Genomic DNA, 230,686 nt, shown 5'->3' with positions numbered 1-230,686 from the left:
AAAATACATATAGCTGGATTTTGGAAAATGTGCCGCAAGAAATAGAAAAAATTAGTTTAATACGATATCAAATGATTCGACGTTGGATAGATCTCTTCAAGGACAATGATTTTGTTCAAATACAGAATGTTCAGAAGCTGCCTGATGAATTTGAAGAAAAATCGACACTGTTGGAAATCGGAATAATATCATTGCTTAGCGTTCCAATGTTTTACGGGAATGAGTTAATAGGTTTTATAGTGTTTGATACTTTGCAAAAAGAGCGTGATTGGGACTACGACACAGTATCTTTATACAGGCTTGCAGCAGAAATAATTGCTGGTGCAATAGCACGGAACAAATTTGAGTTAGAAATTATCAAGCAGAAACAGATAGCAGACCAAGCGAACCGTGCAAAATCTGAATTTTTAGCGAATATGAGCCATGAGATACGAACTCCGATGAATGCCATTTTAGGATTTTCTGATATTATGCTCAAATCCATACGTGAGCAGCCATTCAAAGGATATCTTGAAACAATTCAGAAAAGTGGGCGTACATTGCTTGCCTTAATCAACGACATACTTGATTTATCAAAAATAGAAGCAGGTCGGATAGAACTTCAACCTGAACCCGTTAATATTGCAGAAACTTTAAATGATATATACCAGATTTTTTTCGAGCAGGCAAACCAGCGAAAATTAAAATTTGAACTTGTAATTCCGGGAAATCCACCGGATAATCTATTTCTTGATGAAGTTAGAATTCGTCAGGTGCTGATAAATTTGGTCGGGAACGCAATCAAATTCACGAAAGAAGGTGGTGTGTATATCTCGCTTTCGCACCATAAAGTAGATAATCAACATTACAACCTGAAAATCGATGTAAAAGACACAGGAATTGGGATTGCACCAGAGGACAAAGATTTAATATTTGAATCGTTTCGTCAGGCAAGCACTGTTAGTGTGAAGCACTTTGGCGGCACAGGGCTTGGGCTTGCAATATCGAGCCGTTTGGTAAAGATGATGGGTGGGGAAATCACAGTCGAAAGCGAACTCGGGAAAGGTTCTACATTCACTGTCCGATTATATAACGTGCAGAGACTCGATGAAATCAAAAAGGCAAGCGAACAAATCGATTGGTCGAGTAAAATAGTTGACTTCAAAGGTGCGAAGATTCTGATAGTAGATGATATACAGCAAAATATTGATATTGTTCGGGCGCATCTTGAAGATACGAATACTACTATTTTGGAGGCGAGCAATGGGCGGAAAGCAATAGAATTGCTTCGCACGATTGAAGTTAATCTTATTATGATGGACTTACGTATGCCAGAAATGAGCGGATACCAGACGAGAAATATTATTCGTGATGAGCTTGGAATTAAGAACATACCGATTATCGCTTACACAGCATCATCGATGAAGGAAGATGAGACAAGGGTTAATACCCTTTTCAATGGATTTCTGCGTAAACCAGCTAACCGCAATGAGATAATTTCCGAGCTTGTAAGGCATCTTGATTTTACTGCAAGCGACAAAGAGGAGCAACCAGAAGAATTATTAGCTGCAAAATGTAATATTAATGAATTATTAAATTCAATTAATTCGGAAATCTTGAAAGATTTTTCTAAATTATTCGCAAATCAAATTGAAAATTTGATGAAATATACAGATTTGCAGGAAGCCGAAGATTTTATTAATCAATTAAGACAATTTGCTAAAACGAACAATAATGAGAAATTAATTAATGTATCTAATGTTTTGAATAGTTATTTTGATAATTTCGAGATTGAGAAACTATCGAAAGCATTCAGTGAAATTTATAATAAATTAAAATAATGTGGTGAATTTATGAATAATATGCCACAAACTACAAAGAAAAATACAATTCTTGTGGTTGACGACCAGCCTCAAAACATACGCTTAATTGGGACTTTGCTACGCGAGCATTATAATTTATTGATTGCTGACAACGGGCCGAAAGCAATCGAAACAGCCAGAGGTAAGGCACCCGATTTAATTCTACTCGATATTATGATGCCGGAGATGTCGGGCTTCGAAGTATGTGAAACATTGAAAAACAACGAGTTAACGCGCGAAATTCCTATAATATTTCTTACAGCTAAAACAGAAACAGAAGACATCCTCAAAGCTTTTGAAATTGGCGGTGTCGATTACGTTACAAAGCCTTTCAATGCTCTTGAAGTAATGGCAAGAATTAAAACTCATCTTGAGCTGAAAAATTCAAAAGATCTGATAAAGCAGCAATACACAGAGCTAATGCAAAAGAATGAACAGATCAAAAAGGCATACAGTGATTTAGAACAACAAGCACAGAACTTGAATAAATTATACCTTCAACTAATTCAAAATGAAACTTTTTTAAGGAAAAGCAATGAAGAATTGAAAAAGTTAAATGAAATGAAAGATAAATTCTTTTCGATAGTATCTCACGACTTAAAAAGCCCTTTTGCTGGTTTATTGACAATGACAGATATAATAAATCATCATATTAATGAATTTAGCAAAGAAGAATTAGCTGATATGGTTCATTCGCTAAATAAAACCGCTCAGCAAACATATAAATTTATTGAAGATTTGCTTGAATGGTCGCGATCGCAAATGGGAAGAATTCAGATGAATATCGCAAAAGAAGACTTAGCATCTATTCTTGCTGGGACACTTTTAACATTAAACCAACAAGCAGAACAAAAAGAGATCGCGATAGAAAATAATATTCCTATTGGCACTTATGCGCTATTCGATAACAATATGATGGCAACAATTGTAAGGAATCTGGTATCTAATGCAATCAAATTCACTCACAAAGGAGGAAAAGTAACTCTCAACGCAGAGAAAGTCGTTAAGGAGGGGAAGCCGTTTCTTCGCTTATCTGTTTCAGATACCGGGGTTGGGATGAGTGAAGAGAAAAAATCGCAATTATTTACACTCGAAAAGGTGCAATCGACACCAGGAACTGAAAAAGAGAAAGGCACGGGTTTAGGTATTGTAATATGTCGAGATTTTATCGAAAAGATGGGTGGGAAAATTGCGGTCGAAAGCAAATTGAATGAAGGCACAACTTTTTATGTGGATATTCCAACAGAGGATTAAGCAATAGATGCAAAGTGATCCAAATAGAGGTATATCCCCATCAATTGCTGAATTAGAGAAAAAATTGCAGCAATCGGAGAAAATTATATCTGCTCTTATGCAAAAATTAGAAAAATCATCTCTTATTAACGAAAGCGATTTTTCTTATTTTGAGAGCATAGCAATTCTTAACGAAACCATAGATAAAACACACGAAAAAATCAATGAGATAACCCAAAAATTGTATGAGAAAGAAATAGCGTTAGAACAAATTGAGAAAGAACTCCGCTCAAAAGAGGGGCATCTCAATGAAATATTGTTTTACATTGATGATATTGTGTGGTCAGTGTCATATCCGATAATAAAGCTACTATTTGTAAACAAGGCTGTCGAAAAGGTGTATGGAATAGAGATAGAAAATTTAAGAAACATGCCGAATTTGTGGTTTGGGTTAATTCACCCAGACGACAAGAATATTTTTTTCAATGCCATGTCGAGATTGGAAGACACACCTCAACTTGAAGTAGTATATAGGATAAAAAAATTAGATGGACAAATTAGATATATATTAGATAAATTGACAAGAAAAATTGACAAAAGTGGGAAGATATATCAAATCGATGGAATAGCACGGGATATTACAGATTTAAAATTAGCCCAGATGCAGACAGAGATAAGTATGCAGCAGTATCAAATGATTTTTGAATCAGTAGTAGAAGGTATTATAATTTTCGACGCAAACGCTACGGTTGTAGCAATTAATCAAAGTGCCTGCAAAATGTTTGGATATAATAAAAGTGAATTAATTGGAAGGGAATCTGAATTATTTATTAGCAGGGAGCTTATAGAAAAAATATTTGAAAATTATGATATAAACATATTAAATTATGATTTTTTTACTGAATCTATTGAGAAAAAAAAGAATGGTGAAAATTTTAGTATTGAACTTTTTTCGAGAAAATTCAAACTTAATAACGAAAATTTTATCATTTGCTCTATTATTAACATTACAAAGCGAAAAGAGGCCGATAGAGCTTTGCATCAACAGCAAGCTGCTTTGGCTCAATCAGAGCGAAAGCTCAATGCAATACTGAACAACACTCGCCAATCTTTTGTCCTGCTCGACACTAATTATAATATTATTGCTTTCAACAAAAGTTTTGAAAAAGATGTAAAGCAATTTTTTGGTTATGAGTTAGATGAAGGCAATAAATTTTATGAAATATGTCCCGCACATTTGAAAGATTTGTTATTTGAAAAGTTGATAAAAGCTTTCTCCGGTGAAAGCTCACAGGTAGAATTAGAAATACCGGCAACAGATGGACATTTTGAAAAATTTATTTTTTTCATAGACCCTCTTAAACAAGAAGATAAGAAGATCGAATCAGTTGTTGTCAGTTCTATTAACTTAACTCATTTATATAATAAAGCTGATTAGAATTTTTCCCTCAATTTTTCTAATTACATTAAAATATATTAACATATTATTAATCATGTATTAATTTATTAATAATTATATTAGAATGTAAATTTTTTCGGTCCTAAAATGAAAAATCAAAAGGGACGACCCAAAGATAACCAAAATAGCCTTCGAAATAAAGCAGAAGACGAAGAAATAAATACGTCCAACTCGGACATTTCAGCAGAGGTCCATTTATCACTTGATGATCTGCCAATTGGTGTTTACAAGTCCAAGCCTGATGGTACAATCATTTATGCAAACAAGGCATTAGTTAACCTCGCAGGATATAATTCATTTGAAGAATTAAGCAAAGTAAATGCTTTTAGTCTTTACGCTGTTCCAGAATTGCGTATAGTTCAGACTGCTCAATTCGGTACAACAGATATGATAGCAGAAGAATATAGATTTATACGCAAGGATGGCTCGATTATTTGGGTCAGAGACATTGGGAAGAAAGTGCTCGATGAAGATGGTGAATTATATTACGAAGGGACAATTGAAGACATAACAGAGAGAAAAATTGCAGAAATACGATTACGAGAAAGCGAAGAAAAATACAGAGAACTTATAGAGAAAATGGATCAGGGGCTAGCTCTGCACGAAATTATTCTGGATGAAAATGGAAATCCCGTTGATTATGTATTCCTCGATATCAATTCTGCTTTCGAAAAATTAACTGGTTTGAAAAAGGATAAAATTATTGGTAAGCGTGTAAAAGAGGTACTACCAGATACTGAATACTATTGGATTGAACAATACGGTGAAGTAGCTCTAAATTCGACAGTTAAGAAATTCACGAGCTATTCTCAGGAATTAGATAAATACTTCAAAGTAATTGCTTTTTCGCCACGTAAGTTGCAGTTTGCAACTTTAATTGAAGATATTACTGAGAAGATGATTATAGAGAATGCTTTACAGGAGAGCGAGCTAAGATTGCGTACATTAATTAATACAATACCAGATATTATTACTTTTAAAGATGGCGAAGGACGATGGATAATTACAAATGATTTCAATTTGGAGCTATTTGGCTTGGAAGAAGTGAATTACCGTGGAAAAACTGACGCAGAACTGGCACAATATGCTCCATTTTATAAAGAAGCTCTTGAATACTGCATATATAGTGATGAAAAAGCCTGGAAAGCAGGCAAACCCGTCCGAGGAGATGAGATTATTCCAAATCCGGAAGGAGAAAGTAGAATTTTTGATGTAATTAAAATACCTATTTTCGAAAATGGTGAACGCAAAGGCTTAGTTGTTGTTGGAAGAGACATAACTGAAAAGAAGAATTACGAAAAAATGCTTAGCGAAACAAACGAGCGCTACAAAATGATTTCGGAGATGATAACTGATTATGTATATCTGGCGAAAGGTGTTCCTGGTAAGCAGATAGAAGTATTATGGCTACTGGGTAGTTTTGAAAAAATTACAGGTTATAAATTAGACTACTATAAAGAAGCTTATAATACAATAATTAAAATAATACATCCCGAAGATTTCAAGAAATTTCAGGAAGAGTATATACCACGATTAAATAATTTAGAAGAAATCAAAGCAGAATATAGAATATTGAGTAAATCAGGCGAAATGCGCTGGATATTAGACCACATAAAACCATTTACTAAGCCAGACGAACCCGGAGCAATCTATCAAATCGGTGCTGTAACCGACATAACCGAAAAGAAAAAATATGAAAATGAAATATTGGAAAGTCGTGAAAAACTGAAAGAAATTATAGATCAGAAGGATAGGCTGTTCTCAATTATTGCTCACGACCTGAAAGGACCAATTTCTTCATTTGTCGGGATGTCCAAAATGTTCTCCGAGAACCTTAATGAACTGACACTGACTGAATTGCAAGAATATACCGAAAACATGCATAAATCTGCTTCCAATATATTGGAATTGCTCGAGAATCTGCTGGAATGGTCGCGAGTGCAACGTGGAAAGAAGCAATTTAATCCTGAAAGGCTCAACATTCGATTAGTAATAAAAAATATATCCGATTTGTTGTTAAGTAGCTTTAAATTAAAGGAGATTTCTCTTTATCTGAATATACAGAACGACGCCTACGTTTTTGGCGACTTGCAGATGTTGAATACAATTTTCCGAAATTTGTTATCAAATGCGCTCAAATTTTCGTTTCGAGGAGAAAAAGTTGATGTTCAGGTTAACGAAAATGGCAACAAATATGTAGTTTCTATAAAGGATTATGGCATTGGAATGGATGAAGAATTGAAGAGCAAGTTATTCAATCCAGCCGAAAAAGTTTCTCGCACTGGAACAGAAGATGAATCGAGCACTGGATTAGGACTACTACTATGCAAAGAATTTATAGATTACCACAAAGGACGCATCTGGGTAGAAAGCCAACCAAACCAGGGGTCTACATTTTTTGTTGAATTAGACAAAGCAGAGTGAAATTGTTTCAAACTTTGTTCGTCATTTACCCATATTACTGTATAATTTATTAATAGGGAAAATATGAATGACCAATTAGTGCCAATTGTAATCGAACAAACAAGTCGTGGCGAACGTTCTTATGATATTTATTCTCGACTGCTCAAAGACAGAATTATATTTCTTGGCGGACCAATTGATGACCACATTTCGGAGCTTGTAATTGCACAGCTGCTTTTTTTAGCAAGCGAGGACCCCAAAAAAGACATTCATTTATATATTAATTCACCTGGCGGAAGTGTAAGCGCCGGTCTTGCAATTTATGATACGATGCAATACATCAAACCAGATATAACAACAATTGCTATAGGAATGTGCGCTTCTATGGCACAGGTGTTACTATGTGCTGGTACCAAAGGAAAGCGTTATGCTCTGCCAAATTCGCGCATTCTTATGCATCAGCCATCTGGTGGGACACAAGGGCAGTCGGTTGATATAGAGATTTATACTCGCGAAATTATCAGGATGCGCGATAATCTATATAACATTATTGCTAAACACACAGGCAAAGATGTTGATAAAATTCGCAAAGATGCGGACCGCGACTACTATATGACACCCGAAGAAGCTCTCGATTACGGCATTATCGATAAAATTTTGATGCCAAACAAAGATAGCGAGCAAAGCTCTGAAGATAAATAATATTAAAAACATCCGTTATTACATCCAATCAGGACATTTTTATTGTCCTGATTTTTTTGCATGTTTTTTATTTTGATAATTGTGAAATTGTAATCATTAATTCAAAACCAATTATTATGAGTAATCATATATTTTTTGGTAGAATGATTTTTTTATTTAAATTTGTAATTGTAAACAGAATAACGTAAGTTATTTAGTTTAAACTAAATACGAAATTTTGTATAACTAATTTAAGTTGTTTAGGAGGATATTAAAATGGCAATGTACATTAACGACGAATGCATCTCCTGTGGTGCTTGTGAACCAGAATGCCCAGTTCAAGCCATATATGAAGGCGACGAGCATACAATGATTGATCCAGATAAGTGCGTTGAATGTGTTGGACACTTCGACGAACCACAATGCGTTTCTGTATGCCCTGTTGATGCTATACACAAGCTCTAAAAATTAATAGGATTTTTTATAAAGAGACGCAATTGTTGCGTCTCTTTTTTTATAGATATGTAAAAATACAACTTCTCCTATTTTTTCTTGCATTTGAGCAAATTCATTTATATTTTTATACTTTAAAATACATACGAGAAAGTCTAAAATGAAAAAAAACATAATACTCATTATTTTCATTTCAATTATTATTTCATCATGTGGCGATCCATTTAAAGAAGGCGTTTTCAATTCAGGTGGAAGTTACACTCGCTCGAATGACTATTCTGACTACAAGAGATTTTCCTCAAACGTGTTGGAAACCAAAAATTTCGACGGGAAAGTTGATTCTGCCTTGTACACAGGAAGTCAGATGGAACCACTTGTTGTTGGGCACAACGACTACTATATGATAAGTGCAGATGGAACAATTTCGTTTGTCTCGAAAGATATTGTAAAATCTACCTTTATGGTGCCAGATAGCACACCAGTATCGACCCGAGCGGTGGCTGACTATGAGCAGAACATTTATTTTGTTTCGCTTAAGCCAATTTTGTATTCTTTCAACAATCGAGGAGAAAAACGCTGGGAATACAAGTTTTCTGATGAATTCGATCCATTTGAAATGTTTTCTGATGTGCTGGCAACCAATGACGGAGTGCTCATTGGAACAACAAGCGGGAAACTGTTAAAAGTCTCGTTCGATGGTAAATTGATATTTCAAAAGCAATATAATACATCAATTTCGAGATCATTTGCTGCGGACGAAAACGGGAATGTATATTTTGTCCTGACAAAGAACACATTCGGCGACACTGATAATTTAGTAATGATAGACAAAAATGGAAAAGAGATATACAACAAGCCAATTGATTTTGTAAGAATAATAAGAAACCCGGTTGTAAGTGGTGACAACGTTTATCTAATTGGTTTTATGCAGAATGCAGGTAAAAGCGGTTCGCTACTTATTTGCTTCGATAAGCGAGGTTTCGAGAAATGGCGACAGGAATTGCCTGTGTTCCCGAGATATTTATCGGCAAGCGAACAAAATGCCTACGTAATTGGATATAACACAGGAGTGGGTGAAACAATGAGCGGGATATTTTCGTTCAGCCGGATAGGGAAACAGAATTGGAGGATTTTCCTTTCAATGTCTGCCACCTCTCCCCTACTTATTGGAAAATCAAAATCAGCAGTTGTCGGGACAACGCCGAACGGCGCAGCTATTTTCTTCTTGGACAACGACAATGGAAAGTTGGTAGAAGACCGCTCATTAAATGAAATTGATACTTTCTATACTGTACCAGCAGTTACTGGCGATGGTAGTATTATTTTTGCTTTATCGACGCGACGAGGAATTGTTCGGCTTACCGATACTGCATTGAACAAAATACTTCCTTGGTAATTGGAGCAATGAAATGATAAATACAATTGTTCTTCGGGACCCACAAGATTTAGAAAACCTGTATCCATTTTCTATTCTGCATCCATCGTATGAGTTTTTATGTGGTTGTTTGAAAAATTATGAACGATGGCAACTACTTTCGCCTGAAATTCCAATAGCTTATGAAAGCGATAAACTGCGAAAATCCTCATTTTTAGAACGAAATAAGATAAAGAACCCTGCTTACAATAAAAATGTATTATTTATTGATGGAAATATTATTCCGAACTTTTCGCTGATAGAAGAAATTAAATTTATAATTTCAGCAAATCATTCAAAAGACATTTCTTTTAGAAGCAAAAACAATATAGTTGCTGAATTTAAGCAGTTTTCTGATAAAGAAAGCGAAAAAATTAACGTGAAGATTGAAGTTAAATCTATTCATTATATCTGGGAAATTATCGACATAAATGGCAAGCAAATAAATTATGATTTGTTACTGATAAAAGATCGTCTTCAGCAATTAAAAAACATAACAAACCCATTTTTTGGATCTCATTTAATAGGAAACGAAATATACGTTGGTCTAGATGTAGAAATTATGCCAGGAGTAGTTCTGGATGCGAGCAATGGAGCAATAATTATCGACGATGGAGCAAAAATAATGGCTAATAGCGTAATTATCGGTCCTGCGTATATCGGGAAAAAATCGCTCATCAAAGCAATAGCAAAAATATATGAAAATTGCTCATTTGGTGAATTCTGTAAAGTTGGTGGCGAAGTTGAAGCAGTTGTTTTTCAAGGATATTCTAATAAGCAACACGAAGGATTTTTGGGACACTCTTTCGTGGGCGAATGGGTAAATTTTGGTGCAGATACAAACAATTCAGACCTGAAAAACACATACTCAAATATTGTTATGAGGTTGCCGGGAAAGCGAGTGCCGACCGATAAAATGTTCATCGGGCTAATGGCGGGCGACCACACAAAAACAGCCATAAACTCGCAATTCACAACAGGGACTACTTGCGGAATACATTGCAATTTGTTTCATTCGGGATTTTTCCCAAACCAAATACCGTCATTCACGTGGGGCGGCGGCGAAGGAAGCAAAACTCATAACTTCGAGCAAGCCATAGAAACAGCAAAAGCAATGATGAAGAGACGTAACAAATCACTGAATGAATTTGAAATTGCACTAATGAAAGAAGAATACGAAAGAGCTAATTCGTAGCTACTTTACGTCTAAAATATTTCGATATACTAAGAAATTCCAAAGTTTCGTAGCTGGTGCGTAAGGTTAGAATAATCCCAACTATTCCGATAATAATGTCACCTGCCCACATAGCAAGCCAGGGATCGATATAGCCACGGTCTGCAAGTTTTTCTCCGCCGATAAGGCAAGCCCAATAGAAAATGTAGAAGCCAAGACTAATCGAGGCGCTTATTCCGAAATTCCCGCGACGAGAGATAATTCCAAGCGGGCAACCGACAAACACAAACACAAAGCAAGCAAATGGGATAGCATATTTTTTGTAAATTTCGACTAAATATTGATTTGCGCGTAAGGTGTAGTCTCTTTCAGCAAAAGAATTGGAGCGAACGGTTGTTTCCAAAAAGCTCAGCCTTTGAGTTATACGACTTGTTCGAGCTTGCCAGGAAGTATCTACATAAGCAAAATTGCTGGAAACAACACGTGATTCGTCAGTTTCTGTGGACATTTTGCTATGAAGAATGTAATCAAGGTGCGAATTAATTGTTTTTGATTTGTTATTTCGAGCAATTTCGACGTATTTCATTGATTCATCAACTATTTGCTTCATATCGCTAATTTTCATTTCACGATCTCCGCGGGCAGTGCCGTCAATATCAGAACGCTGGAATGAAAAACCGCTTGCGTTCATCACTATCTGATAATCAACGAACTCGACAATTTTATAATTGCTTGCTCTGCCAGATTGAAGTTGATGAATTTCGCCATTGCGAAGTTTCAAAATTAGTTTACTATAGTCTGGAGTAAAGTTTAATGTACCTGTATCAGCAGAAATAATATTACGGGAAGCCATTCCAGTTAAATCATAGATAGTAACCCCTCGCAAAAGCCCTGTCAAGGAGTCAACGTTGCGAGCGATAATTGTGTAGCCCTCTATTTCTGTGGAAAATTGCCCTGATTCTAAAATAAAAGTTGGTTTTGTTCGGGTAATATCGCCCATCAGAGTTTTAGCGCGAAGATTGGTTTCAGGCAGAATTCTATCATTGAACCAAAAAAGAGCAAGAGTAAGAAAAGCTGAAACAATGATAATCGGGGACATCATTCTGGTGAGGCTGCCGCCACTTGCTTTGATTATTGTTATTTCGTGGTTCGAGGACAAATTGCCGAATGCCATCAAAGTTGAGAAAAGCACGCCCATCGGAGCAGCAAGCACCACCATCCAAGCAATATTATAGACAATAAGCTGCAAAATCACCCAAACATCAATTCCTTTGCCTACCAGCCGATCCAAATATTTCATCAAAAATTGCATAAGAAAAAGAAAAATCACAGTACAAAAACCAAATAGAAATGGGGCAATATGAGCTCTTAAGAGATATCTATCGAATATTTTGAACATTTGCTTTCTCTATTTTTTTTAATAAACGCAAAGTTATCTCATCGCAAATATAATAACCTTTTGGCGTTAGTTTTAGTGTTTTATTTTCAAATGTTGCTAAATTTGAAGCAACCAATAGTTCAATTTCGTTGTTCAAGAGTGCGAATAAATCAACACCAAATCGTTCGGAAAAATCTTTAAAGTTCAAGCCAAGAGAACGAAGAGAAAGGAAAACAAACTCTGTTAAACGTTCTTCAAACGTAAGTTTCTCGCATAACTCATCAGGGAGATTGCCATTGTTCAACAAAGCGAAATACCTCGACACATCTGAAACATTTTTGTAGCGGAAGTCATTAATCATACCAACAGCAGACGCACCGAAAGCAAGGGTTTCTGAACAAGTCCAATATTTAATGTTGTGTCGGCAACGGTAGCCCAAGCGTGCGTAATTCGAAATTTCATAATGTTCGTAGCCTTTGGAGCCAAGAGTATCGCCGATTTGCAAATAATATTCAGCACTTTGCTCGTCGGCGATTGGAAGAATTTTGCCTTCAAGCAAATCATTGTGCAGTGGAGTGCCTTCCTCGTAAATCAAAGCATAGTATGAAATATGAGGCAAATCAAGTTCAATTGCTTGCGAAAGCGATTTATTTATATTAGCGAAAGTTTGCCCGGGAAGCCCGAAAATCAGGTCAATGGATAGATTATCGAAGTATTTACGGGCAGTTTCGATTGTTGCCATCGCTTCGCTTGTTGAGTGGAGACGTTGCAAAAAGCGAAGTTCGTCGTCAAGAAAAGATTGCACGCCAATGCTGATTCGATTTATTCCGAGAAAAGCATAATCAGAAAAGGATTTCGCATCACTTGCGGCAGGGTTACATTCGAGTGTTATTTCTGCATCAGAAGAGAGGTCGAAATATTTATCTATTTCGGATAATATTTTCTCAATATATTTTGGATTTATTAATGATGGAGTACCTCCGCCGATAAATATTGTGTCGATTGTATTAGTCTTTATTGAGGATTGTTCGAAAAAAGATAGGCTTCGACGCTGTATTTCCAATAGCAAGTAATTAATGTAATTTGGTATTTCTTTAAGATTAGTAATTGAATAAAAATCGCAGTAATGGCATTTTCGTTTGCAAAATGGGATGTGAATATATATGCCAATAGGTGGCACTTTACTCGACCGTAATGTTGTTTTTAATTTTATCGAACTTTTTCGGACCAATACCTTTAATTTTCATAATTTCTTGAATAGATTGAAATTTTTTGTTATTGCGATATTCGATAATAGCAAGAGCAGTTTTTTCACCGATTCCAGGGAGTTGCATGAGCTGCACTTTCGAAGCGGTGTTGATATTAATAATCCCGCTAAATTCTGATTTTTTAGAAGTTTTGTTTGGAGAAGGGAAAAAAGTTTCTTTCGGCTTTAAGGTATCAGCAGATACGAGGAAGGAATTTGGATTGTTGTGAAAGTCAGTGCTAACGAAGGTGGAGCGTTCCACCTTCATAGCTCTATTAGTCGCAGATTTGTATTCTTCATTTGTGAAGAGCTCGTTATTAGCATTAATCGATTTCAAGAGAATGCCGGACAAGCCAAAACCGAAGATGAAGAGAAGAGCAAAAATTTCATTTTTGGTCATACTTGTAAGTGTCTGAATTTTCTCTATTAAATTGCGAAAAGACATAAATCAGAGCAAACCTTTTTCTTTCTTTTCTACAAACAGGTCGAAACGTTCAATACATTCTTGTTTCCCAAGCACTTCCATAGTTTCGAACATACCAGCACCAACTGATTTTCCTGTAATCATCACACGAATAGGATGAATAACATCTTTAAGTTTGACTGAACGGCTTTCGATGTATTTCATTGTTTCGTCGTGAAGCTGTTTGTGCTCCCAGACGTCAATGGAGCGGAAGACGTCAATTAGTGGTTTGATGAGTTCAAGAGTATTGTCTTTCCAATGTTTTTGCAAATAATCGGGGTCGTAGCTTTTGGGTTTTTCGAACATATAGTCGCCGAAAGTAAGGACGTCTCGAAGAATATCAATTCTTTCGCGTAGAAGAACAATAACTTTTTTGATATAATCATCGTTGAATTTACTCAGCATTTCATCGGGCATATAAGGTTTCAGGCGGCGGACAAGTTCGGCAGGTTCAAAAGCGCGTAGATATTGGGAATTCATCCAATCAAGCTTTTGAGTGTCGAAGACGGCGCCGGCTTTATTAACTTTTTCGAGGGAAAAAGTCTCAATTAGTTCATTCATAGAGAAAATTTCGCGGTCTGCGGTGGGATTCCAGCCGAGCAAAGCAATAAAATTAACGAAAGATTCTTTGAAATAGCCGCGTTCGACAAAATCTTCGACAGCAACAGAGCCTTGTCGTTTGCTCAGTTTGGTTTTGTCTTTGTTCAGAAGCAGCGGCAAATGGGCAAATTGTGGGCGTTCCCAACCGAAAGCGTCGTAAAGCAAAACGTGTTTCGGGGTTGAGGGCAACCATTCTTCGCCACGGATAACATGAGTTATTTTCATTAAATGGTCGTCCACAACATTAGCAAGGTGGTAAGTTGGAAAGCCGTCGGACTTAAGCAAAATCTGGTCGTCAACGTCCTTGCCCGAGACAACTACTTCACCGCGGATTAAATCGCTGAAACGAATTTCTCCTGTAAGCGGCACTTTCATTCTGATAACATAAGGTGCTCCACTTTCGATAAGCCGTTGGGTTTCTTCTTGTCCGAGTGTGAATTGATTACGCATAGTGGAGCGATCGTATTTAGGTGCTATGCCTGCTTTTTGCTGACGCTCGCGCATAGCATCGAGTTCTTCGGGTGTATCGAAAGCATAATATGCAGTGCCACGTTCTAAAAGCTCCATTGCATACTCGCGATATAAATCGAAGCGTTTAGATTGAACATAAGGACCATAAGGACCGCCGACTTCTGGACTTTCGTCGAATTCAATTCCTGCCCAACGAAGAGATTTTATTAAATTTTCTTGTGCATTTTCGACAAAGCGAGTTCTATCGGTATCTTCTATTCTCAGAACGCATTGCCCACCGTGATGACGAGCAAAAAGGTAGTTGTAAAGTGCTGTTCGTAGTCCACCAACATGAAGGGAACCGGTTGGGGAAGGTGCAAATCTTACTCTAACGCTCATTATCCATTCCGTAATTAATTCAAAAATAACAATTTAAAAGAAGTGCAAATTAATAAATCTATGAAAATTAATCAATTGATATATTCAATGAACTATGCAATAAAAAGAAAAATAATGATTATTTTTAGGAATGGGACCAATTGAAGTTTTGGGAAAATATTTTGGTTATAAATCATTTCGTTCGGGGCAAGAGGAAATAATCAAGTCCATTCTTGCGGGGAATGACACACTTGCAATTATGCCAACAGGTGGCGGAAAATCCATTTGCTACCAAATACCGGCGCTTATGCTCGAAGGCACAGCAATTGTGATTTCGCCGCTAATTGCTTTGATGAAGGACCAAGTGGATGCATTAATAGCGCGTGGAATAGCCGCGACCTTCATCAATAGTTCGCTTCCATTCGAGGAAATGCAAGAGCGACTACGAAATATTTTGTTAGAAGAATACAAGATTGTCTATATAGCACCAGAACGTTTAGAAAGTGATTTTTTCAAGAGATTGCTTGCAAATATTAAAATATCATTTCTTGCAGTGGACGAAGCACATTGCATATCAGAGTGGGGACATGATTTTCGGCCTGCATATTTGAATATTTACAAGGCTTTAGGAAACTTAGACATACATCCGATTTCAGCTTTTACAGCAACTGCTGGCGCCGAAGTTCAGGAAGACATAATTCGATACTTACGAATGAGAAATGTAAGAAAATTTGTTAAAGGATTTGACCGACCGAATTTATCTTATCACACAATTGAAACAACACAGAAAATAGAAAAAATTGCTGAAATTATCAAATCGACCCCAAAAGGTTCGACAATTATATATTGTGGTTCACGAAACAGAGTAGAAGAAGTAGCCAAGCATCTGGAAAGTTTGCGTGTTCAGTGTGTAGCATATCACGCGGGTATGCCAACTGAGCAAAGAATAATTTCGCAGAACTTATTTTTATCGGGGGAAATCGCAATTATTGTTGCAACAAACGCATTTGGAATGGGAATAGATAAGCCAGATGTGAGAAATGTAATTCACTGTGACTACACGGGCACTCTCGAAGCATATTATCAAGAGGCAGGACGAGCCGGTCGTGACGGACTTCCTGCAAATTGCTACTTGCTGCACAATAATCAGGACACTGCTTTGCAGGAATTTTTTATTGCAAACCGCTACCCAGAGCAAGAGGATATAGAAAGAGTTTTCATCACACTAATTAGTTGTGCAGACCAAAGCAAACGCATCGCTATGCCAATAGCAGAATTAGCAAATCAGGCTGCTATTAGCGAAGGGCGTTTCGTTTCGTCGCTTGAAATTTTGGAAAGGGCAGGGATAATCGAATTATCACGGCGAAATGTGGCGGCTCAGATTAAGTTTCTTGCTACAACAGAAGAAGTACGAAATTTTCTGCAAAACACAACCGAAGAACGTCGAGATGCACTTACTGCAATATTGAAGCAAGTCTCAGCTGAGGCATTTCGTCGTCCAGTGGAATTGGACGTCGGACAAATTCTTATGAAATTCAATATTCAACAGAAAACGTTTGAAGACACATTGAAAACATTGTCAATCCTGCATTTTATTGAATTCGAAAATGGTTCGCTCGTGGGTGAAATTAAATTATTGGGAACTTCCAAAATAGCTTTAGCAAGCAAAATAAACTACGAGGAACTTCAAGAAAGGCGCAAAATCGCCATATCGAAGCTGAACAATGTAATAAACTATGCTTATACAACAAATTGTAAACGAAATTACCTACTTGATTATTTCCGGGACGACAGCTACTCGTCAATTTGCGGGCATTGCTCATCTTGCACTAATCGAAGCAACACAAAAGCAACTTTACAGAAACGTGAGTTGATTTTGAAAACGGTGCTTAATGCTATTCATCAGATAAACAACAAATTCGGAAAGACGTTTTTTATCCAGTTTCTACAAGGCAAAAGCAACGCTAAAACAAGGAAATATCAGCTAAATGAAATGGAACTATTTGGTGCATTGAATGAATTTTCGGAATATGATATTAAGTATGTAATAGAAAATGCAATTTCAAGACGATTGCTACAAGTTTCGGCGGGTATGTACCCAATATTGAGCATTACACCCGAAGGCTTGCACCATATAGGCAAAGCGTGCGATGAACCTGTTTCGAACAATGAATTGATTGGAAAATTGAAAGCAATACGGCAACAAATTGCTCAAAGCGAAGGGATTACTGAACGATCGGTCGCAAGCGACAAGGCATTGAGGGAAATTGCACGCAAACCGCACATAAGTTACCGAGAGTTTTGTCAGGTTCCAGGCATAAGCCGTTACATTCTGGATAAGTATGGGCAAGATTTTTATCGGGCAGTAAATCAAAATTTCGAGCAAAACGAGCAAGAGCAAATAATTGACGAAGATCTAATAAATATTGTAAAATTGTTCAAAGAGAAGAGAGGAATTGAGGAAATTGCAAAGATTTACAACACAGACAAAGGGACAATTGCCCGGCTTGTACAAGAAGGTATTATGAATGAACAGGTTTCGCTCGATTGGAGACTTTTAACAGACAGCAAAACATTCAATAAAATTCGGCAAATTATATACAAAAAGCCTGCTATTACGCTCAGCAGGCTGCGAGACAATTTAGTTGAAGAAATTGATTATGCAATTTTGCGGATACTTGTGGCAATTGCACGCAAAAGTATAGATTAATCGATAATTGTTTTATCACCTTTGAAATGTTTTTTAGGATATTCGTAAAAAAGCAACTTCCCATTTTCATCATCAATTTGTTTCCAGGTTTCAATATCGAAGGCAACACCGAAAACGCCACAAGTTGGAACGTTGTCGATATATTCGCCAGTAAGTCGAGAGAAAAGCGAGGTAATATCGGGATTGTGCCCGAAAATCATAACAGAATTAAGATTATCATCGAGGGATGAAAGAAGATTCAAGATATAGCGGATGCCATTTGAATAGATGTTTTCATCATATATAATTTTATTTTCGTCGAATTGAAAAGCCTCGGCGAAATAACGGCAGGTGGCAGCAGCCCGAACAGCCGAAGAGCTGATAATTAAATCGGGCTTTTCGATTAACTTAGCAACGATTTGAGCCATAAAAGGAGCGTCTCGTAGCCCACGTTTATTGAGTGGACGTTCGAAATCATTCCAATCGGGGTTGTCCCAACTGGATTTAGCGTGCCGAGCTATTACCACTTTCTTCATATTTATCCGTAATTTGCTTGTTTTTCAATAATTTATTTTCAGTTTCAATAATATTCTTAACTTTGTTAGCTTCATCAAATTTTTTTCTTTTATTGTAAGCAGCAATTAATATAGCAGCCATTTCATTACGCACCCGAATACGTTCGTTCAGGTCATCAATTTGGTACCAGGAACGCTGGTCGAAATACGTTTGAAGTTTGTTAATCGAAGATTGTGGATTGCGGGCAGTATCGGCAGCAGCGGAAGAGATAGTTTTTTGGAGTATACGGAGCGGATTTACTTCAAAATATTGATTATTGCTATCGGAGTTTGCTTCGTTATAGCGATAGAACCTATCAATTTTCAATCGAAGTTCGGAAATAGTTTCTTCATCTGTAAAATCATATACTTTGTAGTTGATAGGAACAGGCGGACGAACAAATACTTTAATATCTGTCGCTGAATGAGGAAAACCTTTATTTTTCATTTTTTCATAAAGTTCATTTACAATGTCGAATGTGAGGTTAGTTTCGACCAAAGCAAGACTGGCGCGAATAAACAAAGCGCCCAATTGACCGTCAAGTTTTCCAAAATGGCGAAGAATAGATTGGCGCATAAATTGAGATTGGTTGTAGACGCGCTGGTAGTCGTCGCCACCAAGCCCTTTACGAGAGCGAAGCACGCGCAATGTAGCTTTTGGATTGTTATATCCGAGAAGTTCTATTAATCCCATAGCCTGGGAGAAGCCAAATTCAACCCAGTAGTGAATTTTATCAAGTCGAGCAATATTTGCGAGTTCGTGCAGGTAGCGTTCACGTCCGGCACCGGCACGCAGCACTGTAAGTTTGTTCAGCCCGGTACTATCATCGTAACCACAGTCAACATAAGTGTCTCTTGGAATTGCAAAGAGTTCGATTCTGCCGCTATCAATAAGCAAAGAGATGATGTGGTTTGCATCGGCGTGGCGAGTATTTGTTCCCAGACGGCTATCCACACCGGTAACAGCGATATTGATACGGCGTCCGTTGTAGATTTGTTTTATTGATTTTCCCGCAGAATTGTCGATAGCGACGGAAATATCGTCTTGCGAGCTCACTATCACATATTGTTCGGTAGAATCGACGATTGGGATAACCGCTTCGATAAATTCTTTGTCTTCTTCGAATGAATTAGCAGCGGTAGAATCTGGAATGTGTGCATTGTTCGAGTTAGAAGAAAAATGCTGAAAACCAAAATAAGCCCCCAGAATAATTATCAACACAAATGCAGGTAGAATAATAACACGCTTTTTGCGTTTTGATAAGTTTTCTTCATCCATTTTCAAAATATGCAAAAGAAATAAACTGAAAATTAACAAGAATTTAAAAAATAAGCAAGTTAATTAAGGGGGAAAAGAAGAACAGGTTCTATGAAATTCCAAATTATTGAAATAAAAGGATAACTATTTCTAATCTATTTCAACTTTATAGCCAGCTTCTTCGATTAACCTTTTGATTTCTGTCAAATCAGGGTTGCCTTCAATTTTGGCGGTTTCTGTTGCAAGATCGACTTCTACTTTCTTTGTGCCATCAACTGATTGAATGATTTTTGTAACATTGTTTACGCAGTGATTGCAATTCATTCCTTTCACTTTAAGATTAATCATACTACTATCCTTTGTTTTTTCGAAATACTTTTTGATATAAATTCTATAAAACGACATAGCAAGAAAAATAAGGAAAACTATTGAAACAAATAAGTAAAAACTGTTAATTCCGGTTGTGTGATAGTGGTGAGGTGAAGATAATAGCGAAAGCGGACTTACTCCCGAAACATAAAAGATATAGTCGAGCAAGTAGCCAAAGATTATAGAAGTAATTATCAATATTAGTAGATAGGAAAATGCTACTTTTCGCCCTAATACTTTCATCAAAATCACGAACGAAGCAGCGTTAGTGGCTGGACCGACGGCAAGAAATACAAAAGCCACACCCGGCGAAAAACCTTTTGCAATTAGGCTCATTGCAATCGGAATTGATGAGGTCGCACAAATATACATTGGCACACCTATCAGAATGACAGCAAGCATACCCAACAAGCCGTCTTGAATAATGCTTCCAGTGAAAAAATTGTCTGGGATGAAATATGTTATAGCTGCTGCAATCAAAAGTCCCATTACAAATTGCGGTGCGATATCATCAAGAAATTCAACGAAAGAATATTTGTAGAATGCAGAAATTTTGCTTTTGATTGATGTATTTTTCTCATTAAGCGAGTATTCTTCGACAAACAGAGTGTGGTTCGGTTGCTCTTGTTTAAATATTTTGTTAATTAGTGAACCATTAATTATTCCCATAAAAAGAGCTGCAAATGGACGAAACACAGCAAATATCGGTCCCATCATCCCATAAGTTGCAATAATTGAATCGATGCCTGTTTGCGGTGTTGAGGTTAAAAATGAAATAACAGCTCCTTTGCTTGCTCCACTTTTTGCAAAATATACGGACGTTGGTATTACGCCACAGGAGCACAAAGGGAGCGGCACACCAAACAAGGAGGCCTTAATTATTGAAAAATTATCCTGTTTTCCTAAATGTTTGGAAATGGTCTCTTTTTTTATCAATAGATTAAGCACACCGACAAATATCAACCCTAACATTATATAGGGCGACATTTCGACGAAAATCTGTATGAATATTTTTATAAATTCCATTTTGTTCAATTTATTTTTAAGTAAGACGAAAAATCATCATTAATATTAGTTAATTTTTTTTAATATTAAAAAAAACAATTAATTTGCGAATTATAACAATTACAAATTGTTAATAACGTCAATAAGTGTTTGTTGGTTTCTAAAAGATAAAGTATGAGCGAAAGAGTGAGCGATAAAGAAAAAATTACCGAACTTGCAAAAGCAATAAGAATGGTAAAAAACGAAATTTCCAAAGTAATAATTGGACAAGATGAAATAATTGAGCAGTTAATAGTTTCGTTGTTTGCACGTGGTCACGTATTGCTTATAGGTGTGCCGGGCCTTGCAAAAACCTTGTTAATACGGACACTTGCAAAAGCGCTGGAATTAAAATTCAACCGAATTCAGTTTACGCCGGACCTAATGCCAGGCGATATTAGCGGAAGCGAAGTAATCGAGGAAAATATTTCAACCGGACAGAAGGAATTTCGTTTCATTCGCGGGCCTATTTTTGCCAATATTGTGCTTGCAGACGAAATAAACCGCACACCGCCGAAAACGCAATCAGCATTGCTTCAAGCTATGGAAGAATATGAGGTTACTGCTGGCGGCAAAACTCATAAGCTTGATTTACCATTTTTTGTACTTGCGACACAAAACCCAATTGAACAGGAAGGGACATATCCTCTTCCCGAAGCACAGTTAGACCGTTTTATGTTCAATATATGGCTTGATTATCCAAGTTTTGAGGAAGAAGTTCGAATAGTCAAAACAACAACTGCTGAATGGCGTCCCGAAGTAGATAAAGTGCTGAACGGCAAATCTATAATTGAGTTTCAGGATTTAATTCGTCGTGTGCCTGTTGCTGATAATGTAGTTGAATATGCAGTTGGGTTAGTGCGAGCATCGCGTCCGAAGCAATCGAGTAGCAAATTTATCAAGGATTTCATTAATTATGGGGCAGGTCCGCGAGCATCGCAATATTTAATTTTGGGCGCAAAATCGCGTGCAGCTCTTCAGGGACGATACACACCTGATATTGATGATGTTCGTGCGGTTGCTTTGCCAGTGCTGCGACACAGAATAGTAACAAGTTTCAATGCTGAAGCGGACAATGTATCGGCTGCAGAAATTATCGAGCAATTGATTAAAGAAGTCTAAAATTTCTGAAAAAAATAAAAGCGTCCTACGAAACTGGGACGCTTTATTGTTAAATAATGGCGTTACAAATATATTATTTTTGTTCTTCTTGCTCGGCAGTATCGTCGAAAGATAATTTTTGAGATGCTTCTTGATTTTCGGGAACTTGTTCTTCGTTTTGAGTTTTTTCTGCAACGGCGGTTGGTTCTTCGATTGCAGCAGTATGAGGAGTGTCGGTTGTGCTTTCTACGGGAGCATTATTTTTTTCGATTACTTCTGTATCAACGGCTTCTTTTTTGGCAGTTTTTTCTTCTACAACTTCTTTTGGCGCAGATTTAGTTTCATCTGCTTTTTTGGAAGCTGGTTTTGAAGTTTTTTTAGCAGCTTTTTTCTTAGATTTAGTGCTGGAAGCACCATCTTGCGGAGCAGACCAATCGACAAGTTCAATCACCGCAAGCCGAGCAGCATCACCGCGACGAGTGCCAAGTTTGATAATGCGGGTATAGCCACCATTTCTGCTTTCTACAACAGGAGCGATAGCATCGAAAAGTTCCTGAAGCACAGCTTTTTTGCGAATAACGCGAGCAACCATACGACGATTGTGAACATCGACTGTATGACCTTCTGGGAGCAAGCCCTGGCGCTCACGCATAAGAGCAGTGCGAGCCTTAGTAATTAAATGTTCAGCATAAGGACGCAATTCTTTAGCTTTTGCCAGAGTGGTGGTAATTTTTTTGTGTTCAAAAAGTGAAGTAGCAAGATTTGCAAGCAAGGCTTTGCGATGGCTTGCAGTTCTCTTTAGTTTTCTTCCTTTAACAAGGTGTCTCATTTTTCTATCTCAAATTAATCAATAATCAAAATTAATCAATAGCGTTTTTAGGTTCTTCTTTAAGATATTCTTCAACATTCATACCGAATTCTAATCCGCAGAGACGAACAACTTCGGCAAGTTCGGAAAGGGACTTTCTACCGAAGTTACGGAATTTAAGCAATTCTGATTCTTGTAGTTGGACAAGTTCGCCCAAAGTTTTAATATTAGCAGCTTTAAGGCAATTGTGAGCGCGAACAGAAAGTTCAAGTTCATCAACAGGGGTAAGAAGAATTTTGCGAAGTTTGTTTTTTTCAGCAAGTTTAACTTCTTCTTCTGCTGTTTCGACCTGAGGAATTTCTTCTTCGACAGCGTTGAAGTTGATAAAGTATTTCATATGGTCGCTTATGATTTTAGCAGCGAAGTGAACTGCGTCGCGAGCCGAGATAGTACCGTCGGTGCGAACATCGAGGACAAGTCTTTCGTAGTCTGTTCTTTGCCCGACGCGGTAAGGTTCGACGCTAAAAATAACATTTTTAATAGGGGTATAGATAGCGTCAATTGGGAGCATACCGACTGGGAAATCAACAATTTGATGTTCTTCGGCGGGGACGTATCCTTTGCCGCGGCCCAAGCGAAGCTCGACATCGAAAGAAGCATCATCAGCAAGAGTAGCGATATGATGTTCAGGATTTAGAACTTCGATTTGAGGGTTAGCGTCCTGGATATTTTTAGCAGTCCATTCGCCCGGACCATTAACTTGGAAATAAATTCTGTTTAATTTTTTATCAAGAAGTTTGAAGCGAACTTCTTTGAGGTTCAGAATAATTTCGGAGACGTCTTCGGTAACGCCGGGAATAGTTTGAAATTCGTGAAGCACATCGCTAATTTTAACACCAATAATAGCCGAACCGGGAATGGAAGATAGAAGCACTCTGCGGAGAGAATTACCGAGAGTAACACCATAACCAATTTCAAGAGGTTGAAGAATGAACCGACCGTGGAAATCGGAGGTTTCTTCAATCTGAATTCTATCAGGCATTTGCATTTGAATATTCATAAATTTAGCGCCAGATTTAGTTAATCAAAATAAAAAAACAAATTAAACTCTTCTTCTTTTAGGTGGACGGCAACCATTATGGGGGATTGGAGTTTTATCGATGATAGAATGAATTTCCAATCCAGCCTGAGTAAGCGCTCTAATTGCGGCTTCACGACCCGAGCCGGGACCTTTGACGATAACGTCAACTTTGCGTAATCCCATATCGTAAGCTTCTTTAGCAGCTTTTTCAGCAGAGACTTGCGCGGCATAAGGAGTATTTTTCTTACTGCCGCGGAAACCGTTTTTACCAGCTGAGGACCAGCAAAGCGAGTTTCCGTACATATCCGCAATAGTTACCTGAACATTGTTAAAGGTAGCACGGATAAAAGCTTTGCCGTGAATATCGGTTACGGTCTTTTTCTTAATTCTTTTCTTAGCCACAGATTCTACCTGTATTTATTTCAACAATAGTTAACAAAAACAAATTATTTCTTAGTTGCTTTTTTCTTACCGGCGACAGTCTTTTTGCGACCTTTGCGTGTACGAGCGTTTGTACGTGTGCGTTGACCGCGAACAGGCAAGCCACGGCGGTGGCGAAGTCCACGATAACAGCCAATATCCATCAAACGTTTGATATTCATCTGGATTTCGCTGCGGAGCGCACCTTCAACTTTGTAATTATCAATTACCTGGCGAAGACGTGCAACTTCTTCGTCTGTCCATTCGCTAACTTTTTTAGTTGGTTCAACGTTCGCTTCTTGTAGAATTTTTTCAGCGGTTGTTCGACCAATACCATAGATATAGGTTAAACCTATAAAACCTCTTTTGTTTTTTGGTAAGTCAATACCTGCAATACGTGCCACGTCTCCCTCCTATTAACCTTGTCTTTGTTTAAAACGTGGATTTTTTTTGTTAATAATATAGACCCGACCTTTTCTTTTAACGATTTTATCGTCGGGATTTCTTTTTTTAACTGATGCAGTAACTTTCATTTTGTCTCTCTCTATATTTTGTTATTTATATCTGTAAATAATTCTACCTTTTGACAAATCATAAGGAGAAATTTCAACAGTAACCTTATCGCCTTGCAAAATTTTAATAAAGTTCATTCTCATTTTGCCAGAAATATGAGCGAGCACTTTATGACCGTTTTCGAGACGGACAATAAATTGAGTATTAGGCAAAGTTTCCTCAATAACACCATCAACTTTTATTAAATCTTGTTTACCCATATTCCTGTTAATCTCTCAAAGTTAGTATAATTGCTTTATTTTTATCAACAATTACAGTATGTTCAAAATGAGCTGCTGGCTTTGCGTCGGCAGTAACAATTGTCCATCCATCGCTTGCAGTAGCAATTTCTTTTCGTCCCATATGAACCATCGGTTCGATAGCCAGAGCCATACCGCTCATAAGTTTAACGTTTGGGTATCGATTGCGGTAGAGCAAAGGTGGTACAAAGTTCGGGATTGGTGGCTCTTCGTGGAGCCTACGCCCGATTCCGTGTCCAACGAGCTCGCGAGTAAGCGAATAGCCGTTTTTTTCGCAATGCTGTTGGATAACACTTGATATGTCATAGACCTTTCGCCCTTCGATAGCATTATCGATACCGAGGAACAGAGATTCTTCGGTAACTTGTAATAGACGTTCAACCGAAGGCTCTATTTTACCGACCGGATAAGTAACAGCACTATCGCCAAAGAAGCCATCGAGTTCGGCACCACAATCTATCGATATAATATCGCCTTCCTTTAATTTGTAGTCGCTCGGAATACCATGAACGACCACTTCATTAACGGAGGCACAAATTGTGCCGGGGAATGGCATCAGGCTTTTGTCCGGCTGATAACCTTTGAAAGCGGGGCGGGCATTACGTGAGCGAATGCAATCTTCTGCGATTTCATCCAACTCTTTTGTAGTTACCCCGACTTTCACATAATTTTTCAAAGTACTAAGAGTATCAGCAACAACTCTGCAAGCTTTTTCAATTTTGCTAATCTCGTCTTTGGAGTTAATTTTTACTCTCACCTGATAATTGTTGCTGAATTTTTTATTCATTATTAGAAACCGCCTGTTCCAACTCTTCCTCTAATTCTACCGCTCTTCATAAATCCGTCGTAATGACGCATTAGCAAGTGTGATTCGATTTGCTGCAAGGTGTCGAGAGCAACGCCAACAACAATCAGCAAGGATGTTCCGCCAAAGAATTGTGCGAAACCCATACTTAGATTAAAAATGTTAGTAACAAATGTTGGCAAGATTGCAACTAATCCCAGGAAAATCGAGCCAGGAAGAGTAATTCTTGTCAAAATAGAGTCAATATATTCAACTGTATGTTGACCGGGACGAATTCCAGGGATAAATCCACCTTGTTTTTTCATATTATCTGCGATATCTTTCGGGTTGAAGATAATTGCAGTATAAAAGTAAGTGAAAAGAACAATCAATGTAAAATAAAGGATTGCATATACAAACGAATCATAGTGGAAAAGTTGAGCTAATGTAATAATAAATTTACTTTCGGGGAAAAAGCTAAGTATAGTATTTGGGATAAACATAAGAGCCTGAGCAAAGATAATCGGCATCACACCTGCAGTATTTACGCGAAGTGGTATATACTGGGTAGTTCCGCCATAAACTTTGCGTCCGACCTGACGTTTAGCATACTGAACAGGGATTCTGCGAGCACCTTGCGTAACCAACACAACAGCGGCAATAATGAATACAAGTAGCGTAATAACAACCAGTTCAACGAGCCAATGTCTTGAACCAGCTTGAATAAGCAACCATTCTTGCCAGAGCGAGGCAGGCAGACGTGCGATAATACCGATGAAGATTATAAGCGAAATACCGTTACCGATACCGCGTTCGGTAATTTGTTCGCCCAACCACATCATAAAGACCGTGCCAGCAGTAAGTAAGAAAATCGTCGAAATTGTAAAGAGAAATCCACTATCTGGCACAACTGGCACACCGCCGGCAGTTTGCTGGTAAGCAAGTTTAATGCTAAGTCCCCAGCCTTGCAGAGCAGAGATAACAACTGTACCAAGTCGGGTATATTGATTAATTTTGCGTCGACCTTCTTCGCCTTCCTTTTGCATTTTTTGGATTTCCGGGATAACAACCCCTGCTAGCTGGAAGATAATCGAAGAGGTAATGTAGGGCATAATACCCAAAGCAAAGATAGCAGCGTTAGAGAACGCACCACCGACAAACAAATCGAAGAGACCGAAGAGGGTATTCGATGCAGCGTCTTGGTTCGAAATAGCAAGAGCATGAACATCTATGCCCGGGAGGGTGATGTGAGCACCCAACCGGACAATAATCAAAATACCCAGAGTGTATAGAATTCTTTGACGAAGTTCTTCGATTTTGAAAATATTCTGTATAGTTTTAACAAAGTTAGCCATTGATTACCGCCTTGCCTCCCGCATTTTCAATCTTATTTTTAGCAGACTGAGAAAAAGCATGAGCGTGGACTTCGATAGAGGAGTGAAGTTCCCCACTACCTAATATTTTAAGTGGAACGCGGCTTTTCGAGATAACGCCCAATTTCAGAAGATTATCGAAATTGACAGGGCCCGAAATTTTATTATCATCGATTAATTTTTGGAGCGTTCCAACATTAACGACTTGATATTCGACACGAAATCTGTTTGTAAAGCCGAATTTAGGAAGGCGTCTGTTGAGAGGCATTTGCCCGCCTTCGAAGAAACGAGGGATAACGGCGCCGCTTCTTGATTTTTGTCCCTTGTGCCCACGGGTAGCAGTACCACCGTGACCGGAGCCGGGACCGCGACCAATGCGTTTCTTTTTATGTTTAGCGCCTTCGGCTGCTTTTAGGTTACCAATGTGTTTCATTTTATTTCTTCTTATTCTGAAACTTCTTCAACTTTAACTAAATGCTTAACAACATTAATCATCCCGCGAGTTTGAGGGTTGTCAGGGAGAATGTTGCAATAATTAGGACGACCCAACCCGAGCGCCTTAATAGTGCGTTTTTGGTTTTCCAAGCACTTAATAATGCTGCGAGTTTGAGTAATTTTTAATTTTTTCATATTAACTACCTTTAAAATACGCGCTAATATTAAACCAATGCAAAAAGCGAACTAACCGCGCACAACTTTTTCGACTGGGATGCCGCGGCGAGCGGCGACCGACTCAGCACTTTCCATAGTAAGCAAGCCTTGGAGAGTAGCTTTAATTGAGTTGTGAGGGTTAGACGAACCGAGACTTTTAGTTAATACGTCTTGAACTCCAGCAAGTTCCAAAATAGCACGTACACCGCCGGCGGCGATAACGCCTGTACCAGGTGTAGCTGGGCGGATTAGCACCTTAGCCGCTCCGAATTTACCAATTACTTCGTGAGGAACGGTAGTTCCTTGCAATTGAACTTTACGAATATTTTTTTTAGCGGCTTCGGTAGCTTTCGTAACTGCATCTACTACTTCGCTTGCTTTACCCAAGCCATAGCCGACATGACCGTTACCATCGCCGACAACTACAATTGCCGAGAAGTTAAAACGACGTCCGCCTTTAACAACCTTAGCGGTTCTGCCGACGTAAACTAATTTGTCTCTTAATTCTAATTCTGATGCTTTAATCTTTGACACTTCTACTCCTCAGTTCTATTAGAACTTATCTTAAAAAATAAGACCACCTTCGCGAGCTCCATCTGCAAGTGCTTTCACACGCCCGTGGTAGATAAAACCATTGCGGTCGAAAGTAACTTTTGTGATACCGGCAGCAAGAGCGCGTTTGGCTAATTCTGTACCAACAAATTTTGCAACTTCTGATTTCTTCATCTCGGGTTTGATTTGTGGGGCAATTTCCTTATCAATAGAGGATGCAGAAATCAGAGTTTTACCTTCGTCGTCGTTGATGAGTTGCGCATAGATATGAGTAAGGCTACGGAATATGCTCAAACGAGGGCGTTCGGCGGTTCCGTGAACCTTTTTACGTATACGCAATTTACGACGGATTTTTCTTTCTTGCTTTATTCTTTGTTTTCTCATTTTAAACTCTTAAAACAAACATTGTAACATTACACAACATTATTTAGCAGAAGCTTTACCAGCTTTGCGGCGGATATATTCGCCTTCGTAGCGAATACCTTTGCCTTTGTATGGCTCAGGTGGACGAATGGAGCGAATTTTCGCAGCAACAAGACCCAAAGTATTTTTGTCGATACTTGAAATCTTGATAGTAGTTGGGTTTGGAGCTTCGATAGTAACATTATCGGGCGGGATGAACAAAATTGGATGAGAGTAGCCCATAGAGAGGAGCAGGTTTTTACCTCTCATTTCAACTTTGTAGCCGACGCCTTCGATAAGCAGAGTGCGGGTAAACCCTTCGGAAATTCCGACGATACGGTTATAGACTTCTGCACGAGTGAGCCCGTGGAGCGCACGGATGTGTTTAAGGTCGTTTTGGCGGCTGAAAGTAAGGGTATTGTTATCCAAGGAATAATCAATACCTTCGGGCAATCTAAAAGAAAGCTCGCCTTTTGGACCTTTAGCTGTAAGAAGTCTATCTTCGATTTTGACCTGAACTTTGTCAGGTATTTGTATAGGTTTTTTACCAATTCTGGACACGACAGGCTCTCCTTAAATTAGATTACCAAATTGAACAAATGAATTCGCCGCCAACGTTAAATTTTTTCGCATCTTTATCGGTGAGAACACCTTTGGAAGTCGAAATAATAGCAATACCGAGACCGTTTTTGATGCGTGGCAAATTATCGACCGACACATAGATACGGCGTCCGGGTTTGCTGATACGTTTCATTTCGCGAATAGCAGGTTCGCGATTATAATACTTCAAAGTAACTTTTATTTGATTTTGTACTTTGTCCTCGATAATTGCATAGTCTGCTATAAAGCCTTGATCTTTGAGGATACGGGCTATAGCAATTTTCAGCTTCGAAGCCGGTGCTGTAACTGTTTTATGACCAGCGCGGCCGGCATTACGAATGCGTGTTAAAAAATCAGATATTTGATCTGTTACTGGCATAATTCCTACCATATTAATATCACCAACTGGCCTTACGAATACCTGGAATTTTTCCTTCCAGAGCTAATTGACGGAACATATTGCGGCAGAGACCGAATTTACGGTAGACGCCGCGACCACGTCCGCTGATGGAACAACGGTTGCGCAGACGTGTAGGGGAGCTATTACGGGGCAATTTCTGCAAGCCTTCCCAATCGCCGGCTGCTTTGAGAGCCTCGCGTTTAGCTTGATATTTTTCTACCAATCTGCGTCTTTTTTCGTTGCGCATTTTTACACTTACTTTAGACATAGTTCATTCTCAATCTTTTTTACGGAATGGAAAACCAAATTCTTGTAGTAATGCATACGACTCTTCGTCGGAGTGTGAACTCATTACGAAAGTAATATCGAGCCCACCGATTTTCGAAACTTTATCTACGTCGATTTCGGGGAAAATGATTTGCTCTTTGATACCGAGCGAGTAGTTTCCGCGTCCGTCGAACCCTTTTTCGCTAAAACCACGAAAATCGCGAATACGTGGTGCAGCAATATTGATGAATCTGTCGAGGAATTCATACATTCTTGCTCTTCTTAGCGTAACGGAGACACCGATAGGCATACCGGCGCGTAGTTTAAAGTTCGAAATAGCTTTTTTAGCTCGTCTTACCACAGGGCGTTGGCCCGAGATAAGTTCGAGTTCGTTCATAGCACTTTGCAAAAGTTTCAAATCTTGAACAGCGTCGCCTATCCCCATATTGAGGCAAATTTTTTCGAGACGAGGCACCTGCATAATTGACTTATAGTTAAATTTTTTCATCAATGCAGGCACAACGTGTTCTTTGTAGAAGGTAAACAGACGTGGAGTTGGAATTTGTTTGTCCTGAACTTCTTCGAGGCGTTTACCTTCGAAGGGGAAGTCTCCGCGTTTGCTTACGCCGGGTTTTGCAGGTGCTGCTGGTTTTTTAGTTGTTTTAGTTGCCATAATATCTATTACTGCCTAATATTATAAATCTTTATTATTAGTACGAGCAAAGCGAATTGTTTGTTTGCTACCGCCTTTAATTTCGTGGCGGATACCAATACGAGTTGGCTTTTTATCGGAATCGAGGATCATTACGTTAGAGTAATGAATAGGCAATTCTTTAGAGATAATACCGCCATTAGGGTATTGCTGGTTTGGGCGAGTATGTTTTTTATGAACGTTAACTTGTTCGACCAAAATTTTCATAGTTTTTGGGTAAACTTCTAGTACTCTGCCGATTTTACCTTTGTCGTCGCCAGCAATAACTTGAACGGTATCGCCTTTTTTAATTTTAAGTTTAGCCATAGTAGTCACCTTATAATACTTCCGGAGCGAGTGAAACAATTTTCATATAATTTTTTTCACGAAGCTCGCGGGCAACAGGACCGAAAATACGAGTTCCACGAGGTTCGCCTTTATCGTTCAGGATAACGGCTGCGTTATCGTCGAATCTGATGCAGGAGCCATCTTTGCGACGAATTTCTTTAGCAGTACGAACGATAACAGCTTTATGAACGCTACCTTTTTTGACGGGAGCACCGGGGATAGCTGCTTTGACGGAGACGACAACGAGGTCGCCAACTGTTGCATATTTTTTGCCGTGGCCGCCGAGCACTCTAATGCAGCGAATTTTTTTAGCACCGGAGTTATCAGCTACCGTCAAATTTGTTTCTTCTTGAATCATAGTTTATAACCCTTTAATTACTTAGCACGCTCAACAATTTTAAGTAATCTCCATCTTTTGCGAGCGCTCAGTGGGCGCTCTTCGATAATGCGGACAGTATCGCCTACGTGCGCTTCGTTATTTTCGTCGTGTGCCATATATTTTTTAGAGCGTTTAAAATACTTTTTATAAATCGGATGAGCAACCTGGCGTTCAACCATCACAACGATAGATTTTTCCGGTTTGTCGGAGACTACTTTGCCGGTAAGAATTCTCTTACGCGATTTAGTTACTTTTTGTTCAACAGTCTGAATTTCCATTGCTTATCCTTTAAATTTTGGCATTACGACGTTCAGTTAAAATAGTATTGATACGGGCGATATCTTTGCGAAGGATTTTAAGATAAGCCGTATCTTGCAACTGCTTAAGAGAGTGCTGGAATCTTTGTTTAACAAGAGTTTCCTGCGACTCTTGGAGCAAACGCTCAAGTTCGCTATCGGTTAGCTCCCTCAGATCTTTTGCTTTACGTGGTTTCATTATAAGCCAAATCTATACGTGTTACAAATTTCGTTTTAATTGGTAACTTATGCGATGCAAGTCTGAGAGCTTCTTGGGCAGCTTCGCGAGAAACGCCATCGACTTCGAACAGGATTCTGCCGGGGCGAACAGCAGCCACCCAACCTTCCGGGCTACCTTTACCGCTACCTTGACGAGTTTCGGCAGGTTTTTTGGTATATGGTTTATCCGGGAAGATTCGAATCCAAACTTTACCATCGCGTTTTAGATATCTATTGATTGCAATACGAGCGGCTTCGATTTGACGATTGGTAATCCAGTGTTCTTCTAATGCTTTCAAGCCATAGGAGCCGAAAGCAACCAGATGGCCACGGTTGGAGTTACCTCGCATTACGCCGCGTTGTGCTTTACGATATCTTATTCTCTTTGGTGATAACATTTTATCTAACTCACTTAATAATTAACTATGATTGTTTGCCGATTATTTCGCCGCGGAATATCCACACTTTAATACCGATAGCACCGTAGATAGTGTGTGCTGTAGCAGTACCGTAGTCGATATCTGCGCGAAGAGTGTGTAATGGAATACGTCCTTCTTTATATTGCTCGGTGCGAGCCATTTCAGCGCCGCCCAAGCGACCGGAACACATCACACGAATACCCTGGGCACCCATTCTCATCGAGGATGAAACAGCTTGCTTCATAGCGCGACGGAATGAAATTCTACCTTCGAGTTGCTGTGCAATGTTTTCAGCAACAAGAAGAGCATCAAGTTCGGGACGTTTAATTTCGTGGATAAGAATTTTAACGTCTTTGCCCGTAATTTTCTTGAGTTCTTCTTCTAATTGAGTAATGTCTTTACCCGAACGGCCTATAATTTGACCCGGACGAGAGGTAAATATCGTTATACGAAGTTGTTTCGCAGTGCGTTCAACTAAGATGCGGGAGACGCCGGCTTTCTTTTTACGGTTGCGAATGTAGTTACGGACGCTAATGTCTTCTGAAAGTTTTTCAGCGACATTTTTTTCGTCGAACCAGTTAGCGTCCCAACTTCTTATAATACCGAGCCTAAGGCCTATTGGATTAGTTTTCTGTCCCAATTTATACTCCTTAATTAATACTATTCTTTTGCTTCGACAACAATTGTAAGATGATTAGAGCGTTTACGCATTCTGTAAGCACGACCCATAGGGGCGGGCAGTATTCTTTTCATTGTTGGTCCGCAATCAACGTAAGCACGGCTGACAACGATATTTTCGTCCGAGACGTTAATACCCTCTTCTTTTGCTTTTTGGTTCAAGTTAGCGAGAGCCGAACGAAGAACCATTTCAGCGTCGCGGCTGGCGAGCTTTTTGTTGAAACGCAAAATCGTCAGAGCTTCCATTGCTTTTTTGCCACGAATGAGGTCAATAAGCAATCTCATTTTGCGTGGTGATGAGTGAATATATTTTTTTTGTGCTCTTGCTTCCATCATTTATCTCCAACTATTTCTTCTTAGCTTCTTTACGGTTGCCTGCGTGTCCGCGGAAAATGCGAGTAGGGGCGAATTCGCCGAGTTTATGGCCGACCATATTTTCGGTAACATAGACTGGGACGAAGTTTTTTCCGTTATGGACAGCGACAGTATGCCCAACAAAATCTGGTGTTATAGTAGAAGCTCGCGACCACGTTTTAACTACTTGCTTTTTCTTGGTTTCGTTCAATTCATTAATTTTTTTGAGTAATTTATAATGAACGAAAACACCTTTTTTTAATGAACGAGCCATATTACATTAGTCCTTACTATTTCTTATTACGAGAACGAACAATATATTTCGATGATTGCTTGCGTTTTTTACGGGTTTTAAGCCCTTTCGCAATTTGGCCCCAAGGGGAGCGAGGATGCTGGCGGCCGCCGCCGGATTTTGAACGACCTTCGCCACCGCCCATTGGGTGGTCGATTGGGTTCATTGCCATACCGCGAGTTTGAGGTCTGATACCGAGCCAACGGCTTCTACCGGCTTTACCGAGTAGAATATTTTCGTGGTCTGAGTTGCTTACAACACCCAAAGTAGCGTAGCATTTGCTTGGCACCATACGAATTTCGCCAGAAGGCATTTTCAGGTGAGCGAATTTGCCGTCGATAGCAAGCAACTGGACGCTCGAACCGGCGCTACGAGCGATTTGACCGCCTTTGCCTGGTTTAAGTTCAACGTTATGGACAAACAGACCGACGGGTATTTTGTATAATGGAAGAGCGTTTCCATCTTTGAATTCAGCGTCTGGTCCGGTTTGGATAACGTCGCCGACTTTAAGTTTGTCGGGAGCGATAATATAACGGCGTTCATCATCTTCGTAGCGGACTAAGGCAATTCGTGCAGTGCGGTTTGGGTCGTATTCGATAGTTTCGACAACGGCATTGATACCGATTTTATTTCTTTTGAAATCGATAATTCTGTATCTGCGTTTATGCCCACCGCCACGATGGCGCGAAGTAATTCTACCGGTATTATTTCTACCACCAGTTTTTTTGAGTGGTGTTGTAAGTGGCTTATAAGGTTTATCGGTAGTGATTTCAGCGAAATCTGATACCGAGTAGAACCTTGTCCCTGGTGTTATTGGTTTTAATACTCTAATTCCCATTTTAGTTTCATCATTAATTTAATAATATTATTCTTCAACCGGTCCGGAGACTAATTCAATTGATTGTCCCTCTTTCAATGTAACGTAAGCCTTTTTGATATTAGGCGTACGACCACGCATAAGACCGCGACGAGTTAGACGAATTTTATTCTTTCCTTTAATATTCACGGTGCGAACGCTAATAACATCGACTTCGAACATTTCTTCGATAGCTTTTTTAATTTCGATTTTATTAGCTTTGGGATCCACAGCGAACACGTATTGTCGAGCGCTCGCAAGCTTCATAGCTTTTTCCGTGATAACCGGTCTTTTTATTATCTGCAACATAGTTAATCGTTTCCATTAATTATTGAATGTCTTTTGGATTGGCTCAACAGCGCCTTTAAAAAGAACAATCTTTTTATGCTTCAAAATATCGTAAGTAGATATTTTGTCAGCAGGTGCGATTTCGATCTTAGGTATATTCCGAGCGGACATATATAACTTATAGTCTGGCTGCGGTAGAAGGAACAAAGTCGAAGCACCGTCTAATTGCAAATTTTTGAGAATTTGAGCCATTGATTTAGTCTTAATTTCGTCGAAGGAGAAATCTTCGACAACCATAAGATTATTTTCTTTTGCGCGCAAGGACAGAGCAGACTTCCTTGCAAGGCGTTTAATTTTCTTGGGCAGTTTCATTTCGAAAACAGTTGGTTTCGGACCGTGGATAGTGCCACCGCCAACCCACAGAGGAGAGCGGGTCGAACCAGCACGAGCAGTACCACGACCTTTTTGTCTCCAAGGTTTTTTGCCGCCGCCGGCCACTTCTGAGCGAACCTTAGTTTTTCTTGTACCTTGACGATGGTTTGCAAGATATTGAACAACTGCAAGATGCATTGCGTGTTCATTTGGTTCGACAGCAAACACATCATCGGGAAGTTCTATCTGCCCAGATTTTTGACCATCTTTTGTATATACATCTACAAGCATTTTACTTTAGCCTTATTGCTTTATAATTTCTAATAAAGTTTTTGGAGCGCCCGGAACACTACCTTTGACAAGTAGCAGATTTTTTCCCGGGATAACATCAATTACTTCTAAGTTGCGAACCGTAGCACGCTTACCACCCATACGACCGGCCATTCTCAAACCGCGGAATACGCGTGATGGATATGATGATGAGCCGATAGAACCGGGGTGGCGAACTCTATCTGATTGACCGTGTGTTGTCATACCGACGCCGCCGAAGTGATGGCGTTTAACAACACCTTGGAAGCCGCGACCTTTGCTTGTCCCGCTGATGCGAATTTTATCGCCTTTTACGAATTGCTCGACTGTAAGGACATCGCCGACGTTAAGTTCGCGTTGAAGTTCGCGAAATTCTTTAAGAAATCTTTTAGGTTCAACGCCAGATTTCTTGAAATGACCGAGCAAAGGTTTATTAGTTTTATTTTCTTTTTTATCAACGAAGCCCACTTGAACGGCTTTATAGCCATCACGTTCGGGGGTGCGGACAAGCACCACAGGGCAAGGTCCAGCTTCGATAACGGTAACCGGTATTGATTTTCCGTCCTCTGTCAATACAGATGTCATTCCGAGTTTCATTCCTAAAATTGCTGATTTCATCCTAAACTCCTACATTAAACCTTAACTTCAACATCTACACCAGCAGGTATTTCAAGTTTCATAAGAGCGTCGATAGTTTTTTGAGTAGAGCTAAAAATATCAATAAGTCTCTTATGAATTCTTGTTTCGAATTGCTCACGAGATTTTTTATCAACGTGAGGGGAACGATTAACTGTATAGACAGTACGACGGGTAGGCAGTGGTATCGGACCTGATACCACTGCACCGGTCTGTTTCACTGTACGAACAATTCTTTCCGTTGATTTATCAATCAGATTGTGGTCAAATGATTTTAGTTTTATTCTTATTCTTTGTGTTGCCACTTTACTATTCCTCAAACTATCCTAAATTAGGAACAAATTATTCAATAATTTTAGTTACAACGCCAGCACCAACTGTACGACCGCCTTCGCGGATAGCGAAACGAAGACCTTCTTCCATAGCGATTGGAGTAATGAGTTCGATTTCTAAGTTATCTAAGTTATCGCCAGGCATAACCATTTCAACGCCAGCTGGCAGATGGAGCGAACCAGTTACGTCAGTTGTACGGAAATAGAATTGTGGGCGGTAACCATTGAAGAATGGAGTATGACGTCCGCCTTCTTCCTTCTTCAATACGTAAACTTGAGCATTGAATTTGTGGTGAGGAGTAATTGAACCTGGTTTTGCAATAACCATACCGCGTTCGATTTCTTTCTTTTCGATACCGCGGAGGAGAAGACCAACGTTATCGCCAGCAACGCCTTCATCAAGAAGTTTGCGGAACATTTCAACGCCGGTGCAAGTAGTTTTCTTGTGCAAACCGAAACCAACAATTTCAACTTCTTCGGAAACTTTGATAATGCCGCGTTCGATACGACCAGTAGCAACAGTGCCACGACCAGTAATCGAGAACACGTCTTCGACAGGCATCAAGAATGGCTTATCAACATCACGTTGAGGAGTTGGGATGTAGCTGTCGACAGCATCCATAAGTTCATAGATACATTGCAAGCGTGGATCATCTGCACTAGCACTTGAATCTGAACCAGCTTCCAAAGCTTTCAAAGCAGAACCGCGGATAATAGGGATTTCGTCGCCTGGGAATTCGTATTGCGAAAGAAGTTCGCGAAGTTCCATTTCGACGAGGTCTAAAAGTTCTGGGTCAGCAATATCAACTTTGTTAAGGAAAACAACTATTTTTGGAACACCGACTTGGCGAGCAAGCAAGATGTGTTCGCGAGTTTGAGGCATAGGACCGTCAGTAGCAGCACAAACAAGAATTGCACCGTCCATCTGAGCGGCACCAGTAATCATGTTCTTTACGTAGTCAGCGTGACCAGGGCAGTCCACGTGAGCATAGTGGCGCTTTTCAGTTTCGTATTCAACGTGAGCAGTAGCAATCGTGATCCCGCGTGCACGTTCTTCTGGTGCGTTATCGATCGAATCGAAGGTACGAACTTCGCCTTTGTTAAGTTTTTTGTAGAGTGCCATTGTGATAGCAGCAGTAAGAGTAGTCTTACCGTGGTCAACGTGGCCGATTGTTCCTACGTTTACGTGTGGTTTGGAACGATCAAATTTTTCTTTAGCCATTTTTTAGCTCCTAAAATTTTGAACTACATTTAGTTAATAAATTTATAAAAAATCAATAGCTTCCATTTTTTTGCAATGCCGGTTCATAGTGCGAAAACGTCATCGAATAGACTGCGCGTCCCTGACTGAGAGAACGCAGTTTGGTTACATAACCGAACATTTCAGAAAGCGGAGCTACGCAATTGACCACCTGCATTGTCCCTCTTTGCGAAATGCCTTCGATTCGTCCTCGCCTTGAGTTCATATCTGAAATAATATCTCCGACGTATTCTTCTGGAGACATCACCTCAACTTTGAACACCGGTTCGAGCAATACGGGGTCGGCTTGACGAACTGCATCTTTAACTGCGATAGAAGCAGCGATTTTGTATGCAACTTCGGTTGATTCGCCTTCCACGTATTTTGAATCGATTAGCCTTACTTCAACATCAACCATCGGGTAACCGTTAGGTCCGATATTTAGCGCTTCGCGAGCGCCTTGTTGAAGTGCGATTGCGTATAAATCGTCAAGGGTTTTCTTTGGTATTTCATTTTTAACGGCAATACCAGAGCCTTGACGGCCTGGGGAAACAATCAATTTAACGTAACCGAATTGATTTTTGCCGCCAGTTGATTTGTCGAAAAGTCCTTCTTGCTCGACTTCTCTGGAAACAGTTTCGCGATAAGCCACCATTGGTTTGCCGACGCGGGCTGCGACGTTGAATTCTCGAAGCAATCGGTCAACAATAATTTCCAGATGGAGTTCGCCAACACCGCTGATGATAATCTGCCCACTTTCTTCATCAAATTTATATCGGAAAGTAGGGTCTTCGTCGGCAAGTTTCTCGAGTGCTTCGAGCAGCTTATCTTGGTCAGCAAGTGTCTTAGCTTCGATGGACTGATTAATAACAGGCTCGGAGAAACGAATTTTCTCGAAAAGAATAGGCTTTTGCTGGTCGCAAAGCGTATCGCCTGTTTTAGTAAACCGAAGTCCGGGGATAGCGATAATATCACCTGCTGATGCCTGCTGGATTTCTTCACGGCGATTGGCGTAAAGTTTGAGAATTTTTAGAATTTTTTCCTTTTTATCTGCTCCGGGATTGTATCTGGTTTCACCAACTTTAAGCACGCCGGAGTAAATTCTCACGATACATACGCGACCAACGTATGGATCTACCAGCACTTTAAAAGCAAGAGCCGAGAAAGGTTCGTCATCTTTCGGAAGTCGAACGATTTTTTTATCAGCATCTTTGATGTCGAAGCCGTGAGCCGGTTCAATTTCATCAGGTGATGGGAGATAATCAATAATCGCTTCGATAAGAGGCTGCACACCAACATTTTTAAGTGAAGCACCTACCAAAACCGGCACACCTTTAAGCTCGAGGACGCCTTTTTTGAGAGCTGCTTTAAGTTCGGATTCCGAAATTTCATCACCGTTAAGATATTTTTCCACAAGCACATCGTCCAACTCGGCAATTTTTTCGACCATAATTTGTCTCATTTCTTCGGCTTTTTCTTTGTATTCATCAGGGATTTCGCCTTCTGTAAAGACTGAACCGTGAGACTCATAGTCGAAGAAGACAGCTTTCATTTTCATCAGGTCGATAACGCCCGAGAAGCTATCTTCGGAGCCGATTGGAATTTCAACTGCTATGGGGTTAGCGTCCAAGCGTTGCCGCATCATATCGAGAACGCGGTAGAAATCAGCGCCCATACGGTCCATTTTATTAACGAACGCAATGCGCGGAACGCGATATTCATCAGCTTGGTGCCAAACCGTTTCACTTTGTGGTTCTACGCCGCCGACAGCACAGAAAATTGCAACAGCTCCATCCAGAACTCTAAGTGAGCGTTGAACTTCGGCAGTAAAATCAACGTGCCCAGGAGTATCGATTATATTAATAATATAATCTTTCCAGAAGACAGGAGTACAAGCGGACATAATAGTAATGCCGCGTTCTTTTTCCTGCTCCATATAATCCATAAAGGCAGTGCCTTCGTCGACTTCACCGAGTTTATGCAGGTAGCCGGAATAGAAGAGAATTCTTTCGGTAGTAGTGGTTTTACCTGCATCGATGTGAGCCATTATCCCAATGTTTCTGATTTTTGATTTGTCGGTTTCAGTCGGCATAGTTACACGCAATCAGGCTAACAAGTTGACAAAGAACGAAAATAGGATTACCATTTAAAGTGGGCGAAAGCTTTATTAGCTTCTGCCATTCTATGAGTATCTTCACGTTTTTTCACAGCGGAGCCTTCTCCACGAGAAGCAGCCATAATTTCAGCAGCAAGGCGTTGAGCCATAGAATGATCGCGGCGAGCTTTAGCATAGGTTTTAAGCCAGCGGATAGCCAAAGCGATACGACGTTCTTCGCGAACATCCACGGGCACCTGGTATGTTGCACCGCCGACGCGACGGGAACGCACCTCCACCAGAGGGGCCACATTTTGCATAGCTTTGTGGAACACTTCGAGTGGATTTTGCTTGGCTCGTTCTTCGATAATATCGAAAGCATCATAAACGATGCTACGAGCTGTGCTTTTCTTGCCCTGTAGCATTATGCAATTGATAAACTTAGAAACGACAGGATCTCCAAATTTTGGATCCGGTACCATTGGACGTTTTTCTGCTCTTCTTTTTCTCATATTAAACTCTTAATAAACATATCCATTATTATTTTTTACCTGCAGCAGCGGGTCCTTTTGCTTTCGGTCTTTTAGCACCGTATTTAGAGCGACCTTGCTTGCGACCATCAACACCTTGTGTATCGGCTGTACCACGAATAATGTGATAACGGACACCGGGCAAGTCCTTTACTCTACCACCGCGAACGTAAACGATGGAGTGTTCTTGAAGGTTGTGTCCTTCGCCTGGGATATAGGCAGTTACTTCAATTTGATTGGACAGCCTAACACGTGCCACTTTTCTCAATGCTGAATTAGGTTTTTTTGGCGTTGTTGTATAAACACGAGTGCATACGCCGCGTCTTTGCGGGCAAGATTGCAAAGCGGGCGATTTACTCTTGTAAATTACCTTTTTACGCCCTTTTCGTATTAACTGACTTATTGTTGGCACTCAAAAGTCTCCATTTTTTATTACTTTTTAACAATTTACTCTCATAGAGCTGACAAAACTATAAAAAAAAATATTTCTTTCCAAATAAATTTTTGATTTTTTTAAATTTATGGGGATTTTTCACGGATTTTTTTTAATGTTAATAACTATTTCCCATTCAGATAATTTTTTTTGTATGAAATAAATAATTTATAAAATATATTTATTGTTATTTCAATTCAAAAACTCAATATTTAAAGATAATGACAAAAGGCGAATGTTTCATTATATATTGTATAATTATAATGATTATTCAGGTTTATTTAGTTATCTTATTTGCTTTGAATTTTTAAACACGAGCTTTTATGAAATCAAGAAAAAATGAAAAGGTCTTGCTTTTGGGACAGTGCGCTGAATTGCAATTTATATGCAAACGGGAGGAATAAAACAAAAACCTTCGGAAAGGTCGAGAATCTTCCGAAGGTTATAAGAAAAACCATTGCTCATTTTTATGTAATTATCAACATTTCTTTTTATTTGCCGATGAACATCATAACTGAGCTTTTCGCCCAGAACACCAGCGGCGTCCAGAATATACCATAATAGAGTGTTGGAATAACGAATGCATAAACAAGCAATTGAGCATAGATTGAGTATTTCAAAGGTGCTGAATTGCTATCGACGCCACGTAACCACATATTTCTGAAAACTTTTGCGTAGTATGCAAGCGACACAACCGAATTTAGCACGCCTACGACAGCAAGCCAAATCATATTTGAATTAATTACAGCTTGGAAGATGTATAATTTACCTACAAAGCCAGCAGTTGGCGGCAATCCAGTTAGTGAAACAAGGAATATAGCCATTGCTGTTCCGAGCAAAGGCGAACGATAGCCGAGTCCGTTATAATCTTCGAGTTCTTCGCTACCGATTTCATTTGCGATAAGCTGAACAACATAGAAAGCACCGAAGTTCATCAAAAGGTAAGTAAAGAAGTAAATCATAACAGCAATGTATCCGCCCTCGGTCATAACGGTAACGCCCATAAGCATATAGCCAGCGTGAGCGATACTCGAATAGGCAAGCATACGTTTTACGTTTGTCTGCCAAAGAGCGACAAAATTACCAATAGTCATCGAAAGAACAGATAGAACGGCAACGATGAACTTCCAATCAATAGATGAAACCATTGTCCAAACTTGTTCGCTTGCATTTGTAGGATCTATAAATCCAGCTTTAAGAAATCGCATAAATACGGCAAATCCAGCAGCTTTGGAGGCGACAGACAAGTAAGCTGTAATTGCAACTGGGGCTCCTTCATAAACATCTGGTGTCCAGAAATGGAAGGGGACAGCTGAAATTTTATATCCAAAGCCTACCAATACTAAAAGAGAAGCAACAACGAGGGGAAAAACCGGCCCCTGATATTGAGTAAGGAATGCGTTAATCTGGAATAAGCTCAGCGTGCCGGTAAGCCCGTATAAAATGGAAATGCCGTAAATCATCAACCCCGAAGCTAATGCGCCATAAATAACATATTTCAGGGAGGCTTCACTTGCACGTTTTATTTCTTTTGTGTAGCCGGCAAGCACATAGGAGCTTAGCGACATAGTTTCGAGAGCAAGATAAATCAGGATTAAATTGCCGGCACTCGAAATAACGAACATACCGAGCGTCATACCAAGAATGAGCGTGTAATATTCGCCCATAGTACGGTCGGATTTGTTTAGTTCATTCGAGAAGAAGGAAATAAGCACAACCGCAAAGCCAGAAATTAGAAAAATATATTTAAAGAAATTGCTGAATGGGTCGAACACATACATTTGCCAGAAGCCAAACGAAGTATTTGCCGGGCTAACAATCATAAAGATAGTCGCAACAGCAAAACCGAGCAAGGCAACTACACCGGTAATGTATTTTGACTTCTGAAAAATCAAATCAACAATAACAAGCAAAACGAAAGCCGTTGCCAGGACAAGTTCGGGAGCGAACAAGGCGAGGCTGCGCTTTAAATCTGCTACGTATTGTCCGATAAATAAAGAAAGTAAGCTGTCCATATATTTGTCTTAATTATTATTACTCAAACGAAAAAATTACATACCGGCGAACTGACCACCGATTTTAACAATTTCAATAAGATGATTAACCGATGAAGTCATCAAATTAACGACAGCACCCGGGAACACACCGAGGAAAATCACAACGATAGCAAGCGGAACAAGAGCTGCCAGCTCGATGCCATTGATGTCGTCGTGTTTATATTCTTTTCCGGTGGGGTCCCAAGGACCGCTCCAACGTTCAGGTAGTTTGCCGAAGAACATTCTTTGAAGAGCCCAAAGCATATAAGCAGCACCGAGGACAACACCAAGAGCGGAAATTACAGTAAGCACAGGATAAGTAGCAAAAGCACCGAGGAATACGAGCGCTTCGCTGATAAATCCGCTCAGTCCGGGCAATCCAATAGCAGCGAAGAAGGCAATAGCCATAATTCCTGTATAAACGGGCATTTTATTAGCCAGACCACCGAATTCATCAAGGCCGCGGGTGTGGGCACGATCGTAAATTACGCCCACAATCATAAAGAGCATTGCAGTGATTGTCCCGTGATTGAACATTTGGAAGATTGCGCCGGTTAGCCCATTAGAATTAAGGGCAGAAATACCGAGCATAACGTAACCCATATGGGAAACAGATGAGTAGGCAATAAGTTTTTTCAAATCGCGTTTCCCAACTTTATGTTGCCCCAAAGCGCACAACGCACCGTAAATTATGCTAACCATACCGATAAATGCGATATAGTTGTTGAAATAAGCTACTGCTTCGGGGAAGATAGGCCAAGCAACGCGAAGCATACCATAAGTTCCCATTTTCAGCAATATGCCAGCCAGAATAACTGAAATTGGCGTAGGCGCTTCAACGTGAGCGTCCGGCAACCAAGTATGGAACGGGACGGTAGGGACTTTGATAGCAAAGCCGACAAACAAAGCCACGAAAGCAACAAGTCGCCAAGTCGTCTGGAAACCGGTAAAAATTTCTCCGGGCTTGAAATTTGCTGGGTTCATCATATCCAGCAGGTTGAATGAACCTACGGAGAAATACAGCCCTATCATTACCAAAAGCATAAATACCGAGCCGAACAAAGTATAGATAAAGAACTTAATGGCAGCATATTCTTTGCGTGGACCGCCCCAGATACCGATAAGGAAATACATCGGCAGGAGCATAAGTTCCCAAAAGACGTAGAAAAGGAAGAAGTCCAAAGCTACGAAAACACCCATCATTCCTAAATCGAGAAGCAGATACATCATAAAGTATCCTTTGTGGGCTTTCTTGATGCTCCAAGAGGAAAAAGTTGCTACAAAGCAAATCAGGGCAGTAAGGAGTACCATCGGAGCACTTAATCCATCAATACCAACAAAGTATTCGATATTTAAGTCGCCGAACAGTGGCAAACCTTTTACGCTAATCCACTTGACTTTTTCGACGAACTGGAAACTATTTGGGTCGTTTACTCCGACTAAATCTGTTCGGAAATTCGCATAAATTAGCAGAGCAACTACTAATTGGATAAAAGTAATTCCAACAGTAACCCAGCGTAATAGATTAATTGATGTTTCTTTTGTTTTTTCATCTTTGCCCGATGGAATAGCAAGAAGAATCAACATCCCAAGCAAAGGCAGAAATGTAATGAATGTAAGCGGACCTATTCCGAAAATAGTGAACATTAATCCTCCGGACTAAATTTATTTATTACATACTATTCAAATTATAAAACATAATAGAGCAATACCATAGCAAAAATAATTGTCATAACAATATATGCTTGAATTCTTCCAGTTTGGAATTTTCTAAACACCAAGCCGAAGAAAGCAGTAACATTTGCTGTAAGATTTACCAAGCCATCGATAACGTACAAATCGAACCAGCCGATGAAATGCCCAACAACTTTTGTGAACCACCCTACTAAATTTACAATTCCATCTATAATGTACAGATCAAACAATGCAAGTAGCTTAGCAAATGTAGTTGTTCCCCAGATTACTGAAGCGTCGTATATTTCATCGAAGTACCATTTGTTGTATGAAAGCAGATAAAATGGTTTGATTAATTCAGCCACGCCATCTGGATTAAATATTTTGAACTGGTAGAAAGAGAATGAAAGGAAAATACCAAGTCCGGCAACAATAAGCGAGATAATCATTGCAGGCAGGTGGGCGTGGTGAAGAGCTTCTTCGAATTTATTTAAAGCGTGATGAGTGTCTTTTTCGTGAGAGTGAGAATGTTCCTCAGCAGGGCTGGTAATGTGTTCGCCACAACAAGCAGAAGAATGAGAGTGGCTGCTTTCGTATGGGACGAAAAATCCCCATTGATGTTCAGCTTGGACAACGGTTGCAGGTGTTTTAATTTTTTCGTAGAACCAGCCGCTACCACCATCGAATGGGTTGAAAGAATAGAAGAACCAGAAAGTTAATATTGAAAGAACAATCAAAGGAACAGTAATAAGTTTATTACTTTCGTGAGTATGAGCAGCAATATGTGTTTTGGGTTGCCCGTGGAAAGCAGAAATAAGAAGACGGAACATATAGAAAGCAGTCATAGCAGCGGAAGCAAATCCAGAGAAAGCAATAAACCAATGTCCCGAAAGCTGGCCAAACGCCATAGTACCGGCAAGGATACCGTCCTTGCTCAAGAAGCCGGAGGTAAATGGGACGCCAGAAATTGCAATAGTCGAGATTAGGAATGTTAAATAGGTAATTGGCATTTTTTTACGCAAACCGCCCATATTACGAATATCTTGTGGGTCCATATGGTGTTCGCCGGCGTGATGCATAGAATGGTGCATAGCGTGAATAACCGAACCACTTGCCAGGAACAAGCAGGCTTTGAACCAAGCGTGTGTAACTAAGTGGAAGAAACCATAAGAATAAGCACCAACGCCGATAGCCATAATCATATATCCGAGCTGGCTAACAGTTGAATAAGCCAGTATTCTCTTGAAGTCAGTTTGAGTGATGGCAATTGTTGCCGCAATGAAAGCAGTAATAGCACCGATATAAGCAACAAACAGCAAAGCATCGGCAGTAAGCATTGGGAAGATACGTGCAGTAAGGTAAACACCGGCAGCAACCATAGTTGCAGCGTGGATTAAAGCGGATACAGGAGTTGGACCCTCCATAGCGTCGGGCAACCAGACGTGAAGCGGGAACTGAGCTGATTTACCTATTGCACCCATAAAGAGAAGAATACCAGCGAGAGTAAGCATTGTTCCGCTATCGAATGGTATATGCCCTTCGCCAATATGAGCAAATATATCATCGAACATAAAGGTGCCATAGGTGAAGAACAGTATCATAATGCCAGCAAAAAAGCCGAAATCGCCGATGCGGTTGGTAATAAATGCTTTTTTGCTTGCATCGGCAGCACTATCTTTTTCGTACCAGAAGCCAATCAGAAGGTAAGAGCTAATTCCAACAAGTTCCCAGAATATATACATATTTAAAAAATTATTGGCGATTACAATTCCCAACATAGAAAAGGTAAACAGCCCTAAATAGGCATAGAACCTTGGGAAACGAATATCTTCCCGCATATATTCAAGCGAGAACACATGAACAAGAAAACTAATTAAATTGACAACAATTAGCATAATTGCTGCCAGATTGTCTAATCCAATACCAATGGTAATGGGATGAGAACCAAGATTTAGCCAATCGAATTTCCATTGCAGCATACCAGCATCGCTATAGAAGGCTAATTTCTGGTATGCGACAAGCAAGGACAGCAGCAAATTAATCCCCAAAATTGACGAACCGATATATCCCGCTGCTCTACCTAATTTTTTCTGAAAAAATATAATTCCAGCAAATCCTGCAAGCGGCAGCAGCAAGACAATTGATGATATTTGTAGCAATGTTTCGTGTGTCATAATTTTATACTATAATTTAACTTCAATACTGAAACTACTCTTTAAGTTTATTTATCTCATCAACATCAATATGATGATAATTTTGATAAATATTAAGGATAATTGCAAGTGCAACGGCAACTTCGGCAGCAGCCAGAACAATAACAAACAAAGTAGCGATGTGCCCTTCGATGTTTAATCCTTTGAACTTAGAGAAAGCAATAAAATTCAAATTAGCAGAGTTTAAGATCAACTCTAATCCCATAAGCACAAGGATAGAATTTTTTCGAGTAACAATACCGAAAACGCCAAGCGAAAAAAGCAAAGCACTTACAACAAGGTAGTGAGTTAGTCCAATTTCCATCGCGAGCCTCCTATTTTCTTCTGGCAATTTTTGCTGCACCGATGAAAGCAACCAAAAGCAATATCGCTGCAACAAAGAATGGCAATAAATATTCGGTGAATAATCCAAAACCAATAAAGTGTGTTGTCGTTGGCACTTCAATCTGGAACTGAGAGGTAATCCATTCAACATTTAAGTAGGTATAGAGCAAAATAATGGCAACAATTACTGATGTAATTGCGCCAACTATAAGCTGGATTTTCCCGATAGTCCCAGTTTTAATGTCCACTCCGGTGATTTTGCTTGTAAGCATCACACCAAAGACAATAAGCACCAAAATACCACCGACATAAACCATAATCTGAGTAACAGCAACAAAGTCTGCACTAAGCAGCACATATAAGCCCGCCATTCCGAAGAAAGTAAATAGCAATGAGAAAGCCGAATACATCATTTTCTTCGAGAAAACAACACCCATTGCTGAGACAATCACAATAACGGCGAACATATAAAAGACAAAATCAAATAGCATATTAATTTATCTTAATTGTGATTAATTACCTGTTTCATTTTTCTGACTTTTTGCAGCGGCATCAGCTTTTTTCTTTTCTGCTTGATAAGCTTCCCATTTACGTTTCTTTTCTTCTGCTTCTTCTGGGGTGAGCCGTTCGAAATGGTAAATTAATTTTTCGCGCTCATATTCAGAATATTCAAATTCAGGCGTCATTCTATTAGCCTGAGTAGGACAAGCTTCGATACAAAGCCCGCAGAAACAGCATTTAGCAAAATCTATTGTGTATTTAGTAACCCAAGTCTTAATAGGTGTTCCGTCATAAAACAAAGGGACATCGTCGCCGGGTACAACCCGAACCATTTCGACCTCGATAGCGTCAACTGGGCAAGCACGGACGCACGAACCGCATCCGTTGCATCTATCCATATCAACATCTATACGGTTACGTTCGGTTGGCGGAATAAGTCCATCACGGATAGGATGAACTAAATCAGGGTATTGCATAGTAACTTTTTTTTCGAAAAGGTGCATACCTGTAATTTTCATCCCGACAAAAATCGTATAAAGAGCGTGAAATATATTTTTGAAATATTCCATTTTTTACCTCAGTAAAAGAAAACAATTTATTTTATCATTGCCCAGAGAGCAACTGCAAAAAATGCAACAAAAGCGATAGGCAACATTACTTTCCAGGTTACATACATCAGTTGGTCGACACGCAAGCGTGGGAGAGTCCAGCGGAGCCAGATTTGCAGAAATACGAAAAGCATTGCTTTGCTAACAAACCAGAAGGCTTGCCAGACAGGACCATTTAAGAAGTCGCCGAAAGGAGACTGCCAGCCACCAAGGAAAAGAATAGTGATGATAGCAGAAACGATGAACATATTTGAATATTCAGCGAAGAAGAACATAGCGAATTTCATACCGCTGTATTCAGTATGGTAGCCAGCGACGATTTCGGATTCGCCTTCGGGAATATCGAACGGGACGCGATTAGTTTCGGCGAGCGAGCCGATAAAGTAAATCAAGAAAAGTGTTACAGTAAATGGAATAACCCATAATTTCGTAATTGAACCGGGACCACCGAAAATGTTCCAGTTCCAGAATCCGCCACCTTGCTGGTAGATAATTTCCTGCATATCGAGCGAACCAGCAAGAGTAGCAATTGCCAGAATAGCAACAGCTATTGGAATTTCGTAGCTAATCATTTGAGCAGCTGCACGCATACCACCAAGCAATGAATATTTATTGTTCGAAGCCCAGCCGCCCATAACAATTGCGATTACACCGAAGGCGCTAATAGCAAAAACATAGAACAAGCCAATATTAATATTGACTGGGACAAATTTCGAACTAAAAGGAATTACTGCATAGGCAGCATAAGCACCGGCAAACATAACAAAAGGTGCTAAATTAAACAAAGGCTTGTTGACAGCCGCAGGAGTGATGTCTTCTTTCTGCAGAAGTTTTACAACTTCTGCAATTGGCTGCAAAACGCCTTTCCAGCCGGTACGCATAGGACCTAAACGTTCTTGGATCCAAGCAGAAATCTTCAACTCACCAAGAATGGCAACTAAGGCATAAGGAAGAAGAAATGCCATTGGTAGCAACGCAAGAAGGATATAAGCAACTATATTTTTCCCAAGCAAATCGTAAACAAAATTTACCGATTCCATTATTCTTTTATATTTAGTTAATAATATTCATTATCTATCAATTTCTCCAAGAACTATATCGAGCGAACCTAATATCATAATAAGGTCAGCAATCATATAGCCTTTGGAAATTTCAGGTAAAACGCTAAGATTAACAAAGCTTGTAGCGCGAGCACGTACGCGAGATGGTTTCGGGCTACCGTCGCTAATAATATAGAATCCGAGTTCGCCTTTGGGGTTTTCTGCACGGCAGTAAAATTCTCCAACAGGAGGTTTGATTCGTTTCGGGATTGCTTGACGAACATCACAAGGTTCTTTTGGCATTTGTTCGATTGCTTGCTCGATAATTTTGCAACTTTCGTAAATTTCGCGAACGCGAACGATGTTTCTATCCCAGCAATCGCCAAGTGTTCCCATTTCGCCTTTGCCAACGACGGCATCGAAATCAAATCTATCATAAATCGAATATGGCTCGACCTTACGCAAATCATAAGGGACACCTGAACCACGCAAGACAGGACCCGAGCAGCCGTAATTAATAGCTACATCAGCAGGTAGAATGCCTATATTAGCAGTTCTTTCAATGAAAATCTTATTATACATCAGAAGGTCTAATGCTTCATCATTGGTTTTGCGGACTTGTTTTACTATTTCGAGACAATCTTCGACAAATGTAGGATGCACATCGTGCATAAGCCCGCCAATCCAGAAGTAGTTATAGAGCAAACGACCGCCACTAAGTTTCTCGAACAAAGTAATAATCATTTCGCGATCGCGGAAATAGTAGAGAAATGGAGTAAATGCACCGGAGTCCAAGCCAAAGGTAGCAATTGCGATTTGGTGGTTAGCAATACGGTTCAGTTCGGCGCAGATAACTCTAATATATTGCACTTTTTCGGGAACTTCAATACCAAGGAGTTTTTCCATACCCAGAACGTATGGGTATTCATTATTCATAGACGAAATATAATCCATACGGTCAATGTATGGAATAACTTGAGGGTATGTTACATTTTCAGCGTGTTTTTCGAAGCAGCGGTGAAGGTATCCAATGTGTGGGACAACATCGGTAACTACTTCCCCTTCGAGTTCCACTTCCAATCGAAGAACGCCGTGAGTAGATGGGTGCTGCGGACCTACATTCAGCCGCATTCTTTCTGAATATACTTTTCCAAAATCAATTTCAAAAGTTTTTGTCTCGCTCACTGTCGGACCTTTATATTATAATTAATTTTCTTATAATGGAACTTTAATACTTTTGTAATAATCAGGTGTTTTGTAATCTTTTCGCAATGGATGGCCTTCCCAATCATAAGGGCAAAGGATACGTCGCAAGTCGGAATGCCCATCGAAAATAATCCCAAACATATCGTAGGCTTCACGTTCGTGCCAATTAGCACTTCTCCAAACGCGTTCGACAGTTGGGACATGAGGATTTTCTCTATCAAGATAAACTTTTAGCACAATTCTGTGCTTATGTTGTAAAGAAAAGAGATGATAAACAACGACAAATTTATCTTTATCATCAACGCCGGATAAATTAACAAGGTAATCAAAAAGGGTGTTTGGGTCGTCTCGAAGGACAAGGCAAGCCTCCACAATTGCGTCGGACGATACAACAATAAACGGGTCGTGATGCTCTTTTTCGACGAGTTCAAGAGCTCTGTCACCGATTTCTTTTTTTAGCAGATCGAATATTTCTTTTGGGTTCATTTTACTTACAGCTAAATTTAATAAAATATTATTTACCTTGTTTCTTGTTTGTTATCTGCGAGATGCAAAGCATTGCATCTCTACAAGATTATTAAATCATTTAACTTCTTCCCAGCCGTGCGGAAGATGGATATTGTTGCTTTTGCCATTTTTAGCATCTTCTTCGGCAATGCGAGCGCGTTTTTCGAAAATTTTCTGTTTGTTTATTTTTTCTTGAAGTTTAATCATACCGTCGAAGAATGCTTCTGGGCGTGGTGGGCAGCCCGGAACGTAGACGTCAACGGGGATAATTCTATCAACGCCTTTGAGCACGTGGTAGCCTTCTTTCCAGTAAGGACCGCCACAAATAGAGCAAGAGCCCATAGCAAGGACGTATTTAGGTTCAGCCATTTGCTCGTAGAGCCTTTTGATACGTTCAGCCATTTTAAGTGTTACAGTTCCGCTAATAATAATAAAATCAGCCTGACGGGGAGAAGTCCTTGGAATACAACCGAAACGCATCAGATCGTAGTGGGAAGCATTAAGCGCCATAAACTCAATCGCGCAGCAAGCAAGCCCGAATTGGAGATACCAATCGGAACGAGCGCGTCCCCAATTGAGCAAGTCTTCCATTGTCCCGAGTATAATCCCCGGAGAAATATCATAAGGATTGTCTAATCTATTCAAAAGTCCCATTTTCTCACCTATTGTTGTTTTTTCAAATCTTCACGAGTAATAATTAAATCTTTCAATCTTGGAATATATGGCTTGGGTTTATCCCATTCGAGATAGCCTTTTGCCCAGTCGTAGGCAAGACCAAGTATTAAAATGAGCACAAATATTACCATAGCAATAAATGCATACCAACCCAACGTTTTAAATACAACTGCCCAAGGAAACAAAAACACCAATTCTACTTCGAAAATTAGAAATGCAAGAGCTATTATGTAGAAACGTATATTAAATTGCACCCAAGGACTGCCGATAGGTTCTTCGCCTGATTCATATGTGGTTAATTTTTCTGGTGTTGGATTGTGAGGTCTGATGAGAGCTGCTGCAAAGATACTGATACCAACAAAAAGAGCACCTATGATAAGAAATAAAAGAATAATCCCAAATTCTGTTACCATATACTACCTGTCTATTTTGTAGATTTCTTTACGTGCAATTTAATTAATTGAGAAAAAATAAAAAAATTATTTACCAAAATATTTTTAAACTTTAATCGTTTAGTCGTTCCTAAAAATCTAATAAATGCTAAAAAAAATAACATTTTTCTTCGCAAAGTTTTATTAGTTTTTTTTAATTCATTAGGTATATCGCAACTTTTTGTATGATTATCAAGTAGAATTATGAAAGCATTCACATTCTGGAAAATTAATTATTGTTAATTCAAATTTTAGTAAAAATATAATAATTTTTAATGCGTCTACTGGTGGTATTATTTAATTTGAAATATTAAATGTAATTAATATATAAGTAGTTATGAGAATAACAAAGCAATACACAAACAGAGAAAGTCAATCATTAGATAAGTATTTGCAGGAAATTGGGAAAGTTGAGCTTTTGTCAGCTGATCAGGAAATCGAATTGGCGAGAATAATTAAAAAGGGTGGTCCTGAGGCAAATTTGGCTATGGAACGATTAGTAAAGGCAAATTTGCGATTTGTGGTTTCTGTTGCGAAGCAATATCAAAATCAGGGTTTGTCGCTCGGCGACTTAATTAACGAAGGCAATTTAGGGCTGATTAAAGCAGCAAAGCGGTTCGACGAAACTCGCGGGTTTAAGTTTATTTCCTATGCTGTTTGGTGGATAAGGCAGTCGATTTTGCAAGCATTAGCTGAACAATCAAGAATTGTAAGGCTTCCGCTTAATCGCGTAGGAGCATTAAACAAAATCGGCAAAAAGTTTAGTGAGTTGGAGCAGGAATTCGAGCGTGAGCCGACCGCGGCCGAGTTGGCTGAGGAACTGAATATGTCGGTTGCAGAAATTGCCGAAACGATAAAAATTTCGGGTAGACACTTATCTGTTGATGCTCCGTTTGTGCAGGGCGAGGACAATCGTTTGCTCGATGTACTGCCGAATGAAACTCAGCCATCTCCCGATCAAGAACTAATGCGCGAATCATTACGTGTGGAAGTACAGCAGGTTCTTGCAACTCTTTCGCCTCGCGAAGCCGAAGTAATAAAATTGTATTTCGGACTGGACGGTAATCAGTTAACACTTGAAGAAATAGGCGAAAAGTTTAATCTAACACGTGAACGCGTTCGTCAGATTAAAGAAAAGGCTATTAGAAGATTACGCCATGCTTCGCGTTCGAAGTCGTTGCGTTCTTATTTGGGATAGAATATTCAAAAATAAATAATTTACCTGTGGCGTTTTGACGCCACTTTTTTTATAAATTTATTTTGAATAATTATGAAATACAAAGATATTGAAATAGCTGCGCAATATATTCGCGAGGGTAAAGTAGTCGCATTTCCCACTGAAACTGTTTATGGGCTTGGGGCGAATGCATTAAATTCAATGGCAGTTGCTCGTATTTTTGAATTGAAAGAGAGACCAAGGTTCGACCCATTGATAGTACATATAGCTGAACTGAACGATATAGCAAATTATACTTATGCTGATGATGAGAGAATATACAAAATAGTTGAAAAATTTTGGCCTGGACCTCTTACTATTGTTTTAAAGAAACGACCTATAATACCTGATATAGTTACATCTGGACTTCCAACTGTTGGGCTACGGATGCCGAAAGAAGAAATTGCTCTTGAACTGATTAGACAATCGGGTTGCCCAATAGCCGCACCGAGCGCAAACAAATTTGGTCGCATCAGTCCAACGACTGCTCAACACGTAAGAAAATATCTTCCAGATGTCGATTACATACTTGATGGCGGTAAAACAAAAGTCGGTATAGAATCTACAATTATCACACTTACCGAAAAAGGCTTTGTAATTTTGCGAAATGGATTTATCACTCGTGAAGACCTTGAAGCAATATTGCCATTCGACAAAGAGTATGTTGAGAGTAATTTAGCTGCACCGGGGATGTTAAAATCTCATTATAGTCCAAGAAAGCCGATTTATATATTATCAGAAAAAGTTAATACTGCGATAGATAAATCAAATGCGGGCTTACTATCGTTCAGTGGGCAATACGATAATGAATATAAAGTTGTATTTAGACTAACAGAAAGCAAATCGCTCAAAGAGTGTGCTGTCAATTTGTTCTACGGTATGCACTTGCTCGAAGAAAGCGAGGTTGGCTGCATTGTGGCAGAACCCGTCCCTGAAATCGGTATTGGAATAGCAATAATGGAGAGATTACGAAAGGCAGCATATGATTACGAAAGTTTGTTGTAAAAATAGCAGAATTGAAGAATTTGAAATATGAGAAATGTACGTTAAAGAAAGAGGCTGATTGTGTGTCAGCCTCTTTCTTTATGTCATTAATATAGCACTTGCGGATTAATTTTCGTCGCTCGGATGAGCTTCATTATGTTCGTGTTCGTGGTCGTGATGGTGTTCGTGGTTGTGAGTCAGATTATGAGCAACTGCTTGATAATAAGAAAGGTTTGTAACAATCATTTTTTTAACTTTTTCTTCAGCATCAACATTGTTAGTAGTAACAACAGATTTCAGATAACCAATAACTTTATCGGTAAGAAGCTTATTAATAAGATTTGTGCGTTGCTTTTCATCCAGATTTTTTAGAATTTCGAGCGAGCCCATTTCACGTGGCAAGCCAACTTGCTCGAAGTAATCAGCAACGTCTTCATCTTCCAAATTAAGTTGCTCTTTTTTGATTATTTCAGCAGAGACAATTTCAAAGATATATTGGCGACGAATTTCTTCTTTGAGTGGGGTTAAGAAGTCTTCGTTTCGGGAAAGTTCGTCAGGGTTTAAGTTGTGTTTCTTTGCGTGCATTTCGATAGCATTTTTTATGCTTTCGTTGAGCAGATTTTGAGGAATTGGAATTTCTTTATACTGCTCGACAATTTTTTTGTAAACATTATTTTCAAAATCAACATTTTCGTAGTGGTCGAAGTGGTTTTGAATAAATAGAGAAATATCTTCGCGTAAGTCTTCGATAGTGCTAAACCTACCGCCGCTAATTTCAGAAATTTTATCTTCCGTAAGTTCAGCAGGCTCAATTTTCTCAATTTTGTTGATTTTCACTTTGAAAATTTCATTTTGGCGAAGTGGGTCAACTTCTGCAAAATCAATTTCAAACTGGTCGTCAACTTTTTTATTTAAGAAAAATTGTTTGAATTGCTCAGGGAAATCGTATGAGAAGAGATAAATCACATTATTTGGCATATTTTGAAGGACATTTCCAGTTTCTTTTTCGACAGACTGGAAATCGCCATAGATGATAACATCAAAATTTTCAACTGTGTCGGCTTCGGATTTATTGCCCAGTTCGAGTCCAAGTTTATGCAAAACGTAGTCAATATCTAATTCATCTGGAACATAAACGACTTGGTCAACAGAGAGTTCTTTAAAATCCACTAAATCGAGCTTAGGGTGTTGCTCAAATTCGAGAACAGCACTAACGTTTTCCTCGTCAATTTTGAAATCTTTCAGAACAGGGGAGGAAACAAGTTCGAGTTTTTCTTGTTCAACATATTTGCTAAAAGCATCCTGTGTGTGATCGAGGCAAATATTATAAAGGACTTCGTTGCCAAAGCGTTGTTTGACTAAATTCATTGGCACTTTGCCTTTGCGAAAACCTTCAATTTGGTAGTTGCGTTGAAGATTGTTCAGTTCTTGTTGAATTTTGTCATCGACTTCACTTTTCGGGAAATTGACTTCGAAGGAGAAAAGGGTATCGCTCAATTTGTTGAATTTTGTTTCCAATTTGTGCTACCTTGTTTATTAATAAAAAATGGTGCGGACGGAGAGACTCGAACTCTCACGGGTCGCCCCGCTAGATCCTAAGTCTAGTGCGTCTGCCAATTCCGCCACGTCCGCAATAATAACAAAATGCAAAGATACACAAAAAAATCTAATTGAAAAAATAAAATGATACATAATTATAAATAAGTAAAAAAGTTTAAAAAAAATAAATGGTAAATCAAAAAAAATTTGTTTTTTACAAAAAAAAATTTTATATATGAGCATAGAATAAGAGTATAAGGTCTGATTTAAGGTGAAATATGAATAAATTTTTCGAAGTGATAAAGAATCTAATGCCACCAAAAGGCTGGAAATTGCCCGTTGTAATTAGTCTTGGGGTACTTGCAGGACTTTCTGCAACTGCTTTTCATATTTCGAATGCGACTTCATATTTATCGGACGACCCGAGAGCTTGTATTAATTGCCACGTAATGTATCCACAATATGCGTCCTGGCAACATAGCAGTCACCGTGAAAGGGCAAATTGTAATGACTGCCACGTACCGCACGATAATTTTCTACGAAAGTATTTTTTCAAAGCATCGGACGGAAGGCGCCATGCAACGATTTTCACACTAAGGATGGAACCGCAAGTAATTCGGATAAAAGAATCGGGGAAAGCGGTTGTTCAAGAAAACTGTATGCGTTGCCATTTAAACCAAATTAATCATGTTACAGCTGTGCAGGTAACAGGGAAAAATTATAAAGAAGGGAAAGGGCATTTATGTTGGGATTGTCATCGTGAAGTGCCTCACGGAAGAGTTTCGAGCCAGGCATCGACGCCAAACGCAATAGTCCCATCATTGCCAAAACCAGCACCTGATTGGTTAATGCAACTAATTGAATAATTCACAAAATAGATGAGGTAAAAATGAGTGAAAATTCTACAAAAAAAATGAAACCTTGGGTATATTGGTTGCTATTTGCAATCACATTCGTTGTTGTATTCATTATTGGAATGCTGACAGCATCAATAATGGAAAGACGAACAGAAACAGTTGCACGGGTCGATTTAGTTAAGAATCTACCTGAATACGAGCCAAGAAACGAGGTATGGGGGGAAAATTTTCCACGACAGTATGAATCATATTTGAAAACGCTTGATACATCATTTAGAAGTCCGTATATGGGTTCTGCTCATATTGATTATTTAGAGGAATACCCAGAGCTGGTAATAATGTGGGCAGGGTATGCATTTTCACGCGAGTATAATCAAGGGCGCGGGCACGCATATGCCGTAATAGACGTACGAAATATATTAAGAACGGGCGGTATTGAATGGAGTCCTCAGCCAGCAACCTGTTGGGCTTGCAAAAGCACAGATGTACCAAGGCTAATGAAAAATATGGGTGTTGCTGAGTTTTATAGCAAAAAATTCACGGATTTAGGGAGTGAAGCAGTAAATCCGATAGGTTGTCAGGACTGTCACGATCCTAAAACGATGAACTTAAGAATTACACGACCGGCTCTTACCGAAGCACTTGCTCGACGTGGTTTCGATATTAAGAATGCAACACACCAGGAGATGCGTTCGCTTGTATGCGCCCAGTGCCACGTTGAGTATTATTTCCAAAAACCTACGAATTATCTTGCTTTCCCGTGGGACAAAGGATTTTCAGCAGAGGAAATGGAAGCATATTACGACGAGATTAATCATTATGATTGGGTACATCCACTGAGCAAAGCAAAAATGCTCAAAGCACAACATCCTGATTATGAATTATATATGACAGGTATTCACGCTCAACGTGGAGTTTCTTGTGCAGATTGTCATATGCCATACAAAGTAGAGGGAGGTTCGAAGTTCACCGACCATCACGTTCGTAGCCCGCTTGCTAATATTGCAAATTCTTGTCAAGTATGTCACAGAGAAAGCGAGAAGCAGTTGATGGAAGACGTTGTTTCACGTCAGAATAAAGTGATGGAATTACGTCGACTTGCTGAAAAGTCCATTGCTGCGGCACATATTGAAGCGCAAAAAGCGTGGGAAGCAGGAGCAACTGAACAAGAAATGGAACCCATCTTGAAATTAATACGAAGCGCTCAATGGAGGTGGGATTGGGTTGCTGCTGCAAACGGCGTAGGATTTCACGCACCTGTCGAAGCATTAAGGATACTTGGGACAGCGATACAGCGTGCAGAACAAGCTCGCGGGATGTTACAGGTAGTTTTTGTACGTCATAATGTACCAATCCCGCTAAAATTACCGGATGTTTCAACGAAAGAGTTAGCTCAGAAATACATTGGGCTCGATATGGATAAAGCACGCAAAGACAAAGAAAACTTTTTGCGAACAGTAGTTCCCGAGTGGGACAGGATAGCGAAAGAAAGGCAAGGGACATTATATAATTATGAAAAAAAGAAATAAAATAAAGGATTTCCAATAATTAATGATTAAATCGTAGAGAGATGCTCTCTACGATTTTCATTTAAGGTAAATTAAGGATATATTTTGTAATATTATTAAGCTAATGTTTTTCTTTTATTATTTGCAAAAAATAAATAATAATTTTGTATGTAAATGTGCTAATTAACTGTTAATTTGTAATTATGAAACTCTTAATTGTAGAGGACGAAAAAGGATTATCTGCATCAATTGTAAAATTTTTAGCAAAAGATAATTATGCAATTGATGTTGCTTATAATTTTGAAGATGCTGAATACTTGATTAATACTATAGAATATGAGTGTGCGTTAATAGATTTAATGCTTCCTGATGGATCGGGTTTTGATCTGGTTAAATTGCTGAAAAACCAACAGCCATCGTGTGGCATAATAATTCTTACTGCCAAAGATACACTTGATGATAAACTACAAGGATTAAATTTTGGAGCCGATGACTACATAACAAAGCCGTTCCATCTTGCAGAATTAAATGCTCGATTAAAATCGCTGATTCGCAGAATGTATTTTAATGGGAAAAATGAAATTTATATCAACGAAATTTCAATTATTCCGGGAAAAAGAGAAGTGAGAGTAAACGACCAAATTGTTCACCTAACAAAACGCGAATATGATATATTAATGTTTCTAATAAGCAATACGGAAAGAGTTTTGACAAAAGAGACAATAGTTGAGCATATTTGGGGCGACGATTCGAACACTTTTGACAATTTTGATTTTGTTTACACGCACATAAAAAACTTGAGAAAAAAATTAATAGACAGTGGAGCGAACGATTATATAAAGTCCATTTACGGTATTGGATATATATTCACAACAAAATAAGATGAAATATTTAATTAGCATAATAAACCGCTATTTTATTATTAGCTCATTAATTCTTTTCTTAATAATCTATATAGTCATTTATTACTTAATAGATATTTCCATAAGAAAAGAATCAGACCAACAACTCAAAAATATTACGAAAAAAGTCGTCAATGAGTTAAAGAGAGGCGGAGTGGTAGATTATCCTCCATTTATAGAAATTGAGCGTGTAAAAACAAATACTATTTCAAATTCGCATAACTATTTTGAGGACGTTTTTATAGATTTTGAGGAAAGCGAAGACGAACCATTTCGTCAGATGATTTCGTACGCGCAAATAGATGGAAAGCACTATAAAATAATAGCTCGCATTTCAATGGAAGCGAAAATAGATATGTTTAAAATTATTTCTATAGTAATTTTTTCAGGAATTTTTACATTTTTAATTACTATGTTCTTTATAAATAGAAAACTTTCTGCTTATGTTCTATCAGATTTATACATTACACTGAAAAAAATTAGTGAATTTTCAATTACAGGCAATAAAAAATTAGAATTGCAATCATCTCAAATTTATGAGTTTAATAAATTAAATTCAGCTATAGATTACCTTGCAGAAAAGGCACAGAAAGAATATAATCTACTAAAAGAGTTTACCGAAGAAATTAATCACGAAATTCAAACTCCTCTTTCTGTTATTAAATCCAAATTAGAATTGTTGGTGCAAAGCAGCATTAAAGATGAGAACGATATTGCTGCTTTAGATTCAGCAATGAAAAGCTTACATAAATTAGAGAGAGTAAACAAATCTCTTCTTTTATTAAATAAATTGGAAAATCCATTATTATTTGAAAATTCATCAATAGATATAAAAGAAGAGATAAATAAAATCTTAGATAATTTTAATGATTTTATTAAATACAAAAGAATTAAATTAAAATGCGAATATAACACAAAGAATAAGCCGATATTTTTAATGAACCAATCGCTTCTAAATATATTATTGAGCAATTTGCTTTCAAATGCAATTAAATATTGCTTAGAAAATGGAGAAATATCGGTAAGTTTAAATGATTTACAAGATAAGCTTTGTCTAACCATATCAAACTCATCAACTGAACCTACAAATATTGATAATTTTTTCAATAGATTTTACAAAGAATCTCTTTCTCCTGAATCGACAGGACTTGGTCTTGCTATCGTAAAAAAAATATGCGATATCTATCAAATAAAAATCGCAAATAACTACCAAAATGGGATATATACGATAAAATTATTCTTTAATACAAAAAAAAATCAATAATCCTTCAAAATTTCTTCAAAATCACTTTATAATTTTGTTCTGTAATTAATTGCAAATAATAAAAAACTGATTTGCAATTAATTGCAAACGAAAAAAATGTTTAACAAATTTATATGAGGTTCGTATGAAACTCAGAGTAATGTTGATCGCTCTATTGGCATTATCGATGACATCATTTGCTCAAACAACAAAACCAGAAGTAAAGCCAACTGCTCAGCCTACTAAGCAAGTCGAAAAAACAACTGATGTAAAATCTACTGTAACAAAACCTGAAGCAAAACCAACTACTCAGCCTACCAAGACTGAAGTAAAGCCAACTGAAACTAAATCTACTGTAACAAAACCTGAAACAAAACCAATTACTCAACCTACTAAACCAGAAGTAAAACCAACTGAAACAAAACCTACTGCTGCAACAGGAAATAAAGAAATAACACCGAATAAATCGAAAACAGTAAAAAAAGTAAAAACACAAAAATCAACTTCTCAAAACAAACAATAAGTTAAGTAATAATAAAAAACAGGCTGAGAGCAACAACTCAGCCTGTTTTTTTATTTGAGGGATCGATGATTAATTTTTCTCAGCAAAGAAACCTTACTGATGGAATAATATCGTTCGGCAATGATTTCGAGGTTACCAGGAATAAGTAAACTGTTGGCAGTGCCGTATTCAACAGAAATAATAGCACCGTCGGGGACAAATTGGCGGTACTTATTTGAGATTAAGAAATTGAAACAGATATTCAATCAACAGAACAACACAGGTTACTAAGAAGCCTGCGTTTTTTATTTATGGGAGCACATCGCAAGAATCTTTAATTATAAACCCTTCATTAAATACGAAGTTAATAATTTATTAAAATAATATCTCAAACAAACAAATATTCCGTTCGTCTTATTCATTATGAAGTTTCTAATAATATTCATAATTATTTCAAAAATAACACTAATAGGTGCATCTAATATAGCAGCTAATACAGCACCTAAACTGAAATATTATAAAGTTTCAGGCAAAGTAATATCCGAAGAAGATGGGACACCATTAGTTGGTGTAACTGTACGTGTAACTGATAACAGAGGAACATATACAAACAGCAAAGGTGAGTTTGTATTACAACTTTCGCAAGGAGTGCACCATCTTGTACTTACAATGATAGGAATGGGAAAAAATATTGCTACAATCAACGTAAAAAATGATACATCAGGAATTATAATTAAAATGCGGACAAATCCGACAATATTGGAAGGAGTTGTGGTTATTGCCGAGGATCCGGGTATAAGACTTATGAGAAAGGCAATAGAAAGAAAAGCGAGTCAAATTAAAGAAGTAAATTCGTATAAATATCTGCTCTACACTAAATTTGTTGTTCAAACAGATACTATAACAGCAGGAAGAACTGACAAATCGGCAGACAGCACCATTTTTTCAATTTTCGAGTCATATTCAATAGGATATTTTCAAAAACCAAACAAATATTATAACAGAATCATTCAGCGAAGGCAAAGTGATAATGTCCCTCCGCAAGCAAATTTTGTGGCATTTGGGACAAATTTGAATATTTACGACGATTTCATTACAATATTAGGCGAGGAGATATTCACACCATTTCACCCGAACGCTCCGGATTTTTATGATTTCATTTTGGACACAAACTATTTTGATATAGACAATCCAAAAATTAAAAGAATTATTGTAAATACAACCTCAGATTTACGAAGAATGTTTTCGGGTTATATTTACTTGAACGATGAGACACTGATGCCATCAAAGGTAGAACTCTATCCGAACGTCGCAGTTCGATTGCCGTTCAACACAAAAATGAAGATTGCTCAAACCTATCACAACGATAAATATACGTTCCCAGCTATGCTGGAAATCACAACAACTTCACAGGCAAATATTTTTGGAATTATTCAACCAAGACTTGATATAAATTTAGTAACGTATGCAACGAATTTTGAAGTGAATGTTGAAATTGATAAACGAATTTTTAATTCGAGAAGCGTCGATGTTGCACCCGATGCAGATAATTTCGACACAACATTTTGGGAAGTGAACAGTTTTGTAGAACTGACAAAAGACGAAATTGAAGCTTACGAAGCAATAAGAAGGTTCCGGGAAGCACCCGACTCGGCAGAAGGAACAAATATATTCACAAAATATCTTCGTCCAATAACAAGACAGCTGGAAAAGTTGGAACGGAAGCCTTTTACAGGTTGGGAAGATATGCTTGTCTATAATAAAGTGAAAGGATTTAACCCAACAATTTCATTAAGAGATGATTTTTGGTCGAACTACCGTTTTGGAATAAAACTTGGTTACGGGATTTCGGACAAAAAGCCAAATTACGAATTTATGTTCAGCACAGTTTTCGACGAACTGAAACAATATAGGATAAACGTAACTTTATATAATACATTGAAACGCTCGGACGAACATCACTCAGTAAGAACCTCAACTATAACGCTCAACAGTTTGCTAACGGGATTTGACTACGGCGATTATTATTATGGGAAGGGGTTGGAAATTGTCTTCTCTGCTGGATATGGTCAATTGCGTTTTATAAGGAGGAATGAGTTTGAGCGTCCAATCGTTTACAAATTGTTTTTCAGAACAGAAAAGCACACTAATGCGAGAAGAAATACTAATTTTTCAATATTCTCAAACAAAAAAAATAGAATAAACCCGTCCATTATCGACGGAACTTCGAATATTGTAGGATTCGAGGCGAATTGGAATTTTCATAGGGCGAGGAGGCTATCCAATTTTGGATTTTCTATCGGAGGTGAGCTTTCGTCAAAAAAATATCTAAATTCAGATTTTGATTACTCCAAAATAGAATATCATATGAATTGGCGGCAGCGGACATTTCCGCTTGCAAGAATAGATGCAAAAGTTGGTGCAGGATATATTTTTGGTGAAGCACTACCACACAAATTTTTTAGCATCGAATCATCTTCATCATTTATATCGGGAAACACTGCAATGCGAGGGACAGACGAAAAAGAGTTCTACGGCAGCAAGTTCGTTTCGCTTTCGCTTGAACACAATTGGGGAGAGATTATCCCGGGTCTTATTAGAATACCAAACATTGCTGAGTTTGGGTTGGAATTTATTAATTTTGCAAATGTATCATATTCAAGTTTTGACAAAAACGACATTTTCGCAAAATACGTGAATAATATGCATATTCCCAATTCAACCGCTGCTACAAAAGACAAATGGTATTACGAAATAGGTCTTGGTGTAAATAGACTATTAATTTTTTTCCGCACTGATTTGACTATTCGATTAAGTCAGGTGGAGCGTCCTCGTTTTTTTTTCACATTTACAACAGCTAATTTTTAGGTATTATCCTTTATCGGAAGACTTTCTCAGCAAAGAAACCTTACTGATGGAATAATATCGTTCGGCAATGATTTCGAGGTTACCAGGAATAAGTAAACTGTTGGCAGTGCCGTATTCAACAGAAATAATAGCACCGTCGGGGACAAATTGGCTGGAAGAGATACTCGAAACAATTTCATTAATCACGTTGTTTTTGTAAGGTGGGTCGATAAATATTAAATCGATATTGCGATTAACTTTGTCAGAGAGCAGGAATTTTTCGGCACGATAGAGCGAAATCTGGTATTTCTGGCGTTCAATTTTGAAAGCATCGATAATATTTTTCACAAAATCGAGCGACTGCCTGGAAATATCCACAAAATAAGCAAACGAAGCACCACGGCTCAGTGCTTCAATTGCCATAGCACCTGTTCCACAGCATAAGTCGCAAACAACAAGGTTTTCGAAGTCAATAAAATTGGAAATAATATTGAAAATAGTTTCGCGCATAGCGTCCTGTGTGGGGCGTACATTTGAGGGAACTTTCCCCGGGATATTTCTACCTTTGTAAATGCCGCTGATAATTCGCATCAGTATAATTTAACTCTTTGGTGATAGACAGGAAGAGCACCGCCAACGCAAGGTGGGTAAATTTGGAAAGTGCGTGAGCAATACTGGCGTTCGCGTTCAGCAAGCTGAGTGCGCATCATACGGAATGGGTTCAAGCGTTTGGCTTCGAGCCCTAAAATCATAGCAGTTTCCCAACACATCATAAAATTGTCTTTTGTTAGGTTTGCACCGAAGAAAAAGGCAGCATCAATTGTTTCAGCTGCTTCGGTTAATATTTTTTGCAGTTCTTTCTCGATAATCTCACTAATTTGCTCGTTGCTCGAAAAAGAAGCAAGGTTGTAGTAGCCAGGAATACCATTTTTGCTTAAACTAATATCAATGAATTTATTCTGTATGCTTGCAAGAACAACGTTTTTGTCCCACAGTTCAGGATAATTATATCGGAAAGCGTTGTGAGCATTAATTTGGCTAATATCTATACTATTGACAAAAGGAAGATTTAAATCTTTTAGCAATTGAGTGGCAGTGCTTAATATGTCATTCGGCACAATAACACAAAGAAGCATCTTTTTGCCGTTGAGCATTGGAGCAAGCGGCACAACAGTTGTGGAAAAATCGTCGAAAGTAAATTGGGGGAAATTCTGCCTGATTTCGAAATTTACAAGTTTCTTGACGTCCTGCACAGATAAATTATCATCGCCGGGAATTTTGCTGATAAAGACGTTATCGGCTGGCAAAGTTACTGAAACACGGTTAAAATCTTCGCCAATTTCATATAATATCGAAGACAATTCTTGAACACCAAGCATTGATTCGTCTGATTCGATGTTCTCGAGGTCAATTCTGTTGTCGGTTGAGTTCAAATAGAGAAGTTCGAGACCGTTGTCCTTCATTTCGACTAATGTAACGTAAGTCCTGTCAATATTATAGAAAACCGATACTGTTCTGTTCATAATAAATTAATATTTTTGAATAATTGAGAAGTAAATTTACAAAAATATCAAACATTCTTAAATAAAATTTCGGCAATTTTTTTCAAACCTTGAAGTTTTTTTCTTTTTATTGGGCTTTGGCGAAATCGCTGAGAAAATTCTTCCTGCGACATATTCAACATTTCAGTCAAATTCAATGCAGTCTCGCCATTTCGAGGATAAAAGCGTATCTCTCGTGTAAATATATTTTTTTTATTGTATGGGCACACTTCCTGGCAAATATCGCAGCCGAAAAGACGGCGGCCGAATTTACTTGAAATTTCTTGCGGGACTTCGGCATCTGGTTTTGCTTCGATATTCCAAAATGAAAGGCAGCGGCAGCTATCAACTACTTTCGGTTGCACAATAGCACCAGTTGGACAGGCAAGAATGCATCGCTGGCAAGTCCCGCAATAGTCTTTGGCAGGGATGTCGGGTTCAAGTTCGAGCGAGACAAGCGCAACGCACAAGAAAATATAAGAACCTAATTCAAAATTTATAATGTTGCCGTTTTTCCCTTGCCATCCGATACCGCTACGCGCTGCCCAGACTCGTTCAAGTATAGGACCGGTATCAACGTAAATTTTATAGTCGAAATCAATTTTTTCACTTAATTTTTGCATAATTTGGGTTGCTTTTTCTTTCAGGACGTCGTGGTAGTCGTCGCCCCAGGCGTATCGGGCAATGTAGCCAATAGGTTCGCTTGCGTCGGGATATTCAAACGGCGTTTTATAGTTATGGGCAAGCACTATTATGGTCTTTGCATTGGGCAGAATTTCGAGCGGGTTTTTCCTTTTATCTAAGTATTTGCCCAAATATTGCATATCGGCATCGAAACCGAGTTCAAGCCAGTGAAGATAGTTTTGGAATTCTGCACCGAGCGGGCGTGCCTCAGCAAATCCGCACTGCTCAAAACCGAGTTCGTTTGCAAGTTGCTTTATGTATTGCTTCAAATCGTTCAAATATTAGCGACGAAATTTTTTATAATGATTAATCAAACCGTTGGTAGAGCTATCGTGCGTCGAAACATAGCCATCGCCCGAAAGTTCAGGCAAAATTCTTTTGGCGAGCTGCTTGCCAAGTTCTACTCCCCACTGGTCGAATGAATTAACGTTCCAGATAACACCCTGAACAAAAACTTTATGTTCGTAGAGAGCAATAAGTTTGCCTAAGGAAGTAGGGTTAAGTTCATCAAGCAAAATTGTATTAGTGGGACGGTTTCCTTCGAAGACTTTGTGAGGAAGAAGTTTTTGAATTAATTCCTCGTCTTTATATTGCTGGCGAAGTTCTAAAAATGCTTCGTCGCGGGTCTTTCCTTTCATCAAAGCTTCGGTTTGAGCAAAGAAGTTAGCCAGCAAAATTGGGCGGTGTTCGCCTATTTCGTTAGAGCTATTGATAGTAGCAATGAAATCGGCTGGCACCAATCGAGTGCCTTGATGCAGGAGTTGGAAAAATGAATGTTGAGCATTTGTACCGATTGTTCCCCAGATGATTGGACCAGTTTTGTAGCTCACTTTCTGACCGTCACGATTGATGTATTTACCGTTGCTTTCCATATCGAGTTGCTGCAAAAATTCTGGGAAACGAATTAAATACTGGTCGTAAGGAATAATTGCATAGCTTTCCGCACCGAAGAAGTTATTATACCAGATGCCGAGCATAGCCATAAGGACAGGGATATTTCTATCAAAAGGATCGTTGCGAAAATGGCAATCAATTTCGTAAGCCCCGCGAAGTAGTTTTTCGAAATTGTCGTAACCGATATACAAAGCACAGGAAAGCCCAATTGCGGACCAAAGAGAGTAGCGACCGCCAACCCAATCCCAGAAGTGGAACATATTGTTTGGGTTGATACCGAACTCGACACAAGCTTTTTCGTTTGTCGAGAGAGCAACGAAGTGCTTTTCTATGTCTTTTTCTTTTGCTCCGCAGTGTTTTAAGAACCAGTTTTTTGCTGTATTTGCATTTGTAAGAGTTTCCTGAGTTGTAAAAGTTTTAGAAGCAATAACAAATAAAGTAGTTTCTGGATCTAATTTTTTTAATGTCTCGACAATATCGGTGCTGTCGACATTCGAGACATAATGAACGCTAAGGACGTTCCCCGAGAAAGGTTTCAGTGCGGTCGAAACCATAGCCGGACCCAAGTCGGAACCGCCTATACCGATATTGATAACGTCGGTAATACGTTTCCCGGTGAGCCCAAGCCAGGCACCAGAGCGGACTGCTTCGGTGAATTCTTTTATGTGGTGTAGCACACTACGCACACCTGGCATAACATCCTGCCCATCAACATAAATAGGTTTGTCGGAAAAATTTCTCAAAGCAACGTGCAGAACTGCTCGATTTTCAGTAAAGTTTATTTTTTCTCCGCGAAACATAGCATCGATATTGTTTTTCAGATTTGCCCGATTTGCGAGTTTAATCAGCAGTTCAATAGTTTCGTCAGTAATAATATTCTTTGAGTAGTCGAAAAGAATGTCATTGAGTTTAATTGAATACTTATCGAAGCGGTTGCTATCAGAAGCGAACAAATCGCGTAAATGAAGCCTGCTCATAGTAGAGAAGTGATTTTCGAGAGCTTTCCATTCGTCAGTTTGGGTAATGGGCATAGGACACCTTTATTTTTATTGAAAAAATTCGGGAAAAAGTAATTCTTCGATTGCTTCACACCACAGGTGAGCAATAAAGATGTGAGTTTCCTGAATTCTTGCTGTATTGGAAGAAGGGACAATTATTGATAAATCGCATTCGTTTTTGATTTTGCCACCGTCTTTGCCGAGCAAGCCGATAGTGCGGATGCCCATTTTTCGAGCAGTGAGTGCCGCGCGAAGTACATTTTCGCTGTTACCACTTGTAGAAATTGCGATAAAAGCATCACCCGAGCGGGCTAATGCTTCCACTTGACGGGCAAAAATATTATCAAAGCCAATATCGTTGCCCCCAGCTGTAAGAATAGAGCTATCAACTGTAAGAGCAATAGCAGCAAGAGCAGGGCGATTGATATGGCTGCGCAAGCGAACCACAAGTTCAGCAGCGATGTGCTGGCTATCGGCAGCGCTTCCACCATTGCCGCAAATCATTATTTTGCCGCCGTTGAGTAAAGTATCTGCAAGCAAATGAGCTGATTGTTCAATTTCTGAACTACATAATTCGGCAGTTTTTTGTTTTGTTTCAATTGTTTCGTTCAAGCTATCGAATAATTTTTTCCCGAAATCAAGCATAGAAAACTCCTTTAACCTAAAAAACGTTTCAAAATTGCAAGTAATTCTTCCCGTCCTTGCATCTTAACAGAGGAATAAGGCAGCACTTCAACGGCAAAGTGGCATTGAGAAACCAGATGTTCGAGCTGCTGTTTGCGTTGCTCGACTGCATCTTTACTAATTTTATCGCACTTGGTAAGCACGATAAGATAATTTCTTTCGGCAAATTCAAGACGCTCGATTGTTTCTAAATCTTGTTCCATCGGGTCGTGCCGGGAATCAACAAGGACACAAACAAGTTTGAGATTTTCTCTTTTTTCGAGGTAGTGCCAATTGAGTGCTGTCCATTTAAGCCGTAAGTCTTTGCCAACAGCAGCATAGCCAAATCCGGGCAAATCAGCAAAAACCCACTTTTCGTCGACAAGGAAAAAGTTTATCTCTTTGGTTTTCCCTGGCGTGGAACTAATTTTTGCAAGGCGATTATTAAGGACAATACTATTGAGCAGGGACGATTTCCCAACATTTGAACGACCGCAGAAAGCCACTTCGGGAAGTGCAAGATTGGGAAACTGAGCGACATTGCTCGCACCTATTATAAATTCTGCATTTAGTTGTTTCATAAATACATCAGTCTTTAAAGTAAATTAAACGATATAAAAAAAGTATTATTCTAAATTATGTAATATACTAATAATAATTTAATAGAGTTTAATAACAGATAATTAATAAATGAATTTAAGGTTAATAAATATTAATTTACACAATATAGGCATATAGATTGCGTTTTCGTAAGAAGTTATGTTAAAATTCATTAGTAAATATGGTAAGCAATTAGCGATTATCACAATAATCGTATTTTCTCTTATAGTCGAGACCTACGCCAGTCATTCCCACAACAAAAAAGTTTTAATACTGCATTCTTATCACAAAGGATTAAAATGGACTGATGAAGAAGACCGCGGCATACGTGATAAAATTACATCTATAAATTTCACAGAAATATTTACAGAGTATTTAGATACAAAGAGGCATTTTAGCAACGATTATTTTGAGATAAAAAAGAAAGAATTTCTCCACAAGTTTTCCGATGAAAAATTCGATGTAGTTGTTACTACGGACGACGATGCTTTTAATTTTGCGTTGAACAACCGTGATACAATATTCAAAAGGTCGCCAATTGTTTTTTGTGGAGTAAATCATTTAAATCAAGAAACAGAAGAAAGAATTAAGGGGATTGCAACAGGAGTATCCGAAGCTTTCGATTTAGCAAAAACCTTTGATATAATGCTAAAATTGCATCCAAAGGCAAGACGAATACACATAATAAACGACACAACAACAACGGGCAAGGGGAATAGAGTAGTATTGGATGCAGTAATTCCGAAATTTTCGCAAAAAGTAGAATTTAGATTTCTGGATAATTTAACCATAGAAGACGTGTTATACGAAGTATCGCAAATTCGTTCAGATGAAGACTTGATTTTCCTAATGACATTCAATCGAGATGCAGCAGGCAAGGTAATATCATACGACCAAAGCATAGAGTTAATCGCGGCAGCTTCGATAGTTCCAATTTATGGAGTATGGGATTTTTATCTTGGGAAAGGAATTGTTGGCGGCTGCTTGACGAGTGGATTTTATCAAGGACAAGTTGCAGGCGAGTTGGCAAAACAAATTTTGGAAGGTAAAAAAATCGAGAATCTCTTTGTTCGCCATAATGGATTAAATCGCTATATGTTTGATTACAACTATTTAGTAAAGTTTGATATAGCTCCGGACTCGTTGCCAACCAATAGTATAATAATAAATAATCCGAAATCCTTTTACGAAATGAATAAAACCATAGTGTGGTTTTTGTTTATAGTGATTTTGCTTTTGTTGGTAATAATTTCAATACTTATAAGAAGCCATAGGGTGCAGAAGCAATTGAATTTGGAATTAATGACAAGCGAAGCCAAATACCGTAACTTATTTGAAACTATGCCCGATGGATATTACCGCTCAACCCCGAATGGACGGTTTTTAGATGCGAACCCAGCATTTGTTAAGATGCTTGGCTATGATAGTTTAGAAGAACTCAAATCGATTTATATTCCCGAGGCTTTATATGTAACGCCAGAAGAAAGAGATGAGATTATTCAGAGAAGTACAATGTTTAGCAATGAAATAGATATATACAGACTGAAAAGAAAAGACGGGACAATGATTTGGGTAGAAGACCACCCAAGATATATTAAAGATGAAAGCGGCAATATTATTTTTCACGAAGGAATTTGCAGAGATATAACAGACAGAAAGAAAGCAGAGGAAGAAATCCTTGAACTAAACCGAACTCTTGAAGCAAAGGTTCAGCAAAGAACTTTCGAATTAAAGCAAGCATTGGAAAGCTTAGAAGTTTCGAATTATGAATTGAAAAACTTGAATGAGGAAATTGCTCGCGAAAGTATGCGATTATCTGAACTAAATGAAAAGCTTATACGCTCGGAAGATGAACTGAAAAAGATTAACGACACAAAAGACAAATTCTTTTCCATTGTAGCTCACGACCTGCGCAATCCAATAGGTTCGTCAAGAAGTCTATTGGAAACTATACTGTATTATTTCGATGAAATGAAACCCGATGAAATAAAAAATATGCTGAATGTTATGTATGAAACCTCAAAACGCACTTATGAAATGCTGGAAAATCTTCTTACCTGGGCAAAAGCACAGATGAGAAAAATAGAATTCATACCATTTATCCAGCCTTTATTTGGAGTAGTTGAGCAGAATATTAGACTCTTTCAGCAAACAGCGAAAAACAAAGAGATACAAGTAAATAATTTAGTTCCTAACGAGCTATTAGCGTATTTCGACATGAATTTGATTGATACAGTAATAAGGAATTTAATAAGCAATGCGATAAAATTTACACCTCATTATGGGACAATTTTAATTGGAGCAGATGATAATTTCGACGAGAACTATATCGTTGTGTTTGTAAAAGACAGCGGCGTAGGAATTGACAAGGAACGGTTGGAGAAACTGTTTGAAATGTCGAAAGCTCGATCTACACAAGGCACAGCAGGCGAACGGGGTTCGGGGTTAGGCCTGCTGCTTTGCAAAGAATTTGTTGAAATGTCTGGCGGGCAAATTTGGGCTGAGAGTGAACCAAACAAAGGCACAGTAATATATTTCACGCTACCTAAAAATGGTAATATTTAATTGAAATTTTTGGCATAATATTTTCTATGAAGTCGTATAATCTAAATATTCACCTATTACGACTTGAAATGAAAAAGAAGAAAGAATCTATTGTTTGGTATGTTGCAATAATTGCTGTTGCATTAATTGGAATATTTGCAGTATATAAACTTTTAATTTATGAAGATAACAAGCTGAGGCAAAATCATTTAACAAATGCACTTTTCATATCAAAAATAATACAAAACGGGGATATACTTCTACTTTCTGGGACAAAGGATGATGTAAACAATCCCTATTATAAGCAAGTAAAGTCGCGTGCTTATGAAATTTTCAAGATAAACAAGAAATATAGATATATTTACGCTTTCAATCGGAATGAAGAAGGCGCAATATTTTTCTATTTCGATTGCGGCAACACAAATAAATTGAGGGAAAAAGAGGCAAACCCCGGGGACATCTACAAAAATGCTCCGCAAGACTTTTTTAATTTGTTCGAGGAGCAAAAACCTGTTGTTGTTGGACCTTATAGTGATGAATGGGGGACATTTGTGAGTGCCGTAGTGCCCATTGTCAATCCAAACACAGGTGAGATAGCAGGAGCAATAGGGGTTGACATTGATGCAAGCACGTGGTATTTTGATGTAATCAGTAGTAGTGCGTTGCCAATTGCAGTAGTATTTATCTTCGTAATCTTGTTTTTATACAGGAATATGAAAAATCAAATTAAAATAACAAATATCATTAAAGAAAACGAAGAAAAATACCGCCAATTGGCAAACAATATTAATGATGTAGTTATAACTATAAATTTAGACAAAAAAATTACCTACGTTAGTCCATCTGTTTTCAAGACATTTGGTTTTACAATTAGTGAATATAAAAACAAATCTTTTAACAATTTATTTACAGAATATTCCTGTCAAAAAATTGAGAAAGCATTGGGAGAGCTGCTTGAAGAGCGAAACGGGAAAAACCGATTTATTGAGGTTGAGCATTACAAAGCAGATGGCTCTAAAATTTGGGTTTCTCTTAATATTTCATTGTTGTACGACGAGGACAACGAGGTTATGGGATTTATTGGAACAATTCGCGATATTCATAGCAGAAAAATTGCCGAGCAACAGCTTCAAGAAATAAACAAAAATTTGGAAAATATTATCAAAGAGCGAACAAAAGAATTAAATGATACTTTGCAGCAACTTGAAGAATCAAATTACGAACTTAAAATGCTGAACGAAAATCTATCGAATGAATCAAAAAAATTAGTTGAATTGAACGAAAAATTGATGGACTCGGAACAAAAATTGCGTTACGCAAACGAAACAAAAGATATGTTCTTTTCAATAATTGCTCACGATTTGCGAAATCCGTTTGTAACGCTAATAAACAATGCAGAGCTACTGGATAGGTTTTACGAAAAGATGAGCGACGGTGAAAGAAAAAAAGCGATACACAACTTGAAGAATGCTTCGAAAAACACTTATCACTTGCTGGACAACTTACTTGTTTGGTCCCGCTCGCAGATGGGCACAATTGAGTTCGCACCGTATGAATTTAATCTGAAAAATTTGCTTTTGGAAGTAAAGCTGATTTCGCAACCGCAAGCAACTGCAAAAAATATTGAAATAAATATTGAAGTGCCTGATGATATTATGGTGTTTGCCGATGAAAACATGCTTGGGACAGTATATCGCAATCTTGTTACAAACGCAATAAAATTCACACATCGTGGAGGACAGGTTCTGCTTGGTCAAAAGCCATCGAAAAAATCTGAGATATGTTTATTTGTGAAAGACACGGGAATTGGGATAGATGAGGACAATTTGCCAAAGCTATTCAACCTGGATAAAAAGATTTCTCGTCCTGGAACGGAAGGAGAAATGAGCACCGGGCTTGGGCTGATTGTTTGCAAGGAGTTCATAAACAAGCACGGAGGGAAAATCTGGGCTGAAAGCGAAATTGGCAAGGGGACAACTTTCTATTTTACCCTACCGGTAAAAGATATTTCAAGAAATTAATTTGCTTATAGGTTCAAGGCGTAACCACAAAAACCTATGATCAAATCTTTTGCAGAGATGCACTGCGAGCGTTTCTGCAAATTATTTTTGATAATGCAATTATTTTTTAATGTCTAAACAAATAAATCGTCATTATAAATAAGTTTTGAGTTACAATTTTTTGCAATTGTCAATAAGAAAAAGATGAATAAGAGAATAACAATCAAAATATTGATATTGCTATTAGTGCTTTCGTTTAGCTTAAAAGCAGAGGAAGATAAATTCATCCCATCGATAGAGCCACTGCTGTGCGGAGTTCGAATATACGGTGATAACGAAACTATGCCACCTATACTTGTCCTGAACAATAGTTCAGGTTACTCGACCAATATTGGGAGCGAGAAAATAACTGTGGAACTCGATATTTTTGCAGACGTACCACCGAACTTATACGCTCGGTTTGTCCATTGCACTGCCGACTGGAAGGAAACCGGGAATATATTCTATCAAGAATTATACCACCGCCGATTTAGCAATATTCGCTGGGATGTGGCGGGATATACCAACCCATATTTTTCGCATAGAGGATATTTCACATTTCCTGATTTTAATATTCCGATTAAGTATTCTGGCAATTGGAAAGTGAAATTCTACAATTACGACGATGATAAAGAAGAATTTGCAGAAGCAAAGTTTTTTGTAGTTGAGCCGAGAGCCCAAACAGCGATGAGCATTTGGAATAGTATGTATTCGACCAAATACAATGTTTCATCAACAAGTTATAATCTTGATGTGCAGGTTTGGTCAAAATTGAACCTGCTGGACAATAATGTACATACTTGCGTGCTTTATAAAAACAATCGTTGGGAAGAACCACTCGTAATTTCCGACAGAAGCAATATAGACGACTATTCATATTTATATAAATATCATTATCGCAGAAGCGTTTCGGGTTTTATCGGAGCAAGGAAGTTTTTTAGAATTGAGGGTGTGCCTGCCGAAAACGAGTATAGAGTACTGGATTTGACCAATCTTGGTTATTTCCCACGTGGAGTAGCCGAACAGAGATTACCGCTATCGGATTTGCGGCGCAACGGCACCTTCAACGAGTACGATAACGAAGGGATGATGATTACAAATCGCGTCCCAAATTATGCAAATGACTATATTTATTTGGAGTTTCTGCTTGAACCCGACGGAGTAATTACGAACGAAGATGTATTTATAATCGGCACTTTCAACAACTGGAAGCCGGATTTTCGCTGGATTATGCACTTCGACGAAGCCGATCGCTACTACAAACTGCGGGCATGGGTGCGTCGCGGTGTTCACAATTATCTATACGCCACGGGTGAATTCGACTTTTACCGAAACCGTGCGGTGCGATATTCAACCGACCAATACGAAGGCAACACAAGCGTAAACGACCATTCGTTCATTGCGTTTGTTTACTACAAAGATGTTGCTTTCGGAGGTTACGATGCAATTATTGCAGCAACAAGGCAAAGTATTAGTAGAAGTTACTGAGGATAAAATGAAAAAGTTAGCATTATTATTGATTACGCTTGTTATTATTGGGTGTTCAAGCAAGGTTGAAAAAAGAAAGATTATGCTTGGCCACTACATTGCGGGCAGGAACATAACGACGGAAGACATTTCCGAAACAAAGGCGGACGCTGCTTTGTCCCTTGCGACAAGGCTAACGGGCAAATTCGATTTCATTGAGAAACCCGACCGCGACACAATCGCTCAAAAATTCTACGACGAAGGCAAAAAGCCTATTCTGCTCGACATTGCCAAAATTGCAGGCGCAGATGAAGTTGCTTTTATGCGAGCAGATAGATTTATCAATATGCTACGAGTGGAACTGGTGCTTATCGATGTTGCCGACACAACGGAACGTCAGATTGGCGAAGGGTTCGCCCATCTGAACTATCGCCAGGCTACTACTGAAAAAGCTCTTTTCGATCCGTCACTGCTTACTGCCACTCAAAGGGCATTCGCAGATGCCAAAAACAATAGCAAATTATATTCAAATCAAGTTGGGAACTTAAATGTGAAACCTGTACCAACGCTAATTCTTACTGGGATTGGCTTTAGTCTGCCCATCGGCATAAGCCCCTGGAATTTGTATGATGCACGAGTAACGTCCTCGTTTTCCGCATTGGAAGCAATTTTCGAAGTAACAAAAAAATCAAAGGATTTCGTTGCTTACGACCTCGAAACGCGGGACAGTTTGTATAGTTTGTTTAATCTCTACGTTGTAGAAAATTATAATTTACCTACTTTAAATGAGATAGACGCACTGCGAAAATTCAGGGTTGGATATTTTATTGCTGGAAGCTACGAACAATTGCCCGAAGCAGCAGAAATTTCGCTTACACTTTATAAAATTAACGAAAATGATGTTGAGAAAATCAGAACAGTTGTCGATATAATCAACGAAGATAAAATAGAAGAAATGAATAAAGTCGTAGCGAATTTGGCAAAAAAGTTGCTAAATATTGATAGCGATTGATATTTCTGGCATATCAATTGCTAAGTAAATTGATAATGAAAAAAATTATTTACATATTAACTTTAATATTGTTGACTGCAACAGGCTTGCACTCGCAATCGCTTAACTTTGTGAGACGAGATGTCGATACGTCCCGAAGCAAGTTTGTTACGGCTACCTACTTGTTCAGCATCGATGTAGTTGCCGAAAATATCGAAAGATGCACCAATGTATCGTTCGAACTTCGCTACAACAAAACGCAATTTATTCGCTTTTCTGAGTGGGAACGTGGCAATTTCGGTAGTACAACGAAAACGCTTGTGCTTTCGTTGCCCGACGCTTCGACTGATATCGGCAGATTGGTTGTAACCTCCGGTATGGACTATACTCGCGACACAAACGCCCCCAATAATCCCAAAGTAGTTAATTTGAAATTTGTTGTAATCCCTGCCGCACCACACTTTGATGTAGTTACATTTAATTTAATTAATCCACGAATAACAGTAGTTAGCAATGGCCAATTGAAACTCATAGACTTGCCTACAACAAGTATTAGCTACACAATTCATAGTTTTGTCAATGTGTGGCCCGGTGATGCAAACAACGATGGGATAGTAAATCATCTTGATTTTGCTACAGTTTCGTATTATTTAGGCTTGGGTCCGAACACAAAGCAAATGCGTAGTTTTAAACGCGAACCTGCAAGCACTCTATGGGCGCCTCAACCTGTTATTGCGTGGGACACTGCAGCTGCAACTTATGCAGATTGTGATGGCAACGGTGAAGTCAATATGATTGATAATTTAGTCATTTCCTATAATTACGACAAACAGCATCCAGTTGGCAGTATTATCAATAATACGAATTATGAAATAAAGTTGCCGAAGGTAGTTGTCCAGAAAACAAGTAGCAGCATTGTTCATCCAATTTATGTAAGTACTTATCAGCCGTATTTATCGCTTGCGGGAACAATTGAAATTCCTGAATTAGAGGACTTTGAAGTCTTAGGAATTGAGCCGACAGGACTTCTGGACGGGAACGAAGCAACTTTTTCAATTTGGAAATCAGATGCTCGTTCGATTGATTTTTCGATTGGCACTGTCGATAGAGCTAAACAAATAAACAGTTCAGGAATTGTAGCAAATTTAGTATTAGAACCGAAAAAGTGGCGTCTTTCAGTTCCAAATGTTGCTATCAAAAACCTTAAAGGAATTTCTTCCTTTGGTTATATTTTCGAGCTATCTGCCTTGACCTCTATTGATGATAAATCTGAAAATCAAGAGATATTTTTTGCGAATAATACGTTTTATTTGAATAGTTGCTTTGGGAAATATGATAATTTAGAGATTTACAATCTATTGGGAGAACTTGTTTATAGAGCAGATATAAGGAATTCTTCTGTGGTAGAGACACTCTCGAAAGCCGCAATGAAAGGTTTTTATATTGCAAAATTTAGCAACTCAAATAAAGCAAAAACACAAAAGATAATTCTTGAATAGTCTATTCCGCAGGATATTTAAAATCAGTTACATACCACTGACTATCGATTTTTGCAGCAACAAAGTTAATTTTCTCTATCCAGTTAAGTTCCAGGCTCACAATAGAAATATCATCAGCAACTGGATTTGCTTTATATTCGGTAACTTTTTTGTTTTGCAAAATGCGGCGAACACGTGTAATATCGGTAATACGCTCGTAGCGTTGTTCTGCAAGGTATTTAGTTTTATCGGGCGACGCAATAAGCGACATAGCACCAAAAACATTGCTGCTATCGAGTTCGGCTTTGAACAGCATCACAACGCTAAGCGGAGCTCGCTGGGAAAGTTCTACACGCTGGGTGCGTTCCTTTGGTGGTGCTTTGATAACAATTAGTTCGCAGCTTGCAAGCAGCAGCAAAAGCAACAATATATAAGGTTTGTTCCTCATTTTTCTTTAATGAAGTTAACTACTTCAACAACAAGCATTTCAAGCATTTGGTTTGTTCCATCGAACGGGTGAGCTGAATTAAACCCGTGTCCAGCTTTGTCCAGCAACAGGAAACGGAGATGTTCTTTGTTCTTAACATTATGAGCAAGTTCGTATGCCTCTTTTGTGGAAACAGTTAAATCCTGCTTGCCGTGAATAATCAAAATAGGTTGTTCCACCTCGGAAATTGCTTTTGGCAAGTTGAATTTATCGGCATTGAGCAAAATATCTTCGAGATAAGAGTAATTAAGACGTAATTTTTGTTGTGAATGAACGAGTTTGAACTCAACGTAACCACTACGTCTCCATAAATCTTTTTGGCGGTCAGAATATCTATCGAACGAAGCAATGGGCGAAAGCAGAATAAGTTTCTTGATCCGAGGGGAAAGATTTGCTGTAAGAATTGCAATTGCAGCACCTCGGGAATGCCCGCAAAGGACAATTTTGCCGTCCCAGTTATTATAATCTATTGGTATTTGCTGGCTTTCGAGCGCTGAGATGAAATCCTGAACATCTTGTATTTCACGAGAAACAGTGTTTTGGGCGAAGAGTTCAGAAATGTAAATCAAGCGTTCGCCATCAGCAACAGCAGAAAGCGAGAAATCAAACCGAACAGAAATGAAGTCGTGTTCGGCTACTTTTTCGCAAAGGTAAGGATAAAAGCCCCAGTTTCGGAATGCTTTGAACCCGTGAAGGAATAGAAACAGCGATTTTTTCGTTCTATTGCTATTATCAATTATTTCTAAATTAATATCCAGCCCGTAACTATTTTTGAACGAGCTAATAATAGTACTCATTTTAACTGACTGTTGTTAATATTCTGTTCCAGCGAATATTTTTAATTTTTTCAATTAAGTTGTAGGGACGTTCGTAAGCATCTTTAATTTCCCAGGACCAATAGATAATAAGAGGTTTGCCAAGAACATTGTCGTAAGGGATAAATCCCCAATAGCGGCTATCGAGACTAAAATCACGGTTGTCGCCAATTCCAAAGCAATAGTCGCGTTGAACAATGTATTTATCGGTTGGTTTGCCGTTTATAATAATTTGGTTGCCTTCCATTTTCAAATCATTACCTTCGCGTTTGATGAAAATTTCCCACTCATCTAAATTTTCGAGCGAGAGATTAATCACGTCCCCTTTCTTGGGTATGCGAATTGGACCGTAGTTATCGTGTGTCCAGTTTTGTCCTTTGGGAAAGGTACGAAGTGTTTCCATTGGGTCGCGAAAAGCGTTGTTGCTAACAACTGCATTAGGTGGCAATTTTTGCTCAACACCATTGACGTAAAGCACATTGTTGATAATTTGCAAAGTATCTCCGGCGGTAGCAACACATCGTTTCAAATAATATTGAAATTCAGATGCTTCGACTTCATCACGATATCCGGGGAAAATAAATACAATAACATCATTTTTCTCGGGTTTGCGAAGTCCCGGGAATTTATAGAAAGGCAGAGGAATATTCACAAACGGAATTATCTGAGGAGTTGATGGGCCGAAAATCAATTTATTGACAAAGAGGAAATCGCCCGTAAGAACGGTTTTTTCCATCGAACCGGTTGGCACAACAAACGAAGCAATAAGCAACCCGTTGATTATCATCACAAAGATAATTGCACCTACGATTGTTTTAATCCACGAAACAACGTGTTCGGCAAAAGTTTGAGGTTTCTTTTTATTTGCTTTGTAGTTTTTGTAGCTTCGATAAGCAGAAACAATGAAATTTTTCATAATTTATTCCAATTAATTAATCTTTATCAATACTTAGAACAGCAAGAAACGCTTCTTGTGGAATTTCGACATTCCCTACTTGTTTCATACGTTTTTTGCCTTCCTTTTGTTTCTCCAAAAGTTTGCGTTTTCGGGTAATATCGCCACCATAACACTTTGCAAGAACGTTTTTACGAAGTGCTTTGACATTGGTTCGAGCAATAACTTTCGAGCCGATAGCCGCCTGAATAGCAACCTCGAACATTTGGCGAGGTATAAGGTCTTTCAGCTTTGTGCAAAGTTTTTTGCCCCATTCATAAGCTTTGGAGCGATGAACAATTGAGGAAAGGGCATCGACCTGGTCGCCATTAATCAAAATGTCGAGTTTTACAAGGTCGCCGGGCTTATAATCGTGAAATTCGTAGTCAAGCGAGGCATATCCACGAGAAGTAGATTTCAATTTATCGTAGAAATCGAAAACAACTTCGGCAAGTGGCAATTCCCAACTCATATCAACGCGGTCGGCAGAAAGATAATGAGTGTTTATGAGAGTGCCGCGTCTATCCATACATAGTTTCATAATATTGCCGATATACTCGCTTGGAGTAATGATTTGCGCTTTGATATACGGTTCCTGAATTTCTTCAATTTCAACCGGGCTTGGTAATTGAGCGGGATTTTCGATGAAAATTTCTTCGCCATTGCTTTTGATAACTTTATAGCGAACGTTTGGAACAGTTGTAACAATGTTCTGGTTAAATTCGCGTTCGAGGCGTTCCTGAACAATTTCCATATGGAGAAGCCCAAGAAAACCGCAGCGGAAGCCAAATCCCAAAGCGCTTGAAGTTTCGGGTTCGTATTGGATAGCCGAATCGTTAAGCGAGAGTTTAGCCAGCGACTCACGTAAATCTTCGAAATCATCGGAATCAGCCGGATAAATACCGCTGAACACCATTGGCTTGACATTTTTGAAGCCAGCTATTGGTTCCGAACAACGATTTTTGAAGAGAGTAACTGTATCGCCAACTTTAGTGTCGTGCAAATCACGAATATTTGCTATAAAATAACCGACATTCCCGGCGGAAAGTTCGCTGGTACGGTGGCGTTTCATATAAAGAATTCCTACTTCTTCAACGTCGTAGGTCATATCGGTTGCCATAAAGTAGATTTTGTCGTTTTCGCGAAGGACACCATCGAAAACGCGGATATAAACAATCACACCACGATAAGAATCGAACACGGAGTCGAAAATCAAAGCCCGGAGTGGAGCCGATGGGTCGCCTTTCGGCTGGGGAATACGTTCGACAATAGCTTCCAAAATTTCGTCTATACCGATAGACTTTTTAGCAGAGGCAAGCAAAATTTCTTCTTCTTTGCATCCGATAAGGTCGATAATTTGCTGTTTTACTTTATCAATTGTGGTTTCGGCACTCGGCAAGTCAATTTTGTTAATTACGGGAATAATTTCCAGATTGTGTTCAATAGCAAGGTAGAGATTGCTAATAGTTTGGGCTTCGATGCCTTGTGTTGCATCGACCACTAAAATAGCACCTTCGCAAGCAGCAAGCGAGCGGGAGACTTCGTAGGAGAAGTCAACGTGTCCGGGAGTATCGATTAAATTGAGAGTGTATTGCTTGCCGTTGCGAGCTGTGTAATCCATCTGAATAGCGTGAAGTTTGATGGTAATACCGCGTTCTTGTTCGAGTGGGTTGTCGTCAAGAATTTGGTTTGTAACCATTTCACGTTCGGTAACTCTTCCGGTACGCATCAAGAGGCAATCGGCAAGAGTAGATTTACCGTGGTCTATATGAGCAATAATGCAAAAGTTGCGAAAATTTTCCATTTTTTAAATTATAGCCTAAATTACAAGCTACAAATATACTAAATTAACTTGTGAAATAATAATAAATTAGAATAAATGTAATCATTACCCGATTAAGAAGCGTAAGTGCAAAACGATGTAAAAATAATTGTTGATGGAAACAGCCAGGCAAATATTTAGCATTTTTGATAAAAAAAACTGTCTTTTGTAGAGACGAAAAGCATATTGTCCTCCAAAATCCCCCAAGTTTCTCTCCGAGATGTCGTTATATTGAAAGCACCTTTTTGATTACACTTTGTTGTTTTTTAATTACGCGGGGATGTAAGCGGTGCGTCTCTATTTCGGGCGGTGAAAATATATACGAAGAGGCACGCGATGGCGTGCCTCGACTGCAAAAGAATTGCATATTTTGATGTTTATTACTATTTGCCGAGTTTCAAAATTAAATCAGCAATGCGGCAGGAATAGCCGAATTCGTTATCATACCAACCCACGATTTTAACAAAATTGCCTTGAACATCTGTCAGAGAAGAATCAAAAATACAGGAATGCGGATTGCCCACAATGTCAGTTGAAACAAGCGGGTCAGTGGAATATTCCATAATTCCTTTCAAATACGTTTCTGAAGCTTTTTTCATAGCTGCGTTGACTTCTTCAACTGTAACTTCGCGGAAAAGCACAGCCGCAAAATCAGTAATCGAGCCATCGGGAACAGGGACGCGCACAGCGTAGCCCTTCAGTTTCCCTTTCAATTCAGGAATAACAAGACCCACAGCTTTGGCGGCGCCGGTTGTTGTAGGAATTGAGTTAATTGCAGCGGAACGAGCGCGACGCAAATCTTTGTGTGGCAAGTCCAGAATTCGCTGGTCGTTTGTGTATGCGTGGATTGTGCACATAAAGCCGCTTTGAACGCCGAAATTATCGTGCAGCACTTTCACCATCGGGGCAAGGCAGTTTGTTGTGCAGGAAGCATTAGAAATTGTCTTTTCGTTGCCTGTCAGAATGCTATCATTAACGCCTAAAACTATTGTAGCATCGACATCACCTTTTGCAGGTGCTGAGAGGATAACTTTCTTCGCACCACTTGCAGCAATATGGCGTTCGAGTGCTTCACGATTTGTATAAACGCCCGTCGATTCGAGCACTATATCGACATCTTTCCAGGGAATGCTTTCTATTGTTTTTTCTGCTGAAATTAATATACGCTTGCCATTAACAATTAATTCATTGCCTTCAACGGTAACTTCGCCCTGGAAGCGACCGTGAACAGAATCGTATTTGAGCAAGTGAGCCAGTGTTGCAGCGTCAGTTAAATCGTTGATGCCGACAAATTCAACATCTGCATTTCTTTTTACAAGCTCGCGGAAAGCCAAACGGCCTATTCTTCCAAAACCATTAATTGCAAGTCTAATTGCCATTTTATTTTCCTTTTTTTTAATTTGAACACATTATTAGTGTTTTAATAGACGCAATAATTTCTTATTATTTTCTAATTAACAATTATTTTTGATTAACGAATAATTAATATTTTTTTATAAATTACTTCATTTGATTGCGTTTGCAGAGTAACAAAATAAACCCCGTTCGGTAGGCTTGATATATTCCAAGTGTAATTGTTAGTCCCATTTTTAAGAGTGAATTTATTTTCGGAAATTTTTTCGCCGATAGAAGAAATTATAGAAATTTCGGACGTCTGTTCGCCGAAATGCTCATAATCAATCACTAAATTATCATTGGCAACGCTCATAGTGATATTCTTTATGTGCGGCAAATACTGAATGGTTGTGAAATTGCGGGCACTGCAATAACCTGCAATTGTAAGCGAGCCGTTTATTGCAATTGGAGTTACTTGCTTGTCGGAAAATATTGAAATATTTTCGAATTTAATAGGGGTTTGGGTTGGTGTCGAAAGCAAAACAATACCTTTGATTGCAAACAAAGTGCCGGGTTTTTGGAAAATTTCTTGTGCTGCATCTACCTCGAAAAATATTGTGTTATATTTATATTCGAAGCTCAATTTTTGATAAGTGTCGTATGTTGCTGTAAGTGCGAGCGGTTCGAAAAGAAGTCGCGAGAGACTGATTGCGAACCTGACCTTTTCGGGACGCAGTTTAGGCAGTGCTGTATCAAGACGAACAAGAATATTAAGAGTATCATCAGGCTTTGCTACATAATCATCAAGAATAAGCACGGGAAAATACACTTCGGGCGGGACGTCTGCATTCAAACCGATGCTCACAGTGTCCAAACAATTTGTGATTTCCTCAATAAGCAGGCTCGCAGATTTGTTGCCAACTGTTTTTGCTGTGAATGCAACTTCATTACTTATTCTATGACCTGGCTCTAATTTATAAACTGTGGTATCAAATTCAAATTCAACGCTTTCAGGAACTATGCCGATAATTCGGAATTGTATTGGCTCGTCTGAATTATTCGATACTTCAAAAGATAATGTTTTGTTTTCGCCCATCCACACTGACGCAAAATCAAGCACTGCTGGGGTAACCGACAGATTCGCTTCGATTTTTCGGCAAACAAAATTTATGTCGAATGAAGTATTACAGGATTTGCTCCGAATTGTGATGCTCGATGAATAAAACCCCACTGTCGACATAGCAGAAATATCGAGTTCAACCGGAATAGTTGCAGTTGAGTTCGCAAGTATTGGTATTTCGTTCTGGAACAACACTTTTATTATGTTAGAAGTCGGCGTAGAGAGAATAAGAGTATCCTCAAGCAAGCCATAATTAGTAATAACAAGAGTATCCTGTATATTCGAGAAGCATTTTTCGACTTTTCCGTAGTCGATAAAGGCACGATTAGTTGCCAGAATGCTTTTGCGAAATTCAGCAACAATAGGTATTTCAATTGTTTGTGGGTTAATGCCTTGCGTTCTAATTACCAGAACGTTTTCAAATCGTCCTTCCGCTGCTGGGAAAAATCCTACGTTCAGCCGCAAAGTTTGATTTGGTGCTAATAAAACAGGCAAATTGGGCGGCAAAATAATATAGAAAGGTGTATTATCGAAAGCAAGCGAAATAGAAGCAATTGTGTCTATGACAGCTGCTTCGTTTTTCAGTGAAATTTGCATACGTTCTTCTTTAGGGTTGCAGGTTGTTATGCCAAAATTCAGCGTATCAGTATCGGCAGAAATAAAATTTAAGAAGGAAACAAACTCAACCTGCACGCAAATATCAGTCGGGCAAACGCCTTCGGTCGCCAAGCAAATTGTGAAGTCCCATTTTCCTTCTATATTTGAACGAATTGCAAAAGGCAATATAAGTTCTTCGTTCTCTTGGATAAATAAGGGAAGGTTCTGAGAAAATTCAATTTCAATTGGCAAGTCTGGCGGTAAAATTTGTATTTTACTAATTTTTTGCGGTATGTTCGACAAAGATTTGATGATTAATTCATTTTCTGATTGTGTTCCGACTAAATTAGCCAGACGAATTTCGTTCGGAGAGGCTTCGAGATGACTTTCGACGGCAAGTCCTTGAACTATCAGCAAAATTTCTTTTTCGCAGGGTTCGTATTTAATCGAAATTGTATCCGAAAAGAAGCCTTTCTGCTTTATTATGGCATTAAGCACATAGGATTTCTGCTGCGACGGTGCAATTTCGAGCGTTTCAGCCGATAGAGAAATTTTATCGTCTTCTGAAGAGATCCCTTCTAATCGAGCAGACAAATTACCAGTATTGTGCAATATAAATGTTTTTTGCAGAGACGAGCCAACGCAAACTGTATCAAAATCAATAAAAATTGGGCTCGGCGAAATCAAAGGAGCATTGAAATTTGCTCGCAAATTCACATAATAAGGGTTTTTCTGTCCAAAGACACGAGTGCCATCGTTATTAAGAATTTCAAGTCGAGCGGTATTGCTACCACCGAGAGTTGCATCGTAGGCAACAATCAAAGTGTCGCTTTGTCCGATGGCGATTGTAGCAGGAATAGCCTGTCCGCTTGCCAGCCCTATTATTGAGAATGATGGGTTCGAAACAGTAAAATTAATACTCGAAATAATAAGATTAGAATTGCCCAAGTTCTCAATTGGAATGCGAAATTGCGTATTTGTGGCACAATCGATAGACCGCAAGAGTTCGATCGGTGCATTTATTATTGGAGAAACAGCATAAGCTCTGATAGTAACGAACTTGACATTGTCGCAAAGTTTTGTTCTTACCTCAAAAGTAGCATTATACCAACCGGTGTCGGGTGGATTAATTGAGAAGTTTGTAGTAACAGGAATTTGGGACAATCTGATGGGCAAACTAGTTGCCAGCTGTATTGCCGGATTACCAGAAATTTGCTGTATTCGCTCTAATGTGTCGATTGCTGTGCTTGTCCAGTAGAAAGTTGCAATAGTCGGGAAACCGCAAGCGATTGGATTTAGCAAAACTTCGTATTTGTCTGCCTGTAATTCAGAATAAACAGCGTTACCTTCGAGCGGAACGATGATATTTTTGCCATTTAGCTGTATATTTAGTTGGGCGTATTTAGTTCCAACCGAGCTAGGTTTGAATTGAATAATTATCGGGAGATTGCCACACGAAGTGAGATTTTCTTCTGTCGAGTATGGCGAAATTATTTCGAAATCTGCAGAATTAACCCCGGAAATATAAAATTGTGCAACTGATGAATAAAAAGATAGGTTCTTAACCCACACCGTATCGAGCGGGGAGTGCCCAAGGCAAACATTGCCGAATGAAACACTTTGCGGATTGGCAGATGCCGAAGGTGGTGAAAGTTTATAAATGCCTTCGCCTACAACCCAACCGTTGGAAGGAGTTATGAACCAAATATCATCAAGATTGCCTTCGTCAATACCGCAATTGTATTCAGCCCAGGTTAGTCCACCATTGCTTGTATAATACACCTGACGGTCGTAACCGCAAGCCCAGCCCGTCGTTGTCGAAGTAAGAAAAGTGCCAAATAACGGAGCTCGGACAATTGTCCTATTCCACGAAGCGCCATCGTTGGTGGAAAAGAGTATTCCGCCGATATTTCCTGCACCCGAGCAAGTAGTGCCCGCCGCCGGAATGAGGAAGGAATTTCCCACACGAGTTATTTCTTCGTGCCACACTTTTGAACCGGTGTAGGAATGAACGAACCAACTTCCGCCCATATTAGTTGTTTTCCAAATAACGCCACTGCTTGCTGCATATCCACTGCCATCGGGATAAACAATGAGGTCAGTCATACCCGAATTTGGTTCGTTTGCAAGAAAGAGTATCCAAGAAGCACCACCATTAGTTGTTCGATAGAAACGCTGGACATCATCGGCACATCCACCGCCCACCACCCAGCCCGTATCGGCATTCAGAAAGCAGCAGCCCCAATATGTTTGGAGTTGGTCGGGGGTAATATCATACCAGGTAGCACCACCGTTTACAGTTTTGAAAATACCTTCGACTCCAGAAGTGTATCCGATTTGCAAGGTTGGGAAGTGAATATGTTCAAGATGATAAGCGCCTTGAACCATTGAACCAAGCCAGGTTGAGCCTCCGTTGGTTGTTCGCACAACCATGCCATTAAATCCGCAAGCCCAGCCATATTGAGGATTATCAGGGTAAAAATATATGTCAAGCCAATAGTTTGAATTATATGGAGGTGGCAAATTAACCTTTTCCCAATAACCAAACGGGAATAGATTAAAAGATGTTGATAAAAATATTATAACAAGCAGAATTTTTTTCATAAAAGAAATAAAATTAATTATTTGTTAATATAGAAACATAAATCAAAAAAATATTTGATTTTTTTCCAAATGTTAAATATATTTACAAATAAAAGCGTTTTTTGAAACGTCCTAAATAAGCACACTCAACCTAACTCAAAAATTAGTCGAGGTTTCTATGAAAAAAGCAGTCATTATGGCAGGTGGTTTTGGCACAAGATTACGTCCGCTTACAATGAACATCCCAAAGCCGATGGTGCCAATTGTTAATATCCCAATGATGGAGCATATAGTTAATTTGTTAAAAAAACACGGAATTAATCAAATTGTTTCGTTGCTATATTTTCAACCGGAAAAAATAACAAATTATTTCGAAGATGGTAGCCGCTTCGATGTAGATATGGATTATGTTCAGGCAACAGCAGACTATGGAACAGCCGGAAGCGTAAAAAATGCCTACGAATTCCTGGATGAACGTTTTATTATTATCAGTGGTGATGTGCTTACCGATTTTGATTTGTCGAAGGCAATTGAATTTCACGAAAGCAAAAATGCCAAAGCAACTATTTTGCTAACCCGCGTCGATACCCCGCTCCAATACGGAATTGTAATGACCGATGCTGAAGGGAAAATCACCCGCTTCCTCGAAAAACCTTCCTGGGGACAGGTGTTCTCTGACACCATTAATACGGGCATCTATATATTAGAACCCGAAGTACTCGATATGATACCATATCGTGAAGAATTCGATTTCAGCAAAGATTTGTTCCCCAAAATGCTTGAACTCGGAATGCCGCTCTATGGCTATATAGCCGATGGTTATTGGCGCGATGTCGGCAATTTAGATGAATACATTATCGGACAATACGACGCTCTTATAGGAGTAATAAACGTTGAGAAAAAAGGCGTCGAGCAGGGCAACCTGACACGCGGCAGTAACTGCAACATTGCTCCTACTGCTAAATTTGGTGGAAAAGTGCTCGTTGGCAACAATGTTGCCATTGGCGAATACTCTGAACTCATCGATTGCACTATCGGGGATAATTGCGTAATTGGCAACGGAGTTAAGTTAATCAGGGCAACACTCTGGAATAATTGTAAACTTGGCGACTTTGTCAAAATGACCGATGATGTGGTTTGCTCCCATGTTGAAATTGGCAATTCAGTTGTTGTCGGCGAAAATGTTTTCATTTCCGATAATTGCAAAATCGGGGACAATGCAATTTTGAAATCCAACATCAAATTGTGGCCCGACAAGCACGTTGAGGAAGGTGCCTCGGTTTCGTTTTCGTTAATACAAGAAGAGAAATGGCAACGCGAGATATTCACGGATGCAAGAATATCTGGGATATCAAACATTGAAATACATCCCGACTTTGGAACAAAATTAGGTGCGGCATTGGGACTTGCCTTCGGGACAAAGGCTCGGTTGCTTGCTTCGCGCGACGCATCGAACATTTCGAGAATTATGAAGCGCTCGATTACTGCTGGAATTGCGTCTGTCGGGGTTAATATTAGCGACTTGCAAACTACTTCAATTCCACAAACTCGTCAGGAATTGCGAACAGGGCGTTACGATGGTGGTCTCCACGTAAGACGTTCTCCACGCGATCCCGACCAAACTGATATAATAATCTTCAACAAAGATGGCAGGGATATTTCTATCAATATGGCAAAAAAAATCGAGCGTTTCTTTTTTGGCGAGGACATTAAGCGCGTTCATTATTCACAAATTGGTAAAATATCTTATCCCGAAAGGACTAACGAAATTTACATAAATCGTTTTCTCGATTCCTTGGACGTAGAAATAATAAAAAATCGAAAATATAAATTACTTGTTGATTATTCATACGGGCTTGCCTCAACTATCTTACCAAGTTTGCTTGGCAAGCTACGCGTCGAAGCGATTTCGCTGAATAACTATGTAGATTCGACTATGTTTCATCCCGACCCATTGTCGCAGCATTCAGCAACAGATGAAACTGGGAAAATAATGCGATCGCTTGGATATGAGCTCGGATTCAGGATAGAATCTGGTGCAGAAAAAATTTCTATAATAGACGAAAGAGGTACCTGGTACCATCCGATGCGTTTGCTTTCGATTGTAACAAAGCTCTTTCTCGAAACAAATCGTCATCGTGAGCCATACAAGATAGCGGTTTCTATTGTGGCTTCGCAGGAAATCGAACTAATTGCAAAAGATTACAATGTTGAGGTAGTCCGCATCAAAAATTCGCACTCCGCAATGATGGATGCAACGCTCGACGATTATGTTTTGTTTGTTGGTGGAGTTTGGGGTGGCTTTATTTTCCGGGATTTCCTTTTCGCTTCTGATGGTATGTATTCGCTTGGTAAGATACTGGAGATGCTTGCACAAACAAATTGCAAGATTTCCACGCTCGACGAAAAATTACCGCAACGGTTTGTTTTTAGCAAAGATGTGAGTGTCCCTTGGAATGCTAAAGGCACCGTGATGAGGCACGCGATGGAACATTCAGAAGGTATGCAACGCCAGCTGGTCGAAGGAGTAAAGGTATTCGACGGCAATATCTGTGCATTGCTGCTGCCATCGAAGGAGCGCCCGATTTTCACTGTTTACGGAGAAGCGGACGACTACGAAACAGCAGTTTCGCTATGCAACAAATACGCTAATCTGGTCGAAAAATGGAAAGAAGAATAAATTTTAATTTGGGTACGGCAAATGTCGTGCCTATTTTTTTTAGAAATTTATAATAAAATAATCGATATTATCACAAATGATTTGACTATGTTAACCAAAAAATCAAGTGAAGTTTTGTAAAAGGTATATTAAATGAAAGCAGCAACAGACCCTAATGAACGAATTGCTAAAATGACTTTTGCCTCGGTTTATCCGCATTACGTAACAAAAGTCGAAAGCAAAGGTAGAACTAAAGAAGAACTGCATAAAGTCATTGAATGGCTAACAGGTTTTGATGAGAATAGAATTAACGAATTAATTCAACAAGAAGCAACTTTTGAAGAGTTTTTCAGGCAAGCAAAATTAAATCCAAATGCACATCTAATAAAGGGCGTAATTTGCGGTTATCGCATAGAAGACATAGACAACGAACTAACGAGAAAAGTTAGGTATTTAGATAAACTTGTTGACGAATTGGCAAAAGGAAAAAAGATAGAGAAAATTTTAAGGGCAAGCTTATAAAAACAATGGTGATTAAAGGTTCGGGCAGCAATCGTGAGATAATTGCAGACCAAATACGCATTCGCTATGCTCAATTAGACAAAACAGTTTGGTATTCGACGGGCATATTCAAATCATACAAGGGCAAAACAATCTACCTTCCGCCACCCGCCGACGACCAACCACGCCACTATAACTCTGTTAATCTCACGCTCAACCGACTGTTTATGCAATGCAACACTGGGGAAAAATCAAACAAGTAGGAACTTGCAAGAAATTATTGAGAATCGTATGGAAACAATAAATAATATTGAACTGAGAGATGAAAATATTTATCCTGATGAAATTGTGCTTAATAGCATACTAGGTCAATCATATGAAAGTTATCTTGAATTGCTCGAACTTTTTCAAAAATACGAAATGAACTATGAATGGCTATACTATCACGATGGTAAGGCTTGGTTATGTAAAGTCCAGAAAAAGAAAAGAACAATTGTTTGGATGTCTGTCTGGAAAAACTACATTCAGGCAACAATATATTTTCCTTTAAAATTATTAGATACAGTTTTGGCACTTGATATTTCTGAGACAACAAAAGATAAGATAGTAAGTACTAATAACGTTGGTAAATCAAAACCGTGCATATTTGAGATAAGGTCAAAAGAAGCACTTGTTGATTTTGAAAAAGTAATGAAATTAAAGATAGCGAGCAAATAAATTCTGAAATAAATGTGCGAATTAACCATTCAACCGTTTCCAAACAAGATTATTTAATATCGCAACCTAAATAAACGAACCACACCTCCGTAGGTATGGCTCGTCTTAGCAATTGTAAAGACCTTTGAGTTGTGCGCAACCTCACACCTCTACACATTTAATTCACGCAGGAGTGCCTGCCGCTCTATTTCGAGCTGACGGATTTTTCTATCGATGTTGTCCAGTTCTTCAGGCATAGAATCAATTTCCAGTCGCAGTTTGCTTGCGGCTTCGTCGATAAGGTCAATTGCTTTGTCGGGTAGAAATCTATCGGTGATGTAACGGTGCGATAGCTCCGCAGCAGCGACAATTGCTCCGTCTGTAATTCGTACGCCGTGATGAACTTCGTATTTTTCTTTCAGACCTCGCAATATCGAAATAGTATCCTCAACATCTGGTTCATCGACAAATACTTTCTGGAAACGACGCTCCAATGCTGCGTCCTTTTCAATGTATTTTTGATATTCATCCAAAGTGGTAGCGCCAATGCAATGCAGTTCGCCACGTGCAAGTGCCGGCTTCAAAATATTCGCAGCATCCATACTGCCGCCCGATGTTGCCCCAGCTCCAATTAGAGTGTGCAATTCATCAATAAACAGGATTATCTCGCCTTCGCTTGCTGTAACTTCGCGTATAACAGCCTTCAAGCGTTCTTCGAACTGTCCGCGAAAACTTGTTCCGGCAATTAATGCCCCCATATCGAGAGCCACAATCTGTTTTGTTTTAAGGGTTTCGGGAACATCGCCTGCAACAATACGTTGTGCAATGCCTTCGACTATTGCTGTTTTTCCAACACCTGGGTCGCCAATCAAAACGGGATTATTTTTTGTGCGACGCGAAAGCACCTGCAAAACACGCCGTATTTCGTCTTCACGACCAATGACGGGGTCGAGTTTGCCTTTCATCGCTTCTTCGTTGAGCACACGACCGTATCGCTTCAAGGCTTGATATTTATCCTCAGGGTTTTGATCGATTACTCGCTGGTTGCCACGCACATCGCGAAGCACCTTCAACATGTTTTCTTTTGTAACGCCTTGCTGGTTCAAAAAACTACCGAGTTCGTTCTTTTGCTCGGACAAAGCAATTAAAATATGTTCGGTGCTTACATATTCGTCTTTCAGTTCGGTTGCCACTTTGAAAGCAATATCGAAAGTTTGATTGAGTTGCGGCGACACATATTGGTTGCTTCCGCTCGCACCGCTAACTTTGGGCGTTTTATCCAGCAACTCTGTTATCTTTACTTTCAGGTAAGTTAGATTAACACCCAACTTTGCAAGAATATCTGGGACAATCCCGCTTGAATCTTGCACCATTGCAGCAAACAAATGAATTGGCTCGATTGCTTGATTGCCGTTACTTTCGGCAATTTCGCGAGCCGCCTGCACCGCTTCCTGTGCCTTTAAAGTTAATTTTTGTAAATTCATATAAAGCTCCTTTATTTTTATGTATAGACGAAATGAATTATGAAAAAATTTAAATTTTTTATTTTACTCAAATTAAATGTGTGTTTGTTTCGTCAAAAATCATAATTAGTTACAATTAAACAAATTCATAATTAATTCAAGGATAAATAAAATGAAAGTTGACGTTGTAATGCCGAAGATGGGCGAATCGCTACAAGAAGGCACAATAATTCGCTGGTTTAAGAAAGTAGGCGACGCGATTGAACGCGATGAAATGATACTGGAAATCTCAACCGATAAAGTAGATACCGAGGTCCCGGCACCAGTGGGCGGTGTGCTTTCGGAAATACTTATTCCAGAAGGCACTACCGTAGAGGTTGGAACTGTTATCGCTCGTATTGAAACAGAAGCATCCGCAACTCCGCAACAAACAACCGAAGTTAAACCTGCTGCTGAAATACCTGTCCCAGCTCCACCCGCAACGGCTCAATCTGTTCCACAAACTGCAAGTGGAAACCTTGTTGACGTTGTAATGCCGAAGATGGGCGAATCGCTACAAGAAGGCACAATAATTCGCTGGTTTAAGAAAGTAGGCGACGCGATTGAACGCGATGAAATGATACTGGAAATCTCAACCGATAAAGTAGATACCGAGGTCCCGGCACCAGTGGGCGGTGTGCTTTCGGAAATACTTATTCCAGAAGGCACTACCGTAGAGATTGGAACTGTTATTGCTCGTATTTCAACTGGTGGCGTAGCAACGGCTCCTGCTGCGGTTACTGCAAAAGCACCGGAAATCAAGTCGGAACCATCTTCAACTGTTCAGCAGCCTGTTTCACAGCAAACGGCAAGTGTTCCAGCAGTAGAGGCAAAAACATTCGAGATACCTGCTCGTGTGGGTGATAAGTTTTTCTCGCCGCTTGTTCGCGAAATTGCAAAGCAGAACAAAGTTTCGCTTGAAGAATTGCTCTCAATCAAAGGTTCGGGTGTCGATGGCAGAATAACAAAAGACGATTTGCTGAGATATATAGAAAGCAGAGGTAAAGCACCAACAACAACACAACCTACCCCATCTGTTGCTGTGCAATCTAAAGCACCGGCAACGCCTGTCGTACGCGAAACAGTTACTGTTGCGGAAACTAAGCAGCCAGCAAAACCAATCGTTTATAACGATGCAGATGTGGAAATTATCCCAATGGATCGTGTTCGCCAATTAATAGCAGAACATATGGTTCATTCGAAGCATACTTCCGCTCACGTTACCAGTGTTGGCGAAGCTGATGTAACTGGCATAGTGCGCTTCCGTGAAAAATTCAAGCAAGAATTCGAAAAGCGTGAAGGTATAAAACTTACATATACACCTTTCTTCGCTCTTGCTGCAATTGAAGCGACAAAGAAATTCCCGATGGTAAATGTTTCAGTTGATGGTAAGAACATTATTCGGCATAAGCGAATTAATTTGAGTTTTGCAACCGCACTCGATGATGGTAATTTAATTGTGCCGGTAATCAAAAATGCTGATAGTTTGAATTTGTCAGGATTGCAGAAAGCAATTACAGATTTATCAACTCGCGCTCGCAGCAAGAAACTACTTCCGAATGAAATTGAAGGTGGTACAATTACAATTACAAATGTTGGCACATTCGGTACGCTTTTCGGTACACCTGTAATAAATCAGCCGCAAGTTGCAATTATGGGGATTGGTGCAATAAAGAAGCGTCCAATAGTGAAAGAATTCGATGGCGAGCATCTTATAGTAGTAAGAGACATGGCTTATGTCTCGATTACATACGATCATCGTGTAATAGACGGAATGCTTGCTGGTATGTGGCTTGCCGAGGCGATTAGAATTCTCGAAAATATGACCGAAGAAACAATTATGTTGTAGATTGCTGCTTTATGAAAAAGAAAACCTGCGAAGAAATTTACTTCGCAGGTTTTTTATTTGTTTAATAATCGATTATACCCAGCCACGAAGTTTACAAGCTTCAGCAACGCGTGAAATTGCAATCATATAAGCAGCATCACGCATATAAATGTTGCGAGTGCGGGCAAGATTTGAAACAGCGTGGTATGCTTCTGTCATCTTGCGGTCTAATTTTTCAAGAACTTCTTCTTTGGACCAGAAGTAGTTCATATTGCATTGAACTTGTTCAAAGTATGAGCAAGTAACACCACCAGCATTAGCCAAGAAGTCTGGGATAACCCAAATATTACGAGATTTGATAATTTCGTCTGCTTCCGGAGTAGTAGGACCGTTGGCGCCTTCAGCAATAATTTTAACGGATTTAGCCATTTTTGGAGCAGTTTCAGCATTGATTTGGTTTTCAATAGCAGCAGGCACTAAAATATCGACTTCTTGTTCGATCCAAGCTTCACCAGGAAGAATTTCGTAACCGAGTTCACGAGCTTTATTGACGTCGATTTCGCCAAAGCGGTCAGTAATTGAAATCAATTCGTCGAAATTAATACCGCTTGCTTTTTTGTAAGTGAATGATTTTTGTTCGTGATGGTTCCAGCAGGAAACGCAAATAGCGGTGCCGCCAAGTTCAGTGTAAAGTTTTAGTGCGAACTGGCTAACATTGCCAAATCCTTGGAATGCAGCAGTAGTTTTGGCAATATCTATATTCATTTCTTTCAAAGCTTCGCGAACAGTGTAGATAACGCCGAAACCGGTTGCTTCTGTTCTGCCGAGCGAACCACCAGCGCCAAGAGGCTTGCCAGTGATAAAGCCCGGAGCTTTGATTCCAGTAATTTTTTCGTATTCATCAAGCATCCAGATCATATGCTGACCTGTAGTCATCACGTCTGGTGCAGGAACGTCTTGAAGTGGACCAACAAGCGGAGCAACCGCGCGCACCCAACCGCGGCAAATTTGCTCTTGTTCTCTCATTGATAAATTGTGTGGGTCGCAGATAACGCCACCTTTACCACCACCAAGAGGAATATCTACAACGGCAGTTTTCCAAGTCATCCACATTGCAAGAGCACGAACTGTATCAATTGTTTCGTGTGGATGGAAACGAATCCCGCCTTTTGCAGGTCCGCGCGCATCGTTGTGCTGGCAGCGGAAACCACGGAACACTTTGTAAGAACCATCATCCATACGAACAGGAATATTGAAATGAATTTCGCGGTTGGAATTTCTTAACAAATCGCGAGTTGCTTGATCTAAACCTAATTTTTCCGCAACTTGGTCAAATTGTTGCTGAGCCATTTGAAACGGATTGAATGAACCAGTAGCCATAAATTCCTCACAATTTTTTAAATAATCGGGTAATCCCGTTTATTAATTATAAATTAACAAATTTGTTTATTATAGTATTGCAATTTATGTAAATTTTTGATACGAAAAAACAAAATTTGACTTGAATATGAGAAACGGAATTTAAAATATTAAGTTTGTGCTATTTTGTTCATTTTGTTTTATTGGGAAGTTTCATAACCTTCGAAAGGTTATGAAGTAATCTTTTTTGTTACTTGTTGGTTTGTCTTTCATAATATAAAACATAATTATTGAACATTCGTTTGCTTTATTTGGAATTACTATGTTTTGTTTTTGCTCATTTTTCAAAAATAATGTGCAGAACAATATTATGAACTGAACTTAACAAAATTATTAGCCAAAATTAATTTTAATATTTAGGAATATTTCATATTTTCAGTGATAATTTTGGGGAAGGGTATTGCATTTCAAATTAAATTTATAAACTATTATATAATTAAATTTAGTTGTATTCCTAATAATTGGAGAAAACTTATGAAACTATTTTACAAATTCTCATTTTTGGGCTTGATAGCGGTTACTTTAATTTTTCCCTCATTAAATATTAAAGCGCAAGAAGAAGAAAATACAACAGGATTTGAATTTACTTATGGTGCTGATTTAGTCAATCGATACGTCTGGCGAGGCTGTGAACTTGCTGGCAAGAACAACCCTCAGTTTCAGCCTTCCCTTAATTTCAACTATTCAACGGAAAACTATGGCTCCTTTGGCTTTGGTATCTGGTCGTCATTTGGACTTAAAAAGAACTATATTGAAGCCGATTACTCATTATCTTACGGTATTTCTACCGATTTTGGCGAATTTGGTATTGTTGTTACGGATTATTACTTTCCCTCAAATAAACTAAAATTCTTCAATTTTAAGGACAAAGGCGAAGGAGCGCACACGCTCGAAGCGGCGTTTTCTTATGTGCCAACGGAAGTGTTCCCAATAAAACTTTTGCTTGCAAATAACATTTTGAACGACTTGCCGAACGATAATTCGTTGTATATAGAGGCAAGTTATCCATTTGAGCTGGCGACGCTTTCATTTAACGCTTTTGTAGGAGCAGCAAAAGGGAAAAGTGCGTATTATGGCGTGAACACTGAAAAATTTGAACTAATCAACACAGGCATTTCGGTTTCTCGTGGAGTTAATTTTACTGATAACTTTGCTTTGCAATTTGGATTGGACGAAGTGTATAATGCACACTTAAAGAAAAACTATATAGTGTTTAAAATATCATATTATAATTAAGTATTTGGCTGGTAAGCTATGAATGGGTTCATAAAGAAAATATCTGTTCAAAAAATTAGTATTTTGTTAGCAATAGTAACAATAATTGAGCTCTTTTTGTTGCAATTTTCAACAAGTTCTACGGCAAGAATAATTGCTTCTAATATTGCTACAATAGGTGGCAATTTGTTTGCTATTTTTATGATGATGTTAGCTCTGAAAGTATCAGCAACGAAACCGGATTATTACAGGTTCTGGCTGCTGCTTGCTTTTGCCTTTCTTTTCAATTTAGTAGGCGAAGTGATTTATAACTATCTTGAAATTGTATCACACGAAACCCCGTTCCCATCCATAGCAGATCCATTTTATTTAGCATTTTATCCCCTAATACTCATTGCAATGTTTCTTTTCCCAACAGGAAAACATAGCAAAGAGAGAAAATACATAGTTTTTCTTGAAATGCTTGTAGTTCTGATGTCGTCTTTTTTGATTTTTGCTGAATTTATGTTTGGTCCGATATTGAATAATAACGAAAGCTTGTTAGAGAAAGTATTATCAATATTTTATCCTGCTGGTGATTTTATTGTTCTGTGGGCAATAATATATATACTTTTCAGTAAAATTAACAAAGCCGATACAAAAGTAATTTTACTTTTGGCAATTGGGTTATTTGTTATTATAATTGCTGACACTATTTACTCATTCCTGAATGCTGATGGTTTATACTACACAGGTCATATTTCTGATATTACATATTTTATTTCCTATCTCTTTTGTGGGCTTGCAGCAGTTGCTTATGTTGAAAACACACAAAAAGAAACTTCTGATGAAATAGTACCTGAAAACATTCAATGGATGGCGTACAGCCCGTATATTTTTCTTATAGTTGCTGTTTTTTCATTTTATTATGTAATGCGAAACGATACTTTTTTAAATCCGGGCACAATTGGAATTTCTATTTTAGCAACTATTTTCTTAATTATGCTTCGGCAGATAATATTTTTCCGGGAATTTCAAAAAATCAACTTTGAATTAGAAGAGAGCGAGAAAAAATACAAATTGATTGCTGAAAATTCTACAGACTTAATTTATGTGTATAGTTTATTTCCAGAACCTCATTTTGAATATATATCCCCATCCTGCAAAGTCTTAACAGGATACGACATTGAAGAAATATATAATGAACCTAATTTCTATCCGAAGTTAGTATTTGACGAAGAAAACATTAAGTATTTTACATCTGTCATAAAAAATCATTTCTTACCATCAAAAATTGAAGAAAGATGGCGAAAAAAAGACGGGTCGATTATCTGGGTTGAGCAACTTATTACCAGAAATTTCGATGAACGAGGCAACTTGATTTCTTTCCAGGCAACAGTGCGCGACATTACCGCCAGAAAACAAGCAGAAGAGCAAATTCGAGGAAGCGAAGAAAAATTCCGTTCTATAGCTGAAAACTCGTCCGAGCTTATTGCTATTATAGATAGCCAGGGTGTTATCACATATGTTTCCCCAGCTTCTAAATCAATCTTCGGTTATGAGCCAAATGAAATGATTGGCAAAAAATTCACGGTTTTTCTTGACGAATCTTCTATTCCTTTGGCTCTTGGAGAATTCCGAGTTACATTAGAATATACGGGAAAGACTAAGAATCTAGAACTATTAATGAAACGCAAAGATGGTTCTCGTTTTTATGGCGAGCTCAACGGCGTTGTTTATCAAACTTGTTCATTTTTGGGCACACTTGTTACAATTCGTGATATAACTGAACGCAAAGAAGCAGAAAAAATAGTGCAAAGTAGCCAAGCAATGTATAAATCAGTTTTCGAGGCAACTGGAACAGTCACAATGGTTGTAGATGAAGATGGGACAATTCTTGAAGCAAATTTGCAATGTCTTCACGATACTGGATATAGCCCAGAAGAACTTGTCGGCACTAAATGGACGAATTATGTTGCCAAAGAGTCGCTCGATATTATGCTTAAATATCATACCCTTCACCGAATTGACCCCAAAATGGCACCTAATAAATACGAAGTAAAATTAATTAACAAAAAAGGTGATGTCCGAGATGTATTGCTTTTTGCAAACGTCATTCCGAATACTAAACGTAGCGTTGTCTCGATGCTCGATTTAACTGATCGCAAGCGATTAGAAGAATTGCTCCGCAAAAGCGAGCAGCAGTACCGCCTTGTTATAGAAAACGCTAGCGAACTGATATTTCTTGCAAGAGATGGCAAAATTATTATGGCTAACCCGAAAGTGCTTGATTTTTTGGGTTATTCGATGGAACGAATAAAAAACACACCATTTATTGAATATATTCATCCAGACGACAGACAAATGGTTTTAGAACGCCATTTTAAGCGATTACAAAGACTTATTCCTGAAAAAGAAACATATGAATTCAGAATTGTTAGAAATACCGGCGAAATTAGAAATGTTGAGATAAACACATCTCTTGTTGAATGGGACGATAAGCCCACTACTATTAACTTTATGAGAGACATAACCGAATGCAAGCGCATCGAAGAAGAACTCCGGGAAAATAAAGAATATTTATCTGCTGTGTTCAACTCCGTTACTGATGCAATTTTTGTCGACGATGCCGATACAGGTGAAATAATAGACGTCAATCAAGCTACTTGCGAAATGTACGGATATTCGTACGAGGAGCTTTTGCAAACTCCTATTGGCGAACTCAGCCAGGGCGAACCACCATACTCTCAAGCAGACGCTATCAAATGGCTTACTAAAACACGCCAGGAAGGTCCGCAAACTTTTGAATGGCTTGCCAAAAGAAAAGATGGTAGCCTTTTCTGGGTAGAGGTAAGTTCTCATTATATTGACGTTGGTAATAAACACCGCTTTGTTGTTTCTGTTAGAAATATTTCTAATCGCAAAAAAATAGAAGAAGAATTGAGAAAAGCATATGAAAGGTTCGACCTTGCTATCAAAGGGACAAATGATGGGATATGGGATTGGGATATTTTGGCTAACAAGCATTATCGTTCTCTGAGATGGAAATCTATATTAGGTTACAACGAAGACGAGTTACCAGACAATGAAGAAACCTTCCATAAATTAATCTACGAAGGCGATTTGCAAAAAGTTAATAAACATTTGAATGATTATCTGGAAGGGAAGGTAAATGATTACGAAATTGAATTTAGAATGAAGCATAAGGACGGCTCTTTGAGATGGATTCTATCGCGTGGAGTAGCAGTTCGAGACAAGGACAATAAACCAATTCGTATGGCTGGTTCGCATACTGATATTACTCGACGCAAGCAAGCTGAGCAAGAACTCTTGATGGCGAAAGAAACTTACGAAAGCATTTTCAATTCAGTCGCGGAAGCTATATATATACAAGATGAAAATGGAACATTCATAGAAGTTAATTTAGGTGCTCAACTAATGTACGGTTATTCCCGAAAAGAACTTATCGGGAAAAATCCTGCTGATGTATCGGCACCGGGTATGAACAATTTGGATGAAGTCCGCCGAATATTTGAGCAAGTAAAAAAAGATGGCGTTTCGCGAAGTTTCGAATTCTGGGGAATTCGTAAAAATGGCGAAATTTTCCCCAAAGATGTTTCTTTGAACAAAGGCAAATTCTTCGGCAAAGACTGTATTATTGCTATTGCTCGTGATATTTCTGAGCGCAAACAAGCAGAAAAACTTCTTCAAGATACCAAAAATACTTACGAAAGCATTTATAATTCCGTTTCCGAAGCAATATATGTAATAGATGAAAATGGGGCTTTCCTTGATGTCAATCTTGGTGCCGAAAAAATGTATGGATATTCGCGAGAAGAACTCATTGGTAAACAGTTTTTTGAAGTGTCAGCTCCTGGAATGAATGATTTAGAATTCCTACAGAAAATCGGTTTTGAGGTAATTACAACTGGTACCCAAAAACACCTTGAATTCTGGGGTATTCGTAAAAACGGTGAAATATTCCCCAAAGATATTTCAATCAACAAAGGAAACTATTTCGGTAAAGATTGCTTAATTGTTTCTGCTCGCGATATAACCGAACGGAAACGAGCCGAGCAAGAACTTATCAAAACAAACACAGAGCTTGAAAAAGCTAATCGTGAAAAAGACAAATTCTTCTCGATTATTTCTCACGATTTGCGATCTCCATTCAATTCGTTTTTGTCTATTACAAAAATACTATCAGAACAATTCTATAAAATTAAGATGGCAGACGTTCAGCAATATGCTAAGGAATTGTATAGTTCGGCTGAAAACTTATTTAAGCTGCTCGAAAATCTCCTTTCCTGGTCGCGATTGAAACGAGGCGTGATTAATTTCAAACCTGAGGAACTTTACTTGAAAGAAGTTGTTGACGCTTGCGCATATATGCTCAAAGGACCCATTGAACAAAAAAATCAGGAACTTCACATCACTATTCCCGATTATATTTTTGTTTATGCAGATAGACCTATGTTAGATACTGTATTGCGCAATCTACTTTCTAATGCATCTAAATTTACCCCGCGCGGAGGTTCAATCCACATAAAAGCAGAAATTGACGGCAATATGGTTGTTGTCTCTGTCAAAGATAATGGCATTGGTATGCCAGAAGATTTAATTGATAAACTTTTCGATATTGGCGTCAAAACATCGCGCAAAGGGACAGAAGACGAACCAAGCAGTGGGCTGGGAATAATCCTTTGCAAGGAGTTTGTCGAGAAAAACGGCGGCAATCTCTGGTTAGAAAGCACCGAAGGCGAAGGTACTACGTTCTATTTCACAGTCCCGTTAATTAAAGTTTAGTTTTGCACGAACTTGCTTTTTGGTGAGCAAAAACGCTACATCTGAAATAACAAAAAAACATCTCTTACTTCTTTAAGGAATATCATTGCCGATATTCCTCTTTTAATTGTAGTTTTTATTATCACATAATCGCAATGCATAGTATCTCTACGATTATACGATTATAAATAAATTAATAATAAATTCCTGTAATTTATTATTTTTGTTCTTTTTGTAAATGTAAAATTAATTTTTCGTATAGATTATGAAGTTAAAATTAATTATCGTTTGCTTTGTGTTAATTATAATATTTACAGGCAAATTAAGTTCGCAAGAGACGCGTCGCTCTCCAGCAAGCTTCGATTTTGATGAAGCTGGGATGCAATTTATTGCTCCCGATACTTTAACAAAAGTAATACTGAGATTTCGTATTCAAAACTCAATTACGTTAAATACAAAATCTGAAGATGATTTTGAAATAGCAAACTCCGAGTTAGGTGTTCGTCGGTTGCGTTTGCGTTTTGGTGGGTTTCTCTACGAACCGCGTCTTACGTTCAATTTGCAACTTTCGTTTGCTCGTGGAGATCTCGACTACGAAGACACTCAATATCCAAACATCATTCGCGATGCGATGGTATTTTGGGCTTTTTCGAAAAATTTTCAAATAGGAATCGGGCAAACCAAGTTACCAGGCAACCGCCAACGTATTGTTTCGTCTGGCGATTTGCAATTTGCTGAACGTTCGATTGTCAATTCCAAATTTACTCTCGATAGAGACTTTGGAATACAAACAAATTACTCAAATTCTATTTTAGGTATGAATTACAATTTGCGGACAGCTGTCTCCACCGGCGATGGGCGCTATGCACCGAAAATGGATGGAGCTAATTTTGATTACATCGCCCGGCTTGAGCTACTGCCTTTTGGTAAATTCACAAATGGCGGCGACTATTTCGAAGGTGATTTAGCTCGAGAGAAAACTCCAAAGCTTTCGCTTGCTGCAGCATATTCTGATAATAAGAAATCTACTCGCACCCGCGGGCAACTCGGCAAAAAGCTTTACGAACCACGCGATATGACAGGTACTTTTGCCGACTTTATGTTTAAATACAACGGATTTGCTGTTTATGGCGAGTATGCTAACCGCCGCTCGAAAAACCCAATCACAAAAGACCAAAATGGTAATATTCAGTATGTTTACGTTGGTGATGGCTATCTATTGCAAGCATCATATATTTTTCATAATAATATTGAACTTGCAGCTCGATTGGCAATTGTCGAACCACAAAGCAAAATCTACGGTCTGAAAGATGCTGAATGGAATAGACATATAACATTAAATTCTACTTATTATCTGCATTCTCATCGAGCAAAATTTCAATTAGAAGTTACACACAACACAGCTGAAAACAAGCAAACGTCAGCTGTTTCTAAAAATTGGTTGTTTAGATTTAACACAGAAATAGGTATTTAACTAAAAATAAAAAATGAATTTTTTTAAATAATCCGTCTCCATTTCCGTCTTTAGTAAAAAATGGAGGTGTTATTTTTATGGATTCAAAGGAAGTTACGAAAAAACGGCTTGAAGAAATCGAGCAGGAACTCGAGCAACTAAAAAAACAAAAAGCAGAACTCGAACAGCGCTGGAAAGCCGAGAAAAATCTAATTTCCGAAATTAGAGCAATTAAAGTCGAAATCGAGAACGTCAAGCACCAAGCCGAAGAGCTCGAACGCAAAGGTGAGCTCTCGAAAGTTGCCGAACTTCGCTATGGGAAGCTTTACGAGCTTAGCCGCAAACTTGATGATGCAAACCAGCGACTTGCTGAATTGCAAAAAGACAAGAAACTTCTCAAAGAAGAAGTTACCTCGGAAGATATAGCCGAGGTGATTTCGAAATCTACCGGCATTCCTGTCCAAAAAATGCTCGAAACAGAAAAAACCAAGTTAATTAAGATGGAGGAGCGAATTAAGCAGAGAGTTGTAAGCCAAGACGAGGCAATCATAGCAATAGCAAATGCAATACGGCGCTCGCGTTCGGGCTTGGCTGATGCAAACCGTCCAATCGGCTCGTTTATTTTTCTTGGGACAACCGGAGTTGGCAAAACAGAGACAGCGCGTGCATTGGCAGAGTTCCTTTTCGACGATGAAAACGCGATGATTAGAATAGATATGAGCGAATATATGGAGAAATTCTCGGTTTCGAGACTAATTGGAGCTCCTCCGGGTTATGTAGGTTACGAAGAAGGCGGTCAACTTACCGAAGCGGTGCGTCGGCGACCATATTCAGTGATTCTGCTCGATGAAATTGAAAAAGCACATAGCGACGTGTTCAATGTTCTGCTGCAAGTATTAGACGATGGTAGGCTAACCGATAGCAAAGGAAGAACCGTCAATTTTAAGAATACGATTATTATTATGACGTCTAATCTCGGAACTGAGATAATCCAGAGCAAGCTTAATGAGCTTGAATACGGCAATCGGGAAGCAATTATTGCGGACCTTAAAATTAAAATATTAGAATTGCTAAAACGTACGCTTCGCCCAGAATTTTTAAACCGCGTCGATGAAATTGTTATGTTTAATCCGCTAACCCGGGACGATATTAAAAATATCGCAAAATTGCAACTTAATTCGCTGTTTGACAAGCTCAATAAGAACGGAATAAATGTGGAGATTACTGATGCAGCAATAGACTGGTTGGCAACACTTGGTTTCGATATTCAATATGGAGCACGTCCACTGAAAAGAGCAATTCAAAAGCATCTTACCGACCAACTTGCTGTAAAATTGCTTTCAGGTGAATTTACTTCGGGTGATACAATTTTGATAGATTGCACAAGCGACGGGAAGTTTGTGTTTCATAAAAAATAGAGGAGCCCACCTCATACAATCGAAAGACTACCTTGAGCAAGATAGTCTTTCTTATTTTTTTGTCCTGCCTACCAAAGATGTAAAAACACCAACAACACAAAGCAAAGCAAAAACAACAAAAATTACTTTAACGCTCTTCATATATTCATCAATATTTTCATAATTGATAATTTGATTGCCAATAAAAATATATGTAGTCATTGCTACAATCGCCATACTAAACATCATTCCAACAGATCGCATCGTACTCAAGGTAGCGGATGCCACAGCATAAAATTCACTACCCACCGAACTCATTGCAGAGTTTGTATTGGGAGAAGTAAACATACCAAACCCAAAACCAAGCAATAATAAACATAAAATAATATACAAAGATGAAGTACCGCTGGATAGAAAAGTAAATAAAAACAAGCCAATAGAGATAAGAGCCATCCCAAATGAAGCTAATATACGAGGATCTTTCTTATCGGACATTTTTCCAGAAAAAAACGATACTATGGTCATCATAATTGGCTGGGCAATCAATATTAGGCCGGCATTTTTTGGTGTTAATCCTCTTACATTTTGCAAATATAAGCTCAATACAAATGTTATTGCAAAAGTTGAGGAATAGTTAATTAATGCAGTTAAATTCGCAAATGAGAAGGTTTTGTTTTTCGAAAATAAGTTAATATTTAAAATTGGATTTGTTTTTTTTCTTTCAACATAAACAAAAATAACAAGTCCAAATATTCCAACAATTGCAAGCAAGATATTAAGAATCTCAGGTATTTTGGACAAACCATACATTAAACTTGTGATTGAAATGAGTAATATAATAGAACCCAAAAAGTCAAAGTCGTTAAGTTTAATCTTTGATGACTCAGTTTTAATTTTAGTTATAAATCCGAGAAAAATAAATAAAGTAATTATTCCATTCAGCAAGAAAACGCTTCTCCATCCAAAGGCTTCGGTCATAAGACCGCCTAATAGTGGAGATGAAGCCAATCCTAAATAAGTAGCAGATACGCTATAGCCCAAGATCTTGCCTCTTTCATTTTGTGGGAATTCAGATACTAATAAGGCTGTTGAAGTGCTCACCATCATTGCGCTGCCAATACCTTGAATCAGCCTTGAAATTAGAAGCACTATGCTTGAATTTGCGGCTGCTGAAATAAACGACATTATCATAAACAAACAGTTTCCGAAGAAGAACATTTTTTTTCTTCCGAGCATATCAGCAGCTTTCCCAAACGGAATTAAAAAAATTGCAGAACTTAAAAGAAAAGACATTGCAACCCAAGCTTGTTCAACTGAATTTAGATTTAATTCGATTGAAATAGTCGGCAAAGCAACATTTACCGCAGCTAACATCAAAGGATTTGTAAAATTAGAAACAATAATTACAGCAAGAAAAAAGAAATTATCTCTATTTTTCATAATATTAAAGTGAATGTTTTCATATTTCAAAATTAAATAAAAAAACACAATTATGGAGTATTTTAGAGGGGAAGTCGGTTAGCATAGGAAATATAGGGGCGATGTATTACGCCCCTACATTTAAATTATTATTTTTTTACGAAGATTTCTTTATAAGTTCTTCCGTCCTCGAAAACAATTTGAAGATAGTATGTAGAAATAGGAAGTTTAGAAATATCAATAGAACAAGCATAGTCAAAATTGCCTGAACCGGAATAAACAGTTTGCCCGAGATAATCATAAATGTAAATGGAGCAATTACCAAGTCTTGCTTGAGAAGTAATATTCAAAAAATCGGAAGCAGGATTTGGTGCCAAATTAATCAAGGAAGAGAAGTTGTCTGGAACACCGAGAGAGCCGCTTCTCAGAGCAACTGCGAACCCCATACCTGGAGCAATCATCACCCAATCGGAAAAGATGTTTATTCTTTGAGGCATGTTTTTGTCTTCGTTGTTGCCAATTCCGAGCTGCCCATAGTCATTTAATCCCCAAGCCCAAAGCGTTCCATCTTTGTTAATTGCAAACGAGAAATAATCGCCGGCAAATACTTTTGCCCAGTTAGTATCGTTACCTATTTTAGTTGGGACAAGGCGATCCTCATCATCGCCAGTGCCTAATTGACCAAAGTGATTATAACCCCAAGCCCAGAGCGTTCCATCTTTGTTAACTGCAAGGCTGTGGTAAGCACCCGCAGCAATCGAAACCCATTCTTCGTTGCTAAGCAAACGCGGAGCGGCAACAGGTTCAGCAGTTCCTATGCCGAGTTCGCCATAGGAATTTCCGCCCCAAACCCATAATGAACCATCTTGTTTCAAACCCAAAACGTGATAATCGCCTGTTGCAATAGTAAGCCAATCGGTAGCATTGCCAACCTGAGTTGGGACGTTTCTATTGGTTTTGTCGGGCAATCCAAGCTGATATGAACGATTATCACCCCAAGCCCAGAGCGTTCCGTTGTCTTTAATCGCAAAGGAATAATCCCTTCCTGCGAAGACCTCGACCCAATCCATATCATAACCGATTGTATAAGGTAGCCTACGCGTAGTATTCCCGCCATCGCCCAATTGACCGTAGTCATTGCTACCCCAAGCCCATAATGTTTTGTTAGTGCGAATACCCAAGGTATGATAGTGTTTTGTTGAAATAGTAACCCAGTTCGATGCGCCTGAAAGCTTAGTTGGAATAGAATACGGATCGGTATTCCCAAGACCCAATTGCCCATACCAATTCAATCCCCAAGCCCAAAGCGAACCATCGCTTTTAAGACCGAGAGCATACGACCTGCCAGCTACAAGCTTTACCCAAGAGTAATCATAATCAGCTTGCAATGGAAAATTAGATTGGGATACCCCAATAGTACCACACTGGTTATCAGAATTTTTCCCCCAACCGTAGAATATTTTTGCATAAGAATTAATAGATGAGATTGACACAAAAATTGCAATAATGAATGAAAGTAATAATAATCTTCTCATCACTACTCCTGATGATTATAAATAAAACTATATTAATAACACCGATTCTATTCGTAAGTTACAAAATATTATTTATGATTTCACGGTAAACTGCTAATGCTTCAGGGAATGGAGAAAGAGCACGTTCCAACACACCTTGTGTCATAGAAATTGCAACACCATAATTAGTAATCGGCACACCCGCTTCTTTGGCTTTCATAATACGCACAAGTTTTTCATTGCGAGTTAGCATACAACTGCCGCAATGAATGATTAATTTATACTCCCTGAGGTTTTCCGGAAAATCCCGACCAGCGACGATAGAAATATCGGGATCGAAACCAAGATAGTTTCTAAGCCAACGAGGAATTTTGATACGCCCAATATCATCAATAGTTGGATGGTGAGTGCAGGCTTCGGCAATGAGAATTTTGTCGCCAGGCTTTATATGTTTAATTGAAGCAGCGCCTCGAACTTCTTCGAGCAAATCACCTTTATAGCGTGAAAAAAGTATTGAAAATGTAGTGGTTTTAATATGCGGAGGAGTGTCTGCCATCATTTTATGCACAACTTGTGAATCGCAAACTACAAGGTCAGGGTTGCGTTTCAAAGTGGTGAGCGAAATCGGGTACTCACTTTCTTTCACAACAAGGCAAATTCCGCTGGCGTCTAAAATATCGCGAATTGCTTGAACCTGTGGCAGAATTAACCTCCCTTTTGGTGCTTGCAAATCGATAGGAACAATCAAAATACAAAGCCCTTTCTGTGGGAGTAAATCGCCCAATAGTGGTGGAGGAGTGATAAAATCATCAGGCAATTTCTCAACAATTGAGTGCTTTATTTCTGAAATATATTTGTCGCGGTTTGCTAAATCAACCGAAGAAACAGATACATAAGTTGATTTGTAGTTCTGCAATTTTTCCAGAACATCGTTAGAAATTGGTGTTTTGTCTGTTTTATTGACAATTACAATATATGGCAGTTTCCTTTTATGGACAAAATCAATTAATTCTTCTTCATAATGAGTGAAATTGTTTGGTTCGATAACAATCAAAACGACATCGGAGCGGTCAAGCGCCCGTTTTGTACGTTCAATACGTTGCTCGGAAAGAAGTGAAACATCATCAATGCCCGCAGTGTCGAGCAAATTAACCGGACCTATTGGCAGAAGTTCCATTGATTTTTCCACAACGTCGGTTGTTGTACCGGGAACAGATGAAGTAATAGCGACATCTTGATTTGCAAGCATATTCAGCACGCTCGATTTACCGACATTTGTTCGTCCAAATATCCCAATATGAAGGCGAAGAGCCTTTGGTGCGGTTTGCATTTTACTACCTTGCTAATACGACAAATTGTGTTCTACGGTTCTTTGCGCGTCCTTCTTCTGTTGCATTAGAAGCAACCGGCTTGGCAAATCCAAATCCACGATAACGCAAGCGGTTGGGTTCCACCCCACGAGCAATGATTGCATCATAAACCGCTTTTGCTCTATTTTCTGATAGTTGTAAGTTATATTCCTGAGTACCGATGTTATCGGTATGTCCCTGAATTTCCAGTCGTAGCCGCGGACGTGTTAGCATTGCATCAACTATTTCTTCTATTATCGGGATAGCATCTTCCTTTAAATTCCATTTGTTGAAATCAAACAAAATTGGACGAACAAACTCATCTCCAACATCTTTCCACAAGTCCGAAGTATCATATTCTCCCATTGCTATCAAGCTATCATTGCGATTTGGCAAATTCAAGTAGCTAAAAACAGTGTGCCATCCCCAGTATTTTGGTGGTTTATAGGTAATTAAATAATAATAACGAAGACTATTATAAATATCGCGAAAAACATTTATCATCTGCTCGCGCGAATACACTTTATAGAATTTCCCTCCTGTGTAGCTGGCAAGCATTTTCATCTCTTCATCTTTTGTATAACCGAAAGCAACGCAAAATATATTTACGTTACGTTCTTTTGCAGCTTTAATAATTTCGCCTATTTCTTTTTTTGAGTAGTTTTCATCTCCATCGGTGAATAATACAATTACGCGTGGGGTTGTTGGGTCGGTGCCTTCGAAGAGCTCTATGCTGTTGTAGACTGCTTCGCGTATGCCGCTAAATAAGCCGAATCCCTGATTGCGTTTTGCACGAAACAAATTCAAAATTGTAGATGTATCACGGCTAAACGGAACTTTTAAATCGAAATCTCTATTAAAAGTTGCAATCGCAATTTGGTCGAACGGGAATTTAAGTTTCACAAACATTTCGGCTCCTTGATGAATTGCTCCCATTATCGGGTCCATCGAACCGCTATAATCAACTGTAAGAACTATATTGTAAGGAATAGAATCCATCGAACCAAATTCACGAACATTAAAATTTGGTATTTCAACATCTCTTGTATTATAAACTTTGCCGAGAGTTTCGCTCATCCGGACAAAGTAGTTTTCCTCAGACTTCTTATAAGGCTTAGCCATCTGAGTAATAAATCGCCCGAGTGAATCATATACACGAGTATAAAGTTTAACTGTATCAGGATACTTGTCTATCTCAATTCGGAAAATATCGTAGATTATTTGGTTGGTGTTTGCCGAATCGATTGGTATAGTCGATGTAATATAAATAGGTTTTTGAGCTGTATCGAGTGGGTCGTCAATTGATTTAATAAAATCAAAATCTGTCGGTCGATACGAACGACACGCCGATAAAATCGTAATAAAAATAATCAACAGCAGAAATTTATTTTTCATTTTATCCCAAAAAGCATAAACCAAGTAAAAAATGCAGAATTAACTCCTGAAAATTTTTGAAGCAATATCACGCGCCTTTTGCCGGTGCTCCTCCTTTACATGAATGGCGACGACTGCGAGAGCGCTTAGCATCATTGCGAGGTCGTCCGAGAACCCAAGCATTGGAGCAAAGTCCGGTATTGCATCAACTGGTGTGATGAAATAACCAAGCGCCCCTAAGATTACCGCTTTTGCCCAGTTCGGAGTTTCGCTATCACGAAACGAAAAAAAAAGTTGAAGAGCAGTTTCAACAAGTTTTTTCCCGGCGCGTTGCCAGCTTGACTGAATTTTGCTTTCTAACTTTTCTTGTGATAGTTCTAATTCTTTTACTTCTTGATTTTCCATAAACATCTCAATTTATTGTATTTTCAAGACTATTAATTAGCCAAATTATTGCTAATCAATGTTTTCTTCGAACTTTGCTTTGCAATGTGGGCAATACAGGTATTTTTCGAAGCCCGAAGATACTTTCTTATAGCGAATTTCGAGATAATAATTGCCGCATTCGGGGCATTCTTTTGCAACGGGTTCGTAATTTGTTATATAATTGCACTTTGGATAAGTCGAGCAACCCCAAAATTTTTTCTTAGATTTTGGGCTGTATTTTTCCACAAGATGTCCATTTTTGCATTTCGGACAGGTAACACTGGAACTTATTGGTTTAGTGCCGTCGCATTTCGGATAATTTGTGCAGCCGTAAAAGTTTCCATATTTACCTTTTCTAATTGCCATTGGACTACCACATTTGTCGCAAGTAACACCTTCGGCAATTACTGGTTTTGTTTCTTTTTTCAAGGATTTTGTGAAGGTGCAATCAGGATAGCGAGTGCAAGCAAGAAAACGCCCACGACGGCTAACTTTTATCACCATCGGGGCACCACACTCATCGCAAAGAACGTCTGTATAGTTACGTTCTGCTTCGCTGAGTGCTTTGCTAAATGGTTCGTAGAATTCTGTCAATACTTGGACGTACGTGCTTTTGCCTTCGGCTATTGTGTCGAGTTCTTCTTCCATTTTAGCAGTAAACTCGACGTTGAAAATATCTGGGAAATTGCTGATTAATATTTCATTAACATCTTTGCCTAAATCAGTTGGGGAAAATGCTTTCCCTGATTTTTCAATATACTTGCGTTCAAGCAAAGTTGAGACAATTTGAGCGTAGGTGCTTGGGCGGCCAATACCCAATTCATCAAGTTCTTTCACCAAACTTGCTTCGTTGTATCTTGCTGGTGGTTTTGTGGATGATTGCTTTGCTTGTGTTTCAATTAGTTCGACAATTTTATTTTTCCCAATATTTTTCGGCAGCAAAGCATCATTTTCTTCCTCTTTTTCTGTATTATCTTGCGTATCTTGATATACTGCCATAAATCCATCGAATTTCACAATTGTTCCCGTTGCACGGAAGAGAAAACTGCCACCTTCTATTGTTACAGTTGTTTGTTCCAAAATCGCTGCTTCCATCTGCGAAGCAACAAACCTATTGTAAATTAATTTATAGAGTTTTGCCTGGTCTTTGCTCAGGTGTTTCTCGGCAATTTGTGGAGTAATTTCGACAAAAGTCGGGCGGATTGCTTCGTGAGCATCCTGAACGTTTGCCGATTTTGTCGAAAAATGATTCGGCGAAGCAGGCAAGTAGTCTTTCCCGTAAGTTTTTTCAATGAACTGGCGAACAGAGGCAATTGCTTCGGGGCTAATTCGGACAGAATCTGTACGCATATAAGTAATTAAACCAATTTGTCCTTCGCTGCCGAAATTGACGCCTTCGTATAGTTGCTGTGCGATTTGCATTGTTTTCTTGTTCGCAAATCCGAGCTTTCGCGAGGCTTCTTGTTGCAGTGTGCTTGTTGTAAACGGTGCCGAGGGTCTTTTTTTGACTTGCGAAGTTTTAATATCAGAAATTTTGAACTGATTCTGTTTGATTTCGGCAATCAGTTGTTCGGCTTGCTCCTGGTTGCGAATAAAATAAAGTTTAGAGAGTTTCGCCTGAATCTTTTTTGTTTCTTCTTCTGTTTTCCCTTCGGCAGAACCTTCGGGATTTTTGATTGTTTTATTATGAAAAGCGATAAGTTTTGCTTCGAACGGCGCACTATTTTCGACTGTGAAATCGCCGAAGATGTTCCAATATTCAATTGGCTTAAATGTTTCGATTTCTTGCTCGCGTTCGCAAATTAGTCGCAGGGCAACTGACTGCACTCGTCCCGCAGATAATGGGTCGGTGGTTTTTGACATCATTGCATTCGAAACAAACGGCGATACCTGAAAACCGATAAGCCTATCCAGCACACGGCGAGCCTGCTGCGAATCTACCATACGCTCGTCTATCTGGCGTGGTTGAGAAATACCCCTTTCTATGCCGGACTTAGTAATTTCATTGAAAACAATGCGTTTAATATGATTATTTATTGGCTTAATCTCCTCGGCGATGTGCCAAGCTATTGCTTCGCCTTCGCGGTCCGGGTCGGTGGCAATTAGTACTTCGGCAGCTTTTTCAGCCGTCGACTTTAGTTTATTGATTACCTTCGACTTCCCTGAAATAACAACATATTTGGGAGCGAAGCCGTTTTTGATGTCAATTCCAAGATTGAATTTGCTCAAATCTTTAATGTGTCCCACTGATGCTTCGACAATATAGTCTTTTCCCAAATACTTATTTATCGTTTTTGATTTGGTGGCAGACTCCACGATTACAAGTTTTTTCTTAGCCATATTTTTCAACTGAAATTAAAAATAATGATAAATTAAAGAGATTATAATTTTAAATCAAACAAATATAATAAAGTGCATTTAAAATTATTTAAATTATTTTAACATATACGATATCAAATCTTTTGTTTTTGCAAGTATTACAACGTTTTTTAGATATTCACTAATTTTATTTCTAATTCATTTCAAATTTCTATTAACTTAATATTCACACCATAATTTTGCCATATCTATTTGTTCAATTATAGAGGAAGAGAGCGTGAGAACAATTTTTAAACGCAATTTAATGCTTACATTAGCATTCTTCGCTTTTATCTTAAATTCCTGCACCGAAGCAAAATCCACTACTGAACCAACAGATGACAATCTAATCACAATTTCAATCTTTTCAGACCCACATTTTTACGACAACTCGCTGGGTACAAGCGGTGAGGCTTTCGAGAACTATCTGGAATCTGACCGAAAAATGATTGCCGAAAGCGAAGCTATTATGAAATCAATTGTCAATATGATTTCCGGAGACAATTCTAAAATTGTTATCGTTACGGGCGATCTGACAAAAGATGGCGAACTCAAAAGCCACCAACTTTTCGCATCGTATCTAAAACAACTAAAAGATAAAGGTAAAAAAGTTTATGTTGTTCCGGGCAATCACGATATAGATAATCCAGCATCTTATTCTTATCCGGGTTCAACGCCTGTAAAAGTGCCAAATGTAAAAGCAGACGAATATAAAGCAATTTATGCTGATTATGGCTATAAAGGCGCTATTGCCACTGATCCAAATGGTTCGCTCAGTTATATTGCAGAACCTATAGATGGAATTTGGCTGTTTTGTTTGGATGCTTGCCGTTGGAGAGAAAATGCAGGCAAAACGCACTCGGTTACTGGTGGCGTTTTCAGCGAGGCAACATTCAATTGGATAAAAGAAAAACTTGCAGAAGGAAAGCAAAAAAATAAATTAATGATAGGAGCAATCCACCACAACGTCGTTGAACATTTCGTAGGGCAGAAGATGATGTTCGGCGAATATGTTCTGGACAACTGGGAGCAAGTTGCAAAAACATTTGCAGAAAATGGATTAAGTGTGATTTTCTCGGGGCACCATCACGCACACGATGTGAGAATTTACCGTTCTGGAAGCAATTTTATGGTTGATTTGCAAACAAGCTCAACAGTTACTTGGCCTTGTGCAATTCGAAGAGTAAGTATAGATAACAATCGTGTAATGCAAGTAACTTCCGAAAAAATAACAAGCATTAATTACGATACCAAAGGTCGTTCTTTCCAAGAGTATGCTCAGTATCAATTTACAAACGGGCTTTCTTCACTTATTCAGTCATACTTAAAACAAATGGGATTGCCTAACGAAGCAGTTAATATGCTTTTGCCAGTTGTTTTAGAAGCATACAAAGCGTACTCCCACGGGAACGAGGACCAATTTTATACTCAGGATATTCAGATGAAAATTGCGCAGGCAAAAGCTGCATTAAGTTCCAATCCACAACTTGCGGCTTTGCTTATGCTTATGGAGGGAATGTTCCAAGATCTCGACCCAGACGATTATAATTTTACTCTTGATTTAAAAACGGGCGAAATCGGCAAGAAATTTGTTGAAGTAACTAAGTAATTTCAAGAATTAACTTATTTAATAAAACAAAGGCTGGCATTAGTGCCAGCCTTTTGCTGTATAAAAGTGTCGAAAGAATTATTCAACGCAATCAAGCAAAATTTCTGCAATATCGCGAACGGCAACGTTTTCTGCTTCTTTAGCTTTCGTTCCGTCGGTAATCATTGTTGTGCAGAATGGGCAGTTTACAGCAATTTGCGAGCAACCAGTCGCCAATAATTCTTCGGTGCGTTCGATGTTTACACGCTTGCCTTCAGTTTCTTCCATAAACATTTGGGCTCCGCCGGCACCGCAGCAGAAACCGCGGTCGCCACTGCGAGAGACTTCGTTAATTTCGTATCCAGCTTTGTTTAGCAATGTTCGTGGTTTGTCGTAAATTTCGTTGTATCTACCTAAATAGCAGGAATCGTGATAAGCAATTTGTTTGCCGTTGCCATTTGGTTTCAATTTCAACTTACCTTCGTCAATCAAATTCAGCAGAAATTCGGTATGGTGAACAACTTCGTATTTGCCACCAAAGTCAGGATATTCGTTTTTCAAGGTATTGAAGCAATGTGGGCAAATAGTTACGATTTTCTTGACGTTGTAACGGTTCAAAGTATCAATATTAGCTTTGACAAGCATATCGGCTAAATATTCGTTGCCAGCGCGGCGAGCAACATCACCGGTGCACTGCTCTTCTGTTCCCAAAATTGCGAAGTTTACACCTGCTTTTTGCATAAGAGTGGCAAAAGCACGGGAAATTTTAATAGCGCGGTCGTCGTAGCTACCGGCGCATCCAACCCAGAAAAGGACGTCAAATTCGGGGTGTTCGGCCGCTTGGCGAATGCCAAGGTCTTCCGCCCAGCGAGCTCTATCAGATTGCGAAAAAGCCCATGGCGTTGCGTTTGTCTCTAAATTTCCGAAAGCATTTTGCAGAAGGGACGGGAAATTGGCTTCCATCATCACAAGCGAGCGACGCATATCAATAATTGCCGGGACGTGTTCAATCATTACAGGGCATTCTTGCATACAGGCGCCGCAAGTGGTGCATTGCCATAATGCTTCGATATCTTCGTACTCGCCGACAAATTTTTTGTCCAAAATCGCTTGTTCTTCGGACGAAATCTCAGCGCTTTCTTTTTGTTTTCGCAGCATAATTGGTGCAACATCAAACGTGCGATGGCGAATTTGCATAATAATTTCGCGTGGGTCTAATCTCTTGCCAGTTGTATTGGCAGGGCAAACGCTTGTGCAACGCCCACAATGAGTGCAGGTGTACCCATCGAGCAATTGTTTCCATGTAAGGTCTTCAATATCGACAACGCCGAATTTTTCGACACCTTCGGCTTCAAAATTTATTGGTTTAAGTTTATTGACAGGCGTGAGTGAACCTAAAAATACGTTTGGGACAGAAGTCAGAACGTGAAGATGCTTCGAGTAGGGCAGATAATTCATAAAAGCAAAGATGAAAAGAATGTGTACCCAGAAGGCAATCTCGTGAATTGTCGAAGCCGATTGAGGCGAAAACAGCGGCGCAATTGCCGCCGATATTGGACGGAACGCATTGCTTGCATCTGTGCTTGTAAGTATTGCAGTCGCATTTTCGATTAAGAGCGAGCTAACGATAACAAAAATCATCATCAAAATAAAGCCTGCTTCGAGTTGCTCGCCTTCTACTTGCAGACGCTTCACTTTCATCACATATCGGCGCAACAAAGCCCACACAACAGCAATAATTATCAATACACAGAATAAATCGATAAAGAAAGTTATTGCAGAATAAATTGGACCAAGGAAATTGTAGAAATGGTGAATTCCAAAGCCGGTGAAAACCGAATTGGATGCAGCGAACAGCAGAATAAGAAATCCCCAGAATATCCAAGCGTGAATTGTTCCGCCACTTGCTTCACGCAAAATTTTAATTTGAAAAATTGCCACTTTCAAAGCAAGCCATGTGCGTTTGGCAATGTTGTCTGTTCTGTTTTCGGGTTGTCCGAGCTTCAAGTAGCTTATGAGCCGAACGACATTTTTAGTAAAAAAACCGAATGCTGCTAAAAAGATTAGAATAAAGATTAAATTTTTTAAACCAAATTCCATAATTCTCACAATTATTTTTTAACAAAAACACAAAAAACAAAAATAAAGCAAATTTAAGTTATTGCAAAATAAAGAATTATTAGGATGAACTAATAAAGTAATTTTTTGATTAAACCTTTCGCAAAATTTATAGTCAAATGTATGTAATTTGTTTCAAAAACATAGAATGGAGAAAAAATGAAATCAAAAACATTGATTATGGCGGCAACAATATTATTAGCAGCAATTTTTCCGATGGAGGATTTGCTTGCTCAACGCGGTGGTTTCGGCGGTGGTCGGGGCAAAGGAGCAAACTGCCCAAATCCAGAACAACGCAAGCAAATGCGTGAATATTGCCAAAATGAAATGCTTCCTAAATTGGAAGAACTCAAAAAAGAACTCGACAGCCGTCTGAGCAAAACTGAACTCGAAAAGCTAAATGAACTTCGCAAACGTGCCTCTGAACTTCGCGAAGAAGCAATGAAAAAACGCGCCGAAAAGCCTCGTCCCAACCGCGACAGCAAACCAAGCTACGAAGAACGCCAAAAGTTCCGTGCCGAAATGGAACGACACCGCCAAAAAATGCAAGCAATTTTTGACGAAGTAGATAAAATCATCAAAAACAACAACTGGATTTTACAGGAAATTGAGCCTAAATTGGATAAAATTCAGCCAGAGCGCCCGAATTTTAACGATGAGGAACCACGTCGTCCTAATGTTGATGCACCAAATCCAGACTTCGGTCCTATGCCTGATAGAATGAGGCTGCACAGAGGATTTGATATAGAAAGATTTATGCTCTGGGACGGTAGCAATTTTATTGAAAGAGCGGAACGCCTTCGCCCCGATGCTAATTTGAACACTGTTACTAACTACCCAAATCCATTTTCCAACCAGACAAAAATTGCAATCAATTCCGAAAATGAGCAAAACGCCCGCATAAATTTGTATGATATTAATGGCGAATTCGTCGCAGAAATTTATAATGGGAAATTGAGCAAGGGAAAGAACGAAGTTTCTTTTTCGGCAAGCACAGTGAAAAATTTGAAGCCTGGGACATATCTTTATATCGTGTCGCTCGACGATGGCAGGAAGTTAGAAGGCAAGATGATATATTCGAAATAATTGGGAATTTGATTGAATAATCTGATTGGCTGCCTTACAAAAGATAAGGCAGCCATTATTTTATGTATATTATTATCGTTCTATAATAAATAATAATATGAAAGACTATATTTTGTGTATCCAAAACGAAATAAAAACAATTGCCCCTCTTCAAGAATGTGGAGTTGCATCTTTGATTAAAATATTTTATTGATAGGTCGGAATCAATTTTGATTAACTTTTCTTTGAGTTCTTCGATATTAAACGACATCTTTTTGTCAAGATAAACAAAATATTGATAATCACAAAGATTGTCAAAACGATAAATAATGCTGTCGTTAACATATGATACTCTTATTTTGTTGGTTTCGTAGTCTTTTAGCAAAGACGCTAACGGAAGGCAGCTATGTGTCGTTTTGATTACTTTTTTTAGATTTCCAATACCAGACTTTCAGAATAACCTCTAAATCCATTTTTCTTCCAGAATCCTTGTGAAATCTGATTTTCTATTGCTACTTTGCATTCCACTCTTGTAATACCATTTTCTTTAGCCCAATCGATTACATCCTTAAGCATGGTCTCTCCAATTCCATTTCTTCTTTGATCCTTTCGGACAACCATTTCAATAATTTCAACAAATCTCTTAATCGGATATATTGGTGGATACTCTATAATGTCTGCCAAAACATATCCAACTATTTCATTATTTTCATCAAGACATACCTTGAAAAATTTGCTTCCGCTTTGAATGTTCTCTTTAGCATAATTCTGATATGCCTGTTCTGCTTTTTCTCCCAGGCTAAAATATCTGTCATAGTTTTGATGTAGAAGCATCATATCTTTCCATAGTTCTGTTACTACATTTATATCTGACAATACTGCTTTTCTCAATTTCATGTGTTTATCCTCCAAATCATACTAAGTATTCAATATGCCACACATAACTACTTTCAAGTAAAATTTCGCCTAACGTTTTGCGTGTATGTGCAGTAGCGGCTTAGAAGCACTTACCTGCCCGTTAAGCACAAAGTTTCTAAAAAGCACAGACCTTCGATTTATCCCTTCACCTGCTATTGCCAAATACATGCTGTTGGGTGTTGTATTTATTCTTTCCATTCTTTATCTTGTATTGAATTGTAACGTCCCCAAAATTTATAATGTGTTAATGATGTTAAGGATATTAATTTTGACATAATCCTATATTTCATCAATAAATGCTGTAAGTAATACATAATCCACAAAAGTGCTATAAATATAACAGACCATACTGTCAGTCTAATAAATGAAGATTTTATCTCAAGTTGCAGAACACTTTGTAATAATATAGTAAATCCAATAGAATTTAATATGCTTACCATAACAATTAAGCCGTGTGCTGTTTCAATTGCTCTTTTGTGGCAGTTATTCATACAATGCATACAACTTTCACATTTAAAAGTCCAAAATGGATGATTATTAACCATTTTAATTGCTTTTACAGAGCATTGCTTTATGCAAGAACCACATAAATCACAATCTGCCGAAGCATAAAAAGATTTGGCGAATGCAAAGCGGCCTATGCAGTAATATGCCAATGCAATGGGTGAAATTAAAATATCTTGAATCAAATCCCGGTATGCAAGAAAATCACACTGACCTGAGAAAATCTTATCAGAGTGTTTTTTTACTCTGCTGTAGTTTTTTCTATGAAGGTATTTTACTGTATTTTCATTTAACGAAGGATGAATTGAAAGCCAATTGGAAGGCATATCAAAAGGAATCTGTCCGACAATTTTATAACCTTTACTTTTCATGATAAGAGAGGAAAGTATAAAAGCAACACCTGTCAATCCAGGAGTTATAAATTTCCCAATTTTCATTCCAGCCCGTGTGTTCATCAATACAACACGATTGTTTCCTTTTGGAAAATTACGAATAAAGTCTAGTGTTTTTTTGGGGAAATTAAAACCGTGTATTGGAGAAATTATCAGTATCAATGCATTATCAATCAATGCGGATACATTTTTGATATCACATTTTGCAATATCATAAATTTTGCAAGCAATTTTCTTTTTTGCTGCAAATTCTGATAACCATAAAGCAATTTGTTTTGCATTTCCGGTCCCGGAAAAATAAAATATTGTAACTTTTTGAATGTTATTCATTGCCTGCTACTTGCTCCGTAATAATGTACCTAACGTTCCGTCGGTATGAAATGAGGCATACTGCGTAACTCAAATTTATTTAGTCAATTTTCACGAAGGAACCAAGCGTGCTGAAACGCTTGATATCACTGCTAATTCTGCCATATTTTATACCGGCTATTGCGCCACCTTGTTTTTATAATTTTTTTAAGAAAGGTCTCAAACTATGTGACCAAACTTTATAACCATTATCATTTAAATGTATCTTATCTTTTTTAAATAATGATTCTTTGGGAATACCATTAGAATCAACAAACTCAATAGTGTTGTCAATATATATTAGAAAATCATTGGTTTCACAATACTCTTTAATCAATGAATTTGCTTTTTGTATTTCACTCCAATTTTTCCATCTTGTTTTTGCAGGGCTTGGAATTATAGGTAAAAAAATCACTGGCAAACCAGGGATGCTTTTATGAATTTTATTTGAAAATTCTATAAATCCTTGTAGTACTTGCGTAGAAGTTCTGGGTTTGTTCCCTTGAATATCGTTTGAACCAGCATAAAGAACGACAGCTTTGGGTTTATATTTAATCACCAATTCATCCACCCAATAAACAATCTCGTTTATTTTTGCTCCTGCTAAACCTCTATTTAATACATAAAAAGGGAACAAATCCTTTTCTATTGTTTTCCAGAATTTTATCACAGAACTTCCAGTAAATACTATAGAACCAGGTTCTGGAAAATTTATTTTATCTTGTTTCGAATATCTCTTAATGAAAAAACCGAACAATCTTGGATTATCATATTGTCCAAGTTTTATAATTCCAAAAAATATAATTGCAAAAGAAGTAATTATTGTTAATAGAGTAATCATAATTTTTACTAACTTTTATTCATTTTTTACATCCAAGTTTCTTTTCCAATATGTGGCACATAACGTTCCTTGGCTTGCTGTTTTTTCTATTATTCTATTTCGTTGCAAAACCGCATTGTAAAATTAAGTTAAATTCAGAAATTCGCAAAAATATTATTAATATTTATAAATTGCATCAAGTCGTTTTTAGCTTTATGGATTGGTGTTGTCTAGTAAGAGATAGTCTTTTGGCTGTCAAGTCAAAAAGTTGTTGTTTTTGTTTTTGTTTTTCTTCTTCTTATTTCGCTTGTATTCTTTGAATGTTGTCCAGTTGCCTCTTTATTCTTCAGAATATTATTTACTAACAATCTTTAAATTCATAACTTTTTCAAAATCAACGATTACCTCTTTTGAACGTATTTCAAATATACACGGCTTTGATTTCCCAACATTTTTAGTATTTATGATTTTTTCTTTCATTTCTTCAGAAATATCAAGTGCCAAAACTGCTTCTAATGCCTTTAAAGGGAAATAAATAGTTGCTTGAAGCAGCCACTCCATGCGGACATCCATGCAATTGTTTTCTTCTTTTTTTGAACTTTGCATAACCATGCTTTACCATCGTTGTAATATCGCCATTGACAATTCATCTCGTAATTTTGAAAGAGATTGAGTAAATCCAGATAAGCTTCATATGATTGACCAAGAACTCTTCTAAGCACAATTTCGTCAGGATAGATGTGCTCATCTCTCAGTTCTATATTATTGATTGTCAAAATCTGTTCCCCTTAATATTATTAAATGCATTCATACAGGTTACCATTATATATAACTTTTGCAAGTTTCTATCTACTTAATTTTTTTCCTGGATTGCACTGCATAAATATTCTATCGAGCGTTAGGTTCACAGAATTAATGTGGCGTTGCTGGTCTGCCTCGGGAGGAGTTAGGTAGTTTGCTTTGCCCTTGTAGGATTTGAAAATACCAGTTGAGTACCAAACTGTTCCGTCCAGCATTGAATAGCGAATACGTATTTGGTCCGCTGTTATTTCGCGATCGTTAGCAGAACCCTTGATAGTAATGTTTTTTTGTAAAACAAGCAAACAATTGTTGTTGTTTGTATCCAATTCAGCAACAAAGAAGCCTTCGAGTTGGGAGATAGCATTTATTTTTTCCAGAAAATCATTTATCGGCAACGAACAACCAAAAGAACGCATTTGCGGGGCTCTTTCGTAAATACTTTTACAGCCAAAAGCCAGCAAGAGTGCGAGTATAATAAAGGCTTTTTTCATATCCAAACCCATTTATTTATTTTTCAAATTGCTCACAATTTCGTATAGTTTAATAAAATCATCAAGGCAAAGTTGCTCGGCTCGCGATGAAAAATAGTCAAGCTTATTCTGTTTCAATTCTTCTTCCAATAATTTTGGGGGGATTTTGCAAGCATTCAAATAGTTTTCGAGCGAGTTGCGAAGCATTTTGCGGCGTTGCGAAAAAGCACTTCTCACAAGCGACATGATATCTTTGAAGGCGCTTAAATATTTTTGTTCTTCGTAGAAATCAAGTACAAGAACAGACGAAGTTACTTTCGGAACAGGGAAAAACGAACCCGCCGCAATATCGAAAGCAATGCTCGGGGTACAAACCAAATTAGCAGCAACCGAAGTTATTCCATATTGTTTGCTTCCGTGACGGCTGCAAATGCGTACAGCCACTTCTTTTTGCACTGTAAGAACAGCTTTTGATATATATTGAGCATTCTCAAATAGCAAAAAGAAAATTTCCGTCGAAATATTATACGGTATATTACCGACTATCAGCAATGGTTCGTTATTTTGCTCAAAATGCCTTTTAATATCGAAGTTCAAGATATCTGAATGGATGATTTTTAATTTGTGGTTGAATTTATTTTTCAGGTAGTCAATTGCACGTTCGTCTAATTCAACAATAGCAAGCAAAGGTTGCCGCTCGACCAAAAATTCAGTTAGGGCACCCATTCCGGGACCAATTTCGAGAACGTGTTTTCCCGAGATATCTCCAAGCAACGAGACAATCCTCGAAGCAACGGTCTTGTTTTTCAGGAAGTTCTGACCTAATGATTTTCGTGGCAAGATATCTTTCATTTTGGACTGAGAATTTTTCGCAAATCGTTGTAAGTCTCTTCGATTCCGATAGAAACAACTTTTGTATCGGAAATAGTTGATATGAAGCTTGTATCGCCAGACCAGCGTGGGACAACGTGAAAATGGAGGTGCTCGGGCAAACCGGCGCCGGAAGTTCTGCCGAGGTTTGCACCTAAATTGAAGCCATGCGGCGAGTAAATTCCCATTAAAGCAGCAACGCATTCTTGCATAAGAGCAAAGATATCGCCCAACTCATCTTTTGAAAGTTCAGTGAAATCTCCGATATGGCGATATGGAGCAATTAATGTGTGTCCGTTGTTGTAGGGATATAGATTTAGCACAGCAAAACAGTGCTGGCGACGAGCAACGACATAAGTTTCGTTGTCTGGTTTGTCGCCGCTTGCAGCAACGCACAGGAAGCATTCTTCTTTGCTTTTTTCTTGTTCGTCTTTGAAAGTGCCGATATATTTACTTCGCCAGGGGGACCAAAGAGTTTCCATAATATGAACCTTTTTAGTGCAAAAATATCTAAAATTTTGGAATAAAGAAAATAAAGTTACTAAGGCAAAGGGAAGCTTGCTTGGGGAATAAAAGTGCATTGGGTCGCAAAGCTGGATATCAATATCTATATATCAATATAGTTTGTTAATTTAGAATTATAGCGGCAAACAAAGAAATCGTTTTAATTGTGCCTCGAAAAAATAAGGGGCGATGATGTTTTGCCCCTTATAGTTCTATTTTATTTCTTCGCAATTTGGCTGATGTTCTTTGTTTCGATTTTTACGGGGAATTGCTTGCGAAGGCGGTTAAGCCATTGCTCTGTGAGGTTTTTCTGAATAATATCTTGAATTTTTGGTGCGATATCAGGTATTGCTTCTTCGAAAGTCTTTCGGCGGGCGCCCTCGATAGCGTTCACTTTAATTATGGAATAGCCTTGCTCGAAAGCAATTGGCTCGGAAATATCGCCAGGCGACAACTTATGCTCGGAGGCAAGTTTTGCAAGTTGGTTGCGATCGAGCGGAAGCGGCCCGTGATAACCGTTTTTCCCACGCATTCCTATTCTCTGGGTATGCTTGTTTGCTGCTTCGTCGAAACTTATAGCACCGGCACGAATTTGCTTAAAGACGCTATCAGCATCTGCCTTCTGCAAAAAGTAAATTTCGCTTATATCATACATCACCGGTCGGGTCAAATCAATTGAAGTTGTGTCATAGTATGCTTTTGCTAATGTGGAATCGAACTTCATTTTGTCCCATACTTCGAGCGCTTCGACTTTGAAGAGCAAGATACCATCGCGAAATTCTTTCACCAAATCGTTGAATTCCTCGTATTCCTTTTCTAAATTGCTTGTAGTATAATCAAGAACGCGAGCCTCGACAATCTTTTTAATTGCATTGCTAAGTCCGTCTCGATTTAGCGGAGTGCCGCGAAGTTCCTTCGAAGTAGCAATTTCATCAACGAACTTGCCAACCGTTGTATTTTCGTTTCGCAATGTAAATATTGTCTGCTTCTTGATTGGCTCAGTAATTGCCATTTGCCAATCGGGATCGATACTTGTTTTTGTGGTATCAAGGACATTCAGCAATGCTTCAAGTGCTTGCTCGTTCTTTTTAAAGCCGAATTCATTTTCAAGTTTTTCGATATATTTAATTTTATCTTCGGAAAAATAAAGGCGTTTGTAAGTTGCCCGAAGTTCGTCTATTTCAGCAGCAATATTTATCGGCAAAATAGAATCAACCTTGAAAATATGGTAATAGTTTTGAGTGAAAATTGGGTCGGAAATTTCCCCTGCTTTCAATTTATAGATAGCGTCTTCGATTTCAGGGATGTATGTTTCCTGCGTGTTGTTCAAGCCACTCGAGCGGCTATAGTAGCCATCGACAACACCACCTTGCGGAGCGGTGCGAGTATCGATACTATGCTCTTTTGCAATATCGGCAAACGACACTTTGCCCTGTCGTATAATTTTGACCAAACTATCAGCTTTATGTCTGAATTCTTCATCGCTTAACTTATTATTTTTATTTTCGAGTACAATCGAACGAAGTCTCAGGTAGTTTCGTGGAGCTTCATCCAACACTTTGATAAGAAAATAGCCGAAATTCGTTTTAACTGGGTAATTTGTGTATTCACCTTTTTTTAATTTATATATTTCTTCTTCCAGAATTCGATTGACGCGTCCAACAGTTATGTAACTACGAACAACGCCACCGTTTCGAGAAGTTTCAGGATCGTCTGAATACTTTTTGGCTACTTCTTCGAAAGGAACGCCTTGCCGCAACTCGTTCAGAGCATTGTTGATCTTTTCGTATGCGGCTGTTGTATCGGCATTCATCCCAACAATCGCAATAATAATTGCAACTTTGTATTCTTTTTCACGCATTTTCTGCCATTTCTCAAGAGTAGGCTCTGTAAGTTTCTTTTCGAAGAAAAACGATTCGGCAAGCAATTTTCTATTCTGCACGATATCGTCTATCACTGATGAGTCTTTGTCAAATCCACGAGAGATTGCATCCTGAACTTTAAGCCTATAATTAGCATATAGAGTAACAAAATCAATAATGCTATCTTTGGTCAAATCGGATAATTTTTGATGCTTGCGGTTCATATTTTTCTGGAATGCGCGCTCAACTTGCTTATAGGTAATGTTCTCTTTGCCAACAGTTGCCAGCACAATGTTCGAATAGTCTGTTGGTTTCTTCTTCTGCGCAAAAGAAACAAAACAAATTCCAATTAGCAACAACGCAACGATAATCCATTGCTTCATAATTCCTTCCCTCTATGAGAATTAACAATTTGCATGCAAAATATTAAGTAAATTACTATTTTTTTTTGGAAATACAAAGAAATCGAGAACTATGGGATCGTAATAAAATAAATACCGTTTAAACTTAATATGGTAATAAATCGTCTAATTAGTTAATTACCAAATCTTTTATTTCTCTTCTGTATGAATACGGCTTCGGGGCGGCATAGCCATATCTAATAAGCAACAATGGATGGTAATCTGGCACGTGAAGTGATGCCGCTAATTTGCTCCGAACAGAAATTTCCTCGCAAGGCATATTCAAATGAGCAATACTTATACCTAATTTGCAAGCGTACAATCCAAAACGCTGAAAAGCACGTCCAACATTGATCCATGAGCGAATATTGTTTTCCTCGGCAACAAAAATTGCAATTCCTGCTGTATGTTGTAAAATATCAGATATTCGCTTTGCTTCGCTTTCGGCAGTAACAAAGTTTTTCATGACAAAATTGCCAATAATTTTTCCCATACTTGGCAACCCCATTGAGGCTGTCCATAGGCCGTCTTTGGTGAGTTCGGCTTTGCGTTTAGAATATCGAAACCAGCTTGTAAGCTCATCGACAAACTTTCTGTTGCTAAATTGCAGATTGTTTCCTTCAATAATGTAGGGAATAATAGGTTCGAATTTTTCTCTCCCATTGAATAGATAAAGATGAACTGATGGAAAATCAAACGACGATTTCAAAAATTCTGTATCCGCTTCGTCGACCATTTTGTCGGAATATTTACTTCTATTTGATTGGCGCGTAGAAATATAATCAAACAAATCATCATTGCCAGTAGCAGCATTAGAAATAAGTTTAACGCTGATTGCTCCAGATGTATCTTCTGGATACTCGATTTCACATTCGTAACCTAAGTTGCTGGCAGCAACGACGATATTTTCCAGTGCACAGCCCAAACTAATATACAAAGCGTGATTGTCTTCATCCACAACTGGCAATGCCCGAAAAAAATCAGGGTGAAGGATCACACCATCAGCAACATTTTCGAATTTCCAAGGTTGAGTATTATGTCCCGATGGGGCTTTCGAGGCTGCTTCAACGAGAAAGATAAATTCTTGATTTTTCAAAGTACTACCTTAAATATATGGAAACGCTATTCTTTTTTATATTGTAAAATATTATAGCCAAATACAAATATAGCCAAAATTAATTGATAAAAAAAAGGCTACCAAAAAGGTAGCCCATTTAACATATTCAGCTAAAATTATTTAACAATTACGAGTTTTTCGCGTGCCTGGAACGGACCGCTAACCATATTGATAAAGTATACACCCGAGCCAAGTTCGCTTGTGATGATTGTTGCTTTGTAGTCGCCAGCACGCATTTCACCATCTTGAAGCACGCGAATTACTTCGCCTTGTGCGTTGATGATCTCTATACGAGTATAAACATTGTCCAAACCAACACTGAAATCAAGCGTTACCGAACCACCAGAAACAGGATTTGGTTTAATCGGGATCATCTTGAATTGGTTCTTGTTAATCACAACGTTTCGCAAATCTTGCACACAATGCTGCAACGAAATACGACCGGGGACGTTCACCGAGCTTACGCACTCGTCGCGATCGTGGAAGGTGATGTTTCCAAATGTAGGAACAAACGAGCTGCTATCGGAAAGCAGAATTAAGAAGTTCGGATTGAAGAGTTTTCCATCCTTATCAATTGGCAATCCACCCTTGCCGTGAACAAACAGCGAAGCTGAAGTTTCGCTATGGAGCACTTCATGTGCAGTGAGAACCCAATTTCTCAGGATTTCGCCAGGAGTAACAGAGCCATTGTATTTCATCCATTTTGGATTGTATTTAATCTCAACAGTAAACTCTGTGATTTTAACTTCGGGCCAAGTGCCAATGTGTCCTGCATCTGGAGCAAGTTTGATAGAAACAGGGAATTCTTTATATTTATCGGTAGTAGTCATACCAGCTGTCATTTGGTCTATGCGTGGAAGAGAAAGCTCGACATTGCTAAGAACACTCATAGCTGCAAGTTCAGCTTCGTAAGTACCGATTGAGGTTTCAACGTAGAATTTTGCTTTAATTTTGTTGCCATTATCGTGGATTTGTCCAGTGCGTGCAGACGGTTTGAAACGAACGTTGTAGACTTTGTTACTTTGTGGGTCAACCTGGTCGCCAGGAGTAAATCCAACAACTTCGAAAATATCAGCGTAAGCATCCTCAACATAAATATTGTTAATTTCGAAGGTGCGAGTAGTGCCGGTATTACGGACTTCGAAGCTCAAAGTAGGTTCATCACAACGAGTTCTGCGTTGGAAATCTATGCTTGTAGCTTCCAATCCAAGGTCGAATGCGTGACCAATAACATTAATTGTAGTAATTTGTATGCTATCGTAAGCTGGGAAAGCATCGTTGTGGATATCGAGAGCAATTTCGCGGCGTAGAGTGCGAGTAGGAGTAAATGTAACAGGAATTTCGAGTTCTGTGCCACGAGGCAATACAAAGTCTGCCGGAAGTGGTTGCAAGAATTTGAAATCCTGGTTGGCATTAGGCGTAAGCGGACGAATGCGAATTTCTTTGATGAACAGGTCGGCTGTGTTGCTCAAGGAACGGATTTTGATGCTACCAGTTACAGGATGAAGTTCGCCAACTTCAACCTCGGGAGTAAACTCATAGCCAATTGCTTCTATCTGCGGCAGATATGCAGAACCTTCCAAAATACCATATATGCTACCACGAGGCACATTATCGCTTGAAGCAAATATTGGGTAAATTCTAACATTAGTAGCAACATTGTCAGTTATTGGTTTAAATCTTAAATTAACGCGAACTGTCTTGGTTTTGTTCGGGTCGGTTTCGGTTTGAGGCCAGACTTCAATTTGGGTTTGACCAGAAGCGATAAAGTTAGGTTCATAACCAACAATTTCGTAGCTACCGTCGTTGTCGTTATTATCGATTTCAGCACGAATGAATTTAAGTGGAGCAGTTCCTGTATTATAAACTTCTACATAGCCCTGGTAAGCATCTATCATATTAACTTTTGCGTCTAATACGCGGCGGCTACCCCAGTTGAAGCTGGTAATTTGAGGTCCGGGTTTAATAGCACGTCCACTAATATCGGACCAATATTTGCCACTGGCAGCATTAGAGTTAAAATCAACTCTTGCGATATAGTCACCATTGTCAGACGGAGTAAAGCATATGGTTCTAAACCAAACTCTTTGACCAGGTGGAATTATTACCGGAAAGGCTGGTTCGATTGGATCTTCTATTGTATAAGCTAAATTCGCCGGGTTCCAGTTAAATCCATCTATTACTAAATCCATACTACCTGTATTACGAATAACTATGCCACCAGTATGGCATTTCTTATCACCAACAACAACTACACCAAAATTATAGTCGGTTACATCAATTTTTGGTACAACGCCCCGACCAGTTATTGGGAAGGAGAATCTCAAGCATCCAGTTTCAATTTGAACCGAATCAATATCCAAATTGAATTCGTTTGGCGATTCATTAACAGGTGAATAACGAACATTTATTGGTAATTCAGATTTCTTTGGAATAATAGTTGGAATTTCTGGTAGGTCAACCAGTTGATAATATTGCCCTCTCCACAGTTTAATAGATTTAATTGCGACGTCGTTTCCACCCTTGTTTTGAATGATGTATGTCAAATCTTTTGAAGTACCAACCCGCACAGCTCCAAATTGCAAGACATTTGGATTGCTTGCAATATTGTCTGCGAAGTATTCAATTTTAGTAACAGATTCTTTCCCTGCTCTATCTGTAACCGACAGGTATGCAACAGCGTCTTTTGTTATGTCTTCAACTTCTAACAAGAAAGAAAAGTCCGTTTTCGGAGGGAACGGAGTAAATGGAGTAGGGAAGATAGGATCTTTGAAATTAACGGTTCCTTCGAGCAAAGTAGGCTGATCGGAAACACCCAAATCTTGCTGAAGTGGGTCGTCGCCTTCTTTTCCATTTCGAAGTTCAGTAAATTTAACTGTATATTTGCCGCAATTTCCTTCCACGAAAACTTCCGGAGGCAATGTATCAACTACATCCGTTACTTTAAATTGCATTGCCGCAGGCCAACCATATGAATCCACACTTGTAAATCCATAAACATAACCCCCAAAAGGTGTTTCGCCAGTAATATAATGAGCACCTGCTCCAACCCGAACTCTTGCAAAAAATAGATCTGTATTTGGAATTCTATTCATTTTAAATTGAGGAACGGTCTGGTAAATTGGCTTATTATCAAGTTTGATCGACTCAATCAGCTGTTTGTGTCTCATTGGATCATTTGTATCGCCTATAGCAATAATATTAAACCAGTTATCGTTAAATTGTCCGGAAGGTGTTTGGAAAATAGTTAAATTTGTAAATTGCTCGACCGCAGTTGTAACAACCATAAATGGATCATAGTTATTATTCCCATCCCAACCCGCAGAATAAGAATAGTGCAAAACTAAAAACGGTTTTTCAGATGTGAAAATAGACACACCTCGAACTGACTTCAAATCATTTCCTGGGGCACCCATTATTTCGCTTATGTCTGCAAAATCACCGGAACGTTTCAAAACAAGCGATCTTCTTTCAATTAATTCCCCTGTGTTTTCGTCGTACCAGGAAACATCAACTTTAGTCATATTCTCGGCAGCCACTATACGAAAGAGGTCACCTTTGTAGGGTGGTCTCTGTAACTGGACAGTAGCGTATCTTTTGCCCCAAGCACTTACTGGTGGGAGCATTTCAATTAAATGGTCTCTTGAAGAACTAATTAAAGCAGGAAGGTCCGCTCTTTGATGATAAGAAAGAAGTCCTATTGGCTTATCACTTTTTATTCTGGAACCTGAAATATCAAATTCTCCATCCTGATTGCCCATACCGCGCACACAATAAACCTGACCACGATTAAGCGTTACAGACCATTTATCACCAATTCTACGACCTGATGTTGTTGTGGAAGATGCTGCACCTGCCCCCTTGAGTTCAATATTAACAGTGGTATTGTTTTCCGAAGCCATAACCACAAAGCCGCTGCCAAAGTATGGGAAGTTTTGGTCACCCGAACCTTCATTATTATCATAATAGCAGGCGTGAATGTAGTCGGTTCCCCACGAAGCAACTGGTATTGCCATATAGCCGTCCGAAGTTGTAGATTTAGTATTCAGGCAGTAAACCGAAATCGGACTTGAACTGGAGACTATTCTAAATGCTTTGTTATCTTGTGGTGTTTCGTAAGGAACACGAATTTCATCGCGTGCCATATTGAGCTCAACAGGCGTCCTGAATGTTATAACACTATACGGTTTTGTAATAGTTTTTCTTGCGATAGTGCCATTAGTACGAGCGTTTTGAAGTTCGACAACCGTTGGTTTTGCCGAGGAAACGAAAATAAACAAATCCCCGCTCGTCCAGGTAGCAACCTCGTTCTGAGGGAACGCTACAATAAACTCGTAGCCCTGAGCGTTAGAGCCCCCTGTTAGCATTTGATTGCCAAAGCCCTGCTTGATTTTTTCTATGCGCGTGTTCTGTGCATTGGCAGTCATTGCCAGTGCCACTAAGCACAGTGCAAGTGTTAATGTAAACAGTTTTTTCATTTTAACCCCTTGTATAATAATAGTTTATTTAAAATATTTCTTTCCCTTATTTGTATTAACAAACAATATGTTAAAAAATCACAAAAAAAATTGAATAATAATTCATTACTATTCACTTTAACTTTCAAAATACAAAAAATCTTATTAAAAAACTAAATAATTGTTTTATTTGTATATTACATTACTTAATTTACTTAATAACATATTAATGATTGACTATGCGAATCCGTATTACCATATTACTATTCCTACTATCATTTGAATTTACCAATGCTCAAATTTTTCTAACCGACAAAGGCAAATCACCATCGAACTTTCTCCATTTCAACAGTAATATAGAAAGAAATGCCCCACCCAATTTCTACAAAACGAAAGGACATAAACCTATCGAACGCCTTCGGCATAGACTTTCAATGCGGACAGATACAACTGGGCAACTTCCTGCTACAATTCATTTCTTTGGTGAATACAACAAATTTTTCAAACGCAATAATGAATACTTAAATCAAAATACAAATGCTTGGCAGGAAATTGGCCCGCGACTGCCACAAAAAGGCTCGGATAAGCGGCTTTCGGGCAGTGGACGAGCCAACGTCGTCGCCTTCGACCCGCTTGATAGCAACCTAATTTGGCTGGGTTCGGCTTCGGGCGGATTATGGAAAAGCACAAATCGCGGGCAAAGCTGGGATGTCGTGCCTTTCACAGAGTTTCTTTCGATGGGCGTTTCCGATATTGCCATACCAAAGCAAAGCCCGACCACAATTTACGTTGCAACTGGTGATGCCGACGGTAGCAGTTTCTTTGGTTGCTTTTCGCTCGGGATTATTAAATCAACCGACAAAGGAAACACTTGGGAAATTTTACCAACAGGAATTGAATATAGCAGCGGCAAGTTTATTTCAAAATTGGTCGTCCATCCTGAGAATCCACAAATTCTTTATGCAGCAACAAGCCATTCTATAATAAAAACTACCGATGGCGGCAAATCATGGCAAGTTCTTATCGACGGGTTTAATTTTCGCGAACTCCGCTTCAAAGAAGGCAATCCCGACGTCCTTTTTGCCACAACTTATAGTCTGGCTGAGGGTGCCTTTTTACTGATTTCCGAAGATGCAGGCGAAAATTGGTTCTTCGCTAATTACTGGCGCGATGCAAGCCGCGTAGCACTCGCCACCACACCGCTCGAACCCCAACGTTTACTTGCTTTGTGCGTTTCGAAGTATACTAATTCGTTCGGTGGGCTATATCTATCCGATAGCGATGGCTACTTCTGGCAAACACTCACCGAAGACACTGTTGAATTCAGTAAATTAGTGCAAGCACAAGGCTTTTTCAATCTTGTGCTTTCGTTTTTACCTAACAGTAAGAATGAATTCTTCGTCGGTGGAGTGTGGCTCTATCGTGGTCGCTTTCACTCGAACGAATTTACTCCAATTGCTAATGAAGTTCACGTCGATATGCACGACCTTAAATATAATCAATATGATGGCAAAATCTATCTTGCTAACGATGGAGGAATTTACCGATTTAATCCCGATTTTACTGAAATCGAAAACATAAGTTCCAATCTTGGTATTACGCAATTCTACCGCATCGGACTTAACCCATATAACCCTCAATTGTTCTATGGAGGTTCGCAAGATAACAACGTTTTCGAATATTTCTACGATAAATGGCAGTTTTTCTGGGCTGGCGACGGAATGGAATGCTTTGTTGCACCGGAAAACCCTTCGCTTGTGTATTTTTCTACTCAACGAGGGAATATCTATAATACAGAAATCGGGAAGATGGAAATCCCATCAAGCGAAAAACGTCCGTGGGTAACAGCTTTTGGCTACCATCCGGCAAAACCCACAATTGTCTATTGCGGATATGAAAATCTCTGGACTACTACTGATAAAGGTCGCACTTGGCAGAAAATTTCGGACTTTTCTGATAGTTCTACTATTAATGCAATTGCTACCTCGTATTTCGACGAAAATGTGTTTGCTGTTGCCAAAACAAATAATGTGTTTTATACACCTGATTTTGGGGACAATTGGACAAAAATATTGCAAATAAATAGCCCAATTTCTGCAATTAAGTTTGACATTTACGACAATTTGTGGGTTGCTTGTGGCGGATTTATCGGGTCAGAGAAAATCTTTCGCTGGAATAATTCCAAATTAGAGAATCATTCATATAATCTACCCAATGTTCCCATCAATTGCTTAGAAATTGATAGCACAACTGACATAATTTATATTGGGACAGACTTTGGAGTATTCCACAAGAAACTCAACGATACATTATGGCTACCTGCTGGCGATGGCTTGCCTGCCGTAATAATTAACGATTTGGAAATTCACTATGGCACAGGAACCCTTTTTACAGCAACTTTCGGACGTGGCATCTGGTCTTTGCCTCTTTGGGACTGCGCCGCCGAAAAGCCGATAATCGCCGTCCCAGAACGAGTTGTCTTCTGTCCCGACGAAGAAGTAACCTTAGAGGTGCTAAATCCGATTTCGGACTATACTTACATTTGGAACAACGGGAACAAAGGCACATCGCTAAAGGTTTCGAAAGCAGGCAACTACTACGTTTCGGCAGTTCGGGGGAATGGTTGCGTTGCAGCAAGCGATACAGTTTATCTATGGAAGCCCGCAAGCCCAGAAATTAACTTGATCTTGCTAACATCAAATCCAATTTGTGAGGGCGATACCGCTCGGATACTTGCGAAAATTCAAAGCGCTCAGAAAGTGCTGCAAAGCGGATGGTCTAATGGTAGAATTGGCTTGCTCGGACAATTCACACAGGCTGGGAAGTACTTTTTCTGGCTCGTTGACGAATACAATTGCCGTTACAACAGTTCGCCATTCGAGATATTTGTAAATCCGTTGCCGCCAAAGCCGGCAATACACAAGATCGGCTATTGGCTGGAAACCGATGCAGCCGGCACGCTTTCGTGGTATGCAAACGATTCATTACTTTCTGGCGAAATAAGTAATCGTTGCTATGCTTTCGCACCCGGTCGGTATTACGTAATTGTGCAGGATACAAACTACTGCCGAAACACCTCCGACACTCTGGAAATTAGATTTGATGGCAACGCTGTTGCAAATATGCAGGTGCGACTCGCGCCAAATCCAGCGAGCGAATATATTACGCTCGAACTAAATTTGCTCGAAGAGACTGACGTCGATGTAGAGATATATAATTTGCTGGGGCAGAAATTATTTTTTCGTCGCTTTGCAAAACGGAGCGGATACGTTTTCGAGCAAATAGATTTGCGGCAGTTTGCCCCTTCGGTGTATTTTGTGAGCATACGCAACGAGTTTGGGCGGCTCGAAAAAAGCTTCGTTATTGTGAGGTAGGTTCTTCGATTCATCCATAAACAATCTAATTATAATATATTAAAAGGTTAATTAGATGGATTATATTAAATTTGCATCGAAAATTAGCTTTTTTTAATTTAACCAAAAAGAATTTAAAGAGCATAGTTTCAGACGTGCTGAATACAAAGAAAAGATTAATCTAATTATATAAACCAAAACGAATACATTGATTTGAAAAACACTATCGACAAACACTATCGACAATTTTAATATTGAAAATAATACAAATTTTAAATTTATGTGGATCACCGATGGCAACTATTGGCTTTCGAAAGATGGCGAAAATAGATATAGAACCTTAAAAGAAAATCATTTCAACAAGAACTATGAGATGCTAAATTACAATTTATTAAGAGAATACTTAAAAACAATTATACCATAGCCTTTCGTGTGTCGAAAACTCTTCTTTGCACAATATTTATTTCTTTCATATTTTTGCTAAAAAATCGAGGAATGAATGATTAAGCACGATAATTGGGCGCGTATTCTTCTGACAGTGGCATTGATTGGTTTTGCTGCTTGGTTTGGGGGAAATTTAGCTCGAACAGCAATTGGTTATGATATTTTTAAACCCGAAGCAGTGCTGTCGCTCAAAGATAATTATACGGACGCGATCAGAATGCAGAATATATATTTATTCGCCGATTTAGCGATTTATACCGACGTAGGTTATGGACTTTTCGCAATATCTTTGATTATTTACGCTTTGCGAAACAGAAAATACTGGAAGCAAAACGGCTGGCTGACGATGTCGCTTATTATGCTTTTGCTTGCTCTGCCGGTGCAAGGATATTTGTTTTATATGGATTGGCGGCTAGCTAACTCGGTTGTTTTGCAAAATGTGCGAGATTTTTACGATTGGGAAGTACAAGAATTCTTCTACAATAGATTTGTCGGGAATAATTGGACTGTTGTCAGCAGTTTGAGTTTTCTAACAACTACAGCATCTGCTTTGTGTTTTGCTTGGCTGCCATTAATGAGAAAGGAGAAAGCAAATGACAACTAAGGAATTACTCAAAGAGCTCGAATACATCGCACAAAATTCAGGTGTGGTTGTCCGACGCGAAAAAGGCAATTTCAAAAGCGGCGCAGCAGTGCTAAAAGCAAAAAAACTTGTGTTGATCAATAAAAATGCGACACCCGAAATTGCAGCGAGCGCTATTGCTCGCGGCTTGCCTGAGGACGTTTTGCAGCATAGTTTCATCAAGCCAGTTGTCCGCGAATTTATCGAAGCGGAAGCAGCTCTCGAAAAGCCCAAGTTCGAAATTGTAGTGAAATATTGAGTTCTATCTCACGCTATCTCTTATTAGTGGCTTTTTCTGAATTGGTTCGGAAGGTTCTATTAGCTTTATTTGATTACCTTTCTTTTTGTCTTTATTATCATTGTAGCGGCGAATGTTTTTCGGAACTTCCTCGACTGCATCAACACGGCTGGTGGGGTCGTCTGCCCAGGGATTTGCATTCAGCACTTCGGTGGCAGTTATTCTAATGTTCTTCACCACAGTGCCACGTTTGCCCGGAATATCGAGCAATTCATCATTTCGATAGAAGCGTATTGCCCCAAAATTGCCCTGATGCACTATTGCAAATTCGCCCACGTTCCAGCTACGCTCCATTCCTGGATACATCAGCAATTCCTCTCTTCTGGCCCCATCAATTTCTATGCGCAACCAGGCTGTATCGCGAGCAACTGCTTTGATAACTATTGAATCACTTTTGTTGAAAAACTCTGTCAATTTACTTTCAATGTTACTTTCCGATTGGTTGTTTTCTACTGTATCCTGCACATATCGCTTTTCTTCGAAAAACTTTTTCGTATCGAAAAAGAACACAAAATAGATTACAAGCAACAAAAAAATCGCAATTACTGAAAAAATTATATAATTTACAAAAACAGGATTAAGGCTAAAACGCACTTTTCGCTTCTTGAAAATTTCCGTATAGTCCTTGCTTTGCAGAACTTCGGTGGAAGTAACGATTTTTTTCGGCTTTTCCTTTTTCTTCTTGAAGGATTTGGCAGCGAGATTCTCTTCGTGCTGAGCGTCTATTTCCGCTGGTGCTTCCTGGGGTTCGGCGATTATGGACGGTTCTTCTGTCTTCTGCTTATGTCCGGTTGACTGCCCTGCCTGCTGAATGCTTAAATCAGAAATTTCGTAGAAATTGCACAATTTCTTGATAAACGATTTTATATAGACCTCGGGCAAAACGTTATATTCCCTATTCTCGATTGCTTCGATAACATGCACACGAATGCTCGTTGCTCGGCTTACTTCTTCGATTGAAAGATTGCGCCGCAGACGCTCTGATTTGAGTATTTCGCCCGTTTCTTTCATAAATTGCTTTTCTCTAATTTAATATTTATTTTGTATTTATGAAATTTTTTTTATTTTTTATTATATGAATTATCAATTAATATGCCAAACAATACAATAATTTATTCAAAAATCTTTCGTTTTATATATGTTTACAATTATTTTGGGGAAATATGGCATTTATAATATTAATAGCAACTGTGGTTATCTCGCTGTACGCAATGTATCGCAACCAAAATATATACTACCGATGGATGTTTTCGCCGTGGCGTGTCCGACGCGAAGGTGCCTGGCATACTTTCATCACAAGCGGTTTTTTGCATGCCGACCTTACTCATCTTGCGTTTAATATGATTACTTTTTATTTTTTTGCATTTAGATTTGAGGAAATTGTTGGTGCGACCAACTTTCTGATAATTTACTTAGGAAGTATGATAATCGCTGATATGGGCTCGTTTTTCAAGCACGCAAACAACCCTAATTTCCGCTCGCTTGGAGCTTCGGGAGCTGTTTCGGGCATTGTTTTCGGCTCGATTTTATACTTCCCGACAAGCAAAATGATAATTTTCCCGCTGCCTATACCGATTCCTGCGTATATTTTTGGTGTGCTTTATCTCGCGTGGTGCTTCTACGCCGAACGCCAGGCACGCGACAACATAAACCATTCGGCTCATATGTTTGGGGCAATAGCCGGAGCTGTGCTAACTGTGCTGCTCGAACCCAGAGTGGTTCAGCATTTTCTTAATCACTTTTGATTAAACTTGCTTTTTTGCGTAATCTATTAATTTATAGACGGCTTCGATTAGTTGCTTCATCTCTTCTTCGGATGTAAAGTACCCGGGGCTTACACGTATTGTGCCATACGGTTCGCTACCTAAATATTTATGAATAAGCGGAGCGCAATGCAGTCCACCACGGACAAGTATTGAGAACGAATTCGCTAAAATGAAGGCAGCTTCTTCGGCTTCAAGATTTTCTATATTGAACGAAACGAGTGTGTAGCTGCTTTTTGTTTTGCTGTGATATAGTTTAATTGCAGGGTTCCCTTCGAACTCATCAACGAACATTGAAACGAGTTTCTTTTTGTGTTCTTGGATTTTTTCCAGAGTTTCTTTTTTAATAAACTCGACACCAGCCGCCATAGAAGCAATACCGGTATAGTTTTGTGTGCCGGCTTCGTATATATGCGGTTCTTTGCGAGGGTATTCGAGTTCGCGGCTTTTGTAGCCGGTGCCGCCTGTTTTCAGCGGTATCACTGAAATATTTTCCTTTATATAAATTCCGCCGGTGCCTGTTGTACCAAATAATGATTTATGACCGGTGAAAGCAAGCATATCAATGCCCTGCTTATCTATTTTAATTTCCACATTTCCCACCGATTGAGAAGCATCTACCAGCAATTTCACGCGGTGCTCACGTGCAATTTCGGCAATTTCGGCTATGTCCTGCAATGTGCCGGTTACATTAGAGCAATGATTGATTACTATTAATGCCGTTTCGGGCTGTATTGCTTTACGAATGTCGTCTGGAGAGACATATCCGGTCGAATCGCAAGGGACAATCGTTGCATCGCTCATATTAATACGAAGCCGGTGGTGCAAGGGGCGTAGCACAGAATTATGTTCCGTTGCTGTTGTTACGATATGGCGTCGGCACAAATCGTAGCCCTTCATTATCAGGTTTATCGCTTCGGTGCTACCTGAAGTAAAAAACAGGCGCTTGTAGTTTCGCGCACCTAAAAATTTTGCAATTCGCTTGCGATAACCGTCCATCTTATCCTGAAAAAACAGTCCGCCGCGATGGACATTCTGCGGTAGTTCTCTTATGCTTTTCAATACTGCTTTCTCTACTTCGGCTGGTTTTGGATATGTAGTTGCAGCATTATTTAAATAAACATAGTTTTTTTTCATTTTCAATTTAAATTTTGATGAACAAATTAATTAAAAAAATGTTAATTTAATTTTTTGTTTAACTTGTTTGTTCTGTTATGTTAAAAAGAATAATATTGATTTTTATTTTATACATTTGTTTAGTAAGCAATGGTTTCTCGCAGGGTTTGCTTGTCCCATATAATTTAAATTTCGAAATGGGCGCAGTGGGCTACGAACCGCCGCAATGGGACGCAAGCAATTCCGCACAAAAGCAAGGCTACATAATCATTACTACCGACTCACTATCGCACTCGGGACGCAAATCGCTTGTAATAAATTCGCCCGACAGCAAGGACACTTCTACTATTGCGTTTGTCAAGCAATCCATTTATGCCTACAACTACCGTGCCAACAAAGTAAATTTCGGTGCTTATTTTCTTACTTTTATGGATAATGAACGCTCTTTCGCTTTTCTCTGGGCTAACGTCCGAGACAAGGACGGTAATATTGTTGCTTCTTTCAGCACACAGGAAAAGCCAATCTCTTCCGCCGACTGGACTTATTTCTCGATTACGCTCGACATCCCGCAGGAAGCCGAAATAATTAATTACGGCTTTGCCCTAAAAGGTAGCGGCACCGTTTTCATCGACAATGCCAATTTCGATTTAATTTTATCTGATCCAAAATACTATGCGCCGCAATCGAAATTGTCCGAAACCGCTCTCGATAATTTAGTTGCGTTTGCAGAAATTTTTGGACTGGTCAAATATTTTTATCCAAATTTCTATTTTGATAAAATTGATTGGAACAACTTTCTGATTGCAGGAATAGAAAAAGCCGAATCAGCAAAAAATTCAAACGAATTTGTTAAATTGATAAGCCCTCTGATTAATCAAGTTGCCCCAGAGGCAAAATTAAACGAGAAATCAAACTACAAGCCCGACGAAAAATTCCCCGAATATGCTTGGCTGCATACCGGTATTCCATCGAGTTACGCCAACGCTGTTTCGAACAGCAAAATGATAAATCTTGCTCACACTCGCCGCACAAGCACCGCACTTGCCATTCAACGCACGCCAATCAGCATTGGCAAAATTCACCCTACAGCAATTGAACTTTCAGCAGATTGTTCGATTATTGCAGGAAATAATTCTTCTTTCGGCAATATCCTTGTCCGCTTCGAAGACGAAAACAATCGCATAATCAGCTTCACCTCGTTCGAACCGCCATTTGTGAAATCTGCCAATCTAAATACATACTTGATTAAAACCAAAGTGCCCGAAAACACTAAATTTATCCGTCTGGCTACCAATCTTGATGGCGAAGGCACTTTCTTGGTTAGAAAAATTGAATTGAAAATATATGCGAAAACCCTCAATAATCCACGAAGACTAATCTTCGACTTCGAAAAAGAATCCCCTCTCCATTGGGAACTGCTCGAGGCATCTGCCCGTGCGGGCTACCAATTTTCAATTGAGCATAGTTTTTTGAAATTATTCTCAACCAACCACAATAAGATTATTATCCCTAAGAATACTTTTTCTATTACTTTGCAGAATTCTATTGAATATGCTCAACCTTTAATTCTCAATATTGATAGCGTCGCAAATTCAAATTACAGCATAAATTTCCGCTCGCAATTACAAACCAAACCTATTGACTTTGTTCCTACGGCAGCAGACCGCCATAGCAGGATTGCACTTGTGATTGATTTATGGAACTACCTTGCTCATTTCGCCTCGACGGAAAATGAACGCTCGAAAATGCTGAACTTGCTGCGCTCATCAATTGCAAGAGTTGCCGAACAATCCGATAGCCTTGAATTAGAAAAATGCCTGAATGAACTTCTTCTTCCAATAAACGATAATAACGCGCTCATCGAGAAATATAACCCGAGCGTAACAAAATTCTTGCCTGTGCTGCTTAAATACATTGACGGGAAATTAATTGTAGCAAAAAATCATATGTCCTCTGTTTTGCTCGCAGGCGACGAAATCACCGAAATTCAAGGCAAACCTGCCACCGAGGTATTATCGCAAATCGAGCAATTTATTACCGTTCCAAACCCAGCGTATAGAAGAATTATTGCAATTAACAAGCTTTTGAAGGGCGTACCTGATAGCAAAGTGGAAATCACCGCCCTTCGCAACGGCAAACCCATTAAAGCGATTGAAACTCGTTCACTGCTTGCGGGCGAACTCTTCGAGGAACGCCCCGAGCGATACGAAATTTTCGGCGACAGCACTATTTATTGCGACCTTACCCGTACCACCGACAAAGAGCTGAACGAAATCGCAAAATTTATGGAAAAATACCCCTGCTTGATTTTTGATTTGCGAGGGAAATCGCAAGTTTCGGAATATTTTTTGGGCTTGCTTGCCGAAAGTGCAGTGCAATCCTTCCCAATTGTTACTACGACAAACACCGAACCTTTCGGCAGAAGCAGAAATTCATACACAATCTATACAAATATTAAGCCATATAAACGTTTGGCAAATAAGCAAGTAATTTTTCTGTGCGACGAACGCTCTGTTGGACTTTCCGAAACAATTTTAGCAATTGCAAAGCACAATAAGTTAGGCACAATTGTGGGACGCCCAACTTCGGGCTCGGCTGGCGAAATTTGCACAATTGCTCTGCCATGCCAATATTACCTGACAGCAACAGCGGCAAAAGTTTTCTCTCCCGATGGCGAAGAAATATCAGGACGCCCTATCACGCCTGATATTTCTGTCGATTATGATTTGAATTTTATCAAGAAAAATATCAACGAAATTTTATTCAAAGCACTTGAAATTATCAAAAATTCAAGGAATAAATAAATGATTATTAAGAAAATTGAACTTACCAACTTCAAAAGTTTCAAGGAGCTCAAATTAGAGCTGGGGAAGTTCAATGTGATGATTGGCCCAAACTCGGCTGGAAAATCGAACTTAATCTCAATATTTCGTTTCCTTCGCGATATTGTGCAGTCAGGCCTGGACAACGCTATTTCTATGCAAGGCGGAGTGGAATACTTACGTAATTTGAGTTTGGGCAATAGCGAAAAATATATGTCTCTGAAAATTGAAGTTGAACCATTCAAAAAAATTCGTCCAATCAAAACGATGCCTCACGGAACAATAGGAATTAAGCCAAGCTGGTTCGAACACGAGTTTGTACTTGAATTTTTCGACAACAACGAGCAATACCGCGTTGTCCATAACGTTCTGAAACAGAATTTCGACTTCTTTTTGATGCGCGACAGCTCGAACACTGAACATATTATCGGGCATAGTGAACTCACAATCTCGAACAATAACGGAAATTTCTCTATCGATTATACAAAAGACGGCGAAATCCCTCTTTCGAAAGAAGATTTGCTGCCATCCATTTATCTTGATATTAATTCATATTCAGAACAATCGAAGCTGAACGAAACACTGTTCATCGAAAATCAGTATTATATGCCACACCCCGATAGCGTCCGCAAAGCAATCGGCGATATTTCTATTTACGATTTAGACCCAAACCAGCCCAAAAGCGTAACCTCAATCGCAGGCAAAGCCGAACTCGAAGAAAACGGAGAAAATCTTGCCATCGTGCTTAAACGCATACTTTCCAATCCTGAAAAAGCTCGCACTTTGTTCAATTTGTTGCAGTATCTTTTGCCATTTATCGAAGAATTCGAAGTTGATAAATTTTTAGACAGATATTTGCAGCTGAAAGTGAAAGAATCCTACGTCAAAGATAAGTTTCTGCCTGCCTCTCTTATGTCGAGCGGTTCGCTCTTCATTATAGCAATCGTAATTGTTTTGTATTTCGAACATAAAAAATTCGTAATATTCGAAGAACCCGCGCGACGCATCCATCCTTATTTAATTTCGAAAGTTATCGAAATGATGAAGGAATGCTCGCAACATAAGCAAATTTTACTCAGCACACACAACCCCGAAATAGTTAAATACGCTGGAATAGAGAATATTCACTTTGTTTCGCGCGACGAACAAGGCTTTTCTTCTGTCGTTAAGCCTCACGAACGCGACGAAATCAGAACTTTCCTGCAAAATGAGATTGGAATAGAGGAACTCTACATTCAAAACTTGCTTAAATAATTATGGCTCTGCGTAAATTATATATATTTGTCGAAGGAACAGACGACGCCTTGTTTTTCAGCAAGGTTTTCCTGCACTGCTTTAAAAAACTTTACGACGATGTCGAAATTATTCAATACGCACAGATGAAAAAATCGAAAGTCGATTTGTTTATTCTTAGCATTAATACTTTGAATTTCGATTATATTATGCTTGCTGATATGGACGAAGTCGAAACAGTTTCCGAAAAGAAGCGAATAATCAAACACAAATTCGAACTTGTCGATATAGAAAAAATACTGATAGTAATAAAAGAGATAGAAAGCTGGTATCTGGCGGGAATGACCGACGAATTTGCTCGTTCGCTCGGTCTTGAACCAATTACAGCAACCAACACAATTACGAAGGAAGATTTTAATCTTTACTACATTCGCACCTACCGGTCGAGAATTGATTTTATGCAAGAAGTGCTGAAACATTTTTCTGTTGAGGCAGCTTGCCATAAAAATCGTTCTTTCGATTATTTTTACAAAAAATTTTTTTTAAATAAACAGAATTAATATTTTTGGTATGATTTTTACAATATCTGAGTGAACTTATAAAGTAGTATAATGAAAAATAGACGTGATTTCATAAAGCAATTAGCTTCGGGTGCTATTGCGTTAGGTGCGGCAAGCAATTTAACAGCACGAACACTTGAATTCGAACCATTCAAAGGTTTAGAACAAAAAATTAACGGCAATGAACAAATAAGAAATATAATATTGCCACCAGCTCTCAAAAGCGGTTCGCTTATTGCAATTGCCTCACCTGCAAGTCCTGTAAGCGCCTGGAATTTATCGAATACCGTAAATATACTGAAAAAACAAGGCTTTACTGTTGAAATTGGGCGAATTGCCAAAAACCAGAAAAACGATAATAATTATTTTGCAGCAAGCGATCAGGAACGAGCAGATGAACTTATGCAGTTTTTTGAGTGTCCTGAGATTTCAGCAATAATGTGTGCTCGCGGCGGCTATGGCGTTATGCGTGTTCTGGATAAGCTCGACTACAACGTAATAAAGAAAAATCCGAAAATCATTATAGGATTTAGCGATATTACCGCTCTGCTTAATGCAATTTATGCAAAATGCTCGCTTGTTGCTTTCCACGGACCCGTGGCAGTAAGCAGCTGGAATGATTTCTCGCTCAGCAGTTTCAAAAAGACTCTCACCGTTGGCGAACTTTTTTCTGCAAAGATTGACGAGATGCAAGTAATAAACGACGGAATAGCCGAAGGCGTCATTCAGGGCGGCAATTTACGAATTATTTCCAGCACTATGGGAACACCTTACGAAATTCAAACTGACGGTGCTATTTTGTTTCTGGAAGATGTGTCTGAACACGCCTACGAAATCGATAGAATGCTCTCTCAACTACTCCTTGCCGGTAAAATGAAAAATATCAAAGGAATTGTTTTCGGCAAATTCAAAAATCTACATACTCGCAAATCTTTCTACCCAAACCGTGGCAAAACTATTTTCGAAGTAATTAACGAAATTTGCAAACCACTTGGTGTTCCGCTTGTTTATGAATTTCCATTCGGGCATATCACAAACAAAATCACTTTGCCCATTGGAATAAAAGCACGAATTGACACAAAATCAAAGACTTTTTCGCTGCTGGAACAAGCTGTCTGCTAAGCAAGGTAGCTCAGGCAACCAACTCCTACGGGTTCCACCGACAAATACGCTTCTGCATAATGAACACCTATAAGACTTCCGAAGTATTTGGCTCGTGCAATAAGTTCTTCTTTGAATTCCGGGCTAGAAAGTTTAGTTTGCGGTTCGTTTGTGTTTTCGTTGCCCGTAGCGTAAACTTGTGAGGCAAACGCTTCGATTGCCTTCATCTTAATATCCTGAAACTCTGAAATATCAACGTAGAAATCGGGTTTTCGCTCGAACTGGTAGCTTTGCATAAAGCAGAAAATTTTACGAGTTCGATAAATTTCTTGTTCTTCTCCTTCGAATTCGGTGTGAATTTTAGTAAGTCCGCTTTTGAAAAGAGCGTTTCTCACAAGACGATGAACAGCTTCGTGGTCGGGGTGGCGTTCGAACGGAGGGTGAGTAAGAACAATTCGTGGTTTAAATCGACGAATAATAGAAATCACACGATAGAGCGATTCTGGACTTTCATCGATAAAGCCATCCATCATTCCTAAATTTATGCGGTGCGACACTTTCAGAATTTTAGTTGCTTCGAGCGATTCTTGCAGACGCAAGTCTGGATTGCCGCGGGTGCCCATTTCTCCGCGAGTGCAATCAACAATCGCTACTTTCTTGCTTGCAGCTGTCATTTTGGCGATCGCCCCGCCTGCTGAAATTTCAGCATCGTCCGGGTGGGCGTCAATAACGAGCAAATCAACTGTTTTAACTTCAGTATCCTCGAAAATAATACGTGTTTCCATTTAATTGCCTGTAATTGAGTGAATTTTCTCAATCCTAATCATATGGCGACCGCCTTCAAATTCAGTAAAGAGGAAAGTTTTCACAATTTCCTTTGCGAGCGATAAATCTGTTATTCTTGCACCAAGAGCGAGCACATTTGCGTTATTGTGGCGGCGTGCCATCTCTGCCATTTCGACAGATGTGCAATTTGCCGCACGTATTCCTACTACTTTGTTTGCTGTTATTGCCATTCCAACTCCTGTTCCGCAAATCAAAATTCCGAAGTCTGCAATGTTTCCTGCAACTGCTTCCGCTGCTGGAAAAGCAAAGTCTGGATAATCAACTGCTTCTTCCGAAAAAGTCCCAAAATCCAGCACTTGTTGCTCTAATTCTTTCAAGAATATTGATAATTCTTTTTTATAATTATATCCTGCGTGGTCTGATGCTATCGCTATTTTCATAAATTCTTTATTCCTATACTATTATAATTTTTATAACTTTTTTTAATAAAATTATCAACAATTTTTTAACAATCTACATTTTCTTCTGTTAATAAAACGAACTTTTCCACAAATTTATTTAGTCCAAATAATTTTTTTCACATAAGGACAATTTTTTGTGAATATTTTGTTAATAAATTCTATAGTTTTATACACACATATCAATAATTTTCAATTTTCTAATCCAAATTATTTCATAGTTTTAGATGTTTGTCAAGCATTTTTTTTACACTTTTCCACAAACATAATAAATAATAATAAAGGAATATATAAATATATAATAATATTATTAGAAGAATTATCAACATAAGATTTAATAAAAACTTCGTGATAATTCGTAGCGATATAAAATAAACAAACCTTTGCAATTTGTGTGTGACTTTACATCATTTCGAATTCATCCCTTCATTTATAATCTCATTTTTTTGTAAATTTGCATTTTAACAAACTTAATTGTATATTAAAAGTTAATTTTTTTCAATAATTATTCATTTATTTTAATTAATATAGATATAGATTTTTATCTGGAGAGTTAATGGAATTAAATGAGATAAATCAAAGTGGGAATAACCACGCAAATAACGGAACAAACGGCGACAATAGAATCATCGAAAACGTTCAGAATATTCAAGAAATTCTTGCAAATGAGGATATTGTAGAAGTTCTTTTCAAAGGCAATAGGCGTGGCTTTTATATTTCTACGGGCTTCGATACTATTCAGCCCGACGATAAAATAGTTGTAGAAGCCGAAAATGGCGTTGATTTAGGCATTGTTACCTATATTGGTGCTTCGGCTAAAGCTCGTGTTCGCTGTTGCCACAAAGCACGTTCGATTAAATACAAAGTAGTTCGCGAAGCAAGCGACGAGGACCTTGAACGCTACTTCACAAATACTGCCGAAGAACCTTCGGTGGTGAGAAAAACTCGTGAACTTGTTGAGCAATTTAAACTAGATATGAAGGTTACCGAAGCTGAGTGGCAACTTGACCACCAACGCTTAACTATTTATTTCACTGCACCCCAACGCATTGATTTTCGTGAACTTGTTAAAGAACTTGCGCGCGTTTTCAAAACTCGCATTGAGCTGCGTCAGATTTCCACTCGCGAAGAAACTAAACGTATGGGGGCAGGCTTCGGTCCGTGCGGGCTAAACCTTTGCTGCACTTCGTTTCTGGCTGATTTTAATCATATCACACTCGAACACGCCCGATTGCAGCAACTTTCTAACAATGTTGCAAAACTTAGCGGCTACTGCGGTAGATTAAAGTGTTGCCTTATTTACGAAATTGAAACATACAGCGAAGCATTTAAGCACTATCCACAACTACAATCTCGCATTAAAACAGAAGAAGGTCTTGCAAAACTTGTAAAAGTTGATATTTTCAAGCAGATTTCTACTTTATATTTCCCCGAAGAAGGTAAATACAAGCAAATCACATACGATGAACTTAAACAATATATGGATAATAATAAAGTATTGCCACCGGCGGAAGAAGATTTACGCAATATTCTTGGTGATGGCAATATTCAGGTTCGCCGCGATATTCACGGCGAGGAATATATTGTAGAATAATAACAGAAGTAAGTTAAGCAATTTCGAAGTGTTTCCCTTGGATTAAGTTGTTGAAACGTCGAGGGCTATTATGGTGTCAGCAAAAATAAAATTTACCGTGTTTGGATTGGTACAGGGCGTTGGATTTCGCTATTTTGTGGCACGAAACGCAATGGCTTTGGGCTTGCGCGGCTATGTCCGCAATGAATACGATGGAACCGTTTCAGGTGTTGCAATTGGCAACCCCGCAAGCATAGATAAACTGAAATCGCTGCTTCGAAACGGACCGTCGCGCAGCAGAGTTGAAAATGTTATCTTCGAGGATTACATTGGCGAGGACAATTTTGTAACATTCGAAATTCGCTAAGTGAGCAAAATAAGAAAAATATTAACCGCATTTACACTTTTTATGATTATTCAATCAGGTGCTTTTGCCGAAATAATAAAAATAACATATCCATCACTTAATGAAATGAGCCCACGAATTGCATTGGTGCTAAGCGGTGGTGGTGCTCGTGGTGTGTCGCAGGTGGGTTCGCTCGAAGTGCTCGAAGAAAATCGAATTCCTTACCACTATATTATCGGAACAAGCATTGGTTCTATAATAGGCGGGTTGCTGGCGTCTGGCTATTCCCCTTTTGAACTCGATTCGCTTATTAATTCAATCAATTGGAATGATATTTTTTCGCTCAAAGAGCAAAGCAATCGCACTGACCTATTTTTAGACCAGAAGATAATAGAAGACCGCTCGCTTATTACTTTTCGCTTCAAAAATTTCAAGTTCATCGTTCCCGAAGCAATTTCTGCTGGCGACCAATTTAATATTACGTTACAAAAAGTATTTTGGAATAGTTTATATAAGCCGCACGGCAATTTCGACAATTTGAAATTTCCATTTCGAGCGGTTGCAACTGATATTGTTTCGGGCGAGTCAATTTCGCAAAAATCGGGCAATATTATAACTGCGATACGTGCGAGTGCAACTGTTCCACTGCGATACACACCAATTCGTTCGAACGGACAAATACTTGTCGATGGTGGTATTTTCGCAAATATTCCCGCCGAGCAAGCACTCGAATTTTCGCCCGATTTGATTATCGTAATCAATACCGTTTCTCCTAAACTCAATTCGGAAGATTTGAACACACCCTGGAATATTGCCGACCAGGTGATTACAATTTCGATGGATAAATTCACCCGAAAGCAGAAAGAATACGCCGATTTTATCATTACTCCAAATATAGATTGCCACAAAAATACTGACTTTTCAAATTTAGATACACTTATTAGAGCTGGGCGTTATGCTGCTGAAAATATGGTAGAGAAAATTCAGCAAAAATTTCGCTACAAATTTTATTCAAGAATCAATCGATATCATCAGAATTTCTCGATTGACTTGCTTAAAGGTAAAGCAATAGTTCCAATTAGTTTCGATAGCACCGAAGAAAATTTCATCAAACACACAGTAGTATCGATAAACAGCATCGAAGAATACAACGACTTGATAATTAAACTGCTCGAAACAGATAAATATAAACAAATAGAGTTGGATATCTCGAGTGATACAGTATATCTTGTTGGGAAGAAGTTTCCGCAGCTTACTTCATTAAATTTAAATGGTGTAAACAATCCAAATGTTGCAGAATTTGCAAATAAGTATGCTCAGAATAATTCTAATATTCCACTTTCTCCAAATGGAATTACTCGCATAAAAGAAGATTTGCTGAAAAAATACCGCTCCGAAGGATATTCTTACGCGATTATTACAAATGAGAGGGCAGATAGTTATGGCAACCTATTCTTCACTATAGACGAAGGCACAATAGGCGAAATTTTAATTATTGGGAACGAAGAAACAAGCGATTTTCTTATTCAGCGCGAACTTAAATTCAAAGTTGGACAGGTGCTTAATGCTGAGAAATTAGTCCGAGGATGGAATAATTTAGTTAAAACTGGACTTTTCTCCAATGTAGAAATTGACATTGAGGAAAATTTAGAAAATGCAAAAAAAATTGTTATCGTAAAAGTAACAGAAGGTGGCACTCAAACACTTCGCATTGGCGGGAAGGTTGATAGCGAGCGCTATGGTCAGATTGGTATCGACGCCATTCAAGAAAATTTGTTCAATGCCGGGATTCGTTTATCGGCTCGCTCCACAATTGGCACTCGCAATCAGGATTACGCATTCTTGCTCGAAAATCCTCGCATTTTCAAAACTAATTTTTCTTTGTCGGCTTCGATGTATTATTCCAGTAGAGATATTAATAATTATAGTTTTCAAAAAACTTCGCTTTACCACTTTAAATATAATAAAACAGGCGAAAGCACAATAGAACGGTTCGGCGGCATTGCTAATTTCGGTCGCCAGCTGGACAAAAACGGAACAATTTCTTTTAGTTATCGATTGGAGAAACAACGCTTTTTTGAAAAAAATTCTGCTAAGCCGGAATATTCAAATGTATCCACAATCAAAGTGGCAACAATATTCGACAGCGAGGATCGCTCATTTCTTGCTCGCAATGGGCAGCGTATCGAGCTTTATCTCGAAACCGGGGCAATTGCAATCAAGCCATCTGTAAGCTTCTCCAAAGCATATTTTTATTACCATCATAATTTAACAATTGAGAACGTTACTTTTCGTCCGGCACTTTCGTTCGGTGCGGCAGACAAAACGCTTCCTCAGGCAGAATTTTTCTCGCTCGGCGGGCAATCAAGTTTCTATGGATTGCGAGAAGACACCAAACGCGGGCGGCAAATTTTTACTGCATCGCTCGAAGCCCGTTATAAACTTCCATTCCAGATATATTTCGATACTTATTTATCAGCAAGGTATGATTTAGGAAACGCTTGGTTGCAAACTGATGAAATTGCGTTCAAGGATTTCTTGCACGGTGGTGGTCTTGCATTCGAGCTCGATACACCGCTGGGTCCCGGCCGGTTCGCAGTCGGTAGAAGTTTCTATTTCAGAGAAAATGGTGAAATTGTGTTTGGTGAACCAGTTTTATATTTTAGCATAGGTATGAAATTATAAAAATTAATCAATGCTTTCGGCAGTTACTGATTGCTTCAGCTGTCTTTTTTTGTAAATATAATTGACAAGCTCACCAGAAAACAGCAAAATAAACGAAGAATAATAAATCCAGATAGCCATCGAAATTACAACTGCAAATGTGCCATAGAATTTACCATAATTACTTATTCCGCTGATATACCACCCGAAAATGTGCCGAGCGATTTCTATTAGTATGACGCAGCTTAGTGTGCTCCAAAATATTACAAAAAATGGCATTCGCTTCGTCGGTATAAATGTGTAGATAAAGAAAAATATCACAAACGAAGAAACAAGCGAAATTAGCGTTACAAGCGCCCCGCTTATTATTTTATGTATGAAATCAGGAAAGAAACTCTCTAAAAACGAAATAACAAAGTTGCCAATTGGCACAAGATACGAATAAATCAGAATTAAAATTGTAATAATAATTGTGAGCAGAATATCATATAAACGGTAGATGATGAAATTTTTTTTCGCAGGAATATGAAAAATCGCATTTAGCCCAGACCGTAAAGACGACACAAGAATAGACGAAATCCACAGCAGCGAAACAAGCCCGATAATTCCCGCTGTATTGCTATGAAGGTTTATCTTCTTTACTTCTTCCAGTACAGTGTGAATGATCTCTTTTGAGGATTGTGTCGGTGGCAGGAAGTCCGAAAGCATTTTTTCTATTACATTCGAGAGCTGATTAATATCAATAAAAGCGTTTACAAGATAGATTGAGAGCAAAAATAGTGGGATTACGTATAGAGCAATATTGAAGGCAATTCCAGCGGCGAGTATATAAGTGTGGTTGTCGTCCAGTTGGTCGAAAAACTCCATTATCTGCGTGTAAACAGTTTTCAGTATTTTGAATTTGCCTTTGTCCATCAATATTCTTGCTGTATAATTACAGAATAACCTTTTTTCGAATTGCCCGCGAAAATTATCGTGTATGTTTTGTTGAAAGTTAAGAATAAGTCATCAATTCGAGCAACTTGTTTTTTTGTGTCTGAATTTAAAAAAGTTAAGCTGAATTTTCGTTCTTTGTAGATACGTTCGATAGGTGTACGTTCTCGATAAGCAAGATTGGGATAAATCAACAAGGAGTCGCCCCAATTTATGTCGATTTTTGGAATATCAGAAACATTTACAAAACGCCGCACATAATGGTCGGATGATGCAAAAACAGGCGGCTCGATGAAATCGACCAAATCGAGTGCATCTTTTGAGCCTGTGGCAATAAGCATAGCTCGGAGTTCAGGTCTTGCTGAAAATGAGAATTGCTTGTCGGAGATACTAATTTGAGTTTGACCGTTGGCAAGTATTGTTGCGAGAGCACCGCTATAATTAAGCCGTGCATCGGAAAATACGCCCGGAAGAGCGAAGCTTACAAAATCAGCATCAGCAATTGTATTAATAAGTTGTGCAAACACTCCTTCGCTTTCAGCAACTATTGGATTGGCTGCTGCATTTTCTTCCACAAGCGAAACTTTTTGCTCGCCCGATTGAGTTGAATAAACAACAATAAAATAATTTTTATTTGCTTCGAGCCACAGACGCGTTGTTGTGATTAGACGAGCGGGTTCGGTTGCAGTGAAGACGGCAATAGGCAAGGTTCCGGCTTCGAGCAGAAGCGGACGGGAAATTTCGCCGAACTTCAAGGCACTTGCAAGATTGTCGCCCGAACGGAAACCGCGCGATTTGTCCTCGCCCGTTGCATTTGCAATTTCGCGAGCTCCTGCCGAGACGGACACACCACTTTGCAAGTAATTGCCATTGACCACACGAACAATAGCTCTATTTTTCAATTCTTCTGTAATATATGTGGGTTCAGCAAATACCAGCTTTTTTGCTTTCGAATTTGCACTATCGAATACAAAAGCAGAGTATTTTTGCAGAACATCTATTCCAACGTCGAGTTTTGCTGTTGTTACACTATTCAACTTAACGCTTAAAGTGTCCTTCGCAGCTGTGCCGCAAGCTTCAATTTCCTTAGCTCCATCAGAAAACATTGGGAAAACATTTGCCACATCACCTGAACTATGCAGGTGAAGACTTACCATTTCAGTTGAGAAATTCGTAATTTTAAGATAGGCGTCGCGATTATCAATTTTCGCAGGTTCTCTAAGAGCCTGCACAGTCGAATTTTTCTCGTCCAGAAGCAGAACTTTTTCCGAATTTCCCTGGCGAATTATAACAATTGCGTACTGTCCCAAATTCTCTAAAATTAGATCGAAAAGCCCGATAAGTTCGTCGCCCGTATGCTTATGGCGAACAATTGAAATTGCAACTTCACCCGAACGGACAACCGAGTGGGCAGTTGCCCTCCTGTATTGAACGTGGCTTGCGATTGTAAGTCCGCTTGGGCAGCCAATCATCATCGAGTAGCTAACAGTAGAATCAGGATTGCCGTTAAAAAGTTTTAGATATGCTTCTTTCTGGCTTTGTGCAACAACAATTGAAGTGGAAAAAGTGATTATTGTATCGACTTCACGATGTTGTGAGGCTCCATCCGCCGACGGCAGAACAACAAATGTATAGTTCATATTTCGCCCGAAGCGAACTTTGTTGCTCGATTTAAGTTCGCTTGTGCCCTGGCGCCTAACTTCAAGAAATACAGAGTCCGCGGGTGGTCGCACAAAAGCTGAGACCATACCATAAGGCACGTCAGCGATTTCAGTTTCACCGTTTAGCACAATCGAACGGCTTTGCCCGTCGCCCGCAAGATTGAGCAGCCGCACATTTACAGTTTCGTATCGTGGCGGTGGATTGACAAGATATTCATTCTCCGAAGCACACGAAGCAATAAGCAAAACGCTTAATATTACAAGTATTTTTTTCATTTTCTCATTTACATTAACAAGAATTAACAATATTAATAAAATTTACAATATAAATGAAATAATATAAACGATTGTAAAACAAAAATGATATGAGGAGAGTATAGAATGTGAGAAATGCGAAGAAGTTGAGCAAATAAGCCGCGAAAGGCTAAAGGCTATTTGCAGTTTCATCTCTTCGGTTCCGATATTAATTCCTCTTTCCTCCTTCTATACGCCTTTCTAATCATTTTATAATTTATTTTCTAAACCTGAACGATTTAATTTTCTTAAATTTGTAGAAAACAGAAGGTGAGGAATGAATATCCCACAAATTAATCATCTCCAAGAAGCGCACAAGCGAATTAAGCCGTTCGTCCACCGAACGCCAGTGTTAACTTCACACTATCTGAACTCATTGCTTGGTTGCGAAGTTTTCTTCAAGTGTGAGAATTTTCAAAAGGTTGGTGCTTTTAAATTTCGTGGAGCGACTAACGCCCTGCTTTCACTTCCGCCCGAGCAGCTTCGCAACGGAGTTGCTACTCATTCCTCGGGCAATCACGCACAGGCTCTGGCTTTGGCTGCCAAACTGCTTGGCACAAAAGCAACGATAATTATGCCGAACAATTCCCCAAACGTAAAGAAAAATGCTGTCGCCGGCTACGGTGCCGATATAATTTTGTGCGAACCCACGCTCGAAAGCCGCGAGCAAACTCTGCGTCAGTTCGTTAGCAAAAGCGGGGCGATATTTGTCCATCCATACGATAATTTCAATATCATCTGCGGGCAAGGCACTGCGGCAATTGAACTTATCGAGGAAGTGGGTTCACTCGATACTGTTGTAGCACCCGTTGGCGGTGGTGGACTACTTTCGGGCACTTCCATTGCTACGAAATCGCTACTTCCAAACTCAAAGGTCTTCGGTGCAGAACCATTGGGTGCTGATGATGCTGCTCGTTCGCTGCGTTCGGGCGTTCGTGTTGAAAGCATTATTGCGAATACTGTTGCCGACGGGCTTCGCACAACGCTTTCTGAACTTACCTTCTCAATCATCAAGCAAAATGTTCAGGATATTATTACCGTCGACGATCAGGCAATCATTTCCGCAATGAAATTAATTTGGGAAAGGATGAAAATCATTGTCGAGCCGTCCTCGGCTACTGCACTTGCTGCTGTTGCTGCCGAAAAAGAAAAATTCGCCGGTTGTCGCGTCGGTATTATACTTTCGGGTGGAAATGTTGATTTGGACAATCTTCCTTGGTAGCCAATGACTTTGCTGGAAATTTTTTTTCTCTCGTTTGTGCTTGGACTGGATGCGTTTAGCGTTTCGGTTGCCGCGGGTGCGTTCTTCTGCAAAGCAACAAAAAGGCAAAAATTTCGCCTATCCTTCCATTTTGGTTTTTTCCAATTTATTATGCCAATTGTTGGCTGGACAATTGGCGTGAATGTGTTAAAATTTATCGAAAAATTCGACCATTGGGTTGTTTTCGCAATTTTATTTGCTCTTGGGCTAAAAATGATTTGGGAAGGGCGGAAAGTTGGGAGCGAAATTGTAAGCAAAGATATTTCGAAAGGTTTCTATTTAATCACTCTTGCTATTGCAACAAGCTTGGACGCTCTGGCAATTGGTTTCAGCCTTGCCTTGATAAACGAACACATATTTTTCGTAAGTTTAATTATCGGAATTGTTGCTGCCGCTATGACACTTATCGGCATACGCATAGGCGAACGAACATCTTCGATATTCAACACAAAAGCCTTTATTTTCGGTGGAATTATTCTTATTTTACTTGGAATTAAAATTTTATTTGAGCATTTGCTATAAAATGAAAAACGAACAAGTTTCTGATTTGCAATTTCTCAAAGGTGTAGGTCCGCGGCGAGCAAAAGCACTAAATGAAAGTGGGATAATCACAATCAAAGATTTGCTGTATTATTTCCCACGTTCGTATATTGCTCGCGACGAAGCGAAAACCATCAGCCAGATTTTTCAAGAAATTGCAAACGCACAGAACTCTCAATCTCAACAGATTTTCGATTTCACTTTACGCAAAGAATACACTTTGATTTGCAGAATCACTATGAAGCAAATGCGTCAGTTTTCCCGCAAAAAACTGCTTCAACTGACTATCTACGACGGGTCGTCCCGATTTGCGAAAATTAATTTCTGGAATAGAACCGAATTTTTTGAAAAAATTTACCAATCAGGACAGTACGTAGTCGTTTCGGGCGTCCCCGAAATTGATTATTCGGTGCTTACTTTCACTCATCCGGAAATTGAAATCATCGAGCCCGACGAAATGGAACACTTCCAGAAGGGTGCAATTCTTCCGAAATACAGAATTACCGATGCTATGCGGCGAGCAGGATTGACAATGAACCAGATGCGTTCAATTATTCGCAATGCCATCGTAAATTTGAACGAATTGGAAGAAACTTTGCCTTCAAAATATCTTGATATCCTCAAATTCCCTTCGATTTATGATACAATTCGTGCTTTACATTTTCCTAATTCGCCCAAAGAACTTTCCGCTGCTCGTTATCGAGTTAAATTCGAGGAATTTTTCTTCTACCAGCTTCTGCTAAATCTGAACAAAAAGAAAATACAAACGTCCGAGCGCGGAGTTGTAATCCCCGCAAAAAGCGCTCTTGCTCGCACTCTCTACAACTCATTGCCATTTACGTTGACGAACGCACAGAAGCGAGTGATCCGTGAAATTTGCGATGATTTTGCATCCGTACGTCCGATGAACCGCTTGCTTCAAGGCGATGTTGGCTCGGGAAAAACTATTGTAGCGCTGCTCACGATGCTAATTGCAATTGATGCTGGCTACCAGGTGGCAATTATGGCACCAACTGAAATATTAGCCGAACAGCACTTCCTTTCTTTCAAAAAATTTATCGAAAATGCGTCGCTGAATATCGAAATTGTTCAAGTCGTTAGCGGACAAAAATCGTCGTTGCGGCGTAAAATTTTCGAAGATATCTCCTCAGGCAAAGCAAAAATTATTGTCGGCACACACGCACTTTTCCAGAACGATATACCTTTTAATAAACTTGCATATGTGATAATCGACGAGCAGCACCGTTTTGGAGTTAGCCAAAGAGCCGAGCTTATCAATATTGCCCGAAAATCGCTTGACAACGAAAACATAAGCCCCCATATTCTTGTTATGTCGGCAACGCCAATTCCTCGCACTCTTACTATGACCGCCTACGGAGAACTCGATGTGTCCATTATCAACGAGCTTCCAAAAAATCGCAAGCCAATTCTTACGAAAGTTGCTTTCGACGATGCTCGCAGCGAAATTTATTCGTTCGTCTGCAGCGAAATCAACAAGGGACGCCAAGCGTATATCGTTTATCCACTTGTCGAGAAATCGGAAAAGTTAGAACTGAAAGCTGCAACCGAACATTTTGAGTATATTCAAAAAAAGGTTTTTCCTGAATTTGCTTGTGGTTTGCTGCACGGTCAGATGTTCTGGTACGAAAAGGAAGCAGCAATGCAAAAATTTGCGACTGGGTTATTTCAAATACTTGTTGCAACAACAGTAATTGAGGTTGGCATAGACGTACCAAACGCAACAATTATGCTAATCGAAGATGCCGAACGCTTTGGACTTTCGCAATTGCACCAGCTGCGAGGGCGTGTCGGGCGCGGAAGCGAGCAATCTTATTGCATCTTGCTTACAAAAGATAAATTTAAAAACAAGATAAGAAATGCGGACGATAGCGAACGCCTTGCCGCTCTTGTTCGTTTGCGAACTATGGAACAAACTAACAACGGATTTGAAATTGCAGAAGTTGATTTGAAATTGCGTGGACCCGGCGATATTCTTGGCAAGCGACAATCGGGATTGCCCGAATTCAAATATGCGGATTTGGTCGAGGACCGCGAAATACTCGAAGCAGCCAGAGCTTTTGCTGCTAAAATTATCCAAGACGACCCAAATCTTTCAAAACACGAAAATAGCATTTTAAAATATCAAGTAGAGCAAAAATTCATCGATATGGGAAATTACTACGGAATTGCTTAACGCAGCAACCATTCTTTGATTTTTGCGACGTAAGTTTGCTCGTCGAAGGAACAGTTGTTGTATTTGCCGGCTGCCAGCCGTTGGCGAAAGGCTTCGTAAACACTCACCGCACAAGCAACGGAAATATTCAGGCTTTGTATCATTCCCACTTGTGGTATGAGAAAATTGCCATCAGCAAGCGCAACCGCTTCCTCGGACACTCCCGAATGCTCATTGCCAAATACAAGAGCAACCTTTTGTGTTAAATCAAGTTCATATAGCGAAACAGCATCTTTTGCAAGATGAGTTGTGTAAATTTTGAAGCCGTCCTGCCGCAAAAATTTATAGCATTCTTCGATAGAGCGAAATTTCAGGGTGTCGACCCATTTTCGGGCACTTGCCGAGCTTGCTTCCCCAAGCATTGGGAAAGGCTGCCCTGAATGATAAACAAGGCAAACACGATAAATACCCACAGCATCGCAGCTTCGCATCATAGCCGAAAGGTTGTGCGGGTCGGAAATGTTCTCAGCGATAACAGTTAAATCGAGTTGGCGACGTCGAATAACGTCTGCAATTTTTTTTACACGTTGTTCAGTCCCGAATTTGTAAGCTTCCGAAATGTCCATAACCCTTGAATTAGAATTTCGCACATAAATCGTTTATATCGAATTTTTGTCCGTAGGACGATTTGCGTATCGTCTCTGCCCGAAAAAGTTCAATAGCGAGCAAATATGAAGGCCGATTTTTTCGCAACCAAATCAAAAAATTCATTCAAAATATATCACTACATAAACGAGTGTAGGGAGGTTATATTATATTAGATTATTGTCTGATATATTTTTTCTTCGGAAGGTTCTCCATACAATTTCGATACAATTTCACCTTTTCACGAATTCCACTTCGAAGTAGCTATGCCAGTACTTGCCGGTGAGAATAAATGTGCGGCTATGGGGAATGAAGGCTATTCCGTTCGAAACTTCGGGCGAATCACCACGAACGACAATTTCACGTAGTGGCGAAATATCAATAATTCCAACCACTTTGCCTGCTGCGGTATCTATTTTAACGATTTTGTCCTCCTGCCAGATATTTGCATAGAGAAAACCTTGGTCATCGAATTCCATCTCGTTGATATTATACACCTGCCGCCCGTTCAGGTAATGCACCTGCTTGGTGCCAACTTGGGAAAAATCTTGCGGATTAACGTATTTCAGCACAAAGGAGCCATCGGACATAATCAGGCGGTTGCCATCGGAGGCAAGCCCCCAGCCCTCGCCGTTATACCGAAAAGTTTGCTCAATTTTGAGCGACTTCGCATTATAGACGTAGCAAGTATTTTCCAGCCAGGTGATTTGATAAATCTTGTTTTTCCATACCGCAATACCTTCGCCGAATTTATCATTGGGAATAGACGTTTTCGCAATTACTTTGCCCGTTTGCGGATCAATTTTGTAAAGTGCGGAATGACCGTGCTGACCGGTGCTTTCGTAGAGAACGCCATCATAATAGAGCAGCCCTTGCGTGTAGAAATCTGTATTGTGCGGGAATTGGCGAATAATTTTAACAGTGTAATAAATTGTGCTATCAGTAGTTGTGGCATTATTTGCCTTAATGTATTGAAATTTTACTTCTTGCTTTGGTTCTTGCTTGCAGGACGCCAGAAACGCAAGCAAAATCAACAAAAATGTACTAATTCTCATCACTCAATTTCATTCTATTAATAATATTTGTTGTAGATTTGCCTTCGACAAATTCGATGGTAGCAACACGCCCGCCGTAGCTTTCCACAAAGTCTGCCCCAACGATGTTCTGTCGCTGATAGTCCGCTCCTTTAACAAGAAAATCAGGTCGCACCTGATTTATTAGTTCCAGCGGGGTGTCCTCGTCGAATAGAACGACATAATCGACTGGTTTCAAAGCATTTAGCACCTCTGCCCTATCTTGCTCATTGTTAATCGGGCGAGCACTGCCTTTCAATCGGCGAACCGACGCATCGGTATTCAACCCGACAATTAGCACATCGCCTAATTTTTTTGCTTCCGTCAGATAATGGACGTGTCCGGCGTGTATGATATCGAAGCAACCGTTTGTGAAAACAATTCGCTTGCCTTCGTTTCGCAATTGCTCACAAATCTCGGAAATATGTTGTCTATCAACTATCATATTATTTAGAAAAAATATTGACAGCATTAATTAATTTATCGGTTTGGATGGATACAATACCGGGTTCTTCGCAAACAACGCCAGCGGCAAAATTAGCCATAGTTGCGGCTTCTTCCACTGTTGCTCCCGCGGAATAAGCCGCAGCAAGAGTTGCAATAACGGTATCGCCTGCACCCGAGACGTCAGCTACTTTTCGTGCACGGGTAGGCACAGATTTAATTTCGCCGTTGCTTTTGAAAAGTCGCATTCCTTCCGAACCAAGAGTAATCAATATGTTTTCAGCTTTAAGTTTTCGCAGCAACTGGTTGCCCGCATCGTTTAGAGCTTTGTCGGACTTAATTTCAAGGTTCAGAGCTAATTCTGCTTCGCGTTTGTTCGGCTTGAACAGAGTAACTCCATTATATTCGAAGAAGTTAGCGAATTTGGGGTCAACAAATACGGGAATTGACTTCGATTTAGCAAATTTAATAACCGAACGGATAAGTTCGGCAGTGATGGCGCCTTTGTTGTAATCTTCGAAAATAATAGCAGAGAAATCATCAGTTTCTTCGAGTTTCTTGATTATGAAATTGATGGCGGATTTATCGATTGTTGAGCGGTTTTCCAAATCCAGACGCAAAAGTTGCTGATTATTGCCAATTATGCGAGTTTTGAGAGTTGTTGGACGGTCTTTGTCCTGAAACAGTCCCGACGGCTCAATCCCAATTTTTTGAGAAATATTAATGAAAATATCGGCGAATTTATCGCAGCCGAGCACACCGAAAAGATAAGGACGCGCCCCAAGCGACTTCAAGTTTGCAGCAACGTTGGCAGCACCACCAAGATGATAGGTCTCGCTTTCTAAATCAACTACGGGAACAGGTGCTTCAGGGGAAATTCGCGAAACGCTACCCCAGAAATAGCGGTCCAGCATCACATCGCCAATGACTGCAATGCGACGATTAGCAATATTCTGGATTATTTCCTTTGCCCTATCTACTGATAAATTTAGCATATAAACAATTTTCCAAAATCAAATAGACATAATTCTAAAATTTGTATCCATATTGTATTTGATAACCAGCAAAGCATTCTCGTATTTGGTGAAATCAATTCTCAAATCAGTTTGAGCTTTGAGATAGACCAGCCCTAATTTTTTAATTTCAGGTGCGTCCTCTGCGTTAATATCTATATCGTTAAAACCGAACACTTTGCTAATTATTCTCACTTTATCTTCGTCGGTCAAGAAATCGGCACCACCTAAATTATACAAGCCGAATTTTTCCCGTTCGAAAGCATTTATTGCGGCTCTTGCAACATCGTTATTCCAAATGGGGTTCGAAATAAAGGTGTTTTTCACTTCCACATCAATGCCCGTTTGCAAATATACATAAATTTCGGATACTTCATCTAAATTATCATAGTTGGAATAGCCGAAAACTTTTGTAGTTCGGAAAAGAGTAGTCAGGTTTAAATCCTGCTTGCAAGAATTTTCCCTTGCAACAAGGCTTTTGGATATATAATCGGTTGGGCTGACAAGGTCGTCTTCCGCATAAGGTCCGCGTTTACCGTCGAAGACAAGTTCGCTGGAAAACGTAATATAGTGAACGTCTGCGATTTTTGCAGTGGTAATCAGGAAATCGTTCAATTCAACATTAATATTCCAGATTTGCTCCTTCGGCAGATTGTCTTTGTTGTTTGTGATTAAGTAAGTATTTATAATAATGTCGGGTTTTTCCGAGAGAATAGTTTTTCTGAGCAATTTTCTATCAGTAAAATCAAGAGTATATTCCCAATCATCGTTTGTCGCGGATGGCTGACCAATCTTAATACGGCACAATTGAGCGTTTGTCTCTCGTGGAATTAGATTCTCGAGAGCGTCGCCGATTAAAGTGTCGGGTTGTATCAGGACAATTTTCATAAAATTCCAATTATCTTAAATATACAGAAAGAACAGAGACATCAGCAGCCGAAACGCCTGCAATGCGGGATGCCTGACCAAGCGAACGCGGGCGAATGCGGCTAAGTTTCTCCTTTGCTTCGTTAGAAAGCGAAGGAATAGAGAAATAATCTATGCTTTCAGGGATGTATTTATTTTCGTTTCCCAGAAAATACTCAATTTCGCGTTTTTGGCGTTCTATATAGCCGTCGTATTTTATTTCAGTGCGTAGTTGTTCTATCAATTGCTTGGATGAAAGCACTTTTTGAACCACTGCATCATCAAGCGAGGCAATTTCTGCCAGTTTTAGGATGTCGGTATTTTCCCTTTTAGCGAGAATAAAGATAGATTGAGCGTCGTTTATAGGATTTTCGCGATTAGAAACAAGATAATCATTGACTTCATTAGGTTTCAGTTTTGTGTTCTTGAAAAATTCGAAAGCGTATTTCAAAGCATTCTCTTCTTTCTGAAAACGCTCGAATGTTTCACGTGGAACAAGACCGAGCTGAGTGCCATATTTCATCAAGCGATAAGCAGCATTATCTTGTCGCAGCAGCAGCCTGTATTCTGCAAGAGAGGTGAATAGCCTGTATGGTTCTTCCGTATTTTTGTTAATCAAGTCATCTATAAGCACGCCGATGTAGGCTTCCGAGCGACGAAGGACGAATTCACCTTCCCCGCGAATTTTCAGAACGGCGTTTATCCCGGCGACTAATCCTTGGGCTGCTGCTTCTTCGTAGCCCGAAGTTCCGTTGATTTGCCCCGCGAAAAAAAGTCCGTCGATTGACTTGGTTTCCAATGTGTATTTCAATTGATATGGATAGAAAAAGTCGTACTCTATAGCATATCCGTAGCGAAGAATTTCGCACCTTTCCAGTCCAGGAATAGTTCGCAAACCTTTTTCCTGAACGTCTCGTGGCAAACTTGTAGAAAATCCGTTCACGTAAACGCTTTCAGTGCGAAGCCCTTCGGGTTCGAGCAAAATTTTATGAGACGCACGCTCAGCGAAGCGGTCGATTTTGTCCTCGATAGATGGGCAGTATCGGGGTCCAACTCCTTCAATTCTTCCAGTAAACATAGGTGAACGCGAAAAGCCCGTTCGCAGAATTTCGTGAGTGTGTTCGGTTGTCGCTGTTGCGAAACACATCAGGCGGTTCTTTACCTTTTGTGTGCGGAAAGAAAACGGCTCGGGTGGTTCGTCGCCGCCTGCTAATTCGGTTTTACTATAATCAATAGACTTTGCGTGAACGCGTGGTGGGGTGCCTGTTTTCAACCGCCCTTTTTCTAGTCCGTAAGCAGCAAGTAAATCAGACACACGGTCCGAAGCTGGTTCTCCGTAACGACCACCGAGGGTTACGTCCAATCCGGTGAACATTTTGCCATTGAGAAATGTTCCGGCGCATAGAATAACTGCTTTTGCCTGTAAATATTCGTTTGATTTGGTTTTTATTCCTACTATTTTATCTTTTTCGATTATAATTTCATCAACAGTTCCATTAATCAATGTTAAATTCGGCTGTTTCAGAAGCAATTCGAGAGCATATTTTGGATAAAGGTCTTTGTCGATTTGAGTGCGTGGGGACCAAACGGCAGGACCTTTTGAACGGTTTAGCATTTTAAAGAGGAGTCCACCTTTGTCGGCGAGGAGTCCCATTGCGCCACCCAATGCGTCGATTTCCTTGACAAGATGTCCTTTGGCAGTGCCGCCGATAGACGGGTTGCAAGATGGGCGACCGATTGTATGGAAGCTCATCGTTACAAGTGCAACCTTTGCCCCCATATTGGCGGCGACAAAGGATGCTTCTATGCCGGCGTGACCGCCACCGACAACGATTACATCAAATTTGTTATCTGTATGTTTCACGTGAAACATTATTTGCCAATGCAGAAATTAGAAAAAATTTGATTTAAAACGTCCTCGCTCCATTTCTTGCCTGTGATTTCGCCAAGTTTTTCGGCCGCCTGGCGGACATCTATTGCTATGGCAACGTTATCGAAACCCGACTTTATAGAAGCGATTGCGTTTTGCAAAATGTTTGCAGCTTCGGCGAGCAGTTTCGCTTGCCTTTGATTTATCAAAGCGTCCTGCTCTCGCGAGAAAGACACTTTTGCCTTTGCGGCAATCAATTCTTTGAGATTTTCAATCCCTAAATTATGTTTTGCTGATATGCCCTCTACTCTATCGTATTGCAACAAATCAACTTTGTTCTGCACAACGATCACTTCCCTATCGGGGTGCTTGCGGCGAATTCCTTCGGCTAATTCATCGGAATGGTGTATCCCTTTTGTGGCATCATTTATCACCAGAATTAAATCCGACATTTGAAGAACATTCTCGACAAGACGAATTCCTTCCACCTCGATAATATCATCAGAGGATCGAACTCCGGCGGTATCCACAAGTCGGACGTGAATATCGCCAATATAGAGCGACTCTTCGATGTAGTCGCGGGTTGTCCCCGGAATTGGGCTAACAATTGCTCTGTGCTTTTGCAGTAATGTATTGAAAAGAGTAGATTTGCCGGAATTTGGAAATCCTGCGATGCCTACATAAAATCCATTTCTCAATATTTCGGCACTTCTATGGGATTCGGCAAGCGAAGAGCAGTACTGAACAACATTTTCGAGCTTTTCGATGATTTGATGCTTTTCAACTAATTCAATTTCTTCTTCGGCAAAGTCCAACTCCAATTCGAGCAAACCAGCAATATTCATAAGGTTTTGTATAATTTCGTCAAGGCGTTTCTTGAAATTTCCAATTAGTTGTCGCGATGCAGTTTGAGCTGCCAGTCGTGTAGTGGAATGAATTATATCGGCAACGGCTTCCACCTGCGAAAGGTCGAGCTTTCCGTTAATGAAGGCACGGCGGGTGAATTCGCCCGGCTTTGCGATCTCGGCACCGTTTTCAATGCAAAGGTCAATGATTTCGTTTGCCACGATCATCCCGCCGTGGCAGCTGATTTCGACAACATCTTCGCCTGTGTAGGAATTCGGCTTGCGAAACACCGATACAGTGACGGTATCGACTACTTCGTTGTTGTGAATAATCTTGCCGTAATGTATTGTGTGGCTGGGCGTTTCGCTTATCTTAGTGCGTCCAACAAAAATTTTATCGACAATTTCAAATGATTTCTCACCTGAAATTCTTATAACAGCCAGCCCACCTATTCCCGGCGGTGTTGCCAATGCTACAATTGTTGATGCCATTTTTCATCTCAAATATAACTACTTAAAGACGATTTATTATACTGTTTGTTTTAAAAAAACACAGTTAGATAAATTACAATTTGTTGTATTTCTATATAATATTCGGTTAAATAAATTAGATGATATATTCTTGTAGCAAAATATTTTAAAATTATACATCTATTATATTTCATTATGATTTGAAAAAAATCGTTATTTTTGTCTTTTGTATTTGTTTAATAAATAATAATATTAATATGGCTGGCTATCCTTTCAAAGAAATTGAGCAAAAATGGCAAAAGTTTTGGCAAGAAAATAATGTTAATAAAGTTGTCAAAAATAAAAATAATCCTAAATATTACATTCTTGATATGTTTCCGTATCCGAGCGGAGCAGGGCTACACATCGGACACCCCGAAGGCTACACAGCAACCGACATTATTGCTCGCTACAAGAGAATGAAAGGCTTTTCCGTGCTGCACCCGATGGGATTTGATGCGTTCGGTCTGCCAACTGAACGCTACTCGATGACTACCGGGATTCATCCTGTTGTTGCAACTGAGAAGAATATAGAAAACTTCAAACGCCAGCTTAATATGATTGGGCTGGGCTACGATTGGTCAAGGTGCATTAATACTACCGACCCTAAATATTACAAATGGACACAGTGGATGTTTCTGCTGATTTACAACTCTTATTTTGACAAAGAGATGAACAAAGCACGCCCAATCCAGGAATTGCCTATTCCTGAGAACATTACCGATCCAATTGAAATAGAAGAATATCGCGACCGTCATCGCCTTGCTTATATTGCAATGATACCTGTTAATTGGTGTGCCGAGCTTGGAACAGTGCTTGCCAACGAAGAAGTTGACGAATGGAAAGAAAAAGGCTACACAGTGGAACGCCGCCCTATGCGTCAATGGATGATACGTATAACCGAATACGCTGAGCGCTTGCTTAAGGATTTAGAACTTGTCGATTGGCCTCACTCTACAAAAGAAATGCAGAAAAACTGGATTGGCAAAAGCGAAGGTGCTTTGATTAACTTCAAAATTGATGCAAGCGACAAACAAATTACCGTGTTTACTACTCGTCCCGATACAATTTTCGGCGCAACTTATCTTGTGCTTGCACCCGAACACGAACTCGTTCCCAAAATAACCACCGAAGAAAATCGCGATGCAGTCGAGCAGTATATTAAGCAAGCTGCTGAGAAAAGCGATCTCGAACGAACCGAACTTTCGAAAGAGAAAACTGGTGTGCCAACTGGCGGCTACGCAATTAATCCTGCAAATGGCAATCGCATTCCAATCTGGATTGCTGATTATGTGCTGGTTCACTACGGAACTGGCGCGATAATGGCTGTCCCGGGTCACGACACTCGCGACAACGAATTTGCTCGCCAGTTCGGTTTGCCAATTGTGCAAGTGGTGGCTCCTGCGGACGGCTCGCCCGTGGATGTCGAAAAGGAAGCATTTGTTTCGTATGAGGGAATTGGAGTTAATTCATCTAACGACGAAGTATCGCTCAACGGCATACCAACTCGTGAAGCAATAGAGCGTATAATAAATTGGGTAGAGAATCGAGGTATCGGACAACGCAAAGTGCAATATAAATTACGCGATTGGCTGTTCTCGCGGCAACGTTATTGGGGCGAACCTATCCCGATAATGTTTTTCGAAGATGGAACAAAGCGAGCGTTAGAATCTGACGAATTGCCACTGCTGCTGCCCGAGGTGAAAGATTTTAAGCCCGCTGGCACAGGCGAATCCCCGCTTGCAAATGTTCCCGAATGGGTCGATTTCATTGACAAAAAGACGGGTAAACGCGCTCGCTACGAAACAAACACAATGCCACAGTGGGCTGGTTCGTGCTGGTATTATCTGCGATACATTGATCCATACAACGACGAATTTTTCTGCTCGAAAGAAAAAGAACAATACTGGATGATGCCCGATGGAGTTGACCTATACGTCGGAGGTGCCGAACACGCTGTCCTGCACTTGCTTTATGCTCGGTTCTGGCACAAAGTCCTGTACGATTACGGCTACGTTTCGACACCCGAACCATTTAAGAAACTGTTCCATCAAGGATTAATTCTTGGCGAAGATGGACGTAAAATGTCTAAATCGCTCGGAAATGTAATTAATCCTGATGAAGTAATAAATGAATACGGTGCGGATTCGCTTCGTTTGTTCGAAATGTTCCTTGGTCCGCTCGAAGCCTCGAAACCCTGGTCTTCGAAAGGTATCGAAGGAGTAAATCGCTTTTTAAATCGTGTTTGGAGAATGATTTTGGACGAGGACGGCAACCTTTCCCCGACAGTTGTCGATGTAACGCTAAACGACGAACAAAAATACGTGCTTAACTATACTATCAAAAAAGTACAAGAAGATATTGAAAATCTAAGCTTCAATACTGCAATTGCACAAATGATGATATTTGTCAATGAGTTTTATAAATACGAGACAAAACCTAAGGAGGCGATGAAAAAATTTGTGCTTTGCCTTGCACCATTTGCACCTCACATTGCAGAAGAACTTTGGCAGCGTCTTGGCGAAACCCAAAGCATTGTCTTTGCAGAATGGCCTAAGTACGACGAAGCGAAAATTGTGCGTCAGACAATTGAGTTTGTTGTTCAAGTGTGCAGCAAAATTCGTGCTCGACTGCAAATCAAACTTGATGCAACTGAGGACGAAGTCAAGCAAATTGCTCTCGAAAATGAACAAGTGCAAAAGCACCTCGACGGCAAGCCAATTAAGAAAATTATCTTTGTCCCGAACAAATTGATTAATATTATTGTGTAAGCCAAAAGAAAGCAAATAAAATAAAAAATAAGGGAAATTTGTGTTGCCTAAATTAAAACTTGCACAAATTTCCCTTATTGATTTCTATTCACAGATGACCCTCTCAAATGAATTGCGAAATTCATAATTAATTAATTTTAGGTTTGGTTAAAATCGAGTTGCTTGTTAAATTTGATTATGTATAATGTCCATTTTTGGGATTTTCTTTGGAGAATAGAATGAAAAAGATAGCAGTTCCTGTAACAAGCAATGATTTAATAGACGAACATTTTGGTCATTGCGAGTTCTACAACGTTTACACAGTTTCTGATAATAATGAGATTGTGGAAATTCAGAAAATTAAATCTGAGCAAGGATGCGGATGCAAATCAAACATTGCATTTACATTAGCTCAAAGCGGTGTATCGATTATGCTTGCGGGTGGAATTGGCAGTGGAGCTGTAAATGTGTTGAATGATGCAGGCATCGAAGTTATTCGAGGCTGCTCGGGCAATTCTACTGAAATGGTCAAGCAATTTGTTGAAGGACTGGTTAATGATAATGGCACGATTTGCCAGAAACACGAACATCATCACGGTGGCGGGCATCGCGTTTGCAATAATTAATAGTGCTGTAAAATAAAAAAGAGGCTGTATCGAAAGGTGCAGCCTCTTTTATTTATATTCAATTTAAATTATTGCTTTTTCTTCAATGGTTTTGGCTCAATCATATTTTCAGGTGAAAGAATTTCGTCGAGTTGCTCTTTTGTGAGCAAGTTTTTCTCTAAAACAAGTTCATAGATACCGCGATTTGTTTCGAGTGCTTCTTTTGCAAGAGCGGAACTTGCTTCGTAGCCAATGTATGGGTTAAGCGCTGTAACTAGTCCAATACTATTTTCAACGTAGGCGCGACATCTTTCCACATTTGCAGTAATTCCGTCAATGCAACGCAATTTCAAAGTTTTGATACCGTTTATCAGCATTTCCATAGATTCAAAAATACTTTGAGCGATAACTGGTTCCATTACATTTAGTTGCAGTTGTCCAGCTTCGGCAGCCATCGTTACAGTCAAATCGTTGCCTATCACCTTGAACGCAATTTGATTGACAACTTCGGGAATAACCGGATTAACTTTTCCCGGCATAATGGACGAACCTGGTTGCATAGGAGGAAGATTGATTTCGTTCAATCCTGCACGCGGACCGGAACTAAGCAAACGCAAATCGTTGCAAATCTTCGATAATTTTATCGCAAGGCGTTTCACGGCCGAAGAGAAAATCACAAATGCACCAGTATCTTGCGTTGCTTCTACAAGATTTGAAGCAGATTTTACAGGTAAACCGGTAATTTCCCACAAATATTGAATAACCAATTCTCGGAATTTAGGGTCGGCATTGATACCAGTTCCAATTGCTGTCCCGCCCATATTGACTTCGAGTAGCAAACGAGCATTTGCTTCGAGACGCTGAATCTCTTCTTCCAGAGTGTCAGCAAAAGCACCGAATTCCTGTCCAAGTGTCATTGGGACCGCATCTTGAAGTTGGGTTCTCCCCATTTTGATTACGTTGGAGAACTCGTTTGCTTTGTTGCGGAACGAGGCAATAAGTTCTTTTAAAGCTTCCACTAAATTCTGGCTTTCATAAATAATAGCAATGTTGAGAGCCGTTGGGTAGGCATCGTTTGTAGATTGAGAAAGATTAATATGATTATTTGGGTGACAATGTTCGTAGTCGCCGCGCTCATACCCCATTATTTCGAGTGCACGGTTTGCGATTACTTCGTTTGCATTCATATTTGTGGAAGTGCCGGCACCGCCCTGGATAACGTCAACAATAAAATGAGTGTGCCATTTGCCGTGAATGATATCTTCGCAAGCCTCGAAAATCGCTTCTGCCATTCGTGGAGGGAGCAATCCGAGCGCAAAATTGGCTTTGGCAGCAGCAAGCTTGACCTGGGCAAGAGCTTTAATCAGCAAAGGATAATGCGATATTGCTACGCCAGTAATATTGAAATTTTCATAACCACGAAGAGTTTGAATACCATAATAAAATTCATAGGGAACTTCTCGCCATCCGAGCAAGTCGTGTTCGCGGCGCGTGCGGCCGGAAATATATTGAGCAGCAGCGTCAGCCACCTGATTTGTAGTCTGTCGCATACGGCGGGAAATCACTCTTGCAACGCGCGACAGGATTTTGATAACTGCTTGTGCCTGCGATTGCATAAGTTCGTTTAATTTTTCGCGGTGAAGCTGGATGATTTTGCTATCCTTTGATGCTCTTGCTGATGTAGAATGGGGATAGTCGTCCATTAAAGCGCCTTCACCTAAAAAATCGTACTTACTGAACACAGTCAAAATTTTTTCATTTCCGAATGTTGTATTTTTGACAAGTTCAATTTCGCCATCGGCAATTATATATAGATGTGTGCGTGGAATATTTTCTTCGAATAATTTTTCGCCTTTTTTGATGTTACGTACTTCTGCTTGGTTTGCAATCAGCGATATTTCTTCTTCGCTAAGGTCCTTGAAAAGCTCTATTTCCTTGATAAACTTTTGAATTTCTCCAACTTTCATAATTTTCTCCAATTAAATGAAAATTTAGCAAATTTAAGTATTTATTGTTTTTTTTCAATAAATTTTCAATATATTTACGAAATTATAATTGATTGACGAATATATTTATAATAATTTTCGATTGTATTTGAATTTATCGATAAAAACATATCGAATGAGCTTTTGGATTTGAATTTTTATCATAAATTATGTTGAATAATTATGAATGATTTGGCAAAAAGAGTAATTGTTGCCGCTGTTGGAATCCCATTTGCATTGCTTATCATTGTTTTAGGCGGTTTTCCATTTTTCATTACAGTTTCGTTTATTTCGTTGCTCTCGCTTTTGGAATTCTATTCGCTTGCGGAGAAAAAAGGTTATGCCCCGCACAAAATCAATGGAGCAATATTTGGGATTATCATTCAGTTGGTGTTCTTTATACAGTTTAACCATTTTGGGAAGCTTAGTCCGTTTATGTCGGCAATATTGATATATCTAATTTTTGTGATAATAACGCTGATTTGCGAAATGTATTCGAAAAACCCAAATAAAATAGCAAACGCTGCTGTTACAATTCTTGGAATGTCATATATTTCGATATTTTTTATAACTTTTTATATATTGCGAGAACTTAATTATTTCCTGTATTTGTTCGATATTCATGTGAAATCGTATGCACTTGGGCGTGATTTCACACTACTTTCGCAGCTTCTTAAAATTTCACCCGATAGATGGGCATATTTGATTATTACTTTGCTTGGGTCTATTTGGGTGTGCGACAGCGCCGCATATTTCATTGGCAAAGCAATTGGCAAGCACAAACTTTTCGAACGCATAAGCCCGAAAAAAACAATCGAGGGCGCAATTGCAGGATTTGTGTTCGCTATTTTGTCGTTTGTCGGATTGGGAAAATTGTTTCTGGCGGAAATACCGATTGTGCATTTTATAGTCGGCGGAGCAATTGTTGGACTTTTGGGTCAGTATGGCGATTTGGCTGAATCAATGTTGAAACGCGATGCCGGGGTCAAAGATAGCTCGAACCTTTTGCCTGGACACGGCGGCGCTCTTGATAGGTTCGACAGTATTTTGTTTGTTTCTCCGTCTTATTTTATATATTTAAGTTTTGTAATATTTTTTGATTTGGGAATATGAGTAGAACAGCGTTAATTGCGATAGCGCAAGGAACAGAGGAGATTGAAGCGATTGCACCAGCAGATTTATTGCGGCGGGCAAATTTCAACGTAAAAATTGCAGGTGAAAATGAGATTATCACTTGTTCGCGCGGTGTGAAAATAATTCCTGATTTACTTATTGAGCAACTCAATAGCGACGTTGAATTCGATATTATTATTCTACCGGGCGGTCGCACCGGCACTTTGAATTTGCTAAACAACGAAAAACTGGAAAAGCTACTTCGCAAGCACTACGAGCGTGGCGGCTGGATTGGAGCAATATGCGCCGCACCGACAATTCTCACACAACACAAAATTTTGCCCAAAGGTTCTCCCGTGACTGCTCACCCATCGGTGCGTGAAATGCTGGTCGAGTATGATTACTCAGATGCTGCGGTTGTTGTGCACGAACGTTTTATTACAAGTCGTGGGGCGGGCACAAGCATAGATTTCGCCTTGAAAATCATCGAATTTTTGCTAAGCAAGGAAACCGCCGACCAAATAAAAAGCGATATAACATACGGAAAATAGTAGTAGTATTGATTAAACTATTGATAAAAGATATTAAATGTTTGAAGGGATACAATGAATTGTATCCCTTCAATTAATAATTATTTCACTTTTAAATTCATCATTTTATTTCTTTTGTTATTAGCAATGCAATGAGCAATATTGCTTGAAGTAGTATAATTACAGCTCCGCTTGGTAAATCAACAAAATAAGATAATATCAGACCGCCTATACTACTAACTATTCCAAGTAATACAGATAGCAAGGTCATTTGAAAAAAAGTTCGGGAAACAATGCGTGCTGTTGCCGCTGGAATCACTAAATATGCTCCGAGCAACAGCATTCCGACAACTTTTATAGAAACAACTATCAGAAGGGAAATTAGCAGCGTGAGAATATATTCGTCTGTTTCTACGGGCAATTTGCTTGTGCGGGCAAGTTCCGCATCGAAAGTGGAATATGCCCAGCGTCCCCAGTATATTTTCCCGACAATTGCAATAATTAACGAAAGTGCGGCAACTATTGCTAAATCAAACACCGAAACGTTCAAAATCGAACCGAAAAGATAAGAATATGCATCTGCTGAATAATTTTCGTTCAGTGCTAAAAAAATTATACCAATTGCCATCGCCACCGAAAACAGTATCCCAATTGAAGTGTCGGCGGAAATATCTGCTTTCTTTTTCAGGAATACCATCAAAAATGCAATCAGTAACGTAAATGGAATTGCCAGAAACATTGGCTCTATGCCTAAAAAAATACCCAATGCAACTCCACCGAACGCTGCGTGGGAAAGCCCACTCCCTAAGAAGCTTATCTTTCGTTGAACAACAAAAACTCCTAAAAAACCACTTACTGCACCGAGCAAAATTCCTACAATCATCGCTCGCTGCATAAAAGCCAGGCTGAATATCTCACTCATAACTTTTCAATCCAAAAGTAACTTTATGTTTGTGCCCAAGATGCGAGAATGTTTTCATTAAATTGAGTTCGGTGAATGCTTCGCCTGTATTGCCAAAATAGATTAATTGCTTGTTCAAGAGCATCACTTTATTAGTGTGGTGGTAGGCAGCAGTCCAGTCGTGAGTAACCATAAGCACTGTAACGCCTCGCTCTTTGTTGTATTCTTCGATAATTTCATTAATTGTAGCCTCGCAAACAAGGTCTACTCCAGTTGCCGGTTCGTCCAAAACAAGAAGTTTTGGGTTCGACGCAAAACAACGTGCCAAATACACACGTTGAAGTTGCCCGCCCGAGAGCTCGGAAATTTGTTTCTTTGCATAATCTGCTGCACCGACAAGCGTGAGCATTTGAAGTGCTAATTTCTTGTCTTCCCTGGATTTCACTCCCAGCCAGCGATTACGCACTCCACTCAAAACAAGTTCAATTGCGTTCGCCGGAAACGAGCGGTCGATGGTTTTGATTTGCGGGACGTAACCTATATCACCCGCTTCGATTTCATCTAAATTTTTGCCGAAAATTTTAATTTCACCTGCCGTGGGCTTAATAATGTTTAATAATGCTTTGAGAAAGGTTGTTTTGCCGGAACCGTTCGGTCCGACAATTGCAACAAAATCACCTTTATTAATTTCAACATTTATATTATCGAGAATAATGTTGTTCCCAATTTCAACAGTAAGATTGCTTGTTTTAATAGCGAAATCGGGCATAATTAATCTCCTGCAAGTGCTTTTGCAAGAGTTCGAGCGTTGAAGAGTATTAAATCCTGATAATTTTCTCTCCCGCTGGAGCCTCCAACTGGGTCGAGCAAATAAACGCTAACTTTTGCTTCATCGGCAATGCTTTTTACGGGTTTATCGGATAGTTGCGGCTCATTGAAAATTGCCTTTGCACCGCTTTCTTTAATTTTCTGTATAAGCGAAGCAATGTATTTCGGGGTTGGTTCTTTGCCGGGTGCTTCTTCGACCGAGCCGCCATAAATTAAACCGTAGCGGTGCAGCAGATACATTATTGATGGATGATGAAGAAAAACAATTTTTCCTTTCACATTGTGCAAAATATTGTCCACCTGACGATGCAATAAATCTAATCTATTCGAAAAAAGTTGGGCATTTGTTCGATATGTTGCTGCATTCTGTGGGTCGAGCTTCGAAAGAGTGTCTGCAAGAGCAGGAAGTATTGCCTTTACAGCTAAAGGATCCATCCAGAAATGAGAATCAATATTTTTTGTTGTGATGGTGGTATCGTTTGCCGCAACTTTTTCGCCGCGATAATTAATCCAGAAATCACGCGGGAGCAAGTCAATTAATTGCAATAAATTTCTGCTGCCGGGAAGTTTTGCAGCCCAACCATCGTTATTGTCTGCTACGTAAATAAGCACATTAGCCGCTTGCGATTTATAGACATCGGACGGCTTGGGTTGGTATGTATGCGGCGATGCCCCGGGTGGGATAATATACCGAACATCGACCTTTGGTCCGGCGATTTCCTTGGTTATTGCATATACTGGATTGCTTGTTGTAACTATTATGGTTTTTGTGTTTTGCGCTCCGCAGCTGCCGAGAGCAAGAATTATCGAAAGTAATAATAATAGTTTTTTCATATTAATGTTGTAATAATGTTCATTTTTTTTGATAATAGACTATTTATTTCTCTATTTATTTGGAACTAATTTATTGAGTAAATCGTTTTAAATATAAATATATTCATTTCGGGTGTGGCTATGAAAAAAATCGGTTTGCTTTTCGGAATTGGTACTAATTTCCCACTTGATGTGCAGCATTACATTAATTCTAAGAACAATAATGAAGTAACTTGTGAGGAAATTAAGATTGGCATATTGAGAAACAATGATTTTTATGATTATGATGTTGTTCTCGACCGCATTTCTGAATTTGTGCCGTTTTACCGTTCTTTTCTAAAAACGTTGAAGTTGCAAGGGAAGAAAGTGATTTCTAATTGTCTTACTGCGTGCTACGATGATTATTTCTTTCAGGCGCAAATTGCAAACAATTTGGGACTAAAAACGCCAAAAACTTGCTTAATTCCAACTAAATGGTTGCCGAAGAACACTACCCCCGAAGCTATGCGAAACTTAGAGTATCCTCTCGACTGGGACAAAATGTTCGACTACGTCGGTTTCCCTGCTGTGCTGAAATCTAATGCCTACGATGAAAAGCGTTATGATTTCAAGGTTTACAACAAGACTGAATTTTTCTCGGCATACGAGCTCACTGGTTCGAACTTGATGATTTTGCAGGAATCTATCGAACATGATGAATATGTTCGTTGCTTTGCTGTTGGTAGAAAATATTTGAAAATCGTAAAATATAACCCTACAAATCCGCTTCACTTGCGGTATTCGAGGTCTGCCCCAAGAATTGACGAAAATATTGAGCAAAAAATCAACAGTGCTTGTCTGAAACTACTCGGAAATATGGAGAATCATTTCAATGCGGTTGAATTTGCAATTAAACAGGGTGAAGTTTACTGTATGGACTTCAATCGTCCGATTTCGAAGCTTGAACGCTTCATTCTTGGCGACGAGGTGTACGACTGGCTCGTAGAAAAAATTGGCGACTATTTAATCGAGCTTGCTCTTGGCAATTAATTGATAGGTATTTTAAATTTAAAGGTTGTGCCAATTCCTTTTTCGCTTTCAACGGAAATCTCGCCGTTGTGAAGCAAAACAATGTGTTTGACGATGGATAGTCCAAGCCCGGTGCCACCGGTTTTTTTGGAACGTGATTTGTCCGCAATATAGAAACGCTCGAAAATTCGTTCAGCGTCTTCTTTGGAAATGCCCATTCCGTTGTCCTTCACCGCAAAGTAGGCAAAACGGTCGTCATAGGAACAGATAATAAGAATTGTTCCGTTATCGGAGTATTTTATTGCGTTATCAATGAGATTGATGAAAACTTGTTCCATTCTGAACACATCGACGTTGATTTTGGGGAAATTGTCCTGGTATTGAACTTCGATATTTAGTCCTTTGTCTTTGAGTTTAGGCTCGAATATTTTCAAAACGTTGTCTATGATAACTCGGGCATCAACTGAGCTTTTAATTAGCTGCGTGTTCGGGGCTTCGAGTTCGGATAGCATAAGCAAATCTTGCACAATGCTAATCAACCTATTTGTGTTGCGTTTGATTATGTCTATGTAATTATAATATTGGGCGTCGATTTCGTCTTCAAGAGTTTCGATAAATCCTTTGATTGCAGTCAGTGGTGTGCGAAGTTCGTGAGAAACGTTAGCAACGAAGTCTTTTTTGAGTTGTTCCAATTTCTTTATTTCTGTAATATCGTGGAAAAGTAGCACGACTTCTTTTTTTGAATCGATAAAATTGGCACTGCAAAGATAGAATTTCTTTTCATTGGAAATTTCTTTGATTGTGCTACTTTTTTCGTTAAGAGTTTGATGGAAAAGGCTCAAAATATCTTGATTTTTAGTAATTTCATTAATATTTTTATCTAAAATGTCAGAATTTGAGATGATTTTGCAAAAGCTTGCATTTGCGACAAGCACTTTGCCGGTAATATCGAGAGCGACAAGTCCCTCTTGAATAGCTTTGATAATAGTATTTAGTTCTTCTTTTTGCTTGGTAACTTCTGCGAAAAGTGCTTTAATTTGAGCCGTCATATTATTGAAATTTGTAGCTAATTCATATATTTCGTCGCGTCCCGAAATATTAACTTTAATATCAAAATTGCCGCCGGCAACTTTGCGGGAAGCTTCGGAAATCTGATTGATTGGTTTTGTGAGGGACCGAACAAATATTAAAGCACCGATTAGAGTAACAAGCACAAAAATTGAAGCGATTTGCAGAATTTGGAGAATTAACTGGTTGATAAGTTCTTTTGCCTGGTTTCTGAAAATGCTTGTTCTTATTGCACCAAGAAACCGTCCGTTGATACCAAAAAGACCGTGAGCAACGTAGAGCATTTCTTTATGGACAGTAGAGCTGAAACGTTCAGATTTGCCAACTTTTTCCCCTTTGAAAATTGGTTCGAGTTCGGGACGATGCTTGTGGTTCTCCATTTTTGTCGGGTCGCTTTCTGAGTCGGCAAGCACACGCCCCGTGCTATCAACGATAGTTAGCCTGATATGTATCTCTTTCCCAATTTTTTTAACGTATTTATCAAGTTCAGAGAGATCCTCATTTTCGATAAAATGAACAATTTTAGTTTCGAGAATGGTATTGATTTTATTCAGGTTATCGGTGATAGTAACAACGTGTTGGTGGCTTACATTGCGATAGGTAAAGAACAGTATAAGCCCCGTAAGCAAAAAAATCACGAGGAAATATCCGGCAAAAATTTTCGATGATAGATGTTTCATTAATTTTCTTCGATTTTATAGCCGACACCGCGAATATTCTTAATGAATTTGCCAGCGATACCTAGTTTTTCGCGTAAATTTTTAATATGAACATCAACAGTTCTATCGAGAACACCTTTTTCCTGCGCCCCAAGATAATCCAAAATTTGCTCGCGCGAATACACCCAGCCGCGACGGTCGCTAAGCAATTTCAAGATACGGAATTCAGTAGATGTGAGTTCAACTTTTTCACCATTTACGGTAACTTCATATTTCTGGTGGTCAATTTCAAGAATATCGCCAATGCGAGTTTTCTGCGTTTTTACAACTTTTTCGTCGCGACGAAGCACAGCTTTGACGCGAGCGACCAGCTCACGTGTGGAAAACGGCTTTGTAACGTAGTCGTCCGCCCCGAGTTCGAGACCTAATACTTTATCCATTTCTTCTGTACGAGCAGTAAGCATAATTACAGGGATGTGGGAAAACTTTTCGTCTTTTTTCAAGTATTTGCAAATTTCGAAGCCATCGGAATCGGGTAGCATCAAATCAAGAATAACAAGTTCAGGAATATTTGTTTTGAGATATTTGAAGAGGCTTTCGCCGTCCTCGAAGGCTTTCACCTTGTAGCCAGCTTTTGTGAGGGCGAGCGAAACAAGTTCGCAAATATCTGCTTCGTCGTCGACCACTACAATTGTTTTAGCGTTACTGCTTTGCAAAGGAGGCAAATTTTCGCTGATTTGGCGATTTTCTTCTGACATTTTATTATGCCATAATACTGAAACAAAATATAAAAATACAAATTTTTTGTTAAGCAAGCGTTAAATTTCGTTAAGGTATTGCTTAAATTAAATAATTTGTGGAGATTGTGAATAATTTTTTCAGTTATAAGCGTCCCTACTCGGGAACTAATTTATTGTCCATTTCGTTAATTAATTCATAATTATTTTTCGTATTTTTGTAATTAAATATCTGAAAAATATACTATGACAAACGATGAATTAATAGCATATTGTCAGAATTCAATCGAAGAGCGTAATTACATACTTTTCGAGGAGCAGGTGTTTTCGGAGATCGCTCCCGAACAAGCTCGAATGCTTGCAGGACGTTATTCGAGCGACACGCTTTTTATGCTTCCGCAATACGAAATCGACTTTTTCGAGTGGCTGCGTACGGAGGATGAAGCGATCTGGCTCGATTTGTGGGAAGATGAAGTGGTGGCGCCCTACCTTGTGGGTATGTATTTCCTACCACGTCTGGTGGAACGCGATGGGCGGGGCTTTCCGATTTGCGATCTACTCGATAACGATAATTATTTCTTCACTTCTGTTCAGATGCAGGACGAAGAGGGCAAAGCCTTTGTTGAGTCCGCTCGGAACCGCTTCGAGAATAACGAGCCGCTTACAGTGGCTCAGCTTCTTGCTCTCGAAATTTTCGCTTCGCCGATTGACATCTGGCATTTTGCTTACAAGCACAATATTCCGCTGCGAGACGCAAAAGCCGCGGTATCGCAACTTGTTGATGACCACGCACTTGTTCATATAACTGATGCAGAACATTTAGCAAGGTTCATTAATGTATAAATTTCTGTTTGCTGCGTTCTGGTTGCTTCCAATTCAATTGTTTGCGCAGCAGCACAATCTTGCGGTTGCTTCTTTTCTTGCTGATAGCATTGCTCGGCGGCTTCCGTTTGTGGCAGACACCGTTTGCATAAGCACAAGTCAGACCGACGCTCAAATGCTTATTTTGCAAGCAATTGCACGCAAATCGCCGGTAAAAATCATCTCGTCAAGTTCTGATGCGGCTAATTATATTTATCTTTCGCCTGCAATTTTTTCTGTTGATTATTCGCCAATTTCTAAAAATGAAATAAAACGTACAATTTCTATTTCACTTACATTTCAAAAATATAGGGATAATGTGCTTTCCCAGCCCGAAACTTTTGAACTATCTTCGAGCGACACTCTTTCTTACGTTGAGGTGGAGCAGATAAATGCTTCGTCGCCGGACTTTTTGCGGAAGCAATTGCCCGAACCAGAAGAGAGCATGTGGGAGCGGTATCTCCGGCCGGCTGTCGTTGTTGCAACTCTTGCTGCGACTGTGTGGTTGTTCTTTTCGGTGCGTTCTCGATGAACGATGTGTATATATTTACAGATTTCGATGGGACAATAACGCTCGAAGACCTTGGAGACAAACTTTTCGTGGATTTCGGGCAGTTCGAGCCGTATCATTCAGAGCTTCTTTCTCACAGGTTGAATATTCGCCAATATTGGGAGCATCTTTTTGCGAGCCTGCCGGACCATGTTGGCGAGCAGTTTATAAATGGATGGGCTGTTGCACAGCAAGTAGATATGTATTTTAAAGAATTTGTTGAATTTTGCAGGGGCAATGGTTTGCCGCTGTCAGTAGTAAGCGATGGCTTTGATATTTACATTGACCCGGTTTTGTCGAATATCAACCAAAGTGAATTAAAAGTATATTGCAACAAAGCAAAAAGGCAGGCGGGGAAATGGCAACTCACTTATCCGCTTGCAACTGAAAGCTGCGGCTGCCTGGTTGCTTCGTGCAAACGCAATGCAATCTTGAAAGATGTTCCTACGGACGCTTTCGTTATCTACATTGGCGATGGATATTCAGATTTCTGTGTTGCACAATATGCTGATATAGTTTTTGCCAAGAAGTCGCTTGCTCGGTATTGCTTCGAGCAAAAGATGCCTCACCATAATTGGCGATCGTTCTTCGATATCCTCAGCGTTCTGCGAAAAATACTTCACAGCAAGTTGCTACGTCCGCGTCATCAAGCGCGATTGCGGCGAATGGACGCATTCAAATGCGAATAGGTACACCTGCATAAATTTAATTCTGGTTAATATTGTTCATTAGATGAACTGAAAATTAAGAAAAGGATTAATTTTTGTTCATTGGCATTGTATTTGTAAATACTTTGTTTGCTAAATGCTTATGTTTAACAATGTTTGACAGGAATTTTTATTTTTTGAGCGCTAAAACGAAAATTAAAATTATATCTAAAGTTTATTTGAAAATAGCCGAAAATGATAATCGAGGTAGAAGTATTTTTTAAAAAAGGTGTGTATGGTTTGACTAAATTACGCTTCCTGTTCCTAATTAATTAACCAATTAATTGCATATAATATAGATATATATTGAGTTCTTTACTATGATTTATGTGATACAATTTATGGAGAAACTTATGAGAAAAGGAATTTCTAGTTTTTCCGATACTTCTTAAATTGTTCGGCAGGTTTTTATCTGCTTTCTTTACGCTTTGCAATGTTTGAAATTCGACTTTAATCAAACTTAGTTTTATAAACTTTATTAAAGGTCAAAATATGAAAAAGAAAAACCGATTGCTAAGATTAAGCCTTATTACCGCAATCTTAGCCTTTTTAAGTGCAGGGATGCTCAACTCTGCAACTATAACATTCGTTGGATCCGGTGCTGACTGGAACACTGCAAGTAACTGGTCGCCGGCATTAGTTCCAACAACAAGCGACGACGTAATTATTCCAACGGGCTTCAATGTAACCACATCAGGTGCAGTAAATGCAAGAACAATTAGCATTTACGGTAATTCCACTTTGACAATAACACAAGCAACTAATATTGCTACTACTGGAATTGGTGGTATTACACTGAATGGGACATCATCGCTTATAATTAATGCGGCAGTTACAGTTAATATTGGTAATGCAACTTATCGTGGCGATATTGTTCAAAATGACAACTCGAACATTACTTTTAGTACTGCTGCTGCAACTGTTACATTGAGCGGTACTTGGACAAAAGCAACAAATGCTACGATTACTAACACAACTCCTCCTATCCTATCTGTTGTTGGTACTACTGCAGTAGTTCTGCCAACTGAATTAACCACATTGAACACATTTACAATAAATAAACCGGGGAGTACTTGCACTTTATCAGATGATTTAACAGTTTCAACAGGTGCCTTAACGGTTACATCAGGTACTCTTATTGTAGGAAACAATAATTTAACAGCTTCTTCAACAACCTCTATTGCACTTGGTGCTACTTTAAATGCAGCTTCAACAGCAACCAAAACCAGAACCTTTACCGGTGCAATAACGCTCAATGGTAATCTTATTTCCACTGGTGGAAGTGTAACAAATACATTTACGGCAGCTTTATCCATTCCTGCAACTGGTGTATTAACAATAAATAATTCTACCTCAACATTTGCTTCTACCATTGCTGGTGCAGCTTCTGGTGCTACAATTAATGCACTTGGCTCGACTGTGACATTTACAGGTACTGTTACATTTACCAATCTCACGCTAAATACTAACTCGAATACAAATTTGACATTCAACGCAAACCAGACTGCTGCTGATGATCAATTGCCTGCTCTTACAGTTCATAATTTAACAGTAAATAACAATAGTGTTACAATGGCTGGGAATATAACAGTATATGGTAATTATGTTAGAACAGCAGCTGGTACAACAACTATTGGATCTAACACATTTACTGTATATGGGACCTTTACTAATCCTAATGGTGGCGATTTTGTTGCAAGTGGTTCTACTGTAATTTTATATGGACCTGTAACTAACTGGGGAACCGATGAAACCGAGTTTGTTACAACATCAGCTACAACATTGCAGATTTTAGGTTCTGGCAATTTGCCAACATTTACAATTGCTGGTGCTAATAACTTTGGCAATTTTACATTGAATAGACCAAATACAACGTTTACTGTTTCAGGTGCATTTGCAGTAACATTTAATTCATTGACAATAACTTCTGGTACAGTAGCGCTTCCTGACGAAGCACATACAGTAACAACAACTACAACTATTGGAGCAAATGGGATTTTAGATTTGTCCGCTGTAACAACAGCAAATAATGGAATAACATTTACAACTGGTTTATCTGGCAGCGGAAGTATCATAGCTAACGGAGGGAATGCGGCAGATGAGCCATTAATTGTAATAGCTGCTGGTTGTAATTATACTTATACTGGAAGTATAACAACAAATCAATATACAACATTAAGAATTCTTTCAACTCAAACATCTGATATAGAGCTTCCATCGAGCATAACTCAACTGAATATGTTGCGAGTTAGCCGTGGTGCGCTTGCAAGGAAAGTAATCTTAAACAACGATTTAACTATTACCTCCAATGTTGATGCAACAGAATTTGCACAAGGGACGTTAGTAATCAATGGTAACACTATTACTTTTAGTGGGACATATACTTCTGCTGCAGCAACAAACTTTATTATGGATGCAACAAGCGGTTCGACAGTTGTATTTACTGCCGCTCCAACATTTGTTGCAGGTGCATTAACAACAGATCAAACGACGAATTTTAGCATAAATGCTAGTACTACGGGTTTTAGTTTTACAACGCTAAACAACTTAACTATTACTGGTGGTACCACTCTATTAACAGCAGGTATAACATTATATGGCAACTTACAAGTTTCTTCCGCTGCGACATTAGATAAAGCGACATATAACCTAACTGTTTATGGTGATGTTTCAAATGCTGGGACATTAACACTTGATGGTAATGGTGGAACGATTTCTTTGCGTGGACAAATGATAGGAAATGGAACATATACCACTGATGCTTCGACAATATTATCAATTCAAGGGACATCATCGCAGTTTGTTTTGCCTGCGGGTGTAACAACTTTGGGCAGACTTATTTTAAATCGCCCTACTGGTATGAAGTTGATGGTCGGCTTAACTGTTGGCGATGGAACTGCCTCCAACAACGATGTGGACATAGTCCTTGGCGACTTAGATTTGAATGGTTTCAATCTGACGCTGGCTGATGTGGATGCTCAAATATCGGAAACAGCCGGCAATACAATAATAAACACAGGGTTGAGCACATCTGGGACTGGATACGTTACTACGGCAACAGCAGGTACGACTGCTGCTAATATTGGTACAAGCGGTATAGGTGTGCCATCAATAACTGCGGGTGCAGCTACGAATATAGTTGTTCGCCGTTATCCAAGAACAGTTCCAATTGCGGGTGTTGGTCTTGCAACGCATAGAGTATATTATATTACAGCTGGTGCGAATGTTACGGCTGTAACATTCGCTTTCGACAACACAGAATTATATAGCAATGCAGCAGATTTAAAATTGTATTATACAACTGATTATACTTTTGTTACAAGTCCAACTGAAGTAACAGGTACGGTAACAGAGAACACCCCAGTAACAGGGAAAGGGCAGTTGGCAGTAACAGGTGTTAATATTGCAACAGCAAACTATTACGCATTGGCAGCGGCACCTGGCGATGGAGGTGTTCTTCGTACATTTGTAGGAACAAGCGGCAACTGGGGCAACCCGAATAGCTGGTCGCCTGTGGGCGTTCCAACAAAAGTTGACCAAGTAGTAATAGGTCCAGCGACAGTTACAGTAAACGGTAATGGTTCTATATACGAATGTAAAACACTTGTACTTAACCATGCAAATGCAACAGTGCAACCGGCAAATAATACGGTTAATGGCGATAATGTGTCGTTGCGTGTAATGGGTAACATAACGCTTACAGCTGGATCTGAAATTCTGGGCGCCAACGGAACAGGTCGTTTGAATCTTATTATTGGTGATGGCGTTACAGCAGGAGTGAGCTCGACAATTACTTTAAACAATGATTATACAACTGGTAGCGGTATATGGGTTAATAATTTCACTGTAAATGCTGCCGATGTAACAGGTTCGGCCAATAGAATTCGCATAAGTGGCGATGTATCGCTTCTTGCAAATAGTGCGGTTCAAGGTATGAACGTTGAGTTCTGGGGCGGTTACGACCCAATGCAAACAATAAGCGTTCCTCAGTCCGCATTCTTAAGTTTCGGAACAATACGTGCTGATAATAATGCAAACGTTGTAACTCAAAATAACTTTACGTTAACTAATCAATTAGATATTCGCAGTGGCTCCACATTCAACGCGACAGGTGGGACCGCATATTTCACAACAGCAGTTGCTGGAGCTGGCGACCCTTGGAGCGTTCAATCCGGCGGAACACTGAAATTATTTAATGTTGAACTTAATTCGTCGGGTGGTACTCAAACATTTGTTCCACTTGGGACGGCTTATATACAAGGTAACTTCTATCAATATGGTTCAGATGCTTTTTCGCCGACATCCGGTAAAGTAATATTCAGCAACCTCGGACAACGCGAGATAATTAATACGCAAACTGCATCTGAGCTTGAATTTTATGAATTTGAAGTTTCTGAAGGATCTAAGGTTGTAACAAGCAACGACTTTAACGTTAAGAAAGAAATTAATGTTAAGGTAAATGGTTCGTTCATTGCAAATAATGGAACAATTACATTCACAGGTAATGGTGATATTTACAACGCATCAAACCAAACGCTTGTATTTAACGATTTGACTATTATTGGAATAGTAAATACCTCAGATAGCTGGAAGATAAAGGGGAATTTGGTAGTTAGCGGTTCGTTGCTAGCCGATGGCGGAACTATTACATTCGAGAATATACAGGAAAAATACATTAATAATGCAGGGACATTGCGTTTCTTTAAGATTAAAGTTGCTAATGGATCAAAGCTAACAACAAATACAAATCACAATTTTACAATTCGCAATAATGCTACTAATCCGCTTGGTGCAGGTATCGAGGTGGAAGGCAACGGTGAATTCTACGTTGGTAATGCTGCATCGGTAATTACATTTGATGTTGGTGTAGGCGTTTCGGCAGGCAATCCAAAGACGATAGTGAAATCAGATGCGGGTCGTCTTGAATTTGGAACAATCACAATTACTGCTGCTGCAAATAACGAAGTCGCAACATCCTCGGATTTCACAATTACTGGTACAGGTGCAAGTACTTTCCTTAATTCTGGTGCTGGTGGTAAATTTACTGCAACAGGTGGAACTGTTACATTTACCGGGGCTGCTCCGCGAATTTCGAGCATCTCACCTGCTTCTACGCAATTCTATAGCATTCGTACAACTGGTCCAACTGCATTAGTAGTTCCAAACCAAGCACAAGAATTATTTGTAGCTGGTGATTTGGTAATCGATGGAACATCAAGTATGGACTTCACAGCGAATGATGCAAGTAGAGTGATATTCAACGGAAGTTCGTTGCAGAAGATTACAGGAGCGACTACGGCGATTACACCAATTCAATTTGCAGATGTAACTTTAAATAAAACAGGCAACTCAGAATTATTGCTGGAAATTAATACTCAAATTGCATCAAATGCAAACCACGAACTAGTGCTTACTAATGGTATATTGAATCTTGGCAGCAGGACATTTACAGTGGGCGCTGGTCAAATAAGCCGTACCAATGGTGTTATCAATGGTGGAACAGGAACTTACATTGTTGCAACTAACCACGTGACACCATTGTTAGAAGATGCATATTTCGCAGTTAGTGGAGTGCCAACTCTATATAATTTAACAATAAACGCTGCTCACACAACTGCAAACGACCTGACAGTTAATGGGACATTAGATCTTGCAACTGCAAACCTGACAATTGGTTCTGGTGCAAGTGCTGTAAACCCAATGAAACTTATTCTTAATGGCAATTTGACAAGAACGACAGGTTTGCTTGCTGGTAATTTAACTGCGTCCCGCCTTGTATTGCAAGGGACAGGAACAGTTACCAACGGGCTTAGCAATTCGTACTTTGTTGGTACTGCTGCAACTACTGTTCAGCTCGAAGTTGCACGTCAGGAAACATTGGGCGGTAATTTGAACATTGCAAATACATCATATCTGCGCATTAATACAGGAATAAATGATTTCGATTTAGGTACTTACACGCTGACATTCAACACATCATTCAACCTTGTAATGATTTCTGGCGGAATAAAGGCGGGGACAGGTTCATCGGTTGTATTGCCAAACATTGCAAATCTTACCATTCCTGCAACTATGTTCAGAAATAACGAATGTAACAATTTAACAATAGCAAATACAATCATCCTTGCAGGAGATTTGAGAATAAATGGGACACTTACAGGTGCATTCAGCATCACAACAAATGACAATATTTTGACATTCGGGCCGAATGCGGTATTGCCGGCATTTACTCCAACATCTTATGTTATTGGAAACTTACGTCGTTATGTGAAGAATACAGTAACAAGATTTGACATTGGTAATGGTGGACAGTATATACCTGTTGAGTTGAGATTTTCAAAACCAATAAGCGAGCAAGCTGTTGTGATTAGACCATTCTACACTAATCCGACAGTAGGCAAAGGTGGCGATGCCAAACGTGCATTGCTTGCTTTGTGGAGAATAACTCCCGAAGGAACAGCGATTAACGATAGCATAAAAGTTAAATTCGAATGGCCAAGTACTATACACAATAGTTTAACTCCTGCAAGTGGTACTACATTTATGGCAAAATGGGGAGGCACTTCCTGGGTTGATTATCGTAACAATTTAACATATTCAAGCCAGACATTAACAACTTCTGCCTACCCAATAAAAGGTTCAACAGCACTTTCGGGTGATTGGGCAATATTTGTAGCAACTGCTAATACAGATGTTGCAAAAGATGCCGCAATCAAGGTTACAGGCAATAAACTTGTAATCACAAGCATTGAACCAACGCCAGTTGTTCTCAACCAAGCATTTAATGTAACTGTGCAGTTACAGAATGAGTATGGGCAAGCAGTTACAGTAAGTTCTCCGTTTACATTCGAGATAGACAAGCAAATTGGTGCCGGTATATTCAATGGTGGCAATGCGCTCGCTGGTGTAATACCTGCTGGCCAGTCCTACGTAACATTGCAAGGGCTTTCCATCACAACATCTGCTGGTAAAAACCATCAGTTTGTTGTAAGTGCAGTTTCTCCAAGCGAAGCATTGTCAACTGTTAGCCAGTTGTTTGATGTGCTTCCTGCTGCCCCAACTAGTCAGGCAACTGCTTTGACGTTTACCAATATCACTGCAACAACTGCAACTATCAGCTGGACAAACGGTGGTGGTAATGCTCGAATTGTAATCATAAAGCCTGATACGTTGCTAAGACTAACTGAATATCCAGCAAATGGTGAAACTTATTACGGCAATACTATTGTTGGGTTGGGCTCTAATCTTGGTAGTGCAACAGTTCTTTACAATGGAACAGGCAACAGTATCAATGTCGTTGGGCTTGCTCCGAATACTAAGTATTACGTATATGTATTTGAATACAACGGCACAGATGGAAACGAACATTATCGTACAATAGCTGCTGCTGGGAACCCGAAATCGTTCGAAACAACCGGTAGCTACGACGATGATGTAACATTCGGCGTAAACAATACAAGAGCACTATCGAAAGCAATCGGCACAAACGTTCCTGTTCGCGGAACTGTTAAGAGCTCGACCGACGAGGACTGGTTCAACTTCTCAGTTGCCAGCACAACACCGAATGTAAGAGTAAAACTTGGCAATCTTGCCGGTGATTATACATTAGAATTCTATGATACAACAGGACGCCGCATCAGACGTTCCACATTGAACGGAAAATCAAGTGAGGCGGCAGTAATAAACGGTCTGCCAGCCGGTACATACACAATACGTATCTTCAGTGCCGACGGTTCTTATTGGACTAAGTCTGGCGAAGAATACATACTACAAGTATCGACCTATGGTAGCGAAATATATTCGGTAACACCGTAAGGGCATTGGGTTGGTTTTCGGGAAGTGTGCCTCCCCAATGAGTTGGAGGCACACTCGAACCGAGGAAGAAAAGTTCTTTGTAATAACAATTATAAATGGAATTACAATAAGTGCTTGGATGCTATGGCAACCCATAGCCCAAAGCCAAAGCAAAAAGAAATTGTGTTTATAAATATAAAAGGAACAAATTATGAAAAAAGTAAAATTCTTGAGTGCATTTTGGCTGGCGTTGTTACTCATTGCAGGAGCCGCCGAATCGCTTGCTCAAACTTACAACTACCAGATGACGCTTACCCCGCGCAGAATGGGTAATCAACTGGGAGTTGAAATTTGGGTCCGCTCTCTTTCGCCAAATGCTGGTCCGCTCGGAGCAATGAACATTGGTGTTTCGTATAATGGTGCTAAACTTCAAGCTGCAAACTTCTCGCTTGCTAATCAACCATCATCGAAAACTGATGCAATTCAGTTTGATGTTGATGCTCCGGAGCCATTACCATATTATATTATTGAATCAGAATTCCACAACAAACCTGCTCGTGGTTTTGCTGCTCTCAGCGGAACAAGCGTTTCTGGTTTGGTTGGTGGGACAATGAGATACGTTGCAGTTTTGGACGTTAATGTTACAAGCACATTAGGTCCTGGTTTTGCACCTGCTTCCACTGGTCGCGGGTCGTTTATTGGACTTCTTCGCTTCAATATTCTAAATGCAGATGCACTAACTGATGCTGATTTGGCAGAATTTCGGTTCAATCCGTACACTTCGCTCAACACTACTGTTGTAATGAGTGGTGATGGACTTACTAATGTTACAAACCAGGTTGAATTTGTAAATCCTACACCATTTACAATTCGTGGTATTACAGTTCTAAATCCTAATCAGTTGAATCAAACTGTTAACCGTTATCCAGAAAGTCCTTATCTATCAATGCGTGCTAATCGCGGTTACCCAATTTATTTTGAACGTTCTGGTCTTGCAACTCCAACGCTTGCAGATCCTTATGGTACTCGTCGATTTGCTTATCGCCTTGAGTATTCGCTCGATGGAGGCACAACATACACTGAGTTTGGACGTGTAGCAGAAAGCCGCGACAAAGCTTCGCTCATTGCTACTGCTGATCTGCCAACATACAGATTAGGCTGGATAGACAGTCTTGATGTAACTGACGACTACTTTGTAACTACAGGTAATGTCGATCCTATTCCAACAGATGTAGCTGCTGCTTTCTTGCAAGACGAACCCGATGGTCCTGGTTTACTTGGCTGGGGCTATGGTGGAGTTCTTCGTGTTATCTGGAAAGCAGATGATAATTTCCCATTCAGAAGCGAAAACGCTAAAATTAGAATTACTCAACTCGATGGCACAAGTGGTAGCCTTGCTGAAAGCAACCGTCCAGCTTACACAAGCCCAACCAGAATGGACGAATCGGACGAAACTTTTATTCTTGGTCGCTTGTTCTTTGTTCAGTTTGACGGTGCTACTACTTACTTCCGCTCGGTTAGAAACTTCTCCACTCCAAACTCATTTACAGTGGAAGCGTGGGTGAATTTGAATGTTTCTAATGGAGTAGGAACTAATCCGGGTATTGTTGCAGCAAGTTCAGGGAATGCATCGCAAGCAGATTATGGCTGGATGTTATATCTTCGCGATGGCATTTATCCAGCATTTCGCGTAACTGCTGCTGATGGGAGTGTGCTTGGCGATGTTGTGTGCCCAGCTCCATTGGTTGCATATGGCAACAATCCTAATTTGACAGACCAACACTCACTATCCTGGACACATCTTGCAGGCGTTGTTTCCAACAATACTGTGATTCTTTATGTTGACGGAGAAGAAGTTGCTCGCTATGTGAATAGAAGTGCTCCGAATATCCGTCCATTGAACGTAAAAATGCCTATTTGGGTTGGCGTCAATCCGAACAATGGGATGCAACCACAAGATTACTTCTATGGCGGTATCAAAGAAGTGAAAGTTTGGCGTGTTGCATTAGAACAAAGTCAATTGCGTCGTTATATCCCCGGAGTTTACGATCCGAATGGTTCGATTACTGCGATTACTGATGGTCCAAACGATTGGCGCACCGGGCTTGAGCTTTACTTCCCATTGCAAGCTTCACGTTTGGATAAAGCTAATGAAAAAACATATCAACAAAGCAATAACGACTTGAATTTCTTTACAACTCCCGGCTTGACTTCAACGCCAAATAACAACTCTATTCGTTATCGTCCAGATCGCTCTCATATAAAGCTAACTTCACCAAATGGTGGCGAAGGTGTTAGCAACTTAAAAGGTAAAATTTACGAAATTCGTTGGGTTTCTTATGGTATCGGAAGTTTAACTCCAAAACCGACTGCAACCTACGGTGATGTAATGATCCAAATCAGTCGCGATGGTGGTAATACGTGGTTCGATGCATTAGACAACCAAACTCCGGCAATGCCTATAGACAATGCTGAAGTCGAAGATGCTTATGCATACTGGGAACCATACAACAACGTTACAATTTCTGGATTAATGAATGATTTGCAAGGAGTTATTCCATTTGTTGGGAACTACGAAAAAAATGTATTGATGAGAATAAGTGGTTCCGAAGCCCGCAACCAGCAAGATATCTATTATATCTCACAACCTTTCAAAGTTGCTCCTTGGTTTGCTTACAAAAATGGTCAGAATTCAATTGTAAGCATTCCAGCAAATACTAAACTTAATATTACTGGCGAAACTTTCTTCCTTGAAACATGGATTAAGCCTTATAGCTTCCCACAAAATACCGAAGGGAACTACTATCCTATCGTTGCTAAGAAGAATCCTAACGCTGCAACAGAAGCCGAAGCTTTGCAATATGCTTTGAGACTTCTTTCGACGGGGCAGTTGCAATTTGTAGTTTCCTCGCTTGATAATGGAACTCGTACTCTTCGCACAGCTGTTAGCGATCCAATTTATAGAATACTCAATCCTAACACTGTTGAATTTGATTCCGTTTGGATACACGTTGGTGTTTGGGTAAACATTCCATCGGTTGGTTCGCAATCACAAATTCTATTCTTCGTTGATGGTGTTCCTCAGCTAACTTGGACTCGCAACGATGCATTAGAAGCAACTAATCCAATTATGAGACAACTTGGTACAGGCATAACTGTTGATAAGACTAATTCTTCACCAGTTTACATTGGCTATGAACCAGTTGTTGGAACAAATGTTGCTCGTCGTTTTGATGGAGAATTCCGTGAATTGCGCTTCTGGGGCGGCAATCCTGGCGGTGTTCTTACAACAGACGAAATGATTAAGTTTGTTCAAGGCGCTACTAACGTTCGTGCAAGCGAGCTCGGTGTGTTTGGCGGAGTGGACTACACGAAGAACCTCATCGCTGCTTACTCGTTCAACGGTAATAGCTGGGTTAACTACGGCAAAGCTCGTGCTTTCGAAATGACACCTTATGATGCAGATTTAGTTGCTCGCATTAATCCAGATCCAACTGCAAACTACGAATCGACAACTCCATTTATTAAATTAGTTGAACCTGTTTATCTGCAAGCAGTTAAAAATACCGAAACAGCTCTTAAAGTTCGTTGGGTTGGTTTCGACTATAATCGCAATGATGGTGTCGCATTCTCCTATGGAACTTCGTCAAAACAAGCTGATTTAGAGTTCTCAACTGGTGGTGGTGCTGGAAATACTAACGTTCCTTATCAATTTGTTTCGAGTGTGTACCAAAATGCTGGTTATACAAATGCTCTTACTCTGCCGACAGCAACTTCTGAATACGAATTTATGGGTGTTGCTTCTAAACCTCAATATGCAGGTATTCTCAACTGCTCAATTGCAGATCCAGACGCTAACAAAGACGGTGTTTACAATGACCAAAGCGTTATTGGTGCTGCAATGACAAACGGTAGATTAAGACTTCGTGCCCGCGCTAATATCAATACTCCTTATGCATTTGAATACGATAACGGTTCAGATGGATTTATGCAAACTCTTATCACTGAGAGTGCACAATTTAACATTACTCCTCCAAGTAACTTTACTGTTCGCGTTCTTTTAGATGGTTACCACGGTGGATATGCAAGCGGTATTATAAATAATATTGGGACAAACTTTGCGAACAAAGGCTTGAGAATTCGTCTGTTCGAAGATAATTCGGGCGTTCCGGGTTCGTATGTCCCTAATAGTACTGTACTTTCGACAGACAAATACTACAACTTTACTCAATCGAAGCTTATCATCAACAGAAACGGCGGTGCTAACAACTTTGCTAATGTCCCATTTGTTCTCACAGACGTTGCCGACGGTCGCTACTTCGTAGTTATTGATCACTTGAACTATTTGCCTGTGATGTCTGCTTACGCTGCTCCATTCTATTATGTTGGGGACAATTTGTCAAGCTGGGATATTGAATCAGGTTGGGATTTCCAAGCTTGGGATGGAACTGACAACAACTTGATTACTTCGACCGAAGCTCGTCAAGAACCACCTGCTTACGGCACTCGCTATACTGCTTATGCTGATGAGCAAAACTATACTCCTGACCGTTACAATTCCAAGTGGGCATCAACTGGCTTGAACTTCAACGATGGTGGCGCTGCCAATAATATAACAAGTCCGAATTCGTTGCCTGCTATGGTTGGTGGCGACGTCTATCGCGATGGTCAAATCAATGCTGCCGACCGTGCAAAGGTTCGCGTCAATGCTCTCTCGACTGATGCATCGAACGACGTAAACGGCGATAACGTTGCAAATGCTATCGATAGAACTATTGTTGATAACAATACAAACAAGGTTTCATCACTTCGCAACCTTGCTTTGAACACTCAATATGTTTATCCACAAACTCCTAATTCTATCGAAAGCAATCCATTCTCTTACATTTCAGACGCAGATCCAATGAGCGTTTACTATCCACTTGCTCCTGAACTTTCAAAACGCTTTGTTGTTGATGCTAAATTATATCTCAATGAAGGCGGTGAAGTTCATTCTTCAACTATCATTAGCAAATACGACCAAACTCTGTCTGGCGGATTGTCCTACCGTGTTATTGCGATGCCACAACTCAACGGCAATTTTGTGGATGTTCCAATCTACATTCGCAATACTGGTGCTGATTTTGCTCTTGCGAATGCAACATTTGCGATTAACTTCGACCCAACAGTTGTTCGTTTTGCTGAGCTTGTAAAAGTCAACGAAGTAATTTTCGATAATCGTTTCGATTTGGGTTATGGCCCGATTTACACTTCACCAACTAATTTAACTGATATTCCTGTTCCAAACACACGTTCGATAGAAGTTGATTGGGATGCATATACACGTCGTCCAGGTCAAATTGTTCCAAGAGTTAATACTTATCTTGGCACATTGAGATTTGAACTCTTACGCAAAGACCAGAGCATATTCTTTAACTGGAGTAATACTTGCGCTGTATTGTCGACCGACGGCAAAATTATTACAGGTGTTGGCGTATTCGAAGACATTAAACCGATCATTATCACTAAAAACTTTGCTGTTGTTGCACCTAATGGCGGCGAAGTTTGGGAAGGCGGTTCGATGTATACAATTAACTGGACTGCTCCGCTCGATGTCGAAGGCGTATCACTCTATCTCGAATATTCAGCCGACAATGGTGCTTCCTGGGTACGTATCAACCAGGCACCTGTTGATGCTCTCAAATTAGGCTTCAATTGGATTGCTCCACGCCTCAATTCTGGCGAAATGCTTGTTCGCTTGCTCGATGCTGCAACTGGCAAAGAACTCGATAGAAGCGACGCTGTATTTACTATATTCTCCGTTCCGGCTGAAATTACTCGTCCTGCTTCAACTGATCCAATCTACACAAGCGGCAAGAAAGACTTCATCCGCTGGACTTCGAAGGACAACGCAAATGTTCGTTTCGAATTCTCCGCAAACGGCGTTGATGGCTGGACTGTTGTTACTGGAACAGTAAACACCAACAAAGAAGAAGTTGAATGGACTATCCCAGCTGCAAATACTAAGAACGCTGTTGTTCGTATGGTTGATGTAGCAACTGGCAAAGTGCTTGCAGTTTCCGAACCATTCAGAATTCTCTCTGGAACACTTGTAATTACTAATCCTCGTGCAAACGATAAGTTGAACTTCGGCGAAAAACGCCCTGTTCGCTGGGTACACGAGAATGTTAATACATTTACTTTGCAATACTCTATCGATAACGGCGCTACCTGGAATACTCTTGCAGGGGATTTCAAAGCATCTCTCCGCTCATTCGACTGGATGGTGCCGAACGTCAATACAAAGAACGCTTGGGTTCGCGCAATTTACGCTAATATTCCTGAACTCGAATACCATCGCTCTGGTCCATTCGAAATCAAAGGTAGTGTAACTGGTATCGACGACCCGGTTGCTCTCGGCTACAATGTTGAAGTTGTTCCTAACCCATTTGCAGACGAAGCAAAAGTTACATTTACTATCCCAACGGATGGTAATGTATCTGTAAGCCTCTACAACACAATGGGTATCAAGGTTGCTTCGCTTATATCGAGCAAGTTTTACTCGGCTGGCAGCCATACTCTCAGCTTGAGCGGAATGAATCTTGCTTCTGGTATGTATATAGTTCGTATCGAAGCTGGTCCATACGTTATCACTCGCGAAGTTGTAAGAGTGAAATAACACTCTACGTTCATAACAACACTGAAGCAGCCCCTTATTAAAGGGGCTGCTTTTTTTTATGATGTTATAATATTGCAGATGTTTTGCGTATCTGAAAATATTCCTTATATGTCAAATTTGTATATTTTATAATAGATTTTGGATTATACTTTTGATTGTGCTTGTTAATAAATTTATTACTTTGTATATTTGTAGATTAACTTTGTAATTTCTTTTTTTTATGAATATTTATGGAGTTTCTATGGTAATCAAGCCTTTTGCAAATCAAGTTCCATTTGATTTTACTCTGGAAGAAAACATTCGCAAGCAAAAAGAAGCAATTGAATATGCTCGTAAACAATTAGGCAAAGAATATCCAAATATTGTTGGTGGAAAAGAAGTTTTCACCGAACGCAAAACAAAATCAATTAATCCTGCCAACCACGAGGAATTAATTGGGACATTCCAGAAAGCCGGGCAAAAAGAAGCCGAAGATGCTATGCAAGCAGCTTTAAAAGCGTTCGAAACTTGGAAATATACTTCACCAGAAGAACGTGCCGCATATTTATTCAAAACTGCCGAAATTATTCGCCAGCGTCGTTTTGAAATCAATGCGTGGATGATATTGGAAGCAGGTAAAAACTATACCGAAGCTGATGCGGATACCTGTGAAGCAATCGATTTTCTCGAACTTTATGGCCGCGAAGCTCTCCGCTATGGTCAGGACCAACCGCTTACGCCTTATCCAGGCGAAATGAACAAGTATTTCTACATTCCGCTCGGAGTAGGTATTTGTATTCCACCGTGGAACTTCCCATTTGCTATAATGGTGGGTATAACTTCGGCAGCTATTGTTACTGGAAATACGGTTATTTTAAAGCCATCGAGCGAAACACCAATGATGGCGTGGTTGTTCCAGGATATTATGCATAAAGTTGGCTTGCCTGCTGGCGTGCTTAACTATTTTGTTGCTTCTGGTGCCGAAGCTGGGGACTATCTTGTTGATCATCCAAAAACACGCTTTATTTCTTTTACAGGGTCGATGGAAGTAGGTTTGCGTATCATTGAACGTGCTGCAAAGACTAATCCTGGTCAAATCTGGATTAAACGCGTTGTTGCAGAAATGGGCGGCAAGGATACTATCGTTGTCGATAGCGAAGCAAACGTTGATGATGCAGTTGCCGGTGTGCTTACTTCTGCTTTCGGTTTCCAGGGTCAAAAATGTTCTGCTTGCTCGCGTGCAGTAGTTGATGAAAAAGTTTATGATGAATTTGTCCAAAAACTCAAAGCAGGTGTCGAGAAAATCAAGCAAGGACTGCCCGAAGAAAATTACCAGATGGGTCCGGTCATCAGTGCGAGCGCCGAAAAATCAATTCTCAATTATATTGAAATTGGCAAAAAAGAAGGTAAATTGCTTTATGGCGGCAACAAATTAGACAGACCGGGCTTCTTCATTGAGCCCACAATTATTATCGATGTGGACCCGATGGCTCGCATCTCGCAAGAAGAAATTTTTGGTCCTGTGCTTGCAGTGATTAAAGCTCGCGATTTCGATAACGCTCTCGAAATAGCTAACAATACAATTTATGGGCTAACTGGTGCCGTTTATTCAATGAACCGCGAAAAACTCAACCGCGCTATACGCGAATTCCACGTCGGCAATCTCTATCTGAACCGCAAATGCACCGGCGCAATTGTCGATGTTCATCCATTCGGCGGATTTAATATGAGCGGAACTGACTCCAAAGCTGGCAGCCGCGACTATTTAGCTTTGTTTTTGCAAGGTAAATCAGTTGCTGAAAAAATATAAATCTGTGATGCTTGGAAATTGGGCGGGAGAGGCAGTTTCCCGCCTTTTTTGTTTTTACGAATTTGGTTGATATAAGTTATTTGTAAAGGCGAATTCCATTGCGCTACTACAAAAGAAATAAAAAAAAATTAAAAAAAAACTTGTTTAGAAAAAAAATGTTGTAAGTTGTTGAAAAACTTTATATATTTACAACGTGATTTTTGCAAAATGTAGTGAAATCCTTGAAAAATAACGTTATAGAGAAAAGTGATGTTTTTTTAACTAATTTCTATTAGTTCTCTCTTTTTTTTTTCATTAATTAAAGGTGTTTTATGAACAAAACAGACTTAATCAAAGCAGTAGCAGAAACCGCTGGTATGACAAAGGTTGATGCTGAAAAAGCTATTAGTGCAACTTTTGATTCAATCAAAGGTATTCTCGTAAAAGGCGAGAAACTCACCTTGGTTGGCTTTGGCACATTCGAAGTTGCTGAACGCAAAGCTCGTACTGGCAAAAACCCACGTACTGGCGATACTATTAAAATTCCTGCTACAAAAGTTGCAAGATTCAAGCCAGGCAAAAATTTAAAAGAAGAAGTTGCTGCAACAGCAAAAAATAAGAAGAAGAAATAATTTATAAGATTGTAAAAATTGCCGTTCATTATGAACGGCTTTTTTTATATTTTTGCCTAATTTGTTTTATTCAATTTTTAAAAAATTATGAATAATGACTATTTACTTAGCAAGCCATACCTAATCAACTCTGAAGATTTAACATCAGAAGATATTGCAGCAATTTTCGAAAAAGCTCGATATTTTTTGGAAGATTATCCGAAACAGAGAAAATTTACAGATTTGAAAGGGATAACAGTGGCACTTGCTTTTTTCGAGCCGTCCACACGAACAAAGCTTTCGTTTGAATTGGCTGCAAAACGGCTCTCAGCCGATACAATATCGTTTGCGTCATCATCATCGAGCCTGACAAAAGGCGAATCTCTCATAGATACGCTACGCACAATCGAAGCAATGGATGTTCAGATGTATGTTGTTCGCCATGCAAATAGCGGAGTGCCAAAATTTTTGCAGGAGAACACTCGCGGTGTAATTCTAAATGCAGGCGATGGCAAGCACGAGCACCCCACTCAGGCATTGCTTGATAGCTTCACTCTTTGGCGTCATTTCGGGCGTGTGGAAGGGCTCAAAGTATGTATTGCCGGCGATATTTTGCACAGCCGTGTGGCACGCTCGAACATCAACGTGCTGAAAACACTTGGTGCGGAAGTTGCTCTTTGCTCGCCGGGGACATTGCTGCCAAGATACCTTAATCCCTGGAATGTGAAATTAATCGAAAGCATCGACGACGCTATTGAATGGGCTGATGTGCTGCTTATGCTTCGTTTGCAAAGAGAAAGGATGGAAAGCGGTATCCTCCCTTCTATTCGTGAGTTCTCTAAATTCTATGGTGTTTCCTTGGAACAGTTCTCACGCAAACCCGACCTTGTGCTTATGCATCCAGGTCCCGTCAATTACGGAATTGAACTTGATTATAGAGTTAGTTCGTTCCCCAATTGCCTCATACAAACGCAAGTAACACACGGCGTTTTTATTCGTATGGCTTTGCTATCTCTTCTTTCCAAATTTGTTGCAGTATAGGCAGGTTTTCCACCTGTCTATACTCTATTTTTCTCGCTTTTCATTGTCCAAACTAATATGAAGAAAACAACTATATTGGATATAATTAATAGTGGCTCGGAATATCTGAAACGACATAACGTAGAAAATCCAAGATTAAATGTAGAACTCTTGCTTTCGAAAACGCTGAATTTGCAAAGGTTGCAGCTGTACCTAAAACACGATATGCCACTCGAAGAACGCGAACTCTATCAGATGCGTCGATTGCTTCGAAAACGTGCCTTGGGCAAACCACTGCAATACCTGCTAAACAAAGAACAATTTATCAATATTGAAGTTGTGCTTAATAATTCTGTGCTTATTCCGCGTCCCGAAACTGAACTTCTTGCGAAAAAAGCCGAAGAATTAATCCAACAGCGTTCATACAAAAAGATACTGGATATTGGCACTGGCTCGGGGTGCATTGCTGTCTATCTTGCAAAGTGCTTTCCCAATGCCGAAATTGTCGCTATCGACATTAACCAGCAAGCGCTCTATACTGCAAAGCAAAATGCTGAGCTGAACAAAGTAGCAAATATTACATTTTTTCAGTCGGATATTCTGAGGGTTGCACCAAAACAGAAATACGACCTTATTGTTTCAAATCCGCCGTACGTTTCACTCGACGACTACAACCAACTCGAACGCGAACTCTACCACGAACCGAAAGAAGCACTAACAGACGAAGCGGACGGGCTTACTTTTTACCGCAGATTTGCCGAAATTTTCCCTTCGTCGCTAAGTAGCAATGGAGCATTCTTGCTCGAACTTCCGGCAAACAAAGAAGCGGAATTGAAGGCGATTTTCAGTCGGTTCAGGATAGAATTCATCAGTGATTTTAACGGATTTGCAAGAATTTTATTCGGAGTAAAGTAACTAAATTAAACATAAGTTTGTCTTATGACAAACTTATGTTTATTATTAAGAAAATATTAAGAATAAACAAATTTGATAATAAACTATTAATTTTTATTTAATATTGACTGGGATAAACAAATTATTATTATAAGTATGTTTTTTTTATTATTTTTGAAATTACGCATAATAAAAGGAGTTAATAGATGTCGCAAGTAAAAGTAGAAGAACAGATAGGCGGAGTGATAGTCCATCTGCGTGGGCAATTCATCGGTGGCGAGGAAACCGATGTACTTCGCGATGTATTGAAAAAGTATGCCGAAGAAAAGAAAAACAAGTTGATAATTGATTTTGAGAAAGCAACTTACCTGAATTCAACTGCTTTGGGTGTGCTCATTGCAGCACATTCGAATTTTGTAAAGCGTGGCGGAGAAATAATTTTATGCAATTTAGATAAATCACTCGAAAATATATTTATCATAACAAAATTGATAACTGTATTTAATGTTGCGGATGATTTGCAATCAGCAATAAAAATGTTGTAATAATATTTATTTACTTTTAACAAATTATGGAGTTTTTGTATGAAAAATCTGTTTAATGTAATTGCCATTTCGATAGCAATTGCAATTGCGTTTGCATTTTATTTTGTTGTAATGGGAAATCCATCAAACTTTGCGGACGCTGCAAAACACGAACCGATAAACGTACTCGGTATGATTTACACAGGTGGTCCACTTGTAGCATTACTTATTTCGTTCATAATTATGGCTATCACTTTTACAGTAGAGCGTTTCTTATCAATCAACAAAGCAAAAGGAAAAGGCAATCCGGTTGCTTTTATTCGCACAGTAATCAAACATCTTGAAAGCGACAATTTAGACTCTGCATTGGCTGAATGCGATAAACAACGTGGCTCTATTGCAAACGTTCTTCGTGCTGCAATTTCTCGCTTCAAAGAAGTAAAAGAAGACGATAACTACGGCCCAGAAAAGAAAATCGCCGAAGTTCAACGCTCAATCGACGAAGCAATGAACCTCGAAACTCCACTACTTGAAAAGAACCTTGTAATTCTCTCCACAGTTGCATCTATCGCAACAATGGTTGGTCTTTTAGGAACAACAATCGGTATGATTCGTGCATTCGCAGCACTTGCACAAAGCGGAACTGTTTCGGCAATCCAGCTTTCTATCGGTATCTCGGAAGCATTGTATAATACAGCTGGCGGGCTTGCTGCAGCAATTATTTCTATCGTTGCTTATAATTTCTTCACTACAAAAGTAGACAATTTCGTTTATATGATAGACGAAGCAATTTTGAACATTACTCAGATTTTCACTATAAAAACTAAAAAATAATTTTTCTAATTAGCAGAAAAGGAGTCTGCAAGTGGCTAAAGTTAAAAAGAAAAGGATAGGTTTTGTAATAGACATGACCCCACTGGTCGACATTACATTCCTTCTGCTAACTTTCTTTATGTTTACTGCAAAGTTCAAGACACAAGCGGAAAGCGAGCAGAAATTTGTAATCAAAAGACCAGCTTCGACTCCTGTCGATACAGCAACAATGCCCGACAAAGATTTAGCGATAATAAAAGTTGCTATCGATAGCGCAACAAACGACACAATGTATTATTACGAAGTGCTAAACGAGGCAGACCGTCAGGCTGTTTGGCAGAAGATCCCAAACTTCACACCTGAATTGCTCTCGAAGCACCAATTGCCCGTAGATAAAGATTTGCTTAACGAATTGGTGCTTGCAACTCGTGTGGTTCGTCCTGCGACAAAGTTTGCTATCGATGCTGATAAGAAACTAAAGTTTAAATGGATAGCCGATGCGATGGATATTCTTCGTCGCAACCGTGCTACTATGTTCAATTACGTTACTGATAAAAAACAGTAACTAATTTAACTAACAAATTGTTATATTTATTAGAATACTAAGGAGAAAATAAATGGCTGGTGGTGGTGGTCAATTAAAAGTAGAACGTGCCAAAAGAGGAAAGGCGTCTAAAAGAAAGAAGATGAAGCGTATCGGCTTCCATATCGATATGACGCCTCTGGTAGATATTACCTTCCTGCTTTTGACGTTCTTTATGTTTGCAACCACTTTGGCTGCTCCACAAGTAATGGAGATGTCTATCCCACCGGAGATTGTTAAGCAAGTAGAAGTGCGAGAATCGGAACTTTTGCAAATTTTCATTCGCGACGACAATAAATTGTTCTATGCAAAAGGCAACGACGACCCACAACCGATTGAGCTCAAGGAAATTCGTGCCTTAGCCGAACGCGAAAATCTTATGCCAAATGTTCGCAATCGTCTTATTACTTCATTGAAAATCTCCGATGATGCTACTTATGATATGGTTATCAAAGTTCTTGATGAATTAAATCTTGCAGAGGTAAAAATTACCGAAGAAATTGCAAAAGAACTTGATGAAAACGGGCAGCCTAAAAAACGTGAGCGTAGATTTACTATTGCTCCAATGCTTGAAGAAGACATTAAAAAATTAGCGGAGTTGTAGTTATGGAAGCAAAAGTTGGAAATGTTCCTATCGATGAAATACCACTGCCGTGTCCGTATGGCGCTGCGGAACTAAAAGCATTTATCCGCCGCTATACTATTCGCGGGCTTTTGGTATCTATAGCTCTGCTTGCTATATTTCTAATTATTTTTTATATTTTCCAGAAAATCGAAGAGCAAAGAAGCAAAGCTCCGAAGTTGGCGCCGATGGTTAGGCTTAACCTGGAGAACTTGCCACCTCCGTCGGACGAAACTTCTATGGATGCTCCTCCTCCTCCAACTCAAACTATGTTGAATACTGGTCCGGCTGCTCGCGCGGGGACTCCTGTGCCAGTTCCTGATGCACAAATCTCTCCTGATTTGAAAGATTTTGCAACAGTCAAAGATATTGCTCGTGCTTCTGCTGCTGGTGGCGATGGTGTTGATATGGGTGGTTTTGCTGCTAATATTGATTTCGACGCTTCAAAAACTACCGTAAAAGTCGATATTAAAGAAAAAGAACCTGAACCGGACGAATTTATCGCTGTCGAAAAAGAACCCGGTGTGGATTTAGCAAAACTTCAATCGCTTGTTACTTATCCAGAACTTGCACGCCGTGCAGGTGTCGAAGGAACTGTTATTGTGCGCGTGCTGGTATCGAAGGACGGGAGTGTTTCTCGTATGCTTATTGAATATTCGGACAATAAACTTCTTGATCAAGCTGCCGAAGATGCTATTCGCAAATACGGACGCTTCACCCCTGCTATTCAGAACGGTCAGCCAATTGCTTGCTGGGTCTCTATTCCAATTAGGTTCAAATTGAGATAGTTTCTTACGAAATACATTCAAAAAAGGTTGTCTGAATTTCCCAGGCAACCTTTTTTATTATTGGTAAAAAAGGGATGCTAAAAAATAGCATCCCTTAATTATTTATTATTCAGAAAAGAACAAACTAACTGCTGGCTACATTTTGGCTTTTTGAATTTTCTCGGTTAATTTTGGCAAAATATCGAACAAATCGCCTACCAGACCGTAGTCGCAATTTTTGAATATTGGGGCGTCCTTGTCTTTGTTGATAGCTAAAATGTATTTGGAAGCATTCATACCGGCAAGGTGTTGAATTGCGCCGGAAATACCACAGGCAACGTATAAAGCGGGCGATACAGTTTTACCAGTTTGTCCTACTTGTTCGCTATGTGGGCGCCAACCGGCATCAACCACAGCGCGGGAAGCACCAACTGCTCCGCCGAGTGTTTTCGCTAAATTTTCAATCAAGTGATAGTTTTCTGGACCTTTGATGCCACGTCCGCCCGAGACAACTATATCAGCTTCTAAAACGTCCAACTTCCCTTCGTTTTTAGCAATATTTGTAACTTTTGCGGATAAATCGCTATCGCTCAAATCGAAGGACTTATCTTTTATTTCAACATTAGTTGGGTTTTCTGCGGCAACAAATACATTTGGACGAAGGGAGAGCACTTTAACAGGAGTTTCGCATTTGATTTTAACGACTGCTTTTCCTGCGTAAACAGGTTTTTTTGCAATCAGGTTGTTGCCATCGGCGGCAAGTTCGATGCAGTCGGCTATATAGCCTGCGTCGAGTTTTATTGCAATGCGTGGAGCAACTTCGAGACCGATAGAATTAGCGGGGAAAATAATGCAATCGGCGGCTATTTCTTTTGCTGTATCGGCAATTATTTGGGCCACAGCAGTAGAAGAATGGAGTTCAATTTTGGGTGCAGCAGCAAGGATTACTTCTGAGACACCGAATTTTGATGCTTGGTGGGCTATATCAGAATTTGAGTTAATCAAAATTCCAGTTACTTTTGCTCCATTAGCGATTTTACAAGCGGCGGTGGCTATTTCTGTCGAAACGCGTTTTAGATTATTATTTGTAGATTCAAGATATACTAATATATTTTTCATTTTCATCCTCCTTAAATAACTTTAGCTTCTTCTTTCAAAAGGCGAACTATTTCGTCAATGTTTGCGTCAGATGCTTCGAGCACTTTGCCAGCACGTGCCTTGGAGGGGATTTCCATACCGATGATAGATGTCTTCGGTTCAGTTTTTTCGGCTTCGCGAGTGTCTATTGGCTTCGATTTTGCTTTCATAATGTCGGGAAGTTTGGGATATCGAGGTTCATTTAATCCTTTTTGTGCGGAAATAATGCAGGGTAGCGAGCAAGCAACAGTTTCTTTACCGCCTTCAACGTCGCGTTCGGCTGAAACTTGACCGTTTTCGATTTTGAGAGCGGATACTACCGAAACAGATGGCATTCCGAGCATTTCAGCAAGCATAGAAGGCAATTGGAAAGAGTCGAAATCTATGCTTTGACGACCTAATATGATTAAATCAGGATTAATTTCCTTGGCTATTTTTGCAATATTATAGGCAACATAGTAGGAGTCGGTTGGTTCATCGCCTTTGACAAGAATAGCTTTGTCAACGCCCATTGCTAATGCGGTGCGAAGAACGTCTGTAGCAGCATCTGTTCCTACTGTAATTGCTGTAACAGAGCCGCCATTTTTTTCACGCAAGCGCAAACCTTCTTCCAGAGCGAATTCGTCGTAGGGATTAACTATATACTTAACTCCGTTTTTGTCTATGGATTTGCCGTCGCTGCCGACAATTATCCTTGTGGCTGTATCTGGAACACGTGAGACACATACCAGAATATTCATTCTCTCTCCTTTAATTTGTTGAAAACAACATATCTTACAAATATAATTGATTTTTTGCTTTTTTAGAAAAGATTTTTATTGATGGCAGAAAATGATTTGGTTTTAGCTACTATATACATTACAAATATATAGAGTATAGAGACGAACGGAGTAGATCTCTATGCGATGTAATTTTGTTTTGTATAATCTACTTTCACACAATTATCTCTTCGTTTGTAACTGTTGGGGTGATGTCCTTAGGAATTTTTATATAAAATGTGGTGCCTTTGCCGAGTTGGCTTTCTACCCAGATGTCGCCATTGTGGAAATTGATGAATTCCTTACATAGAATGAGCCCGAGTCCGGTGCCTTTCTCTTGGTTTGTGCCAAGAGTTACAACCTGCGTATCTATATGAAAAAGATTCTCAATATTTTCCTGCGGAATTCCAACTCCGGTATCCGAAACGAATAATGTAGCATATTCATCTGTTTCCTCTTTTATGCCAACTGTAACTGTGCCTTCATTGGGAGTGAATTTTATAGCATTGGACATTAAATTTCGAATAACTGTCGTAATAAGATTTGGGTCTACCACCAAACTATAGTTTTCAGGAATTTTGCAATTTAAGGAAATGTTTTTTATTATTGCTTGGTTCTTTAGCACAAAACAGGTCATATCAACAAGTTGTTTAATGTTGGTTACGACGGGGATAAAATTGATTTTACCACGCTGCGAACGCGACCATTCGAGTAAATTTTCGAGCAAAGAAAATAAACTATCAGAAGACTCTTTAAGCATATCTATAATTTCTTTTGCTTCTTTCTTGGAGAACTCATCATAGGATTCGCTCAACATACTGGTAGTCATTCGAAAACTTCCGACAGGATTTTTCAAATCGTGAGCAACTATCGAGAAGAATTTGTCCTTTTCTATGTTTGCTGATTCAAGCTTGCTTTTCTGAATAGACAATTCTTCATTTTGTTTTTTCACAATAATGTTGTTTTCAATTAAAATATTATTGAGCTTTAAAATCTCTTTATTTCTTCGTGCCAATGCAATTAAGGAAATAACAATAATAGAGAGTATCAAAATAAATGACACAACGATTACAATTGTAATTTTTTTGCTGCTTTGTAATTGGTGTTCTTTTCTTGCTAAATTATTTTGATATTCGACAACTTGAATACGTGCATCTAATTGATTGCTCGTATGCTTAATTCTATAATCCTGATATTTGTTTAAATATTCATTTGCAGTCTTATAGTCACCCAACAAAGAATAAATTTTGTAATAAGAGAGTGCGGACATAGCCTTAAAAATGAGGATATTTGCTTTTTCGCTAATTTCTGTTGCCATTTTAGAATATTCGAGGGCTTTGGGGAAATCTTTGTCGTCGGCGTAAGCAGCTGCAAGCGAGGTGTAAAGCAAAGGCAAATACATTTTGAAATCTTCCTTTTTTGCCACATCGAGAGCTTTATTCAATAATTCAATCGCTTGTTTTCGATTGCCAATGCTAATAAGCAGAGCACTTTCTATTTGAGATGTATTCACAAATAATGCGGGTGAAGCGGGGAATTTCGCATAATGATATGCCAGATCGATATACTTAGCCAAAGAATCATAAGTCATCTTCAATAGTTTGTCTTTGGAAATAGTATTAAAGAATTTATCAGGTGTTCTTTGCGTTGGGTCGTCTGTTCTGAAAACGTGGAATTTAAGAGCAGTGTTTTCATAGACAAAATGAAATTTTTCGAACATTATTGCTGCCAACCTGTTGTAAGTTTGAGCCAGACCAGTGGTATCGTTGAGCTTCAAAAAAATATTTTCGGCTTTGGTCGCACTTTGCACTGCCAAATCAAGAAAGTTTAAAGAGCGATAAGTTTCGGCAATAGTTCGCATAGTCTCGGCGTAATTACGCTTATCGTTGAGTTCTTCGTAAATTTTCAGAGCAGCGTAAGAAAATTCTAAGGATTTATTCGCATCGCTCCAAATTCGCCAGACTACACCTCTATAATATAGTGTTTTTGCTAATAGGGGTAGAATTTTTAAAGAATCTGCCAGTTTATATGCAATTTCAGTATTCAACAATATTTCTGGTTCGCCTAAATCTATTTGTTTATCAAGTAATTCTAAATACTTTTCTAGTCGTGTTTTCGGATTTTTTTCTTTCTGGATTTGTGAATGCAAAACTTCCAGGTTCTCATTGCACAAAATGCAACAGGAAATCGCAATTAAAAATACGCTAGCAAATAAAATAAATCGTACTGGGTTCATATATATTCTTTGAGATTGTCCAATAAACTTGACGTATTATAAATATTATTAGTGAAAAAATAAAATTAATTTTTGTTAAGTAACGTAATTTCTAATTGCTTTACTTGTTTATCTATTCAAGAGAGAATTCAATTTTATTTGCTGAATTAGTAAAATAATAGTAATTTATAAATTGTTAAATACTTGTAAAGTATAAATTAAAATAAGTTTCTGGGTTGGATGGAAACACTGACACTCATAGATCTGACGAAATTATTAAAGAATGAAGCAATTAGCTACTCGTTTGGGAAAAATACTGTATTACGTAAAATTCTTGCAACTTTATTATTTCTGCTGTCTGATATTTCTATGCTAACGTTTTCAATTCTTGTTTCATTTGCTGTGTCGAATTTTGCTTTGCAAGCATTCACAATTTCTTGGAATCATATTTATTTATTGTGTCTTTCGTTGCCGTTTTTCCCGATCGCTTATGCTTTGCGGGGACTTTATCCCGGGTTTGGGATAGATATTATTGAAGAGCTTCGCTCAATTACATACAGCACAACCATAGCCTTCATAATTTTTTCTCTATTAAGCTATCTTGCCGAAGGGATAGAGAGCCAATTCAGGATTTCTGTATTTGGGTCGTTTTTTATAGCGTTGGCGATGGTCCCCGTTGGTCGCTCGATAGTTAGAAAATTAGTGTCGAAACGCTCCTGGTGGGGCATACCTGTTGTAGTGATTGGTGCTGGGCGCGCTGGCGAACGCGTAATCGGTTCGCTTAGCAAGCAGAAACAGCTCGGTTTGCGTCCCATTGTTGCTGTCGATGATGATGTTGACCGTTGGGGGTATATTCACGGCGTGCCTGTCATCGGTGGGCTGGATATTATTCCCGACCTATCCCAACGCCTTTGCAACGAACACGCAATTATCGCAATGCCGCGCGTTAATATTGAACGCCAGAAGGAAATCATTAATAAGTATTCCAAATTTTTTGCTCATACAACTATTATTCCTGACTTGTTCGGGCTGTCGAGCTTGTGGGTTTCCGTGCGTGATTTCGGTGGCTTTCTCGGGCTTGAATTGCAGCAAAAACTGCTTTCTTCGTCTGCTCGGTTTATGAAACGCCTCTTTGATATAGTGCTGGGAACGATTTTGCTTGTGCTATCGGCTCCGCTTATGCTAATTATTGCTCTGCTTGTTAAAATTGATTCTCGTGGTAAGGTGCTTTTCAAACAAGAAAGGATGGGCATAAACGACACTCGTTTTAATATTATTAAATTTCGCACTATGCACAACGATGCAGAAGAGCGTCTTTCGACAATTTTGAGCTCCAATCCCGAACTTCAAAAAGAATATGAAATCTATCACAAACTAAAAGATGATCCGCGGCTTACTCGTGTCGGAAAATTCCTGCGTAAATATTCACTCGACGAGCTTCCTCAATTCTGGAATGTTATCAAAGGCGATATGAGTTTAATCGGACCGCGAGCCTATATTCCTTGGGAAAAAATCAAAATGAACGGGCACGATGAAATGATTTTGAAGGTGAAGCCTGGTATTTCGGGGCTTTGGCAGGTAACCGACCGTAATAATTCCAGCTTCGAGGAACGCAATCAGATGGACGTCTATTATATTCGCAACTGGTCTATGTTTTTGGATATATATATTGTTGCAAGAACTATTGCTGTGGTGTTAACTGGCAGGAGCGGTTGCTGATGCATTATATTGCTGTCTATTGTGGCTCGTCGAAAGGGAATAATCCAATTTATGAAATAGAAGCTCGAGGTTTTGCCCGAAAATTAGCACAATCAGGCTTTGGATTAGTTTATGGCGGCGGTGCAGTTGGTATTATGGGTGCGATTGCAGACGAAATGCTGGACTGTGGGGCGGAAGTCATTGGCGTTATTCCGCATAAATTGCTTGAAATGGAAGTCGGACACAGCAAATTGACAAAACTTCACGTTGTCGAGACAATGCACCAACGCAAAGCACTAATGAGCGAATATGCTTCGGGTTTTGTAGCATTGCCCGGAGCTGTCGGGACGATGGAAGAATTTTTCGAAATTATAGTGCTAAATCAATTGAATTTTATTGATAAGCCGCTTGCTTTCTACAATATTAATAATTTCTACAACAAATTAATCGAGTTTCTTCGTCACACTTTCGATGAGGGTTTTCTTTGGGAGAACACTTACCGTAGTTTATTTTTCTCTGATAATTCCGATGAAATAATTAATTTCCTAAGCGAAAGAATTTGTTGAACATTCTTTTGTTTATTTCGTATGTAGAACAATAGATAAGAAATATGAAATCTATTTTTGGGAATGAATATTTAATTTTTATTGCTCGATTGATTGTCGGAGCAGTATTTATTGTTGTTGGAGTTAGTAAAATCGCCGACCCAAATTTATTTGCGAAGGAAATTGCAAATTATCGTATGTTGCCAGAGATATTAATAAATTCTGTAGCGATAGTGCTTCCGTGGATTGAACTAATTTGTGGGGTTTTGCTTATTCTGGGAGTGCGTTTGCGCGCAAGTGCTGCAGTGATATTTGTTTTGCTTCTGCTTTTCAACATAATGGTTGCCACAGCCTGGGCAAGGGGGCTTAATATTGATTGTGGATGTTATTCTCATATTGCCAGGCAAACAGTTGGTCTGCCAAAACTTCTTGAAAATACAGGGCTTATGTTGCTTACGTTTTTAATTTATTTATTCCCGAAAAATAATTTATCTTTGGAAAGTTTAGTTTTGCAAGAAGCAAATTCTACTGAATAAAATAAAGACGAACGGTATAATGCTTGGGGATGAGGATGCTAATTCAAGCATCTTACGACAATGGTTAAGTTTGCCATTATACCGTTCGTCGTAATATAAAAAGATCTATAATTCTTGAATTACTTTACGAATAATTTCAAATCCTTCGTCTATTTGTTCGCTTGTAATATTAAGCGGCGGTCTGAACCGAACAGATTTTTCGCCGCAAGGCAGAATAATCAATCCTTCATCGAAACATTTGCGAGTAAATCGGGTTCTATTTTCTGGGTTATCGAAGTCAAAGGCAGCGAACAACCCACGATGACGAACATTTGATATATATTCAGGGAACTCATTTTTCAGATTGTGTAGTTTTGCGAAAAGTTCTTTTCCTCGTTCTGCGGCATTTCCAACTAATTTTTCGTCGTGAATAATTTCAAGGTAGCGTGTTGCGCGAACCATATCCACGAGATTGCCGCCCCAGGTAGAATTAATTCTGCTCGACACTTTAAAGACGTTCGTTTCAATTTCGTCAACTCTATCGGTAACGACAATACCGCACACTTGCATTTTCTTTCCGAAAGCCATAATGTCGGGTTTGACGCCCAGCTGTTCGTGAGCCCACATAGTGCCGGTAAGCCCGACACCGGTTTGCACTTCGTCGAAAATAAGCATAGCTTCGTTTTCGTCGGCGAGTACGCGCAATTGTTGCAAAAATTCGGGACGGAAGTGGTTGTCTCCACCTTCGCCTTGAATTGGTTCAATTATGATAGCCGCGATATCGTCTGGATTATCTTTGAATGCTTTTTTTATTTCGTCAATTGACTTGCGTTCCAAGGCAATTACTTTTTCTAAATTTTCATCACTGAGAGGAAAAGTAATTTTCGGGTTTGTAATTCTTGGCCAATTGAATTTAGGGAAATACTTGATTTTAACGGGATCAGTGTTCGTTAGCGACATAGTGTACCCATCGCGTCCGTGGAATGCTTCCTTGAAGTGAATTACTTTTGATCCAACTTCTCGTTGATAGCCTTTACGGAAATTTTTCTGCACTTTCCAGTCGAATGCAACTTTTAGGGCATTAGTAACGGCGAGGGCACCGCCTTCGATGAAAAACGAATATTTAAAATAATCTGGGACGGCATATTCAAAGAAAGTTTTGACAAATGTTGCCATTGCGTCCGTGTAAATATCCGAATTTGCAATTTTATTTACAGCAATTCTGCCGATATAATTGATAAAAGCTTCGTCCATCATTTTTGGGTGGTTCATACCAATTGGCATAGACGCAAAGCAGGTGAAAAAGTCAATAAATGGTTTGCCGGTGCGGGCTTCGAGTAGTAATGTTCCGCGGCTCTTTTCCAAATCGAGAATAAAATCGAAACCATCCGCTAAAATATAGTTTCTTAATTCTTCTAATGCCTTTGTTGGTTCAACATAAATTTGTGGAAAATACCCCATATAAAAATACTCCTAATTAATAAAGAACAAGTAATAATAAGTAAAGTTAAGAAAAAATCTTAATTTTGAGTAGTTCTTTATTATAAGGGTATTCCTGCGGAAAGTTTTATGGTGAGCATTAAGTCTCTTTTGAAGCGACAAAGAGAAAGGAACGAGCCGCCACGAATTGTGCCACGGCAGGTGATGTTTGCGTTTGCTATTAATGTTGTCGCTCTCATAAGCGCTAATATAATATTTATATGTAATAATATCAAAGTTTTTTTTTTGTGTTTTTTATTGGATTGTAAAAAGAAAAGCCGCAAGTATAATTAATACCTGCGGCGTACAGCCTTTCCGAAAAAGTCGTCCTATCTTTGTCCGCTATCTGTGGATTAAAATCTGTTTGTTTTTTATGTTACCTTTATTTGTTGTGATTCTAAGCGTGTAAGCTCCGGCCGGTAAATTCGACACATCGATTGCTTGATTTAATGTAGGTGCATCGAGAGCAATAATTTTATTGCCAAGTAAGTCAACCAGTTCTAAGCTTGATATGCTTCCATCGGAATTGATATTTATATAATTGTTTGCAGGATTTGGATATACATCAAAATGAATATTTTCGCCTGCAACAGAAGTATTTGCAACTCCCATTCCACGTAAATTTACTATATTGTTGCCAAAGTCAGCATTTGAATTTAAAACTAGGTTGCCAGAATAACTTGTAGCATATTTGGGTGTGAAATTAATTATTATCTCTGCTGATTTGCCGGCATCAACAGTGATAGGGAGTTGTGTTGCAAGCTCGAATGCTTGAGGTACGTCTGCCGAAGTGATTGTCAACGGCTTGCTCCCCAAATTATTTACGTAAAAAGTCCTCTGAACTTTTATTCCAACTGGCGATTGGTCGAAATAAGCATTCCCCGAAATTGTGATAATGGAATTATTTTCCTTGATTGGCTGCATGCCGTAGAGAAGTTCCTGATTTTCGTTGAAAGTGCCAGAACCACTGCCAATGCCGCCTGTCCCCGGATTTAGAGCCGAAAGCGAATAATATCCATTGTAGGCACCGCCCCAGCCCCAGTTCATCGAGAAATAATTATCTTCGCGGAAACCGTCGCACACCCAGGCGTGTCCACCTTCCTCACCAGAACCTGTATAAATCAGAGGTCTTCCTAAAATGAGTTCTCTTTTTATAATGTTTGTCCATTCTGCATCGGTTGTATCGCTTTTACGAATTCCTACTATAAGATTTGGGTCGTATTTCCAGTATGTTTTCATAGCATACTCGGAACAGTGCGTTTTTGGTGAAGATTTAGAGATAACGAAAGCACCGCTTGCGTCCACTCCATAACGCATTTCCACACTAACCCCAATCAAAAATATTGTGTACGCTAATTCTTCGTTTTTTGTATATGCTTGATTTGGGAATAATTTCCAGTTTATTTCCATTTCATCAAAACTTGCTGAAATTGTTCCTAACTTATAGTGGTTGTATGAATGAGAGCTTCTGCCCAATGTAGGATATGCCCAATATCTCATTACTTGTGCCATAGCAATTGCAACGCATCCAGCCACAGTACGAGCTTGGCGGCTGTCGTCATATGGACAAAAATCGTTATAAAGTGGTGCTTGGTTCCACTTGGTTTTAGTTAGTGGAGAAACTGCCTCAGGCGTGCTTGTAACGAAATCGTAGCCACCAGAGAGCACCTTTGCCCATTCTTTTGCAGTTGTTGCTGTCGTTTGTATATTATTTTCGCGGACGTATCGAATTTGTTCCTTATAATAATTTAGCCAGTATTCCACATTAGGCGGAATAAAATTGGGGTCGAACTCAGAATTGAACGAAAAGCCCAGAACCGGACGAGTTGCGTCGTCGCCCGAGACGATTAAAAATGAATTATTGTTTGATGAGTATACGTAATAATATGGTTCTTGTGTAGCATCTTTTGTTGCTGGGGCATCATCTTTGGCTACATAAACTAATTGAATTTGGTTAGCAGATTGGATGGCGAGCTCGCTACGAAGGAAAAAGTTTTCTGCTACTTGATTTGCAGTGCTGATGTTTATTGGTTTTGCTTGTAGCTGAGAAGCAAAAAGCGTTACAATTAGCGATAATTTAACAAAAAATTGTTTCATAATATTAAGACTACAATAATTATACATTAAATTCAATATAAATACACATTGATTAAAACAATAGTTACATTTTTTATTATAAGATAAATAAATATATATATAAATCAGTATTTCTCGAATTAAAATAAAAATCAATGTAAATAGTTAATAATAAATAATACAAGTTATTAAATTAACGAAAATTTTTTTAATTTTGTATTCTAAATTTTGATTTGGTTGAAAAATGGAAAGAATTTTCTTAAAATCAAAGATACACAGAGCAAAAATCACACAGGCTGAACTTCATTACGAAGGTAGTCTTACAGTGGATACCGAACTATTGAAGGCAGCTGATATTGCTTTATTCGAAAAAGTTTCCGTTGTCAATATCAACAACGGCGAACGCTTCGAAACATATGTAATACCGGGCGAACCGGGCAGCGGCACAATTTGCTTGAACGGTGCAGCTGCACGCAAAGGTCAGGTCGGCGACCTGGTTATTATAATTAGTTACTGCCATCTGAAAAATGATGAAATTGCAAGCCACAAACCAACTGTTGTGCTTGTCGACGAAGATAATAAGATAAAAAGTATTACAAACCCGGAAATTATGTAGATGACGCAATTTTCGATTATTATCCTTGCTGCCGGAAAAGGCACCCGAATGAATAATCCCGAAACACCAAAAGTTTTAGCACAAGCAAACGGAAAACCACTTATTGCTTATGTTTTAGATACTGCTTTGCAACTTGAACCGACGCACATTTATTTAATCGTTGGCTACAAAAAAGAACTTGTTATAGATTGCGTTACTGAAAAATATCGAAAATGCCTTGACAAGATTAAGTTTGTTCATCAACAAGAGCAATTAGGCACTGGACACGCTGCAAAGCAAGTTGAGCCATTTGTCGAGCAGCAAACCGATGTTGTTATACTTGCCGGTGATGCACCTGTAATTAAGCCCGAAACATTGCAAAAGTTTATCTCAGAACACACGGCAGCGGGTGCTGATTTATCTGTGCTTTCTGCAACTGTTTCCGATCCAGCAGGCTATGGGAGAATTGTCCGTGCCGTCGATGGTGAATTTATACGCATTCGAGAAGAAAAAGACGCTTCTCTGCAGGAAAAAGCAATAAATGAAATCAATAGTGGTATTTATTTTCTAAATACAGGCTTGCTTTTCCCGGCTCTCGACAAAGTCAAGCAAAACAATGCACAAAAAGAATATTATCTTACCGATATAATTGAAATAATTAAGCAGCAAGGCAAAAAAGTCGTAGCAATCAATTGTGCTTCGTTCGAGGAAATTCAAGGGGTCAACACCTACGAGCAACTTCGAGAAGTAGAGAAAATACTATCATGCGATTAATCTTTTCTGAAATAGAAATCGCTCTGGTCGTCGAATTTTATGTTGATGATAACCCAGCCGTTTTCAGGCGAATTGTAGTAAGTGAAAATCCATCGCATTGGATAAAGTGTATGCAAGCCTAAATAGCGGCATTTTATCATTGAGTTTGATGCAACTTCGCTATCGACAGCTTCGAAACCGCGCATAGCGCCATAAATTTGTGTTGCTTTTTCAGTTTGCTCAATTAATCTGTTTATCTCTTTTTCTTTTCGCATAAGGGGGCTGCCTTGCAGCAATTGACGATAAGCCTCTTCGTAGCGAGCCTGAATTATCAGCTTGAAAAAATCAGATATTCTTGTATGAAGCTCTTTGGGGACGTTCGGTTCGTAGTATTTAACTGTTGTTGATGATTTAGGCAGGCTTTCGTCCTGTGAGTATGCACTAATGCAAACAAAAGAAATCAATAATATGGTAAAAATTACATATTTCATAATTCGCACCGAAATAATTCAAATGAACTTAATTAAAATAAATCAAAAGTTAAATAATTCCAACAAGTTTTTTCAGATAGAGAACTTCTTTGCGGGTAAGGTGGCGGTAGCGGCCTTTTTCGAGCCCTTTATAAGTGATTCCGGCGTATGATTTTCGGTCGAGTTGCTTCACCTCGTAGCCAATAAATTCGAAAATTCGCTTTACTTCGTGATTTTTCCCTTCGGTGAGAGTGACAAACACTTTTGTTTTGTCCTGCTGGCTAATGATAATACTGCAAGGAGCCATTTTTTCGCCGTCAATTTCAAGACCGTCGGCAATTTTTTGAGCGTCTGCTGGTTTGAGGGCTTTGTCGAGCTTTACAGCGTATTCGCGTTGGATTTCGTAGCTTGGATGAGTGAGTCTGTGTGCAAGTTCGCCATCGTTTGTTAGCAAAAGCACGCCGGTTGTGTTTCTGTCGAGTCGCCCAACCGGGAAAATTCGCGTTTGCTTGCGAACAATATCGAGAACGGTTTTGCGGCTTTTTTCATCAGAAGTTGTTGTAATTACATCCTTTGGTTTGTTCAGCACGATATAAATGTTATGTTCTTTGATGCTTACGGGGTCGCCTTTGATAGTAACGAGGTCGGAAGGATGTACCTTTGCCCCTAATTCAGAGACAACCGCGCCGTTAACTTTGACCACACCCGATGAGATGAGTTCATCGGCTTTACGGCGACTGCAATAGCCGGCGTCAGCGATAAATTTATTAAGTCTAATTAAACCGCTTTCGCTTGAACTTTTCTTGCGAGTAATTTTTTTAGGTTTATTTGTGTTCATTGAAATTCCGCGATGTGTTTTAGTGGTCTTTGTCGGGGTAGAGGGATTTGAACCCCCGACCCCCTGGTCCCAAACCAGGTGCGCTAGCCGGACTGCGCTATACCCCGAAAAAGAAATACAAAAATAAAAAGAATTTTTTATAAAAACAAGTGTAATTTTCACTTAGTTTTAAAATATGATAGAAAAATACAACCTTCAACGACAATCGTAGATATGCAGGCATTGGGTCTGTGCATAGGAGAAAGGGAAGAAGTGGTTGAAGAGGGTTAGTTGGTAGAAATAGTGTTCGAGATTGTGTTGTTCGTATATTTAGCATCTATTAGGCGTATTCAGTTTATAGGTGTTTTTTCCATTCGATACGTCCGTTGATGGCAAACTTTTCATAAGTTTTTAAAATTTCTTCACAAAATTTTTGAGTTTCCTTATGGCCTATTCTTTTAGCTGTTTTCCATAATCTTATAAACATTCTTTTGCCACTTTCGGTTTGATTATAATTTTTCTTTCTAAAATTACATATTGAACAAAGTGTTTGCTCATTTTCTAATGTTGCTTTTCCGCCTTTATCTTTCGGTAAAATATAATCAACCTGAAGCTCATAACCTTCTTTTTCTGTTCTACCGCAAATAACACATTTATAACCATCTCGTTGAAAAATTTGTTCTTTAAGCTCAGGTGTGAAATGGTTTATTTATTTTAAGCAAATTAGGATCATATTTATAAATACCTTTTTTTACTTTAATTAAAAACCTTGTTGATGCAACATTCTGATTGCTCGTCAGGTATCTCTTATATGTTTAGTTTGTTCACTTAAAATTTAATTGATTTTGCTATTTCAAGGATTTCTTCTTTTGTGAAGGAACCGCTCAAGTACATTATCAAGCTATTGTATTCTTCTGCGGTTATGGTCATAATGAATTCGTTGTCGCTGCGTTCGTTCTTTTTGTAGTAGGACCGCAATTGATTGGAACCCTGGCTCAGAGACATTATCTCTTCGTAGTCGAAAGCACGGAAATTTTTTACTTGCTTGTAAAAATTTTTCCCATCTTTCATTGCTTCGGCTTTTTTGTCCTCTTTCAATTCCTCGGTAGAGAACCTGATTAGTGTGATTTTTTTGACTGATTTTATTGCTTCTTGGGCTGATTTGCTCTTTACAAGGTCGCGCAGGACAAATCCAGCATCATTGAGGTTAAGGATAATAAACCCGTCTTTGCCTGCATACAGCTCTGTTAAGCTGGTGATTGAAAACGGCTGAGCAACAGCCGAACCGACAATTATCAGCAGAAAGAATATTTTGTAGAATAGTTTCATAATTACTTCTCTTAATCTGTTATCAATATTTCTATATAATTATTGACTTCGTTTAATTTTTTCAAATTTAGCAAGTTCTCGTTTGCAATTTTTTGGGAATTATTAAGCTGTCCGAATGCCTTTTGAAGTTCAAGCACGGCGATTTCTTTGTTTTTCACAATATTTTCGTCGGTTATGACGATGCCCGATATATATTGCTGTTTGTTATCACCAGCATTAAATTTAGAGAAAAAGATATATGAATTAATTGCAAGAATAATAATTGCAGCAATCGAAGCATATTTCCAAAATGTTGGGAAGCGGCTAATCTTTGTATTATTGATTTTGCGGAGAAGTTCTTTTTCGTCGAATTCAACGTCGCTCAAAACATCGCTTTCGTTCGAAAAATATTCGAACATATCTTTTTCGGGCGATTTTTGTTGCGTTTCAGCAAAATGCTTTCGCAGATAGGCTTCTTCGGCAGGTGTTGTTTCGCCGTTGTAGTATTTTTCTATTAATTCATTAATGTTCATAATTATAACCGTACTTGTTAATCAAAATATCACGAATTTTTTTGCGGGTACGTGATAATGTAACTTTCACAACATTTTCATCAATACCAAGTATTTGAGCTACCTCTGGGTTCGAAAATCCGTCAATATCACGAAGCTGGATGATTTGACGGGCTTTTTCGGGCAATTCCTCGATTATTTTGTATATAAGCGCTGCTGCATCCTTGTATTCAGCGTTTTTGTACGGTGAAACGTCGCTTGTTTCCAGAATGTATGAGTAATCATCGATATCGCTTTTTTTATGCTTGTAGTGCTTGGATTTGAATTTATCGAGGCAAATATTTCTCAGCACAACAGTTGCAAAGCCGTCAATATTTGCATCTTTGTTGATAGTTGAGCGTTTTTCCCATATTTTGATAAATGCTTCTTGCACAGCTTCCTCGGCATCTTCACGATTGTTCAAAATTCTAAAAGCCAGCCTTAGTAACCTGCTTTTCATCCTTTTTGCGTGAGTTATAAACTCGTTTTGTTCCATCAGTTAATATAGATAACGAAATAAAAAATAATTAGTAACAAAAATAAACAAATGAGTTAATCATAAAAAATATATTTTTTAAGAATTAATTAAATTGGAATTAATACGATAAAAATATATCGATAAATAACTAACGAATCAACAATTTTTCTTGCACTTGTTTTTAATTAAGACTAAATTGCATTCGAATTGCTGACGCAATTCAAGTTTTTTCAACAATAAAAGAGTTTGGTATGGCAAAGAAACTCATAGACGTAATGGATACCTCCTTTCGGGACGGTTTCCAATCGGTTTTTGGTGGCAGAGTGCTTATGCAAGATTTTCTGCCCGCTCTTGAAGCAGCGGTTGCTGCTGGTATCACTCATTTTGAATTTGGCGGTGGCGCTCGCTTTCAAGCACCAGTGTTCTACTTGAACGAAAATCCATTTGATATGATGGACAAATTTCGTTCGGTTGTTGGTCCTGATGCTAATTTGCAAACTCTTGCAAGAGGAGTGAACACTGTTGCATTGGATACATCTCCGAAAGAAGTTATAGATTTGCACGCCAAAATGTTTAAAAAGCACGGCACTACAACTATACGAAATTTCGATGCTCTCAACGACGTAAACAACTTGATTTTTAGCGGCGAATGTATTGTTCGTCACGGTTTGCGACACGAAGTTGTCGTAACTCTTATGGATTTGCCTCCGGGATGTACAGGAGCTCACGATGTGGCATTTTACAAAAAGACATTGAGGCAGATACTTGATGCCGGCATTCCTTTTCATTCGGTATGTTTCAAAGATGCAAGTGGAACTGCAAGTCCCAGGAAAGTGTATGAGACCATCAAGATGGCTCGGAAAATGTTGCCCGAAGGCACTCACATCCGTATGCACACACACGAAACAGCCGGTGTTTCGGTTTCGTCCTACATTGCGGCACTCGAAGCCGGAGCTGATGGAATTGATTTAGCTGCTGCACCTGTTTCTGGTGGGACAAGTCAGCCTGACATTATAATTATGCTACACGCCTTGAAAGGTTCGGATTTCGATTTGGGGCTGGATATAGAAAAAATTAGAGAATACGAAGAAGTATTTACCGAATGCTTAAAAGACTACTTTATTCCGCCCGAAGCAGTGCAGGTTTCGCCTATGATACCGTTCTCACCAATGCCTGGTGGTGCACTGACGGCAAACACTCAGATGATGAGAGATTTCAAAGTGCTGGATAAGTTCCCGCAAGTGATAAAAGAAATGAGAGAAGTTGTCGAAAAAGGTGGATTTGGCACTTCTGTTACGCCGGTTTCGCAATTCTATTTCCAGCAAGCATACAACAACGTAATGGCAGGCAAATGGAAGCAAATTGCCGAGGGCTATGGCAAAATGGTGCTTGGCTATTTCGGTAAAACACCGGTCGAGCCAGATCCAGAAGTTGTTAAATTGGCAGAAGAGCAACTTAAATTGCCGCGTACCACCGAAAGTCCGCTTGTTCTTGCTGAACGCGACGAGAAAAAATCTATTGCTTACTGGAAAGAGCAACTCCAGAAAGAAAATATCGAACTGACGGAAGAAAATATATTTATTGCTGTATCCTGCCAGACAAAAGGTATTGCATTTCTCAAAGGTGATGGGAAAGTGAACGTTCGCAGAATCTCAGATGAGAAAAAGAAGGAAGAGGCAAAAGCAGCACAAACTAATGGTTCAAACAATAATAATGTGTCGAAGCAAGATTACATTCCAAGTAATATTCTCATTTCGAATATTCCCCCGGGCTTTTTGGGTGCACCGAATATGAACCCAACAGGTGCTGTTACAAACTACAAAATTACTGTCGAAGGGCAGAGCTTTAACGTTCAAGTGAAAAATCTCAACTAAGAAAGTTTCATAGGGACATAGAAAACAATCCACGACCTTTTAGGCGAAGGCTTAAAAGGTCTTTTTTTTTATTTTAATTTTATTGATAATATTCCGATATTTGTATGTAGAAGTCCATTCGCGTAGTAACAAAATGAACAAAAACTTTGCTGAATACTACATTTTGCTGATTAATTTCACTTCTGATGATGAAATTTTCAACTATTTTGGCGATATTAAAATCAATGTATTGGTTGCAGAAAATTTATCTGAGCTTAATACGACAGAAATAGAACAGTGCTGCGTAGTAATTATCAAATACGAAGCAAATTGGATTTTGTTCGATAGTTTCATCGAAATTTTAAATAAATTGAACAAGCTGGATAATCTTATAATTTTTGCTGAACTGAAAGATTTGCACAGACTTGCTCAAAAATATCCGAATGTTCTTGTTTTGATAGATGACGAAAAATTGATTGAGTATAATAAAGACAAAATTCTGAAAAAACTCAATTATTGTAGTTCAAAACTGTCGGAACATGAACTTGAAGAAAAGTATAAGAAGTTAGAAGAAAAAACAGAGCTCTACCGCACTATCCTTAATTCTTCGCCCGAGCCAATAATTATGATTGACGAGGAAGGTACTATTCTTGGTTCGAACGACTATGCAGACAACATAATGATAAAGCGATTGGACAGCTATCTTGGCAAAAATCTCTACGATTTGATTTCTATTGGGTTGAGTTCGATGCTACGTGTTTATGCGAAAAAAGCAAATCTTACGAAATTGCCATCTAATTTTTTGTTTCGTCATTACGATTATGTTATCGAATATATGGTTGTGCCAGTATTCAGTGATGAAGATAATTGCAGATATATAATATTTCGTAATGATCAAACCGAGCGTGAATTTGCTGAACGGGCATTGAAATTCAATATTGATTTGCTTACAAAAGTGCTGAATAGCCTACCGGTTATGGTTTGGCACCTGAACTATAATTTTGTAATAAAACTTGTTTTAGGCAAAATTGAAAAAGTAGAACTACTTCAAAATATGCAAGTTGGTGAGCAGGTTGGGGAAATTCTAAAATCATATCCGCAGTTTTATAAAAATATTCTGGAAGCATCACGAAACCGTACGAAATATTCTATCGAACAAATTGGGGATAAATTTATAGAAAACTTTTACTCTGCGAGATACGACGAACTGGACAAATTTAGTGGGCTTACAATTGTGAGCAACGACATAACCGAAAAGGTTAAAGCAGAAATAGAGCTCAACGAAAAAAGTCGCAAATTGCAATTTGCTTTCAGCATGTCATTCGAATTATTTTGGGAATTTGATTTAAGAACAAATATGTTTACGATACATAAAGTTAACGAAGATAAAGTGAACAGCTTCCCGCCGCCAGTACTTTCGGGTAAGGAATTTATGAAATATTGTTACGAAGACGAAATCCCATATTTGAAAAAATTATATATTTCATTTAAACGTGGAGAAATTTCTCAAAATGATTTCTTTTTAAAATTGCACGATTACGACGGGAACCAGCTTTGGTTCGAAAATAAAGTATCGGTCTTTGAATATGATGATTTTACAAAGAAACCGATTAAATTGCTCGGAGCCTCGCGAGATGTATCCAATATAGTAAAAATTGAAAACGAAATACATAAATACAGGGATCTTCTCGAAAGTATTATCAATAGCGGTAATATTTATTATCTGGTTCTCGATAAAGAAATGCGGGTTGTAACTTTCAACAAAAATTCGTTCGATAAGCTGCTATCAACATTAAACATATATCTCAGGCAAGGTGCTGATTTTAGGCAATTCTTGAAAGAAACAGAACTTTCGAAAAGAATATATAGTTCATTCTTAGAGGTTTTGGCTGGCAAAGAAATACATTTTGAACACAACTATGCTGATTATGTCGGTGGGGATTATTGGGTAGAGCACGTATTCAGTCCGATCTTTTCGCTTGAAGGAGAAGTTCAATATGTTAACGTAATGGCTCGACCAATAAACGAGCGAAAGGAAGCAGAAGCAAAGCGTCAGGAATCGATTTTGATGATAGAGAATGCCGCACGTATTGCTTCTATAGGTGTAATTGCGGGCGGAATAACTCACGAAATAAGCCAGCCGTTGAATGCTATCAAAGTAGCTGCTGATGGAATTATCTATTGGAACAAACAAAATGAGTTGATCCTCCCAGAGCAAATTACAAGACTGATTCATAGAATTTCTAATGCTGTTTCGAAAGTCGAAGATATTATTCAGCATATGCGTTCATACTGGCTCGAATCAGCCAGCCAGGAACGTCTTGAAGTGAACGTCTCAACTGTTATTCAGCGTGCTTTGAGCCTTATTATGCAAAAAATCAGAGCACACGACATTTATCTTAAAATTGAAGAGCAAAAGCCTGATTTAACACTTCTTGCAAATCCTTTGCAGCTAGAAATTATCATAAATAATCTCATAATAAATGCAATACAAGCAATTGACGAAAAAGAACAAGAAGAAAAAGTAATTGTCATTTCCTATGGTATCGATAACGATAAAAAATTTATTTCCGTTGCCGATAGCGGAATTGGATTGCCCGAAGGTGTCACGATTGATAAACTTTTCGAACCGTTCTTCTCAACAAAAAAGCAAGGCAAAGGAACTGGTCTGGGGCTTGCAATAGTGAATGTGTTCACTCAAAGAATTGGCGGGACTATCGAAGCATACAACAACGATATGGGTGGTGCAACGTTCAAAATTTTATTCGATAAATAATTTAGAAACATTTTTCCTTGTTTTTCGTTTATATCTTGCATAATTAAGATATAATAATATGGATTTCGGTGGATTTAAAAATCAGTCGCAAAAAATTTCGACAATAGCCGCAATAGTTATTGGCTTTTCATTTTTTGCTGCGTATTTATACGTTACGGGACTAATTGCTCAACCTATTGTTTTGCTTCTCATTTCTGTTTTTATTCTCTTTTCATTCCGAAAGAAAGCACCAATTATCGAAAAATTATTGATTGTAGTAGCGATATTCTTTGTTTATAGTTTGCTTCGAGTAGTTGGTTCGTCGATTGTGCCGTTTTTTATTGCGTTTATGGTAGCTTACCTGCTTGATCCATTTGTCGAGAAGCTCAAAGAAAGATGGGATGTTGCCCGATGGCTATCGTCCCTTGTGTTTATTTTGTTAATTATCGGTATTTTTTCTGCTGTGGCTGTGTTTGTGTTCCCTATAATATTCGACCAACTCGACAATGCACTAAAAAGTCTAACAGCATACGTAGATTCAGCCAGAAAATATGTTGAAAGCGAAAACTTTTACCGAAAGCTGCAAAAATTAGGTTTACCCAAAAGCACTATTCGCGAAGCAGTACGCGATGAACTTATTCCTCGTATCGAAGGCATTGTAAATATTATTTTCAGCAGTTTGCTTAATATTCTGAGCAGTTTGTCGGTGATTTTAACTCAGGTTGTAAATGTAATATTAACACCGATTATGACCTTTTATCTATTGAAAGATTTCAGGAAATTCAAAGATTATTTAAAAGATAATCTAAAAACTAAGAACAAGAAGCTTCTCACAGACTTACGCAAAGTAAATATAATTGTAAAAAAATATATCGGTTGGCAAATTGTTGCAGCGATTATAGTTGCTACTTTTTGCTCTATTAGTTATTCGTTTTTCAATATTCCGTATTCGATTGTTCTTGCCTTTATAGCAGGGATACTTAATCCAATCCCGTATTTTGGCTCGGCGATTTCGATGATTATTGGTGCGTTTGTTATGCTACTGGTCGATGATGGTAATTTCTTTACAAACTTGCTAGTAATAGTTGGTTCAATATCTGCAATACACTTTATCAATGCATATTTAATCGAACCGAATGTGCTCGGCAAGCAAGTTGGTTTGCATCCGGTAATACTCATTATTTCTTTGTTTGTGTTTGGTGGGCTGCTTGGGTTGATTGGTTTACTAATTGCAGTGCCAACTACTGCAGTGCTGATGATGTTCTACGAAGAATGGCGAAAAACTGACGTGAATTTAGAAGAAGAATTTAAAGACGAGGTGGCAAAATGAATAAAATAGCAGTTGTGCTTATGAGCGGTGGTATGGATTCCGCACTATGTGTGGCAATAGCACTCAAAGAAGGCTACGAAGTTGCGGCGTTGCATTTGAACTACCACCATAGAACGCAAGCCCGCGAAGAACGTGCCTTCAACGATATTTGTAATTACTATGGAATTAGCCGCAGGCTCATAGTTGATGTAGGCTATTTCAAGCAAATAGGCGGTTCGAGCCTTACTGATTTGCAAATTGACGTCCCAAAAGCTAAATTCGACAAAAATGAAATCCCGAACACATACGTGCCGTTTCGTAACGGCAATATTTTAGCAATTGGGGCAAGCTGGGCTGAAACACTTGGAGCCGAAGCTCTTTTCATCGGTGCTGTCGAGCAGGATTCAAGCGGTTATCCTGATTGCCGTGCGGAATTCTTTCGTGCTTTCGAACAAGCACTTAATTACGGCACAAAGCCCGATACTCACATTAAAATTGTTACGCCAATTATTCATCTCTCGAAAAAAGAAATTGTTCAGCAGGCAATTTTGCTCAACGTACCACTTTACTTAACCTGGAGTTGTTACACAAATGAAGATGCAGCTTGCGGCGAATGCGAATCGTGCTTGCTTCGCCTTCGTGGATTTGAGCAAGCAGGATATATAGATCCAATCAGGTATGTTAATAAAGCAAACGAGTGATTTATAGCAAGATTTTTAAGACTTATTCGTTTTTTCTTTGTAATTTATAGGGAGGTTTGGGATATGTTGAATTCAAGCAAAAAAACTGTTTTGCTTTATTCTTCTCTTTCGGTTTTGAGCTTTGCTTTGTTGGTTGGCTTAAGCTTAATGTTTTATAATTCCTCGTTTGCTCAACAAAAAAATGTTAAAATAGGTGCGGAGAAAGCGCCCGTAGTTCCGTCGGAAGCGGCAAAAGCATTCAACGATGCTCTTGTGGCAACATCCGAGGCGGTAAAACCAACTGTTGTTGCGATTAGTGTCGAGACAAAATCACAATCAATGAATCAAATTCCTGGCTTCGAAGAATTTTTCAAATTTTTCGGTTTCCCCGAAGATGAACAAAAACAGGAAAGACGCGGCCGTGGTGCAGGTTCGGGTGTAATTATTTCCGAAGATGGCTATATCGTTACTAATAATCACGTTGTCGAAGATGCTGTGGAAGATGGGATTAAAGTCATTACCGTCGACCAAAAAGAATATAAGGCAAAACTAATTGGGCGAGATCCGTTAACTGATTTGGCAGTTATCAAAATCGAAGCCTCAGGGCTAAAAGTTGCTCATTTTGCTAAAATCGAAGATGTGAAAATTGGGCAGTTCGTTATTGCTGTTGGCAATCCGCTCGGGCTAAACTTTACAGTAACCAGCGGAATAGTTAGCGCTATCGGGCGTGGTGCGATGGGACTTCGTCGCGACCCATACGCAGTTGAGTATTTCATTCAAACTGATGCTCCGATTAATCCGGGCAATAGTGGTGGTGGGCTGTTCGATATAAATGGCAGTCTGGTGGGTATCAATTCAGCAATTGCTACTCAAACTGGCACATATATTGGCTATGGTTTTGCTATTCCTGTTGATTTAGTCCATTCTGTTGTGATGGATTTAATCGACGATGGGAAAATTGACCGCGGCTATGTGGGGGTGGTGATTTCCACTGTTGATGAGGTTACCGCAAAAAATGTTGGTTTGCCAGACGTTCAGGGCGTAATGGTAAATGATGTGCTTAAAGATAGTCCTGCGGATAAAGCTGGGATTGAAATAGGCGATGTTATTCTTGAATTAGATGGCAAGCAGGTAAATAGCTCCAACCAATTGCAAAGCTACATTGCTCAAAAACGTGTTGGTGACAAAGTCAAAGTTGCTATCTGGCGCGACAAAAAGAAAATTACAAAAACTGTAATTCTCGAACGTCGCAAAAGTAATGATTCAGATGAAAGCGTAAGCGAAGATAGTTCCTCCGGTAAGAAAGGTGATACTTCTTCTAACGAACCAGTAACGTTCGACAAGTTTGGTTTCTCTGTTACTCCGCTTACTTCCGAGCAGAAAAAAGAGTTCGACGTTAAAAATGGAGTATATATTTCGCGTGTACAGCGATTTTCTTATGCAGCCGAACGCGGGCTCTCCTCTAACGGTGTGATTGTCAAAGTCGATAGAAAAGAACTTAAAACCACCGGGCAGCTCAAAGAAATACTCGATAGCAAGCAGAAAGGCGAAACTGTTATGTTTCAGGTGAAATATAAAGAACGTAACCAAATTGTTGCATTAGAAATACAATAGAGGCACAAATTGTCGTAGAGACGCAATGCATTGCGTCTCTACGAATGCAAATAAATATTCAATGAAATTTATTAATTCGGTATTTGTTATGACAAAATTTCAAAACAAATATCGTATTGAATCCACACGTTTGCAAAATTACGATTATTCCAGATCTGGTCTATACTTTGTTACTATTTGTACGCAGAATAAGGTAAGTATGTTTGGCGAAGTAATTAATGGCGAAATGCAATTAAATAAATACGGGGAGATAATTAAATCTGGATGGTTGAAAACACCAATATTGCGTCCTGATATGAAAACTGTTTTTGATGAATATATTATTATGCCAAATCATTTGCATGGAATATTATATTTTGAAGATGAAATTAGTAGAGGCGCAAATTGTAGCAGAGGCGCGAATCATTGTGTCTCTACGAAAAATAAATTTGGTCCACAATCAAAAAATTTGGGTTCAATCATACGAGGATTTAAAGCAGCATGCACAAAACAGATAAACGATAAGCGAGGAACTTATGGGACTAAATTATGGCAAAGCAATTATTACGAACATATCATTCGTAATGAAACAGGATTACAACACATTCGACAATATATTCGCAATAACCCAATAGAATGGGCTATTGATGAATATTATAATCCGTAGAATTATGAAACAAGATATTGTTGAAATTATATTTAGATTAATTAGTAGAGGGCGCAAATTGTAGAGACGCAAATTGTAGCTGTAGAGACGCAATGCATTGCGTCTCTACAGCCTGTTATTTATCGGTAGAATGAAAAAATACTATCTATATATATTGCTTGCACTTGCGGCGGTACTTTTTCTGAGGTTTAACCGTCAGGATCTGCTAATTAAAGATATTGTTGGCATTGTAGGCGGGGACCATCACCAGTATTATGCTCTGGTGGATTATTTTCGTGGTGAAGCGCCCTTCTGGTATGCAGACGCACCATTCAACAAAAGGCTGCTGGTGCCGCTGTCGGCTTCGATGTTGCCATTCGAGCGTGGATTTTCGTTAAATTTGACAAACGCAATTATATTATTTTTAGGATTTTCATTTGCATTCAGAACTTTATACAGACATTTTGTAAAGCCGAAGATTGCATTTTATATAGTGTTGCTACATATTTTTAGCTTTCCTGTGTTCTATTATAGTGTAATTGGATTTATAGATGCTGCACTTGTAGGATGGATGATGATGTCGTTTGCTTTGCTTGTAGAACGTCGCTACGGATGGTTTTGCTTTGCTGTGGCGGTAGGTGTGTTTTTGAAAGAGAGTATAATTATTTTATTTGCTTGTGGTTTGCTTTATTTTGTGATCGTGCGAAATTGGAAACAAGCAGCATTGCTTGTGCTGCTTTATGCCGCTGCTTACCTTTTGCAACTCGAAATTATGCAATTACTGAATTATGGAATACCGTACACTTACAGTTGGTCAATTGAAATAGAAACATTACAGAAAAATCTCGCACGCCCTCGCACTTATCTTTCGTTTATTCTATCTGCATACCCTTCGTTGCTCATTTTTGCATTTGGAATATACTATTATTTTAAGAATAAATATATCGAACAAGACAAAACAATAGTTTTAGTTTGTTTAGCTGGAATTGTGTTAGTGCTTGGGATGTACGTTTATTCACTTTTTGTGGCTTATTCTGATGGCAGGTTTCTCTATCCAGCGATAGCATTTTCTGTATTTCTTTTCGGAATAATAGCAAAAGAAAATGCTCCCGATAGATAAACTAACAGGAGCATTTTTGAAAATATAGATATAATCAATTATTTTTTATTCTATACCCATTCTTTGCTTTAAAATCTTCTGTGTGTAAGGTATTAACCCGCCAGCATCAACTATTGCTTGACGAGCTTTTGGAAGTGGAACAACAGCAAACTCTTTCCCTTGTGTTTTGTTAATTACTTTGTCGTCTGTGATTTCGAGATCGTCGTCGACTTCTGCTTCGATATCAGGACATATAACTGTTCGCAAGCCTAAATTTATACTATTTTGCAAGAATATACGAGCGAAATCCTTAGCAACGATCGTTAGGTTGTGGCCTTTCAAGCAAGATGCTGCTTGTTCGCGAGACGAACCACAACCGAAGTTTTTGCCAGCTACAATAACCCTTGTTTCGTTTGTTTTTTCACTATTGAGCAATTTGTTGAGTTCTTTTATATCGTCAAAAGCAAATTGTGGCGTTTCTGTTGGAAGAACAGTTGCCATATAACGTCCGGGATAAATAATATCGGTCGAAATATCATCATCAAATTTATAAATCACCTTAGCCATATTAAAACCCTCCTTTTTGCGGATTTGTTATCATTCCAGTAATTGCTGATGCTGCGGCAACAGCGGGCGAACACAGATAAACATCAGATTCGGGATTGCCCATACGCCCTTTGAAATTGCGGTTTGTTGTTGCGAGAGCTACTTCTTTGTCGCCTAAAGCTCCCTGGTGCACACCAAGACAGGGACCGCACCCGGGGTTCATCACTACCGCACCGGCTTTTACAAGGTCGTTGACATAACCGAGTTCGAGCGCTTTTTGATATATTCTATATGAGGCAGGGAAAACAAGCATACGCACACCGTGGGCAACTTTTTTGCCCCGAAGTATATTCGCAGCAGTTTCTAAATCATCTAATCGCCCATTTGTGCAGGAACCTATCACAATTTGATCTACTTTCAGTCCTTCGACCTCGCTAACAGGTTTAACGTTATCAACTGTGTGTGGGCAGGCAATTTGGGGAACAAGTTTCGAAGCATCAATTTCGACTACCTGACAGTATTTAGCGTCTTCGTCAGGTGCGATAAGTTCAATTTCACCTGTTATGTCGGCTTCTTCTCGCAGGAAGCGAACAGTTTCTTCGTCGGGCGGGACTATACCGGAAGTTGCCCCTGCTTCTACTGCCATATTACACAGGGTCAGTCGTCCCGAAGTGCTCATGTTGCGAATAGTCGATCCGTGAAATTCAAGCACTTTGAAATTAGCCCCTTCTGCAGAAATTTTCCCAATCAAATGCAAAATTATGTCCTTCGGTTGAACAAATTTGGGCAGTTCGCCTTCAACAACAACCTTGATAGTATCGGGAACTTCTACATTTAGCACATTACCTAAAGCCCAGACGGACGCCATTTCTGTTGCACCAATACCGAAGGCAAATGCCCCCAATGCACCGTGTGTGGTGGTGTGGCTATCGGTCCCAACTACAACATAACCGGGAAGAACGTAGCCGTTTTCGGGAAGGATTTGGTGGCAAATACCGCCTTCGTCTCCACGAATATCGTGAAATTTGGTAATTCCCTGTTCGGCAACAAAGGTACGGATTTTCTTCTGGTTGGTTGCTGTTTTCTTGCTTTCTGCGGGGACTCTGTGGTCGAAAATAATAGCAATCCGATTTGGGTTCCACACTTTTGCGGGGCGCCCCAGACCGGCGAAAATTTCCTGAAATTGGTTCATCACAAGTGCCGCATTCTCGTGCGACATTGCTGTATCGACGGCTGGTTCGAGCACTTCGCCAACTTCAACGTTTGGGCGAGAGGTTGCGCGAGCCAGTATTTTCTGAACAATTGTTTGACCCATTTTCTCCTCAATTTCTGTGTTAGAAATGAAATTTTAAACACATAATTTATAAACAATTTTCTAAAAAAAGAAGAAATTTTGATTTGAATTGGAAAATAATGTTGGAGTTAACAATTTCAAATAAAAAAGAGATGTTGTAAGAGCATCTACTGATACATTGAAATAACCGTATCAAATCAATAATGAACAAAGGAGCAGTAACTTATTCGTTGTCATTTATTGTTTTATAACACTCGAAATCTTTTTTGTCGCTTCAATATTGCCCATAGATTGATAAATATTACTTCTTATCCGATAAACGTAAGGATTAGTTTCTCCCTTATTAATTGCTGTGTTTATATCTTCAAGTGCTGAGTAAAGCATCTCTACATACTCCTTCTGGTCAATCATATTTTGATATCTCAAATAATTTGCATAGAAACCTTATTGAGATTTTCCAGTGCATTTTCAAAATCACTTATGTCATAATAGATATTTGCTTTTATATAATACGGTAAATCTTTGTCGGGTTGAGTTCTATTGCTTTGTTTGCATAATATAGAGCATCATCATAGTTTTCTAAGAAATAACTTGCAGTAGCAGCACCAGTAAAAGCTGCCTCATAATTTGGAGTAATTTCAATGATTAATTTAAAATTGTTTAGGGATTTCTCAAATTCTCCTAACATCTTATATGCATCGGCACGGTACAAATATAAATTTAAATCTAAGGGAAAATAATGAATAGCCTGGTTGCAGTATTTAACTGCATCTTCGTATTCCTTGTCAAGAAAACTTATAGATATTAACTTTTTGTAGTCTCTAATATCCATAGGATTTACTTCGATTGCTTTCTCGAGTAATTTCAAGGCATAAAAGAATTGTTTGTTGTCCCAAGCCTTTGTGCCTAATTTATAATAGTCGAGTTTTGTTTGGTTTGAAAATAAGGTTAAAAATGTTATCATAGCAAACAAAAAAATGAAAATCTTTTTCATTTTATTACCTCATAACTTACTATGTTTTTGAAATAATAATTGAAAATAATTAGCAGTATCGCGTAATTAATTTAATTATATCAAAGAATCTGATATTATAACAATTTGAAGTCTAAATTATACATAAAAACATACATAAAATGTTAAAAAAAAAGATAAATTGAAATGCACAAAATGTTTTTTTAGTCATCACATGCATTTAACATTATATGTTCATTTATATCGACGTGAATTATATCTATAATATTACGATGGGAAATTGTTAAATTATATATTTAATTATCATAAATTTTGAGGTAAAAATGGCTCCCACAATTCAAATATTTGGCACTAAAAAGTGTAAAGATACTGCCAAGGCAATTCGGTTTTTCAAAGAACGTGGCGTGAAAATTCAGTTCATAGACCTTGCTGAAAAAGGTCCAAGCAA

The 230,686-nt window shown here is 39.0% G+C and carries 200 protein-coding genes, 2 tRNA genes and 1 pseudogene (2 of these 203 only partly in view); 82 read left to right on the top strand and 121 right to left on the bottom strand.

Translation table 11 applies throughout. The features are described from left to right. From AC6QZF_RS03810 to AC6QZF_RS03775, 8 genes are all read left to right on the top strand, one after another. Positions 1-1,820, top strand: the end of a protein-coding gene (locus AC6QZF_RS03810; protein WP_499798542.1) for a PAS domain S-box protein. The gene continues 1,912 nt to the left of window position 1, outside the view; only the last 1,820 of its 3,732 coding nucleotides appear in the window; the start codon falls outside the window, past its left edge; its stop codon occupies positions 1,818-1,820. A gap of 12 nt (positions 1,821-1,832) precedes the next feature. Further along, positions 1,833-3,095 (top strand): hybrid sensor histidine kinase/response regulator, encoded by a 1,263-nt coding sequence (locus AC6QZF_RS03805; protein ID WP_499798541.1) that lies wholly within the window; start codon positions 1,833-1,835, stop codon positions 3,093-3,095. Positions 3,096-3,102: 7 nt separating this feature from the next. Beyond that, on the top strand, positions 3,103-4,512 hold the full coding sequence (locus AC6QZF_RS03800) for a PAS domain S-box protein (protein WP_499798540.1): 1,410 nt from the start codon (positions 3,103-3,105) through the stop codon (positions 4,510-4,512). 108 nt (positions 4,513-4,620) lie between these two features. Next, entirely contained in the window at positions 4,621-6,957 is a 2,337-nt protein-coding gene (locus AC6QZF_RS03795) for a PAS domain-containing sensor histidine kinase (RefSeq protein ID WP_499798539.1), read from the top strand. A 63-nt stretch (positions 6,958-7,020) separates the two neighbouring features. Beyond that, on the top strand, positions 7,021-7,638 hold the full coding sequence (gene clpP / locus AC6QZF_RS03790) for an ATP-dependent Clp endopeptidase proteolytic subunit ClpP (protein ID WP_499798538.1): 618 nt from the start codon (positions 7,021-7,023) through the stop codon (positions 7,636-7,638). Between the two features lie 255 nt (positions 7,639-7,893). Beyond that, positions 7,894-8,082, top strand: coding sequence for a YfhL family 4Fe-4S dicluster ferredoxin (locus tag AC6QZF_RS03785; protein ID WP_499798537.1), 189 nt, complete (start codon positions 7,894-7,896; stop codon positions 8,080-8,082). A 148-nt stretch (positions 8,083-8,230) separates the two neighbouring features. After that, entirely contained in the window at positions 8,231-9,466 is a 1,236-nt protein-coding gene (locus AC6QZF_RS03780) for a PQQ-binding-like beta-propeller repeat protein (RefSeq protein WP_499798536.1), read from the top strand. A 13-nt stretch (positions 9,467-9,479) separates the two neighbouring features. Next, complete coding sequence (locus tag AC6QZF_RS03775) at positions 9,480-10,679, top strand: putative sugar nucleotidyl transferase (RefSeq protein ID WP_499798535.1); 1,200 nt, start codon at positions 9,480-9,482, stop codon at positions 10,677-10,679. Here the strand turns inward: AC6QZF_RS03775 and AC6QZF_RS03770 are convergent. The 4 genes from AC6QZF_RS03770 to gltX are packed head-to-tail and all read right to left on the bottom strand — an operon-like array spanning position 10,669 to position 15,194. Continuing rightward, on the bottom strand, positions 10,669-12,057 hold the full coding sequence (locus AC6QZF_RS03770) for an LptF/LptG family permease (protein ID WP_499798534.1): 1,389 nt from the start codon (positions 12,055-12,057) through the stop codon (positions 10,669-10,671). The genes AC6QZF_RS03775 and AC6QZF_RS03770 overlap by 11 nt on opposite strands. Further along, complete coding sequence (gene hemW / locus AC6QZF_RS03765; protein WP_499798533.1) at positions 12,038-13,216, bottom strand: radical SAM family heme chaperone HemW; 1,179 nt, start codon at positions 13,214-13,216, stop codon at positions 12,038-12,040. Before hemW ends, AC6QZF_RS03770 begins: the two co-directional genes overlap by 20 nt. 1 nt (position 13,217) lies before the next feature. Beyond that, positions 13,218-13,727 carry a ComEA family DNA-binding protein gene (locus tag AC6QZF_RS03760; RefSeq protein ID WP_499798532.1) on the bottom strand — a complete coding sequence of 170 codons (510 nt, stop codon included), beginning with the start codon at positions 13,725-13,727 and terminating at the stop codon, positions 13,218-13,220. Positions 13,728-13,730: 3 nt separating this feature from the next. Then, a complete protein-coding gene (gltX, locus tag AC6QZF_RS03755) occupies positions 13,731-15,194 on the bottom strand; it encodes a glutamate--tRNA ligase (protein WP_499798531.1) in 1,464 nt (487 codons plus the stop codon). 130 nt (positions 15,195-15,324) lie between these two features. On the opposite strand from gltX, the gene AC6QZF_RS03750 reads away from it, so the two are divergent. After that, positions 15,325-17,883 carry a RecQ family ATP-dependent DNA helicase gene (locus AC6QZF_RS03750; protein WP_499798530.1) on the top strand — a complete coding sequence of 853 codons (2,559 nt, stop codon included), beginning with the start codon at positions 15,325-15,327 and terminating at the stop codon, positions 17,881-17,883. Here the strand turns inward: AC6QZF_RS03750 and AC6QZF_RS03745 are convergent. From AC6QZF_RS03745 to AC6QZF_RS03735, 3 genes are all read right to left on the bottom strand, one after another. After that, the gene (locus AC6QZF_RS03745; protein WP_499798529.1) at positions 17,880-18,398 is read right to left on the bottom strand and encodes a SixA phosphatase family protein; all 519 of its coding nucleotides are present in this window, start codon (positions 18,396-18,398) and stop codon (positions 17,880-17,882) included. The two genes, AC6QZF_RS03750 and AC6QZF_RS03745, sit on opposite strands and share 4 nt — an antisense overlap. Further along, positions 18,367-19,695, bottom strand: a complete 1,329-nt coding sequence (locus AC6QZF_RS03740) for an LCP family glycopolymer transferase (RefSeq protein ID WP_499798528.1) — start codon at positions 19,693-19,695, stop codon at positions 18,367-18,369. Before AC6QZF_RS03740 ends, AC6QZF_RS03745 begins: the two co-directional genes overlap by 32 nt. Before the next feature lie 129 nt (positions 19,696-19,824). Then, the gene (locus AC6QZF_RS03735; RefSeq protein WP_499798527.1) at positions 19,825-21,069 is read right to left on the bottom strand and encodes a permease; all 1,245 of its coding nucleotides are present in this window, start codon (positions 21,067-21,069) and stop codon (positions 19,825-19,827) included. Positions 21,070-21,222: 153 nt separating this feature from the next. Between AC6QZF_RS03735 and AC6QZF_RS03730 the strand changes: the two genes are divergently transcribed. Then, positions 21,223-22,209: an AAA family ATPase gene (locus AC6QZF_RS03730; protein ID WP_499798526.1), complete on the top strand. Its 987-nt coding sequence runs from the start codon at positions 21,223-21,225 to the stop codon at positions 22,207-22,209. Positions 22,210-22,282: 73 nt separating this feature from the next. On the opposite strand, the gene rplQ is transcribed toward AC6QZF_RS03730, so the two are convergent. The 44 genes from rplQ to AC6QZF_RS03510 all read right to left on the bottom strand — a co-directional run bounded on the left by rplQ (position 22,283) and on the right by AC6QZF_RS03510 (position 52,302). Continuing rightward, entirely contained in the window at positions 22,283-23,017 is a 735-nt protein-coding gene (gene rplQ / locus AC6QZF_RS03725; RefSeq protein ID WP_499798525.1) for a 50S ribosomal protein L17, read from the bottom strand. Between the two features lie 31 nt (positions 23,018-23,048). Continuing rightward, positions 23,049-24,056: a DNA-directed RNA polymerase subunit alpha gene (locus AC6QZF_RS03720; RefSeq protein ID WP_499798524.1), complete on the bottom strand. Its 1,008-nt coding sequence runs from the start codon at positions 24,054-24,056 to the stop codon at positions 23,049-23,051. A 42-nt stretch (positions 24,057-24,098) separates the two neighbouring features. After that, positions 24,099-24,479, bottom strand: a complete 381-nt coding sequence (gene rpsK / locus AC6QZF_RS03715; protein ID WP_498369213.1) for a 30S ribosomal protein S11 — start codon at positions 24,477-24,479, stop codon at positions 24,099-24,101. Between the two features lie 44 nt (positions 24,480-24,523). After that, positions 24,524-24,901 carry a 30S ribosomal protein S13 gene (gene rpsM / locus AC6QZF_RS03710; RefSeq protein WP_499798523.1) on the bottom strand — a complete coding sequence of 126 codons (378 nt, stop codon included), beginning with the start codon at positions 24,899-24,901 and terminating at the stop codon, positions 24,524-24,526. Between the two features lie 12 nt (positions 24,902-24,913). Next, complete coding sequence (ykgO, locus tag AC6QZF_RS03705; RefSeq protein WP_491815082.1) at positions 24,914-25,030, bottom strand: type B 50S ribosomal protein L36; 117 nt, start codon at positions 25,028-25,030, stop codon at positions 24,914-24,916. 21 nt (positions 25,031-25,051) lie between these two features. Beyond that, positions 25,052-25,270: a translation initiation factor IF-1 gene (gene infA / locus AC6QZF_RS03700; RefSeq protein WP_499798522.1), complete on the bottom strand. Its 219-nt coding sequence runs from the start codon at positions 25,268-25,270 to the stop codon at positions 25,052-25,054. A 7-nt stretch (positions 25,271-25,277) separates the two neighbouring features. Beyond that, positions 25,278-26,096 carry a type I methionyl aminopeptidase gene (map, locus tag AC6QZF_RS03695; protein ID WP_499798521.1) on the bottom strand — a complete coding sequence of 273 codons (819 nt, stop codon included), beginning with the start codon at positions 26,094-26,096 and terminating at the stop codon, positions 25,278-25,280. Between the two features lie 2 nt (positions 26,097-26,098). Then, entirely contained in the window at positions 26,099-27,448 is a 1,350-nt protein-coding gene (secY, locus tag AC6QZF_RS03690; RefSeq protein WP_499798520.1) for a preprotein translocase subunit SecY, read from the bottom strand. Beyond that, complete coding sequence (rplO, locus tag AC6QZF_RS03685) at positions 27,441-27,899, bottom strand: 50S ribosomal protein L15 (protein WP_499798519.1); 459 nt, start codon at positions 27,897-27,899, stop codon at positions 27,441-27,443. Before rplO ends, secY begins: the two co-directional genes overlap by 8 nt. An 11-nt stretch (positions 27,900-27,910) precedes the next feature. After that, entirely contained in the window at positions 27,911-28,096 is a 186-nt protein-coding gene (rpmD, locus tag AC6QZF_RS03680; RefSeq protein ID WP_491815076.1) for a 50S ribosomal protein L30, read from the bottom strand. Positions 28,097-28,147: 51 nt separating this feature from the next. Then, positions 28,148-28,651, bottom strand: coding sequence for a 30S ribosomal protein S5 (gene rpsE, locus AC6QZF_RS03675; RefSeq protein WP_499798518.1), 504 nt, complete (start codon positions 28,649-28,651; stop codon positions 28,148-28,150). Positions 28,652-28,681: 30 nt separating this feature from the next. Beyond that, positions 28,682-29,053, bottom strand: a complete 372-nt coding sequence (gene rplR, locus AC6QZF_RS03670; RefSeq protein WP_499798517.1) for a 50S ribosomal protein L18 — start codon at positions 29,051-29,053, stop codon at positions 28,682-28,684. Positions 29,054-29,092: 39 nt separating this feature from the next. Next, positions 29,093-29,632: a 50S ribosomal protein L6 gene (gene rplF, locus AC6QZF_RS03665; protein ID WP_499798516.1), complete on the bottom strand. Its 540-nt coding sequence runs from the start codon at positions 29,630-29,632 to the stop codon at positions 29,093-29,095. A gap of 22 nt (positions 29,633-29,654) precedes the next feature. Next, the gene (rpsH, locus tag AC6QZF_RS03660) at positions 29,655-30,050 is read right to left on the bottom strand and encodes a 30S ribosomal protein S8 (protein ID WP_491815069.1); all 396 of its coding nucleotides are present in this window, start codon (positions 30,048-30,050) and stop codon (positions 29,655-29,657) included. Between the two features lie 19 nt (positions 30,051-30,069). Next, positions 30,070-30,339, bottom strand: coding sequence for a 30S ribosomal protein S14 (gene rpsN, locus AC6QZF_RS03655; protein WP_491815068.1), 270 nt, complete (start codon positions 30,337-30,339; stop codon positions 30,070-30,072). A gap of 9 nt (positions 30,340-30,348) precedes the next feature. Then, entirely contained in the window at positions 30,349-31,011 is a 663-nt protein-coding gene (gene rplE / locus AC6QZF_RS03650; RefSeq protein WP_499798515.1) for a 50S ribosomal protein L5, read from the bottom strand. A 21-nt stretch (positions 31,012-31,032) separates the two neighbouring features. After that, positions 31,033-31,356, bottom strand: coding sequence for a 50S ribosomal protein L24 (rplX, locus tag AC6QZF_RS03645; protein ID WP_499798514.1), 324 nt, complete (start codon positions 31,354-31,356; stop codon positions 31,033-31,035). 10 nt (positions 31,357-31,366) lie between these two features. After that, positions 31,367-31,735: a 50S ribosomal protein L14 gene (rplN, locus tag AC6QZF_RS03640; RefSeq protein WP_491815065.1), complete on the bottom strand. Its 369-nt coding sequence runs from the start codon at positions 31,733-31,735 to the stop codon at positions 31,367-31,369. A 17-nt stretch (positions 31,736-31,752) separates the two neighbouring features. Further along, positions 31,753-32,034, bottom strand: a complete 282-nt coding sequence (gene rpsQ, locus AC6QZF_RS03635) for a 30S ribosomal protein S17 (protein WP_499798513.1) — start codon at positions 32,032-32,034, stop codon at positions 31,753-31,755. A 10-nt stretch (positions 32,035-32,044) separates the two neighbouring features. Next, entirely contained in the window at positions 32,045-32,251 is a 207-nt protein-coding gene (gene rpmC / locus AC6QZF_RS03630; RefSeq protein WP_498369072.1) for a 50S ribosomal protein L29, read from the bottom strand. After that, positions 32,238-32,669 carry a 50S ribosomal protein L16 gene (rplP, locus tag AC6QZF_RS03625; protein WP_498369071.1) on the bottom strand — a complete coding sequence of 144 codons (432 nt, stop codon included), beginning with the start codon at positions 32,667-32,669 and terminating at the stop codon, positions 32,238-32,240. The genes rpmC and rplP overlap by 14 nt, the downstream gene beginning before the upstream one ends. 25 nt (positions 32,670-32,694) lie before the next feature. After that, positions 32,695-33,330 (bottom strand): 30S ribosomal protein S3, encoded by a 636-nt coding sequence (gene rpsC, locus AC6QZF_RS03620; protein WP_499798512.1) that lies wholly within the window; start codon positions 33,328-33,330, stop codon positions 32,695-32,697. Between the two features lie 20 nt (positions 33,331-33,350). Then, complete coding sequence (rplV, locus tag AC6QZF_RS03615; RefSeq protein ID WP_491815059.1) at positions 33,351-33,704, bottom strand: 50S ribosomal protein L22; 354 nt, start codon at positions 33,702-33,704, stop codon at positions 33,351-33,353. A 10-nt stretch (positions 33,705-33,714) separates the two neighbouring features. After that, positions 33,715-33,996 carry a 30S ribosomal protein S19 gene (gene rpsS / locus AC6QZF_RS03610; protein WP_499798511.1) on the bottom strand — a complete coding sequence of 94 codons (282 nt, stop codon included), beginning with the start codon at positions 33,994-33,996 and terminating at the stop codon, positions 33,715-33,717. Positions 33,997-34,012: 16 nt separating this feature from the next. After that, positions 34,013-34,852, bottom strand: a complete 840-nt coding sequence (gene rplB, locus AC6QZF_RS03605; protein WP_499798510.1) for a 50S ribosomal protein L2 — start codon at positions 34,850-34,852, stop codon at positions 34,013-34,015. 27 nt (positions 34,853-34,879) lie between these two features. Then, positions 34,880-35,179 carry a 50S ribosomal protein L23 gene (gene rplW, locus AC6QZF_RS03600; RefSeq protein WP_491815054.1) on the bottom strand — a complete coding sequence of 100 codons (300 nt, stop codon included), beginning with the start codon at positions 35,177-35,179 and terminating at the stop codon, positions 34,880-34,882. A 15-nt stretch (positions 35,180-35,194) separates the two neighbouring features. Continuing rightward, positions 35,195-35,821: a 50S ribosomal protein L4 gene (gene rplD / locus AC6QZF_RS03595; RefSeq protein WP_499798509.1), complete on the bottom strand. Its 627-nt coding sequence runs from the start codon at positions 35,819-35,821 to the stop codon at positions 35,195-35,197. Between the two features lie 12 nt (positions 35,822-35,833). Then, positions 35,834-36,457, bottom strand: a complete 624-nt coding sequence (gene rplC / locus AC6QZF_RS03590; RefSeq protein ID WP_499798508.1) for a 50S ribosomal protein L3 — start codon at positions 36,455-36,457, stop codon at positions 35,834-35,836. A gap of 14 nt (positions 36,458-36,471) precedes the next feature. Beyond that, a complete protein-coding gene (gene rpsJ / locus AC6QZF_RS03585) occupies positions 36,472-36,780 on the bottom strand; it encodes a 30S ribosomal protein S10 (RefSeq protein ID WP_491815051.1) in 309 nt (102 codons plus the stop codon). A gap of 37 nt (positions 36,781-36,817) precedes the next feature. Further along, on the bottom strand, positions 36,818-38,029 hold the full coding sequence (gene tuf, locus AC6QZF_RS03580; RefSeq protein ID WP_499798507.1) for an elongation factor Tu: 1,212 nt from the start codon (positions 38,027-38,029) through the stop codon (positions 36,818-36,820). 52 nt (positions 38,030-38,081) lie between these two features. Then, a complete protein-coding gene (gene fusA, locus AC6QZF_RS03575) occupies positions 38,082-40,139 on the bottom strand; it encodes an elongation factor G (protein ID WP_499798506.1) in 2,058 nt (685 codons plus the stop codon). 47 nt (positions 40,140-40,186) lie between these two features. After that, positions 40,187-40,654 (bottom strand): 30S ribosomal protein S7, encoded by a 468-nt coding sequence (gene rpsG, locus AC6QZF_RS03570; RefSeq protein ID WP_499798505.1) that lies wholly within the window; start codon positions 40,652-40,654, stop codon positions 40,187-40,189. Between the two features lie 28 nt (positions 40,655-40,682). Next, positions 40,683-41,084 carry a 30S ribosomal protein S12 gene (gene rpsL / locus AC6QZF_RS03565; protein ID WP_499798504.1) on the bottom strand — a complete coding sequence of 134 codons (402 nt, stop codon included), beginning with the start codon at positions 41,082-41,084 and terminating at the stop codon, positions 40,683-40,685. Between the two features lie 512 nt (positions 41,085-41,596). After that, positions 41,597-43,120 (bottom strand): NADH-quinone oxidoreductase subunit N, encoded by a 1,524-nt coding sequence (locus tag AC6QZF_RS03560; protein WP_499798503.1) that lies wholly within the window; start codon positions 43,118-43,120, stop codon positions 41,597-41,599. A 36-nt stretch (positions 43,121-43,156) separates the two neighbouring features. Further along, positions 43,157-44,788 (bottom strand): complex I subunit 4 family protein, encoded by a 1,632-nt coding sequence (locus tag AC6QZF_RS03555; protein WP_499798502.1) that lies wholly within the window; start codon positions 44,786-44,788, stop codon positions 43,157-43,159. Between the two features lie 41 nt (positions 44,789-44,829). Next, on the bottom strand, positions 44,830-46,989 hold the full coding sequence (gene nuoL / locus AC6QZF_RS03550; protein WP_499798501.1) for an NADH-quinone oxidoreductase subunit L: 2,160 nt from the start codon (positions 46,987-46,989) through the stop codon (positions 44,830-44,832). A 34-nt stretch (positions 46,990-47,023) separates the two neighbouring features. Next, positions 47,024-47,332 (bottom strand): NADH-quinone oxidoreductase subunit NuoK, encoded by a 309-nt coding sequence (gene nuoK, locus AC6QZF_RS03545; RefSeq protein ID WP_491815041.1) that lies wholly within the window; start codon positions 47,330-47,332, stop codon positions 47,024-47,026. Between the two features lie 10 nt (positions 47,333-47,342). Next, positions 47,343-47,843 carry an NADH-quinone oxidoreductase subunit J family protein gene (locus tag AC6QZF_RS03540; RefSeq protein ID WP_499798500.1) on the bottom strand — a complete coding sequence of 167 codons (501 nt, stop codon included), beginning with the start codon at positions 47,841-47,843 and terminating at the stop codon, positions 47,343-47,345. 21 nt (positions 47,844-47,864) lie between these two features. Further along, positions 47,865-48,422 (bottom strand): 4Fe-4S dicluster domain-containing protein, encoded by a 558-nt coding sequence (locus AC6QZF_RS03535; RefSeq protein WP_499798499.1) that lies wholly within the window; start codon positions 48,420-48,422, stop codon positions 47,865-47,867. Between the two features lie 26 nt (positions 48,423-48,448). Next, the gene (nuoH, locus tag AC6QZF_RS03530) at positions 48,449-49,501 is read right to left on the bottom strand and encodes an NADH-quinone oxidoreductase subunit NuoH (RefSeq protein WP_499798498.1); all 1,053 of its coding nucleotides are present in this window, start codon (positions 49,499-49,501) and stop codon (positions 48,449-48,451) included. 30 nt (positions 49,502-49,531) lie between these two features. Then, entirely contained in the window at positions 49,532-50,632 is a 1,101-nt protein-coding gene (locus tag AC6QZF_RS03525; protein ID WP_499798614.1) for an NADH-quinone oxidoreductase subunit D, read from the bottom strand. Between the two features lie 84 nt (positions 50,633-50,716). Then, on the bottom strand, positions 50,717-51,193 hold the full coding sequence (locus tag AC6QZF_RS03520) for an NADH-quinone oxidoreductase subunit C (protein WP_499798497.1): 477 nt from the start codon (positions 51,191-51,193) through the stop codon (positions 50,717-50,719). Between the two features lie 96 nt (positions 51,194-51,289). Further along, positions 51,290-51,868, bottom strand: a complete 579-nt coding sequence (locus AC6QZF_RS03515) for an NADH-quinone oxidoreductase subunit B (RefSeq protein ID WP_499798496.1) — start codon at positions 51,866-51,868, stop codon at positions 51,290-51,292. Positions 51,869-51,876: 8 nt separating this feature from the next. Beyond that, positions 51,877-52,302 (bottom strand): NADH-quinone oxidoreductase subunit A, encoded by a 426-nt coding sequence (locus tag AC6QZF_RS03510; protein ID WP_499798495.1) that lies wholly within the window; start codon positions 52,300-52,302, stop codon positions 51,877-51,879. Positions 52,303-52,657: 355 nt separating this feature from the next. On the opposite strand from AC6QZF_RS03510, the gene AC6QZF_RS03505 reads away from it, so the two are divergent. Together AC6QZF_RS03505 and AC6QZF_RS03500 are read left to right on the top strand one after the other, a co-directional pair. Then, positions 52,658-53,518, top strand: a complete 861-nt coding sequence (locus AC6QZF_RS03505) for a sigma-70 family RNA polymerase sigma factor (RefSeq protein WP_499798494.1) — start codon at positions 52,658-52,660, stop codon at positions 53,516-53,518. A gap of 72 nt (positions 53,519-53,590) precedes the next feature. Beyond that, the gene (locus AC6QZF_RS03500; RefSeq protein WP_499798493.1) at positions 53,591-54,541 is read left to right on the top strand and encodes an L-threonylcarbamoyladenylate synthase; all 951 of its coding nucleotides are present in this window, start codon (positions 53,591-53,593) and stop codon (positions 54,539-54,541) included. Positions 54,542-54,646: 105 nt separating this feature from the next. Here AC6QZF_RS03500 and tig read toward each other — a convergent pair whose 3' ends face one another. Next, positions 54,647-56,038: a trigger factor gene (gene tig / locus AC6QZF_RS03495; protein ID WP_499798492.1), complete on the bottom strand. Its 1,392-nt coding sequence runs from the start codon at positions 56,036-56,038 to the stop codon at positions 54,647-54,649. 29 nt (positions 56,039-56,067) lie between these two features. Then, positions 56,068-56,152, bottom strand: a tRNA-Leu gene (locus AC6QZF_RS03490). 185 nt (positions 56,153-56,337) lie between these two features. On the opposite strand from AC6QZF_RS03490, the gene nrfH reads away from it, so the two are divergent. The 7 genes from nrfH (at position 56,338) to AC6QZF_RS03455 (ending at position 63,939) form a co-directional block, all read left to right on the top strand. Then, complete coding sequence (gene nrfH, locus AC6QZF_RS03485) at positions 56,338-56,925, top strand: cytochrome c nitrite reductase small subunit (protein WP_499798491.1); 588 nt, start codon at positions 56,338-56,340, stop codon at positions 56,923-56,925. A gap of 23 nt (positions 56,926-56,948) precedes the next feature. Then, positions 56,949-58,445: an ammonia-forming cytochrome c nitrite reductase gene (gene nrfA, locus AC6QZF_RS03480; protein ID WP_499798490.1), complete on the top strand. Its 1,497-nt coding sequence runs from the start codon at positions 56,949-56,951 to the stop codon at positions 58,443-58,445. 182 nt (positions 58,446-58,627) lie between these two features. Beyond that, entirely contained in the window at positions 58,628-59,305 is a 678-nt protein-coding gene (locus AC6QZF_RS03475) for a response regulator transcription factor (RefSeq protein ID WP_499798489.1), read from the top strand. 1 nt (position 59,306) lies between these two features. Beyond that, positions 59,307-60,590, top strand: a complete 1,284-nt coding sequence (locus AC6QZF_RS03470) for a sensor histidine kinase (protein ID WP_499798488.1) — start codon at positions 59,307-59,309, stop codon at positions 60,588-60,590. Between the two features lie 124 nt (positions 60,591-60,714). Beyond that, on the top strand, positions 60,715-61,092 hold the full coding sequence (locus tag AC6QZF_RS03465; protein WP_499798487.1) for a hypothetical protein: 378 nt from the start codon (positions 60,715-60,717) through the stop codon (positions 61,090-61,092). Positions 61,093-61,212: 120 nt separating this feature from the next. Then, a complete protein-coding gene (locus AC6QZF_RS03460; RefSeq protein WP_499798486.1) occupies positions 61,213-61,362 on the top strand; it encodes a hypothetical protein in 150 nt (49 codons plus the stop codon). 132 nt (positions 61,363-61,494) lie between these two features. After that, positions 61,495-63,939: a DUF5686 and carboxypeptidase-like regulatory domain-containing protein gene (locus AC6QZF_RS03455; protein ID WP_499798485.1), complete on the top strand. Its 2,445-nt coding sequence runs from the start codon at positions 61,495-61,497 to the stop codon at positions 63,937-63,939. A 3-nt stretch (positions 63,940-63,942) separates the two neighbouring features. Here the strand turns inward: AC6QZF_RS03455 and rsmD are convergent, their stop codons facing one another. Genes rsmD through yihA form a run of 6 tightly spaced genes read right to left on the bottom strand, consistent with a single transcriptional unit; the run spans position 63,943 to position 69,279 of the window. Then, positions 63,943-64,509 (bottom strand): 16S rRNA (guanine(966)-N(2))-methyltransferase RsmD, encoded by a 567-nt coding sequence (gene rsmD, locus AC6QZF_RS03450; RefSeq protein WP_499798484.1) that lies wholly within the window; start codon positions 64,507-64,509, stop codon positions 63,943-63,945. Next, a complete protein-coding gene (locus tag AC6QZF_RS03445; protein WP_499798483.1) occupies positions 64,509-65,441 on the bottom strand; it encodes a hypothetical protein in 933 nt (310 codons plus the stop codon). Before AC6QZF_RS03445 ends, rsmD begins: the two co-directional genes overlap by 1 nt. Before the next feature lie 47 nt (positions 65,442-65,488). Further along, entirely contained in the window at positions 65,489-66,421 is a 933-nt protein-coding gene (gene queG, locus AC6QZF_RS03440) for a tRNA epoxyqueuosine(34) reductase QueG (RefSeq protein ID WP_499798482.1), read from the bottom strand. A gap of 3 nt (positions 66,422-66,424) precedes the next feature. Further along, positions 66,425-68,068 (bottom strand): glucose-6-phosphate isomerase, encoded by a 1,644-nt coding sequence (gene pgi, locus AC6QZF_RS03435; protein ID WP_499798481.1) that lies wholly within the window; start codon positions 68,066-68,068, stop codon positions 66,425-66,427. A gap of 15 nt (positions 68,069-68,083) precedes the next feature. Continuing rightward, positions 68,084-68,680 carry a D-sedoheptulose-7-phosphate isomerase gene (locus AC6QZF_RS03430; protein WP_499798480.1) on the bottom strand — a complete coding sequence of 199 codons (597 nt, stop codon included), beginning with the start codon at positions 68,678-68,680 and terminating at the stop codon, positions 68,084-68,086. Positions 68,681-68,691: 11 nt separating this feature from the next. Next, complete coding sequence (yihA, locus tag AC6QZF_RS03425) at positions 68,692-69,279, bottom strand: ribosome biogenesis GTP-binding protein YihA/YsxC (protein ID WP_499798479.1); 588 nt, start codon at positions 69,277-69,279, stop codon at positions 68,692-68,694. Between the two features lie 178 nt (positions 69,280-69,457). On the opposite strand from yihA, the gene AC6QZF_RS03420 reads away from it, so the two are divergent. From AC6QZF_RS03420 to AC6QZF_RS03400, 5 genes are all read left to right on the top strand, one after another. After that, positions 69,458-71,863, top strand: a complete 2,406-nt coding sequence (locus AC6QZF_RS03420; RefSeq protein WP_499798478.1) for an ABC transporter substrate binding protein — start codon at positions 69,458-69,460, stop codon at positions 71,861-71,863. Between the two features lie 26 nt (positions 71,864-71,889). After that, on the top strand, positions 71,890-73,863 hold the full coding sequence (locus AC6QZF_RS03415; RefSeq protein WP_499798477.1) for a PAS domain S-box protein: 1,974 nt from the start codon (positions 71,890-71,892) through the stop codon (positions 73,861-73,863). Positions 73,864-74,046: 183 nt separating this feature from the next. Beyond that, positions 74,047-75,369: a type IX secretion system plug protein domain-containing protein gene (locus tag AC6QZF_RS03410; RefSeq protein ID WP_499798476.1), complete on the top strand. Its 1,323-nt coding sequence runs from the start codon at positions 74,047-74,049 to the stop codon at positions 75,367-75,369. Then, the gene (locus AC6QZF_RS03405) at positions 75,323-76,360 is read left to right on the top strand and encodes a hypothetical protein (protein ID WP_499798475.1); all 1,038 of its coding nucleotides are present in this window, start codon (positions 75,323-75,325) and stop codon (positions 76,358-76,360) included. The genes AC6QZF_RS03410 and AC6QZF_RS03405 overlap by 47 nt, the downstream gene beginning before the upstream one ends. 35 nt (positions 76,361-76,395) lie before the next feature. Beyond that, complete coding sequence (locus AC6QZF_RS03400; protein WP_499798474.1) at positions 76,396-77,838, top strand: dockerin type I domain-containing protein; 1,443 nt, start codon at positions 76,396-76,398, stop codon at positions 77,836-77,838. Position 77,839: 1 nt separating this feature from the next. On the opposite strand, the gene AC6QZF_RS03395 is transcribed toward AC6QZF_RS03400, so the two are convergent. From AC6QZF_RS03395 to AC6QZF_RS03370, 6 genes are all read right to left on the bottom strand, one after another. Further along, entirely contained in the window at positions 77,840-78,265 is a 426-nt protein-coding gene (locus tag AC6QZF_RS03395) for a hypothetical protein (RefSeq protein WP_499798473.1), read from the bottom strand. Beyond that, positions 78,262-79,101 (bottom strand): alpha/beta hydrolase family protein, encoded by an 840-nt coding sequence (locus AC6QZF_RS03390; protein ID WP_499798472.1) that lies wholly within the window; start codon positions 79,099-79,101, stop codon positions 78,262-78,264. Before AC6QZF_RS03390 ends, AC6QZF_RS03395 begins: the two co-directional genes overlap by 4 nt. A 1-nt stretch (position 79,102) precedes the next feature. Further along, on the bottom strand, positions 79,103-80,035 hold the full coding sequence (gene lepB / locus AC6QZF_RS03385) for a signal peptidase I (RefSeq protein ID WP_499798471.1): 933 nt from the start codon (positions 80,033-80,035) through the stop codon (positions 79,103-79,105). Positions 80,036-80,051: 16 nt separating this feature from the next. Further along, positions 80,052-81,857 (bottom strand): translation elongation factor 4, encoded by a 1,806-nt coding sequence (lepA, locus tag AC6QZF_RS03380; protein WP_499798470.1) that lies wholly within the window; start codon positions 81,855-81,857, stop codon positions 80,052-80,054. A gap of 401 nt (positions 81,858-82,258) precedes the next feature. Continuing rightward, positions 82,259-83,254: a type I glyceraldehyde-3-phosphate dehydrogenase gene (gene gap / locus AC6QZF_RS03375; protein ID WP_499798469.1), complete on the bottom strand. Its 996-nt coding sequence runs from the start codon at positions 83,252-83,254 to the stop codon at positions 82,259-82,261. Positions 83,255-83,346: 92 nt separating this feature from the next. Then, positions 83,347-87,531 (bottom strand): choice-of-anchor D domain-containing protein, encoded by a 4,185-nt coding sequence (locus AC6QZF_RS03370; RefSeq protein WP_499798468.1) that lies wholly within the window; start codon positions 87,529-87,531, stop codon positions 83,347-83,349. A 157-nt stretch (positions 87,532-87,688) separates the two neighbouring features. Between AC6QZF_RS03370 and AC6QZF_RS03365 the strand changes: the two genes are divergently transcribed. The 4 genes from AC6QZF_RS03365 (at position 87,689) to AC6QZF_RS03350 (ending at position 91,387) form a co-directional block, all read left to right on the top strand. Next, entirely contained in the window at positions 87,689-90,190 is a 2,502-nt protein-coding gene (locus tag AC6QZF_RS03365) for a sugar phosphate nucleotidyltransferase (protein WP_499798467.1), read from the top strand. Between the two features lie 132 nt (positions 90,191-90,322). Then, positions 90,323-90,691: a DUF2200 domain-containing protein gene (locus AC6QZF_RS03360; RefSeq protein WP_499798466.1), complete on the top strand. Its 369-nt coding sequence runs from the start codon at positions 90,323-90,325 to the stop codon at positions 90,689-90,691. 5 nt (positions 90,692-90,696) lie between these two features. Further along, positions 90,697-90,933 (top strand): hypothetical protein, encoded by a 237-nt coding sequence (locus tag AC6QZF_RS03355; RefSeq protein WP_499798465.1) that lies wholly within the window; start codon positions 90,697-90,699, stop codon positions 90,931-90,933. Between the two features lie 28 nt (positions 90,934-90,961). After that, entirely contained in the window at positions 90,962-91,387 is a 426-nt protein-coding gene (locus AC6QZF_RS03350; protein ID WP_499798464.1) for a DUF3788 family protein, read from the top strand. A gap of 149 nt (positions 91,388-91,536) precedes the next feature. Here AC6QZF_RS03350 and AC6QZF_RS03345 read toward each other — a convergent pair whose 3' ends face one another. Then, positions 91,537-92,850 (bottom strand): Clp protease N-terminal domain-containing protein, encoded by a 1,314-nt coding sequence (locus tag AC6QZF_RS03345; RefSeq protein ID WP_499798463.1) that lies wholly within the window; start codon positions 92,848-92,850, stop codon positions 91,537-91,539. Between the two features lie 151 nt (positions 92,851-93,001). Between AC6QZF_RS03345 and sucB the strand changes: the two genes are divergently transcribed. Further along, a complete protein-coding gene (gene sucB / locus AC6QZF_RS03340; RefSeq protein WP_499798462.1) occupies positions 93,002-94,717 on the top strand; it encodes a 2-oxoglutarate dehydrogenase, E2 component, dihydrolipoamide succinyltransferase in 1,716 nt (571 codons plus the stop codon). Between the two features lie 72 nt (positions 94,718-94,789). Here the strand turns inward: sucB and AC6QZF_RS03335 are convergent, their stop codons facing one another. Continuing rightward, the gene (locus tag AC6QZF_RS03335) at positions 94,790-96,076 is read right to left on the bottom strand and encodes a Glu/Leu/Phe/Val family dehydrogenase (protein ID WP_499798461.1); all 1,287 of its coding nucleotides are present in this window, start codon (positions 96,074-96,076) and stop codon (positions 94,790-94,792) included. 513 nt (positions 96,077-96,589) lie between these two features. Between AC6QZF_RS03335 and AC6QZF_RS03330 the strand changes: the two genes are divergently transcribed. From AC6QZF_RS03330 to AC6QZF_RS03315, 4 genes are all read left to right on the top strand, one after another. Continuing rightward, on the top strand, positions 96,590-97,351 hold the full coding sequence (locus AC6QZF_RS03330; RefSeq protein WP_499798460.1) for a TorF family putative porin: 762 nt from the start codon (positions 96,590-96,592) through the stop codon (positions 97,349-97,351). A gap of 18 nt (positions 97,352-97,369) precedes the next feature. Next, positions 97,370-102,115, top strand: a complete 4,746-nt coding sequence (locus AC6QZF_RS03325) for a PAS domain-containing sensor histidine kinase (RefSeq protein WP_499798459.1) — start codon at positions 97,370-97,372, stop codon at positions 102,113-102,115. 244 nt (positions 102,116-102,359) lie between these two features. Next, complete coding sequence (locus AC6QZF_RS03320; protein ID WP_499798458.1) at positions 102,360-103,568, top strand: porin; 1,209 nt, start codon at positions 102,360-102,362, stop codon at positions 103,566-103,568. Between the two features lie 77 nt (positions 103,569-103,645). After that, a complete protein-coding gene (locus AC6QZF_RS03315; RefSeq protein WP_499798457.1) occupies positions 103,646-104,965 on the top strand; it encodes an AAA family ATPase in 1,320 nt (439 codons plus the stop codon). 51 nt (positions 104,966-105,016) lie between these two features. Here AC6QZF_RS03315 and AC6QZF_RS03310 read toward each other — a convergent pair whose 3' ends face one another. The 6 genes from AC6QZF_RS03310 to topA all read right to left on the bottom strand — a co-directional run bounded on the left by AC6QZF_RS03310 (position 105,017) and on the right by topA (position 113,366). Beyond that, positions 105,017-106,384: an MFS transporter gene (locus AC6QZF_RS03310; RefSeq protein WP_499798456.1), complete on the bottom strand. Its 1,368-nt coding sequence runs from the start codon at positions 106,382-106,384 to the stop codon at positions 105,017-105,019. Positions 106,385-106,512: 128 nt separating this feature from the next. Next, positions 106,513-107,898, bottom strand: coding sequence for an RCC1 domain-containing protein (locus AC6QZF_RS03305; RefSeq protein WP_499798455.1), 1,386 nt, complete (start codon positions 107,896-107,898; stop codon positions 106,513-106,515). A 58-nt stretch (positions 107,899-107,956) separates the two neighbouring features. Then, positions 107,957-109,207 carry a [FeFe] hydrogenase H-cluster maturation GTPase HydF gene (gene hydF, locus AC6QZF_RS03300; RefSeq protein ID WP_499798454.1) on the bottom strand — a complete coding sequence of 417 codons (1,251 nt, stop codon included), beginning with the start codon at positions 109,205-109,207 and terminating at the stop codon, positions 107,957-107,959. A 4-nt stretch (positions 109,208-109,211) separates the two neighbouring features. Continuing rightward, complete coding sequence (locus AC6QZF_RS03295) at positions 109,212-110,621, bottom strand: OmpA family protein (protein ID WP_499798453.1); 1,410 nt, start codon at positions 110,619-110,621, stop codon at positions 109,212-109,214. 39 nt (positions 110,622-110,660) lie between these two features. Further along, positions 110,661-111,005, bottom strand: a complete 345-nt coding sequence (locus AC6QZF_RS03290; RefSeq protein ID WP_499798452.1) for a YkvA family protein — start codon at positions 111,003-111,005, stop codon at positions 110,661-110,663. Positions 111,006-111,056: 51 nt separating this feature from the next. Continuing rightward, positions 111,057-113,366 (bottom strand): type I DNA topoisomerase, encoded by a 2,310-nt coding sequence (topA, locus tag AC6QZF_RS03285; RefSeq protein ID WP_499798451.1) that lies wholly within the window; start codon positions 113,364-113,366, stop codon positions 111,057-111,059. Between the two features lie 256 nt (positions 113,367-113,622). Between topA and AC6QZF_RS03280 the strand changes: the two genes are divergently transcribed. After that, a complete protein-coding gene (locus tag AC6QZF_RS03280; protein WP_499798450.1) occupies positions 113,623-114,993 on the top strand; it encodes a metallophosphoesterase family protein in 1,371 nt (456 codons plus the stop codon). A 78-nt stretch (positions 114,994-115,071) separates the two neighbouring features. On the opposite strand, the gene AC6QZF_RS03275 is transcribed toward AC6QZF_RS03280, so the two are convergent. Next, positions 115,072-117,072: a (Fe-S)-binding protein gene (locus tag AC6QZF_RS03275; protein WP_499798449.1), complete on the bottom strand. Its 2,001-nt coding sequence runs from the start codon at positions 117,070-117,072 to the stop codon at positions 115,072-115,074. Positions 117,073-117,249: 177 nt separating this feature from the next. Between AC6QZF_RS03275 and AC6QZF_RS03270 the strand changes: the two genes are divergently transcribed. After that, on the top strand, positions 117,250-118,176 hold the full coding sequence (locus AC6QZF_RS03270) for a T9SS type A sorting domain-containing protein (RefSeq protein ID WP_499798448.1): 927 nt from the start codon (positions 117,250-117,252) through the stop codon (positions 118,174-118,176). A gap of 408 nt (positions 118,177-118,584) precedes the next feature. Here AC6QZF_RS03270 and AC6QZF_RS03265 read toward each other — a convergent pair whose 3' ends face one another. The 11 genes and pseudogenes from AC6QZF_RS03265 to AC6QZF_RS03215 all read right to left on the bottom strand — a co-directional run bounded on the left by AC6QZF_RS03265 (position 118,585) and on the right by AC6QZF_RS03215 (position 131,640). After that, positions 118,585-119,052 (bottom strand): GNAT family N-acetyltransferase, encoded by a 468-nt coding sequence (locus AC6QZF_RS03265; RefSeq protein ID WP_499798447.1) that lies wholly within the window; start codon positions 119,050-119,052, stop codon positions 118,585-118,587. A gap of 69 nt (positions 119,053-119,121) precedes the next feature. Further along, complete coding sequence (locus AC6QZF_RS03260; RefSeq protein WP_499798446.1) at positions 119,122-119,271, bottom strand: hypothetical protein; 150 nt, start codon at positions 119,269-119,271, stop codon at positions 119,122-119,124. After that, positions 119,259-120,299 carry an EFR1 family ferrodoxin gene (locus AC6QZF_RS03255; RefSeq protein WP_499798445.1) on the bottom strand — a complete coding sequence of 347 codons (1,041 nt, stop codon included), beginning with the start codon at positions 120,297-120,299 and terminating at the stop codon, positions 119,259-119,261. The genes AC6QZF_RS03260 and AC6QZF_RS03255 overlap by 13 nt, the downstream gene beginning before the upstream one ends. A gap of 175 nt (positions 120,300-120,474) precedes the next feature. Further along, the gene (locus tag AC6QZF_RS03250; RefSeq protein WP_499798444.1) at positions 120,475-121,158 is read right to left on the bottom strand and encodes a GDSL-type esterase/lipase family protein; all 684 of its coding nucleotides are present in this window, start codon (positions 121,156-121,158) and stop codon (positions 120,475-120,477) included. Between the two features lie 333 nt (positions 121,159-121,491). Further along, a pseudogene (locus AC6QZF_RS03245) lies at positions 121,492-121,859 on the bottom strand (DUF3788 family protein). A gap of 123 nt (positions 121,860-121,982) precedes the next feature. Then, entirely contained in the window at positions 121,983-122,429 is a 447-nt protein-coding gene (locus tag AC6QZF_RS03240) for a hypothetical protein (protein ID WP_499798443.1), read from the bottom strand. A gap of 12 nt (positions 122,430-122,441) precedes the next feature. Next, the gene (gene rsmA, locus AC6QZF_RS03235) at positions 122,442-123,260 is read right to left on the bottom strand and encodes a 16S rRNA (adenine(1518)-N(6)/adenine(1519)-N(6))-dimethyltransferase RsmA (RefSeq protein WP_499798442.1); all 819 of its coding nucleotides are present in this window, start codon (positions 123,258-123,260) and stop codon (positions 122,442-122,444) included. After that, positions 123,257-123,760, bottom strand: a complete 504-nt coding sequence (locus AC6QZF_RS03230) for an HIT family protein (RefSeq protein WP_499798441.1) — start codon at positions 123,758-123,760, stop codon at positions 123,257-123,259. The genes rsmA and AC6QZF_RS03230 overlap by 4 nt, the downstream gene beginning before the upstream one ends. Before the next feature lie 239 nt (positions 123,761-123,999). Next, complete coding sequence (locus AC6QZF_RS03225; protein ID WP_499798440.1) at positions 124,000-126,027, bottom strand: peptidylprolyl isomerase; 2,028 nt, start codon at positions 126,025-126,027, stop codon at positions 124,000-124,002. Between the two features lie 148 nt (positions 126,028-126,175). Next, positions 126,176-127,141, bottom strand: a complete 966-nt coding sequence (locus tag AC6QZF_RS03220) for an Acg family FMN-binding oxidoreductase (protein ID WP_499798439.1) — start codon at positions 127,139-127,141, stop codon at positions 126,176-126,178. Between the two features lie 137 nt (positions 127,142-127,278). Further along, entirely contained in the window at positions 127,279-131,640 is a 4,362-nt protein-coding gene (locus tag AC6QZF_RS03215) for a T9SS type A sorting domain-containing protein (protein WP_499798438.1), read from the bottom strand. A gap of 218 nt (positions 131,641-131,858) precedes the next feature. Between AC6QZF_RS03215 and AC6QZF_RS03210 the strand changes: the two genes are divergently transcribed. The 4 genes from AC6QZF_RS03210 (at position 131,859) to AC6QZF_RS03195 (ending at position 136,297) form a co-directional block, all read left to right on the top strand. Then, positions 131,859-134,993: a VPS10 domain-containing protein gene (locus AC6QZF_RS03210; RefSeq protein WP_499798437.1), complete on the top strand. Its 3,135-nt coding sequence runs from the start codon at positions 131,859-131,861 to the stop codon at positions 134,991-134,993. 217 nt (positions 134,994-135,210) lie between these two features. Further along, positions 135,211-135,396, top strand: coding sequence for a DpnII family type II restriction endonuclease (locus AC6QZF_RS03205; protein WP_499798613.1), 186 nt, complete (start codon positions 135,211-135,213; stop codon positions 135,394-135,396). A 75-nt stretch (positions 135,397-135,471) separates the two neighbouring features. Then, on the top strand, positions 135,472-136,020 hold the full coding sequence (locus AC6QZF_RS03200; protein WP_499798436.1) for a hypothetical protein: 549 nt from the start codon (positions 135,472-135,474) through the stop codon (positions 136,018-136,020). Further along, entirely contained in the window at positions 136,010-136,297 is a 288-nt protein-coding gene (locus AC6QZF_RS03195; RefSeq protein WP_499798435.1) for a hypothetical protein, read from the top strand. Before AC6QZF_RS03200 ends, AC6QZF_RS03195 begins: the two co-directional genes overlap by 11 nt. 3 nt (positions 136,298-136,300) lie before the next feature. Here AC6QZF_RS03195 and AC6QZF_RS03190 read toward each other — a convergent pair whose 3' ends face one another. Next, entirely contained in the window at positions 136,301-137,347 is a 1,047-nt protein-coding gene (locus AC6QZF_RS03190) for a helix-turn-helix domain-containing protein (protein ID WP_499798434.1), read from the bottom strand. A 152-nt stretch (positions 137,348-137,499) separates the two neighbouring features. Between AC6QZF_RS03190 and AC6QZF_RS03185 the strand changes: the two genes are divergently transcribed. Further along, positions 137,500-138,081 carry a rhomboid family intramembrane serine protease gene (locus tag AC6QZF_RS03185; RefSeq protein ID WP_499798433.1) on the top strand — a complete coding sequence of 194 codons (582 nt, stop codon included), beginning with the start codon at positions 137,500-137,502 and terminating at the stop codon, positions 138,079-138,081. On the opposite strand, the gene AC6QZF_RS03180 is transcribed toward AC6QZF_RS03185, so the two are convergent. Then, positions 138,082-139,236: an aminotransferase class V-fold PLP-dependent enzyme gene (locus AC6QZF_RS03180; protein WP_499798432.1), complete on the bottom strand. Its 1,155-nt coding sequence runs from the start codon at positions 139,234-139,236 to the stop codon at positions 138,082-138,084. A 77-nt stretch (positions 139,237-139,313) separates the two neighbouring features. On the opposite strand from AC6QZF_RS03180, the gene AC6QZF_RS03175 reads away from it, so the two are divergent. Genes AC6QZF_RS03175 through AC6QZF_RS03160 form a run of 4 tightly spaced genes read left to right on the top strand, consistent with a single transcriptional unit; the run spans position 139,314 to position 144,952 of the window. Further along, positions 139,314-142,019 carry a S41 family peptidase gene (locus AC6QZF_RS03175; RefSeq protein ID WP_499798431.1) on the top strand — a complete coding sequence of 902 codons (2,706 nt, stop codon included), beginning with the start codon at positions 139,314-139,316 and terminating at the stop codon, positions 142,017-142,019. Further along, entirely contained in the window at positions 142,020-143,291 is a 1,272-nt protein-coding gene (locus AC6QZF_RS03170; protein ID WP_499798430.1) for an AAA family ATPase, read from the top strand. A 2-nt stretch (positions 143,292-143,293) separates the two neighbouring features. Continuing rightward, complete coding sequence (locus AC6QZF_RS03165) at positions 143,294-143,830, top strand: hypothetical protein (RefSeq protein WP_499798429.1); 537 nt, start codon at positions 143,294-143,296, stop codon at positions 143,828-143,830. Between the two features lie 51 nt (positions 143,831-143,881). Then, on the top strand, positions 143,882-144,952 hold the full coding sequence (locus tag AC6QZF_RS03160) for a S66 peptidase family protein (protein WP_499798428.1): 1,071 nt from the start codon (positions 143,882-143,884) through the stop codon (positions 144,950-144,952). Here the strand turns inward: AC6QZF_RS03160 and bshB1 are convergent. Then, positions 144,949-145,716, bottom strand: coding sequence for a bacillithiol biosynthesis deacetylase BshB1 (gene bshB1 / locus AC6QZF_RS03155; RefSeq protein ID WP_499798427.1), 768 nt, complete (start codon positions 145,714-145,716; stop codon positions 144,949-144,951). The genes AC6QZF_RS03160 and bshB1 overlap by 4 nt on opposite strands. Beyond that, on the bottom strand, positions 145,717-146,157 hold the full coding sequence (rpiB, locus tag AC6QZF_RS03150) for a ribose 5-phosphate isomerase B (protein WP_499798426.1): 441 nt from the start codon (positions 146,155-146,157) through the stop codon (positions 145,717-145,719). Between the two features lie 574 nt (positions 146,158-146,731). Between rpiB and AC6QZF_RS03145 the strand changes: the two genes are divergently transcribed. From AC6QZF_RS03145 to AC6QZF_RS03135, 3 genes are all read left to right on the top strand, one after another. After that, on the top strand, positions 146,732-147,769 hold the full coding sequence (locus tag AC6QZF_RS03145; protein ID WP_499798425.1) for a PSP1 domain-containing protein: 1,038 nt from the start codon (positions 146,732-146,734) through the stop codon (positions 147,767-147,769). A 70-nt stretch (positions 147,770-147,839) separates the two neighbouring features. Beyond that, positions 147,840-148,115, top strand: a complete 276-nt coding sequence (locus AC6QZF_RS03140; RefSeq protein WP_499798424.1) for an acylphosphatase — start codon at positions 147,840-147,842, stop codon at positions 148,113-148,115. A gap of 42 nt (positions 148,116-148,157) precedes the next feature. Further along, a complete protein-coding gene (locus tag AC6QZF_RS03135) occupies positions 148,158-150,779 on the top strand; it encodes a patatin-like phospholipase family protein (protein WP_499798423.1) in 2,622 nt (873 codons plus the stop codon). Positions 150,780-150,782: 3 nt separating this feature from the next. On the opposite strand, the gene AC6QZF_RS03130 is transcribed toward AC6QZF_RS03135, so the two are convergent. Next, on the bottom strand, positions 150,783-151,673 hold the full coding sequence (locus AC6QZF_RS03130; RefSeq protein WP_499798422.1) for a YihY/virulence factor BrkB family protein: 891 nt from the start codon (positions 151,671-151,673) through the stop codon (positions 150,783-150,785). Beyond that, positions 151,673-153,628: a hypothetical protein gene (locus tag AC6QZF_RS03125; RefSeq protein ID WP_499798421.1), complete on the bottom strand. Its 1,956-nt coding sequence runs from the start codon at positions 153,626-153,628 to the stop codon at positions 151,673-151,675. The genes AC6QZF_RS03130 and AC6QZF_RS03125 overlap by 1 nt, the downstream gene beginning before the upstream one ends. Positions 153,629-153,923: 295 nt before the next feature. On the opposite strand from AC6QZF_RS03125, the gene AC6QZF_RS03120 reads away from it, so the two are divergent. The 3 genes from AC6QZF_RS03120 to recG are packed head-to-tail and all read left to right on the top strand — an operon-like array spanning position 153,924 to position 157,641. Next, positions 153,924-154,868 carry a pyridoxal-phosphate dependent enzyme gene (locus AC6QZF_RS03120; protein WP_499798420.1) on the top strand — a complete coding sequence of 315 codons (945 nt, stop codon included), beginning with the start codon at positions 153,924-153,926 and terminating at the stop codon, positions 154,866-154,868. Positions 154,869-154,871: 3 nt separating this feature from the next. Further along, complete coding sequence (locus AC6QZF_RS03115) at positions 154,872-155,429, top strand: manganese efflux pump MntP (RefSeq protein ID WP_499798419.1); 558 nt, start codon at positions 154,872-154,874, stop codon at positions 155,427-155,429. 1 nt (position 155,430) lies between these two features. After that, on the top strand, positions 155,431-157,641 hold the full coding sequence (gene recG, locus AC6QZF_RS03110; RefSeq protein ID WP_499798418.1) for an ATP-dependent DNA helicase RecG: 2,211 nt from the start codon (positions 155,431-155,433) through the stop codon (positions 157,639-157,641). Here recG and AC6QZF_RS03105 read toward each other — a convergent pair. The 7 genes from AC6QZF_RS03105 to mnmE all read right to left on the bottom strand — a co-directional run bounded on the left by AC6QZF_RS03105 (position 157,638) and on the right by mnmE (position 164,908). After that, positions 157,638-158,246 (bottom strand): TrmH family RNA methyltransferase, encoded by a 609-nt coding sequence (locus AC6QZF_RS03105; protein WP_499798417.1) that lies wholly within the window; start codon positions 158,244-158,246, stop codon positions 157,638-157,640. The two genes, recG and AC6QZF_RS03105, sit on opposite strands and share 4 nt — an antisense overlap. A 252-nt stretch (positions 158,247-158,498) precedes the next feature. Beyond that, the gene (locus AC6QZF_RS03100) at positions 158,499-159,320 is read right to left on the bottom strand and encodes a glutaminyl-peptide cyclotransferase (RefSeq protein ID WP_499798416.1); all 822 of its coding nucleotides are present in this window, start codon (positions 159,318-159,320) and stop codon (positions 158,499-158,501) included. After that, a complete protein-coding gene (gene rfaE2, locus AC6QZF_RS03095; RefSeq protein WP_499798415.1) occupies positions 159,310-159,783 on the bottom strand; it encodes a D-glycero-beta-D-manno-heptose 1-phosphate adenylyltransferase in 474 nt (157 codons plus the stop codon). Before rfaE2 ends, AC6QZF_RS03100 begins: the two co-directional genes overlap by 11 nt. Position 159,784: 1 nt before the next feature. Then, positions 159,785-160,777: a D-glycero-beta-D-manno-heptose-7-phosphate kinase gene (gene rfaE1 / locus AC6QZF_RS03090; RefSeq protein WP_499798414.1), complete on the bottom strand. Its 993-nt coding sequence runs from the start codon at positions 160,775-160,777 to the stop codon at positions 159,785-159,787. 18 nt (positions 160,778-160,795) lie between these two features. Then, a complete protein-coding gene (locus AC6QZF_RS03085) occupies positions 160,796-161,683 on the bottom strand; it encodes a sugar nucleotide-binding protein (protein WP_499798413.1) in 888 nt (295 codons plus the stop codon). Positions 161,684-161,693: 10 nt separating this feature from the next. Then, positions 161,694-163,574, bottom strand: a complete 1,881-nt coding sequence (gene mnmG, locus AC6QZF_RS03080) for a tRNA uridine-5-carboxymethylaminomethyl(34) synthesis enzyme MnmG (protein WP_499798412.1) — start codon at positions 163,572-163,574, stop codon at positions 161,694-161,696. Further along, positions 163,574-164,908, bottom strand: a complete 1,335-nt coding sequence (gene mnmE / locus AC6QZF_RS03075; RefSeq protein ID WP_499798411.1) for a tRNA uridine-5-carboxymethylaminomethyl(34) synthesis GTPase MnmE — start codon at positions 164,906-164,908, stop codon at positions 163,574-163,576. The genes mnmG and mnmE overlap by 1 nt, the downstream gene beginning before the upstream one ends. 236 nt (positions 164,909-165,144) lie before the next feature. Between mnmE and leuS the strand changes: the two genes are divergently transcribed. After that, positions 165,145-167,697, top strand: a complete 2,553-nt coding sequence (gene leuS / locus AC6QZF_RS03070; RefSeq protein WP_499798410.1) for a leucine--tRNA ligase — start codon at positions 165,145-165,147, stop codon at positions 167,695-167,697. A 218-nt stretch (positions 167,698-167,915) separates the two neighbouring features. After that, the gene (locus AC6QZF_RS03065; RefSeq protein WP_499798409.1) at positions 167,916-168,302 is read left to right on the top strand and encodes a NifB/NifX family molybdenum-iron cluster-binding protein; all 387 of its coding nucleotides are present in this window, start codon (positions 167,916-167,918) and stop codon (positions 168,300-168,302) included. Positions 168,303-168,370: 68 nt separating this feature from the next. On the opposite strand, the gene aspA is transcribed toward AC6QZF_RS03065, so the two are convergent. Further along, entirely contained in the window at positions 168,371-170,248 is a 1,878-nt protein-coding gene (aspA, locus tag AC6QZF_RS03060; protein WP_499798408.1) for an aspartate ammonia-lyase, read from the bottom strand. 201 nt (positions 170,249-170,449) lie between these two features. Between aspA and AC6QZF_RS03055 the strand changes: the two genes are divergently transcribed. Both AC6QZF_RS03055 and AC6QZF_RS03050 read left to right on the top strand, forming a co-directional pair. After that, positions 170,450-171,379: a phosphatidate cytidylyltransferase gene (locus AC6QZF_RS03055; RefSeq protein WP_499798407.1), complete on the top strand. Its 930-nt coding sequence runs from the start codon at positions 170,450-170,452 to the stop codon at positions 171,377-171,379. Next, positions 171,376-171,930, top strand: a complete 555-nt coding sequence (locus AC6QZF_RS03050; protein WP_499798406.1) for a DJ-1 family glyoxalase III — start codon at positions 171,376-171,378, stop codon at positions 171,928-171,930. The genes AC6QZF_RS03055 and AC6QZF_RS03050 overlap by 4 nt, the downstream gene beginning before the upstream one ends. A 100-nt stretch (positions 171,931-172,030) precedes the next feature. Here the strand turns inward: AC6QZF_RS03050 and AC6QZF_RS03045 are convergent, their stop codons facing one another. The 3 genes from AC6QZF_RS03045 to AC6QZF_RS03035 are packed head-to-tail and all read right to left on the bottom strand — an operon-like array spanning position 172,031 to position 174,472. Beyond that, a complete protein-coding gene (locus AC6QZF_RS03045) occupies positions 172,031-172,831 on the bottom strand; it encodes a metal ABC transporter permease (RefSeq protein ID WP_499798405.1) in 801 nt (266 codons plus the stop codon). Continuing rightward, on the bottom strand, positions 172,824-173,579 hold the full coding sequence (locus AC6QZF_RS03040) for a metal ABC transporter ATP-binding protein (protein ID WP_499798404.1): 756 nt from the start codon (positions 173,577-173,579) through the stop codon (positions 172,824-172,826). The genes AC6QZF_RS03045 and AC6QZF_RS03040 overlap by 8 nt, the downstream gene beginning before the upstream one ends. 2 nt (positions 173,580-173,581) lie before the next feature. Continuing rightward, positions 173,582-174,472 (bottom strand): metal ABC transporter substrate-binding protein, encoded by an 891-nt coding sequence (locus AC6QZF_RS03035; protein ID WP_499798403.1) that lies wholly within the window; start codon positions 174,470-174,472, stop codon positions 173,582-173,584. A gap of 120 nt (positions 174,473-174,592) precedes the next feature. Here AC6QZF_RS03035 and AC6QZF_RS03030 point away from each other — a divergent pair, with 120 nt between their 5' ends. Continuing rightward, entirely contained in the window at positions 174,593-175,480 is an 888-nt protein-coding gene (locus AC6QZF_RS03030; RefSeq protein WP_499798402.1) for an ATP-grasp domain-containing protein, read from the top strand. On the opposite strand, the gene AC6QZF_RS03025 is transcribed toward AC6QZF_RS03030, so the two are convergent. After that, on the bottom strand, positions 175,477-177,207 hold the full coding sequence (locus tag AC6QZF_RS03025) for a sensor histidine kinase (protein ID WP_499798401.1): 1,731 nt from the start codon (positions 177,205-177,207) through the stop codon (positions 175,477-175,479). The two genes, AC6QZF_RS03030 and AC6QZF_RS03025, sit on opposite strands and share 4 nt — an antisense overlap. Continuing rightward, positions 177,207-177,944: a response regulator transcription factor gene (locus tag AC6QZF_RS03020; protein WP_499798400.1), complete on the bottom strand. Its 738-nt coding sequence runs from the start codon at positions 177,942-177,944 to the stop codon at positions 177,207-177,209. Before AC6QZF_RS03020 ends, AC6QZF_RS03025 begins: the two co-directional genes overlap by 1 nt. Before the next feature lie 225 nt (positions 177,945-178,169). Between AC6QZF_RS03020 and AC6QZF_RS03015 the strand changes: the two genes are divergently transcribed. The 14 genes from AC6QZF_RS03015 (at position 178,170) to AC6QZF_RS02950 (ending at position 202,116) form a co-directional block, all read left to right on the top strand. Continuing rightward, on the top strand, positions 178,170-178,766 hold the full coding sequence (locus AC6QZF_RS03015) for a hypothetical protein (RefSeq protein ID WP_499798399.1): 597 nt from the start codon (positions 178,170-178,172) through the stop codon (positions 178,764-178,766). Then, positions 178,759-179,316, top strand: a complete 558-nt coding sequence (locus AC6QZF_RS03010; RefSeq protein WP_499798398.1) for a hypothetical protein — start codon at positions 178,759-178,761, stop codon at positions 179,314-179,316. The genes AC6QZF_RS03015 and AC6QZF_RS03010 overlap by 8 nt, the downstream gene beginning before the upstream one ends. After that, positions 179,313-180,023 (top strand): MtnX-like HAD-IB family phosphatase, encoded by a 711-nt coding sequence (locus AC6QZF_RS03005; protein WP_499798397.1) that lies wholly within the window; start codon positions 179,313-179,315, stop codon positions 180,021-180,023. Before AC6QZF_RS03010 ends, AC6QZF_RS03005 begins: the two co-directional genes overlap by 4 nt. A 510-nt stretch (positions 180,024-180,533) precedes the next feature. Next, positions 180,534-187,856, top strand: a complete 7,323-nt coding sequence (locus tag AC6QZF_RS03000; RefSeq protein WP_499798396.1) for a beta strand repeat-containing protein — start codon at positions 180,534-180,536, stop codon at positions 187,854-187,856. 190 nt (positions 187,857-188,046) lie between these two features. Beyond that, the gene (locus AC6QZF_RS02995; protein ID WP_499798395.1) at positions 188,047-194,493 is read left to right on the top strand and encodes a LamG-like jellyroll fold domain-containing protein; all 6,447 of its coding nucleotides are present in this window, start codon (positions 188,047-188,049) and stop codon (positions 194,491-194,493) included. Between the two features lie 241 nt (positions 194,494-194,734). Then, positions 194,735-196,282 carry an L-glutamate gamma-semialdehyde dehydrogenase gene (gene pruA / locus AC6QZF_RS02990; protein WP_499798394.1) on the top strand — a complete coding sequence of 516 codons (1,548 nt, stop codon included), beginning with the start codon at positions 194,735-194,737 and terminating at the stop codon, positions 196,280-196,282. Between the two features lie 311 nt (positions 196,283-196,593). Beyond that, on the top strand, positions 196,594-196,893 hold the full coding sequence (locus AC6QZF_RS02985) for an HU family DNA-binding protein (RefSeq protein WP_499798393.1): 300 nt from the start codon (positions 196,594-196,596) through the stop codon (positions 196,891-196,893). Positions 196,894-196,980: 87 nt separating this feature from the next. Further along, positions 196,981-197,913 (top strand): aspartate carbamoyltransferase catalytic subunit, encoded by a 933-nt coding sequence (locus tag AC6QZF_RS02980; RefSeq protein ID WP_499798392.1) that lies wholly within the window; start codon positions 196,981-196,983, stop codon positions 197,911-197,913. A gap of 57 nt (positions 197,914-197,970) precedes the next feature. Continuing rightward, complete coding sequence (prmC, locus tag AC6QZF_RS02975; RefSeq protein ID WP_499798391.1) at positions 197,971-198,807, top strand: peptide chain release factor N(5)-glutamine methyltransferase; 837 nt, start codon at positions 197,971-197,973, stop codon at positions 198,805-198,807. A 185-nt stretch (positions 198,808-198,992) separates the two neighbouring features. After that, positions 198,993-199,331, top strand: a complete 339-nt coding sequence (locus AC6QZF_RS02970; RefSeq protein ID WP_499798390.1) for an STAS domain-containing protein — start codon at positions 198,993-198,995, stop codon at positions 199,329-199,331. 39 nt (positions 199,332-199,370) lie between these two features. Beyond that, positions 199,371-200,144: a MotA/TolQ/ExbB proton channel family protein gene (locus tag AC6QZF_RS02965; protein WP_499798389.1), complete on the top strand. Its 774-nt coding sequence runs from the start codon at positions 199,371-199,373 to the stop codon at positions 200,142-200,144. A gap of 31 nt (positions 200,145-200,175) precedes the next feature. Beyond that, positions 200,176-200,688 (top strand): ExbD/TolR family protein, encoded by a 513-nt coding sequence (locus tag AC6QZF_RS02960; RefSeq protein WP_499798388.1) that lies wholly within the window; start codon positions 200,176-200,178, stop codon positions 200,686-200,688. 52 nt (positions 200,689-200,740) lie between these two features. Next, positions 200,741-201,310 (top strand): ExbD/TolR family protein, encoded by a 570-nt coding sequence (locus AC6QZF_RS02955; protein ID WP_499798387.1) that lies wholly within the window; start codon positions 200,741-200,743, stop codon positions 201,308-201,310. A gap of 2 nt (positions 201,311-201,312) precedes the next feature. After that, complete coding sequence (locus tag AC6QZF_RS02950; RefSeq protein ID WP_499798386.1) at positions 201,313-202,116, top strand: energy transducer TonB; 804 nt, start codon at positions 201,313-201,315, stop codon at positions 202,114-202,116. A 135-nt stretch (positions 202,117-202,251) separates the two neighbouring features. Here AC6QZF_RS02950 and AC6QZF_RS02945 read toward each other — a convergent pair whose 3' ends face one another. The 3 genes from AC6QZF_RS02945 to AC6QZF_RS02935 form a co-directional block, all read right to left on the bottom strand. Then, positions 202,252-203,214 carry an electron transfer flavoprotein subunit alpha/FixB family protein gene (locus AC6QZF_RS02945; protein ID WP_499798385.1) on the bottom strand — a complete coding sequence of 321 codons (963 nt, stop codon included), beginning with the start codon at positions 203,212-203,214 and terminating at the stop codon, positions 202,252-202,254. An 11-nt stretch (positions 203,215-203,225) separates the two neighbouring features. Then, positions 203,226-203,972 (bottom strand): electron transfer flavoprotein subunit beta/FixA family protein, encoded by a 747-nt coding sequence (locus AC6QZF_RS02940; RefSeq protein WP_499798384.1) that lies wholly within the window; start codon positions 203,970-203,972, stop codon positions 203,226-203,228. A 193-nt stretch (positions 203,973-204,165) separates the two neighbouring features. Next, positions 204,166-206,226 (bottom strand): ATP-binding protein, encoded by a 2,061-nt coding sequence (locus AC6QZF_RS02935; RefSeq protein WP_499798383.1) that lies wholly within the window; start codon positions 206,224-206,226, stop codon positions 204,166-204,168. Between the two features lie 219 nt (positions 206,227-206,445). Here AC6QZF_RS02935 and wbaP point away from each other — a divergent pair, with 219 nt between their 5' ends. Genes wbaP through AC6QZF_RS02920 form a run of 3 tightly spaced genes read left to right on the top strand, consistent with a single transcriptional unit; the run spans position 206,446 to position 208,984 of the window. Next, a complete protein-coding gene (wbaP, locus tag AC6QZF_RS02930) occupies positions 206,446-207,924 on the top strand; it encodes an undecaprenyl-phosphate galactose phosphotransferase WbaP (protein ID WP_499798382.1) in 1,479 nt (492 codons plus the stop codon). Next, positions 207,924-208,469 (top strand): LOG family protein, encoded by a 546-nt coding sequence (locus tag AC6QZF_RS02925; RefSeq protein ID WP_499798381.1) that lies wholly within the window; start codon positions 207,924-207,926, stop codon positions 208,467-208,469. The genes wbaP and AC6QZF_RS02925 overlap by 1 nt, the downstream gene beginning before the upstream one ends. 44 nt (positions 208,470-208,513) lie before the next feature. Further along, complete coding sequence (locus AC6QZF_RS02920) at positions 208,514-208,984, top strand: MauE/DoxX family redox-associated membrane protein (RefSeq protein WP_499798380.1); 471 nt, start codon at positions 208,514-208,516, stop codon at positions 208,982-208,984. 105 nt (positions 208,985-209,089) lie between these two features. Here the strand turns inward: AC6QZF_RS02920 and lat are convergent, their stop codons facing one another. From lat to AC6QZF_RS02905, 3 genes are all read right to left on the bottom strand, one after another. Next, positions 209,090-210,424: an L-lysine 6-transaminase gene (lat, locus tag AC6QZF_RS02915; protein WP_499798379.1), complete on the bottom strand. Its 1,335-nt coding sequence runs from the start codon at positions 210,422-210,424 to the stop codon at positions 209,090-209,092. Positions 210,425-210,504: 80 nt separating this feature from the next. After that, positions 210,505-210,642 carry a hypothetical protein gene (locus tag AC6QZF_RS02910; RefSeq protein WP_491814911.1) on the bottom strand — a complete coding sequence of 46 codons (138 nt, stop codon included), beginning with the start codon at positions 210,640-210,642 and terminating at the stop codon, positions 210,505-210,507. Between the two features lie 142 nt (positions 210,643-210,784). Further along, on the bottom strand, positions 210,785-212,539 hold the full coding sequence (locus tag AC6QZF_RS02905) for a C10 family peptidase (protein WP_499798378.1): 1,755 nt from the start codon (positions 212,537-212,539) through the stop codon (positions 210,785-210,787). Between the two features lie 223 nt (positions 212,540-212,762). On the opposite strand from AC6QZF_RS02905, the gene panD reads away from it, so the two are divergent. Continuing rightward, the gene (gene panD / locus AC6QZF_RS02900; RefSeq protein ID WP_499798377.1) at positions 212,763-213,134 is read left to right on the top strand and encodes an aspartate 1-decarboxylase; all 372 of its coding nucleotides are present in this window, start codon (positions 212,763-212,765) and stop codon (positions 213,132-213,134) included. After that, entirely contained in the window at positions 213,135-213,887 is a 753-nt protein-coding gene (locus AC6QZF_RS02895) for a sugar phosphate nucleotidyltransferase (RefSeq protein WP_499798376.1), read from the top strand. Here the strand turns inward: AC6QZF_RS02895 and AC6QZF_RS02890 are convergent. The 7 genes from AC6QZF_RS02890 to AC6QZF_RS02860 all read right to left on the bottom strand — a co-directional run bounded on the left by AC6QZF_RS02890 (position 213,884) and on the right by AC6QZF_RS02860 (position 217,508). Further along, positions 213,884-214,357 carry a hypothetical protein gene (locus AC6QZF_RS02890; protein WP_499798375.1) on the bottom strand — a complete coding sequence of 158 codons (474 nt, stop codon included), beginning with the start codon at positions 214,355-214,357 and terminating at the stop codon, positions 213,884-213,886. The genes AC6QZF_RS02895 and AC6QZF_RS02890 overlap by 4 nt on opposite strands. A 49-nt stretch (positions 214,358-214,406) precedes the next feature. Next, the gene (locus AC6QZF_RS02885) at positions 214,407-215,174 is read right to left on the bottom strand and encodes a pseudouridine synthase (protein WP_499798374.1); all 768 of its coding nucleotides are present in this window, start codon (positions 215,172-215,174) and stop codon (positions 214,407-214,409) included. Positions 215,175-215,206: 32 nt separating this feature from the next. After that, positions 215,207-215,281: transfer RNA gene (locus tag AC6QZF_RS02880), tRNA-Pro, on the bottom strand. Between the two features lie 227 nt (positions 215,282-215,508). Further along, the gene (locus AC6QZF_RS02875) at positions 215,509-215,799 is read right to left on the bottom strand and encodes an HNH endonuclease signature motif containing protein (RefSeq protein ID WP_499798612.1); all 291 of its coding nucleotides are present in this window, start codon (positions 215,797-215,799) and stop codon (positions 215,509-215,511) included. Between the two features lie 182 nt (positions 215,800-215,981). Then, positions 215,982-216,482: a DUF4252 domain-containing protein gene (locus AC6QZF_RS02870; protein WP_499798373.1), complete on the bottom strand. Its 501-nt coding sequence runs from the start codon at positions 216,480-216,482 to the stop codon at positions 215,982-215,984. A gap of 11 nt (positions 216,483-216,493) precedes the next feature. Then, positions 216,494-216,994, bottom strand: coding sequence for a PG0215 family putative anti-sigma factor (locus AC6QZF_RS02865; RefSeq protein WP_499798372.1), 501 nt, complete (start codon positions 216,992-216,994; stop codon positions 216,494-216,496). Next, entirely contained in the window at positions 216,984-217,508 is a 525-nt protein-coding gene (locus tag AC6QZF_RS02860) for a GFO_1088 family ECF-type sigma factor (protein ID WP_499798371.1), read from the bottom strand. The genes AC6QZF_RS02865 and AC6QZF_RS02860 overlap by 11 nt, the downstream gene beginning before the upstream one ends. 233 nt (positions 217,509-217,741) lie before the next feature. On the opposite strand from AC6QZF_RS02860, the gene AC6QZF_RS02855 reads away from it, so the two are divergent. The 7 genes from AC6QZF_RS02855 to AC6QZF_RS02825 all read left to right on the top strand — a co-directional run bounded on the left by AC6QZF_RS02855 (position 217,742) and on the right by AC6QZF_RS02825 (position 227,446). Beyond that, positions 217,742-219,364, top strand: coding sequence for a hydroxymethylglutaryl-CoA lyase-like TIM-barrel protein (locus AC6QZF_RS02855; RefSeq protein ID WP_499798370.1), 1,623 nt, complete (start codon positions 217,742-217,744; stop codon positions 219,362-219,364). Between the two features lie 133 nt (positions 219,365-219,497). Beyond that, on the top strand, positions 219,498-222,119 hold the full coding sequence (locus AC6QZF_RS02850) for an ATP-binding protein (protein ID WP_499798368.1): 2,622 nt from the start codon (positions 219,498-219,500) through the stop codon (positions 222,117-222,119). 58 nt (positions 222,120-222,177) lie between these two features. Continuing rightward, positions 222,178-223,428, top strand: coding sequence for an AI-2E family transporter (locus AC6QZF_RS02845; protein ID WP_499798367.1), 1,251 nt, complete (start codon positions 222,178-222,180; stop codon positions 223,426-223,428). Next, positions 223,425-224,108 carry a 7-cyano-7-deazaguanine synthase QueC gene (gene queC, locus AC6QZF_RS02840; RefSeq protein ID WP_499798366.1) on the top strand — a complete coding sequence of 228 codons (684 nt, stop codon included), beginning with the start codon at positions 223,425-223,427 and terminating at the stop codon, positions 224,106-224,108. The genes AC6QZF_RS02845 and queC overlap by 4 nt, the downstream gene beginning before the upstream one ends. Positions 224,109-224,171: 63 nt before the next feature. Continuing rightward, positions 224,172-225,701, top strand: a complete 1,530-nt coding sequence (locus AC6QZF_RS02835) for a Do family serine endopeptidase (protein ID WP_499798365.1) — start codon at positions 224,172-224,174, stop codon at positions 225,699-225,701. 88 nt (positions 225,702-225,789) lie between these two features. After that, entirely contained in the window at positions 225,790-226,347 is a 558-nt protein-coding gene (locus AC6QZF_RS02830; RefSeq protein ID WP_499798364.1) for a transposase, read from the top strand. A 130-nt stretch (positions 226,348-226,477) separates the two neighbouring features. Then, positions 226,478-227,446 carry a hypothetical protein gene (locus AC6QZF_RS02825; RefSeq protein WP_499798363.1) on the top strand — a complete coding sequence of 323 codons (969 nt, stop codon included), beginning with the start codon at positions 226,478-226,480 and terminating at the stop codon, positions 227,444-227,446. A 45-nt stretch (positions 227,447-227,491) separates the two neighbouring features. On the opposite strand, the gene AC6QZF_RS02820 is transcribed toward AC6QZF_RS02825, so the two are convergent. From AC6QZF_RS02820 to AC6QZF_RS02805, 4 genes are all read right to left on the bottom strand, one after another. Then, positions 227,492-227,992 carry a LeuD/DmdB family oxidoreductase small subunit gene (locus tag AC6QZF_RS02820; RefSeq protein WP_499798362.1) on the bottom strand — a complete coding sequence of 167 codons (501 nt, stop codon included), beginning with the start codon at positions 227,990-227,992 and terminating at the stop codon, positions 227,492-227,494. Between the two features lies 1 nt (position 227,993). Beyond that, positions 227,994-229,286, bottom strand: a complete 1,293-nt coding sequence (locus AC6QZF_RS02815) for a 3-isopropylmalate dehydratase large subunit (RefSeq protein WP_499798361.1) — start codon at positions 229,284-229,286, stop codon at positions 227,994-227,996. Between the two features lie 216 nt (positions 229,287-229,502). Further along, positions 229,503-229,676, bottom strand: a complete 174-nt coding sequence (locus AC6QZF_RS02810; RefSeq protein ID WP_499798360.1) for a hypothetical protein — start codon at positions 229,674-229,676, stop codon at positions 229,503-229,505. Between the two features lie 91 nt (positions 229,677-229,767). After that, the gene (locus AC6QZF_RS02805; RefSeq protein WP_499798359.1) at positions 229,768-230,259 is read right to left on the bottom strand and encodes a tetratricopeptide repeat protein; all 492 of its coding nucleotides are present in this window, start codon (positions 230,257-230,259) and stop codon (positions 229,768-229,770) included. A gap of 302 nt (positions 230,260-230,561) precedes the next feature. Here AC6QZF_RS02805 and AC6QZF_RS02800 point away from each other — a divergent pair, with 302 nt between their 5' ends. Continuing rightward, positions 230,562-230,686, top strand: the 5' portion of a protein-coding gene (locus AC6QZF_RS02800) for an arsenate reductase family protein (RefSeq protein ID WP_499798358.1). It continues 226 nt past the right edge of the window; 125 of the gene's 351 nt are visible here — the first part of the coding sequence; it begins with the start codon at positions 230,562-230,564; its stop codon lies beyond the right edge, outside the window.

Origin of the sequence: Eximiradius sp. (assembly GCA_937127445.1) — a bacterium.
Lineage (GTDB): Bacteria > Bacteroidota > Ignavibacteria > Kapaibacteriales > UBA2268 > JAKIZO01.
Note: the sequence above shows the minus strand (reverse complement) of the source record. Positions and strands in the feature narration are given on the sequence as shown.

What these genes read in the sequence shown, in the direction of transcription:
- AC6QZF_RS03475 (WP_499798489.1), top strand. Translation starts at nt 58,628, where the DNA reads ATGAAACTCTTAATTGTAGAGGACGAAAAAGGATTATCTGCATCAATT.
- AC6QZF_RS03740 (WP_499798528.1), bottom strand. Translation starts at nt 19,695, where the DNA reads ATGGATGAAGAAAACTTATCAAAACGCAAAAAGCGTGTTATTATTCTA.
- AC6QZF_RS03355 (WP_499798465.1), top strand. Translation starts at nt 90,697, where the DNA reads ATGGTGATTAAAGGTTCGGGCAGCAATCGTGAGATAATTGCAGACCAA.
- rplD (WP_499798509.1), bottom strand. Translation starts at nt 35,821, where the DNA reads ATGCTTGTAGATGTATATACAAAAGATGGTCAAAAATCTGGGCAGATA.
- rpsN (WP_491815068.1), bottom strand. Translation starts at nt 30,339, where the DNA reads ATGTCTAAAGTAAGTGTAAAAATGCGCAACGAAAAAAGACGCAGATTG.
- AC6QZF_RS03310 (WP_499798456.1), bottom strand. Translation starts at nt 106,384, where the DNA reads ATGAAAAATAGAGATAATTTCTTTTTTCTTGCTGTAATTATTGTTTCT.
- AC6QZF_RS03785 (WP_499798537.1), top strand. Translation starts at nt 7,894, where the DNA reads ATGGCAATGTACATTAACGACGAATGCATCTCCTGTGGTGCTTGTGAA.
- wbaP (WP_499798382.1), top strand. Translation starts at nt 206,446, where the DNA reads ATGGAAACACTGACACTCATAGATCTGACGAAATTATTAAAGAATGAA.
- rsmA (WP_499798442.1), bottom strand. Translation starts at nt 123,260, where the DNA reads ATGAAAGATATCTTGCCACGAAAATCATTAGGTCAGAACTTCCTGAAA.
- AC6QZF_RS02890 (WP_499798375.1), bottom strand. Translation starts at nt 214,357, where the DNA reads ATGAAATATGTAATTTTTACCATATTATTGATTTCTTTTGTTTGCATT.
- AC6QZF_RS02950 (WP_499798386.1), top strand. Translation starts at nt 201,313, where the DNA reads ATGGAAGCAAAAGTTGGAAATGTTCCTATCGATGAAATACCACTGCCG.
- AC6QZF_RS03500 (WP_499798493.1), top strand. Translation starts at nt 53,591, where the DNA reads ATGAAATACAAAGATATTGAAATAGCTGCGCAATATATTCGCGAGGGT.
- gap (WP_499798469.1), bottom strand. Translation starts at nt 83,254, where the DNA reads ATGGCAATTAGACTTGCAATTAATGGTTTTGGAAGAATAGGCCGTTTG.
- recG (WP_499798418.1), top strand. Translation starts at nt 155,431, where the DNA reads ATGAAAAACGAACAAGTTTCTGATTTGCAATTTCTCAAAGGTGTAGGT.
- AC6QZF_RS03560 (WP_499798503.1), bottom strand. Translation starts at nt 43,120, where the DNA reads ATGGACAGCTTACTTTCTTTATTTATCGGACAATACGTAGCAGATTTA.
- AC6QZF_RS03230 (WP_499798441.1), bottom strand. Translation starts at nt 123,760, where the DNA reads ATGGAAACTCTTTGGTCCCCCTGGCGAAGTAAATATATCGGCACTTTC.
- rplR (WP_499798517.1), bottom strand. Translation starts at nt 29,053, where the DNA reads ATGAGAAAACAAAGAATAAAGCAAGAAAGAAAAATCCGTCGTAAATTG.
- AC6QZF_RS03135 (WP_499798423.1), top strand. Translation starts at nt 148,158, where the DNA reads ATGATTATTCAATCAGGTGCTTTTGCCGAAATAATAAAAATAACATAT.
- AC6QZF_RS02845 (WP_499798367.1), top strand. Translation starts at nt 222,178, where the DNA reads ATGGATTTCGGTGGATTTAAAAATCAGTCGCAAAAAATTTCGACAATA.
- AC6QZF_RS03140 (WP_499798424.1), top strand. Translation starts at nt 147,840, where the DNA reads ATGGTGTCAGCAAAAATAAAATTTACCGTGTTTGGATTGGTACAGGGC.
- AC6QZF_RS02865 (WP_499798372.1), bottom strand. Translation starts at nt 216,994, where the DNA reads ATGAACATTAATGAATTAATAGAAAAATACTACAACGGCGAAACAACA.
- AC6QZF_RS02885 (WP_499798374.1), bottom strand. Translation starts at nt 215,174, where the DNA reads ATGAACACAAATAAACCTAAAAAAATTACTCGCAAGAAAAGTTCAAGC.
- AC6QZF_RS03265 (WP_499798447.1), bottom strand. Translation starts at nt 119,052, where the DNA reads ATGAAATTGAGAAAAGCAGTATTGTCAGATATAAATGTAGTAACAGAA.
- AC6QZF_RS03275 (WP_499798449.1), bottom strand. Translation starts at nt 117,072, where the DNA reads ATGGAATTTGGTTTAAAAAATTTAATCTTTATTCTAATCTTTTTAGCA.
- bshB1 (WP_499798427.1), bottom strand. Translation starts at nt 145,716, where the DNA reads ATGGAAACACGTATTATTTTCGAGGATACTGAAGTTAAAACAGTTGAT.
- rfaE1 (WP_499798414.1), bottom strand. Translation starts at nt 160,777, where the DNA reads ATGCTAAATTTATCAGTAGATAGGGCAAAGGAAATAATCCAGAATATT.
- AC6QZF_RS03455 (WP_499798485.1), top strand. Translation starts at nt 61,495, where the DNA reads ATGAAGTTTCTAATAATATTCATAATTATTTCAAAAATAACACTAATA.
- AC6QZF_RS03190 (WP_499798434.1), bottom strand. Translation starts at nt 137,347, where the DNA reads ATGAAAGAAACGGGCGAAATACTCAAATCAGAGCGTCTGCGGCGCAAT.
- AC6QZF_RS03390 (WP_499798472.1), bottom strand. Translation starts at nt 79,101, where the DNA reads ATGAGTACTATTATTAGCTCGTTCAAAAATAGTTACGGGCTGGATATT.
- AC6QZF_RS02995 (WP_499798395.1), top strand. Translation starts at nt 188,047, where the DNA reads ATGAAAAAAGTAAAATTCTTGAGTGCATTTTGGCTGGCGTTGTTACTC.
- AC6QZF_RS03315 (WP_499798457.1), top strand. Translation starts at nt 103,646, where the DNA reads ATGGATTCAAAGGAAGTTACGAAAAAACGGCTTGAAGAAATCGAGCAG.
- AC6QZF_RS03520 (WP_499798497.1), bottom strand. Translation starts at nt 51,193, where the DNA reads ATGAACCCAAAAGAAATATTCGATCTGCTAAAAAAAGAAATCGGTGAC.
- AC6QZF_RS03010 (WP_499798398.1), top strand. Translation starts at nt 178,759, where the DNA reads ATGTATAAATTTCTGTTTGCTGCGTTCTGGTTGCTTCCAATTCAATTG.
- nuoH (WP_499798498.1), bottom strand. Translation starts at nt 49,501, where the DNA reads ATGGAATCGGTAAATTTTGTTTACGATTTGCTTGGGAAAAATATAGTT.
- ykgO (WP_491815082.1), bottom strand. Translation starts at nt 25,030, where the DNA reads ATGAAAGTTACTGCATCAGTTAAAAAAAGAAATCCCGACGATAAAATC.
- AC6QZF_RS03200 (WP_499798436.1), top strand. Translation starts at nt 135,472, where the DNA reads ATGATTAAGCACGATAATTGGGCGCGTATTCTTCTGACAGTGGCATTG.
- AC6QZF_RS03270 (WP_499798448.1), top strand. Translation starts at nt 117,250, where the DNA reads ATGAAATCAAAAACATTGATTATGGCGGCAACAATATTATTAGCAGCA.
- mnmG (WP_499798412.1), bottom strand. Translation starts at nt 163,574, where the DNA reads ATGTTTCACGTGAAACATACAGATAACAAATTTGATGTAATCGTTGTC.
- AC6QZF_RS03160 (WP_499798428.1), top strand. Translation starts at nt 143,882, where the DNA reads ATGAAAAATAGACGTGATTTCATAAAGCAATTAGCTTCGGGTGCTATT.
- rpsQ (WP_499798513.1), bottom strand. Translation starts at nt 32,034, where the DNA reads ATGGAAATTCAGACTGTTGAACAAAAAGTAACTAAATCGCGTAAGAGA.
- AC6QZF_RS03515 (WP_499798496.1), bottom strand. Translation starts at nt 51,868, where the DNA reads ATGGGACTTTTGAATAGATTAGACAATCCTTATGATATTTCTCCGGGG.
- AC6QZF_RS03100 (WP_499798416.1), bottom strand. Translation starts at nt 159,320, where the DNA reads ATGAGAATTAGTACATTTTTGTTGATTTTGCTTGCGTTTCTGGCGTCC.
- rplB (WP_499798510.1), bottom strand. Translation starts at nt 34,852, where the DNA reads ATGGGAATTAGAGTATTAAAACCAATAACACCAGGGACAAGGTTCTAC.
- AC6QZF_RS02860 (WP_499798371.1), bottom strand. Translation starts at nt 217,508, where the DNA reads ATGGAACAAAACGAGTTTATAACTCACGCAAAAAGGATGAAAAGCAGG.
- rplE (WP_499798515.1), bottom strand. Translation starts at nt 31,011, where the DNA reads ATGGCAACTAAAACAACTAAAAAACCAGCAGCACCTGCAAAACCCGGC.
- AC6QZF_RS03460 (WP_499798486.1), top strand. Translation starts at nt 61,213, where the DNA reads ATGATTTCGAGGTTACCAGGAATAAGTAAACTGTTGGCAGTGCCGTAT.
- AC6QZF_RS03325 (WP_499798459.1), top strand. Translation starts at nt 97,370, where the DNA reads ATGAATGGGTTCATAAAGAAAATATCTGTTCAAAAAATTAGTATTTTG.
- rpsG (WP_499798505.1), bottom strand. Translation starts at nt 40,654, where the DNA reads ATGAGAAAAAGAAGAGCAGAAAAACGTCCAATGGTACCGGATCCAAAA.
- AC6QZF_RS03020 (WP_499798400.1), bottom strand. Translation starts at nt 177,944, where the DNA reads ATGTCAGAAGAAAATCGCCAAATCAGCGAAAATTTGCCTCCTTTGCAA.
- AC6QZF_RS03115 (WP_499798419.1), top strand. Translation starts at nt 154,872, where the DNA reads ATGACTTTGCTGGAAATTTTTTTTCTCTCGTTTGTGCTTGGACTGGAT.
- AC6QZF_RS03250 (WP_499798444.1), bottom strand. Translation starts at nt 121,158, where the DNA reads ATGATTACTCTATTAACAATAATTACTTCTTTTGCAATTATATTTTTT.
- lepB (WP_499798471.1), bottom strand. Translation starts at nt 80,035, where the DNA reads ATGAAAAATTTCATTGTTTCTGCTTATCGAAGCTACAAAAACTACAAA.
- rplX (WP_499798514.1), bottom strand. Translation starts at nt 31,356, where the DNA reads ATGGCTAAACTTAAAATTAAAAAAGGCGATACCGTTCAAGTTATTGCT.
- AC6QZF_RS03535 (WP_499798499.1), bottom strand. Translation starts at nt 48,422, where the DNA reads ATGGAATATTTCAAAAATATATTTCACGCTCTTTATACGATTTTTGTC.
- rpsH (WP_491815069.1), bottom strand. Translation starts at nt 30,050, where the DNA reads ATGCCAGTAACAGATCAAATATCTGATTTTTTAACACGCATTCGTAAT.
- AC6QZF_RS03125 (WP_499798421.1), bottom strand. Translation starts at nt 153,628, where the DNA reads ATGAAAAAAATACTTGTAATATTAAGCGTTTTGCTTATTGCTTCGTGT.
- AC6QZF_RS03350 (WP_499798464.1), top strand. Translation starts at nt 90,962, where the DNA reads ATGGAAACAATAAATAATATTGAACTGAGAGATGAAAATATTTATCCT.
- AC6QZF_RS02970 (WP_499798390.1), top strand. Translation starts at nt 198,993, where the DNA reads ATGTCGCAAGTAAAAGTAGAAGAACAGATAGGCGGAGTGATAGTCCAT.
- AC6QZF_RS03255 (WP_499798445.1), bottom strand. Translation starts at nt 120,299, where the DNA reads ATGAATAACATTCAAAAAGTTACAATATTTTATTTTTCCGGGACCGGA.
- AC6QZF_RS03555 (WP_499798502.1), bottom strand. Translation starts at nt 44,788, where the DNA reads ATGTTCACTATTTTCGGAATAGGTCCGCTTACATTCATTACATTTCTG.
- topA (WP_499798451.1), bottom strand. Translation starts at nt 113,366, where the DNA reads ATGGCTAAGAAAAAACTTGTAATCGTGGAGTCTGCCACCAAATCAAAA.
- rplP (WP_498369071.1), bottom strand. Translation starts at nt 32,669, where the DNA reads ATGTTATCACCAAAGAGAATAAGATATCGTAAAGCACAACGCGGCGTA.
- AC6QZF_RS02985 (WP_499798393.1), top strand. Translation starts at nt 196,594, where the DNA reads ATGAACAAAACAGACTTAATCAAAGCAGTAGCAGAAACCGCTGGTATG.
- leuS (WP_499798410.1), top strand. Translation starts at nt 165,145, where the DNA reads ATGGCTGGCTATCCTTTCAAAGAAATTGAGCAAAAATGGCAAAAGTTT.
- AC6QZF_RS03185 (WP_499798433.1), top strand. Translation starts at nt 137,500, where the DNA reads ATGGCATTTATAATATTAATAGCAACTGTGGTTATCTCGCTGTACGCA.
- secY (WP_499798520.1), bottom strand. Translation starts at nt 27,448, where the DNA reads ATGGCTAACTTTGTTAAAACTATACAGAATATTTTCAAAATCGAAGAA.
- rplC (WP_499798508.1), bottom strand. Translation starts at nt 36,457, where the DNA reads ATGAAATCAGCAATTTTAGGAATGAAACTCGGAATGACATCTGTATTG.
- AC6QZF_RS03130 (WP_499798422.1), bottom strand. Translation starts at nt 151,673, where the DNA reads ATGGACAAAGGCAAATTCAAAATACTGAAAACTGTTTACACGCAGATA.
- AC6QZF_RS03225 (WP_499798440.1), bottom strand. Translation starts at nt 126,027, where the DNA reads ATGAAGCAATGGATTATCGTTGCGTTGTTGCTAATTGGAATTTGTTTT.
- clpP (WP_499798538.1), top strand. Translation starts at nt 7,021, where the DNA reads ATGAATGACCAATTAGTGCCAATTGTAATCGAACAAACAAGTCGTGGC.
- rpmC (WP_498369072.1), bottom strand. Translation starts at nt 32,251, where the DNA reads ATGAAACCACGTAAAGCAAAAGATCTGAGGGAGCTAACCGATAGCGAA.
- AC6QZF_RS03320 (WP_499798458.1), top strand. Translation starts at nt 102,360, where the DNA reads ATGAAGTTAAAATTAATTATCGTTTGCTTTGTGTTAATTATAATATTT.
- nrfH (WP_499798491.1), top strand. Translation starts at nt 56,338, where the DNA reads ATGAATAAATTTTTCGAAGTGATAAAGAATCTAATGCCACCAAAAGGC.
- AC6QZF_RS03805 (WP_499798541.1), top strand. Translation starts at nt 1,833, where the DNA reads ATGAATAATATGCCACAAACTACAAAGAAAAATACAATTCTTGTGGTT.
- AC6QZF_RS03800 (WP_499798540.1), top strand. Translation starts at nt 3,103, where the DNA reads ATGCAAAGTGATCCAAATAGAGGTATATCCCCATCAATTGCTGAATTA.
- AC6QZF_RS03735 (WP_499798527.1), bottom strand. Translation starts at nt 21,069, where the DNA reads ATGGAATTTATAAAAATATTCATACAGATTTTCGTCGAAATGTCGCCC.
- AC6QZF_RS02955 (WP_499798387.1), top strand. Translation starts at nt 200,741, where the DNA reads ATGGCTGGTGGTGGTGGTCAATTAAAAGTAGAACGTGCCAAAAGAGGA.
- AC6QZF_RS02815 (WP_499798361.1), bottom strand. Translation starts at nt 229,286, where the DNA reads ATGGGTCAAACAATTGTTCAGAAAATACTGGCTCGCGCAACCTCTCGC.
- AC6QZF_RS02810 (WP_499798360.1), bottom strand. Translation starts at nt 229,676, where the DNA reads ATGATTGACCAGAAGGAGTATGTAGAGATGCTTTACTCAGCACTTGAA.
- AC6QZF_RS03240 (WP_499798443.1), bottom strand. Translation starts at nt 122,429, where the DNA reads ATGAAAAAAGCCTTTATTATACTCGCACTCTTGCTGGCTTTTGGCTGT.
- rplW (WP_491815054.1), bottom strand. Translation starts at nt 35,179, where the DNA reads ATGTTGCAGATAATAAAAAGACCGGTTATCACGGAAAAAGCTATGAAG.
- AC6QZF_RS03445 (WP_499798483.1), bottom strand. Translation starts at nt 65,441, where the DNA reads ATGAACAGAACAGTATCGGTTTTCTATAATATTGACAGGACTTACGTT.
- AC6QZF_RS03180 (WP_499798432.1), bottom strand. Translation starts at nt 139,236, where the DNA reads ATGAAAAAAAACTATGTTTATTTAAATAATGCTGCAACTACATATCCA.
- AC6QZF_RS03305 (WP_499798455.1), bottom strand. Translation starts at nt 107,898, where the DNA reads ATGAGAAGATTATTATTACTTTCATTCATTATTGCAATTTTTGTGTCA.
- AC6QZF_RS02935 (WP_499798383.1), bottom strand. Translation starts at nt 206,226, where the DNA reads ATGAACCCAGTACGATTTATTTTATTTGCTAGCGTATTTTTAATTGCG.
- AC6QZF_RS03750 (WP_499798530.1), top strand. Translation starts at nt 15,325, where the DNA reads ATGGGACCAATTGAAGTTTTGGGAAAATATTTTGGTTATAAATCATTT.
- AC6QZF_RS03525 (WP_499798614.1), bottom strand. Translation starts at nt 50,632, where the DNA reads ATGCGGCTGAATGTAGGTCCGCAGCACCCATCTACTCACGGCGTTCTT.
- AC6QZF_RS02820 (WP_499798362.1), bottom strand. Translation starts at nt 227,992, where the DNA reads ATGGCTAAGGTGATTTATAAATTTGATGATGATATTTCGACCGATATT.
- AC6QZF_RS02980 (WP_499798392.1), top strand. Translation starts at nt 196,981, where the DNA reads ATGAATAATGACTATTTACTTAGCAAGCCATACCTAATCAACTCTGAA.
- AC6QZF_RS02925 (WP_499798381.1), top strand. Translation starts at nt 207,924, where the DNA reads ATGCATTATATTGCTGTCTATTGTGGCTCGTCGAAAGGGAATAATCCA.
- gltX (WP_499798531.1), bottom strand. Translation starts at nt 15,194, where the DNA reads ATGAGCGTTAGAGTAAGATTTGCACCTTCCCCAACCGGTTCCCTTCAT.
- nuoL (WP_499798501.1), bottom strand. Translation starts at nt 46,989, where the DNA reads ATGACACACGAAACATTGCTACAAATATCATCAATTGTCTTGCTGCTG.
- tuf (WP_499798507.1), bottom strand. Translation starts at nt 38,029, where the DNA reads ATGGCTAAAGAAAAATTTGATCGTTCCAAACCACACGTAAACGTAGGA.
- AC6QZF_RS03780 (WP_499798536.1), top strand. Translation starts at nt 8,231, where the DNA reads ATGAAAAAAAACATAATACTCATTATTTTCATTTCAATTATTATTTCA.
- prmC (WP_499798391.1), top strand. Translation starts at nt 197,971, where the DNA reads ATGAAGAAAACAACTATATTGGATATAATTAATAGTGGCTCGGAATAT.
- AC6QZF_RS02965 (WP_499798389.1), top strand. Translation starts at nt 199,371, where the DNA reads ATGAAAAATCTGTTTAATGTAATTGCCATTTCGATAGCAATTGCAATT.
- AC6QZF_RS03015 (WP_499798399.1), top strand. Translation starts at nt 178,170, where the DNA reads ATGACAAACGATGAATTAATAGCATATTGTCAGAATTCAATCGAAGAG.
- lat (WP_499798379.1), bottom strand. Translation starts at nt 210,424, where the DNA reads ATGGGGTATTTTCCACAAATTTATGTTGAACCAACAAAGGCATTAGAA.
- AC6QZF_RS03000 (WP_499798396.1), top strand. Translation starts at nt 180,534, where the DNA reads ATGAAAAAGAAAAACCGATTGCTAAGATTAAGCCTTATTACCGCAATC.
- AC6QZF_RS02920 (WP_499798380.1), top strand. Translation starts at nt 208,514, where the DNA reads ATGAAATCTATTTTTGGGAATGAATATTTAATTTTTATTGCTCGATTG.
- panD (WP_499798377.1), top strand. Translation starts at nt 212,763, where the DNA reads ATGGAAAGAATTTTCTTAAAATCAAAGATACACAGAGCAAAAATCACA.
- AC6QZF_RS03760 (WP_499798532.1), bottom strand. Translation starts at nt 13,727, where the DNA reads ATGTCTTTTCGCAATTTAATAGAGAAAATTCAGACACTTACAAGTATG.
- AC6QZF_RS03730 (WP_499798526.1), top strand. Translation starts at nt 21,223, where the DNA reads ATGAGCGAAAGAGTGAGCGATAAAGAAAAAATTACCGAACTTGCAAAA.
- rpmD (WP_491815076.1), bottom strand. Translation starts at nt 28,096, where the DNA reads ATGAAAAAATTAAAAATTACTCAAACTCGCAGCATTATTAAGTGCTTG.
- AC6QZF_RS02805 (WP_499798359.1), bottom strand. Translation starts at nt 230,259, where the DNA reads ATGAAAAAGATTTTCATTTTTTTGTTTGCTATGATAACATTTTTAACC.
- AC6QZF_RS02895 (WP_499798376.1), top strand. Translation starts at nt 213,135, where the DNA reads ATGACGCAATTTTCGATTATTATCCTTGCTGCCGGAAAAGGCACCCGA.
- AC6QZF_RS03170 (WP_499798430.1), top strand. Translation starts at nt 142,020, where the DNA reads ATGATTATTAAGAAAATTGAACTTACCAACTTCAAAAGTTTCAAGGAG.
- aspA (WP_499798408.1), bottom strand. Translation starts at nt 170,248, where the DNA reads ATGAAAGTTGGAGAAATTCAAAAGTTTATCAAGGAAATAGAGCTTTTC.
- lepA (WP_499798470.1), bottom strand. Translation starts at nt 81,857, where the DNA reads ATGGAAAATTTTCGCAACTTTTGCATTATTGCTCATATAGACCACGGT.
- AC6QZF_RS03005 (WP_499798397.1), top strand. Translation starts at nt 179,313, where the DNA reads ATGAACGATGTGTATATATTTACAGATTTCGATGGGACAATAACGCTC.
- infA (WP_499798522.1), bottom strand. Translation starts at nt 25,270, where the DNA reads ATGGGTAAACAAGATTTAATAAAAGTTGATGGTGTTATTGAGGAAACT.
- nuoK (WP_491815041.1), bottom strand. Translation starts at nt 47,332, where the DNA reads ATGGAAATTGGACTAACTCACTACCTTGTTGTAAGTGCTTTGCTTTTT.
- sucB (WP_499798462.1), top strand. Translation starts at nt 93,002, where the DNA reads ATGAAAGTTGACGTTGTAATGCCGAAGATGGGCGAATCGCTACAAGAA.
- AC6QZF_RS03050 (WP_499798406.1), top strand. Translation starts at nt 171,376, where the DNA reads ATGAGTAGAACAGCGTTAATTGCGATAGCGCAAGGAACAGAGGAGATT.
- AC6QZF_RS02905 (WP_499798378.1), bottom strand. Translation starts at nt 212,539, where the DNA reads ATGAAACAATTTTTTGTTAAATTATCGCTAATTGTAACGCTTTTTGCT.
- AC6QZF_RS03430 (WP_499798480.1), bottom strand. Translation starts at nt 68,680, where the DNA reads ATGCTTGATTTCGGGAAAAAATTATTCGATAGCTTGAACGAAACAATT.
- AC6QZF_RS03260 (WP_499798446.1), bottom strand. Translation starts at nt 119,271, where the DNA reads ATGGAAAGAATAAATACAACACCCAACAGCATGTATTTGGCAATAGCA.
- AC6QZF_RS03540 (WP_499798500.1), bottom strand. Translation starts at nt 47,843, where the DNA reads ATGCTATTTGATTTTGTCTTTTATATGTTCGCCGTTATTGTGATTGTC.
- AC6QZF_RS03025 (WP_499798401.1), bottom strand. Translation starts at nt 177,207, where the DNA reads ATGAAACATCTATCATCGAAAATTTTTGCCGGATATTTCCTCGTGATT.
- AC6QZF_RS03775 (WP_499798535.1), top strand. Translation starts at nt 9,480, where the DNA reads ATGATAAATACAATTGTTCTTCGGGACCCACAAGATTTAGAAAACCTG.
- AC6QZF_RS03720 (WP_499798524.1), bottom strand. Translation starts at nt 24,056, where the DNA reads ATGAATATTCAAATGCAAATGCCTGATAGAATTCAGATTGAAGAAACC.
- queC (WP_499798366.1), top strand. Translation starts at nt 223,425, where the DNA reads ATGAATAAAATAGCAGTTGTGCTTATGAGCGGTGGTATGGATTCCGCA.
- AC6QZF_RS02940 (WP_499798384.1), bottom strand. Translation starts at nt 203,972, where the DNA reads ATGAATATTCTGGTATGTGTCTCACGTGTTCCAGATACAGCCACAAGG.
- rplV (WP_491815059.1), bottom strand. Translation starts at nt 33,704, where the DNA reads ATGATGGAAGCAAGAGCACAAAAAAAATATATTCACTCATCACCACGC.
- AC6QZF_RS03465 (WP_499798487.1), top strand. Translation starts at nt 60,715, where the DNA reads ATGAAACTCAGAGTAATGTTGATCGCTCTATTGGCATTATCGATGACA.
- rplO (WP_499798519.1), bottom strand. Translation starts at nt 27,899, where the DNA reads ATGAAACACATTGGTAACCTAAAAGCAGCCGAAGGCGCTAAACATAAA.
- AC6QZF_RS02910 (WP_491814911.1), bottom strand. Translation starts at nt 210,642, where the DNA reads ATGAGAGCGACAACATTAATAGCAAACGCAAACATCACCTGCCGTGGC.
- AC6QZF_RS03175 (WP_499798431.1), top strand. Translation starts at nt 139,314, where the DNA reads ATGTTAAAAAGAATAATATTGATTTTTATTTTATACATTTGTTTAGTA.
- AC6QZF_RS03420 (WP_499798478.1), top strand. Translation starts at nt 69,458, where the DNA reads ATGTTAAAATTCATTAGTAAATATGGTAAGCAATTAGCGATTATCACA.
- hydF (WP_499798454.1), bottom strand. Translation starts at nt 109,207, where the DNA reads ATGCAAACCGCACCAAAGGCTCTTCGCCTTCATATTGGGATATTTGGA.
- pgi (WP_499798481.1), bottom strand. Translation starts at nt 68,068, where the DNA reads ATGCCCATTACCCAAACTGACGAATGGAAAGCTCTCGAAAATCACTTC.
- AC6QZF_RS03745 (WP_499798529.1), bottom strand. Translation starts at nt 18,398, where the DNA reads ATGAAGAAAGTGGTAATAGCTCGGCACGCTAAATCCAGTTGGGACAAC.
- AC6QZF_RS03345 (WP_499798463.1), bottom strand. Translation starts at nt 92,850, where the DNA reads ATGAATTTACAAAAATTAACTTTAAAGGCACAGGAAGCGGTGCAGGCG.
- rpsS (WP_499798511.1), bottom strand. Translation starts at nt 33,996, where the DNA reads ATGGCTCGTTCATTAAAAAAAGGTGTTTTCGTTCATTATAAATTACTC.
- AC6QZF_RS03055 (WP_499798407.1), top strand. Translation starts at nt 170,450, where the DNA reads ATGAATGATTTGGCAAAAAGAGTAATTGTTGCCGCTGTTGGAATCCCA.
- yihA (WP_499798479.1), bottom strand. Translation starts at nt 69,279, where the DNA reads ATGAAACAACTAAATGCAGAATTTATAATAGGTGCGAGCAATGTCGCT.
- AC6QZF_RS02830 (WP_499798364.1), top strand. Translation starts at nt 225,790, where the DNA reads ATGACAAAATTTCAAAACAAATATCGTATTGAATCCACACGTTTGCAA.
- AC6QZF_RS02945 (WP_499798385.1), bottom strand. Translation starts at nt 203,214, where the DNA reads ATGAAAAATATATTAGTATATCTTGAATCTACAAATAATAATCTAAAA.
- AC6QZF_RS03035 (WP_499798403.1), bottom strand. Translation starts at nt 174,472, where the DNA reads ATGAAAAAACTATTATTATTACTTTCGATAATTCTTGCTCTCGGCAGC.
- rsmD (WP_499798484.1), bottom strand. Translation starts at nt 64,509, where the DNA reads ATGCGAATTATCAGCGGCATTTACAAAGGTAGAAATATCCCGGGGAAA.
- fusA (WP_499798506.1), bottom strand. Translation starts at nt 40,139, where the DNA reads ATGCCGACTGAAACCGACAAATCAAAAATCAGAAACATTGGGATAATG.
- AC6QZF_RS03795 (WP_499798539.1), top strand. Translation starts at nt 4,621, where the DNA reads ATGAAAAATCAAAAGGGACGACCCAAAGATAACCAAAATAGCCTTCGA.
- AC6QZF_RS03040 (WP_499798404.1), bottom strand. Translation starts at nt 173,579, where the DNA reads ATGCCCGATTTCGCTATTAAAACAAGCAATCTTACTGTTGAAATTGGG.
- mnmE (WP_499798411.1), bottom strand. Translation starts at nt 164,908, where the DNA reads ATGGCATCAACAATTGTAGCATTGGCAACACCGCCGGGAATAGGTGGG.
- AC6QZF_RS02850 (WP_499798368.1), top strand. Translation starts at nt 219,498, where the DNA reads ATGAACAAAAACTTTGCTGAATACTACATTTTGCTGATTAATTTCACT.
- AC6QZF_RS03085 (WP_499798413.1), bottom strand. Translation starts at nt 161,683, where the DNA reads ATGAAAATTGTCCTGATACAACCCGACACTTTAATCGGCGACGCTCTC.
- AC6QZF_RS03365 (WP_499798467.1), top strand. Translation starts at nt 87,689, where the DNA reads ATGAAAAAAGCAGTCATTATGGCAGGTGGTTTTGGCACAAGATTACGT.
- map (WP_499798521.1), bottom strand. Translation starts at nt 26,096, where the DNA reads ATGAATAAAAAATTCAGCAACAATTATCAGGTGAGAGTAAAAATTAAC.
- AC6QZF_RS03165 (WP_499798429.1), top strand. Translation starts at nt 143,294, where the DNA reads ATGGCTCTGCGTAAATTATATATATTTGTCGAAGGAACAGACGACGCC.
- AC6QZF_RS03045 (WP_499798405.1), bottom strand. Translation starts at nt 172,831, where the DNA reads ATGAGTGAGATATTCAGCCTGGCTTTTATGCAGCGAGCGATGATTGTA.
- AC6QZF_RS03415 (WP_499798477.1), top strand. Translation starts at nt 71,890, where the DNA reads ATGAAGTCGTATAATCTAAATATTCACCTATTACGACTTGAAATGAAA.
- AC6QZF_RS03370 (WP_499798468.1), bottom strand. Translation starts at nt 87,531, where the DNA reads ATGAAAAAAATTCTGCTTGTTATAATATTTTTATCAACATCTTTTAAT.
- AC6QZF_RS03120 (WP_499798420.1), top strand. Translation starts at nt 153,924, where the DNA reads ATGAATATCCCACAAATTAATCATCTCCAAGAAGCGCACAAGCGAATT.
- AC6QZF_RS03030 (WP_499798402.1), top strand. Translation starts at nt 174,593, where the DNA reads ATGAAAAAAATCGGTTTGCTTTTCGGAATTGGTACTAATTTCCCACTT.
- rfaE2 (WP_499798415.1), bottom strand. Translation starts at nt 159,783, where the DNA reads ATGATAGTTGATAGACAACATATTTCCGAGATTTGTGAGCAATTGCGA.
- AC6QZF_RS03335 (WP_499798461.1), bottom strand. Translation starts at nt 96,076, where the DNA reads ATGGCTACTGGTTCATTCAATCCGTTTCAAATGGCTCAGCAACAATTT.
- AC6QZF_RS03360 (WP_499798466.1), top strand. Translation starts at nt 90,323, where the DNA reads ATGAAAGCAGCAACAGACCCTAATGAACGAATTGCTAAAATGACTTTT.
- AC6QZF_RS03505 (WP_499798494.1), top strand. Translation starts at nt 52,658, where the DNA reads ATGAGAATAACAAAGCAATACACAAACAGAGAAAGTCAATCATTAGAT.
- AC6QZF_RS03510 (WP_499798495.1), bottom strand. Translation starts at nt 52,302, where the DNA reads ATGGTAACAGAATTTGGGATTATTCTTTTATTTCTTATCATAGGTGCT.
- AC6QZF_RS03295 (WP_499798453.1), bottom strand. Translation starts at nt 110,621, where the DNA reads ATGAAAAATAAATTTCTGCTGTTGATTATTTTTATTACGATTTTATCG.
- AC6QZF_RS02835 (WP_499798365.1), top strand. Translation starts at nt 224,172, where the DNA reads ATGTTGAATTCAAGCAAAAAAACTGTTTTGCTTTATTCTTCTCTTTCG.
- rplN (WP_491815065.1), bottom strand. Translation starts at nt 31,735, where the DNA reads ATGATTCAAGAAGAAACAAATTTGACGGTAGCTGATAACTCCGGTGCT.
- AC6QZF_RS03105 (WP_499798417.1), bottom strand. Translation starts at nt 158,246, where the DNA reads ATGGACATTTCGGAAGCTTACAAATTCGGGACTGAACAACGTGTAAAA.
- AC6QZF_RS03470 (WP_499798488.1), top strand. Translation starts at nt 59,307, where the DNA reads ATGAAATATTTAATTAGCATAATAAACCGCTATTTTATTATTAGCTCA.
- AC6QZF_RS02870 (WP_499798373.1), bottom strand. Translation starts at nt 216,482, where the DNA reads ATGAAACTATTCTACAAAATATTCTTTCTGCTGATAATTGTCGGTTCG.
- AC6QZF_RS03145 (WP_499798425.1), top strand. Translation starts at nt 146,732, where the DNA reads ATGGAATTAAATGAGATAAATCAAAGTGGGAATAACCACGCAAATAAC.
- AC6QZF_RS03215 (WP_499798438.1), bottom strand. Translation starts at nt 131,640, where the DNA reads ATGAAAAAACTGTTTACATTAACACTTGCACTGTGCTTAGTGGCACTG.
- AC6QZF_RS03195 (WP_499798435.1), top strand. Translation starts at nt 136,010, where the DNA reads ATGACAACTAAGGAATTACTCAAAGAGCTCGAATACATCGCACAAAAT.
- AC6QZF_RS03410 (WP_499798476.1), top strand. Translation starts at nt 74,047, where the DNA reads ATGAATAAGAGAATAACAATCAAAATATTGATATTGCTATTAGTGCTT.
- AC6QZF_RS03770 (WP_499798534.1), bottom strand. Translation starts at nt 12,057, where the DNA reads ATGTTCAAAATATTCGATAGATATCTCTTAAGAGCTCATATTGCCCCA.
- AC6QZF_RS03210 (WP_499798437.1), top strand. Translation starts at nt 131,859, where the DNA reads ATGCGAATCCGTATTACCATATTACTATTCCTACTATCATTTGAATTT.
- pruA (WP_499798394.1), top strand. Translation starts at nt 194,735, where the DNA reads ATGGTAATCAAGCCTTTTGCAAATCAAGTTCCATTTGATTTTACTCTG.
- AC6QZF_RS03290 (WP_499798452.1), bottom strand. Translation starts at nt 111,005, where the DNA reads ATGGAAAATCAAGAAGTAAAAGAATTAGAACTATCACAAGAAAAGTTA.
- rpiB (WP_499798426.1), bottom strand. Translation starts at nt 146,157, where the DNA reads ATGAAAATAGCGATAGCATCAGACCACGCAGGATATAATTATAAAAAA.
- AC6QZF_RS02855 (WP_499798370.1), top strand. Translation starts at nt 217,742, where the DNA reads ATGGCAAAGAAACTCATAGACGTAATGGATACCTCCTTTCGGGACGGT.
- AC6QZF_RS03330 (WP_499798460.1), top strand. Translation starts at nt 96,590, where the DNA reads ATGAAACTATTTTACAAATTCTCATTTTTGGGCTTGATAGCGGTTACT.
- AC6QZF_RS03400 (WP_499798474.1), top strand. Translation starts at nt 76,396, where the DNA reads ATGAAAAAAATTATTTACATATTAACTTTAATATTGTTGACTGCAACA.
- AC6QZF_RS03395 (WP_499798473.1), bottom strand. Translation starts at nt 78,265, where the DNA reads ATGAGGAACAAACCTTATATATTGTTGCTTTTGCTGCTGCTTGCAAGC.
- AC6QZF_RS03405 (WP_499798475.1), top strand. Translation starts at nt 75,323, where the DNA reads ATGCAATTATTGCAGCAACAAGGCAAAGTATTAGTAGAAGTTACTGAG.
- nrfA (WP_499798490.1), top strand. Translation starts at nt 56,949, where the DNA reads ATGAGTGAAAATTCTACAAAAAAAATGAAACCTTGGGTATATTGGTTG.
- AC6QZF_RS02825 (WP_499798363.1), top strand. Translation starts at nt 226,478, where the DNA reads ATGAAAAAATACTATCTATATATATTGCTTGCACTTGCGGCGGTACTT.
- rplQ (WP_499798525.1), bottom strand. Translation starts at nt 23,017, where the DNA reads ATGAGACACCTTGTTAAAGGAAGAAAACTAAAGAGAACTGCAAGCCAT.
- AC6QZF_RS03065 (WP_499798409.1), top strand. Translation starts at nt 167,916, where the DNA reads ATGAAAAAGATAGCAGTTCCTGTAACAAGCAATGATTTAATAGACGAA.